The sequence below is a fragment of the Streptomyces sp. JLBG701 genome (assembly GCF_058544905.1).
This window is the reverse complement of the sequence record NZ_CM178588.1, coordinates 2,205,864-2,430,882: the sequence shown is the minus strand read 5'-3', so window position 1 is coordinate 2,430,882 and position 225,019 is coordinate 2,205,864. Positions and strand designations below refer to the sequence as shown.

General features: G+C 70.3%; 201 protein-coding genes, 7 tRNA genes and 2 pseudogenes (2 of these 210 only partly in view). 123 read left to right on the top strand and 87 right to left on the bottom strand.

Annotated elements, in window-relative coordinates; genetic code table 11:
• Positions 1 to 145, bottom strand: the 5' portion of a protein-coding gene (locus AC5DRG_RS11150) for a DUF5703 family protein (RefSeq protein WP_005485166.1). 44 nt of this gene lie to the left of the window's left edge; the window shows 145 of its 189 coding nt (coding positions 1-145); it begins with the start codon at positions 143 to 145; its stop codon lies beyond the left edge, outside the window.
• A 47-nt stretch (positions 146 to 192) separates the two neighbouring features.
• On the opposite strand from AC5DRG_RS11150, the gene AC5DRG_RS11145 reads away from it, so the two are divergent.
• A complete protein-coding gene (locus AC5DRG_RS11145) occupies positions 193 to 930 on the top strand; it encodes a hypothetical protein (RefSeq protein ID WP_491809850.1) in 738 nt (245 codons plus the stop codon).
• A gap of 94 nt (positions 931 to 1,024) precedes the next feature.
• On the opposite strand, the gene AC5DRG_RS11140 is transcribed toward AC5DRG_RS11145, so the two are convergent.
• Positions 1,025 to 3,214, bottom strand: coding sequence for a helix-hairpin-helix domain-containing protein (locus AC5DRG_RS11140; RefSeq protein WP_491809849.1), 2,190 nt, complete (start codon positions 3,212 to 3,214; stop codon positions 1,025 to 1,027).
• Positions 3,211 to 4,194 carry an aldo/keto reductase gene (locus tag AC5DRG_RS11135; protein ID WP_491809848.1) on the bottom strand — a complete coding sequence of 328 codons (984 nt, stop codon included), beginning with the start codon at positions 4,192 to 4,194 and terminating at the stop codon, positions 3,211 to 3,213. Before AC5DRG_RS11135 ends, AC5DRG_RS11140 begins: the two co-directional genes overlap by 4 nt.
• 184 nt (positions 4,195 to 4,378) lie before the next feature.
• On the opposite strand from AC5DRG_RS11135, the gene AC5DRG_RS11130 reads away from it, so the two are divergent.
• Positions 4,379 to 5,434, top strand: a complete 1,056-nt coding sequence (locus tag AC5DRG_RS11130) for an LLM class F420-dependent oxidoreductase (RefSeq protein ID WP_491809847.1) — start codon at positions 4,379 to 4,381, stop codon at positions 5,432 to 5,434.
• Between the two features lie 224 nt (positions 5,435 to 5,658).
• Positions 5,659 to 6,447 carry a ferritin-like domain-containing protein gene (locus AC5DRG_RS11125; protein WP_491809846.1) on the top strand — a complete coding sequence of 263 codons (789 nt, stop codon included), beginning with the start codon at positions 5,659 to 5,661 and terminating at the stop codon, positions 6,445 to 6,447.
• Positions 6,448 to 6,641: 194 nt separating this feature from the next.
• Here AC5DRG_RS11125 and corA read toward each other — a convergent pair whose 3' ends face one another.
• Entirely contained in the window at positions 6,642 to 7,640 is a 999-nt protein-coding gene (gene corA / locus AC5DRG_RS11120; protein WP_491809845.1) for a magnesium/cobalt transporter CorA, read from the bottom strand.
• Positions 7,641 to 7,702: 62 nt separating this feature from the next.
• Here corA and AC5DRG_RS11115 point away from each other — a divergent pair, with 62 nt between their 5' ends.
• The 4 genes from AC5DRG_RS11115 (at position 7,703) to mshC (ending at position 11,186) form a co-directional block, all read left to right on the top strand.
• Entirely contained in the window at positions 7,703 to 8,389 is a 687-nt protein-coding gene (locus AC5DRG_RS11115; RefSeq protein ID WP_491809844.1) for a histidine phosphatase family protein, read from the top strand.
• Positions 8,390 to 8,473: 84 nt separating this feature from the next.
• Positions 8,474 to 9,064 (top strand): DUF3090 domain-containing protein, encoded by a 591-nt coding sequence (locus AC5DRG_RS11110; RefSeq protein ID WP_491809843.1) that lies wholly within the window; start codon positions 8,474 to 8,476, stop codon positions 9,062 to 9,064.
• Positions 9,028 to 9,861, top strand: a complete 834-nt coding sequence (locus AC5DRG_RS11105; RefSeq protein ID WP_491809842.1) for an SCO1664 family protein — start codon at positions 9,028 to 9,030, stop codon at positions 9,859 to 9,861. The genes AC5DRG_RS11110 and AC5DRG_RS11105 overlap by 37 nt, the downstream gene beginning before the upstream one ends.
• A 95-nt stretch (positions 9,862 to 9,956) precedes the next feature.
• Positions 9,957 to 11,186, top strand: a complete 1,230-nt coding sequence (mshC, locus tag AC5DRG_RS11100; protein ID WP_491813012.1) for a cysteine--1-D-myo-inosityl 2-amino-2-deoxy-alpha-D-glucopyranoside ligase — start codon at positions 9,957 to 9,959, stop codon at positions 11,184 to 11,186.
• Positions 11,187 to 11,243: 57 nt separating this feature from the next.
• Here mshC and AC5DRG_RS11095 read toward each other — a convergent pair whose 3' ends face one another.
• From AC5DRG_RS11095 to AC5DRG_RS11050, 10 genes are all read right to left on the bottom strand, one after another.
• On the bottom strand, positions 11,244 to 11,858 hold the full coding sequence (locus AC5DRG_RS11095) for a hypothetical protein (protein ID WP_491809841.1): 615 nt from the start codon (positions 11,856 to 11,858) through the stop codon (positions 11,244 to 11,246).
• A gap of 61 nt (positions 11,859 to 11,919) precedes the next feature.
• Positions 11,920 to 13,659: a S8 family peptidase gene (locus AC5DRG_RS11090; RefSeq protein ID WP_491809840.1), complete on the bottom strand. Its 1,740-nt coding sequence runs from the start codon at positions 13,657 to 13,659 to the stop codon at positions 11,920 to 11,922.
• Positions 13,660 to 13,940: 281 nt separating this feature from the next.
• Positions 13,941 to 14,924: a PAC2 family protein gene (locus tag AC5DRG_RS11085; protein WP_491809839.1), complete on the bottom strand. Its 984-nt coding sequence runs from the start codon at positions 14,922 to 14,924 to the stop codon at positions 13,941 to 13,943.
• Between the two features lie 136 nt (positions 14,925 to 15,060).
• Entirely contained in the window at positions 15,061 to 15,732 is a 672-nt protein-coding gene (locus AC5DRG_RS11080) for a FadR/GntR family transcriptional regulator (protein WP_491809838.1), read from the bottom strand.
• Positions 15,733 to 15,814: 82 nt separating this feature from the next.
• Positions 15,815 to 17,110, bottom strand: a complete 1,296-nt coding sequence (locus tag AC5DRG_RS11075; protein WP_491809837.1) for an amidohydrolase — start codon at positions 17,108 to 17,110, stop codon at positions 15,815 to 15,817.
• Positions 17,107 to 17,859: a nucleoside phosphorylase gene (locus tag AC5DRG_RS11070; RefSeq protein WP_491809836.1), complete on the bottom strand. Its 753-nt coding sequence runs from the start codon at positions 17,857 to 17,859 to the stop codon at positions 17,107 to 17,109. The genes AC5DRG_RS11075 and AC5DRG_RS11070 overlap by 4 nt, the downstream gene beginning before the upstream one ends.
• On the bottom strand, positions 17,856 to 18,722 hold the full coding sequence (locus tag AC5DRG_RS11065) for an ABC transporter permease (RefSeq protein WP_491809835.1): 867 nt from the start codon (positions 18,720 to 18,722) through the stop codon (positions 17,856 to 17,858). The genes AC5DRG_RS11070 and AC5DRG_RS11065 overlap by 4 nt, the downstream gene beginning before the upstream one ends.
• Entirely contained in the window at positions 18,722 to 19,768 is a 1,047-nt protein-coding gene (locus AC5DRG_RS11060) for an ABC transporter permease (RefSeq protein ID WP_491809834.1), read from the bottom strand. Before AC5DRG_RS11060 ends, AC5DRG_RS11065 begins: the two co-directional genes overlap by 1 nt.
• A 1-nt stretch (position 19,769) precedes the next feature.
• Positions 19,770 to 21,290, bottom strand: coding sequence for an ABC transporter ATP-binding protein (locus AC5DRG_RS11055; protein WP_491809833.1), 1,521 nt, complete (start codon positions 21,288 to 21,290; stop codon positions 19,770 to 19,772).
• Complete coding sequence (locus AC5DRG_RS11050; protein ID WP_491809832.1) at positions 21,271 to 22,323, bottom strand: BMP family ABC transporter substrate-binding protein; 1,053 nt, start codon at positions 22,321 to 22,323, stop codon at positions 21,271 to 21,273. Before AC5DRG_RS11050 ends, AC5DRG_RS11055 begins: the two co-directional genes overlap by 20 nt.
• 291 nt (positions 22,324 to 22,614) lie before the next feature.
• Here AC5DRG_RS11050 and mtnA point away from each other — a divergent pair, with 291 nt between their 5' ends.
• The 3 genes from mtnA (at position 22,615) to AC5DRG_RS11035 (ending at position 24,961) form a co-directional block, all read left to right on the top strand.
• Complete coding sequence (mtnA, locus tag AC5DRG_RS11045) at positions 22,615 to 23,646, top strand: S-methyl-5-thioribose-1-phosphate isomerase (protein ID WP_491809831.1); 1,032 nt, start codon at positions 22,615 to 22,617, stop codon at positions 23,644 to 23,646.
• Positions 23,647 to 23,686: 40 nt separating this feature from the next.
• Positions 23,687 to 24,019 carry an ArsR/SmtB family transcription factor gene (locus AC5DRG_RS11040; protein WP_491809830.1) on the top strand — a complete coding sequence of 111 codons (333 nt, stop codon included), beginning with the start codon at positions 23,687 to 23,689 and terminating at the stop codon, positions 24,017 to 24,019.
• A 69-nt stretch (positions 24,020 to 24,088) separates the two neighbouring features.
• Entirely contained in the window at positions 24,089 to 24,961 is an 873-nt protein-coding gene (locus AC5DRG_RS11035) for a TIGR03620 family F420-dependent LLM class oxidoreductase (protein ID WP_491809829.1), read from the top strand.
• 3 nt (positions 24,962 to 24,964) lie between these two features.
• Here the strand turns inward: AC5DRG_RS11035 and mtnB are convergent, their stop codons facing one another.
• The 3 genes from mtnB to AC5DRG_RS11020 are packed head-to-tail and all read right to left on the bottom strand — an operon-like array spanning position 24,965 to position 26,927.
• Positions 24,965 to 25,573 (bottom strand): methylthioribulose 1-phosphate dehydratase, encoded by a 609-nt coding sequence (gene mtnB / locus AC5DRG_RS11030; RefSeq protein WP_491809828.1) that lies wholly within the window; start codon positions 25,571 to 25,573, stop codon positions 24,965 to 24,967.
• Positions 25,570 to 26,331, bottom strand: coding sequence for an acireductone synthase (mtnC, locus tag AC5DRG_RS11025; protein WP_491809827.1), 762 nt, complete (start codon positions 26,329 to 26,331; stop codon positions 25,570 to 25,572). The genes mtnB and mtnC overlap by 4 nt, the downstream gene beginning before the upstream one ends.
• Positions 26,328 to 26,927, bottom strand: coding sequence for a 1,2-dihydroxy-3-keto-5-methylthiopentene dioxygenase (locus tag AC5DRG_RS11020; protein ID WP_491809826.1), 600 nt, complete (start codon positions 26,925 to 26,927; stop codon positions 26,328 to 26,330). The genes mtnC and AC5DRG_RS11020 overlap by 4 nt, the downstream gene beginning before the upstream one ends.
• A gap of 553 nt (positions 26,928 to 27,480) precedes the next feature.
• On the opposite strand from AC5DRG_RS11020, the gene AC5DRG_RS11015 reads away from it, so the two are divergent.
• From AC5DRG_RS11015 to mtnK, 4 genes are all read left to right on the top strand, one after another.
• On the top strand, positions 27,481 to 28,578 hold the full coding sequence (locus AC5DRG_RS11015; RefSeq protein ID WP_491809825.1) for a substrate-binding domain-containing protein: 1,098 nt from the start codon (positions 27,481 to 27,483) through the stop codon (positions 28,576 to 28,578).
• Positions 28,565 to 30,097 (top strand): sugar ABC transporter ATP-binding protein, encoded by a 1,533-nt coding sequence (locus AC5DRG_RS11010; RefSeq protein ID WP_491809824.1) that lies wholly within the window; start codon positions 28,565 to 28,567, stop codon positions 30,095 to 30,097. Before AC5DRG_RS11015 ends, AC5DRG_RS11010 begins: the two co-directional genes overlap by 14 nt.
• A gap of 166 nt (positions 30,098 to 30,263) precedes the next feature.
• On the top strand, positions 30,264 to 31,304 hold the full coding sequence (locus AC5DRG_RS11005) for an ABC transporter permease (RefSeq protein ID WP_491809823.1): 1,041 nt from the start codon (positions 30,264 to 30,266) through the stop codon (positions 31,302 to 31,304).
• 19 nt (positions 31,305 to 31,323) lie between these two features.
• Complete coding sequence (mtnK, locus tag AC5DRG_RS11000; protein ID WP_491809822.1) at positions 31,324 to 32,493, top strand: S-methyl-5-thioribose kinase; 1,170 nt, start codon at positions 31,324 to 31,326, stop codon at positions 32,491 to 32,493.
• 116 nt (positions 32,494 to 32,609) lie between these two features.
• Here the strand turns inward: mtnK and AC5DRG_RS10995 are convergent, their stop codons facing one another.
• From AC5DRG_RS10995 to AC5DRG_RS10980, 4 genes are all read right to left on the bottom strand, one after another.
• Positions 32,610 to 34,226 carry a glycerol-3-phosphate dehydrogenase/oxidase gene (locus tag AC5DRG_RS10995; RefSeq protein WP_491809821.1) on the bottom strand — a complete coding sequence of 539 codons (1,617 nt, stop codon included), beginning with the start codon at positions 34,224 to 34,226 and terminating at the stop codon, positions 32,610 to 32,612.
• Positions 34,227 to 34,267: 41 nt separating this feature from the next.
• Positions 34,268 to 35,806, bottom strand: coding sequence for a glycerol kinase GlpK (gene glpK, locus AC5DRG_RS10990; protein WP_491809820.1), 1,539 nt, complete (start codon positions 35,804 to 35,806; stop codon positions 34,268 to 34,270).
• 81 nt (positions 35,807 to 35,887) lie between these two features.
• A complete protein-coding gene (locus tag AC5DRG_RS10985) occupies positions 35,888 to 36,682 on the bottom strand; it encodes an MIP/aquaporin family protein (RefSeq protein ID WP_491809819.1) in 795 nt (264 codons plus the stop codon).
• Between the two features lie 295 nt (positions 36,683 to 36,977).
• On the bottom strand, positions 36,978 to 37,751 hold the full coding sequence (locus AC5DRG_RS10980; RefSeq protein WP_491809818.1) for an IclR family transcriptional regulator: 774 nt from the start codon (positions 37,749 to 37,751) through the stop codon (positions 36,978 to 36,980).
• 297 nt (positions 37,752 to 38,048) lie between these two features.
• Between AC5DRG_RS10980 and metH the strand changes: the two genes are divergently transcribed.
• The 4 genes from metH (at position 38,049) to AC5DRG_RS10960 (ending at position 46,086) form a co-directional block, all read left to right on the top strand.
• Positions 38,049 to 41,564, top strand: a complete 3,516-nt coding sequence (gene metH, locus AC5DRG_RS10975) for a methionine synthase (protein ID WP_491809817.1) — start codon at positions 38,049 to 38,051, stop codon at positions 41,562 to 41,564.
• A 119-nt stretch (positions 41,565 to 41,683) separates the two neighbouring features.
• Positions 41,684 to 42,379: an HAD family hydrolase gene (locus AC5DRG_RS10970; protein WP_491809816.1), complete on the top strand. Its 696-nt coding sequence runs from the start codon at positions 41,684 to 41,686 to the stop codon at positions 42,377 to 42,379.
• Positions 42,380 to 42,828: 449 nt separating this feature from the next.
• Positions 42,829 to 44,427 carry an ABC transporter substrate-binding protein gene (locus AC5DRG_RS10965; protein ID WP_491809815.1) on the top strand — a complete coding sequence of 533 codons (1,599 nt, stop codon included), beginning with the start codon at positions 42,829 to 42,831 and terminating at the stop codon, positions 44,425 to 44,427.
• 75 nt (positions 44,428 to 44,502) lie between these two features.
• A complete protein-coding gene (locus AC5DRG_RS10960) occupies positions 44,503 to 46,086 on the top strand; it encodes an ABC transporter substrate-binding protein (protein WP_491809814.1) in 1,584 nt (527 codons plus the stop codon).
• A 74-nt stretch (positions 46,087 to 46,160) separates the two neighbouring features.
• On the opposite strand, the gene AC5DRG_RS10955 is transcribed toward AC5DRG_RS10960, so the two are convergent.
• Both AC5DRG_RS10955 and AC5DRG_RS10950 read right to left on the bottom strand, forming a co-directional pair.
• A complete protein-coding gene (locus tag AC5DRG_RS10955) occupies positions 46,161 to 46,832 on the bottom strand; it encodes a response regulator (protein ID WP_491809813.1) in 672 nt (223 codons plus the stop codon).
• 14 nt (positions 46,833 to 46,846) lie between these two features.
• The gene (locus AC5DRG_RS10950; RefSeq protein ID WP_491809812.1) at positions 46,847 to 47,773 is read right to left on the bottom strand and encodes a RecB family exonuclease; all 927 of its coding nucleotides are present in this window, start codon (positions 47,771 to 47,773) and stop codon (positions 46,847 to 46,849) included.
• 175 nt (positions 47,774 to 47,948) lie between these two features.
• Between AC5DRG_RS10950 and AC5DRG_RS10945 the strand changes: the two genes are divergently transcribed.
• From AC5DRG_RS10945 to AC5DRG_RS10935, 3 genes are all read left to right on the top strand, one after another.
• Positions 47,949 to 49,481, top strand: a complete 1,533-nt coding sequence (locus AC5DRG_RS10945; RefSeq protein ID WP_491809811.1) for a site-2 protease family protein — start codon at positions 47,949 to 47,951, stop codon at positions 49,479 to 49,481.
• A gap of 46 nt (positions 49,482 to 49,527) precedes the next feature.
• Positions 49,528 to 50,433, top strand: coding sequence for a tRNA (adenine-N1)-methyltransferase (locus AC5DRG_RS10940; RefSeq protein ID WP_491809810.1), 906 nt, complete (start codon positions 49,528 to 49,530; stop codon positions 50,431 to 50,433).
• A gap of 211 nt (positions 50,434 to 50,644) precedes the next feature.
• A complete protein-coding gene (locus tag AC5DRG_RS10935) occupies positions 50,645 to 51,238 on the top strand; it encodes a hypothetical protein (protein WP_491809809.1) in 594 nt (197 codons plus the stop codon).
• 36 nt (positions 51,239 to 51,274) lie between these two features.
• Here AC5DRG_RS10935 and AC5DRG_RS10930 read toward each other — a convergent pair whose 3' ends face one another.
• On the bottom strand, positions 51,275 to 51,580 hold the full coding sequence (locus tag AC5DRG_RS10930; protein ID WP_491809808.1) for a ferredoxin: 306 nt from the start codon (positions 51,578 to 51,580) through the stop codon (positions 51,275 to 51,277).
• Between the two features lie 254 nt (positions 51,581 to 51,834).
• Between AC5DRG_RS10930 and arc the strand changes: the two genes are divergently transcribed.
• The 6 genes from arc to prcA all read left to right on the top strand — a co-directional run bounded on the left by arc (position 51,835) and on the right by prcA (position 57,917).
• Positions 51,835 to 53,601, top strand: coding sequence for a proteasome ATPase (arc, locus tag AC5DRG_RS10925; protein ID WP_491809807.1), 1,767 nt, complete (start codon positions 51,835 to 51,837; stop codon positions 53,599 to 53,601).
• Between the two features lie 234 nt (positions 53,602 to 53,835).
• Positions 53,836 to 55,347 (top strand): depupylase/deamidase Dop, encoded by a 1,512-nt coding sequence (dop, locus tag AC5DRG_RS10920; RefSeq protein WP_491809806.1) that lies wholly within the window; start codon positions 53,836 to 53,838, stop codon positions 55,345 to 55,347.
• Positions 55,348 to 55,501: 154 nt separating this feature from the next.
• A complete protein-coding gene (locus AC5DRG_RS10915; protein ID WP_161064777.1) occupies positions 55,502 to 55,717 on the top strand; it encodes a ubiquitin-like protein Pup in 216 nt (71 codons plus the stop codon).
• Between the two features lie 5 nt (positions 55,718 to 55,722).
• Positions 55,723 to 56,325 (top strand): endonuclease VII domain-containing protein, encoded by a 603-nt coding sequence (locus AC5DRG_RS10910; protein WP_491809805.1) that lies wholly within the window; start codon positions 55,723 to 55,725, stop codon positions 56,323 to 56,325.
• The gene (gene prcB, locus AC5DRG_RS10905) at positions 56,277 to 57,122 is read left to right on the top strand and encodes a proteasome subunit beta (RefSeq protein ID WP_491809804.1); all 846 of its coding nucleotides are present in this window, start codon (positions 56,277 to 56,279) and stop codon (positions 57,120 to 57,122) included. The genes AC5DRG_RS10910 and prcB overlap by 49 nt, the downstream gene beginning before the upstream one ends.
• 57 nt (positions 57,123 to 57,179) lie before the next feature.
• Complete coding sequence (prcA, locus tag AC5DRG_RS10900; protein WP_491809803.1) at positions 57,180 to 57,917, top strand: proteasome subunit alpha; 738 nt, start codon at positions 57,180 to 57,182, stop codon at positions 57,915 to 57,917.
• Between the two features lie 75 nt (positions 57,918 to 57,992).
• On the opposite strand, the gene AC5DRG_RS10895 is transcribed toward prcA, so the two are convergent.
• Positions 57,993 to 59,051 (bottom strand): LacI family DNA-binding transcriptional regulator, encoded by a 1,059-nt coding sequence (locus AC5DRG_RS10895; RefSeq protein ID WP_491809802.1) that lies wholly within the window; start codon positions 59,049 to 59,051, stop codon positions 57,993 to 57,995.
• A gap of 53 nt (positions 59,052 to 59,104) precedes the next feature.
• Between AC5DRG_RS10895 and AC5DRG_RS10890 the strand changes: the two genes are divergently transcribed.
• The 12 genes from AC5DRG_RS10890 (at position 59,105) to AC5DRG_RS10835 (ending at position 71,642) form a co-directional block, all read left to right on the top strand.
• Entirely contained in the window at positions 59,105 to 60,364 is a 1,260-nt protein-coding gene (locus AC5DRG_RS10890; RefSeq protein ID WP_491809801.1) for an MFS transporter, read from the top strand.
• A 9-nt stretch (positions 60,365 to 60,373) separates the two neighbouring features.
• Positions 60,374 to 61,735: a Pup--protein ligase gene (pafA, locus tag AC5DRG_RS10885; protein WP_491809800.1), complete on the top strand. Its 1,362-nt coding sequence runs from the start codon at positions 60,374 to 60,376 to the stop codon at positions 61,733 to 61,735.
• Positions 61,736 to 61,862: 127 nt separating this feature from the next.
• Positions 61,863 to 62,870 (top strand): FKBP-type peptidyl-prolyl cis-trans isomerase, encoded by a 1,008-nt coding sequence (locus AC5DRG_RS10880; RefSeq protein ID WP_491809799.1) that lies wholly within the window; start codon positions 61,863 to 61,865, stop codon positions 62,868 to 62,870.
• A gap of 94 nt (positions 62,871 to 62,964) precedes the next feature.
• Positions 62,965 to 63,336: an FKBP-type peptidyl-prolyl cis-trans isomerase gene (locus AC5DRG_RS10875; RefSeq protein WP_491809798.1), complete on the top strand. Its 372-nt coding sequence runs from the start codon at positions 62,965 to 62,967 to the stop codon at positions 63,334 to 63,336.
• Positions 63,337 to 63,465: 129 nt separating this feature from the next.
• The gene (locus tag AC5DRG_RS10870) at positions 63,466 to 64,443 is read left to right on the top strand and encodes a helix-turn-helix transcriptional regulator (protein ID WP_491809797.1); all 978 of its coding nucleotides are present in this window, start codon (positions 63,466 to 63,468) and stop codon (positions 64,441 to 64,443) included.
• 18 nt (positions 64,444 to 64,461) lie between these two features.
• The gene (locus AC5DRG_RS10865; RefSeq protein ID WP_491809796.1) at positions 64,462 to 65,490 is read left to right on the top strand and encodes a helix-turn-helix transcriptional regulator; all 1,029 of its coding nucleotides are present in this window, start codon (positions 64,462 to 64,464) and stop codon (positions 65,488 to 65,490) included.
• A gap of 72 nt (positions 65,491 to 65,562) precedes the next feature.
• Positions 65,563 to 65,856: a hypothetical protein gene (locus tag AC5DRG_RS10860; protein ID WP_491809795.1), complete on the top strand. Its 294-nt coding sequence runs from the start codon at positions 65,563 to 65,565 to the stop codon at positions 65,854 to 65,856.
• 30 nt (positions 65,857 to 65,886) lie between these two features.
• Positions 65,887 to 66,081, top strand: coding sequence for a hypothetical protein (locus AC5DRG_RS10855; RefSeq protein ID WP_491809794.1), 195 nt, complete (start codon positions 65,887 to 65,889; stop codon positions 66,079 to 66,081).
• Positions 66,082 to 66,342: 261 nt separating this feature from the next.
• Positions 66,343 to 66,630, top strand: a complete 288-nt coding sequence (gene tatA / locus AC5DRG_RS10850) for a Sec-independent protein translocase subunit TatA (protein WP_491809793.1) — start codon at positions 66,343 to 66,345, stop codon at positions 66,628 to 66,630.
• Between the two features lie 47 nt (positions 66,631 to 66,677).
• Positions 66,678 to 67,622 (top strand): twin-arginine translocase subunit TatC, encoded by a 945-nt coding sequence (gene tatC, locus AC5DRG_RS10845; RefSeq protein ID WP_491809792.1) that lies wholly within the window; start codon positions 66,678 to 66,680, stop codon positions 67,620 to 67,622.
• A gap of 106 nt (positions 67,623 to 67,728) precedes the next feature.
• Positions 67,729 to 70,590: a DEAD/DEAH box helicase gene (locus AC5DRG_RS10840; RefSeq protein WP_491809791.1), complete on the top strand. Its 2,862-nt coding sequence runs from the start codon at positions 67,729 to 67,731 to the stop codon at positions 70,588 to 70,590.
• Positions 70,591 to 70,787: 197 nt separating this feature from the next.
• Positions 70,788 to 71,642 (top strand): AfsR/SARP family transcriptional regulator, encoded by an 855-nt coding sequence (locus AC5DRG_RS10835; RefSeq protein ID WP_491809790.1) that lies wholly within the window; start codon positions 70,788 to 70,790, stop codon positions 71,640 to 71,642.
• On the opposite strand, the gene AC5DRG_RS10830 is transcribed toward AC5DRG_RS10835, so the two are convergent.
• The 11 genes from AC5DRG_RS10830 to AC5DRG_RS10780 form a co-directional block, all read right to left on the bottom strand.
• Positions 71,533 to 72,591 (bottom strand): alpha/beta hydrolase, encoded by a 1,059-nt coding sequence (locus tag AC5DRG_RS10830; protein WP_491809789.1) that lies wholly within the window; start codon positions 72,589 to 72,591, stop codon positions 71,533 to 71,535. The genes AC5DRG_RS10835 and AC5DRG_RS10830 overlap by 110 nt on opposite strands.
• Entirely contained in the window at positions 72,588 to 73,295 is a 708-nt protein-coding gene (locus AC5DRG_RS10825) for a 4'-phosphopantetheinyl transferase family protein (protein ID WP_491809788.1), read from the bottom strand. The genes AC5DRG_RS10830 and AC5DRG_RS10825 overlap by 4 nt, the downstream gene beginning before the upstream one ends.
• Entirely contained in the window at positions 73,270 to 74,130 is an 861-nt protein-coding gene (locus AC5DRG_RS10820) for a 2-oxo acid dehydrogenase subunit E2 (protein WP_491809787.1), read from the bottom strand. The genes AC5DRG_RS10825 and AC5DRG_RS10820 overlap by 26 nt, the downstream gene beginning before the upstream one ends.
• Before the next feature lie 14 nt (positions 74,131 to 74,144).
• The gene (locus AC5DRG_RS10815) at positions 74,145 to 74,414 is read right to left on the bottom strand and encodes an acyl carrier protein (RefSeq protein WP_491809786.1); all 270 of its coding nucleotides are present in this window, start codon (positions 74,412 to 74,414) and stop codon (positions 74,145 to 74,147) included.
• A gap of 2 nt (positions 74,415 to 74,416) precedes the next feature.
• The gene (locus AC5DRG_RS10810; RefSeq protein WP_491809785.1) at positions 74,417 to 75,442 is read right to left on the bottom strand and encodes a 3-oxoacyl-ACP synthase III family protein; all 1,026 of its coding nucleotides are present in this window, start codon (positions 75,440 to 75,442) and stop codon (positions 74,417 to 74,419) included.
• A complete protein-coding gene (locus AC5DRG_RS10805; RefSeq protein WP_491809784.1) occupies positions 75,439 to 78,423 on the bottom strand; it encodes a type I polyketide synthase in 2,985 nt (994 codons plus the stop codon). Before AC5DRG_RS10805 ends, AC5DRG_RS10810 begins: the two co-directional genes overlap by 4 nt.
• Positions 78,420 to 78,686: an acyl carrier protein gene (locus AC5DRG_RS10800; protein ID WP_491809783.1), complete on the bottom strand. Its 267-nt coding sequence runs from the start codon at positions 78,684 to 78,686 to the stop codon at positions 78,420 to 78,422. Before AC5DRG_RS10800 ends, AC5DRG_RS10805 begins: the two co-directional genes overlap by 4 nt.
• Positions 78,687 to 78,757: 71 nt before the next feature.
• The gene (locus tag AC5DRG_RS10795; protein ID WP_491809782.1) at positions 78,758 to 80,458 is read right to left on the bottom strand and encodes an acyl-CoA dehydrogenase family protein; all 1,701 of its coding nucleotides are present in this window, start codon (positions 80,456 to 80,458) and stop codon (positions 78,758 to 78,760) included.
• A complete protein-coding gene (locus AC5DRG_RS10790) occupies positions 80,455 to 82,233 on the bottom strand; it encodes an acyl-CoA dehydrogenase family protein (protein WP_491809781.1) in 1,779 nt (592 codons plus the stop codon). Before AC5DRG_RS10790 ends, AC5DRG_RS10795 begins: the two co-directional genes overlap by 4 nt.
• On the bottom strand, positions 82,230 to 83,993 hold the full coding sequence (locus tag AC5DRG_RS10785; RefSeq protein ID WP_491809780.1) for a fatty acyl-AMP ligase: 1,764 nt from the start codon (positions 83,991 to 83,993) through the stop codon (positions 82,230 to 82,232). Before AC5DRG_RS10785 ends, AC5DRG_RS10790 begins: the two co-directional genes overlap by 4 nt.
• On the bottom strand, positions 83,990 to 85,906 hold the full coding sequence (locus AC5DRG_RS10780) for an HAD-IIIC family phosphatase (RefSeq protein WP_491809779.1): 1,917 nt from the start codon (positions 85,904 to 85,906) through the stop codon (positions 83,990 to 83,992). The genes AC5DRG_RS10785 and AC5DRG_RS10780 overlap by 4 nt, the downstream gene beginning before the upstream one ends.
• A gap of 123 nt (positions 85,907 to 86,029) precedes the next feature.
• On the opposite strand from AC5DRG_RS10780, the gene AC5DRG_RS10775 reads away from it, so the two are divergent.
• Both AC5DRG_RS10775 and AC5DRG_RS10770 read left to right on the top strand, forming a co-directional pair.
• Positions 86,030 to 87,295 carry an FAD-dependent oxidoreductase gene (locus AC5DRG_RS10775; RefSeq protein ID WP_491809778.1) on the top strand — a complete coding sequence of 422 codons (1,266 nt, stop codon included), beginning with the start codon at positions 86,030 to 86,032 and terminating at the stop codon, positions 87,293 to 87,295.
• Positions 87,282 to 87,923 (top strand): MFS transporter, encoded by a 642-nt coding sequence (locus AC5DRG_RS10770; RefSeq protein WP_491809777.1) that lies wholly within the window; start codon positions 87,282 to 87,284, stop codon positions 87,921 to 87,923. The genes AC5DRG_RS10775 and AC5DRG_RS10770 overlap by 14 nt, the downstream gene beginning before the upstream one ends.
• On the opposite strand, the gene AC5DRG_RS10765 is transcribed toward AC5DRG_RS10770, so the two are convergent.
• Together AC5DRG_RS10765 and AC5DRG_RS10760 are read right to left on the bottom strand one after the other, a co-directional pair.
• Positions 87,826 to 88,740, bottom strand: coding sequence for a thioesterase II family protein (locus tag AC5DRG_RS10765; protein ID WP_491809776.1), 915 nt, complete (start codon positions 88,738 to 88,740; stop codon positions 87,826 to 87,828). The two genes, AC5DRG_RS10770 and AC5DRG_RS10765, sit on opposite strands and share 98 nt — an antisense overlap.
• Positions 88,737 to 89,549 carry an AfsR/SARP family transcriptional regulator gene (locus AC5DRG_RS10760; protein ID WP_491809775.1) on the bottom strand — a complete coding sequence of 271 codons (813 nt, stop codon included), beginning with the start codon at positions 89,547 to 89,549 and terminating at the stop codon, positions 88,737 to 88,739. Before AC5DRG_RS10760 ends, AC5DRG_RS10765 begins: the two co-directional genes overlap by 4 nt.
• A 229-nt stretch (positions 89,550 to 89,778) precedes the next feature.
• Here AC5DRG_RS10760 and AC5DRG_RS10755 point away from each other — a divergent pair, with 229 nt between their 5' ends.
• Positions 89,779 to 90,945, top strand: coding sequence for a sensor histidine kinase (locus tag AC5DRG_RS10755; RefSeq protein WP_491809774.1), 1,167 nt, complete (start codon positions 89,779 to 89,781; stop codon positions 90,943 to 90,945).
• Positions 90,946 to 91,084: 139 nt separating this feature from the next.
• Here the strand turns inward: AC5DRG_RS10755 and AC5DRG_RS10750 are convergent, their stop codons facing one another.
• The 6 genes from AC5DRG_RS10750 to AC5DRG_RS10725 all read right to left on the bottom strand — a co-directional run bounded on the left by AC5DRG_RS10750 (position 91,085) and on the right by AC5DRG_RS10725 (position 100,809).
• The gene (locus AC5DRG_RS10750) at positions 91,085 to 91,693 is read right to left on the bottom strand and encodes a response regulator transcription factor (RefSeq protein WP_491809773.1); all 609 of its coding nucleotides are present in this window, start codon (positions 91,691 to 91,693) and stop codon (positions 91,085 to 91,087) included.
• Between the two features lie 141 nt (positions 91,694 to 91,834).
• Entirely contained in the window at positions 91,835 to 94,081 is a 2,247-nt protein-coding gene (locus AC5DRG_RS10745; RefSeq protein ID WP_491809772.1) for an MMPL family transporter, read from the bottom strand.
• Between the two features lie 70 nt (positions 94,082 to 94,151).
• Complete coding sequence (gene atzF / locus AC5DRG_RS10740) at positions 94,152 to 95,852, bottom strand: allophanate hydrolase (protein ID WP_491809771.1); 1,701 nt, start codon at positions 95,850 to 95,852, stop codon at positions 94,152 to 94,154.
• Positions 95,853 to 95,873: 21 nt separating this feature from the next.
• Positions 95,874 to 99,386: a 5-oxoprolinase/urea amidolyase family protein gene (locus tag AC5DRG_RS10735; protein ID WP_491809770.1), complete on the bottom strand. Its 3,513-nt coding sequence runs from the start codon at positions 99,384 to 99,386 to the stop codon at positions 95,874 to 95,876.
• On the bottom strand, positions 99,383 to 99,988 hold the full coding sequence (locus tag AC5DRG_RS10730; RefSeq protein WP_491809769.1) for an urea amidolyase associated protein UAAP2: 606 nt from the start codon (positions 99,986 to 99,988) through the stop codon (positions 99,383 to 99,385). The genes AC5DRG_RS10735 and AC5DRG_RS10730 overlap by 4 nt, the downstream gene beginning before the upstream one ends.
• Positions 99,985 to 100,809 (bottom strand): urea amidolyase associated protein UAAP1, encoded by an 825-nt coding sequence (locus tag AC5DRG_RS10725; RefSeq protein ID WP_491809768.1) that lies wholly within the window; start codon positions 100,807 to 100,809, stop codon positions 99,985 to 99,987. Before AC5DRG_RS10725 ends, AC5DRG_RS10730 begins: the two co-directional genes overlap by 4 nt.
• Before the next feature lie 155 nt (positions 100,810 to 100,964).
• Here AC5DRG_RS10725 and AC5DRG_RS10720 point away from each other — a divergent pair, with 155 nt between their 5' ends.
• The 6 genes from AC5DRG_RS10720 to AC5DRG_RS10695 all read left to right on the top strand — a co-directional run bounded on the left by AC5DRG_RS10720 (position 100,965) and on the right by AC5DRG_RS10695 (position 106,399).
• Positions 100,965 to 101,591 (top strand): TetR/AcrR family transcriptional regulator, encoded by a 627-nt coding sequence (locus AC5DRG_RS10720; protein WP_491809767.1) that lies wholly within the window; start codon positions 100,965 to 100,967, stop codon positions 101,589 to 101,591.
• Between the two features lie 270 nt (positions 101,592 to 101,861).
• Positions 101,862 to 103,457 carry a sensor histidine kinase gene (locus AC5DRG_RS10715; protein WP_491809766.1) on the top strand — a complete coding sequence of 532 codons (1,596 nt, stop codon included), beginning with the start codon at positions 101,862 to 101,864 and terminating at the stop codon, positions 103,455 to 103,457.
• Positions 103,454 to 103,861 carry a roadblock/LC7 domain-containing protein gene (locus AC5DRG_RS10710; protein ID WP_491809765.1) on the top strand — a complete coding sequence of 136 codons (408 nt, stop codon included), beginning with the start codon at positions 103,454 to 103,456 and terminating at the stop codon, positions 103,859 to 103,861. Before AC5DRG_RS10715 ends, AC5DRG_RS10710 begins: the two co-directional genes overlap by 4 nt.
• Entirely contained in the window at positions 103,858 to 104,259 is a 402-nt protein-coding gene (locus AC5DRG_RS10705) for a DUF742 domain-containing protein (protein WP_491809764.1), read from the top strand. The genes AC5DRG_RS10710 and AC5DRG_RS10705 overlap by 4 nt, the downstream gene beginning before the upstream one ends.
• Positions 104,240 to 104,860: a GTP-binding protein gene (locus AC5DRG_RS10700; RefSeq protein WP_491809763.1), complete on the top strand. Its 621-nt coding sequence runs from the start codon at positions 104,240 to 104,242 to the stop codon at positions 104,858 to 104,860. The genes AC5DRG_RS10705 and AC5DRG_RS10700 overlap by 20 nt, the downstream gene beginning before the upstream one ends.
• 66 nt (positions 104,861 to 104,926) lie before the next feature.
• On the top strand, positions 104,927 to 106,399 hold the full coding sequence (locus tag AC5DRG_RS10695) for a cytochrome P450 (RefSeq protein WP_491809762.1): 1,473 nt from the start codon (positions 104,927 to 104,929) through the stop codon (positions 106,397 to 106,399).
• A gap of 19 nt (positions 106,400 to 106,418) precedes the next feature.
• Here the strand turns inward: AC5DRG_RS10695 and AC5DRG_RS10690 are convergent, their stop codons facing one another.
• The 3 genes from AC5DRG_RS10690 to AC5DRG_RS10680 form a co-directional block, all read right to left on the bottom strand.
• Entirely contained in the window at positions 106,419 to 107,363 is a 945-nt protein-coding gene (locus AC5DRG_RS10690) for an RluA family pseudouridine synthase (RefSeq protein WP_491809761.1), read from the bottom strand.
• A 37-nt stretch (positions 107,364 to 107,400) separates the two neighbouring features.
• On the bottom strand, positions 107,401 to 108,477 hold the full coding sequence (locus tag AC5DRG_RS10685; RefSeq protein ID WP_491809760.1) for a terpene synthase family protein: 1,077 nt from the start codon (positions 108,475 to 108,477) through the stop codon (positions 107,401 to 107,403).
• An 89-nt stretch (positions 108,478 to 108,566) separates the two neighbouring features.
• The gene (locus tag AC5DRG_RS10680; RefSeq protein WP_491809759.1) at positions 108,567 to 110,147 is read right to left on the bottom strand and encodes a hypothetical protein; all 1,581 of its coding nucleotides are present in this window, start codon (positions 110,145 to 110,147) and stop codon (positions 108,567 to 108,569) included.
• Positions 110,148 to 110,706: 559 nt separating this feature from the next.
• Here AC5DRG_RS10680 and AC5DRG_RS10675 point away from each other — a divergent pair.
• On the top strand, positions 110,707 to 112,152 hold the full coding sequence (locus AC5DRG_RS10675; RefSeq protein WP_491809758.1) for a cytochrome P450: 1,446 nt from the start codon (positions 110,707 to 110,709) through the stop codon (positions 112,150 to 112,152).
• Here the strand turns inward: AC5DRG_RS10675 and AC5DRG_RS10670 are convergent.
• Complete coding sequence (locus AC5DRG_RS10670) at positions 112,146 to 113,708, bottom strand: amino acid permease (protein WP_491809757.1); 1,563 nt, start codon at positions 113,706 to 113,708, stop codon at positions 112,146 to 112,148. The genes AC5DRG_RS10675 and AC5DRG_RS10670 overlap by 7 nt on opposite strands.
• Positions 113,709 to 113,926: 218 nt before the next feature.
• On the opposite strand from AC5DRG_RS10670, the gene AC5DRG_RS10665 reads away from it, so the two are divergent.
• The 3 genes from AC5DRG_RS10665 (at position 113,927) to AC5DRG_RS10655 (ending at position 116,542) form a co-directional block, all read left to right on the top strand.
• Entirely contained in the window at positions 113,927 to 114,574 is a 648-nt protein-coding gene (locus tag AC5DRG_RS10665; RefSeq protein ID WP_491809756.1) for a PadR family transcriptional regulator, read from the top strand.
• A 178-nt stretch (positions 114,575 to 114,752) separates the two neighbouring features.
• Positions 114,753 to 115,769 carry an ATP-binding cassette domain-containing protein gene (locus tag AC5DRG_RS10660; RefSeq protein WP_491809755.1) on the top strand — a complete coding sequence of 339 codons (1,017 nt, stop codon included), beginning with the start codon at positions 114,753 to 114,755 and terminating at the stop codon, positions 115,767 to 115,769.
• On the top strand, positions 115,766 to 116,542 hold the full coding sequence (locus AC5DRG_RS10655) for an ABC transporter permease (RefSeq protein WP_491809754.1): 777 nt from the start codon (positions 115,766 to 115,768) through the stop codon (positions 116,540 to 116,542). Before AC5DRG_RS10660 ends, AC5DRG_RS10655 begins: the two co-directional genes overlap by 4 nt.
• 40 nt (positions 116,543 to 116,582) lie before the next feature.
• Here AC5DRG_RS10655 and AC5DRG_RS10650 read toward each other — a convergent pair whose 3' ends face one another.
• On the bottom strand, positions 116,583 to 117,431 hold the full coding sequence (locus AC5DRG_RS10650; RefSeq protein WP_491809753.1) for a siderophore-interacting protein: 849 nt from the start codon (positions 117,429 to 117,431) through the stop codon (positions 116,583 to 116,585).
• Between the two features lie 129 nt (positions 117,432 to 117,560).
• Positions 117,561 to 118,490 (bottom strand): 5'-3' exonuclease, encoded by a 930-nt coding sequence (locus tag AC5DRG_RS10645; RefSeq protein WP_491813011.1) that lies wholly within the window; start codon positions 118,488 to 118,490, stop codon positions 117,561 to 117,563.
• 201 nt (positions 118,491 to 118,691) lie between these two features.
• Between AC5DRG_RS10645 and AC5DRG_RS10640 the strand changes: the two genes are divergently transcribed.
• The 4 genes from AC5DRG_RS10640 to AC5DRG_RS10625 all read left to right on the top strand — a co-directional run bounded on the left by AC5DRG_RS10640 (position 118,692) and on the right by AC5DRG_RS10625 (position 124,214).
• Positions 118,692 to 119,780, top strand: a complete 1,089-nt coding sequence (locus tag AC5DRG_RS10640; RefSeq protein WP_491809752.1) for a quaternary amine ABC transporter ATP-binding protein — start codon at positions 118,692 to 118,694, stop codon at positions 119,778 to 119,780.
• The gene (locus tag AC5DRG_RS10635) at positions 119,773 to 122,382 is read left to right on the top strand and encodes an ABC transporter permease/substrate binding protein (RefSeq protein WP_491809751.1); all 2,610 of its coding nucleotides are present in this window, start codon (positions 119,773 to 119,775) and stop codon (positions 122,380 to 122,382) included. Before AC5DRG_RS10640 ends, AC5DRG_RS10635 begins: the two co-directional genes overlap by 8 nt.
• A gap of 145 nt (positions 122,383 to 122,527) precedes the next feature.
• The gene (locus tag AC5DRG_RS10630) at positions 122,528 to 123,496 is read left to right on the top strand and encodes a hypothetical protein (RefSeq protein ID WP_491809750.1); all 969 of its coding nucleotides are present in this window, start codon (positions 122,528 to 122,530) and stop codon (positions 123,494 to 123,496) included.
• 151 nt (positions 123,497 to 123,647) lie between these two features.
• Positions 123,648 to 124,214: a helix-turn-helix domain-containing protein gene (locus tag AC5DRG_RS10625; RefSeq protein WP_491809749.1), complete on the top strand. Its 567-nt coding sequence runs from the start codon at positions 123,648 to 123,650 to the stop codon at positions 124,212 to 124,214.
• Between the two features lie 4 nt (positions 124,215 to 124,218).
• Here AC5DRG_RS10625 and AC5DRG_RS10620 read toward each other — a convergent pair whose 3' ends face one another.
• Complete coding sequence (locus tag AC5DRG_RS10620) at positions 124,219 to 125,346, bottom strand: TDT family transporter (RefSeq protein WP_491809748.1); 1,128 nt, start codon at positions 125,344 to 125,346, stop codon at positions 124,219 to 124,221.
• Between the two features lie 70 nt (positions 125,347 to 125,416).
• Between AC5DRG_RS10620 and AC5DRG_RS10615 the strand changes: the two genes are divergently transcribed.
• Positions 125,417 to 126,343 (top strand): LysR family transcriptional regulator, encoded by a 927-nt coding sequence (locus tag AC5DRG_RS10615; RefSeq protein WP_491809747.1) that lies wholly within the window; start codon positions 125,417 to 125,419, stop codon positions 126,341 to 126,343.
• A 27-nt stretch (positions 126,344 to 126,370) separates the two neighbouring features.
• Here the strand turns inward: AC5DRG_RS10615 and AC5DRG_RS10610 are convergent, their stop codons facing one another.
• Both AC5DRG_RS10610 and AC5DRG_RS10605 read right to left on the bottom strand, forming a co-directional pair.
• On the bottom strand, positions 126,371 to 127,054 hold the full coding sequence (locus AC5DRG_RS10610; RefSeq protein WP_491809746.1) for a gamma-glutamyl-gamma-aminobutyrate hydrolase family protein: 684 nt from the start codon (positions 127,052 to 127,054) through the stop codon (positions 126,371 to 126,373).
• Positions 127,055 to 127,154: 100 nt separating this feature from the next.
• Positions 127,155 to 127,913 (bottom strand): FadR/GntR family transcriptional regulator, encoded by a 759-nt coding sequence (locus AC5DRG_RS10605; RefSeq protein WP_491809745.1) that lies wholly within the window; start codon positions 127,911 to 127,913, stop codon positions 127,155 to 127,157.
• A gap of 85 nt (positions 127,914 to 127,998) precedes the next feature.
• Here AC5DRG_RS10605 and AC5DRG_RS10600 point away from each other — a divergent pair, with 85 nt between their 5' ends.
• Genes AC5DRG_RS10600 through AC5DRG_RS10590 form a run of 3 tightly spaced genes read left to right on the top strand, consistent with a single transcriptional unit; the run spans position 127,999 to position 131,524 of the window.
• A complete protein-coding gene (locus tag AC5DRG_RS10600) occupies positions 127,999 to 129,363 on the top strand; it encodes a glutamine synthetase family protein (protein ID WP_491809744.1) in 1,365 nt (454 codons plus the stop codon).
• A gap of 8 nt (positions 129,364 to 129,371) precedes the next feature.
• Positions 129,372 to 130,745 (top strand): aldehyde dehydrogenase family protein, encoded by a 1,374-nt coding sequence (locus tag AC5DRG_RS10595; protein WP_491809743.1) that lies wholly within the window; start codon positions 129,372 to 129,374, stop codon positions 130,743 to 130,745.
• Positions 130,742 to 131,524: a 3-oxoacyl-ACP reductase gene (locus tag AC5DRG_RS10590; RefSeq protein ID WP_491809742.1), complete on the top strand. Its 783-nt coding sequence runs from the start codon at positions 130,742 to 130,744 to the stop codon at positions 131,522 to 131,524. The genes AC5DRG_RS10595 and AC5DRG_RS10590 overlap by 4 nt, the downstream gene beginning before the upstream one ends.
• Positions 131,525 to 131,549: 25 nt before the next feature.
• Here AC5DRG_RS10590 and AC5DRG_RS10585 read toward each other — a convergent pair whose 3' ends face one another.
• Positions 131,550 to 132,752, bottom strand: coding sequence for an amino acid deaminase/aldolase (locus tag AC5DRG_RS10585; protein ID WP_491809741.1), 1,203 nt, complete (start codon positions 132,750 to 132,752; stop codon positions 131,550 to 131,552).
• Positions 132,753 to 133,832: 1,080 nt separating this feature from the next.
• Here AC5DRG_RS10585 and AC5DRG_RS10580 point away from each other — a divergent pair.
• Both AC5DRG_RS10580 and mycP read left to right on the top strand, forming a co-directional pair.
• Positions 133,833 to 134,756 carry a hypothetical protein gene (locus AC5DRG_RS10580; RefSeq protein WP_491809740.1) on the top strand — a complete coding sequence of 308 codons (924 nt, stop codon included), beginning with the start codon at positions 133,833 to 133,835 and terminating at the stop codon, positions 134,754 to 134,756.
• Entirely contained in the window at positions 134,753 to 135,949 is a 1,197-nt protein-coding gene (gene mycP, locus AC5DRG_RS10575; protein WP_491809739.1) for a type VII secretion-associated serine protease mycosin, read from the top strand. Before AC5DRG_RS10580 ends, mycP begins: the two co-directional genes overlap by 4 nt.
• Positions 135,950 to 135,959: 10 nt before the next feature.
• On the opposite strand, the gene AC5DRG_RS10570 is transcribed toward mycP, so the two are convergent.
• Positions 135,960 to 136,979 carry a serine hydrolase gene (locus tag AC5DRG_RS10570; protein ID WP_491809738.1) on the bottom strand — a complete coding sequence of 340 codons (1,020 nt, stop codon included), beginning with the start codon at positions 136,977 to 136,979 and terminating at the stop codon, positions 135,960 to 135,962.
• A gap of 150 nt (positions 136,980 to 137,129) precedes the next feature.
• On the opposite strand from AC5DRG_RS10570, the gene AC5DRG_RS10565 reads away from it, so the two are divergent.
• Entirely contained in the window at positions 137,130 to 137,909 is a 780-nt protein-coding gene (locus AC5DRG_RS10565) for an SseB family protein (RefSeq protein ID WP_491809737.1), read from the top strand.
• Between the two features lies 1 nt (position 137,910).
• On the opposite strand, the gene AC5DRG_RS10560 is transcribed toward AC5DRG_RS10565, so the two are convergent.
• Positions 137,911 to 138,264: a DUF1844 domain-containing protein gene (locus tag AC5DRG_RS10560; RefSeq protein ID WP_491809736.1), complete on the bottom strand. Its 354-nt coding sequence runs from the start codon at positions 138,262 to 138,264 to the stop codon at positions 137,911 to 137,913.
• A gap of 380 nt (positions 138,265 to 138,644) precedes the next feature.
• Here AC5DRG_RS10560 and infC point away from each other — a divergent pair, with 380 nt between their 5' ends.
• The 10 genes and pseudogenes from infC (at position 138,645) to AC5DRG_RS10510 (ending at position 148,833) form a co-directional block, all read left to right on the top strand.
• On the top strand, positions 138,645 to 139,322 hold the full coding sequence (gene infC / locus AC5DRG_RS10555) for a translation initiation factor IF-3 (protein WP_491813010.1): 678 nt from the start codon (positions 138,645 to 138,647) through the stop codon (positions 139,320 to 139,322).
• A gap of 110 nt (positions 139,323 to 139,432) precedes the next feature.
• Positions 139,433 to 139,627 carry a 50S ribosomal protein L35 gene (rpmI, locus tag AC5DRG_RS10550; protein WP_015661694.1) on the top strand — a complete coding sequence of 65 codons (195 nt, stop codon included), beginning with the start codon at positions 139,433 to 139,435 and terminating at the stop codon, positions 139,625 to 139,627.
• Positions 139,628 to 139,728: 101 nt separating this feature from the next.
• Positions 139,729 to 140,112, top strand: a complete 384-nt coding sequence (gene rplT / locus AC5DRG_RS10545) for a 50S ribosomal protein L20 (RefSeq protein WP_105974242.1) — start codon at positions 139,729 to 139,731, stop codon at positions 140,110 to 140,112.
• Positions 140,113 to 140,288: 176 nt separating this feature from the next.
• Positions 140,289 to 141,137, top strand: a complete 849-nt coding sequence (locus AC5DRG_RS10540) for a TrmH family RNA methyltransferase (RefSeq protein WP_491809735.1) — start codon at positions 140,289 to 140,291, stop codon at positions 141,135 to 141,137.
• Between the two features lie 54 nt (positions 141,138 to 141,191).
• Complete coding sequence (locus AC5DRG_RS10535) at positions 141,192 to 142,337, top strand: sensor histidine kinase (protein ID WP_491809734.1); 1,146 nt, start codon at positions 141,192 to 141,194, stop codon at positions 142,335 to 142,337.
• A 137-nt stretch (positions 142,338 to 142,474) separates the two neighbouring features.
• On the top strand, positions 142,475 to 143,602 hold the full coding sequence (gene pheS, locus AC5DRG_RS10530; RefSeq protein ID WP_491809733.1) for a phenylalanine--tRNA ligase subunit alpha: 1,128 nt from the start codon (positions 142,475 to 142,477) through the stop codon (positions 143,600 to 143,602).
• Complete coding sequence (gene pheT / locus AC5DRG_RS10525) at positions 143,602 to 146,106, top strand: phenylalanine--tRNA ligase subunit beta (RefSeq protein WP_491809732.1); 2,505 nt, start codon at positions 143,602 to 143,604, stop codon at positions 146,104 to 146,106. The genes pheS and pheT overlap by 1 nt, the downstream gene beginning before the upstream one ends.
• 144 nt (positions 146,107 to 146,250) lie before the next feature.
• A pseudogene (locus tag AC5DRG_RS10520) lies at positions 146,251 to 146,514 on the top strand (serine/threonine-protein phosphatase); the annotation flags it as partial.
• Between the two features lie 300 nt (positions 146,515 to 146,814).
• Positions 146,815 to 148,155: an NsdA family TPR-like regulatory protein gene (locus AC5DRG_RS10515; RefSeq protein ID WP_491809731.1), complete on the top strand. Its 1,341-nt coding sequence runs from the start codon at positions 146,815 to 146,817 to the stop codon at positions 148,153 to 148,155.
• Between the two features lie 132 nt (positions 148,156 to 148,287).
• Positions 148,288 to 148,833, top strand: coding sequence for an NUDIX hydrolase (locus tag AC5DRG_RS10510; protein WP_491809730.1), 546 nt, complete (start codon positions 148,288 to 148,290; stop codon positions 148,831 to 148,833).
• A gap of 33 nt (positions 148,834 to 148,866) precedes the next feature.
• Here the strand turns inward: AC5DRG_RS10510 and AC5DRG_RS10505 are convergent, their stop codons facing one another.
• Together AC5DRG_RS10505 and AC5DRG_RS10500 are read right to left on the bottom strand one after the other, a co-directional pair.
• The gene (locus AC5DRG_RS10505; protein WP_194082411.1) at positions 148,867 to 149,124 is read right to left on the bottom strand and encodes a hypothetical protein; all 258 of its coding nucleotides are present in this window, start codon (positions 149,122 to 149,124) and stop codon (positions 148,867 to 148,869) included.
• Between the two features lie 204 nt (positions 149,125 to 149,328).
• Positions 149,329 to 150,189, bottom strand: a complete 861-nt coding sequence (locus tag AC5DRG_RS10500; RefSeq protein WP_491809729.1) for a 3-hydroxybutyryl-CoA dehydrogenase — start codon at positions 150,187 to 150,189, stop codon at positions 149,329 to 149,331.
• A 167-nt stretch (positions 150,190 to 150,356) separates the two neighbouring features.
• Here AC5DRG_RS10500 and AC5DRG_RS10495 point away from each other — a divergent pair, with 167 nt between their 5' ends.
• Positions 150,357 to 151,595: a glycoside hydrolase family 10-like protein gene (locus tag AC5DRG_RS10495; RefSeq protein ID WP_491809728.1), complete on the top strand. Its 1,239-nt coding sequence runs from the start codon at positions 150,357 to 150,359 to the stop codon at positions 151,593 to 151,595.
• 37 nt (positions 151,596 to 151,632) lie between these two features.
• Here the strand turns inward: AC5DRG_RS10495 and AC5DRG_RS10490 are convergent, their stop codons facing one another.
• Positions 151,633 to 151,827 (bottom strand): DUF1918 domain-containing protein, encoded by a 195-nt coding sequence (locus tag AC5DRG_RS10490; protein WP_491809727.1) that lies wholly within the window; start codon positions 151,825 to 151,827, stop codon positions 151,633 to 151,635.
• Between the two features lie 92 nt (positions 151,828 to 151,919).
• The gene (locus tag AC5DRG_RS10485; protein WP_491813009.1) at positions 151,920 to 152,813 is read right to left on the bottom strand and encodes a DMT family transporter; all 894 of its coding nucleotides are present in this window, start codon (positions 152,811 to 152,813) and stop codon (positions 151,920 to 151,922) included.
• Between AC5DRG_RS10485 and AC5DRG_RS10480 the strand changes: the two genes are divergently transcribed.
• Genes AC5DRG_RS10480 through AC5DRG_RS10470 form a run of 3 tightly spaced genes read left to right on the top strand, consistent with a single transcriptional unit; the run spans position 152,710 to position 155,427 of the window.
• On the top strand, positions 152,710 to 154,281 hold the full coding sequence (locus AC5DRG_RS10480) for an aminotransferase-like domain-containing protein (RefSeq protein WP_491809726.1): 1,572 nt from the start codon (positions 152,710 to 152,712) through the stop codon (positions 154,279 to 154,281). The two genes, AC5DRG_RS10485 and AC5DRG_RS10480, sit on opposite strands and share 104 nt — an antisense overlap.
• 58 nt (positions 154,282 to 154,339) lie before the next feature.
• The gene (locus AC5DRG_RS10475) at positions 154,340 to 154,780 is read left to right on the top strand and encodes a GNAT family N-acetyltransferase (protein WP_491809725.1); all 441 of its coding nucleotides are present in this window, start codon (positions 154,340 to 154,342) and stop codon (positions 154,778 to 154,780) included.
• A gap of 53 nt (positions 154,781 to 154,833) precedes the next feature.
• Positions 154,834 to 155,427 carry a histidine phosphatase family protein gene (locus AC5DRG_RS10470; RefSeq protein ID WP_491809724.1) on the top strand — a complete coding sequence of 198 codons (594 nt, stop codon included), beginning with the start codon at positions 154,834 to 154,836 and terminating at the stop codon, positions 155,425 to 155,427.
• On the opposite strand, the gene AC5DRG_RS10465 is transcribed toward AC5DRG_RS10470, so the two are convergent.
• Positions 155,409 to 155,864, bottom strand: a complete 456-nt coding sequence (locus tag AC5DRG_RS10465; RefSeq protein ID WP_491809723.1) for a DUF6314 family protein — start codon at positions 155,862 to 155,864, stop codon at positions 155,409 to 155,411. The two genes, AC5DRG_RS10470 and AC5DRG_RS10465, sit on opposite strands and share 19 nt — an antisense overlap.
• A 130-nt stretch (positions 155,865 to 155,994) precedes the next feature.
• On the opposite strand from AC5DRG_RS10465, the gene AC5DRG_RS10460 reads away from it, so the two are divergent.
• Positions 155,995 to 158,472: an alpha-L-arabinofuranosidase family protein gene (locus AC5DRG_RS10460; protein WP_491809722.1), complete on the top strand. Its 2,478-nt coding sequence runs from the start codon at positions 155,995 to 155,997 to the stop codon at positions 158,470 to 158,472.
• On the opposite strand, the gene AC5DRG_RS10455 is transcribed toward AC5DRG_RS10460, so the two are convergent.
• Positions 158,459 to 158,899 (bottom strand): carboxymuconolactone decarboxylase family protein, encoded by a 441-nt coding sequence (locus AC5DRG_RS10455; RefSeq protein ID WP_491809721.1) that lies wholly within the window; start codon positions 158,897 to 158,899, stop codon positions 158,459 to 158,461. The genes AC5DRG_RS10460 and AC5DRG_RS10455 overlap by 14 nt on opposite strands.
• Before the next feature lie 56 nt (positions 158,900 to 158,955).
• Here AC5DRG_RS10455 and AC5DRG_RS10450 point away from each other — a divergent pair, with 56 nt between their 5' ends.
• From AC5DRG_RS10450 to AC5DRG_RS10425, 6 genes are all read left to right on the top strand, one after another.
• Positions 158,956 to 159,777 carry an SDR family oxidoreductase gene (locus tag AC5DRG_RS10450; RefSeq protein WP_491809720.1) on the top strand — a complete coding sequence of 274 codons (822 nt, stop codon included), beginning with the start codon at positions 158,956 to 158,958 and terminating at the stop codon, positions 159,775 to 159,777.
• Positions 159,778 to 159,841: 64 nt separating this feature from the next.
• On the top strand, positions 159,842 to 160,870 hold the full coding sequence (argC, locus tag AC5DRG_RS10445; protein ID WP_491809719.1) for an N-acetyl-gamma-glutamyl-phosphate reductase: 1,029 nt from the start codon (positions 159,842 to 159,844) through the stop codon (positions 160,868 to 160,870).
• Positions 160,867 to 162,018: a bifunctional glutamate N-acetyltransferase/amino-acid acetyltransferase ArgJ gene (gene argJ, locus AC5DRG_RS10440; RefSeq protein ID WP_491809718.1), complete on the top strand. Its 1,152-nt coding sequence runs from the start codon at positions 160,867 to 160,869 to the stop codon at positions 162,016 to 162,018. Before argC ends, argJ begins: the two co-directional genes overlap by 4 nt.
• Positions 162,015 to 162,929 (top strand): acetylglutamate kinase, encoded by a 915-nt coding sequence (gene argB, locus AC5DRG_RS10435; RefSeq protein ID WP_491809717.1) that lies wholly within the window; start codon positions 162,015 to 162,017, stop codon positions 162,927 to 162,929. Before argJ ends, argB begins: the two co-directional genes overlap by 4 nt.
• Positions 162,926 to 164,131 (top strand): acetylornithine transaminase, encoded by a 1,206-nt coding sequence (locus AC5DRG_RS10430; protein WP_491809716.1) that lies wholly within the window; start codon positions 162,926 to 162,928, stop codon positions 164,129 to 164,131. Before argB ends, AC5DRG_RS10430 begins: the two co-directional genes overlap by 4 nt.
• Before the next feature lie 7 nt (positions 164,132 to 164,138).
• Positions 164,139 to 164,678, top strand: a complete 540-nt coding sequence (locus tag AC5DRG_RS10425; RefSeq protein WP_491809715.1) for an arginine repressor — start codon at positions 164,139 to 164,141, stop codon at positions 164,676 to 164,678.
• A 95-nt stretch (positions 164,679 to 164,773) separates the two neighbouring features.
• On the opposite strand, the gene AC5DRG_RS10420 is transcribed toward AC5DRG_RS10425, so the two are convergent.
• The 7 genes from AC5DRG_RS10420 to AC5DRG_RS10390 form a co-directional block, all read right to left on the bottom strand.
• Complete coding sequence (locus tag AC5DRG_RS10420) at positions 164,774 to 165,514, bottom strand: FAD:protein FMN transferase (RefSeq protein WP_491813008.1); 741 nt, start codon at positions 165,512 to 165,514, stop codon at positions 164,774 to 164,776.
• 55 nt (positions 165,515 to 165,569) lie between these two features.
• Positions 165,570 to 166,667, bottom strand: coding sequence for an FMN-binding protein (locus AC5DRG_RS10415; RefSeq protein WP_491809714.1), 1,098 nt, complete (start codon positions 166,665 to 166,667; stop codon positions 165,570 to 165,572).
• Positions 166,668 to 166,725: 58 nt separating this feature from the next.
• Positions 166,726 to 168,108: a ferredoxin reductase family protein gene (locus AC5DRG_RS10410; RefSeq protein WP_491809713.1), complete on the bottom strand. Its 1,383-nt coding sequence runs from the start codon at positions 168,106 to 168,108 to the stop codon at positions 166,726 to 166,728.
• 137 nt (positions 168,109 to 168,245) lie between these two features.
• Positions 168,246 to 168,950 carry a L,D-transpeptidase family protein gene (locus tag AC5DRG_RS10405; protein ID WP_491813007.1) on the bottom strand — a complete coding sequence of 235 codons (705 nt, stop codon included), beginning with the start codon at positions 168,948 to 168,950 and terminating at the stop codon, positions 168,246 to 168,248.
• A 101-nt stretch (positions 168,951 to 169,051) separates the two neighbouring features.
• Positions 169,052 to 170,749, bottom strand: coding sequence for a peroxidase family protein (locus AC5DRG_RS10400; RefSeq protein ID WP_491809712.1), 1,698 nt, complete (start codon positions 170,747 to 170,749; stop codon positions 169,052 to 169,054).
• Positions 170,750 to 170,902: 153 nt separating this feature from the next.
• The gene (locus AC5DRG_RS10395; protein WP_491809711.1) at positions 170,903 to 171,514 is read right to left on the bottom strand and encodes a pyridoxamine 5'-phosphate oxidase family protein; all 612 of its coding nucleotides are present in this window, start codon (positions 171,512 to 171,514) and stop codon (positions 170,903 to 170,905) included.
• 123 nt (positions 171,515 to 171,637) lie between these two features.
• Positions 171,638 to 172,474, bottom strand: coding sequence for a hypothetical protein (locus AC5DRG_RS10390; RefSeq protein WP_491809710.1), 837 nt, complete (start codon positions 172,472 to 172,474; stop codon positions 171,638 to 171,640).
• Positions 172,475 to 172,648: 174 nt separating this feature from the next.
• Here AC5DRG_RS10390 and AC5DRG_RS10385 point away from each other — a divergent pair, with 174 nt between their 5' ends.
• The 5 genes from AC5DRG_RS10385 to AC5DRG_RS10365 all read left to right on the top strand — a co-directional run bounded on the left by AC5DRG_RS10385 (position 172,649) and on the right by AC5DRG_RS10365 (position 178,683).
• Entirely contained in the window at positions 172,649 to 173,842 is a 1,194-nt protein-coding gene (locus tag AC5DRG_RS10385; protein ID WP_491809709.1) for an argininosuccinate synthase, read from the top strand.
• Between the two features lie 120 nt (positions 173,843 to 173,962).
• Positions 173,963 to 175,396 carry an argininosuccinate lyase gene (argH, locus tag AC5DRG_RS10380; protein ID WP_491809708.1) on the top strand — a complete coding sequence of 478 codons (1,434 nt, stop codon included), beginning with the start codon at positions 173,963 to 173,965 and terminating at the stop codon, positions 175,394 to 175,396.
• Between the two features lie 160 nt (positions 175,397 to 175,556).
• A complete protein-coding gene (locus AC5DRG_RS10375; RefSeq protein WP_491809707.1) occupies positions 175,557 to 176,528 on the top strand; it encodes an aldo/keto reductase in 972 nt (323 codons plus the stop codon).
• Positions 176,529 to 176,608: 80 nt separating this feature from the next.
• Entirely contained in the window at positions 176,609 to 177,160 is a 552-nt protein-coding gene (locus AC5DRG_RS10370; RefSeq protein WP_491809706.1) for a TetR/AcrR family transcriptional regulator, read from the top strand.
• Positions 177,157 to 178,683, top strand: a complete 1,527-nt coding sequence (locus tag AC5DRG_RS10365; RefSeq protein ID WP_491809705.1) for an MFS transporter — start codon at positions 177,157 to 177,159, stop codon at positions 178,681 to 178,683. The genes AC5DRG_RS10370 and AC5DRG_RS10365 overlap by 4 nt, the downstream gene beginning before the upstream one ends.
• 83 nt (positions 178,684 to 178,766) lie before the next feature.
• Here the strand turns inward: AC5DRG_RS10365 and AC5DRG_RS10360 are convergent, their stop codons facing one another.
• A complete protein-coding gene (locus AC5DRG_RS10360) occupies positions 178,767 to 179,456 on the bottom strand; it encodes a lysophospholipid acyltransferase family protein (protein WP_491809704.1) in 690 nt (229 codons plus the stop codon).
• A 327-nt stretch (positions 179,457 to 179,783) separates the two neighbouring features.
• On the opposite strand from AC5DRG_RS10360, the gene AC5DRG_RS10355 reads away from it, so the two are divergent.
• The 3 genes from AC5DRG_RS10355 (at position 179,784) to AC5DRG_RS10345 (ending at position 182,076) form a co-directional block, all read left to right on the top strand.
• Positions 179,784 to 180,953 carry a glycerophosphodiester phosphodiesterase gene (locus AC5DRG_RS10355; protein WP_491809703.1) on the top strand — a complete coding sequence of 390 codons (1,170 nt, stop codon included), beginning with the start codon at positions 179,784 to 179,786 and terminating at the stop codon, positions 180,951 to 180,953.
• A gap of 73 nt (positions 180,954 to 181,026) precedes the next feature.
• Positions 181,027 to 181,533, top strand: a complete 507-nt coding sequence (locus AC5DRG_RS10350) for a sigma-70 family RNA polymerase sigma factor (protein ID WP_491809702.1) — start codon at positions 181,027 to 181,029, stop codon at positions 181,531 to 181,533.
• Positions 181,534 to 181,578: 45 nt separating this feature from the next.
• On the top strand, positions 181,579 to 182,076 hold the full coding sequence (locus AC5DRG_RS10345; protein ID WP_491809701.1) for a GNAT family N-acetyltransferase: 498 nt from the start codon (positions 181,579 to 181,581) through the stop codon (positions 182,074 to 182,076).
• A gap of 67 nt (positions 182,077 to 182,143) precedes the next feature.
• Here the strand turns inward: AC5DRG_RS10345 and AC5DRG_RS10340 are convergent, their stop codons facing one another.
• Positions 182,144 to 182,569 (bottom strand): hypothetical protein, encoded by a 426-nt coding sequence (locus AC5DRG_RS10340; protein WP_491809700.1) that lies wholly within the window; start codon positions 182,567 to 182,569, stop codon positions 182,144 to 182,146.
• A gap of 1 nt (position 182,570) precedes the next feature.
• Positions 182,571 to 182,930, bottom strand: a complete 360-nt coding sequence (locus AC5DRG_RS10335) for a hypothetical protein (RefSeq protein ID WP_491809699.1) — start codon at positions 182,928 to 182,930, stop codon at positions 182,571 to 182,573.
• Between the two features lie 69 nt (positions 182,931 to 182,999).
• Here AC5DRG_RS10335 and AC5DRG_RS10330 point away from each other — a divergent pair, with 69 nt between their 5' ends.
• The 9 genes from AC5DRG_RS10330 to AC5DRG_RS10290 all read left to right on the top strand — a co-directional run bounded on the left by AC5DRG_RS10330 (position 183,000) and on the right by AC5DRG_RS10290 (position 195,543).
• A complete protein-coding gene (locus AC5DRG_RS10330; protein ID WP_491809698.1) occupies positions 183,000 to 183,650 on the top strand; it encodes an HAD family hydrolase in 651 nt (216 codons plus the stop codon).
• Between the two features lie 317 nt (positions 183,651 to 183,967).
• Positions 183,968 to 185,002 (top strand): methionine ABC transporter ATP-binding protein, encoded by a 1,035-nt coding sequence (locus AC5DRG_RS10325; protein ID WP_491809697.1) that lies wholly within the window; start codon positions 183,968 to 183,970, stop codon positions 185,000 to 185,002.
• On the top strand, positions 184,999 to 185,736 hold the full coding sequence (locus tag AC5DRG_RS10320; protein ID WP_491809696.1) for a methionine ABC transporter permease: 738 nt from the start codon (positions 184,999 to 185,001) through the stop codon (positions 185,734 to 185,736). The genes AC5DRG_RS10325 and AC5DRG_RS10320 overlap by 4 nt, the downstream gene beginning before the upstream one ends.
• A 108-nt stretch (positions 185,737 to 185,844) precedes the next feature.
• A complete protein-coding gene (locus AC5DRG_RS10315) occupies positions 185,845 to 186,681 on the top strand; it encodes a MetQ/NlpA family ABC transporter substrate-binding protein (protein WP_491809695.1) in 837 nt (278 codons plus the stop codon).
• Between the two features lie 144 nt (positions 186,682 to 186,825).
• Positions 186,826 to 187,452, top strand: coding sequence for a GNAT family N-acetyltransferase (locus AC5DRG_RS10310; RefSeq protein WP_491809694.1), 627 nt, complete (start codon positions 186,826 to 186,828; stop codon positions 187,450 to 187,452).
• A gap of 112 nt (positions 187,453 to 187,564) precedes the next feature.
• The gene (gene cbiE, locus AC5DRG_RS10305; RefSeq protein WP_491809693.1) at positions 187,565 to 188,776 is read left to right on the top strand and encodes a precorrin-6y C5,15-methyltransferase (decarboxylating) subunit CbiE; all 1,212 of its coding nucleotides are present in this window, start codon (positions 187,565 to 187,567) and stop codon (positions 188,774 to 188,776) included.
• A 347-nt stretch (positions 188,777 to 189,123) separates the two neighbouring features.
• The gene (gene cobT, locus AC5DRG_RS10300) at positions 189,124 to 193,209 is read left to right on the top strand and encodes a nicotinate-nucleotide--dimethylbenzimidazole phosphoribosyltransferase (protein ID WP_491809692.1); all 4,086 of its coding nucleotides are present in this window, start codon (positions 189,124 to 189,126) and stop codon (positions 193,207 to 193,209) included.
• 218 nt (positions 193,210 to 193,427) lie between these two features.
• The gene (gene cobA / locus AC5DRG_RS10295) at positions 193,428 to 194,660 is read left to right on the top strand and encodes a uroporphyrinogen-III C-methyltransferase (protein WP_491809691.1); all 1,233 of its coding nucleotides are present in this window, start codon (positions 193,428 to 193,430) and stop codon (positions 194,658 to 194,660) included.
• Positions 194,661 to 194,724: 64 nt separating this feature from the next.
• Positions 194,725 to 195,543 (top strand): TrmH family RNA methyltransferase, encoded by an 819-nt coding sequence (locus AC5DRG_RS10290; protein ID WP_491809690.1) that lies wholly within the window; start codon positions 194,725 to 194,727, stop codon positions 195,541 to 195,543.
• On the opposite strand, the gene AC5DRG_RS10285 is transcribed toward AC5DRG_RS10290, so the two are convergent.
• Positions 195,510 to 196,901 carry a serine/threonine-protein kinase gene (locus tag AC5DRG_RS10285; RefSeq protein ID WP_491813006.1) on the bottom strand — a complete coding sequence of 464 codons (1,392 nt, stop codon included), beginning with the start codon at positions 196,899 to 196,901 and terminating at the stop codon, positions 195,510 to 195,512. The genes AC5DRG_RS10290 and AC5DRG_RS10285 overlap by 34 nt on opposite strands.
• A gap of 196 nt (positions 196,902 to 197,097) precedes the next feature.
• Between AC5DRG_RS10285 and AC5DRG_RS10280 the strand changes: the two genes are divergently transcribed.
• Positions 197,098 to 197,373, top strand: a complete 276-nt coding sequence (locus AC5DRG_RS10280) for a DUF8836 family protein (RefSeq protein ID WP_491809689.1) — start codon at positions 197,098 to 197,100, stop codon at positions 197,371 to 197,373.
• Positions 197,374 to 197,572: 199 nt separating this feature from the next.
• Positions 197,573 to 197,782: a hypothetical protein gene (locus AC5DRG_RS10275; RefSeq protein WP_491809688.1), complete on the top strand. Its 210-nt coding sequence runs from the start codon at positions 197,573 to 197,575 to the stop codon at positions 197,780 to 197,782.
• A gap of 145 nt (positions 197,783 to 197,927) precedes the next feature.
• Here AC5DRG_RS10275 and AC5DRG_RS10270 read toward each other — a convergent pair.
• Positions 197,928 to 198,081 (bottom strand): annotated as a pseudogene (locus AC5DRG_RS10270) (cobyrinate a,c-diamide synthase); the annotation flags it as partial.
• A 48-nt stretch (positions 198,082 to 198,129) separates the two neighbouring features.
• On the opposite strand from AC5DRG_RS10270, the gene AC5DRG_RS10265 reads away from it, so the two are divergent.
• Together AC5DRG_RS10265 and AC5DRG_RS10260 are read left to right on the top strand one after the other, a co-directional pair.
• Complete coding sequence (locus AC5DRG_RS10265; RefSeq protein WP_491809687.1) at positions 198,130 to 199,086, top strand: phosphotransferase family protein; 957 nt, start codon at positions 198,130 to 198,132, stop codon at positions 199,084 to 199,086.
• An 81-nt stretch (positions 199,087 to 199,167) separates the two neighbouring features.
• On the top strand, positions 199,168 to 199,446 hold the full coding sequence (locus AC5DRG_RS10260; protein WP_491809686.1) for a TFIIB-type zinc ribbon-containing protein: 279 nt from the start codon (positions 199,168 to 199,170) through the stop codon (positions 199,444 to 199,446).
• 53 nt (positions 199,447 to 199,499) lie between these two features.
• On the opposite strand, the gene AC5DRG_RS10255 is transcribed toward AC5DRG_RS10260, so the two are convergent.
• The 5 genes from AC5DRG_RS10255 to AC5DRG_RS10235 all read right to left on the bottom strand — a co-directional run bounded on the left by AC5DRG_RS10255 (position 199,500) and on the right by AC5DRG_RS10235 (position 199,948).
• Positions 199,500 to 199,571 (bottom strand) — tRNA-Val (locus tag AC5DRG_RS10255).
• Between the two features lie 11 nt (positions 199,572 to 199,582).
• Positions 199,583 to 199,654: transfer RNA gene (locus tag AC5DRG_RS10250), tRNA-Val, on the bottom strand.
• Between the two features lie 35 nt (positions 199,655 to 199,689).
• A tRNA-Val gene (locus AC5DRG_RS10245) sits at positions 199,690 to 199,761 on the bottom strand.
• A 1-nt stretch (position 199,762) separates the two neighbouring features.
• Positions 199,763 to 199,836 (bottom strand) — tRNA-Cys (locus tag AC5DRG_RS10240).
• A gap of 39 nt (positions 199,837 to 199,875) precedes the next feature.
• Positions 199,876 to 199,948 (bottom strand) — tRNA-Gly (locus AC5DRG_RS10235).
• A 177-nt stretch (positions 199,949 to 200,125) separates the two neighbouring features.
• Between AC5DRG_RS10235 and AC5DRG_RS10230 the strand changes: the two genes are divergently transcribed.
• From AC5DRG_RS10230 to AC5DRG_RS10220, 3 genes are read left to right on the top strand one after another with little or no spacing between them, the layout of a single operon-like run.
• Positions 200,126 to 201,262: a chorismate-binding protein gene (locus AC5DRG_RS10230; protein ID WP_491809685.1), complete on the top strand. Its 1,137-nt coding sequence runs from the start codon at positions 200,126 to 200,128 to the stop codon at positions 201,260 to 201,262.
• Positions 201,259 to 202,080: an aminotransferase class IV gene (locus tag AC5DRG_RS10225; protein WP_491809684.1), complete on the top strand. Its 822-nt coding sequence runs from the start codon at positions 201,259 to 201,261 to the stop codon at positions 202,078 to 202,080. The genes AC5DRG_RS10230 and AC5DRG_RS10225 overlap by 4 nt, the downstream gene beginning before the upstream one ends.
• A gap of 55 nt (positions 202,081 to 202,135) precedes the next feature.
• Entirely contained in the window at positions 202,136 to 202,960 is an 825-nt protein-coding gene (locus AC5DRG_RS10220; protein WP_491809683.1) for a GNAT family N-acetyltransferase, read from the top strand.
• Between the two features lie 27 nt (positions 202,961 to 202,987).
• On the opposite strand, the gene AC5DRG_RS10215 is transcribed toward AC5DRG_RS10220, so the two are convergent.
• Positions 202,988 to 203,515: a DsbA family protein gene (locus tag AC5DRG_RS10215; RefSeq protein ID WP_491809682.1), complete on the bottom strand. Its 528-nt coding sequence runs from the start codon at positions 203,513 to 203,515 to the stop codon at positions 202,988 to 202,990.
• A 230-nt stretch (positions 203,516 to 203,745) separates the two neighbouring features.
• Between AC5DRG_RS10215 and AC5DRG_RS10210 the strand changes: the two genes are divergently transcribed.
• Complete coding sequence (locus AC5DRG_RS10210) at positions 203,746 to 204,189, top strand: hypothetical protein (RefSeq protein ID WP_491809681.1); 444 nt, start codon at positions 203,746 to 203,748, stop codon at positions 204,187 to 204,189.
• A gap of 171 nt (positions 204,190 to 204,360) precedes the next feature.
• On the top strand, positions 204,361 to 204,513 hold the full coding sequence (locus tag AC5DRG_RS10205; RefSeq protein WP_164932292.1) for a hypothetical protein: 153 nt from the start codon (positions 204,361 to 204,363) through the stop codon (positions 204,511 to 204,513).
• A 79-nt stretch (positions 204,514 to 204,592) separates the two neighbouring features.
• Here AC5DRG_RS10205 and AC5DRG_RS10200 read toward each other — a convergent pair whose 3' ends face one another.
• Both AC5DRG_RS10200 and AC5DRG_RS10195 read right to left on the bottom strand, forming a co-directional pair.
• On the bottom strand, positions 204,593 to 205,153 hold the full coding sequence (locus tag AC5DRG_RS10200) for a CGNR zinc finger domain-containing protein (RefSeq protein ID WP_491809680.1): 561 nt from the start codon (positions 205,151 to 205,153) through the stop codon (positions 204,593 to 204,595).
• Positions 205,154 to 205,370: 217 nt separating this feature from the next.
• Positions 205,371 to 205,784, bottom strand: a complete 414-nt coding sequence (locus AC5DRG_RS10195; RefSeq protein ID WP_004002642.1) for an SsgA family sporulation/cell division regulator — start codon at positions 205,782 to 205,784, stop codon at positions 205,371 to 205,373.
• 191 nt (positions 205,785 to 205,975) lie between these two features.
• Here AC5DRG_RS10195 and AC5DRG_RS10190 point away from each other — a divergent pair, with 191 nt between their 5' ends.
• The 7 genes from AC5DRG_RS10190 (at position 205,976) to AC5DRG_RS10160 (ending at position 213,532) form a co-directional block, all read left to right on the top strand.
• Positions 205,976 to 206,428 (top strand): TIGR02611 family protein, encoded by a 453-nt coding sequence (locus tag AC5DRG_RS10190; protein WP_491809679.1) that lies wholly within the window; start codon positions 205,976 to 205,978, stop codon positions 206,426 to 206,428.
• Positions 206,429 to 206,516: 88 nt separating this feature from the next.
• Positions 206,517 to 206,588: transfer RNA gene (locus AC5DRG_RS10185), tRNA-Val, on the top strand.
• 371 nt (positions 206,589 to 206,959) lie between these two features.
• Positions 206,960 to 208,246 carry an ABC transporter substrate-binding protein gene (locus tag AC5DRG_RS10180; RefSeq protein ID WP_491809678.1) on the top strand — a complete coding sequence of 429 codons (1,287 nt, stop codon included), beginning with the start codon at positions 206,960 to 206,962 and terminating at the stop codon, positions 208,244 to 208,246.
• A 14-nt stretch (positions 208,247 to 208,260) separates the two neighbouring features.
• Positions 208,261 to 209,217, top strand: a complete 957-nt coding sequence (locus AC5DRG_RS10175) for a carbohydrate ABC transporter permease (protein ID WP_491809677.1) — start codon at positions 208,261 to 208,263, stop codon at positions 209,215 to 209,217.
• The gene (locus AC5DRG_RS10170) at positions 209,214 to 210,086 is read left to right on the top strand and encodes a carbohydrate ABC transporter permease (RefSeq protein ID WP_491809676.1); all 873 of its coding nucleotides are present in this window, start codon (positions 209,214 to 209,216) and stop codon (positions 210,084 to 210,086) included. The genes AC5DRG_RS10175 and AC5DRG_RS10170 overlap by 4 nt, the downstream gene beginning before the upstream one ends.
• Positions 210,087 to 210,105: 19 nt before the next feature.
• Entirely contained in the window at positions 210,106 to 210,696 is a 591-nt protein-coding gene (locus AC5DRG_RS10165) for a hypothetical protein (RefSeq protein WP_491809675.1), read from the top strand.
• A 100-nt stretch (positions 210,697 to 210,796) separates the two neighbouring features.
• The gene (locus tag AC5DRG_RS10160) at positions 210,797 to 213,532 is read left to right on the top strand and encodes an exo-rhamnogalacturonan lyase family protein (protein ID WP_491809674.1); all 2,736 of its coding nucleotides are present in this window, start codon (positions 210,797 to 210,799) and stop codon (positions 213,530 to 213,532) included.
• Between the two features lie 64 nt (positions 213,533 to 213,596).
• On the opposite strand, the gene AC5DRG_RS10155 is transcribed toward AC5DRG_RS10160, so the two are convergent.
• Positions 213,597 to 216,032, bottom strand: a complete 2,436-nt coding sequence (locus tag AC5DRG_RS10155; RefSeq protein WP_491809673.1) for an SCO7613 C-terminal domain-containing membrane protein — start codon at positions 216,030 to 216,032, stop codon at positions 213,597 to 213,599.
• A 66-nt stretch (positions 216,033 to 216,098) separates the two neighbouring features.
• Here AC5DRG_RS10155 and AC5DRG_RS10150 point away from each other — a divergent pair, with 66 nt between their 5' ends.
• A complete protein-coding gene (locus AC5DRG_RS10150; protein WP_491809672.1) occupies positions 216,099 to 216,545 on the top strand; it encodes an SRPBCC family protein in 447 nt (148 codons plus the stop codon).
• Between the two features lie 39 nt (positions 216,546 to 216,584).
• A tRNA-Val gene (locus tag AC5DRG_RS10145) sits at positions 216,585 to 216,656 on the top strand.
• Between the two features lie 57 nt (positions 216,657 to 216,713).
• Here the strand turns inward: AC5DRG_RS10145 and AC5DRG_RS10140 are convergent.
• Entirely contained in the window at positions 216,714 to 217,439 is a 726-nt protein-coding gene (locus AC5DRG_RS10140; protein ID WP_491809671.1) for a 3'-5' exonuclease, read from the bottom strand.
• A 168-nt stretch (positions 217,440 to 217,607) separates the two neighbouring features.
• Here AC5DRG_RS10140 and AC5DRG_RS10135 point away from each other — a divergent pair, with 168 nt between their 5' ends.
• The 3 genes from AC5DRG_RS10135 to thrS all read left to right on the top strand — a co-directional run bounded on the left by AC5DRG_RS10135 (position 217,608) and on the right by thrS (position 221,508).
• Complete coding sequence (locus AC5DRG_RS10135; protein WP_491809670.1) at positions 217,608 to 218,174, top strand: DUF4365 domain-containing protein; 567 nt, start codon at positions 217,608 to 217,610, stop codon at positions 218,172 to 218,174.
• Complete coding sequence (locus AC5DRG_RS10130) at positions 218,171 to 219,409, top strand: hypothetical protein (RefSeq protein WP_491809669.1); 1,239 nt, start codon at positions 218,171 to 218,173, stop codon at positions 219,407 to 219,409. Before AC5DRG_RS10135 ends, AC5DRG_RS10130 begins: the two co-directional genes overlap by 4 nt.
• 122 nt (positions 219,410 to 219,531) lie before the next feature.
• The gene (gene thrS / locus AC5DRG_RS10125) at positions 219,532 to 221,508 is read left to right on the top strand and encodes a threonine--tRNA ligase (protein WP_491809668.1); all 1,977 of its coding nucleotides are present in this window, start codon (positions 219,532 to 219,534) and stop codon (positions 221,506 to 221,508) included.
• A gap of 28 nt (positions 221,509 to 221,536) precedes the next feature.
• On the opposite strand, the gene AC5DRG_RS10120 is transcribed toward thrS, so the two are convergent.
• Positions 221,537 to 222,193 carry a potassium channel family protein gene (locus AC5DRG_RS10120; RefSeq protein WP_491809667.1) on the bottom strand — a complete coding sequence of 219 codons (657 nt, stop codon included), beginning with the start codon at positions 222,191 to 222,193 and terminating at the stop codon, positions 221,537 to 221,539.
• 67 nt (positions 222,194 to 222,260) lie between these two features.
• On the opposite strand from AC5DRG_RS10120, the gene AC5DRG_RS10115 reads away from it, so the two are divergent.
• Positions 222,261 to 222,851, top strand: coding sequence for an HIT family protein (locus AC5DRG_RS10115; RefSeq protein WP_491809666.1), 591 nt, complete (start codon positions 222,261 to 222,263; stop codon positions 222,849 to 222,851).
• Positions 222,852 to 222,918: 67 nt separating this feature from the next.
• Here the strand turns inward: AC5DRG_RS10115 and AC5DRG_RS10110 are convergent, their stop codons facing one another.
• Both AC5DRG_RS10110 and AC5DRG_RS10105 read right to left on the bottom strand, forming a co-directional pair.
• Entirely contained in the window at positions 222,919 to 224,580 is a 1,662-nt protein-coding gene (locus AC5DRG_RS10110; RefSeq protein ID WP_491809665.1) for an AbeC-like domain-containing protein, read from the bottom strand.
• A 201-nt stretch (positions 224,581 to 224,781) separates the two neighbouring features.
• Positions 224,782 to 225,019, bottom strand: the 3' portion of a protein-coding gene (locus AC5DRG_RS10105) for an elongation factor G-like protein EF-G2 (RefSeq protein ID WP_491809664.1). Its footprint extends 1,958 nt past the window's final position; only the last 238 of its 2,196 coding nucleotides appear in the window; the start codon falls outside the window, past its right edge; it ends in the stop codon at positions 224,782 to 224,784.

The following is a 225,019-nucleotide window of genomic DNA, read 5'->3' as shown; positions in this document are numbered from 1 at the left end:
GCACCCTGCGGCTGCCGTCGCGCAGCAGGCTCAGGCGGTCCAACTCCCAGTGTCCGTACTCGGCATGGTCCGTCAGCAGTCGTGTGGCGTCCTTGCGGGAGACCCCGCGCGGTACGTACACGTCGACAAATTCGTATTCCGGCATCGCATCTATTGTGCGGGCAGAGGCCCTGTACGGATAGCGTCTGCACTATGTCTGATGCTGCGCAGCCCACCGCTGCCGAGGTACGCGCCGCCGCCGAGGCGGTCAAGACCGCGCTCGACCGCCACCTTGCGGCGGTCGAACGCCGGTCGGGGGAGGACGACCCGGCCGTCTACGAGGCGTTCAACCAGCTGGCCGCGGCCGCGGAGGCGTACGACGAGCTGCTCTACGACCGCTATGACGAGGTCACACCTTTCGAGATCCCCGGCACGGAGGACGCCCTTCCGTACACCGGCCCCGAGGAGCCGAACGCCCTGAGCGTGCTGATCCGCCGCGACTACGCGGTGGTGGAGCCGCAGCGGCTGCTGGCGCAGGCGCAGCGGGTCGAGGCGGCGGACGACGAGGGCCTGGGCGCGGAGTCCTCCGGCACGATCCACGGGGCGCTCGGCATCCTCTTCGGCGAGTTCGAACCGGACGAGATCGCTTCCCGGCACAAGGAGTTCGGCCTGGAGGAGGGCGACTCCACGCTCTGGGTGACGGCCTCGGACGAACCGGCCGATCCGGGCGAGTGGCTGGAGATGCCGTTCGAGCAGATCGACCCGCAGCAGGTGGTCTGCCGCTTCGACGTCAGCGCGGTCTTCGACGACGACATCGAGGAGGACCTTGAGGACGACGTCGACGAGGACCTCGAAGAGGCGCCCGGGGACCTGGAGGACGAACTCGATCCGGACCTGGACGCGGATCTGGACGAGGACGAGGACCTGGAGCCGCTGGACCGCAACCGCTGATCAGACGCGACGCCTGTAACGACGACATCGGCGGCGGTGCCGGAGGATCACCCTCCGGCACCGCCGCCGTCGTTGTGGCTCCACGCGTGTCCCGTCAGCCGGCCGCGGGGACCTGGGGCCGGAGCAGGACCGGCAGCCGGGTCGTGCGCGGCCTGGCCGGGATCTCCGTCACGGCTCGCGGCAGTGCCTGGTCCACGCCGTGCACGACAGAGAGGTGGCGGTCCGCCCGGCCGAACGCCGTGTAGACCCACGGCCGGCTGAGGGCCTGCGCGGCGTCACCGGGCAGCACCACGACCGCCGCACGCCATCTGCCGCCGACGGCCTGGTGCGCGGTCAGCGCCCACCCGTGCCGCACCGACTGCTCAACCTGCTCCTTCGCTACGACGACGGGGGCGCCCGAGCACGACAAGTGCAGCCCGTCGGCGTCGGCCTTCACCACCTGGCCCGGCAGCGTACGGCCGGCGCCGGGGGAGTAGGCGATCCGGTCGCCGGGGTCGAAACCGCCGAAGCGGCCCGGACCGGGGTTGAGCCGCTCCTTGAGCGCCACGTTCAGCGCGCGGGTGCCGGCCGCCCCGCCGTGGCCCGGCGTGATCACGACCGTCTCCTCGGCCGGGACACCGATGGCCCGCGGCACGGAGTCCGCGACGAGCTGCACGGTCCGGTGCACGGCCTCGCCCGCGTCCCGCACCGGCACGATCACGACCTCCTTGCCGGGGGCCTCCACCTGGTTCAGCTCGCCGATGCCGATCCCGGAGACCAGCTCGCCGAGGGGGCCCAGATCGGGCGTACGGGAGGAGATCTGCGGGCAGATCCGGGCCGCCAGCAGATCCGCGAAGACCCGCCCGGGCCCCGCGGACCACAGCACCGCCGGATCGCCGGCCAGCACCAGCCGGGTGCCGTCGGCCAGCGACTCGGCCAGCAGAGCCGCCGTCTCGACATCCAGCTGGGGCGCGTCGAGCACGACGAGCAGATCGAGGTCCAGCGCCCCGTCCGCGTCCCGCCCCGGCCCGTCGACCCCGGACAACAGCTCCGCCACTGTGGCGACAGCGGAACCGGTCCCCTCGGGTGGGCCATCGGGCAGGTCGTACCTGGCCAGCTCCGCGGCGAACAGGCCCCGGCCGACCGGGCTGTGGGCGGCGGCCCAGGCGCGCAGCCCGAGTTCGCGCGCGGCGTGCAGCAGGGCCGCCGGTTCGGTGAGGGAGGCGTAGCCGCCGGTGTGGAGGACCAGGCCGTGGCCCGCGACGGCCCTGATCAGTTCGGCGGTGGAGCCGCGGGCGGCACCGGCCGCCGACTCCCACTCCGCCGCCGAACCGTCCACCTTCGGCACCGAGTTGATCAGCCGGGCCAGTCCGTCGGCGAGGCTCTCCTCGGCGAGTGCGTACCGCTCCAGACCGACGAGCACACGGACCGGACGCTCCTCCTCCGCCTCCCCGTCGGTCTCGTCGTCCGCCCGCTGGACCGGCACGCCCGGCTCCTCCAACGGGTCCTGGAAGACCAGGGCCTCGCCCTCCGCGAGCGCGTCCTGCATCGCCGCGTCCGGGTCGGGCACGCCCCGCTGGGCCAGCGCGGCGGTGAGCGCCGACGCCTCCAGGGCGGTGTGCCCGGCCAGCGCCGCCTGCTCCAGGAGCCAGACGGTGAGCGCACGGCCCCGCCGCTCGTCGTCCGGGCCGCACTCCGCGCCGAGCAGGGCACGCGCGAATCCGTCGGCCTGCTCGGGTCGCGTACCGGTCACACGCAGCAACTGCCAGGGGTCCTCACGCAGTTGTGCCTCCGCGCCGTCACCGAGGGCGGCGGCCACCTGCGGCGCGAGCGTGTCGGGCGCACCGCCTTCGACGAGCACGGCCCGCACCGCCTCCACGGTGCCCTGGGCGGGGCCGGCGACCTCGGCGGCCACCGGCTGCGGCCGGCGCACGGCTTCCGGCGCCGCGCGGCGCGGTGCCGGTTCGGGCTCGCTGAAGACGGCGGTCACGGGCTTGTCGCCGCTCTCCACGGCCCGTACGGCGGCCAGCAGATCCGCGGCCTTTCCACTGAGCTTGGTCCCGGCGGCGATCGGCGCCGTCTTCTCGGCCTTCCGCCGCTCGATGCGCTCCCGCTCCAGCCGCTGCGCGGCGAGTTCGGCCTCCGCCTCGGACAACTGCTTGGCCGCGGCGGCCTCGTCGCCGTCGGCGGCAGCGGTGCCCTCGGCCTCCGCAGCGGGGGCCTCGCCCTCCGGCGTACCCGGCTCGGCGTCCTCGGCGTCCTCGGCAGCCTCGGCGTCCTCGGCGGGTTCCGGCTCCGTGCTCACAGCGTGCTCCAGTCGTGATCGGGATAGCGGTGCAGGGGTGCCGACACATCGTCGAGAGCCCTGCAGATCTCGTCAGGAAGACTAAGGGCCTCCACTGACAGTGCCGCCGCGAGCTGCTGCGAGTTGCGCGCGCCGACGATGGGCGCCGCCACGCCGGGCCGGTCGCGCACCCAGGCGAGGGCCACCTGGAGCGGGGTCACCGCGAGCCCGTCCGCCGCGGTGGTCACCGCGTCCACGATGCGCGTCGCCGTGTCGTCGAGATAGGGCGCGACGAAGGGCGCCATGTGCTCCGAGGCGCCCCGCGAGTCGGCCGGCGTGGCGTTGCGGTACTTACCCGTCAGGACCCCGCGGCCCAGCGGGGAGGAGGGCAGCAGGCCTATGCCGAGGTCGAGCGCGGCGGGCAGCACCTCGCGCTCGACGCCGCGCTGGAGCAGCGAGTACTCCAGCTGCGTGCTGGCCAGCCGGGTCCGCGTGCCAGGCGCCGCGAGCTGCCAGGTCGCGGCCTTGGCGAGCTGCCAGCCGCAGAAGTTGGAGACGCCGGCGTAGCGTGCCCGGCCGCTGCTGACGGCCAGGTCGAGGGCCTGGAGGGTCTCCTCCAGCGGGGTTTCCGGGTCGAAGGCGTGGATGTGCCACAGGTCGACGTAGTCCGTGCCGAGCCGGGCCAGCGAGGCGTCGAGAGCGGAGAGCAGATGGCCGCGCGAGCCGTCGAAGCGGCGGTCGGGGTCGGGCACGCTGCCCGCCTTGGTCGAGATCACGAGGTCGCGGCGCGGCACGAGGCCTTCGATGAGCTGTCCGAGCAGATACTCGGCCTCCCCGTCGCCGTACACGTCAGCCGTGTCGACGAGGCTCCCGCCCGCCTCCCAGAAGACCTTCAACTGGTCCGCGGCGTCGTGCTCGTCCGTGTCCCGGCCCCACGTCAGGGTGCCGAGTCCGATACGGGACACGCGCAGGCCGGTACGGCCGAGATGCCTCTGCTCCATGAACGCCGAGATTACTGGCCAGAACTGGTGCCGTGGGTTGCCTGTGGATAACCGATTTCCCCAATGTGCAGGGCCGATGGCACCGCACGGCAGTCCCGCTGAGCGCACCTCTGCTGTCGATCGTGGACGCCCCCGCGCTACTGTCGTCGGAACAGCGACGTTACTGATCGGTAAGGGGAGCGGCATGCAGCTCGGGATCAACCTCGGCTACTGGGGTGCCGGAATGGACGCGGACAATCTGGCCGTGGCGCAGGAGGCCGACCGCCTCGGCTACGCCGTGTGCTGGGCCGCCGAGGCCTACGGCTCCGACGCGGCCACCGTGCTCACCTGGGTCGCCGCCCAGACCGAGCGCATCGACGTAGGCTCGGCCATCTTCCAGATCCCGGCTCGCCAGCCCGCGATGACGGCGATGACCGCCGCGACCCTCGACTCGCTGTCCGGCGGCCGCTTCCGCCTGGGCCTCGGCGTCTCGGGCCCGCAGGTCTCCGAGGGCTGGTACGGCGTCAAGTTCGACAAGCCGCTGGCCCGCACCCGCGAGTACGTCGAGATCGTACGCAAGGCGATGAGCCGTGAGCGGCTGTCCTACGAGGGGCAGCACTGGACGCTGCCGCTGCCCGGCGGCCCGGGCAAGCCGATCAAGCTGACGGTGCACCCGGAGCGCGAGCACATCCCGCTGTACATCGCGGCGATCGGCCCCAAGAACCTGGAGCAGACCGGCGAGATCGCCGACGGCGCCCTGCTGATCTTCCCCTCCGCCGAGCACCTTGAGGACACCGCGATCCAGTACCTGCGGGCGGGCCGCGAGAAGGCCGGCAAGACCCTCGACGGCTTCGACATCTGCCCGACCCTCCCGCTCGCCGTCGGCGACGACAAGGACGTGCCGACGCTGGCCGACACCTTCCGCCCGTACACCGCGCTGTACGTCGGCGGCATGGGCAGCCGCAAGCAGAACTTCTACAACCAGCTGGCCCAGCGCATGGGTTACGAGAAGGAAGCCGCCGAGATCCAGGACAAGTACCTGTCCGGCGACAAGGAGGGCGCCGCAGCCGCGATCCCGCACGCGCTGATCGACCAGACGACGCTGCTCGGCTCCGTCGACCGCATCGCGGACCGGATGAAGGCCTACGCGGCCGCCGGTGTCACCACCCTGACCCTCGCCCCCGCGGGCTTCACGCTGGACGAGCGGCTCGCCTCCCTGCGCGCCGGCACCGAGGCCCTGGAGCGGGCGGGCCTCGCGTAACACGAGGCAGGCTCAAGGAGAAGTTCTGCGGCCGTGGTGGGGGCTCGGGGGTCTTCCCCGCCACGGCCGTCACGTAGAACAACGCGCCGGAGCCCAAGCGGTTACGCCCCCGACCTGACCCCGGCAGTCCTCCTTTTGGCGGAGTTGTCCGACACAGCTGTTGCAGCACCCCTCGCGCCGCATTTGACTCGTTCTTTGCGGATTCCTCCAGAGAGGTGCCTCAGATGCTTTCGGCCAAGAGTCTGTTCCAGGAGATCATCGACAACGACGAGTCCTTCCGGCTCTTCTGCTCCATCGCTGCCAGCGGGGAGTCGCAGGGCGGCTGGGAGAACGCGCGTATCGCCGCGCTCGTCCCGCAGAGCGAGCGCGCACTCGCCCCCAAGATCACCCGTCATGGCGCGGACGAGGACAAGCACGGGCGGATCTTCAACGCCCTGATGAAGAAGCGCGGCCTCGACCCCGTCGAGGTGCCCCACGACACCGACTACACGATGCTCCTGGAGAAGCACGGCATCGGCCTCGCCCACGAGAAGCTCAAGAGCGACGAGCCGTTGACCGTGCAGGACATCGTCGCCTATCTCGCGCACAGCCGAGTGACCGAGCAGCGCGCCTCCGAACAGATGGAACTGCTGCGCAAGCACTTCGCCGACGACCCCGACATCGGCCGCGCGGTGAAGATGATCTCCAGCGACGAGGACAACCACCTCGCCTACTGCCACGAGGAGCTGCTGCGTTTCGCCGCAGCCGGTCACGGCCGCGCCATCCAACAGACGCTCCGCGAGGCCGCGCTCGCGGAGATCCGCATCTACCGGGATGTCAGCCTCACGGTGATGGCCCACATGGGGCGCATCCTCGGCTGGTCGGCGGCCAAGTCGGCGGTGCTCGCGGCGGGCATCCACGCGGTGTACGTCTATGAGCGTGCCGCGGGGTGGCGGCGGATGGTCTCCCTGCGGATGCCCGAGCGCCGCGACGCCCTGGGCGGTCCCGCGGCCGCGGCCCCCGAGTTCGCCTAGGGCCTGTCCGGCGGATCAGGTCGCGGGAAAGTGACGGCATCTCATGAACGCGGGTGAGCGGGGTCTGGTGCGTGCAGCTGCAAGGCGGAGGAGGGAGTCGACGCGGAGCGTCGGCGAGTGACGACAACGCGGCAGATGGGCGTGCCAGACCCCGCGTTCCGCGACAGGATCCGCCGGACAGGCCCTGAGGGCCGCTACAACCAGCCGCGCCGCTTGAACAGCCGGTACAGGAGGATCTCCAGGACGGCCATCGCCCCGATCAGCACCGGATACGACCACAGCCAGTGCAGCTCCGGCATGTGGTCGAAGTTCATGCCGTAGATCCCCGCGATCATCGTGGGGACTGCGGCCATGGCGGCCCACGCGGAGATCTTTCGCATGTCGTCGTTCTGCCGCACGCTCATCTGCGCGAGATGGGCCGACAGGACGTCCGAGACCAGCCGGTCCAGGCCCTCGACGGATTCGTTCACGCGCGTGAGGTGGTCGTTCACGTCGCGGAAGAAGGGCTGGGCCTTCTCGTGGACGAACGGCACCCGCACGCCGAACAGGCCGCCGCCCGCCAGCCGGGCCAGCGGCTGCGCCAACGGGCCCGTGGCCCTGCGGAACTCCAGCACCTGGCGCTTGAAGTTGTAGATGCGCGACGCCGTGTTCCGCGAGCCTCCGCCGTGCGGCGAGAACACCTCGGCCTCCAGCTCCTCCAGGTCGGTGCCCAGCTCGCCCGCGACCACCAGATAGTGGTCGACGATGGCGTCCGCGATCGAGTACAGCACCGCTGTGGGCCCGTGCCGCAGCATCTCCGGCTCCGACTCCAGCCGCTGCCGTACGGCCGCGAGAGGCGCCTCCTCGCCGTGCCGCACGGTCACCACGAAGGAGTTGCCGATGAAGACCATGATCTCGCCGGAGGAGACGATGTCGGCCTTCGGCTCGTACCCGACGGGCTTGAGCACCATGAACAGTGAGTCGTCGTACACCTCCAGCTTGGGCCGCTGATGCGCGGTGACGGCGTCCTCGACGGCCAGCGGATGCAGCCCGAACTCCTCGGTGACCTGGTCGAACTCCTTCTCCGTGGGCTCGTACAGCCCGATCCAGACGAAGGCGTTCCCCGCCATCCGGCACGCGTCGAGCGCGTCGGAGAAGTCCGCGGGCCCCTCCGTCCGGCGTCCGTCGCGGTAGATGGCGCAGTCGACGATCACGGAGGGTATTGTCCCGCTGTCCGCCGCCAAGCGCACCCGGACGTGCGCCTACGCTGGACGGCATGCCCACGCTGATCCTCGTCCGGCACGGACGGTCCACCGCCAACACCTCGGGGCTGCTCGCCGGCCGCACGCCCGGCGTCGCGCTCGACGAGCGAGGTGCCGCGCAGGCCGCCGCGCTGCCCGGCCGGCTCGCCGAGCTGCCCATCTCGGAGGTCGTCACCAGCCCCCTGCAGCGCTGCCGGGAGACGATCCGGCCCCTCCTCGACGCCCGGCCGGAGCTGCGCGCGCACACCGAGGAGCGGATCACGGAGTGTGACTACGGCGACTGGTCGGGGCGCAAGCTCGCCGAGCTCATGGACGAGCCGCTGATGGAGGTCGTACAGGCGCATCCGTCGGCCGCCGCCTTCCCCGGCGGGGAGTCGATGCGGGCGATGCAGACGCGCGCGGCCGAGGCGGTGCGGGAGTGGAACGCGCGCGTGGAGCGCGAGCACGGCGGTGACGCCGTCTATCTCATGTGCTCGCACGGCGACATCATCAAGTCCCTTGTCGCGGACGCACTCGGACTTCATCTCGACCTCTTCCAGAGGATTTCCGTTGAACCGTGTTCCATCACCGCGATCCGCTACACACGCCTCAGGCCCTTTCTCGTACGCCTCGGGGACACCGGTGACTTCGCCTCCCTGGCGCCGCGTGAGGAACCTCCGGGCGAGGACGCCCAAGTCGGAGGCGGCGCGGGCGCACCGTGATCGTCGGCCGCAGTAGGGTGAAGCGGTCGCAGTAGTGCCGTGGTTGGTTCCGATGTCGATCTCAGATTCCCATGGAGACAGGACGTGTCCCGTCAGGTGTTCCTCTACGACCCCCCGGACCGCTTCGTGGCCGGTACGGTCGGACTGCCCGGGCGCCGTACGTTCTTCCTCCAGGCCACCGCCGGTCCCCGTTCGACCAGCGTCGCCCTGGAGAAGACCCAGGTCGCCGCGCTCGCCGAACGCATGGACGAGCTTCTCGACGAGGTCGTGCGCCGCAGCGGCGGCAGCGCCCCCGTCCCTGCCGTGACCCCCACGGAGGTCACCGACACGGCCCCGCTGGAGACCCCCATCGAGGAGGAGTTCCGCGTCGGCACCATGGCCCTTGCCTGGGACGGCGAGGAGCAGCGCATGATCGTCGAGGCGCAGGCCCTCGTGGAGCTCGACGCCGACACCGAGGAGGACCTCGCCGAAGCCGAGGAGCGACTCCTCCAGGACGAGGAGAACGGGCCCCCGATGCTGCGGGTCCGGCTCACCGGCGCACAGGCCCGGGCCTTCGCCAAGCGCGCCCTCGACGTCGTCAACGCCGGCCGGCCGCCCTGCCCGCTGTGCAGCCTCCCGCTCGACCCGGAAGGACACGTATGTCCGCGCCAGAACGGATACCGCCGCGGAGTGTGACGGCCGACCTCACCTCCGTCGCGCTGCTCACCGAGGGCGAGCTGACCGTACGCGGACGCATCCGCGAGGCGTCCAACGCGGCGCTGTACTGCACGATCGCCCACGACGGCCGGGAAGCGGCCTGCATCTACAAGCCCGTCGCCGGTGAGCGCCCCCTGTGGGACTTCCCCGACGGGACCCTGGCCCAGCGCGAGGTCGCGGCGTACGAGGTCTCCGAGGCGACCGGCTGGGGCCTCGTACCGCCCACCGTGCTGCGCGACGGGCCCTACGGCGAGGGCATGTGCCAGCTGTGGATCGAGGCCGTACCCCAGGACAGCGAACTCCTCGCCCTCGTCGACGGCGAGGAACCCGGCCCCGGCTGGAAGGCCATCGCCTTCGCCGAGGTCGGCGAGGGGAAGACGGCTCTCCTGGTGCACGCCGACGACCAGCGGCTGCGCCGGCTCGCCGTCCTCGACGTCGTGATCAACAACGGGGACCGCAAGGGCGGCCATCTGCTGCCCGCCGAAGAGGGCCGCCTGTACGGCATCGACCACGGTGTCACCTTCAACGCCGAGAACAAGCTCCGTACGCTCCTGTGGGGCTGGGCGGGCGAGCCGCTCACCCCGGAGGCCGTCGAGATCCTCAAGGGGCTCCAGGAGGGCCTTGAGGCGGGCGGGGCGCTCGCCGGGCGGCTGGCCGCGCTCATCACGGCGACGGAACTCGACGCCACACGCGCGCGTGTCGGCACGCTGCTCACGCAGGGCAGGCACCCCGAGCCCAGCGGGGAGTGGCCGGCCATTCCGTGGCCGCCGGTCTAGGAGCACACTGGCCTGGACGGTGCAAGAGCGCCCATCCAGCCGTCTGGCCTGGTCCGGTTCGTATACGGATACTCCGTCCGGTTACGCTCATGAGCATGTATGCCTGGCCCGCTTCTGAGGTCCCCGCCCTGCCCGGCAAGGGCCGCGACCTCCGGATCCACGACACCGCGACCGGCGGACTGGTCTCCCTCGACCCCGGTCCCGTCGCCCGTATCTACGTCTGCGGGATCACTCCGTACGACGCGACCCACATGGGTCACGCGGCGACCTACAACGCGTTCGACCTCGTGCAGCGCGTGTGGCTCGACACCAAGCGCCAGGTCCACTACGTCCAGAACGTGACGGACGTGGATGATCCGCTGCTGGAGCGGGCCGAGCGGGACGACATCGACTGGGTCGCCCTCGCCGAGAAGGAGACGGCCCTGTTCCGCGAGGACATGACCGCCCTGCGGATGCTGCCCCCGCAGCACTACATCGGCGCGGTCGAGGCGATACCCGGCATCGTGCCGCTCGTCGAGCGGCTGCGGGACGCCGGCGCCGCCTACGAACTCGAGGGCGACGTCTACTTCTCCGTCGAGTCCGACCCCAACTTCGGCAAGGTGTCCAACCTGGACGCCGCCGCCATGCGCCTGCTGTCCGCCGAGCGCGGCGGCGACCCGGACCGCGCGGGCAAGAAGAACCCGCTCGACCCGATGCTGTGGATGGCCGCCCGCGAGGGCGAGCCGAGCTGGGACGGCGGCTCGCTGGGCCGCGGCCGGCCCGGCTGGCACATCGAGTGCGTGGCGATCGCCCTCGACCACCTCGGCATGGGCTTCGACGTCCAGGGCGGCGGCTCCGACCTCGCCTTCCCGCACCACGAGATGGGCGCCTCGCACGCCCAGGTGCTGACCGGCGAGTTCCCCATGGCCAAGGCGTATGTCCACGCCGGCATGGTCGCCCTGCACGGCGAGAAGATGTCGAAGTCCAAGGGCAACCTCGTCTTCGTCTCCACGCTGCGGCGCGAGGGCGTCGACCCGGCCGCCATCCGGCTGGCCCTGCTCGCCCACCACTACCGGGCCGACTGGGAGTGGACCGACCAGGTGCTCGAGGACGCCGTCGCGCGGCTCGACCGCTGGCGTGCCGCCGTCTCCCGGCCCGACGGCCCGTCCGCCGAGGCGCTCGTCGCGGAGATCCGCGAGGCCCTCGCGAACGACCTGGACGCCCCCGCCGCGCTCGCCGCGGTCGACCGCTGGGCGGCACTCCAGCGGGACCGGGGCGGCAGCGACGAGGGCGCCCCCGGCGTCGTATCGCGCGCTGTGGACGCCCTGTTGGGCGTGGCTCTGTAAGGAGAGGGCGCCTCCTCCTTGCCGGAGGGGGCGCCCCTGTTCTTGCTCATACAAAGGTCAGATCCGCTGGATCCGTACGCTGCGCAGCACGTTCGGCGACTGGGTGTCCCAGATGCCGACGACCTGGTGGCCGAACGCGAAGGCCTGCTGGATCTGCTGGTGGATCTGCGGGTTCGGGTTGTTGAGGACCCGGAACTGGTTGTTGATGCGCAGGAAGATCTGGTGCGGCTGCCCCTGGAGCGGGTGGACGATGTCGATGAAGCCGTTCGCCACACCGGAGGCGAGGGCCTGTGCCTGCACCTGTTGGACGACCTGCTGCACCGCCGACAGCGAGACCTGCTGGAGCTGCTGCTGCACCTGCTGCTCGGCCTGCTGAGCCTGCTGGTCCTGCTGCTGCGCGAACGGCTGCTGCTGCAGTTGCTGGAGCAGCTGCTGGAACGGCTGCTGCTGGCCGAGCTGCTGGAGCTGCTCCAGCGAGCCGCTCATCCCGTACGGCTGCTGCGGCTGCTGCTGCCCGTACGGCTGCTGCTGGCCGTAGCCCTGCTGCTGGCCGAACGGCTGCTGCTGGCCCTGCTGTTGCTGGTACGGCTGTTGCTGGAAGGGCTGTTGCTGGAAGGGCGACGTGCTCGGGAATTGCTGTCCCAGTTGGCTCATCTGCGGAGTGGTGCTCATGCGGGTGCCACCTTCCGTCATTCGTTGAGCGATGGTTGGGTCGTGTGTGACGAGGGGGATCTCAGCCCGTGACGACCAGGCCGACGATCTCGTCGTCCGAGAACCAGACGCGTACGTCCGGCCGTCCGCCCGCGAAGGCGGCGTGCACCGCCTGCCGGACCTCGGGGGACGGGTTGTTGAGGTTGCGCCAGTTGCCGGCCACGAACAGCCGGAGCCTGGGCGGGAGTTCGCGCGGGTAGGGCAGCAGCTCGTCCCAGTACCGCTCGGCCTGGCCCGAGCCCACCGCCTCCGGCAGCAGATGGGTCACCGCCGCCTTGATGTCCGGCCGGTTGCCGATCCGCTGCGAGGCGGGCCTGCCCGGCGCGTCCTGCTGCGGGGAGCCCGTGGCCCGCAGCATCGCGCGGGCACGTTCGGGGGACATCGGGAGCTGGCCGGCCGCCTTGAGCATGCCCTGCAGCGCGGCCAGCGCGCCGACCACCACCGGGGAGGCGGAGGAGGTCCCGGAGAACGTGTCCGTGTACCAGGCGATCTCCTCGGGCCCGCCCTGCAGATCGCCGGGCCGGTCCCAGAAGCCGCCGGTGGTCGTGACCTCGCGTCCCCAGCCCTGCGCGTCCACGCGGGAGCCGTAGTTGGAGAACGCGAGCCGTGACCGGTCCGGGCCGTGGTCGCGGCCGTGCGTGCCGGGCGGCGGAGCGCCCGCGCCGACCAGGACGGCGCCGGAGGACTGGTTGGAGGGGTTGAAGGGGTTGCGCCACCACTCCGGGAACCCGTCCGGGCGGCGCTCGTAGATCGCGTCGTCGAGCGACTCGCCGCCGTTGCCGGCGGCCGCCACCACGAGGACGCCCTTGGCGGTCGCGTAGCGGATGGCCGCGAAGTCGTCCGGCCACCACTCGATCGCGACATAGCCGTGCTGGTCGTCGCGCTGTTCGTGCTCGGACCGCGGCCCCGGCCGGTGGAGTTCGATCAGCACGATGTCGCCGGGGCCGAGCCGGTCGGCCGCCGCGTGGATCGCGGCCGCCGTGCCGATGCCCTGGAAGGACGCGGCCGCGGTCACCGTGTCCGGCACGATGCCGGTCACGCCGTACTCGGTGCGGTCGCCGCCGATCACGCCGATCACGGCGGTGCCGTGGTTGCGCCAGGCGACATCGGTCAGCGGGGTGCCGACGACGACGCCGGCGAGCTTGCCGGACAGGTCCTCGTGACCGAGCTGCCAGGCGCCCTCGACGTCGATCACGGTCACGCCCTGACCCATACCGCCGGGCCGCTGCCAGGCCCACTGGGCGTCGATGCCCTCGGGCGCGGGCCGCAGATAGCCCTGCCGACTGCTGTAGTCGGGGGTGACCGGCGCCCCCTCCTTGAGCCGCTGGGTCTCGCTCGGGCTCTGCCCGATCGACCCCAACGAGGCGGGTACGGCGCCCGGTTTGACGTACGACGTGTCGATGCCCGGCAGCGCGGCGATCCGTGCGCGCAGTTCCTGGGCGCGGCTCTCGCCGCCGCGTACCCGGTAGAAGAGTCCGAGGTCGGGCATGCTCTCGGCGCCGGGCACCGCGGACTGCTGGAGGCGCTCCTCGCTGCCGAACAGCGGCTCCAGGGAGACCTGTTCGTCACTGAGGAACATGTTGAGGGCCGAGACATCGGCGCCCGCCGCCGAACGGACGCCCTCGGCCTGGGCACGCAGCCGGGCCTCGGGACGGGCGACGACGATCAGTTCCTGCTCGGCTCCTCGATAGGTGAATCCCGCTCCGTCGGGCCCCGGCCCGGAGGCTCCCGGGCCCTGCGTCGGCTGTACCTGGTCGGTCATCGGGTACCGCTCCCTTCGGTCCGTGCGGGTGCCAAGTCCACGCAGCCCAACCAAGCACTCCCACGGCGACCCGTCCACCCCGCTTTCGTCAACTCGGTTTTAAAACAAGTTGAATTGGGTACCGTGTGCAATCTGGCCTGAATTGCCTTAAAGGCGTGTCACGTTGTAATCAGGCCAAATGCTGACGAGGTGCCTGGCGTGCGCTGGGGCGCGAGTGGCCGTTGAACGACTGTGGGCGGTACGCCCGATGCGTACCGCCCACAGTTCGTCTCGCCGACCCGTCAGTCCTCGGAGGTGTCCTCGTCGTCCGTGCCACCCGGCTTCGGCGGCTTCGGGGGACGGGTGCGGCCACTGGGGTTGTCGCGCAGATACGTCGAGCTGTCGCTGCCGTCCGCCGTGGCGTGCCCGCCGGGCGGGGTGCCGCCGCTGTCCCGGCGCCGCAGATACCGCTCGAACTCCCGGGCGATCGCGTCGCCCGAGGCCTCCGGCAGCTCCGCGGTGTCCCGGGCCTCCTCCAGCGTCTGCACGTACTCGGCGACCTCGCTGTCCTCGGCGGCCAGCTGGTCCACGCCCACCTGCCAGGCGCGCGCGTCCTCGGGCAGCTCGCCCAGCGGGATGCGCACGTCGATCAGATCCTCAAGGCGGTTGAGCAGGGCCAGCGTCGCCTTCGGGTTGGGCGGCTGCGACACGTAGTGCGGTACGGCCGCCCAGAGGCTGACCGCCGGCACGCCCGCGTGGGTGCACGCCTCCTGGAGGACGCCGACGATGCCCGTGGGGCCCTCGTACTTGGTCTCCTCCAGGTCCATGCGCTGGGCCAGGTCCGGGTCGGACGTGGTGCCGCTGATCGGAACCGGGCGCGTGTGCGGGGTGTCGCCCAGCAGCGCGCCCAGAATCACGACCAGCTCCACGCCCAGTTCGTGCGCGAAGCCCAGCAGCTCGTTGCAGAACGAGCGCCAGCGCATCGACGGTTCGATACCTCGGACGAGTACGAGATCGCGAGGCTTCTCACCGCCGATCCGCACCACGGACAACCTTGTCGTCGGCCAGGTGATCTTTCGCACACCGCCGTCCAGCCACACCGTGGGGCGGTTCACCTGGAAGTCGTAGTAGTCCTCGGCGTCCAGCGCCGCGAACACCTCGCCCTTCCACTCTCTGTCCAGATGCGCGACCGCGGTGGAGGCGGCGTCGCCGGCGTCGTTCCAGCCCTCGAACGCGGCCACCATGACCGGGTCGATCAGCTCGGGTACCCCCTCGAGCTCGATCACCCAGCGCCTCCTTCCGACGTGCTCTCGCGTACGCCCCAACCTTACGGCGTGCCGCGGGGGCATCCGCAGCCCCCTTGCACGGGGGAGTGAACGGATCACTGCCCCGGCAACCACCCCGGGACACCCATCCGTGAACTCACAGAGTCGAGCGAAGCCACTGCTCCACGCTGGCGATATGCACGGTCGCCCAAGATCGCGCCGCCTCCGCGTCCCGGTCGCGCAGGGCCGCCAGAATGGCCCGGTGCTCGCGCAGGGTGCCGGCGACCGCGTCCTTCTGGGTCAGCCCGCGCCAGATCCGGGCCCGGGTGGTGGGCCCGGACAGGCCGTCCAGCAGGGAGCACAGCACCGAGTTCCCGGAGCTCTGCACGATCCCGCGGTGGAAGTCCAGGTCACAGGCGACCAGCTCCTCCACCGACGGGGCCTCGCCGAGCTTGTCCAACTGGGCGGTGAGCGCGTCCAGTTGCTGCTCGCTGATCCGCAGGGCGGCCATCGCGGTGGCGGCCGGCTCCAGGATGCGGCGGACGGCAAGGAACTCCAGGACCGTGTCGTCGCGGTGGAAGTCGACGACGAAGCTCAGCGCCTCAAGAAGCAACTGCGGGTCGAGGCTGGTGACGTACGTTCCGTCGCCCTGCCGCACGTCCAGGATCCTGATCAGGGAGAGGGCGCGCACGGCCTCCCGCAGGGAGTTGCGGGACAGCCCGAGCTCGGCGGCGAGTTCGCTCTCCTTGGGCAGCCGGTCCCCGGGGCGCAGCGCGCCGGAGACGATCATGCCCTTGATCTTCTCGATCGCCTCGTCGGTGACTGCCATGGTGCCTCCCTGTCCTCAGACATCGGACCTCGGATGTCTGAGGACATTATGCGGTCATACAGGGCTCAAGAGACGGGCCCGCTCACAAGCCCGCCTCAAGGTCGGCGATGGCCGCGGCCTCGTCCAGCGTCGTCAGCGCCCGGTCCCGCATCAGCACCCGCCCGTCGACGACGGTGTCCCGTACGTCCGCCGAGTGCGCCGCGTACGCGAGCGTGGACCACGGGTCGTGCAGGGGGCGCAGATGCGGCGCGGCCAGGTCGAGCACGATCAGGTCGGCCCGCTTGCCCGCCTCCAGCGAGCCCAGCTGCTCCCCGAGCCCGAGCGCCCGCGCGCCTTCGATCGTCGCCATGCGTACGGCTTCCTCGGCGCCGACCGCAGTGGGGTCGCCGCCCGCCTTGTGGACCAGCGCCGCCTGCCGCACCGCCCCCAGCACGTCCAGCGTGTTGGAGCTGACGGCCCCGTCCGTGCCGAGCCCCACGGTCACGCCCGCGCTCAGCAGCCGCGGCACGGGCGCGATTCCGCAGCCGAGCTTCAGGTTGGACACCGGACAGTGCGCGACCGACGTGCCGGTGCGGGCCAGCGCCGCGATCTCGGGCCCGGTCAGGTCGACGGCGTGCGCGAGCAGCACGTCGGGACCAAGGAGCCCGAGCGAGTCGAGCAACTCCACGGGACGCTTGCCGTAGCGCACCTCGACGGTGGCGACCTCGGTCGCGTTCTCCGCCGCGTGGATGTGGACGAGGGCTCCGAACTCCCGGGCCAGGGCGAAGACTTCGACGAGCTGGTCGGCGGAGAGGGTGTACGCCGAATGCGCGAAGACGACCGGACGGTGCCCGGCACGTGCCGCGCCCCGCGCCTCCAGGTCCCGGCGCGCCCACTCCATGCGGTCCTCATAGGCGATGCCGTCGGGCGGCTCCGGTACGTCCATGAAGGTGGGCCCGGTGTGCAGCCGCCAGCCGGTCTCCCGGGCCGCCTGCTCGGCCGCCTCGTGGAACCAGTACATGTCGAGCGCCGAGGTCACCCCGGCCCGCACGCTCTCGGCGACCGCCAGCCGCACGGCCGCCGCCACGTTCTTCGGCGCCAGCAGCTCGGCCTCCCACTTCAACACCCGCTCCAGGAAGCCCTGGAGAGTGACGTCGTCGGCGCGGCCGCGCAGCAGGGTCATCGCGAGGTGGGTGTGCGTGTTGACGAGCCCGGGCAGGACCAGACACCCCTCGGCGTCGATCTCCTCGTCGGCCGTGTACCGCGCCCGCAGCTCCTCGGCGGGCCCCACGGCGAGGATCTCGCCCTCGTGGACGGCAACTGCCCCGCCTCGTACGACGGTTCCGGCCTCGTCCACCGTCAGGACGTCACCGCCGTGCACCAACAGGTCGATGCTCACGCCTCGTTCCCCTCCGCCAGCAGCCGCAGCGCCTCCAGGGAAACCTCCGCGCCCCGCTCGACGCCCGCCGCGACGACCTCGCGGTGCGGGTTGTAACCGCCGGTGGCCTGCTCGTCGACGAGTTCGTCGGCGTTCGCACCGTCGATGACACACACGCCGCCCGCGACGAGCCCACGCAGCGAGGCCGTCACCAGCAGCGCGGAGAGCTCCATCTCGATGGCGGCGAGCCCGGCACCGTCGTAATTGAAGAGGGGGATGAGGCCAGGCTGGAACGCGGCCCGCGTCCACACGATCCCCCGGTGGTGCGGGGCGCCGGCCGCACGCGCGGCACGCTGGAGCGCGAACACCGCCTCCGGCGAGGAGACGGCCGGATACTCCGGCGGCAGCAACTGCTGGGTGACCCCGTCGTCCCGCACGGCCGCCTCGGCGATGACGAGATCGCCGTCCCCGATCCCGGGCTTCATCGCACCGGCCGTACCGAACCGCAGAATCGTGCGGACCCCCGCGTCCGCCAGCTCCTGGAACAGCAGGATCGCGCCCGGCGCCCCCACCCCGTGCGAGGCGACGGTGACCGGCACGTCCTTCCAACTCCCGCTGAACACACGGTATTCGCGGTGGTACGACACCTCCTTGACCGCGTCGAGCCGGGCGGCGATCAGCGCGGCGCGCAGCGGGTCGCCGACGACCAGCGCGTTCGGCGGGAGTCCGGTGCGCGGTATTCGGGTGATGGGCAGCAGGTCCTGTGTCATGAGGCGGCTCCGGAAGGAGTGGTACGGCGACGGCGGCGGGCCGTCGTGAGGAAGAGGGCGCCGAGTGTGACGACGTACGGCGCCGCGTCGGTCGCCTGCTGCGGCAGGCCGAGGCCCTGGAGGCGGAAGCCGGCGGCCTCGGCGAGACCGAACAGCAGCGCGGCGAGCAGCACGCCCAGAGGCACGGCCCGGCCCAGCATGACCGCGACCACCGCGATCCAACCACGACCGGCCGTCATGTTCTCGGAGAACAACGTGACGTTGCCGAGGGCGAGTTGGGCCCCCGCGAGCCCGCACAGCACACCGGAGGCCAGCACGGCCGCGTACTTGTACTTCGCCGGGCTCACCCCGAGCGTGGCCGCCGCGTCCGGCGCCTCGCCGACCCCGCGCAGCCGCAGCCCCCACACATGCCGCGTGAGCATCACGGAGGCCACGGCGACGGCGATCCACGAGAGATACGCGAGCGGAGTGAAGCCACCGATCAGTGGCAGTCCGGCGAGCGACGGGTCGTCGAAGGTGCCCTGCACACCGAAAACCGTACGCAGAAGGAAGCTGGTCAGGCCAACGGCCAGCAGATTCATGGCGACGCCCAGAACTACCGCGTCCCCGCGCAGAGTTACCGCACCAACGGCGAGGATCAGTGAGTAGGCTGCCGCGGCGAACATCGCCGCCAGCACACCCAGCCAGGGGCTGCCGGTGAACCAGCTGGTGGCGACCGCCGTGAAGCAGCCCATCAGCATCATGCCTTCGAGGCCGATGTTGAAGACACCGGCCCGCTCGCACAGGGCACCGCCCAGCGCGGCCAGCAGGATCGGGGTCAGCGCGCGCAGCGCCGACATGAGCAGATCGGAGTCGAAGAACATCACACGGCCTCCTTCTGCCTGAGCTTCTTGGGACGGCGCGTGGGGAAGTGCAGCCGGGCCGCCAGGAACACGATGACGATCGCCTGGAGCACCTGCGTCAGCTCGCGCGGCACCTCCGTCGTGCGCTCCATCGCGAGGCCGCCGACCTGGAGGATCGCGAAGAAGAACGACGCGATCACCGTGCCGAGCGGCGCGGCGGCGGCCAGCAGCGCGGCCGTAAGTCCCGTCCAGGTGTAGCCGGGTGCGGTGAGCGAGCCGTCCACGAAGCGGTACGGGAAGCTCAACACCCCGATCGCGCCCACGAGTCCGGCCAGCGCGCCCGACACCGACATCAGGCGCAGGGTCAGACCCTTGCGTTCGACGCCCGCGTAGGCGGAGAAGCGGGAGTTGAGGCCGGTCATGCGGATCTCGTAGCCGACGGCCGTGCGTTTGTCCGTGAACCAGTAGGCGGCCGCCGCGAGGGCGACGAGGACCAGGCCGACGGTGACCGTCGAGTCGCCGAAGGAGGGCAGCGCCACCCCGTCCGGCAGCGCGCGCGTCTGCGGGAGGCTGGAGCCCGGCTCCTTGAGCGGATACCGCGCCAGGTACGAGGCCAGCGACACAGCCGGATAGCTGAGCAGCAGGCTGCTCACCAGCAGCGGAACGCCGAGCCGGTTCTCGCACAGGGCGGCCAGTGCCGCGTACCCGGCGCCGACGGCCATGCCGGCGAGCAGCGCCAGGACGACGGTGAGCGGGGCCGGCAGCGGCGAGTACAGGCCGGTCAGGGCCGCGGTGATGCCGCCGAGGACCATCTGCCCGTCGCCGCCGAGGTTGATGAGCCCGGCCCGCAGCGGGATGGCCAGCGCGAGCGCCAGGCCGAGCACGCTGGTGCCGGTGGACAGGGTCGATCCGATGCCGTCGGCGCCGAGCGAGCCCGTGAGGACGGCGCCGTACGCCGTGAACGGGTCCGCGCCGGTGCCGAGAAGGAAGAGCGCGCCGATGACGAGACCCGCGAGCACGGAGAAGGTGATGGGGGAGCGCAGGGCTCCCGATATCCGGTTGTTCATGTCAGTCGACGGCCTCCACAGCCACGGCTCCGCCCGCCATCGCGAGCCCCAGCGTCCGCTCGTCCGCCTCGTCCTTGTCGTACGACGCCGTGACCCGGCCCTCGTACATGACCAGCACCCGGTCCGCGAGCCCGCGGATCTCGCTCAGCTCGGCCGAGACGAGCAGGACGGCGTGACCGGCGTCGCGGTAGGCGACGATCTCGTCGTGGATGTTCTGGATGGCGCCGATGTCGACACCGCGGGTGGGCTGCTCGACGAGCAACAGCGGTGCGTCATGGGCGAGTTCACGGCCGATCAGCAGCTTCTGCAGATTGCCGCCGGACAGCGCGGACGCCGGTATGTCGGGCGTGGACGCCTTGATGCCGAAGCGCTCGATCAGCCGCTGGGCGTGGGCGCGTACAGCTGCGGGCGGCAGCAGTCCGCGTGCGGAGAGCGTCGTACGGTGGTGGCCCATCGCGAGGTTGTCGGCGACCGACGCCGCAGGGGCCGTACCGACCGCGTGGCGGTCCTCGGGGACGTACGCCAGGCCCTGGGCGCGACGTTCGGTGGCCGAGGCGTGGGTGATGTCGCGCCCGGCGAGCGTGACCTGCCCGTTCGTGACCGGGCGCAGTCCGGCCAGCGCCTCGATCAGCTCACTCTGGCCGTTGCCCGCGACGCCCGCGATGCCGACGATCTCGCCCGCGCGGACGGTCAGGCCGACGTCGTGCACGGCGTCCGTGGTGAGGTTCTTGACGTCGAGGATCACATCGGCGGCGGTGCCCGCCGCGTGGATCCGGTCCAGGTCCACCGCCCGGCCGGTCATCGCGGCCGCGATCTCGTCGGCGGAGGTCTCGGCGGTGACGAGACGGGCGACGACCCGGCCGTCGCGCAGGACGGTCACGTTGTCGCTGCCTTCGAGGACCTCGCGCAGCTTGTGCGTGACGAGGATCACCGTACGGCCCTGTGCGGTCAGCGACTTGAGCACCGCGAACAGGGCGTCCGCCTCGGCCGGCGTGAGGACGGCGGTCGGCTCGTCGAGGATGAGCGTACGGGCGCCGCGGTGCAGGAGTTTCAGGATCTCCACGCGCTGACGCAGCCCGACCGGCAGGTCGCCGACCCGGGCGTCCAGATCGACGAACAGGCCGTGTTCCTCGGCCAGTTCGCGTACCCGGCGGCGGGCCGCGGCCCGGTCCACCAGGCCGAAGCGGCGCGGCTCGGCGGCGTAGACGACGTTCTCGGCGACCGTCAGCGAGTCGAACAGCTTGAAGCTCTGGTGGACCATGCCGAGCCCGGCGGCCATCGCGGCGCTGGGGCTGCCGAAGTCCGTCTCCCGCCCGTCGATACGGATCGAACCGGCGTCGGGGCGCTCCATGCCGTACAGGATCGACATGAGCGTGGACTTGCCCGCGCCGTTCTCGCCCATCAGGGCGTGGATCTCGCCGTGGCGGACGGTCAGGTCGACGTCGTCGTTGGCGAGCGTGCCGGGGAACCGCTTGGTGATTCCCCGGAGCTCGACGGCTGGTTCAGCTTGCGGCCGGGTCATCGACCTTCAGCTCTCCGGACACGATCTGGTCGCGCAGCGCCTCGACCTTCTTCAGGACGTCCTTGTGGTCGGCGATCACGCACTGGGAGTCGTCGACGCCGTCCTCAAGACCGGTGAGGCTGATGCCGCCCTCCTTCAGACCGTACGAGACGGTCGTGCCCGTCGTGCCGCCAAGCACCGTCTCGATGCCCTTCTCCACCGCGATGTCCGTGCGCTTGATCACGTTGTCGACGACCGTGCCGGGGGAGGAGGGGCACTGGTTGACGTCCACGCCGTACGCGTAGGCGCCCTTGGCCTTGGCGGCCTCGAAGACACCGTAGTTGCCGGCCGCGGCCGCCGCCATGATCTGGTCGTAGCCCTTGGAGAGCAGGGAGTTCGCCTGCTCCTTGGCGCGCGCCGAGTCGTCGAACGGGGACTGGCCGCCGACGAAGCGCGTCGACGTCTCCGTCTTGGCGGCGACCTTCTTGGCACCCGCCGCGAACGGGTCGCTGAAGCGGCGGAACTGGGGCGTGTCGAGCACGTCCACCGCACCGACCTTGCCGCTCTCGCTCAGCAGGCCCGCCTCGGCGCCCGCCAGGTAGACACCCTCGTGCTCACGGAAGACTCCGCAACTGACGTTCTTGTACGTCTTCGTGGTGCACGCGTCGATCATCAGGAACTGCTGCTCGGGGTTCTTCTCCGCCTGCTGGGCGACGATGTCCGCGAACTCGAAGCCGACCAGGACGATGACGTCCGGCTTGGCGTCCACGGCGGCCTGCACGTTCTGCTGCTGGGACGCGGTGTCCGTCGACTCGTAGACCTTCTGCGCCCCGTCGTGCTGCTTCGCCGCGGCCTTGACCCCGGTGACGGCGAGCTTCAGGAACTCGTTCTGCCCTACGGCGTCGGGGGTGACGAGGGTGAAGGACTTGCCGCTGCTGCCGGCGCTGTCGGAGGACTCGTCGCTCTTCGCGGCGGCGTTGCAGGCGGTCGCGGCGGTGACGAGGAGGGTGGTGGCCGCGGCGAGCTGGAGGGTGCGGCGGGATCTGCGGAGCATCGGGGGACCTTCCGAATACGGCAAAACACGCTCTGGCGGGAGCGCGTGAGGGTTGGGTGTGGGACGCCGAGAGGGACGGGTCAGCGTCGACAGCCGTCGCTGGCGCAGCGGCCGTGGTCGATGAAGCGACGCGTCGTGAGCAGCAACACGTCCTCCTTCGTCTCGGCCAGTGGGCTGCGGGTGCTGGACTCTAACATCCGTTTTTGGACACCTGCTCGACTGTCTCGAACTGTGGTTCTTCGAGGTCATGTACGGTGTCCGACACCATCGGAACAGCAGGAGTGTCCCGTTATGTCCCAGGAATTGCGCGCCGTCGAGTGGACCGGAGACGGCCTCGCGCTCATCGACCAGACCCTTCTTCCGCACCGCGCGGAGACGGTGGCTGTCCACGATGTGGACACCCTGGTCGACGCGATCCAGCGGCTCGTGGTGCGCGGCGCGCCGGCGATCGGGGCGGCGGGCGCGTACGGGGTCGCGATCGTGCTGCTCCAGGGCGAGCGCGAGGGCTGGACCGACATCGAGATGCTCCAGGCCGTCGCCCGCATCCGTGAGGCACGGCCCACGGCCGTCAACCTCATGGTCTGCGTGGACCGGGTCATGACCCGCTTCCCCGAGGGCCTCGACGCGGTCCTCGACGAGGCCGCCGCCGTCCAGCGCGAGGACATCGAGGCGAACCGCGCGATGGGCGCCCACGGCGCCGACTGGCTCCTCAAGAAGGCAGGCGTGGAACGGCCGTTGAGGATCCTGACCCACTGCAACACGGGCGCGCTCGCCACGGCCGGCTGGGGCACGGCACTCGGCGTCATACGCGAACTCCACGCCCGGGGCCAGCTGGAGGTCGTCTACGCCGACGAGACGCGTCCCCTGTTGCAGGGATCCCGCCTGACCGCCTGGGAGTTGGTCCAGGAAGGCATCCCGCACTACGTCCAGGCCGACGGGGCCGCCGCGGGCACGATCCTGCGTGGCGAGGTGGACGCGGCGATCGTCGGAGCGGACCGCATAGCCGCGAATGGCGATACCGCGAACAAGGTCGGCACAGTGGGCGTCGCCCTTGCCTGCGCGGACGCCGGCATCCCGTTCCTGGTGGCCGCACCTACGACGACCGTCGACCTCTCGACGCCGACCGGCGACGACATCCATATCGAACTCCGTGGTGAGGCCGAGGTGTTGGAGTGGGCGGGTGTACGCACGGCTCCGGCCGAGTCGCGTGGACATAATCCGGCGTTCGACGTCACGCCTGGGCGGTTGGTGACCGGCCTGGTGACCGAGCGCGGGGTGCTGGAGGTGGCGGCGGGGGAGCTGCCGGGGGAGCGCTTGCTCTAGGTGGGGGCGGGATTCGGGTGTCGACCTATACTCCGGATCCATGACGGAGACAGCGGCCTCACCCGATCCCGACCTGGTCGGTGCGTTGCGGGCGTTGTCCAATCCGGTGCGGTTGCAGCTGCTTTCCTGGCTGCGTGAGCCCGAGCGGCACTTTCCGATGGAGCAGGCGATAGCCGACCCGGCGGAGGTCGGGGTGTGCGTGAGCCACATTCAGGCGAAGGCCGGGCTCGCCCAGTCGACGGTCTCGGCGTACCTGGCCGAGCTGCAGCGGGCGGGGCTGGTGCGGGCGACCCGCGTCGGCAAGTGGACCCACTACAAGCGCGACGAGCAGCGCATCGCCGAACTCGTCGCTCAACTGGGGCGGACTCTCTAGGAGTTGGGAGTAAGGGAACTCCGGGATTCGTGTTGCGCATCATATCGAGATTCTGCGATATTTCGATCCATGATGAACCTGGGAGCGTTCGGCCTCTACACCTTCGACTTCGAGCACCAGCCCGCCGCGCAACTACGCGATTCGGTACAGGAGTTGGAGGAGCTGGGCTGGCGCACGCTCTGGTTCCCCGAACTCCTCGGCCGCGACGCGTTCACCCACGCCGGCTACCTGCTCGCGAACACCGAGAGCCTCTACGTCGTGAACGGCATCGCCCGTATCTCGTCCCGTGAGGCCCGCTGGACCCATGGCGCCGCCCGACTCCTCGCCGACGCCTACCCCGACCGGCATGTACTGGGCCTGGGCTTCGGCGACCGGCGCCCGGGGGTCAAACCCCTGGCGGCGATGGCCGCCTACCTCGACGAACTGGACGCACTCGACACGGAGTCGCCCAACCCCGCCCCCAAGTCCCCGGTCCGCCGCATCCTGGCCGCGTATGGACCCAAGATGCTCGAACTCGCCCGCGACCGCGCCTCCGGCGCCCAGACCTACCACGTCACCGTGGCCCACACCGCACAGGCAAGGGAGATCCTCGGCCCGGACGCCTTCCTGGCCGTGGAACACGCCGTGCTGTTCGAGACCGACCCGGAGAAGGCCCGCGCGACGGCACGCGAGCACCTGCACCCGTACCTCAACACCCCTTACAACCTCGCCAAGTTCCGCCGCCTGGGCTACCCGGAGGAGGAGCTCACCGGCGGCGGCAGCGACCGGTTCGTCGACGACCTCGTGTTCTGGGGCACCCCGGACACCGTCGTCGAGAAGCTCCACGCACACGCGAAGGCCGGCGCCGACCACGTGGCCGTACAGGTGATCGGCGTCCGGCCGGGGGAGTCGGCGATGCGGCATTGGCGGGTGCTGGGGGATGGACTCCTCGGGCAGAGCTGAGAGTTACCGCTGGGTGAGTTCCAACTCCAGCAGCCACTCCACTACTTCGGTGTGGTGGCGGGCCTGGCGCGGGTCGTCGCCCCACACATACAGCCCGTGCCCGGCGACGACCACCGCAGGCATCCGAGGATCCCGCGCCGCCTCCAGGCGATCTCCAAGCACCTTCATGTCCTGGCTGTTGGCGATGACCGGCAGTGTCACCTCGACGTCGTGCGCGGGCTGGCCGACGCCCTTCAGCATCTCCACGTCCCGGAAGGTGATCCCGCCCGGCTCGCGGCGCCCCATCGCGACGGACGCCACCGTGTGCACATGGACGACCGCACCGGCGCCGGTCAGCGCGGCCACGCGCGCGTGCAGCTCGGCCTCGGCGGACGGCTTGCCGCCGTGCACCGCCGCACCCTGAGCGTCCACCAACACCACGTCGGAGGGCGTCAGTTCACCCTTGTCGTGGCCGCTGGCGGTCACCGCGAGCAGCAGCGGGTCGCGGGACAGCACGACGGACAGGTTGCCGGACGTGCCGCGCATCCAGCCGAAGGAGGCGAAACGGGCGGACTCGGCGGCGAGTACCGCCCCTGCCCCCTGAAGGTCGAGTGCGCTGATGTCGGCGGTCACGTGGTGCTCCTTGTGCTGCTTGTACTGCTTGCCCTGCTTGAATCGGTGATGCTGATCTCGTCGAACGTCGCCGCCTCCGCGTGGTCGCCGACGCCCTGCGCGAAGTACGGCTCCCCGGGCCGCCGGATCCCGACGGTCTGCCAGCCGGCCTCGCGGGCCGCGTCCAACTCGCCCGGGCGGTCGGAGAGGAACAGGAGACGGGCGGGTGCGAGGCCGGTCGCCTCGGCGATACGGCGGTAGGACGCCGGCTCCTGCTTGGGCCCCGCGTTCTCGGTGTCGTACAGACCGGAGACGAGGGGGAGGAGGTCGCCCTCCGGGCTGGAGGTGAACCACGCGCGCTGCGCTGCCACCGACCCGGACGAGTAGACGTACGGCCGCAGCCCCGCCGAGTGCCAGGCGCGCAGGGCCGGTACGACATCGTCGTAGAAGTGCGAGACGAGGTCGCCGCGGGCGAAGCCCTCGGACCAGATGATGCCCTGGAGGGTCTTGAGGGGGGTGGCCTTGCGGTCCTCGTCGAGCCAGGAGTTCAGCGTCTTCTCGATCTGGGACGGGTCGGCGTCCGGGGTGTCGGTCAGTTCCCGCACCTGTGCGACGGCCCGCGCCACCTCCGGATCATCGCTCCGCTCCGAGAGCAGTGCTCCGAAACGAGAGCGCGAGTACGGGTACAGCACGTCCACGACGAAACCCGTGGCGCTCGTGGTGCCCTCGATGTCGAGCACCACGGCGTCCACGTCGTACGTCAGACCGCGCAGAATCACGCGGCTGCCTTGTCGGCCTCGTAGCCCGCCGCGATGGTGTCGTAGTCCGGGAAGCGGGTGGCGATGCTGGAGCCGGTGAAGTTGCCGATCCAGCCGTCCTCCTCGTGGAAGAAGCGGATCGCGGTGAAGGCCGGCCTGGTGCCCATGTCGAACCAGTGGGTGGTGCCGCGCGGCACGCCCAGCAGGTCGCCCTTCTCACAGAACACGGCGTTCACCTCGCCGTTCACGTGCAGGTAGAAGATGCCGGAGCCGGAGACGAAGAAGCGGACCTCGTCATCGTCGTCGTGCGTGTGCTCCTGCAGGAACTTCTCCCGCGCTGCCTTCGCCTTGACCGGGTACCCCGGGTCCTCGCTCGGGTGCAGACCGAGGACGTCGACGGTGGTGAAGCCCTCCTCGGCGTTCAGCTTCTCGATCTCCGGGCCGTACGCGGCGAAGACGGTGTCGCTGTCGGCGTCCGCGGGGACGTCCTCACGGATCGGCCACTGCTCGTAGCGCACGCCGAGCGGCGCGAGCGCGGCGGCGATCTCGGCGGGGTCGGCGGTACGGCGCACCAGGGTCTCGGGGCCGGACTCGGACCAGGTGGTCAGCAGCGTCATGGGAGCAACTCCAGGTGGCTGGAATGGAAGTCCGGATACTGAGACAAGCATCGGACGGGCACGGAGGGGAGGAGGCGGGGTTCGGGGCTGGAACCGTCAGCCGCAACACGCGCGACAGGCAGCGCCAAGACAGCGTCGAATCGCTGTCGCGCCTGGTGTCGTCATCGGAAAGCCTCACTGTCCCGGGTCGGGTGCCGGTCCCGTGATGGTAACTCCAGGCGGGCCGTCGGCCGAGTGTGACGAAGTTGTCGTTCCAGATAATGAGATGCGAGGTCAAAGACTTTGACGCGTGGCTGAAATCGTTCTCATGATCTCCTCATGAAGACGCTGCTGCTCGTGCGGCGGCTGTACGTGGACTTGCTCCGGTCGACCACAGCCCGCTGTCGCTGACCCCGTCCGGAGCGCCAAGTCGCCCGAGCCCCGAGGGGCTCCCGCCATGCCCCTTCACGGGCTGCCGGTAGCGGCATTCCCTTCTTGCCCTGCTCCGGGTCAAGCACTCCCTCCCGTCATCCCCTTCATTCGTTTCGCGCCACCCCGCACCTGGAGCCCCGTCATGTCCCGTGTCCGCCTGCCCTTCGCCGCGCTCTCGCTGGCCTCCGTCTCCGCCCTCCTCCTCGCCGGCTGCGCGCAGTCCACGGACGCCTCGAAGAACACCGGCGACACCGCCGCCTCCGCCTCGGCCGCCACCGGCACGAAGCCCGCCCCCTTCAGCGAGGGCACCGTCAAGGTCGCCCTGGTGCGACAGAGCGGCGCCGGCGACTACTTCGAGCAGTGGGGCAACGGCGCCAAGGCGCAGGCCAAGGCCCTCGGCATCGACCTCACCGTGTACGACGCCCAGGCCGACAACGCCAAGCAGGCCACCGACCTGTCCTCGGCCATCAACTCCGGCGCGCAGGCGATCATCATCGACCACGGCTTCCCGGCGACCATCCAGCCGGAGATCGACAAGGCCGTGAAGAAGGGCATCAAGGTCGTCGTCTACGACGTGGAGACCGACACCAAGGGCGTCGTCTCCACCAAGCAGGACGACGCGAGCATGGCCCAGGCGGTCCTCGACGTGATGGCGAAGGAACTCGGCAAGAACGCCAAGGTCGGATACGTCAACGTGGCCGGCTACGCGGCCCTCGACAAGCGTGACTCGGTCTGGAAGACGGCCGTCGAAGGCAACGGCTGGAAGCAGGAGTTCAAGGTCGGCAAGGTGACCGACTCCACGGCCACTGACAACGTTCCCCTCGTCTCCGCCGCCCTCACCCAGCACTCGGACGTGGCCGGGATCTTCGCCCCCTACGACGAACTCGCCAAGGGCACCGTCCTCGCCGTCCAGAACAAGAAGCTCCAGGACAGGGTGAAGGTCTTCGGCGCGGACGTGTCCAACGCCGACATCCAGAACATGACCGCCACCGACAGCCCGTGGGTGGCCACCGCGGGCACCGACCCTTCGGCGGTCGGCGCGGCCGTGGTCCGTACGGCGGCCCTGGAGCTGGCCGGCCAACTGAACAAGAGCTCGGTCGAGTTCCCGGCCGTCGCCATCACCCAGGACTTCCTGAAGACGAACAAGATCGAGAACATGGACCAGCTGCGGGAGGCGCTTCCCGCGCTGAACCTGAGCAAGGTCAGCACCGCGGACTGGATCTCCAATGTCGCCCACTGAGCCTGCCGCACAGACCCCCGCGGTCTCTCTGCGGGACGTCGGCATGGCCTTCGGCGGCAAGACGGTCCTGGAGTCCGTCTCGCTGGACATCGCGCCGGGCAGCGTCGTCGCGCTGCTCGGCGCGAACGGGGCCGGCAAGTCCACGCTGATCAAGATCCTGTCGGGCGTGCACACCGACCACGGGGGAGAGGTGCGGGTCGCAGGGGAGCCCGCAGCTCTCCAATCGCCCCTTGCTGCCCGCCAGTTGGGCATCCAGACGGTGCACCAGCGCATCGGCGAGGGCATCGTGCCCGGTCTCACGGTCGCCGAGAACCTGGTCTTCGAGGAGCTGGCGCAAAGGCGCGGCAATCCGTTCCTCAACGGCCGCCGCGTCCTGGCCCGCGCCCGCGAGATCCAGGCCGCCCTCGGACTCGACTGGGGCGACCCGGTGTTGAAGCGCGACGTCACGGAACTCGGCATCTCCGACCGCCAGTTGCTGATCCTGGCCCGCGCCCTGGCCACCCGCCCCCGCCTCCTCATCCTCGACGAGCCGACCTCCGCACTCTCCGCCGCCGAGGCTCGGCGCCTGTTCGCGCTCGTCGAGAAGATGCGCGACGATGGCATCGCGGTCCTCTACGTCTCCCACCGCCTCGGCGAGATCGACGCCCTGGCCGACCGGCTGGTCGTCCTGCGGGACGGCCGTCTCACCGAGGACCAGGTCAGGCCCTTCGACTGGGACAGCGCCCTGCGCGCGATGCTGGCCCAGGCGCAGGAGGCGACGACCGCTCGGCCGACCAGGGAAGGGACTGTCGGCGATGTCGTCCTCTCCTTGCGCGGTGTCCGTCTCTTCGAGGGCCGGTCTCCCCTCGACCTCGACCTCCGCACGGGCGAAGTCACCGGCGTGGTCGGCCTGTTGGGGGCCGGAAAGACCGAGCTGGCCCGAGGCCTGTTCGGCGCCGACCCCTTCACGGCGGGCACCGTCGAACTGGACGGCAAGGTGTTCGCGCCCCGCCGCCCCGCCGACGGGATCCGGGCCGGCATCCACCTGGTCCCCGAGGACCGGCACGCCGACGCCCTCGTCCCCGGCTGGTCGGTGGCGCAGAACATCTCGCTGCCGTTCCTGAAGTCCCTGTCCAGGGCCGGGCTGGTGAACAGGTCGGCGGAGGAAGCCCTCGGCCGGGCCACCGTCGACGCCCTCGGTGTCGTCACCCGCGACGAGCACAGCGCCGTGGAGGAGCTGTCCGGCGGCAACCAGCAGAAGGTCGTCGTCGGCCGCTGGCTCGCCGAGACTCCCCGCGTCCTCATCCTGGACGAGCCGTTCCGAGGCGTGGACATCGGCGCCCGCCGTGACATCGGCGGCCGGGCCCGCGCCCTGGCCGCCGAGGGCGCCGCCGTCCTCGTCCTGTCCGCCGACGTCGACGAGGTCCTGGAGGTCGCCGACCGGGTCGTCGTCCTCGCCGCCGGTGAGATCCAACTCGACGCGTACGGCGAGGACGCGGAGCGCGACCGCGTGATCCAGACCATCTCGGCATCCGTCTGATGAGGGGCGCTCCGCGGCGGAGCCGCAGTTCGACACCGCCCCGCGCCCCTGAAGGGGAGCGATTTCGCATCCGCCGGACGGCGTCGGCCACTCCGGGCGACGTCACTCCGCCACCCGCTGCCCATCTCACGTCGGCCACACCGCACGCCACCCCAGGAAGCACCCCATGACCACCACCCAGAGCGCCCCCGCGAAGGCGGCGACCCCGCCCCCGACCCCCACCGCCGTGCGCGTCCAGAACGCCGTCATCAAGTACGGCTTCATCTTCGTCACGGTCGCGCTCTTCGCCTACTTCGCGCTGAGCGAGGGCTCCTTCCGCGAGTCGGCCACCCTCCTCGACACCCTGCGCTATGTGTCGGTCGCCGCGATCCTCGGCCTCGGGGTCACGCTCACCATGGCGGTCGGCGGGATGGACATGTCCGTGGGCGCGGTGGCCGGCCTGGGCGTGTCGGTCGCCGCCCAGACGATGGTGACGTACAACCAGGTCGGCACGGTCGCGATCATCGCCGTCATCGCGGCGGGCGCCCTCGCGGGTCTGCTGAACGCCCTGCTGATCGTCGTCCTGAAGATCCCCGACATGCTGGCCACCCTCGGCACCATGTTCGTGATCCAGGGCACCAAACTCATCCTGGTCGACGGCCAGTCCATCACCCCCGGCATGACCCTGTCCGACGGCACCACCGCGCCCGGCAAGTTCACGGACGGCTTCCTGCGCATCGACCGCGGCACCTTCCTCGGCATCCCGGTCTCCGTACTGATCTTCGGCGCGCTCACGGTCGCCGCCTGGGTGTTCCTGGCCCGCACCCGCTGGGGCCGCGTCCTGTACGCGATCGGCGCCAACCCCGAGGCATCCCGCCTGGCCGGCATCCGGGTCGGCGCCTACCGCTCACTCGCCTACGTCCTCTCCGGCGTCCTCGCCTCCATCGGCGGCCTGATCCTGGCGTCCCGCATCGGGCAGGGCGACGTGAGCGCCGGGACGAGCCAACTCCTCGAAGCGGTCGCGGTCGCCCTGGTCGGCACCTCGGTGCTCGGCCGTGGCCGCCCGAACGTCTGGGGCACGGCTCTCGGCGCCGTCCTCATCGGCATCATCACCACGGGCCTGACGATCAAGGGCCTGCCGTACTACACGCAGGACGTGGTCGAGGGCGTGGTCCTCATCCTCGCCCTGGTCTTCAGCTTCACGTTGTCCAAGCGCCGCACCGCATAAGGGAGTTCGAGGAATTTCGATGGGCTACCGCATCCTGGAGACCGAGGACATCCCGGCGTACCTGCACGAGCGGGGCCACTGGCCGGACGTGACCGACATCCACGTCCGTGAGGTGTCGGACGGCAACATGAACCGCGTCTTCCTGGCCTCATCCACCGACGGCACCCGCAGCCTGGCCGTCAAGCAGGCCCTGCCCTGGGTCCGCGTAGCAGGCCCGTCCTGGCCGATGAGCCCGGAGCGGGCAGACGCCGAGGCCCGCGCTTACGAACAGGTGGAGAAGGTAGCCCCCGACAAGATCCCGGCGATCCACGGCTACGACCCCGAGAACTACGCCCTGGTCATGGAGGACATGTCCGACCTGGAGGTCCTACGCACCCTCCTCAACGAGGGCGCCCCCTACGGTCTCGACACCTCGGCGAGGATCGGCGAGTTCGTCGCCCAACTCGCCTTCGCGACAAGCGACTTCGGCATGGCCTCAGCAGACCGCAAGGCGCTGATCGCAAGGTCGGTCAGCCCCGAACTCTGCAAGATCACGGAGGACGTGGTCCTGTCGGAGCCGTACATCGAACACGAACACAACCACTGGCACGAGGGCTTGGCCGACCTGGCGTCGGCCTTCCGCGCGGACGCGACACTCCACACCGAGGTCGCCGACCTCCGCCACACCTTCATGACCAGCGCCCAGGCACTGCTCCACGGCGACCTGCACACCGGCAGCATCATGGTCGGCACCCGCGAAGGCGCCCCCGTGGTCCGGGTATTCGACCCGGAGTTCTCCTTCGTGGGCCCGATCGGCTACGACCTGGGCCTCTACTGGGCGAACGTCCTGGTATCGGAGGAACGGGCACGGGCCCTGGGCTCCCTGACCGACCACGCCGACCAACTCCGCCTGTCCTGGGAGGCATTCGAGACGGAGTTCCGCCGCCTGTGGCCGACGAGAGTCGACACCTTCTTCAACGACGCGTACCTGGACCGCTTCCTGCGCCGGGTGTGGACGGAGTCGATCGGCTACGCAGGCACGGAAATCATCCGCAGAATCATCGGCTTCGCCCACCTGACCGACCTGACAACGCTGGAGGACCCGGTCCCGGCGTCACGGAGGGCACTGCTGCTAGGCCGCGAACTAATAGTCCGCCGCGAAGAGTTGAAGAACCCGAACGATGTAAGAACGCTAGGGCAGCTCACCTAAGGGGCGCGGGGAACTGCGCGACCAGCCCCCACGCCCCCGCAGACGACATACAACGCACACGCCAAGCTAAAGGGGCGGCTCCCAATAGAGAAGCCGCCCCTTCACCGTCGTACCGCCTACTTCTTGTCGAGCAGATCCTGCACCTTCGCCCGCACGTCGTCCGTAGCCAGCCCCCGAATCGTCAGCGTCGTACGCCGCCGCAGCACGTCATCCTGAGTCTCAGCCCACTCGTTGTCCCGCGCGTACACCACCTGCGCCCAGATCTCAGGCGCATCCGGATGCACTCGCTCACCCAACTCCGGGTTCTCGTTGGCCAGACGGGCGATGTCGAACGCGAGCGAACCGTAGTGCGTGGCAAGGTGCTTCGCCGTGTCGGCGGCCATGCGCGGGCCGGGCGCCGGGTTGTCGACCAGCAGTCGGTGCGCGACCGCGCGCGGGTTGGCGACACCCGGGAGCGGGAGCTTCTTCGGAAGGGAGGAGATCGGCTCGTAGTCCTCGCCCAGCGGAGCGCCCGGCAGAGCCTCCAGCTTCTTCATGACCGTACGGCCGATGTGCCGGAAGGTGGTCCACTTGCCGCCCGCGACGGACAGCATGCCGCCGCGGCCTTCCGTGACCACGGTCTCGCGCTTGGCCTTGGCGGTGTCGCCGGGCCCGCCGGGCAGCACGCGCAGGCCCGCGAAAGAGTACGTGATCAGGTCACGGGACAACTGCTGGTCCCGGATGGAGAACGCGGCCTCGTCGAGGATCTGGGCTATGTCCTTCTCGGTGACCGACACGTCCGCGGGGTCGCCGTCGAACTCCTCGTCGGTCGTGCCGAGCAGCAGCATGTCCTCCCAGGGGAGGGCGAAGGTGATCCGGTACTTGTCGATCGGCGTCGCCAGGGCCGCCTTCCACGGCGCGGTCCGCTTCAGGACCAGGTGAGCGCCCTTCGACAGACGGATCGACGGGGCCGAGTCGGGGTCCTCCAGCTTGCGCAGGTGGTCGACCCACGGGCCCGTCGCGTTGAGCACCAGCCGGGCGTTGACGCCGAACTCGTCACCGGACGTACGGTCCTTGAGCTCCGCGCCCGTCACCCGGCCCTTGGTGAAGCGCAGGCCGGTGACCTCGGCGTGGTTGAGCACGACCGCGCCCGCCTCGACGGCCGCGCGGACCGTCATCAGCGCCATGCGCGCGTCGTTCATCTGGTCGTCGCCGTACACCGCGACGGCCTTGAGATTGTCGGTGCGCAGCTCGGGCACGTCCTGCGCGGCCTTCGCCGGCGAGAGCAGATGCCCCACGCCGTCACCGAAGGCAGACAGGGCGGAGTACGCGAAGACACCCGCGCCCAGCTTCGCCGCGCCGTGCGGCCCGCCCTTGTACACGGGGAGGTAGAACGTGAGCGGGTTCGCCAGGTGGGGAGCCACCTGCCGTGAGACCGCACGGCGCTCGAAGTGGTTCTCCGCCACCAGCTTCACCGCGCCGGTCTGCAGATAGCGCAGACCGCCGTGGAGAAGCTTGGAGGAGGCGGAAGAGGTGGCGCCGGCGAAGTCGCCGGCGTCGACCAGTGCCACCCTGAGTCCGGACTGCGCGGCGTGCCAGGCGGTGGAGATGCCCAGGATGCCGCCGCCGATCACGAGAAGGTCGTACGACGCCTTGGAGAGCTGTTCCCGGGTCTCGGCGCGGCTCGGGCTTGTGCCGAAGGCCGGGCGCATACCGAGGGCAGGCACGGACTGCAGGGTGGGCTGACTGGTCATGTGGGGTTCTAACTCCTCGTCAGAGCTGTCTTCAGCTCTCGTCAGTTCTCGTCTTCGAGCCAGCCCATGGTCCGCTCGACGGCCTTGAGCCAGCTCTTGTACTCACGGTCGCGGGTCTCCGCGTCCATACGGGGGGTCCACTCGGCGGCCCGGCGCCAGTTGGCGCGCAGATCGTCGGTGCTGGTCCAGAAACCGACGGCGAGACCGGCGGCGTAGGCGGCGCCGAGGCAGGTCGTCTCGGCGACCATCGGACGCACCACGGGGGCGTCCACGAAGTCCGAGAGGGTCTGCATCAGCAGGTTGTTGGAGGTCATACCGCCGTCGACCTTGAGGGCCGCGAGCTCGACACCCGAGTCCTTGGTCATGGCGTCGGTGATCTCACGGGTCTGCCAGGCGGTGGCCTCCAGGACGGCACGCGCCAGGTGCGCCTTGGTGACGTACCGGGTCAGACCGGCGATGACACCGCGGGCGTCGGAGCGCCAGTAGGGGGCGAACAGACCGGAGAAGGCCGGCACGAAGTAGGCGCCGCCGTTGTCCTCGACCGAGAGCGCGAGCGTCTCGATCTCGGCGGCCGTGGAGATCAGGCCCATCTGGTCACGCATCCACTGCACCAGCGAACCGGTGACAGCGATCGAGCCCTCCAGGGCGTAGACCGGCGCGTCATTGCCGATGCGGTAGCCGACCGTGGTCAGCAGGCCCGAGTAGGAGTTGATGATCTTCTCGCCGGTGTTCATCAGCATGAACGTGCCGGTGCCGTACGTCGACTTGGCCTCGCCTTCGGCGAAACAGGTCTGGCCGAACAGGGCCGCCTGCTGGTCGCCGAGCGCCGAGGCGACCGGGATGCCGCCGAGCAGCTCGCCCAGCTTGCCGCCGGTGACCTCGCCGTAGACCTCGGCGGAGGACCGGATCTCGGGGAGCATCGACAGCGGCACGCCGATGGACTCGGCGATCTTCTCGTCCCACTCCAGCGTGTGCAGGTTCATCAGCATCGTGCGGGAGGCGTTGGTGACGTCGGTGACGTGGTGACCGCCGTTCACACCGCCCGTCAGGTTCCAGATGACCCAGGTGTCCATGGTGCCGAAGAGGATGTCGCCGGCCTCGGCACGCTCGCGCAGGCCCTCGACGTTGTCGAGCAGCCAACGGGCCTTGGGACCGGCGAAGTACGACGCGAGCGGCAGGCCCGTCTCGCGGCGGAAGCGGTCCTGGCCGACGTTGCGGCCGAGCTCCTTGCAGAGCGCGTCGGTGCGGGTGTCCTGCCAGACGATGGCGTTGTGGACGGGCTCACCGGTGTTCTTGTCCCAGAGGAGAGTGGTCTCACGCTGGTTGGTGATGCCGATGGCCTTGATGTCGTCGCGGGTGATGCCGGCCTTCTCGATGGCGGAGGCGACGACCTCCTCGACGTTGGTCCAGATCTCGGTGGCGTTGTGCTCGACCCAGCCCGGCTTCGGGAAGATCTGCTCGTGCTCCTTCTGGTCGACGGAGACGATACGGCCGTCCCGGTCGAAGACGATGCAGCGCGAGGAAGTCGTGCCCTGGTCGATGGCGGCGATGAACGGGCCGGCGGTGTGGGCGTCGGTCACTGTGTGCTCCTGGGGGTTCCGTGATTGAGGGGACTGTCTACGACTGCTTCTACGACCGCTACTACGACTGCTTCTGCTGATCTAAGCGAAGGCGACGTTGTAGATGCCTGCAGCGATCGCGCCGCCGATCAGCGGACCGACCACCGGGATCCAGGCGTAGCCCCAGTCGGAGCCGCCCTTGTTCGGCAGGGGCAGGAGAGCGTGCACGATGCGCGGACCCAGGTCACGGGCCGGGTTGATCGCGTAGCCGGTCGGGCCGCCCAGGGACAGACCGATCGACACGACCACGAACGCGGTGATGAGCGCGCCCAGCGTGCCGAGACCGTCGCCGCTCGCGTTCAGTCCCTGCGTGAGGATCGCGAGGATCAGCACCACGGTGCCGATGATCTCCGTGGCGAGGTTCTGCCACACGACCCGGACCTCGGGACCGGTGGAGAAGATGCCCAGGACCGGGCCCGCGCCCTTCTCCTGGGCCTCGACCGCCTTGCTGGTCGTGGCCTGCGCGCCAGGACCGCCGACGATCGCCTTGTCGGTCAGGTGTGCGTGGAACTGGCCGTAGTAGGCGACCCAGACCAGCGTCGCGCCGATCACGGCGCCGAGCATCTGGCCGGCCCAGTAGACGGGAACGTTGTCCCAGTCACTGTCCTTGATCGCGAGAGCGAGCGTCACGGCCGGGTTCAGATGGGCGCCGGAGAGCGGCGCCGAGATGTAGACAGCCGTCATGACGGCGAAACCCCACCCGAAGGTGATGGCGAGCCAGCCGGCGTTGCGGGCCTTGGAGGCCTTCAGCGTGACGGCGGCGCAGACGCCACCGCCCAGCAGGATGAGTACGGCGGTACCGATGGTCTCGCCGATGAAGATGTCGGAGCTGGACACCCGCGACTCCTTTGTCCTTCGTCCAGGGGAAGAGCTGCCGGCCCTTGGCGTCGTCACACTGTACGCCTATTGCCGGTCGGTGTTCGACAATGTCGACCGATGGACGGGAGTCTTGCCGTGGTGTTACGCGTGCGTCAAGAGTCCTGTTGTCGAAAACATGAACGTGATGGATTCCTGTGGGCTGGCGATCTTGAGCGGCACCAAGGCAGGACAACCGATCCCAAGGCATGACAACAACCGGAACGCCCGATAGCGTCCCGGTTTTTTCTTGTACGTTCCTCAGAACCCGCGAACCTCAGAACCGCCCGGCACCCAGATCCCGCGACACCGCGCGGGCGCAGTCCCGTACCGCCGCCACCAGCTCCTGGCGCAGAGCGCCCGCCTCGTCGGACCGGCACAGCCGCTCCACGGCCCCCGTGATCCCGACCGCGCCGACCGGCATGCGCCGGCGGTCGTGGATGGGGGCGGCGACGGAGGCCACGCCCTCCCAGGTCTCCTCGATGTCGGCCGCGTACCCACGCGCGCGTGTGATGTCGAGGACGCCCTCGAACGCGTCCAGCTCGTACACCGTCCGGTCGGTGAAGGGCTTGCGGTCGGATTCGACGACCTCGCTGTGCGCCACCGGGTCGTACGCCGACAACACCTTGCCCAGGGCCGTGGAGTGCAGGGGCTGCATGGCCCCGATCTCCAGCACCTGGCGGCTGTCGTCGGGCCGGAAGACGTGGTGCACGATCAGCACGCCCTGCTGGTGCAGCACGCCCAGATAGACGCTCTCCCCGCTGGAGCGGGCCAGGTCGTCCGTCCACACCAGGGCACGCGCGCGCAGCTCGTGCACGTCGAGATAGGTGGTGCCCAGGCGCAGCAGCTCGGCGCCCAGCTGGTAGCGCCCGGAGGCGTCGTCCTGCTCGACGAAGCCCTCCTGTTGGAGGGTGCGCAGGATGCCGTGGGCGGTGCCCTTGGCGAGGCCCAGTGACGAGGCGATGTCCGAGAGGCCGAGTCGTCGCTCGCCGCCCGCGAGGAGCCGCAGCATCGCGGCCGCCCGTTCGAGCGACTGGATGTTCCGTGCCATCGCCGTGCTGCCTCCGTCCCCTTCGACCGTCGACGCGCGACGTCCGCTGCCGCCGTTCGGCATTGTCGAACACTACCGGTCGATGCCGACTTCATGCCAAGGGGCGGTCGTCATCTGTTGCGTCACTCGTATACCGGGAGTGACCCGGCCGCCATCCTCGTCCGTGTCGTGGACTCCCCGACCACCGGCTCCCGGTCCCGGCTACGCTGGCGGCGTGCGGCCCTTGTGGGAAGTTCCGTGAGAGGTTCTCAGGGAAGCCGCAAAGCCGACAGCCGTCGCACTCCAGGGAGCTCCTTCATGGCCTCGTCGCCAACGTCCCCTTCCGCCGACAGCCGGACCCGTGTGTCCGAGCTCCGAGAGGCGCTCGCCACCCGTGTGGTGGTCGCCGACGGAGCGATGGGCACCATGCTCCAGGCACAGGACCCCACGCTGGAGGACTTCCAGCAGTTGGAGGGCTGCAACGAGGTCCTCAACGTGACCCGCCCGGACATCGTCCGCTCGGTGCACTCCGCGTACTTCGACGCGGGCGTCGACTGCGTGGAGACCAACACCTTCGGGGCGAACCTCACCGCCCTGGGCGAGTACGACATCCCCGAGCGCGTCGCCGAGCTGTCCGAGGCCGGCGCCCGCATCGCCCGCGAGACCGCCGACGCCTACGCCGCCCAGGACGGACGGCAGCGCTGGGTGCTGGGCTCCATGGGCCCCGGCACCAAGCTCCCCACGCTCGGCCACACCACGTTCGACACCATCCGCGACGCCTACCAGCAGAACGCCGAGGGCCTCCTCGCCGGCGGCGCCGACGCGCTCCTGGTGGAGACCACCCAGGACCTCCTGCAGACCAAGGCCTCGGTCATCGCCGCCCGCAGGGCGATGCGGACCGCCGGCTACGAGGTCCCGCTGATCGTCTCGGTGACCGTCGAGACCACCGGCACCATGCTGCTCGGTTCCGAGATCGGCGCCGCGCTGACCGCTCTGGAGCCGCTCGGCATCGACATGATCGGCCTGAACTGCGCGACCGGCCCGGCCGAGATGAGCGAGCACCTGCGCTACCTGGCCCGCCACTCGCGCATCCAGCTGTCCTGCATGCCCAACGCGGGCCTCCCGGTCCTCGGCAAGGACGGCGCCCACTACCCGCTGACGGCTCCGGAGCTCGCAGACGCCCAGGAGACCTTCGTACGCGAATACGGCCTCTCCCTGATCGGCGGCTGCTGCGGCACCACCCCCGAGCACCTGCGCCAGGTCGTCGAGCGCGTCCGCGGAGTCACACCGCCCCCGCGCCACCCCCAGCCCGAACCCGGCGCCGCCTCCCTCTACCAGACGGTCCCGTTCCGCCAGGACATCTCCTACATGGCGATCGGCGAGCGCACCAACGCCAACGGCTCGAAGAAGTTCCGCGAGGCCATGCTGGAGGCCCGCTGGGACGACTGCGTGGAGATGGCCCGCGACCAGATCCGCGAGGGCGCGCACATGCTCGACCTGTGCGTGGACTACGTCGGCCGTGACGGTGTCGCCGACATGCAGGAACTGGCCGGCCGCTTCGCCACCGCCTCCACCCTGCCGATCGTGCTCGACTCCACGGAGGTCCCGGTCATCCGGGCCGGCCTGGAGAAGCTCGGCGGCCGCGCGGTCATCAACTCCGTCAACTACGAGGACGGCGACGGGCCGGAGTCCCGCTTCGCGAAGGTCACGCAGCTGGCCCAGGAGCACGGCGCCGCGCTGATCGCGCTGACCATCGACGAGGAGGGCCAGGCCCGTACCGTCGAGCACAAGGTCGCCATCGCCGAGCGGCTGATCGAGGACCTGACGACGAACTGGGGCATCCACGAGTCGGACATCCTCATCGACACCCTGACCTTCACGATCTGTACGGGCCAGGAGGAGTCCCGGGGGGACGGTGTCGCCACGATCGGGGCGATCCGCGAGCTCAAGCGCCGCCACCCGGACGTGCAGACCACGCTGGGCCTCTCCAACATCTCCTTCGGCCTCAACCCGGCCGCCCGCGTCCTCCTCAACTCCGTCTTCCTCGACGAGTGCGTCAAGGCGGGCCTGGACTCGGCGATCGTGCACGCGAGCAAGATCCTCCCGATCGCCCGCTTCACCGAGGATGAGGTCCAGACCGCCCTGGACCTCATCCACGACCGCCGCGCCGAGGGCTACGACCCTCTCCAGAAGCTCATGGCCCTGTTCGAGGGCGCCACCACCAAGTCCCTCAAGGCGGGCAGGGCCGAGGAACTGGCCGCGCTGCCCCTGGAGGAGCGCCTCAAGCGCCGCATCATCGACGGCGAGAAGAACGGCCTGGAGGCCGACCTCGACGAGGCGCTGACGACGCGCCCCGCCCTCGACATCGTCAACGACACCCTCCTGGACGGCATGAAGGTCGTCGGCGAGCTGTTCGGCTCCGGCCAGATGCAACTGCCGTTCGTCCTGCAGTCCGCCGAGGTCATGAAGACCGCGGTCGCCTATCTCGAACCGCACATGGAGAAGTCGGACGCCGAGGGCAAGGGCACGATCGTGCTGGCCACCGTGCGCGGCGACGTGCACGACATCGGCAAGAACCTCGTCGACATCATCCTGTCGAACAACGGCTACAACGTCGTCAACCTCGGCATCAAGCAGCCCGTCTCCGCGATCCTGGAGGCCGCCGAGGAACACCGCGCCGACGTCATCGGCATGTCAGGGCTGCTGGTCAAGTCCACGGTGATCATGAAGGAGAACCTGGAGGAGCTCAACCAGCGCGGCCTGGCCGCAGACTTCCCGGTCATCCTCGGCGGCGCGGCCCTGACCAGGGCGTACGTCGAGCAGGACCTGCACGAGATCTACGAGGGCGAGGTCCGCTACGCCCGCGACGCCTTCGAGGGCCTGCGCCTCATGGACGCGCTGATCGGCGTCAAGCGCGGTGTCCCCGGCGCCAAGCTGCCCGATCTGAAGCAGCGCAGGGTGCGGCCCGCGGCCACGGTCGAGGTCGAGGAGAGCCCGGAGGAGGGCCACGTCCGCTCCGACGTCGCCGTCGACAACCCGGTCCCCACGCCGCCCTTCTGGGGCACCCGCGTGATCAAGGGCATCCAGCTCAAGGAGTACGCGAGCTGGCTCGACGAGGGCGCCCTCTTCAAGGGCCAGTGGGGCCTGAAGCAGGCCCGCACGGGCGACGGCCCGACCTACGAGGAGCTGGTCGAGACCGAGGGCCGGCCCCGGCTGCGCGGCCTGCTCGACCAGCTCCAGACCGAGAACCTCCTGGAAGCCGCCGTGGTCTACGGCTACTTCCCGTGCGTGTCCAAGGACGACGACCTGATCCTCCTGGACGAGCAGGGCAACGAGCGCACCCGCTTCACCTTCCCGCGCCAGCGCCGCGGCCGTCGCCTCTGCCTGGCGGACTTCTTCCGCCCGGAGGAGTCGGGCGAGACGGACGTGGTCGGCCTCCAGGTCGTCACCGTCGGCTCCCGCATCGGCGAGCAGACCGCCAAGCTCTTCGAGTCGAACTCCTACCGGGACTACCTCGAACTGCACGGTCTGTCCGTGCAGTTGGCCGAGGCGCTCGCCGAGTACTGGCACGCGCGCGTGCGCTCGGAACTGGGCTTCGCCGGCGAGGACCCGTCCGACGTCGAGGACATGTTCGCCTTGAAGTACCGGGGCGCCCGCTTCTCCCTCGGCTACGGCGCCTGCCCGAACCTGGAGGACCGCGCCAAGATCGCCAGGCTCCTGGAGCCCGAGCGCATCGGCGTCCAGCTCTCCGAGGAGTTCCAGCTGCACCCCGAGCAGTCCACGGACGCCATCGTGATCCACCACCCGGAGGCGAAGTACTTCAACGCCCGGTAGCGGTGCCTTTCCGCGCCGGGAGGCACTTGCTCCACGAGGGACGTACACTGGTCGGTCCACCGCAGGCCGGTTCCCGTCATGGGAACCGGCCTGATCGTCCCTCAAGGAGGTGCGCCAGGATGACCAGCACGGTCCCCGCGCTCGGAACCCGTACGGCCGAAGGCTCAGCGCTGCAGGCCGTACTCCTCGACATGGACGGAACCCTGGTGGACACCGAGGGCTTCTGGTGGGACGTCGAGGTCGAGATCTTCGCCTCCCTCGGCCACACCCTGGACGACTCCTGGCGCCATGTCGTGGTCGGCGGCCCCATGACCCGCAGCGCGGGCTTCCTCATCGAGGCCACCGGCGCCGACGTCACCCTCGCCGAGCTCACCGTGCTGCTCAACGCGGGGTTCGAGGACCGCATCGGGCACGCCCTGCCCCTGATGCCGGGAGCCGCCCGGCTGCTCGCCGAGCTGTCCGCGCACGAGATCCCCACGGCCCTGGTCTCCGCCTCGCACCGGCGCATCATCGACCGTGTGCTGGCCTCGCTGGGCCCCCAGCACTTCGCGCTGACGGTGGCCGGCGACGAGGTGGGGCGTACCAAGCCGTACCCCGACCCGTATCTGTTCGCCGCGTCCGGGCTCGGCGTGGATCCGGCCAGATGCGCGGTCGTGGAGGACACCGCGACCGGCGTCGCGGCAGCGGAGGCCGCGGGCTGCCAGGTGGTGGCGGTGCCGTCGGTGGCGCCCATCGCCCCGGCCGCCCGGCGCACCGTCGTGACCTCCCTCGAAGAGGTCGACCTGCCATTCCTGCGCGGGCTGATGACGCTCTGAAGCCGGTTCGATGACGGAAATGGACCAGGCGTTCACCCAGCGTGCAAAGCGCATTGGGCGGAAATCCCGCCGAGGATTTACGAAAGAATTACCGCAGCACTGGAGGGCCGAATTCCGGTACTCGCCCGCCCAGTTGAGAGTGTGATGTTCCGCACGTCGCTCGGGGTCGACAGGAAGGTGATTCTGTGCTTAATGCCCCTACTTTGCAGACGTCGGCGTGCCCTTGTGTCCCGATTGATGAAACGCTGCACTAATCCTTCCGCTCTCGGGTTTTCGGTCTGTCCACACCTGGTTTCACTGTGTGATGGGAACTCAACTCCGGTGACTGCGAACCCCGCTGCGGGTGCGGACTAATCTCGTCGCGAGAACATCGCACTTACCCCCGTGATCGGCATCGACACCCCTGCATGCCGGGTACACGGACTCGACAGCTGTGGAGAAACTCGAGCATGAACCGCAAGACTTTGGTGCTGCCGGCCGTCATCGGTCTGCTCGCCCCGGTCCTCGCCGCCTGCGGCGGGTCCGGCAGCGGCGGCGACAGCGGAGACGCGATCGTTGTCGGCACCACTGACCGGTTCACCGCCTCGACGGAGGCCCCGGCACCGCTCGACCCCGCCTACGCCTACGACGTCGGCACCTGGAACGTCCTGCGCCAGACCGTGCAGACCCTGATGATCCAGCCGCGCGGCGAGGGCGACCCGGTCCCCGAGGCCGCCGAAAGCTGCACCTTCACCGACACCGGCAACGAGCGCTACGCCTGCAAGCTCCGCAAGGACCTCAAGTTCTCCAACGGCGACCCCATCACCGCGGCCGACGTGAAGTTCTCCATCGACCGCGCCCGCTCGATCAAGGCCGACAGCGGTGTGTTCGCCCTGCTGTCCACCATCGACACTGTCGAGACGCAGGGCGACGACGAGGTCATCTTCCACCTCAAGACGTCCGACGCCACCTTCCCGTTCAAGCTGTCGACCCCGGTCGCGGGCATCGTCAACCCGGACGACTACGAGAAGAACAAGCTGCGCGACGGCTTCGCGGTGGACGGCTCTGGCCCGTACACCCTGCGGACCGAGGTCAAGAACGACGAGCTGGTCAAGGCCGTGTTCACCAAGAACCCCAATTACAAGGGGAGTCTGAAGGTGAACAACGAACAGGTCGAGTTGCGCTCCTTCGAGGACGCCGACGCCATGGGCACCGCCCTCAGCGACGGCGACATCGACATGATGACCCGCACCATGTCGCCCGAGCAGATCGAGAAGCTCGACGAGGCCACGGGCAGCGACATCGACCTCATCGAGCAGCCCGGCCTGGAAATCCGCTACCTGGCCTTCAACACCGACGCCTCGACGGTGAAGACCAAGGCCGTGCGCCAGGCGATGGCCCAGCTCATCGACCGCAACTCGCTGGTCTCCAAGGTCTACGGCTCCCAGGCGGAGCCCCTCTACTCGCTGGTCCCGGCCTCGATCACCGGCCACTCCAACGCGTTCTTCAACAAGTACGGCGACCCGAGCGAGGCCAAGGCCAAGTCCCTGCTCACCCGGGCCAACATCACCACCCCGGTGAAGCTGACGCTGCACTACACGACCGACCACTACGGCTCGGCCACCAAGACCGAGTTCGAGCAGCTCCAGAAGCAGCTCAACGACAGCGGTCTGTTCGACGTCAGCATCGAGGGCGAGCCCTGGGCCGTGTTCCGCCCGGCCGAGCAGAAGGGCAAGTACGACGTCTACGGGATGGGCTGGTTCCCCGACTTCCCGGACGCCGACAACTACCTCGCGCCGTTCCTCGACAAGGACAACTTCCTCGGCTCGCCGTACGTGAACAGCGAGATCCGCGAGACCCTCATCCCGGAGTCCCGCCGTGAGGCCGACCGACTGTCCGCCACGACGAGCCTCACGGACATCCAGGACATCGTCGCCGCCGACGTCCCCGTGCTCCCGCTGTGGCAGGGCAAGCAGTACATCGCCGCCCGGGACGACGTCACGGGCACCGCGTACGCGCTCAACTCCTCCTCCACCCTTCAGCTTTGGGAGCTCGGCCGCGGTCTGTGACCGGTAGGCAGGCTTCTTTTCGCCCGGGGCGCGGGACGGCCCCCGGGTCCTAGTGACGACGACAAGGCACCTTCAGTGAACATGCGCAACCATTGGCCCGTCCTGCCCCTCGTGGCGGGGCTGGCCTCCGGCCTGCTGACCGGATGCGGAACGCAGACGGGCGGTTCTGCGAGCGGCGACTCCACCGTGGTCATGGGGATGTCCGACGACGTCCTCGCCACCGACCCCGCCTCCGGCTACGACCCGGGCTCGTGGCTGTTGTTCAACAACGTCTTCCAGTCGCTGCTCGCCTTCCCCAAGGGCGGCACCGAGCCGGAGCCGGAAGCCGCGGAGGAGTGCTCCTTCACCGACACCGAGGCCCAGGTCTACTCGTGCACGCTGAAGGACGGCCTGAAGTTCAGCAACGGTGACCCGCTCACCTCCGAGGACGTCAAGTTCTCCTTCGACCGCCTGCTGAAGATCAACGACGACGCCGGCCCCGCGATCATGTTCCCCATGCTCGACAAGGTCGAGACTCCGGACGACAAGACGGTCGTCTTCCGGCTGAACACCCCGGACGCCACCTTCCCCAGCAAGATCGCATCGGGCGCCGGCTCCATCGTCGACCACACGCAGTACGACGCGGACGGGCTGCGCGAGGACGGCGGAGCGGTCGGCTCCGGCCCCTACAAGCTGGACTCGTTCAGCGACGACGAGGCCGTCTTCTCGGTCAACGAGAACTACAAGGGCACCGCCGAGGTGCAGAACTCCGGCGTCACCCTCAAGTTCTTCCACGGCGACCAGGCCGCCCTGAAGAAGTCCCTGCTCGACAACAAGATCGACATCGCCTACCGCGGCCTCACCGCGAGCGACATCGCCGACATCGAGACCCAGGCCGACGACGCCTCGGGCGTCGAGATCGTCGAGGGCACCAGCGCCGAGGTCCAGCACCTGGTCTTCAACATGGACGACCCGGTCGCCGGCCAACTCGGCGTCCGCAAGGCCATCGCCTACCTGCTCGACCGCGACGCCCTCATCCAAGAGGTCTACGAAGGCACCGCGACACCCCTCTACTCGATCATCCCGGCGGGCATCACAGGCCACAACACGGCCTTCTTCGACACCTACGGCGCCAGCCCCTCCAAGTCCAAGGCCAAGGCCGCACTCACCGCCGACGGCATCACCGGCAAGGTGAAGCTGACGCTCTGGTCGACGCCCTCCCGCTACGGACCGGCCACCGACCAGGAGCTCAAGGCCATCGCCGGACAGCTCAACGACAGCGGGCTCTTCCAGGCCGACGTGCAGTCCGTCGCCTACGACCAGTACGAGCAGGACATCGCCGACGGCAAGTACGGCGTGTACGTGAAGGGCTGGGTGCCCGACTACCCGGACGCCGACAACTTCACGGCCCCCTTCTTCGGCAAGGGCAACGTACTGAGCAACAACTACACCAACAGCACCATCACCGGCTCGCTCATCCCGGCCACGGCCGCCCAGAGCGACCGCGCCTCGACGGACCAGACCTTCGGCGAACTCCAGAACATCGTCGCCAAGGAACTCCCCGTCCTCCCGGTCTGGCAGGCCAAGCAGTACGCGGTCACCCGCGACAACGTCTACGGCCTGGAGTACTGCCTCGACTCCTCGACCGTGTTCCGCTTCTGGGAACTCAGCAAGGACTGACCCCCGGCCACACACCAAGAGGGCGCCCCTTCTCCGGAAGGGGCGCCCTCTTGGTCGTACGACTGCTACCGCTACTACTGCGCTCCGGGACGCACCAGCCCGCTCTCGTACGCGTACACCGCGGCCTGCACCCGGTCGCGCAGCCCCAGCTTCGTCAGGACGTGCCCGACATGCGTCTTGACGGTGGTCTCGCTGACGAACAGGTCGGCGGCGATCTCGGCGTTGGACAGCCCGCGCGCCACCAGCTTGAGCACCTCGACCTCACGATCGGTCAGTGTGTGCAGCGTGTCCGGCACCGGCTCGTCACCGGACGGCAGATGGCTCGCGTACTTGTCCAGCAGTCGGCGCGTGATGCTCGGCGCGAGCATCGCCTCGCCCGAGGCGACCACCCGGATCGCCTGCACCAGCTCATTGGCAGGCGCGTCCTTCAGCAGGAAACCGCTCGCGCCCGCCCGCAGCGCCTCCACCACGTACTCGTCGAGATCGAAGGTGGTCAGCACCAGCACCTTCGCCGGGCCGTCCCGCCCCGGCCCGGTGATCTGCCGGGTCGCCTCCACCCCGTCCATCCGCGGCATACGGATGTCCATCAGCACCACATCGGGCTGTAGGGCCCGCACCTGATCGATCGCCTGCAGACCGTCTCCGGCCTCGCCGACGACCGCGAGATCCTGCTCCGCCTCCAGGATCATCCGGAAGCCGGTGCGCAGCAGCGGCTGGTCATCGACCAGTAGGACGCGGATGGCCACGTAATTCTCCTTCGCTAGCCCGGCCCCATTCTGCCCTGTGGGACGTCCCCCGACTCGGGCGACCTCACCGGCAGCGGATAGGGCGGGGGAGTCCCGCCGAATTCCGGGCATACCTCCTGGTGATCGCACCAGCCGCACAGCTTCGTGGGCCTCGGCCGCCACTCACCCGTCTCCGTGGCCAGCCGGATCGCCTCCCACAGCGCCAGCAGCTTGCGCTCGACCCGCTCCAGATCGGCGAGGACGGGGTCGTACGTCAGCACGTCACCACTGCCCAGATAGACGAGCTGCAGCCGCCGCGGCACGACGTTCTTCAGCCGCCAGACCACCAGCGCGTAGAACTTCATCTGGAACAGCGCGCCCTCCGCGTACTCCGGCCGCGGCGCCTTGCCCGTCTTGTAGTCGACGATCCGCACATCCCCCGTCGGCGCCACATCGACCCGGTCGATGATCCCGCGCAGCTTCAGCCCCGAGTCCAGCTCGGCCTCGACGAACAGCTCACGCTCCGCCGGCTCAAGGCGCGTCGGATCCTCCAGACTGAACCAGCGCTCCACCAGCCGCTCCGCCTCACCCAGCCAGCGCGCCAGCCGCTCACCCTCCGGATCGTCCGCGAACAGCTCCACGACCTCCGGCCGGCTCTCCCGCAGCCGGTCCCACTGCCCCGGGATCAACGACTTCGCCCGCGGCGCCGTCCGCTCCGCCGCGGGCGCGTCGAACAACCGCTCAAGCACCGAGTGCACCAAGGTCCCCCGCGTCGCCGCCTCGCTCGGCTTCTCGGGCAGCCGGTCGATCACCCGGAACCGGTACAGCAGCGGACACTGCATGAAGTCACTGGCCCGAGAGGGGGACAGCGAAGCAGGCGCTATGGCCACCACAGCAGGCTCCGCCGCCGCTGCCGTACCACTGCTGTGGGCCTCCGCCGCGCCCTCGGTGCTCGTTTCCATGACGACAGACCTTACGGCCCGCCACTGACAGTGACCCAGTCACCGCCGAGGCGGCCGCGACAGCGGGGGAAACGCAGGGGGTGCCGGGGCGGAACGCACCGCGACCGCCGCATACCATCGACCCGAGACCCTTCCGCCCGGCAGGCGCGGAAGACGCTTCGAACGAGGGGACACCGTGGACGAGAGCGGCGGGAGCGGGCAGCCGCGGTCCGGCAACGACGAGGCGGCGAAGAGCCACGCAGGCCCTTCGACCCGGGCCACCGACCCCGCACGCCCCGAGCCGGACCCGCACACCGACCCCGCACCGGACACCCCCACCGACGAACAGCCCACGACGGTACGGGACTCCGACCCGACCGGGGACGACAGGGACACGGAAACGGACACCGACGCGCAGGCCGACGACCGTCAGGACCCGCAGTCGGACGCGACTCCACCCTCCTCCGACAGCGAGCAGCCCACCTGGCTCGACAAGGCGCCCGCAGACCCCTCCCACGACCGCGCCCACGCCGACGCCGGCACCCCCAAGGGCAAGGGCCGCCCGCGACAGCGCTCCGAACCCGGCGGCGGCGTCCTGATGGGGCGGCCCTTCGGCGTACCTGTCTACGTCGCCCCCAGCTGGTTCCTCGTCGCCGCCCTCATCACCTGGGTCTTCGGCGGCCAGCTCGGCCGCGTCCTGCCCGAACTCGGCGCCGCCCGCTACCTCGTCTCCCTCTTCTTCGCGATCGCCTTCTACGCCTCCGTCCTCGTCCACGAACTCGCCCACACCGTCGCCGCCCTCCGCTTCAAACTCCCGGTCCGCCGCATCCAGCTCCAGTTCTTCGGCGGCGTCTCCGAGATCGAGAAGGAAGCCGAGACCCCCGGCCGCGAATTCGTCCTCGCCTTCGTCGGCCCCCTCTTCTCCCTGATCCTCGCCGGCGTCTTCTACCTCGCCCTGCAGCCCGTCGAGCCCGGCACCGTCCCCGGCGTCCTGCTGGCCGGCCTGATGATCTCCAACCTCATCGTCGCCGCGTTCAACCTCCTGCCCGGCCTGCCCCTCGACGGCGGCCGCATGCTCCGCGCCGTCGTCTGGAAGATCACCGGCAGACCCATGAGCGGCACCATCGCCGCCGCCTGGGTCGGCCGAGCCCTCGCCGTCTCCGTCCTCATCGGACTCCCGCTGCTCACCCAGTCCGGGGCCCTCGGCTCCAACGCCGAGGACAGCGTCGGCATGGACACCGTCACCGACGCACTGCTCGCCGCGATCCTTGCCGCGATCATCTGGACCGGCGCCGGAAACAGCCTGCGCATGGCCCGCCTGCGCGAACACCTCCCGGAACTGCGCGCCCGCAACCTCACCCGCCGCGCGGTCCCCGTCGAGACCAACACCCCCCTCTCCGAGGCGCTGCGCCGCGCCAACGAGGCCGGAGCCCGCGCCCTCGTCGTCGTCGACCCCGACGGCGAACCCCTCTCCCTGGTCCGCGAGGCCGCCATCGTCGGCGTCCCCGAACACCGCCGCCCCTGGGTCGCCGTCAGCGGCCTCGCCCAAGACCTCACGGACGGCATGCGCGTCTCGGCCGAACTGGCCGGCGAGGACCTCCTCGACGCCCTCCGCGCCACCCCCGCCACCGAATACCTGGTCGTCGAGGACACCGGCGAGATCTACGGCGTCCTGTCCGCGGCGGACGTCGAGCGCGCCTTCGTCAAGGCGATGGCCAGGCCCAACTGAGACACGCATGGTCGGCGGCCCCGGCCCGGACCGGTAGGCTGTTCACATGTCCGAACCGACCGGTGCCGCCCGCAGGCGCGGGCCCTTCAAGGTCGGGGACCAGGTTCAGCTGACCGACCCCAAGGGCCGCCACTACACGTTCACGCTCGAAGCCGGAAAGAACTTTCACACCCACAAAGGTTCCTTCCCGCACGACGAGCTGATCGGCGCACCCGAGGGCAGCGTTGTCCGCACCACCGGAAACGTCGCCTACCTCGCGCTGCGCCCCCTGCTCCCCGACTACGTCCTTTCCATGCCCCGCGGCGCCGCCGTGGTCTACCCCAAGGACGCGGGACAGATCCTGTCCTTCGCCGACATCTTCCCCGGCGCACGCGTCGTGGAAGCGGGCGTGGGCTCCGGCTCGCTCAGCAGCTTCCTGCTGCGCGCCATCGGCGACCAGGGCATGCTGCACTCCTACGAGCGCCGCGAGGACTTCGCCGACATCGCCCGGCAGAACGTGGAGCGCTACTTCGGCGGCCCCCACCCCGCCTGGCAGCTCACCGTCGGCGACCTCCAGGACAACCTGAGCGACCTCGACGTCGACCGCGTCATCCTCGACATGCTCGCCCCCTGGGAGTGCCTGGAGGCCGTCTCCAAGGCGCTCGTCCCCGGCGGCATCCTGTGCTGCTACGTCGCGACCACCACCCAGCTCGCGCGGACCGTCGAGTCCATCCGCGAGATCGGCTGCTTCAACGAGCCGACCTCCTGGGAGACGATGATCCGCAACTGGCACGTCGAAGGCCTCGCCGTCCGCCCGGACCACCGGATGATCGGCCACACCGGCTTCCTCCTCACCGCCCGCCGCCTCGCCGACGGCGTCGAGCCCCCCATGCGCCGCCGCCGCCCCGCCAAGGGCGCCTACGGCGAGGACTACGACGGCCCCAACGCCGACCGAGGCGCCGCCGGCCGCTGAGCGGCCCTGTGCCGCGATCAACGTACAAACGCCGTGGCCGAGTTCCCGCAAGCACAGGGGAACTCGGCCACGGCGCTGTTCCGTTGACGCGGTACCAGAATTCGACCGGTGTCACGGGGGAACCTCCCACCCCGCCGTTCCCCCCGACTGTGACGTGTGGCACCATGCGGGCACCCCCACCGGCACAGCCCTCACAGGAGACGCACCTCTCGTGCAGCAATCCGCCGTTCCGGAACTGGCACTCGCACACACCAACACCCGCCCGATCCACTGGGTCGCCACAGCCACCGCCCTCGCCGGCGTCGTCGCGCTGTCCTCAGTGCTGCAACCCGACTCCGCGACGGCGGCCCAGGCCGGACACCCCGGCGGCACCGCCGCGAAGCCCGCCCCCGCCTCGACGGCGGCACCAGACCCCGACAAGGTCGACTTCCCCGTCGACTGCGGCCCCGTCAAGCTCCTGGTGCTGAAGAAGGCCTCCGGAGACCTCGACGGCGACGGCAGGCCCGAGACGGTCGTCGTCGTCCACTGCGACGCCCCCATGGGCACCCCGCCCGACGGCGTCTACGTCCTCACCCAGGCCCCCGACGCCGCCAAACCCCGTGTCGTGGCAACCCTGGTCGACCCGAAGGACCGCAGCACCGTCACCGACTTCGCGGTGAGTGACGCCACGGTCACCGCCACCCTCCTCGGCTACTCCTCGTCCGACGTACCGAGTTGCTGCCCCGACGTGAAGGACAGCGCCAAGTGGCAGTGGAAGGACGGAACGTTCATCCGCTCGACACCCTCCCAGGCCAAGACCGTGTGAGAAATCAGACAAGCATCACGCGGAGTGCGGCTTGAGTCACTCCGCGTCAGGGCCGTAGACCTCGACCCTGTCCGAAACTCGACGTACGTGAATGCAGTCGCCCGGACACTCCTTCGCCGAGTCGACCACATCGATCAACAGGGGCAACGGCACAGGCGTCGTGGCACCCGGGGACTGCAGCAACTCGTCGCCCCCGCCCTTCACATACGCCAGACCGTCGATGTCCAGCTCGAAGACCTCCGGCGCGTACTGGACACAGATTCCGTCCCCGGTGCACAGGTCCTGATCGATCCAGACCTCAAGCGCCTCGCCGCCGGTCCCGGACTCCTGCTGCACGGTCATCTCTCCTGCCGTTTCCTGCTCCGAGCGATCCGAGATGAAGGCAAGTCGGCCCAGCTCTGACGGGTGTTGAACACTTCGACCCTACCTCCGGCGGCTTCCCAATCATGTTCGGTGGGTATTCCCCTGGCGTGAGGGAGAGCGCAAGGGTGAAGATCGGACACTCCTTGACAGTCTTTGTGATCTAGGGGTTTCAATCGACACCCACCCAGGTAGGGTCTGGAAGCGTCCAGCTCCCCTTGGAGGAGGTGAGGACCGTGGCAGCCCACGACGACGACATGAACCGCGGCATCCGCCCGGGACGAGGGTCCGACGACCCGGCCGGGCAGATTGCCTACCTTGAGCAGGAGATCGCCGTCCTGCGACGCAAGCTCGCCGACTCTCCGCGGCACACGAGGATTCTCGAAGAGCGGATCGTCGAGTTGCAGACGAACCTGGCCGGCGTGTCCGCGCAGAACGAGCGGCTCGCCAACACGCTCCGTGAGGCCCGCGACCAGATCGTGGCCCTCAAGGAGGAAGTCGACCGGCTCGCACAGCCGCCGGCCGGCTTCGGAGTCTTCCTCACGGCGAATGAGGACGGCACCGCCGACATCTTCACCGGCGGCCGCAAACTCCGCGTGAACGTCAGCCCAAGCGTCGAGCTCGAAGAGCTCCGACGCGGCCAGGAACTGATGCTCAACGAAGCACTCAACGTGGTCGAAGCCATGGAGTACGAGCGCGTCGGGGACATCGTCACCCTCAAGGAAATCCTTGAGGACGGCGAGCGCGCCCTGGTGCTCGGGCACACCGACGAGGAACGGGTGGTACGGCTCGCCGAGCCGCTGCTGGACGTCACCATCCGCCCCGGCGACGCCCTCCTGCTCGAACCCCGATCCGGCTATGTCTACGAAGTCGTTCCCAAGAGCGAGGTCGAGGAACTCGTCCTCGAAGAGGTCCCGGACATCGGCTACGAGCAGATCGGCGGTCTGGGCAACCAGATCGAGATGATCCGCGACGCGGTCGAGCTCCCCTACCTCTACCCGGACCTGTTCAAGGAGCACGAACTCCGCCCGCCCAAGGGCGTCCTGCTCTACGGCCCCCCCGGATGCGGCAAGACACTCATCGCCAAGGCCGTCGCCAACTCGCTGGCCAAAAAGGTCGCCGAGGTGACGGGCCAGGCCACCGGCAAGAGCTTCTTCCTCAACATCAAGGGCCCCGAGCTCCTCAACAAGTACGTCGGCGAGACCGAGCGGCAGATCCGCCTCGTCTTCCAGCGTGCGAGGGAGAAGGCCAGCGAGGGCACCCCCGTCATCGTCTTCTTCGACGAGATGGAATCCCTCTTCCGCACCCGCGGCTCCGGCGTCAGCTCGGACGTGGAGAACACCATCGTCCCGCAGCTCCTCGCCGAGATCGACGGCGTCGAAGGCCTGCAGAACGTGGTCGTCATCGGCGCCTCCAACCGCGAGGACATGATCGACCCCGCCATCCTGCGCCCCGGCCGCCTCGACGTGAAGATCAAGATCGAGCGTCCGGACGCCGAAGCGGCCAAGGACATCTTCCAGAAGTACCTCACCGAGCGCCTCCCGCTGCACCCCGACGACCTCGGCGAGCACGGCGGCAGCAAGTCCACCACCGTTCAGAGCATGATCCAGACGGCCGTGGAACACATGTACACGGAATCCGAGGAGAACCGCTTCCTGGAGGTCACCTACGCCAACGGTGACAAGGAAGTCCTCTACTTCAAGGACTTCAACTCCGGCGCCATGATCGAAAACATCGTGGGCCGCGCCAAGAAGATGGCGATCAAGGACTTCCTCGACCACAACCAGAAGGGCATCCGCGTCTCCCACCTCCTCCAGGCCTGCGTGGACGAGTTCAAGGAGAACGAGGACCTCCCCAACACCACCAACCCCGACGACTGGGCCCGAATCTCCGGAAAGAAGGGCGAACGGATCGTCTACATCCGTACCCTCATCACCGGGAAGCAGGGCGCGGACACCGGACGCTCCATCGACACGGTGGCCAACACCGGTCAGTACCTGTAAAAGACAGGGCGGCTGCGGGTGCCCACACCGGGCATCCGCAGCCGACTGTTTTTCGGCGCACGACCGGAGCAAGGCAATGACGCAAATGATCTCCCCACCAGCGCAAAGGCGTTCTAGGCTCTTTCGTACCGCCGAGTCGCGCAGTGCGGGGACGGGCACCGCACACGCACCGGAGCACCAGCGGTACTTGAGCAGCGCCCCCGACCGAGGGCGCCGCCGGGCAAGGAGGGCCGCATGACCGTACGGCGAGTAATGGGCATCGAGACGGAGTACGGGATTTCCGTCCCCGGCCACCCCAACGCCAATGCCATGCTCACCTCGTCCCAGATCGTCAACGCCTACGCGGCGGCGATGCACCGGGCCCGACGTGCCCGCTGGGACTTCGAGGAGGAGAACCCCCTGCGGGACGCACGGGGCTTTGACCTCGCCCGCGAGGCCGCCGACTCCAGCCAGCTCACCGACGAGGACATCGGCCTCGCCAACGTCATCCTCACCAACGGCGCCCGCCTGTACGTCGACCACGCACACCCCGAATACAGCAGCCCCGAGGTCACCAACCCCCGCGACGCCGTCCTCTGGGACAAGGCCGGCGAGCGGATCATGGCCGAGGCCGCCGAACGCGCCGCCCAGCTCCCCGGCGCACAGCCGATCCACCTCTACAAGAACAACACCGACAACAAGGGCGCCTCCTACGGCACACACGAGAACTACCTGATGAAGCGGGAAACCCCCTTCTCGGACATCGTGCGCCACCTCACGCCCTTCTTCGTCTCCCGTCAGGTCGTCACCGGAGCGGGCCGCGTCGGCATCGGCCAGGACGGACACGAACACGGCTTCCAGCTCAGCCAGCGCGCCGACTACTTCGAGGTCGAGGTCGGCCTGGAAACCACCCTCAAACGCCCGATCATCAACACCCGCGACGAGCCCCACGCGGACGCAGAGAAATACCGCCGGCTCCACGTGATCATCGGCGACGCGAACCTCTCCGAGATCTCCACCTACCTCAAGCTGGGCACGACAGCCCTGGTCCTCTCCATGATCGAGGACGGCTTCATCGCGGTGGACCTGGCCGTGGACCAACCGGTCCGAACCCTCCACCAGGTCTCCCACGACCCGACCCTCAAGCGCCTCGTCACCCTCCGTAGCGGGCGGACACTCACCGCGGTCCAGCTGCAGATGGAGTACTTCGAGCTGTCACGCAAGTACGTGGAGGAGCGGTACGGCTCCGACGCCGACGAGCAGACCAAGGACGTCCTCCTTCGCTGGGAGGACACCCTGAACCGCCTGGAGAACGACCCCATGAGCCTGGCAGGCGAGCTCGACTGGGTCGCCAAGCGGGAACTCATGGAGGGCTACCGGCGCCGCGACGACCTCGACTGGGACGCGGCCCGACTCCACCTCGTCGACCTCCAGTACGCCGACGTACGGGCCGAGAAGGGCCTCTACAACCGCCTCGTCGCCCGCGGGCGCATCAAGCGCCTCCTGGACGAGAACGAGGTCGAGCGGGCCCGCACCAAGCCTCCGGAGGACACGCGCGCGTACTTCCGCGGACGGTGTCTGGAGCAGTACGCCGACGATGTCGCCGCTGCCTCCTGGGACTCCGTGATCTTCGACCTCCCGGGCCGGGACTCGCTCCAGAGGGTCCCAACCCTGGAACCGCTTCGCGGAACGCGTAATCACGTCAAGGAACTCCTGGACCGCTGCCGCACGGCAGAAGACCTGGTCAGGGTCCTGTCGGGCGGCTGACCGGGTCGCGGGACAGGCAAGCCGGACAGGGTGGAAAACCCACCGTCCGGGAATCATCGAGGTGGCCCCCGTACGTTGTAGGAACTGCGGGGCCGATGTCGGACCCTGCTTGTAGGGTCTGATCAAGAACGTCGAACCGAGCGGGGTGAGGGTTATGGCGACCAAGGACACCGGCGGCGGACAGCAGAAGGCCACGCGTTCCACCGAAGAGGTCGAGGAGGCGCCCGAGGCGCAGGTATCCGAAGACCTCAAGGAACGCCAGGAGAAGCTGAGCGACGACGTGGACTCCGTCCTGGACGAGATCGACGACGTACTCGAGGAGAACGCAGAGGACTTCGTGCGGTCATTTGTGCAAAAAGGCGGACAATAACGGACATGTCGGACCCTGTCGAGAAGCGGTGCACGGGATGTGAGCGGCTGCTGTCGATCTCATCGTTCGCTGCCGACAAGAACCGGCGTGATGGCCGTCAAGTGCGGTGTCGGGAGTGCGTGGCCGAGTACGGAGCCGCGTACTCCCGACGCCGACAGGCAGCCCAAGGCAAGTCCGTGCGCGAGAAGGTGGACGTTCCATCGGGGCACAAGGAATGCCGGTCGTGCGGAGAAGTCAAGCCGCACAGCGAGTGGGACCGGAACGCCACGGCTTCGGACGGGCTCTCCACGCGATGCAAGCCGTGTCGGGCTGCCGAGAATCGCGCGGCGTACTTCATGCGCCAGTACGGCATGACCGAAGCCCAACGTGACGAGATGATCGCCTCTCAAATGGGTCTCTGCGTGATCTGTTTGAAAGCACCGGCCGTTCATGTGGATCACTGCCACGAGACGGGTAGGGTCCGTGGCGTACTGTGCTTCAACTGCAATTCGGCCATCGGCAAGTTGGGAGATGATCCCGACGCAGTTCGTCGGGCTGCCGCTTACTTGGAAGGATCCTCGTGGAAGCCAACACTCGTAGCACCGGGCGTCTACCGGCTGCCTTCCTGACGCCTGGGTCGTCGTCCTTCATGGACTTCTTGTCCGAGCATCAGCCGGAGATGCTCCCGGGGAAGCGGCAGTTGCCGCCGGTCCAGGGGGTCATCGAGGCTCCGCACGGGACGACCATCGTCGCTGTGTCGTTCCCCGGTGGTGTCGTGCTCGCCGGTGACCGGCGAGCCACGATGGGGAACATGATCGCGCAGCGGGACATCGAGAAGGTGTTCCCGGCCGATGAGTACTCGGCCGTCGGTATCGCCGGTACGGCCGGGCTCGCGGTCGAGATGGTGAAGTTGTTCCAGCTGGAGTTGGAGCACTTCGAGAAGGTGGAAGGCGCTCAGCTCTCCCTGGAGGGCAAGGCGAACCGGCTGTCGACCATGATTCGTTCCAACCTCGGTATGGCCATGCAGGGCCTGGCCGTGGTTCCGCTCTTCGCCGGGTACGACGTGGACCGCGGCAAGGGGCGCATCTTCTCCTACGACGTCACCGGCGGCCGTTCCGAAGAGCACGGCTTCGCCGCCACCGGCTCCGGCTCGATCTTCGCGCGCGGTGCCATGAAGAAGCTGTACAGCAACGACCTGACCGAAGAGCAGGCCACGATGCTCGTCGTACAGGCGCTGTACGACGCGGCCGACGACGACTCGGCGACCGGTGGCCCCGATGTCGCCCGCCGGATCTACCCGATTGTCACCGTGATCACCGAGGACGGCTTCCGCAAGCTCGGCGACGAGGAGTCCTCCGAGATCGCCCGCCAGATCCTGGCGCGGCGCCTGGAGCAGCCCGACGGCCCGCGTGCCGCGCTGCTCTGACCTGAGCCGTCTTATCAAGGTGATCCTGTGACTTCGACAGAAAGGGATGGATAACCGGTGTCGACGCCGTTCTATGTCTCACCCCAGCAGGCCATGGCCGACCGGGCGGAGTACGCCCGCAAGGGCATCGCCCGTGGCCGCAGCCTGGTCGTGCTGCAGTACGCCGACGGCATCGTGTTCGTCGGCGAGAACCCGTCCCGCGCGCTGCACAAGTTCAGCGAGATCTACGACCGGATCGGCTTCGCGGCCGCCGGCAAGTACAACGAGTACGAGAACCTGCGGATCGGCGGTGTGCGGTACGCCGATCTTCGTGGTTACACCTATGACCGTGACGACGTGACCGCCCGTGGTCTGGCCAACGTCTACGCCCAGACGCTGGGCACGATCTTCTCCAGCGCGGCCGAGAAGCCGTACGAGGTGGAGCTCGTGGTGGCCGAGGTCGGCGAGACGTCCGACGGCGACCAGATCTACCGGCTGCCGCACGACGGGTCGATCGTGGACGAGCACGGGTCGGTCGCCGTGGGCGGCAATGCCGAGCAGATCAGTAGCTATCTGGATCAGCAGCACCAGGACGGTATGAGCCTGGGCGAGGCGCTGAAGCTGGCCGTGCAGGCCCTGTCCCGTGACACCAACGGCACTCAGCGGGAGATTCCCGCCGAGCGTCTGGAGGTCGCGGTGCTGGACCGTACGCGTCCGCAGCAGCGCAAGTTCAAGCGCATCGTGGGCCGCCAGCTCTCCCGGCTGCTGGAGAGCGAAGGCGCGGTCACCGAGGCGGAGACCTCCGACGAGGAGTAGTTCCGGCTCACGCTCGCAGCCCGTATCTATTCCTTTTGTGCCCCGGCCGATCCTGACGGCCGGGGCATAGGGCGTTCAGAGGGTGTGGGGCGGCGCCGTGGAGCCTCGGACGACCAGTTCCACGGGGATGTCTCCCGCCTCGGGTGTACGGCCTTCCAGGACCGCCAGGAGGGCCTGCATGCCGCGTTCGCCGAAGAGCTCGGCGTCGAGGCGGACAGTGGTGAGTTCCGGGTCGATGGCGGTGGCGAGGGCGAGGTCGTCGAGGCCGGTGACGGAGATGTCTTCGGGGATGCGCAGGCCCAGGCGGCGGGCCGCCTTGTAGGCGCCGGCGGCGAGTTTGTCGTCGTCGCAGACGAGTGCGGTGGGCCGGGGGCTCGGGGCGGACAGCGCGGTCTCGGCGGCCGCGCGGGCGCCCTCGATGGTGATGGGGGCGCGGGTCGTCCGTACGGATGTGCCCGCGACGTCGCTGAGGCGGGCGGCCAGTTCACGCGCGCGTACGTCGAAGGTCCAGGACGGTACGTCGGCCGCGAGATGCAGGAAGTGGCGGTGGCCGAGGGCCAGGAGGTGCTGTGCGACTTGTCGTACGCCGTCGGTGATGTCGAGGTTGACGGTGGCCGCGCCCAGGCTGCCCTCCGGGTCGCTGTCGAGCATGACCAGGGGGAGTTGGTCGCCGCGGATGGCGGTGAGGGCGTCCGCGGCCATGGAGGAGGCGATGACGCCGTCCAGGGCGGCCTGGGCGGATGCGAAGGGGCTTCTGGCGGGGCCCACGCCCTCGGGGGAGGGGTAGAGGACGACGCCGAATCCGTGTTCGGCGGCGACTCGGGCGGCGCCGGTGTAGACGCCGGCGAAGAACTCGGTGGTGAGGGCGGGGACGACCAGGAGGACGGTGCGGGTGTGGCCCAGGCGGAGGTTGCGGGCGGCCAGGTTGGGGCGGTAGCCGAGCTCGCGTGTGGCCTCCCGTACGCGTTCTGCCGTGGCCTCTGAGACCCGGCCGCGCCATTTGTCGCCGAGGACGAGCGAGACCGCTGCCTGGGAGACCCCGGCGGCCTGGGCGACGTCACGGCTAGTGGGGCGGGGGTTGCCTCGTGCCACCGTCGGCCTGCTCTTTCGTCTGGACTCGTGAACAGCGCACATGGTACGTATGACGGAGGAAGTTATACGTAAAACTTGACGCGGAAGGGCGGGACATGGCCGCGGGATACCTGGAGATCCTCAGGGCGAGGCACGCCACCCGTCTGCTGGCGGGCACGCTCGTGGGGCGGCTGCCGAATGCCACCGCCGCGATCGCGATCGTGCTGTTCGTCCGGGCGGAGGGCGGGACGTACAGCCTCGCGGGGGCGCTGGCAGCCGTGTACGGGGTCGCCAACGCGGTCGGGCAGCCCGTTCTGGGGCGGCTCGTGGACCTGTGGGGGCAGCCGCGTGTCCAGCTGCCCGCGGCGGTCGCGTCCGCGCTGGCGATGGGCGTCGTCGCCCTCGCCGGCACCGACCCGCTGCCGCTCGCCTATGTCTCCGTCGCGGTCGCCGGGCTGTTCGTGCCGCCGCTGGAGGGCGGGTTGCGTGCGCTGTGGCCCGCGGTCCTGCGCAGGGAGGACCAGGTGCATACGGCGTACGCCATGGACGCGGTGGCGCAGGAAGTCATGTTCACCGTCGGGCCGCTGCTGGTGACGCTGTGCGTGTCGCTGTGGTCGGCGCAGGCGGCGCTGGTCGTGGTGAACGTCATCGGGGTGCTGGGGGCGCTGTCCGTGGTCGTGTCGCCGCCTTCGCGCGCGTGGCGTTCGGCGCCGCGTGAGGCGCACTGGCTGGGCGCGTTGCGCTCGCCCGGACTCGTCGTGCTGCTGGGCGCGTTCTTCTTCGTCGGTATCGCGCTCGGCTCGATCACCGTGGCCGCCGTGTCGTATGCGGACGGGCATGGTGGTGACGCGGTCTACGGCTGGCTGATGGCGGGTGTGGGGCTGGGGGCGCTTGTCGGCGGTGTGCTGTACGGGGCGCGGCAGTGGGCGGGGGCTCCGGAGCGCCGACTGCGGGTGCTGGTCGGGTTGCTGGCGGTGTGTTACGTGCCGCTGATGTCGACACCTGGCCCGGTCGCGATGACGGCGCTCACGACGCTCGCCGGAGTGTTCCTGGCGCCGTGTCTCGCGTGTGCGTTCGTCCTGGTCGACCGGCATGCCCCGAGGGGTACGGTCACCGAGGCTTTCTCCTGGATTGTGACGACGTTCACGGTGGGGGCGTCGGTCGGAACGGGCGTCGCGGGACCGGTCGTCGAGTGGGGCGGAGCCCCGTGGGGGTTTGCCGTGCCGGGTGCCGCGGGGGCCGTGTCGTTGCTGGTTCTGCTGGCCATGGGGCGGGTCCTCGCAGCTCCCGCCGGGGGTGCGGTGGTTGCGTCTTCATCGGAAAATGATCCAAACCGTGCCGTCGAACCCCGTTTCAGCTCGGGGGATCGGGCGTAATGTTCAGTCATGGACCGCCGCATTTTCGGGCTGGAGAACGAGTACGGCGTCACGTGTACGTTCAGGGGACAGCGGCGCCTGTCTCCCGACGAGGTGGCGCGGTACCTCTTCCGCCGTGTCGTGTCATGGGGCCGCAGCAGCAATGTCTTTCTGCGAAACGGCGCCCGCCTCTATCTCGACGTGGGATCGCATCCGGAATACGCGACACCCGAATGTGACAACGTGACGGAACTCGTCACCCACGACAAGGCCGGCGAGCGCATTCTCGAAGGACTCCTGGTGGACGCCGAACGACGCCTGCACGAGGAAGGAATCGCGGGCGACGTCTACCTCTTCAAGAACAACACCGACTCGGCGGGCAACTCGTACGGCTGCCACGAGAACTATCTGGTGGCGCGGCACGGGGAGTTCTCCCGACTCGCGGACATCCTCATTCCGTTCCTTGTCACCCGCCAGCTTCTGTGCGGTGCGGGCAAGGTCCTGCAGACTCCGCGTGGTGCCGTGTACTGCGTGAGTCAGCGGGCCGAGCACATCTGGGAGGGCGTCTCCTCGGCGACGACCCGTTCCCGGCCGATCATCAACACGCGCGACGAGCCGCACGCCGACGCCGAGCGCTACCGGCGGCTGCATGTCATCGTCGGCGACTCGAACATGTCCGAGACGACCATGCTCCTCAAGGTCGGCGCGACCGATCTGGTGCTGCGCATGATCGAGGCCGGCACGGTGATGCGCGATCTGACCCTGGAGAACCCGATCCGGGCGATCCGCGAGGTCAGTCACGACATCACGGGCCGCCGCAAGGTGCGGCTGGCCAGCGGCCGTGAGGCCTCGGCGCTGGATGTGCAGCGCGAGTACTACGAGAAGGCCGTGGACTTCGTCGAGCGGCGCGGTATCCGCACGGGCACCGTCGAGCAGGTGCTGGAGCTGTGGGGCCGCGTGCTGGACTCGATCGAGGCGGAGGACCTCGACCGGATCGGTACCGAGATCGACTGGGTGATGAAGTATCAGCTCATCGAGCGGTACCGGGCGAAGCACAACATGACCATGTCCCACCCGAGGGTCGCGCAGATAGACCTCGCCTATCACGACATTCACCGTAGGCGGGGTCTTTATTACCTCCTGGAGAGGAAGGGGCAAGCCGCCCGGATCTGCAACGACTTGAAGATCTTCGAAGGCAAGTCGGTGCCTCCGCAGACCACTCGGGCGCGACTGCGTGGCGACTTCATCCGGCGGGCGCAGGAGCAGCGCCGGGACTTCACCGTCGACTGGGTTCATCTCAAGCTGAACGACCAGGCGCAGCGCACGGTGTTGTGCAAGGACCCGTTCCGTTCGGTCGACGACCGGGTGGAGAAGCTGATCGCCGGTATGTGAGCCAAGCGCTCCGGAGATTCCTTCGGAACGCAACACGGGCGCCGTACGTTTCACGTACGGCGCCCTTCTCACGCCGTAGAGTTGCGCGCACGCCATCATCAAGATCGACCGATACGAGGCTTCCATCGTGCGCCGACGCTCACTTCTTCTTGCCGTACCCGCTGGACTGGTCACGCTCGCCGGATGCGGCGACGACGACGGCGGTTCGAGCGAGGCCAGCGACAGCGCGTCGCCGTCCCCGTCGGCGTCGGACACCTCGGCGGCTCCGCCGCCGAAGATCGTCGACGGGCCGCTGCCGGGTATCACGGCGGGCACGAAGTTCGGCGAGAAGCCGACGGTCGCTAAGGGTTCGGGGGATCCGTCGGAGGATCTGGCGGTGAAGACGGTCATCGCGGGCACCGGTCAGATCGTCGCGGAGAACGACTGGGTGCAGGCGAACTACCTGGGCCAGGTCTGGGACACGGCGAAGGTCTTCGACAACTCCTACGACCGTAAGACGCCGCTGCTCATCCAGCTCGCGCAGGGAAGCATCATCGACGGCTGGCGGTATGGCCTGACGGGGAAGAAGGCCGGCAGCCGGGTCGAGATGGCCATTCCGCCGACCTGGGGTTACGGCACCTCGGGCAACTCGCAGGCGGGTATCAAGGGCACCGACACGCTGGTCTTCGTGGTCGATGTGCAGGCGACGTTCAACTCGAAGAACTCCGCCAAGGGCACGGACGTGGCGCAGGACAACGTGGACCTGCCCAAGGTCGGCACCAACACCGACGGCAAGGCGCCCTCCATCGACATCCCCGAGTCGGACGCGCCGACGAAGCTGGTGGCGAACTACGTCATCGAGGGTGACGGCGACGTGGTCGCGGCGGAGAGCACCGTGCTCGTGCAGTACAAGGGCGTGCTGTGGGACACGGGCAAGGAGTTCGACTCGACGTACAGCAGGGACGCGCTGACCTCGTTCTCGCTCCAGCAGGTCGTCAAGGGCTGGGCGCAGGGGCTGACGGGCAAGAAGGTCGGCAGCCGTGTCCTCATCGTCATTCCGCCGGCTCTGGGTTACGGCGACAGCCCGCCGTCGGGCAGTGACATCAAGAAGGACTCCACGCTGGTCTTCTCCGTGGACATCCTGGCGAAGGTGTAACTGGTTGAGGAGTCCGGCCTGGGGCAGGCGTGCCCCGGTGCGGGATGCAAGACTGTCCGAGTTGTCTTGTCGTACAGATGCAGGAGCCAAAGACGTGAGCATCGAGAAGCCCGAGATCGACTTTCCCGGCGGCGAGCCCCCGAAGGACCTTGAGATCAAGGACATCTGGGAGGGCGACGGCGAGGTGGCGAAGGCGGGTCACAACGTCAGCGTCCACTATGTGGGAGTCGCCTTCAGCACCGGCGAGGAGTTCGACGCCAGCTGGAACCGTGGCACCCCCTTCCGCTTCCCGCTGGGCGGCGGCCGGGTCATCAAGGGCTGGGACCAGGGTGTGCAGGGCATGAAGGTCGGCGGCCGGCGCCAGCTGACCATCCCGGCCCACCTCGCCTACGGCAACCAGAGCCCGACCCCGGCGATCAAGCCCGGTGAGACGCTGATCTTCGTGGTCGACCTCCTCGGAGTCTGATCGCTCCGCGACCACACCCGATCACCTGGGGTCCATGCCTGTCCGGGCATGGGCCCTCGGCTTTTGCCGCGCCACCGCTGGGCGGTACGGTCATCGTTCGTAAGCACCATAGGGAGGCGAAGGGCGTCGATGGCCATTGCCAAGGCCGAGCGGCTGATGAACCTGGCGCTGTGTCTGCTCGGGACGCGGCGGCCGCTCAGCAAGCGCGAGCTGCGCGAGTCCATCGAGGCCTATGTCGAGGCTTTCGGGCCCGGAAACGGTGCGGCGAGCAGCGACGACTCCTTCAACCGCATGTTCGAGCGGGACAAGGACGACCTGCGTGAACTCGGGCTCGTCATCGACACCGTGGAGAACCTGGACGGCGAGGTCGGTTACCTGGCCCGCCGCGACAGCAACCGGCTCCCGCCCATCACCCTGGACGCCGAGGAGGCCGCCGCACTGGGCCTTGCCGCCAAGGTGTGGCAGCAGGCCAGGCTCGCCGGCGCGGCCAGCGGCGCTCTGCAGAAGCTGCGGGCGGCCGGGCTGCCCGAGGACGTCGATCCGTACGAGGCCCATGGCGCCCTGGAACCCCGGATTCCGGTGCACGAGGCGTCCTTCGAGCCCTTGATGCTCGCCTGCCGTGACCGCCGGCCGGTCGTCTTCGACTACCGCAAGGCGACGGCCGCCCGGCCCGAGCCCCGGCATGTCGAGCCGTGGGCGCTGGAGTGCTGGCGCGGCCACTGGTATCTGGCGGGCTGGGACCGCGACCGGGGCGCCGAGCGCGTCTTCCGACTGTCCCGGATCACCGGCAAGGTGCGCTCGCGCAGCGGCCGGTTCACCGCGGAGGTGCCGGACGTCGTGACCGTGCGCGAGACCGTGGCGAGCTGGGCGGGGGAGACCGCCGACCGCAGCGCGCTGATCCGGCTGCGCTCGGGCGCCGGGTACCCCTTGCGGGCGAAGGCGAGCGCGGTGCGGGAACTCGGTGACGGCTGGGACGAGTTGGAGATTCCGTACGGGCACGGGCTGGACGCCTGGCTGGTGGAGTTCGGGCCGGACGTCGTGGTCCTGGAGCCGGCCGAGCTGCGGGGCGACGTGGTGGACCGGCTGCGTGCCGTGGCCAAGGGCTGAGGGGGAGCGGACAACACTGTGGCAGGCAAACCGGCCAAGCCCGTCAACGCCATCGACCAGACCCGGCGGATGCTGTCCCTGGTGACGTATCTGCGGGAGCGTCCCGGCGCCCGGATCGAGGACGTCGCCCGCGCCTTCGGGATCACCGAGGACGAGCTGGTCTCCGACCTCGACGTGCTGCCCATGTGCGGCACCAGCTTCCGCGGCGGCGACCTCCTCGACATCGACACCGACGGCGAGCGGATCTGGTGGCACAACCCCTCGGCCCTCGGGGCGGAGGGGGCCGAGCCGCTGCGGCTGGCCGCCGACGAGGCGACCGCGCTCCTGGTCGCCGCCCGAGCCGTGTCGACCCTGCCCGGACTGCGGGAGGGCGACCGGCAGGCGCTGCTGCGGGCCACCGCCAAGGTGGAGACGGCGGCCGGCGAGGCGGCGGGCGCCAGCTCGCGACTGTCGGTGACCTTCGAGTCGGAGGGCGGGGTCTTCGCCGACGTCGACCGGGCCATCTCCGAGCGGCGCCGCCTGTGGATCCGCTACTACTCACCCGCCCGCGACGAGCTCACCGAGCGCGAGATCGACCCGATCCGCCTCGTCAGCGTCGGCCACACCTACGTCGAGGCCTGGTGCCGGCGCTCCGAGGCGCGCCGTACCTTCCGGCTCGACCGGGTCGCCGAGATCAAGATCCTGGACGAGCCGTCCGCGCCGCCCGAGATCGAGTTGCGGGACCTCTCGGAGGGCCTGGTGCAGCCCGCCGCGGAGGACCCGGAGGTCGTCGTCGAGGTCGGCCCGGGCGGGCGCTGGGTCGCCGAGTACTACCCGCACGACAGCGCCGATGAGCTTCCCGACGGTGGGCTGCGTATTACCTTGCGCACCCCCGACCCGGCGTCGCTGCGCCGGCTGGCGCTGCGGCTGGGGCGCGACGGACGCATCGTCTCGCCGCCCGAGTTGGCCGACAGCGCCCGCCGGGCGGCCCGCGAGGCGCTGGAGGCGTACGACGCACCTCAGGGTGCCCATCAAGTTCATGACCGGCTGCACGACAGGCCTGAGTGAGCCTCCGGGGCTGGGGCCCCGGAGGCGAACGAACCGGAAAACCGGAGAACCGGAAAAAGGGGAGCAGGAGCTTTGAGCGAGTCGGCGATGTCCGGGGTTCGGGAAGTGTCGGTGGCGTCCGCGTTCGCCGGGATGAGAAGCGTGACCCCCGTGGTGTTCCGGGCGGGCTGCCCGGACTGCCGGGGCAGCTTCGAGCTCACCGCGAGCGCCCTGCGCCTGGCCATCGGCGCCACCACCCGCACCACGTTCTACTCCTTCACCTGCCCCGACTGCGACGCCGTCGTCCGCAAGCCCGCGGGCGAACGGATCATCGAGCTGCTCACCGGCGGCGGGGTCAGCACGCTGCGACTGACCTCCGCGCTCTAGGCAGCTGAGGGCAGGGCCTAGGCTCGACCTATGTTCTGGGCGATGTTCGCGGTTGCAGTGGGTTTTCTCGGTCTCGCCGTTCTCGGTGTGCTCGCCGTGCGGGTCTTCGTCGAGGCCCGGCGGCTCGGCCTGCAGGTTTCGGACTCCGCGCAGCGCATCAACAGGGCCGCCGAGGAGCTTGAGCGGGCGGCCGTGAGCACGGCCCGGGCTGTGGACTCACTGTGAGTCCTGCTGTAGATGCTCTGTGAGAACTGCGGTGGATGCGTTTTGGGGCACTTCGCCCTGTCACCCTGGTGGCCCAGACAGGTACGCTGCTGATCGCGGCCCGGAGAACGAGGCCCGGACCGCGGACCGGGAGTACGCACGGGGATTGCCTCACGTTTACCCCTGAGCGTTACGATCGCTGTCAGCACGATCTTTCGGACAGATGTCCGGCCGATCGGACAGCACCCCACCCCAGCCGCCTCGGTGAGAAGGTAAAGAATTATGTTCGGAAGGCTCGGAGCTCCCGAGATCATTCTCATCCTCGTCGTCATCATCCTGCTGTTCGGCGCGAAGAAGCTTCCGGACATGGCTCGGTCGCTCGGCAAGTCCGCTCGCATCCTCAAGAGCGAGGCCAAGGCGATGAAGGAAGAGGGCGGCAGCACCCCCGCCCCGGCCGGTCCGCCGACCACCGAAGAGCAGACCCCGGCACAGCGCACCATCCAGGCCGCGCCCGGCGACGTGACGAGCTCGCGCCCGGTCACGGAGCCGACGGACACGACCAAGCGCTGACGCAGGGCCGGACGACTTCGGCCTGCCGCATGAGATGAGGACGTGGGTTGCTCAAGTCTGCCCGCACTACGGAGACGGACCCCGAGGGGCGGATGCCCCTCGTGGACCACTTGCGCGAGCTCCGCAACCGGCTCGCGAAGGCGATGCTGGCCATCGTCGCAGTCACCGTCGTCGCTGCCTTCTTCTACAACGACATCATCAACCTGATCACCAGGCCGATCCTCGATTCGGTCGGCTGTGACCAGAGCTTCGAGCAGTTGGCGAAGGACACCACCGAGCCGTGTGCGCAGATCACCATCAACGGTCTGCTCACCCCGTTCACGCTGGCGTTGAAGGTGTCGTTGATGGCCGGTGTGGTTCTGGCCTCGCCGGTCTGGCTCTACCAGCTGTGGGCCTTCGTCGCGCCCGGTCTGCACCGGCACGAGAAGAAGTACGCCTACGCGTTCGTCGGTACCGGCGCCCCGCTCTTCCTCGGCGGCGCCTACTTCGCCTACACGGTGCTGCCCACCACGGCGAAGGTGCTGCTCGAGTTCACCCCGGACGGCACCGACAACCTGCTGCCGCTCGACGACCTGCTCGACCTCGTCACGCGCATGGTGCTCGTCTTCGGCCTCTCCTTCGAGCTGCCTCTGCTGCTGGTCTTCCTCAATCTCACCGGGGCGATCACCGGCAAGCGGATGCTCGGCTGGTGGCGCGCCATGATCATGGGCATCACGGTGTTCGCGGCGGTGGCGACACCGAGCACGGACCCGCTGACCATGCTGGCGCTGGCCGGACCGATCTGGATCCTGTACTTCGGCGCGGTGGCCTTCTCGCTGCTGAACGACCGGCGCAGGCGCCGCCGTGACGCCGAGGGCCCCGCCGACGACGAGGCCTCCGACCTGGACCTCACCCCCGAGGCCATCGGTGAGATCGAGACCGTCTCCGCCAGCCGGGCCCTGCCCGAGCAGACGAGCACGGACCGGGTCAACGGCTATGACGACGTGACCTGAGCCACAGGGCGCAGCCGGCCGCTTCCCCCCTGTTGCGGGGGAGGTGTCCGGGGCGTGAGGTCCTGAGCTGCGCGGATCCTGGGTTCGGCAAGGGCGGATCCGGATAATGATCGTCCTGTTGTCAGTGGCGCCCGGTACGCTCGAAAGCACGATGACAGAGGACCTCTCCCCGGCCGAGCGGTACGCGGCAGCCCGCCTGCGGGCAGCCGAGCAGGCCACCGCGCTCGCGGGCTTCCGCGAGATGTACGACTTCGGTCTCGACCCCTTCCAGATCGAGGCCTGCCAGGCACTTGAGGCGGGCAAGGGTGTGCTGGTCGCGGCGCCCACCGGTTCGGGCAAGACGATCGTCGGCGAGTTCGCCGTCCACCTCGCCCTCCAGCAGGGCAAGAAGTGCTTCTACACGACACCCATCAAGGCGCTGTCGAACCAGAAGTACGCCGACCTGTGCCGCCGTTACGGCGCGGACAAGGTCGGTCTGCTCACGGGCGACAACAGCGTCAACTCCGAAGCCCCGGTGGTCGTGATGACCACCGAGGTCCTGCGGAACATGCTGTACGCGGGCTCGCAGACCCTCCTCGGCCTCGGCCATGTCGTCATGGACGAGGTGCACTACCTCTCCGACCGCTTCCGCGGTGCCGTCTGGGAAGAGGTGATCATCCACCTCCCCGAGTCGGTGACCCTGGTGTCCCTGTCGGCGACCGTGTCGAACGCCGAGGAGTTCGGCGACTGGCTCGACACCGTCCGCGGCGACACCGAGGTGATCGTCTCCGAGCACCGGCCCGTGCCGCTGTTCCAGCACGTGCTGGCCGGACGGCGGATGTACGACCTGTTCGAGGAGGGCGAGGGCCAGAAGAAGGCCGTCAACCCGGACCTCACGCGCCTGGCGCGCATGGAGGCCAGCAGACCCTCCTACCAGGACCGCAAACGCGGTCGCGCCATGCGCGACGCCGACCGTGAGCGCGAGCGCAGATCACGGTCGCGCGTGTGGACACCGAGCAGACCCGAAGTCATCGAACGGCTCGACTCCGAGGGCCTGCTGCCCGCCATCACCTTCATCTTCAGCCGCGCCGCCTGCGAGGCCGCCGTACAGCAGTGCCTGTTCGCCGGGCTGCGGCTCAACGACGACGAGGCGCGGGAAAGAGTCCGGGCGCTCGTCGAGGAGCGCACGGCGTCCATCCCCACCGAGGACCTGCACGTCCTGGGCTACTACGAGTGGCTGGAGGGCCTGGAGCGCGGGATCGCCGCCCATCACGCGGGCATGCTGCCGACGTTCAAGGAAGTCGTCGAGGAACTGTTCCTCCGGGGGCTCGTCAAGGCAGTCTTCGCCACCGAGACGCTCGCGCTGGGCATCAACATGCCCGCCCGGTCGGTGGTGTTGGAGAAGCTCGTCAAGTGGAACGGCGAGCAGCACGCCGACATCACGCCCGGCGAGTACACACAGCTCACCGGCCGTGCGGGCCGCCGCGGCATCGATGTCGAGGGCCACGCCGTGGTGTTGTGGCAGCGCGGGATCAGCCCCGAGCACCTCGCGGGACTGGCCGGCACGCGCACGTATCCGCTGCGCTCCAGCTTCAAGCCGTCGTACAACATGGCGGTCAACCTCGTGGAGCAGTTCGGGCGGCATCGCTCGCGCGAGCTGCTTGAGACGTCGTTCGCGCAGTTCCAGGCCGACAAGTCGGTCGTCGGGATCTCGCGGCAGGTGCAGCGCAACGAGGAGGGACTGGACGGCTACAAGGAGTCCATGACCTGCCACCTCGGGAACTTCGAGGAGTACGCGCAGCTGCGGCGCGAACTCAAGGACCGCGAGACCGAGCTGGCGCGGGAGGGCGTCTCGCAGCGGCGCGCGGAGGCCGCCGTCGCGCTGGAGAAGCTCAAGCCGGGCGATGTCATCCATGTCCCGACCGGCAAGTACGCGGGACTGGCGCTGGTGCTGGACCCGGGGCTGCCGGCCGGGCGGTCCAACGGGCATCGCGGCTTCGAGCACCACGACGGACCGCGCCCGCTGGTGCTGACCGCCGAGCGGCAGGTCAAGCGGCTCGCGTCGATCGACTTCCCGGTGCCCGTAGAGGCGTTGGAACGGATGCGGATCCCGAAGTCCTTCAACCCGCGTTCCCCGCAGTCCCGTCGGGACCTCGCCTCCGCGCTGCGTACCAAGGCCGGGCACATCCCGCCGGAGCGGGCCCGTAAGCAGCGCTCGCAGGCGGCCGACGACCGGGAGATCGCCCGGCTGCGTACGGCGATACGCGCCCACCCCTGCCACGGCTGCAACGACCGTGAGGACCACGCCCGTTGGGCCGAGCGCTACCACCGGCTGCTGCGGGACACCTCGCAGCTGGAGCGGCGTATCGAGGGGCGTACGAACACGATCGCCCGCACCTTCGACCGTATCGTCGCCCTGCTGACCGAACTGGACTATCTGCGCGGCGACGAGGTCACCGAGCACGGCAAGCGGCTCGCCCGGCTCTACGGCGAACTCGACCTGCTGGCCAGCGAATGCCTGCGCGCCGGCGTCTGGGAGGGGCTCGCCCCCGCCGAACTCGCCGCCTGTGTCTCGGCGTTGGTGTACGAGGCGCGGGCCGCCGACGACGCGATGGCGCCGAAGCTGCCCTCGGGCAAGGCCAAGGCCGCGCTCGGCGAGATGGTCCGGATCTGGGGGCGCCTTGACGCCCTGGAGGAGGACTTCCGGATCACCCAGAGCGAGGGCGTCGGCCAGCGCGAGCCGGATCTGGGCTTCGCCTGGGCCGCCTACATGTGGGCGTCCGGCAAGGGCCTCGACGAGGTGTTGCGTGAGGCGGAGATGCCGGCCGGGGACTTCGTGCGCTGGTGCAAACAGGTCATCGACGTACTCGGCCAGATCTCGGCGGCCGCACCGGTCTCCGGCGGCGAGAACTCGACGGTCGCGAAGAACGCGCGCAAGGCGGTCGACGGGCTGCTGCGCGGGGTCGTGGCCTACTCGTCCGTGGGCTGAGCGGGCGGCAGCAGTCGTGTGACCAGGTCCCGGGCCGTCTCCGTGAGGCGGTCCGGAATCTGCCGTACCGGACCTGTCCGGAAAGGTGCTTCAGGGCGGCTCCAGTGGATCTCCCAAAGCCCTCCCTTGTTGTTCCCGGCTCGCTCCCGCCGGTCGCGCGACCCTGGTGGCCGTAGCGGAGAGGAGCTGCTGTCGTCATGCGCTTCCGTGTACTCGGTCCCGTTCGACTCGAACCCCGTACGCCCTCGGCGGCCAAACAGCGGGCCGTGCTGGCCACGTTGCTGCTGCGGTCGGGGAGTGTGGTGTCCGCCTCGGCCCTGTTCGACGAGTTGTGGCCCGAGGGGCCGCCCCGCACCGCGGCGACCACACTTCAGGTGTACGTGTCCCATCTGCGCAAGGCGATAGCGGAGGGCGGGCCGGGGCCGGACGGGGGTACGCCGCTGGTGACGCGGCCTCCCGGGTATCTGCTGCGGGTGGCGCCCGGCGAGTTCGATCTCCGGCGGTTCGAGGAACTGCACATGCGGGGGCGCCAGGCGTACCGGGCGGGTGACTTCGCGGCCGTGTCGCGGGAGCTCGGTGAGGCCCTGGCGCTGTGGGACGGGCCCGCCGTCTCCGGGGTGGAGCACGGGCCCGCGCTGGCCGCCGCCGCCACCCGGCTGGAGGAACTGCGCCTTGAGGCGCTTGAGTTGCGGATCGAGGCCGATCTCCGGCTCGGGCGGCATCATGAGCTGACCGGTGAGCTGATGGAGCTCGCGCATGCCCATCCGCTGCGTGAGCAGCTGCACTGCCATCTCATGGAGGCGCTGCGCCGGGCCGGCCGGACGGCGGACGCGCTGCGGGCCTATCGGACCGTACGGCGTTCCCTGCACGACGAGCTCGGGGTACCCCCGGGCCCTGCGCTCGCCCGCGCGCATTCGAGGGTGGTCGGCGCTCAGCCTCCGGTCAGCCGGCCGGTGCGGCCGCGGCCGGCTTTCCCCGGAGATTCCAGGCGAGCCAACGGCGTACCGTTCCCGGATGACCGGGCGAGCCGTGTACGTCGTCGATCTCCTTGACGCGGATGTCGGTGACGGTGGCGCGCAGCAGTTCGGGGTCCGCGGGCGGGATGATCTCGTCGCGGGCACTGGCGACGTAACGCACCGACGCGCCTACCGCCTCAAGGAGATTCGGAGTGAGCACGAACTCCTTCAGTACAGCCCGGAGTTCGGCCTCGTCGGCAGTGTCCGTCAGGCGGCGCAGGGTGTCCCTGGTGACCAGGGGCAGGCGCTGCCACCAGTCCGCGTCGGTGAAGAAGTCCGCGACCGGCGCGCCCACCGTCAGGATGCGGCGGATACGGGTGTCCTCGGCGGCGGCGCGCAGGGCCAGGTGGCCGCTGAAGCTGAGGAAGAGCAGGGAGGTGGCGTCGGTGCGGGCACGGGGGGAGAGTGCGTCGAGGAGGTAGGGGATCAGGCGCCAGGAATCCGCCGTGTAGCGCTGGGAGTTCTCGCCGACTCCGGGCAGCTCGGCGACGACCGCCGCATAGCCCATGCGGACGAGGCGGGGCAGCAGCGGCGCCCACTGCTCCTTGGTACTGATGATGCCGCCCATCACCACCAACAGCGGCCGGTCACGGTCGAGTCCGGCGGCCCAGCAGTACAACGGGCCGTCCGGGTGGGCGAGTTCAATGCGCTCCATGCCGCTCTGGGTGCGGTGCCAGCGGTCGAGGGTGTCGACGGCGCTCCGGTGTGCTTGCAGGCGCGGTTCGTCGTACGGGTAGGGGAAGCGGGCCAGCGTGTAGTGGCGGCAGGCGTCCAGGAGGCTTCCCCCGGCGGCGAGTTCGTCGCCGCGGGTGCGCCAGACGTGGGTCCAGGAGTGCGGGTCGCCGGGGGTGTCGTTGGTGATGCGGTCCAGGACGCGGGCGGTGTCGCGGGCGGACAGTCCTTGGTTGCGGGCGTGCAGGCGCGCGTATTCCTTGAGTTCGGCCAGGGGGCCGGGGAGGGTGATCGGGTTCGGTCGCGTGGTCATGGACGGTCCTCCGGAGCGTCGGGGGAGTCGGTGGGATCGGGGGAGTCGGTGGGTTCGGGGCCGATCGCCACGGCCGCGGTGTAGGCGGCGTCCGGGGCGCCGAGGGTGAAGGTGCGGGTGGTCCAGCGGTGATCGGTCAGGGCGGCCTCCCATTCCGTGAAGGGCAGCCGCAGACCGAGGCCAAGTGCCTTGCCGTACGCCTCCTTTGTCGTCCACCAGCGCACCAGCAGGGCGTTGCGGTCGGCGGGCGGGGTGCGGGCGAGTTGGGCCAGTTCGCGGGCGGTGCACATGCGGTGGGGGAAGCGGGGTCCGTCCAGCTCCCTGTCGGCGCGTTCCACGTCGACGCCGATCGTCAGGCCGACGGGCGTTCGCTCGCAGAGGCCTACGAGGGCCAGCTGTGCGGAGTGGCTGAAGCTGACCGCGTAGCGGCCGGCCGTTCCGTGCAGACAGGGGCGTCCGCCGGGCAGGCGGCCGAGTTCGACCGGGCCGAGGGCGGCGTACAGCAGGGCCCGGACGGCTAGTGAGCGGGCCCGGACGTCCGGGTGAGCCGGTGCCGAGAACCGGGCGGCGTCGGGGCCCTTCGGCGTCGGGGCTCGGCTCGCCCACTCGCTCACCTCGCCGTACACCAACACAGAGCCGTGGGAGGCGAGTTCGACCCGGACCCGCTCTCGTGCCGCCTCACCCGGCCGGCCGGTGAGGTGCACCGGGAGGCCACAACTCGGCGACCGGGGCGAGGTGTTGCCCGTCGACGCGGTCCTCATCGGCCGTGCCCTCCCAACTGCCGTGCTCCAGCGCGTACGTGAGCTCCCCGAGCACGTCAGCCGCGGCGGCGCCGTCCAGGACGCGGTGGTCGAAGGTCAGGCCCAGCCGCATCACGGGGGCCGCCTCGATGGTGCCGTCCTGGCGGACGACGGGGCGCGGGGTGGTACGGCCGCAGGTCAGCGTGATGGCCGTACCGCCCGTGGAGTGGAAGCCGTCGACCGGGCGGTGGCCGAGCGAGCTGACGGAGACCGTGCCGAGCATCGAGGGGCGCCGCCGGGCGTTGCGCAGGGCGCTCGTGAAGGCGGAGCGGCCGAGCCAGGCGGGGAGCCGGACCAGGGCGCGTACGCCACGGAACTCCGGCAGCGACGCGACGTCCGGCGAGCGGTAGCGGTCCACCTGGTCCTGGATGGCGTCCAGCGTCGCGGTTTCGAGGTCGGGGATCAAGGCCGACAGGACGATGCGCTCACCGCCGGGAGACTTCGTGTCGAGGGCCAGTTTCCCGGTGACCGAAGGGAAGCGGACGATCCGGGGCGCACGCCAACGCCCGGGCACCAGAACGGCGTTGGCCTCCGGGTGTCGGTGCAGGACGCGTCCCGCGGCGTACAGGACGTAGGCGACCGTCGAGTAGTGGCGGTCGGCGCGGCTCCGGTGGGCGTGGATCGCGCCCATGTCGACGTCCGTGTCCAGGTGGACGGGGCGCTGGCGGGCGGCGTACTCCAGGAAGTACAGGGTGTGGCGGCGATCCCGTACGGGATGGACGGTGCTTGTGGGTGTCACGGGTGTCATGGGTGTCATGGGGTCATCACCAACTCGTGGATACGGCGCAGCGTGCGGGCTTCGAGGAGCCGGCCGACCGGCACGGGGCGGCCGAGGGCCTGCTCCAGGGCGGTCACCAGCTTCAGCAGGTACATGGAGTCCCACTCGGGCAGTTCGTCGAAGTCCGCGTCGAGCAGGGCGGTTTCCTCCGCGGGCGTCGTGCCCAGGGGCAGACCGGTCTCGTCGCGTACAAGACGCGCGAACTCGGTGAGGGGGAAAGCGTGCGTCTGTGTGGTCTCGGACATCTCTACAGCCCTTCCAGTGCGAAACCGGCCTTGATCCACTTGCTCGACTCGACCGCCACGGCCAGCGCCTTCTGCCCGCCGCCGATCTCCTTCATCACCTGCTCGATCTGGAGGAAGGGCAGCGCGTTGCCGTTGTTGCCGGTGTCGGCGACGCAGGAGATCTCGCGTGCGGCCGGCAGCCCGAGCTGTTCGGTGATCAGCCGGGTCATCCGGCCCGACAGCTGCGGCGGGAGAATGAAGTCGAGGTCCTCGGCCGGCCAGCGCAGGTCGTCGAGGAGTTCCCAGAGGATCTCGACGGCCATGGCGGGCACCGACTCCTCGATCGCCTTGTAGTCCTCGGTGAGCGCCTGGCGCCCGTCGTGCCGGTCGGCGAGCCCGAACCAGTCGATGATCTGCCCGGGGCTACGGCCCAGCCCCGTACAGCGGTTGAGGGTGCGGCGCAGGGCCACGGGCCGTTCGCCGGGGTGCGCGCTGACGACGGCGGCTCCGGCACCGTCCCCGAACAGCACGCAGTTGACCAGGTCGCCCGGTGCCGCCGAGGAGAGGTCGCGGCGCAGGTCGAGGTGCTTGGTGCACACGTCGCCGCCGATGGCCAGGCCGGTGCTGTACATACCGCCGGCGATGAAGGTGCGGGCCAGTGCGAGGGCCTGGACGGCGCCCGCGCAGCCCGACTGGAGCTGGTAGGTGGGGAGTTGGTCGAGGCCGAGGCGGTCGGCGACCTCGTTGACGGTGGCCGGCATGAGATGGTCCGGCGTCGCCGTGCCCAGGACGATGAACTCGACCTCGCCCGGGTCGACGCCGCCGCGCTCCAGAGCGAGTCCGGCGGCCTCCGCGCACAGGTCGGCGAGCGACCAGCGGACCTCTCCGCTCGTCAGATCGCGGGCGAAGTGACGGGTGCGGGTGCCGATGAAGTGGTCGATCCACTCCTCGTTGACGCCGAGCGACGCGGCGAGGGCGGCGTTGTCGACGGGAGCGCCGGGCAGCGCCGACGCGGCGGCGACTACATGGGCGACAGCGGACTCGGTCATATGGGGGGCTCCGTCGTTGAGTTGACCATCGGGCGGGCGGCGCGCGAGGTGACGTACGCGATGAGGTCGCCGAGCGTGGACAGATGGCCGAGCAGCTCCTCCACCGGCAGCGGCCCGAGCTGCGGCAGCCGCGCCTCGACGCGTGCCTTCAGCTCGATCAGCGTGACCGAGTCCAGACCGAGGTCCTCCTGGGGGCGCGACTGGGCGGAGAGAGCGGCGAGTTCGTAGCCGCCGAGCTCGGCGACCGCTTCGAGGACATGGGATGCGATCGATGCCTCGGGGGAGGGGGACGGAGGCAGGTGCACGTCGGGCGAGTCGTCCTGATCAGTTCCTACGACGGTCCGCGCACCCGGCGTTGCCGGTGGCGCCCCGCGCCAGAACCGGGCCTCCGTCGCGAAGGCGTACGGCTCCAGCCGCCTGGCCGGGAGGCCTTCGTCCTGAGCGGACCAGTCCACGTCCAGGCCCGCCCGGTAGAGCGCGGCGACCGTCGCCGCCAGCTCCTCTCCGCTCGCGGACTCGCCCGGCAGCGGGTGCAGCGGGGTCGGGGCGTGGTCGGAGGTGATGCGGCGGGCCAAGGCGGTGAGGATGGGGCGGGGGCCGAGTTCGAGGACGTGGGCCGGGCGTTCGTCGAGGAGTTGGGCGGCGGCGTCCGCGAAAAGGACGGGGGCGCTGAGGTGTTCCGTCCAGTAGGCGGCGTCCAGCGGCTCGGACTCCAGGAGTTTGCCGCGCACGGTCGAGTAGAACGGGGTGCGGGGTACGCCGCCCGTGATCTCCTCGGCGATGCGGTGGAAGGGTTCGAGGACCGGACGCATGAGCGGCGAGTGGAAGGCGTGCGAGACCTCCAACCGCCGTACGCGCACGCCGTCGAGGGCGGACGCGATGCGGTCCAGGGCGGCCAGGTCACCCGAAAGCACCGTGGAACGCGGGCCGTTGAAGGCGGCGAAACCGACCAGGGGCTCGCCCTCGACCAGGTCGTGGAGGAGGTCCGCCGGACCGTGGACGGCCAGCATGCCGCCACCGTCGGGGAGTTGCTCCATCAGCGCGCCGCGCGCGGAGATGAGCCGCGCCGCGTCCGACAGCGACAGCGCCTCCGCGTGCACGGCCGCCGCGAACTCGCCGACGCTGTGCCCGAGCAGCAGGTCGGGGTGTACGCCGACGTCCGCGAGGGCGGCACCGAGCGCGTAGCCGACGGCGAACAGGGCGGGTTGGGCCCAGCGGGTGCGGTGCACGGCGGGGTCGGCGCGCAGGAGCAGGTCGCGTATGGACTCCCCGGTGAAGGGCAGCAGGGCCGCGTCGGCGGCGTCGAGGTGGCGGCGGAAGAGAGAGGACGCGCGGTAGAGGGGCGCTCCCATCGCCGGGAACTGGGCGCCCTGGCCGGTGAACAGGGCGGCGATGTGCGGAGGTTGGCGAGCGGCGGCGGGTGGCTCGTGCCGGGCCGCCGCGCGCAGGGCCGCCGCCAGCTGCGCACTGCCGTCCTCCGAGCGGACCACGACCGCCGCCCGCAGCGCATGGCCGGTCTTGACCCGGTGCGAGGCCCGGCACAGCGCGTTTGCCGGTGCGCGGCGACGGTCGATGGTGGCGGCCTGGACGGTCAGGTTGCGGTGCAGGGCGGGCGCGTCCGGGGCCGTGAGGGTGAAGACGTGGGCGCCCAAGGCGGGCGGCGCCGAAGCCGTCGTATCGACAGCGGACGGCCCTCGGACAATGGACCCCGCCGACCCCGCCGACCCCGCCACCCGCACACCCGGCGCCGACTCCAGCACCGCATGCGCGTTGGTGCCCCCCATCCCGAAGCTGCTCAGGCCCGCCACCGCCGGGCCGGACAGGCGCAACGGCGCCTTCAAGAGCCTCAACCCCTTCTCCGCCAGCAGGAGTCCGGGGTTTTCGTGGGCGGCGAGGCGGCTGACCGGGACTGTGCGGTGGTGCAGGGCGAGGGCGACCTTGATCAACCCCGCGATGCCGGCCGCGCCCTCCGTGTGGCCGAGGTTGCCCTTGACCGAGCCGAGGGCCATCGGGCGGTCGCGGCCGGCGTGCCAGGCGGCGAGGGCCTTGGCCTCGATCATGTCGCCGAGGGCGGTACCCGTGCCGTGGCCCTCGGTGAAGACGACGTCTCCCGGTTCCACGCCCGCCCTGCGGTACGCGGCCGCCACGACCTCCTGCTGCGACCAACGACTTGGTGCCGTAAGGCCGTTGCTGCGGCCGTCCTGGTTCACGGCCGTCCCGCGGAGCACCGCGTACACCGGGTCGCCGTCGGCGAGCGCGTCCTCCAGGCGGCGCAGGACGACCGCGCCGACGCCCTCGCCACGCCCGATCCCGTTCGCCTCCGCGCTGAACGGCTTGCAGCGGCCGTCGGGCGCGGCGAGCCCGGCGCGCTCGTAGAACAGGCCGAGCGCGGGCGTCAGCGCGATGTTGACGCCGCCCGCGAGCGCCCGGTCGCACTCGCCCGCGAGCAGCGCGTTCGCCGCCAGATGCACCGCGACCAGCGACGACGAGCACGCGGTGTCGACGGCCAGGCACGGGCCCTTGAGGTCGAGGTGGTACGAGATCCGGTTGGCGATCATGCAGTAGCCGTTGCCGGAGCCGATCTGCGGGGTGATGCCGGGCAGGTCGGTCAGCGTCAGCTGGGCCCACTCGCTGCCCATCACCCCGACGAACACTCCGGTCGCCGTCCCCGCGAGCCGGTGCGGTGCCGTGCCCGCGTCCTCGAAGGCCCGCCACGCGCACTGGAGCATCAGCCGCTGCTGCGGGTCCATGGAGGCGGCCTCGCGCGGGTTGATCGTGAAGAAGGCGTGGTCGAAGGCGTCCGCCCCGGCGATGAACCCGCCCTCGGCCGGCCCGCCCGTCGTCCCCGGATCCCAGCGCTCGCGCGGCACACGGCCGATGCCGTCGCCGCCGCGCATCAGCAACTCCCAGTAGCGGTATGGGTCTTCGGCGCCCGGAAATCGGCAGTCGAGCCCGGTGACGGCCACCCTGCCCGTGCTCATCCGGCGTCCTCCAGCGTCGACCAGAGGTGCCCCGCAAGCGCGTTGACCGTGGGAAAGTCCCAGGCGGCCGTGGGGTCCACGGGGATGCCGAAGTGGTCCTCGACATCGCCGCACAGGCTCAGCGCGGCCACCGAGTCGAGGCCGTACTCCGCGAGCGGCACCGAGGGGTCGATCTCGGCGGGGTCGCGCCGCAGATAGGCACCGACGCGGCCGGTGAGCCATTCGATCAGGGTCTGCTCGGTGGGGATGGTGGGCAAGGACATGGCGTCTCCAGACTGAGAGCGGCGTTGAGAGCCTTGTGAGAGCAGCTGGGGCGGTCCGCGTGGCGCCGTTGCTACGCGTGGTCGTACAGGTCGAAGGGCCGCAACTCCTCGTATCTGCGGCGTAGTTCGGCTGCGAGCGGTCGCGCGCACTGGTCCGGGATCCCGCCCTCGCCCAGTCCCAGGCGGCGTGCCGAGCGGTGCAGGGCCGCGCCGAGCCACACCGGGTCGGCGAGGAAACCGCCGGGCGCGGAACGCCACACGCCGACGGCGGCGGCAGCGGCGAGCAGTTCGGCGTAGCGCGCGGCGAGGGCGAACGCGCCGGGGGAGGCGAGCGGGGTGCGGTCGGGGGGTGGGAGGGAGCGGGCGGCGCGGCGTACGTCGGCCAACTCGGCGGCGAGGTCGCGCAGTAGGTCGCCCACAAAGTCGTTCGGGGCCTTCGTGGTCAGCGTTTCGGTGAGCGGGTCGCCCGTCGCCGCGAGCGTGAGGCGGTCGAAGGGAATGCCTGGGGGCACTCCGTCGTCGTCCACCGTGAACAGATCTTTGGGCGCCGAGAGTTGGGAGGAGGAAGCCAGCCTCCGCAGTTGCGGCACCAGCGTCGCCAGGCAGGCCGTCGGGCCCGCGTGCCCCAGCGAGAGGACCGGCAGGTCGCGTACGTGCCGGCCGAAGACGGCGTGTTCGCCCTCGCGGACGTAGAAGCGGGCGCCGAGTACCACCGACAGTTCGCGCACGCTGTCCGTGAGCAGCTTCGGCACCAGGTACTTCACGGCGGCCGAGGTGACGCTCGCCTGCTCGGGGAGCAGATGGACGGTGCGTGCGGCGGCCAGCGCGAGGCTGTCGCACAGCAGTAGATCGGCGAACGCGTTCGTCAACACGGCTGACGCGTGCGGGAGTTGGATGACGCTCCGGCGGTAGAGGCGGCGGCCGAGCGCGAAGCGCATGACCGTCCGCAGACAGCTGTCGGCCGTACCGATCGCCATTCCGGGCAGCGCGCTGCGTGTCACCTGGAAGGAGCGGAGTGCCACTTCGCCGCCCCGTCCCTCCTCGCCGACCAGCGCGGAGGAGGGCAACGGGCAGTCGCGGAAGGCGAGTCCGGAGATCCGGCAGCCGCGCACCCCGGCCGTGGAAAAGCGGGGGAGTGGCTGCCAGCGGTCCGTCGGCAGGTCGTCGGGGCCGGCGAGCAGAACCGAGTGGCTGCGGCTGCCGGGTGCCGGGTCGGTGCGGGCGAACAGGACCCAAGCGCGGGCCCGGTCCGCGTTGTTGATGACCTCCTTCGTCCCGTACAGGCGATAGCCGCCGCGTGCGGGGCGTGCGGTGAAGTCGACGCGCAGGAAGTCGTTGCCGTGGGCGAGTTCGTGGTAGGCGACGGACACCTTGGCGCCGTCCAGGAGGAGTTCCGCGAGCCGGGCGCGCTGCTCGGAGGAGCCGGCCGTCCAGACGTTGACCGCCGCCATGAACGACGTGATGCCGTGCCCAAGGCCGAGCCCCACGTCCCGGCGGAACACCTCGCGCAACACCCGCACCAGACCGTCCAGTCGAGCCAGCCGCCCGCCGAGCTCGACGGGCACGTACTCGGCGCCCAGACCGTAACCGTCGAGCAGCGCCTCACCGTCGGGGCTGAGCTCGCCTCGCTCGTCGGCGGCCGTCAACCGGGCGTCCCCGAGCGGGTTTTCGGGGTCGTGAGGGTCGCCGAAGGCCAGCGCGAGTCCCCGCGCCCGCTGAGCCGCGTCGTCCGTCAACGTGTACGCCGTCCCGCCGCTCCCGGTGTACGTCATGCCGCCGCTCCTCGCGCCAGGTCGAGCCGCAGCAGCGAGAACAGCCGCCCCCGCGCGCGTGCGGCGAGGGCCTCCTCCAGCAGCTCCTCGTACGCGTCACCGGCACCCGGGGCATACGGATCACGCCTGGGCGGCGCCTCCCCGAGACGCACCAGCAGCTTGCCGAGTACGGCCCGCAGCCACACCCCGTCCCGCCACAGCCCCTCGTCGTCGGCCCCGCGCGTGTTGCGCACCCACAGCCCGAGACATGCGGCGGCCGCCACGCACAGGCAGTAGCGGCGCGCCACCTCGAAGGCGTCCTCCGGCACATCGGCGACCACGTCCGCGAAGTCGGCCATCCGCTCGTGGAGCTGATCGACAACCGTCAGGAGATGCTGGGCCGAGTCGGCGGCACCCTTGAGCGCGGGCTGCTCGGCGGCCTGTTCCCGCAGCGCTCCCACGAAGCCGGGCAGCGCGGCGAGCAGCGAACCGCCGGTCCGCGCCTTCAACGCGAGCCGGGTGCGGTCGAACTCCGGGAGCGGCACAGTCAGTTCGCAGGCTGCCAGCGCCGGTGCGGGATCCGTCGTACGGCCCCTCCAATGCCGTACGAGCGAACGGAACTGCTGGACCAGCGAGGTGAGATTGACCAGGGTGTTTCCGTCGAAGAGGCCGACGATCCGGTGGTCGCGCTCCACCTTCTGGAACATGCCGTAGGGCCCGACACCCTGCCCCGACACCAGGAATGCCCGCGCTCCGAGCACTCCGGCGAGTGCGCTCAGTACGTCCTCCGTGCCGGTCGGCAGCAGGTATTTCGTCACGGCCGCTGTCAGCGACAGTTCGTCCGTCGCCGTGTGGACCATCCGGGACGCGACGAGCGCGAGGGCCTCGTGGGCGATCACGTCCGCCGCCGCCGACGCCAACACATGGCGTGCCTGCGGGAGTTCGGCGAGCGTACGGCCGTACAGGCGCCGCTCGCGGGCGAAGTCGAGGGCGATGCCCAGGCCGTGGTCGGCGGCGCCGAGGGAGAGGGAGGCGCACATCGTGCGGGTGAGCTGGAGTGCCTTGAGGACCGTCTCGATGCCGGTGCCCTCGGCGCCCACCAGGGCGTCCGGGCCCACCCGGGCACCGTCGAGGACGATGCCGGAGATGTCGGCGCCGCGGATGCCGTGCGTGGGCACCTTCGGGAGCGGGCGGTGGCTGCCCGGGGCCAGTCCGCGCTTGTCGGCGAGCAGGACGCTGAAGCCGCGGGGGCCGCCGGCCGGGTCGGTGCGGGCCAGCACGGACAGGAGGGTGCCGCGGGTGGCGTTGTTGATGAGCCACTTCTCGCCGTGCAGCCGCCAGCCCCGGCCCGCCCTTTCAGCGGTCACTTCTCCCGCCAACAGGTCGCTGCCGTGGGCCCGTTCGGTGAGCGCGAGCGACACCGGAACCCCGGCCCGGATGTCCGCGCCGAGCCGCGCGGCCTGCTCGTCGCCGCCCGCGACCCACACGCACACGGCCCCCAGATACGTCTTGCCGTGCGCCACCGCCACGGTCAGATCGCGCCGGGCGACGGTCCGGACGAGCTGCAGCGCGTGCTCGTAGTCGCGCAGCCGCCCGCCGTGGCGGACGGGCACGTAGTAGTCGGGCAGGCCCCAGGCGTCGAGGTCGCGGCAGATCGCGGCCGGGAACTCCTCGCGGGCGTCTAGGGCCAGGCAGTTGGCGTCGGAGAAGGTGGTGCGGGCGTCGGTGGGGTCGCCGAGGGCGTGTTCCAGTTCCTCGGCGAGACGGTAGGGGGAGTGTTCGCGCGGCTCGGTCATGAAGCGCCCTCCGGATCCCGTACGGTCCGGACGGCCGGGTCCAACACCTCGTAGAGCGCCGTCACTTCGCCGCGCAGGAACAGCTCGCGCATCGCCCGGCGGCGGACCTTGCCGCTGGTCGTGCGGCGGACGGCGCCGGGGCGGACGAGCAGGACGCTGCCGACGGGGAGCGCGAACTCCCGGCCCAGGGTGTGCTGTACGGCCGTGGCCACCGCGTGCAGGTCGCCGTCGGGGACGGCCGCGACGCGGACCTCCAGGATCAGGACGAGGTGTTCGCGGTCGCCCGCGGTGACGCCGAACGCGGCGCCCGCACCCCGGGCGAGGGAGGGGTCGGCTGTGCGGGCGGCGCGCTCCACGTCGTGCGGGTAGAGGTTGCGGCCGGCGAGGACCACGACCTCCTTGATGCGCCCGGTGACGTACAACTCGCCCTCGTCCAGGACACCGAGGTCCCCGGTGCGCACCCAGCCGTCCGGGCGGAAGCACTCCGCGGTGGCCGCCTTGTTGCCGTAGTAGCCGGTCGTCACGCTCGGGCCGCGTACCCACACCTCGCCGACCCGCCCGTCCGGGAGTTCGCCGCAGGTCTCGGGGTCGCAGATGCGTACGTCGCAGTCCCAGACGCTGCCGCTGGAGACGAGCGTGCGGTCCTCGCCCTCCGCCAACACCCCCTGTTCCAGGGCGGTGGCGTCGACCGGGCGCACGATCGGCGGCGAGGCCGAGTCGGCGCCCGTGACCAGGAGGGTCGTCTCGGCGAGGCCGTAGCACGGGGTGAAAGCCTCCAGGCGGAAGCCGGCCGGAGCGAACCGCCGCGCGAACGCCCGCAGCGTCTCCGCCCGCACCGGCTCCGCGCCGTTCGGGGCAACTCGCCAGCTGGACAGGTCGAGTTGCTCCAGCTGCTCGTCGGTGATGCGGCGCGTGCACAGCTCGTACGCGAAGTCGGGGGCTCCGGAGCCCTCGACCTGATACGTGCCGATCATCTCCAGCCAGCGCCTGGGCCGTTTCAGGAACGACATGGGTGACATCTGGACGGCGACCCCGCCCGCGTACAGCGGCTGGAGGAGGTGTCCGATGAGGCCGAGGTCGTGGTAGTGCGGCAGCCAGCCGCCGACGACCATATGCTCATCGGTGCCGCCCCAGCGGGCGATCGCGGCCTCGTTGGCGAGGAGGTTGGCGTGGGTGACCATGACGCCCTTGGGATCGCTGGTCGAGCCCGATGTGTACTGGAGGAACGCCAGATCGTCCGGGCGGGTGGCCGGCGGGCGCCACTGCCGCGGGTCGGCGGCGAGTTCGAGTGCGGCCCCGTCGGTGGCGAGGGTGTGGACGTGCGGCAGGGCCAGGGAGTCCAGCCAGGCCTGGAGGAGCGGCGCGTACGCGGACGTGGTGAGGACCGCGACCGCCTCCGAGTCCCGCAAGATGCCCGCCACGCGGGTGAGTTGCTCGCCCTGGTCGGTCGGCAGCGGTGCCGGGACCGCCGCCGCGCCGGCGTAGAGGCAGCCGGCGAAGGCCGAGAGGAACGCCGGGCCCGGCGGGTGCAGCAGCAGCACCGGGCGGCCGGTCGCGCCCCGTTCCTGAAGCCAGGCCGCGACCCGCCGCGCGCCCAAGTCCACGTCCCCGTACGTCAGATGCTCGGGATCCGTGCCGTCCGACCGGTCCGGCAGGTAGATGAACGCGTCGCGCTCCGGATGCGCGGCGGCGCGCTCCAGGACGACTCGGGTGAAGGTGTCCGCGGTCGCCGGAGCGAAGCGGAGCGGTGTGCTGGTCACGGCCGTCCCCCTGACATGGTGAGAGCGATGTGGCCGGGCGCCGCGGGCAGGTCCCGCAGCGGGTGGCGGTACTCGACGGTCCCGTCGGGCTGTGGCGGTCCCGACGGTTCGAAGCCGAGCGACGGATAGAAACCGGCGTAGCGGTGGTTCTTCGCGGTGGGCCGGAACAGGCCGTGCACCGCGGACGCGCCCGCGTCCCGGGCCAGCGCCAACACCCCGCCCAGCGCGGCCTGTTCGATGCCACGCCCGAAGACCCGGCAGCTGAGCAGCGCGTTGTCGATGTGCCAGCCCCGGTGGTCGCGGGCCACGAACACGGCCCCGACCAGACCGCTGTCGCCGAACCGGTCCCGCGCCCCGACGGTGAGGACCAGGCCGGCGTCGGCGGCGGCCCGTACCTCCTCGGCCGTCATGCGGCGGGTGGTGAGGTTGAACTGATTGGTGCGCTGGGTGAGTTGGGCGACCCGCGCCACCTCGTGCGGGCGCAGCGGAGCCACCTCGACCCGGACCTCCAGACGCGCGAGGAAATCGTCGTACGACTCGGCGCTCTCCAACAGGTCCTGCCGCTCGCCCTCGCTGCGGTACTGGGTGCCCCGCTGCCGGTCCGTGTCGGTCAGCTCGGGCACGTCGAACCAGCCGTCGGCCAGCAGGCGTTCGGCGTGCAGTGCCGGTTCGTCGTCGAGCGGCACCACCGCCACCTCGGGCAGCGCGCCCGCCACCTGCGCCCGCTCGAACGCCGAGTCGTCCGCGAAGACGAGGCTGTCCACCCCGAGCCCCAGCCGCGCCGCGATCGCCTTCAGCCCCTGGTCCTTGGGGCCCCAGTCCCCGCGTACGACGGTGAAGTCGTCCTCGGACAGGGCCATGTCGGGGTGGGTGCACAGGACTTGGGCCAGTGGCTCCTGGTCGTTCTTCGAACAGACCGCCAGCAGCACGCCCTGGGCGCCGAGTTGGCGTACGACTCGCTGGAAGCGGCCGAAGGCCTCCCCGCGCAGGGTCGAGGCGGCGGCGATGCCCTCGGGACCGGCGTCGCCGAGGACGCCGTCCCACAGGGTGTTGTCCGCGTCCAGTACCAGGACCTTCTTCGTCCGGCCGCGCAGGGCACGGGCGAGGTGGGCGACCTCGCGGGCGTACGCGGCGAGCAGTTCGGCGCCGAGGCGGGCGCGCGCGTATCCGGCGAGGCGAGTGTCGCGGACCGGGCCGGCGGCGTGGGCGAGGGGGTCCAGGTCGATGGTGTGGGTACGGGGGTGGCGGGCGGACAGGCGCAGGATCCCGGCGTTCAACTCCCGCCAGAGCGCGCCCAGTTCGGCCCGTGAGCGGTGGTCCACCAGCTGGTGCGTGTGCTCGCGCAGCAGCGGCAGGGTGTTGAGGACGAGGGTGCCGTGGCCGTGCCGGGCGTGGTGGGCGGTGAGGTGGTCGAGGCGGGCCAGGAAGTCCCGGGCGGCCGTGGCGGCGTCCTCGGCCGTCCAGGGCGTCGGGAGGAGGTCGAAGACCACCGAGGCGTCGAGTACACACAGGGCGAGACCGGTGCCGGGCGCGTACACGGGGCTTCGCGGGTCCAGCAGGTCACGTTCCCAGGCGCCGTGGTCGCCGGTGAGCGGGCGCAGCAGCAGGCGGTGCCGGGCCAGTTCCGCGGTCAGTGAGGGCACCAGGCCGTCGAGCGTGCCGCTGCCGCTCACGGCGGCGGTGATCGTCTCGACGGCCGGGTCGGCCAACTCCTCACGCGGGTCGGCTATTTCGTCACGGACGGATCCGATGAGCCGTCCCGCCGTCCGCAGCGCGGTTGACGGATCGTCGCCGGTGGCCACTCGGTGCAGCAGCGCGGGCAGGTCCTGCCAGTGCGCCGCGAGCCTGCCGTCGGAGTGCATCAGGCGCAGCCGGTCGAGTGGTCCGGCCGCCGCCGTCGTCTCGGTGGTCATGGCAGGGAGCCTGCGGGCGGCTCCTTAACCCTCCCTTGTGCGGCCCCTGTTGGCGCAAGGCGGGCGCAAGCGCCGCTGTCGACGGTGGGCCGTGACCGTACGACCCAGTGGAAGGCGGGACCGATGGACGACGACCTGCACGGGGCGGCACGCGAACTGCGGACCCAGATATGCGTCGTGGGCGGCGGACCCGCCGGCCTCACCCTCGCCGTGGAACTCGCCCGGCGCTCGGTCGACGTCGTCGTACTGGAGGCGTCGAAGCACTTCAACCGGACTTTCCGAGGCGAGTCCGTGTCACCCGACTCGGTATGGCTGCTCGACCAGTTGGGCATCCTCGACCGGCTCGACGGCGCCTACGTCCAGATGCACCATTTCGAGATCGAGGACGCCGGACACACCGTCCTCTCGGCCGACTTCGACCGCTTCCAGTACCCGCACCCCTTCCCGGTCGAACTCCCGCAGCACACCCTTCTCACCACGCTCGCCGAAGCAGGCACAGAGGAGCCCGCGTTCACCCTGATCCAGGGTGCGACGGCCACCGAGCTGCTGCGGGACGACGAGGGCCGGGTCACCGGCGTACGGGCCCGCACCCCCGAAGGTGACACGACCATCCACGCCACCCTCACCGTCGGCGCCGACGGCCGCTTCAGCAAGGTCCGCGAGATGGCCGGCCTGGACGCCGACGTCATCCCGCTCGACCGGGACGTCGTCTGGCTGAAACTGCCCTTTCCGTACGACAGTTGGGACGACCGCACCTATCGCGTCCGCATCCGGGGCGACCACCACGGCCTCTTCATCCCCACCAGGCCCGACAGCGTCCGCGTCGGCTTCAACATCCCCAAGGGCGGCCTGAAGGAGATCCGCCAACACGGGTTGCCGCTGTTGCACGAGCGCCTCGACCTGCTCGCCCCAGAGCTCTCGGAGACCGTCCGCCGTCACATCCGTGGCTGGTCCGACACATCCATGCTCGACATCTTCACCACTGTCGTGCCCCGTTGGTCGTCCCCGGGCCTTGTCCTGATCGGCGACGCGGCCCACACCCTCACCCCGATCCTCGGCCAGGGCGTCAACCACGCCATCATCGACGCCGTCACCCTGGCCCCCCTCCTGGAGGAGGCCCTCCCCGCAGGTCCTGCCGCCCTCGACGGGGCGAACGACCGTTTCCAGCGCGCCCGCGAGGCCTCCGTGGCCCGCTCCCGCGCCCTCCAACTCCGCCAGGAACGCCTGTTCTCCCTCGGCGGCCGCCTCGGCGGAGCCTGGCGCCGCACCCTCTACCGCGCGGTCGACCACAGCGAACGCCTCACCCACAAGGTGCTCGCGGGCGCCTACTTCCAGCTCCAGCAGCCGGGGGAGCGGATCGCCAAGGTGCAGCAGGATGTACGAGGTTGAGGCGCGCGGAGGCGAGGACGGGGCGCCCCCGCTGCTCCTCGGCGCCCTGGCCCTGCACCAGTTCGCCATCGCCGCCTCCGGCGCGGTCGTCGCCGGCCTCGGCAAGGAGCTGCGGGCCGCGAACGGGCTGCCGTCGACCTGGATCCTGTGGCCCGTCATCGTCTACGCCGTCGCGCTCGGCGCCCTCGTCCTGCCCGCCCGGCGCCTCGGCCGGCGCACCGGCCCGCTGGTGATCCTGCTCATCGGACTGTGGCTGTTCGTACAGGCATCCGTGGCCTGCACGCTGGTGTCCGGTGCCGAGCCGTTCCTCGCGCTGCGGGCCGCTCAGGGCGCCGGGGCCGCCGCCCTGACGGCCGCCGCGCTGCTCCTCGTACCGGCGCACACGGACCGGCTGCTCGTGGGGTGGAGCGTCGTCGTCCTGACCGGGCTGATAGCCGGCCTCGTCGCGGCGGCCAACGTGCCCGCGTCGCACTGGCGTTGGACGCTCTGGGCGGACGTGCCGCTCGTCGGCGTCGGCGGTGTGACGACGATCAGGATTCTCCGCGCACGGAAGAAGCGGCCGAGTCCGGCCCCCACCCCTGTCGTGCGGGACGCGGCGGATCGGCCGGTCCGGGACGAGGCGGCGTGACGGGTCCGGGCGGAGGAGACGTGGCCGGTGCGGGTGGACGAGACGTGGCAGGTCCTGGCCGAGGAGGCGTGACGTACCGCCGCACCACCGACGCCACCGCGTCCAGCAGCGCCGGCTCGTGCGTCCGGAGGAAGAAGTGCCCGCCGGGAACGGCCCGCAGCTCCCAGCCGCGGGCGGCGCACTCCCGCCACCGCGCGACCTGCTCCCGGGGCACCAACTCGTCCGTCTCCCCGGCGAACAGGTGCAGCGGCACGTCCACCGACTCGGCCACCCCCTCCGCCTTCGCGCACAGCGCCAGGTCGTCCCGCACCACCGGCAGCAGCGCCAGCAGCCACTCCGGATGGCCCAGCAACACCGGTGGCAGGCCCCCGAGTTCCGCCAGCTCCCGGGTCAGCTCGTCGTCGGACGTGTCCGGGTCGCCGATACGCGGCGCGGGCAGGTGCGGTGCCCGGTACGCGGCCAGCAGCGCCGCGACCGGGAGACGCCTGCCGCGCGACTGGCGGCGCCGTATCCACTCGTACGCGAGGAGCGCGCCCATGCTGTGTCCGTACAGCAGCACCGGCGGGCCCTCGTCCAGCAGCGGGCCGAGCTCGCTGTCCAACTCGGCGACCAGCGGGGCCGGTTCGGTGAACCGGGGTTCCCCGATGCGCCCCTCCCGGCCGGGCAGCCGTACCGGCAGGACGTCCACCTCAGCGCCCCGCCGGGCCAGCCCCCCTTCCCAGCGGGCGTACGCGGAGGCGCCCCCGCCCGCGTACGGGAAGCAGAGCAGCCGGGCGGCGGCACCCTCCCGCGGCGGACGGGCGAGGTACTCCGTCACCGCACGGCCAGCGGTCGCCGGAGCCAGGCCCCCTGGCCGTCCAGCGCCGGGTCGCCCCGCAACACCGCCTCGTGCAACTCCCGTACGCGTGCCGACGGTTCGAGCCCCAGTTCGTCGGTGAGTGTGCGGCGCAGCCGGCGGAACGTCTCCAGGGCCTGCCAGGAGCGGCCGCTGCGGTGCAGGGCGAGCATCAGCTGACCATGCAGGGTCTCGTGCAGCGGGAACCGTGCGGTGAGCGAGGCGAGTTCACCCAGCAGAGCCCGATGCCGGCCGAGCCGCAGCTCCGCGTCGAAGCGCTCCTCCAGGGCCGCCATCCGAAGCTCCTCCAGCCGCAGCACCTCCGAGCGCAGGACGAACCCCGGTTCGACGTCGGCGAGTACAGGTCCGCGCCAAAGTCGCAGCGCCTTGGCGAGCAGCGCGGAGCCCACCGAGTCGGCGCCCTCCTCCAGCGCGACCCGGGCCGCGGAGGACTGCTGTTCGAAGCGTGCCGCGTCCGTGGAGTCGGGCGGCGCGTCGAGCAGATAGCCCCCGGGGACGCGGCGCAGTACATCCCGCGGACCCCCGGGGGCATCAGGGCCGAGTGCGGCCCCGATCAGCCGCCGGAGCTGTTTCACATACGTGTGGAGCGTGGCTTCGGCCGACGGTGGCGGCCGATCCCCCCACAGCTCGTCCACCAGTAGGGAAACGCTCACCGGGCAGCCGCAGTTGAGCCCGAGCAGCGCCAGCACCTTGCGCGGTTTTGCGGCGCTCGGTACGACCGACGTCTGTCCGAGACGTACGCCGAGCGGTCCGAGTACGGCGATTTCCATCCGTTGCCCCCTCGCTGATGCGGTGTGCCGCATGCAGATCCCTCTCCGAAGGTGACAGGGGCCGCGTCGGGGCCGCCAGTGACCTCGGCACGAAGTCAACGTGAATCCGTCATGGGGCTCATGTCGTGAGTCGGCCAGGTTACGGATGCGCACTGTCGACAGCGGTTCTAACTCGCCTACCATCCGCCCGTCCGGACAAGAGAGCTGGGGAGCCTCTGGGGGGAGTCCGATGCCCGGAACGATTTCATGGGCGCGGGGCGTGCGCGTACGACCCGTCGATCCGCGCGGCGCGCCCGAACGGGCCGCACGCACCGTCCTGTTGACCACCGCCGTCTTCCTGCCGCTGGGTCTGCTGGCCATCGCCGCCGAACGGCCCGGCACCACCGCCGCGACCGTGGCGGTGGGCGCCCTGCTGGGAACATACGTCCTGCACCTGCTGCACAGCCTGCCCGTCCGACGCCGGATCGGTGGCGGCCTCCTGTGCCTGACACTCGTCGCCCAGGGAGTCCTGGGCTTCCTGCCCGCCGTGGCGGAGGCACCCGTCTGGCCCGGAATGGCCGGCTACTTCGCCGCGTCCCTGCTGCTGACCGTCGCCCCGCGCGCCGGACGCGCCCTCGCCGCACTGGCCGTCGCCGGCGTGTGCGCGGCGGCCTTCGGCCAGGGCGCCGATCCCGCACGCTGGCTCTACGCGGGCTGGTCCACCGGAGTCGTCGCCCTCGCCGTCTACGGCACCTCACGCCTCGCCCACCTGGTGCGCGCCGCCCGCGAGGAACGCGAGACGCTGGCCTGGCGGGCGGTCGAACAGGAGCGCCGCCGCTACGCCCGCGACCTGCACGACCTGCTCGGCTACAGCCTCTCCGCGATCACCCTCAAGGGCGATCTGGCGCAGCGCCTGGTACGCCGGCACCCCGAACGGTCCCGCGAGGAACTGGACGGGCTGCTCACGGTGGCCCGCCAGGCGCTGTCCGACGTACGGACCGTGGCCCGCGGCTATCGAGACCTGTCGCTGTCCGTGGAGGCGGAGTCGGCCCGCTCCCTGCTCACCGCGGCCGACATACGCGCCAGCGTGGACCTGCGGTGCGAGAGCCAGGGGCCTGTCGGAACCGTCCTCGCGACGGTGTTGCGGGAGGGCGTGACCAACCTCGTCCGGCACAGCAAGGCCACGGAGTGCCGTATCGAGACTCGGCGCACCGATGACGGGTTCGTACGCCTGACCCTCGCCAACGACGGTGTGGGTGCTGGGCGTTCGAGTCCCTTCCCGTGTGGGGCGGGGGCGGCGGGCGGGCTTGCCAACCTCGCGGAACGGCTCGCAGCGATCGGGGGGCGGCTCACCGTGGATATCGATGAGAGAGGTTGGTATCGGGTGGTGGCGGAGGCGCCGTTCCACCTCCGGTGACGGGGTGCTTCGCTGGATGGGTGGTTCCTTGGCTGCGGGTCGGTGGGGGCTGGTCGCGCGCACGCGGCGGTAGCCGCAGATTCAACACAGCCCCGCGCCCCTAAAGGCGCTGCACCGGACCGGAGTTGACCAGTCCTGCTTAGAGCAGCCAGCCCGACTCCTGCGCGATCCTTACCGCGTCTAGCCGGTTGCGGGCGTTCAGCTTGGTGACTGCGGAGGTTAGGTAGTTCCGCACCGTGCCCGCCGACAGGTGCAGCGCCTCCGCGATCTCCGACGCGTCGGCGCCCCGCGCCGCCCAGTGCAGGACCTCCGTCTCGCGCTCGGTGAGCGGGGACTCCCCGTCGGAGAACGCGGCGAGCGCCAGCTCCGGGTCGACAACCCGCTCGCCCTCGGCGGCCTTGCGGACCACCTCCGCGAGATAGGAGGCGGGCGAGTCCTTGAGGACGAATCCGGTGACCCGCTCGGCGAGCGCCCGGCGCAGGGATCCCGGCTTGCCCAGGCTGGTGAGGATGACGGTGCGGCAGCCGGGCAGCCGCTCGTGCAGCTGCGCGGCCGCCGTGATCCCGTCGGTGTGCGGCAGGTCGAGGTCGATCACGGCGACGTCGGGCCGGGCGGCGAGTGCCGCTTCCAGCACCGCGTCCCCGGATTCGACTTCGGCGACCACTTCGAGGTCGGGTTCCAGGTTCAGCAGGGCCACTAAGGCCCCGCGAACCATGGACACGTCCTCGGCCAGCAGAATCCGGATCAACTCCCGCCCCCCAGGCTTACGCGGACAGTGGTTCCGTCGCACGTGGGCGGGAGTGTATCCCCGTCCTATGGCCGTTTTGTGAGGGAACTGTGGCGGAGCGTGGGTGGGCGGTCACGCTCGGCCACGGCTCTGGCCGAGGATTCAGGGGGCCACCAACTCCCTCGTGTCGATGGGTGTTTCGGTCATTCCGGCCCGCTTGTGCAGCCGTCGCAGGGGCCCCGGGGCCCACCAGGTGGCCCGTCCCGTCAGTCGCAGCACGGCCGGCACCAGCAGGCTCCGCACGACCATGGCGTCCATCAGCACCGCCAGCCCCACGCCCAGACCCAGCATCTTTATGTTCGTGACCCGCGAGGTCCCGATCGCCACCATCACGACGGCGAGGATCAGCGCGGCCGCCGTGATGAGCCCGCCGGTGCGCCGGATGCCGTCCGCGATCGCCGCCCGGTGGTCGCCGCCGATCTCGTACTCCTCCTTGATACGGGAGATCAGGAACACCCCGTAGTCCATGGAGAGTCCGAAGGCGACGCAGAACATCAGCACCGGGAGTGCCGTTTCGATGTCACCCGTGGGTGTGAAGCCGAGCGGGCCCGAGAGGTGACCCTGCTGGAACACCCACACCATCGCGCCGAACATGGCCGTCAGGCTCAGGGCGTTGAGGAGGATCGCGAGGACCGGCAGCAGCACGCTCCCGGTGAACAGGAACACCAGGACCAGCGTGGCGGCGGCGATGATGCCCAGCGCCCACGGAAGGCGGTCGGCAGTGCCGTGCTGGGTGTCGGCGAGGACGGCGGCGGGACCGGTCACCGAGGCCCGGAAGTCGGCCGGGACCGAGCGGATCTCGTCCACCAGGTCCAGGCTGGAGCGCGAGGTGGCCTCACCGGAGTGCAGCACCGTGAGATAGCCGGGCTGCCGCGCCGAGGGATCACCGGTCCGCGCGCCCTTCGCGAACTGCCCCGCCGGGCCCGTCACTTGGACGACGTGCGGCAGCGCCGACACCTCGCGGCTGTAGTCGGCGACCGCCTGCCGGTCCGTCGCCCCCGGGCCCTCCACCAGCACAGTGAGCGCGCTGCCGGGACTCGCCGGGAACTCCTCCCGCAGGTGCTGCTGTACGACCCTGGGACCGGACGACTGGGGCAGCTGCCGGTCGTCCGCCGTCCCGAAGTGCACGTCCTTGAACGGCAGTCCGAGGACGACCAGAACGGCCACCGTGCCCACCGCGAACAGCGGGGCATGCCGCATCACGAGCCGCGCGAGCCGCCCCCAGCCGGCGCCGGGCTCCCCGCCGCCGGCCTTCTTCCAACTCAGCGGCAGACGCAGGGCGTTGACCCGCTGCCCGAGCAGCACGAGCACGGCGGGAAGGGCGATGAGCGAGGCCGCCGCCGCGATGAGCACCACGGCGATCCCGGCATACGCGAACGACCGCAGGAAGTACTGCTGGAACACGAACATCGACGCGAGACACGCGGCAACGGTCAGCGCCGAGAACAGCACGGTCCGCCCCGCCGTCCGCAAGGTGGCGATGACCGCAGCCCGGGGCTCCCGCCCGGCCGCCAGCTCCTCACGATGACGGCGCACGATGAGCAGCGCGTAGTCGATGGCCAGACCGAGCCCGAGCGCGGTCGTCAGGTTCTGCGCGTACACCGACACATCCGTGAACTCGGTGACCATCCGCAGCACCGCGTTCGTGCCGAGGATCGCCACGATCCCCACGAGCAGTGGCAGCAGCGCCGCGACGGCACTCCCGAACACGATGACGAGCAGTACGAGCGTGACCGGCAGGGCGATCATCTCCGCCCGGACGAGATCCTCGGCGATCACCTCCTGCGAGGCGTGCCGCACGGCCGCAGGGCCGCCGAACTCCACGTCCACAGCGCCGTGTTTGCCGAGATAGCGAGGTTCCAGGGTTTTCAGCGTGTCATCGACGGCGTCCTCGTCACCGCTCAGGTGCGCGGTGATCAGCGCCTCGCCGCGGTCCTTGGCGCGTAGCGCCGCGTCGCCCTTGGCCGCGCCGTCCCAGTACGAGACGACGCCGCCGACGCCGGGTTCCCGCGCCAAGTCACGGGCGAGGGAGCGTGCTTCGGCCGCGACCGCCGGATCGTCGACACCGTCCTGCGCGTTCTCCGCGTTCTCCGCGCTGACGAGCAGCAGCAGATTCGGCTGGGACGCGGGGAAGCGCCTCTCCAACTGGGCGGTGGCGTACGTCGATTCGGAGCCCGGGATCCGCGAGCCCCCGCTGCCGAGCCGGTCCGCGACTCCCTTACCGAGCACCACGGCGGCCGCCGTGAGCAGCAGCACGAGCAGGAGGGTGAGACGTGGTCGGGCGGTCAGCGCCCTGGTCGTACGACTGCTGTCCGAGTGGGGTGACGGGGACGGAGGTGGGGTGGTCATCGGAGGCGTCCTTCCCTGGTTCCCTGGTGAGCGGGCAGGGTGCTGCGGCCTCCGATGGTCGCGGCGAGGACTAAAGCGACGGCTGCACCGACGGCCGCGCCGACGGATCCGCTTGGAGATACGCCCGCCAGCCGCCGTACGACGTGATGTCCGCCGCCCCTTCGAGCGCTCCGGGCTCGCACAGGAACCCGGGCACACGGCTGCCGTCGGCCAGTTCGACGCTGCCCAGCGCCATCGGGCGGGGGAGCGCCGCCAGCAGACGCCCGAGCCCCTCCGCCGGGAGGCGCCACACCTCGGCCTCGACGGCGGACCCGCCCTCGCCGACGTGGACCAGGCCCGGCTTGCGCGGGGTGGTCGCGAGGGCATGCAGACGGTAGACGGGGGCGGTCGTGGTCGTACGGTCGAACCGGGCGCCCAGGGACAGTAGTTGAGGGTTGAGCGGCTGGCCGGTCAGATGCGCCCCGACCACCGCGATGCGGGTCTGCGGCTCCAGTGAGCGGGCGATCGTCGCCAGCCGCTCGTCCGTGAACGCCGGGCCGATCAGCATCACGCCGAAGGGGAGGCCGTTCACGGAACCGGCGGGGACGGCGACCGCCGCCAGGTCGAAGAGGTTCGTCGAGTTGGTGAAGCGGCCGAGGCGGGCGTTGGCGCCCAGCGGGTCGGCGGCGACCTCGGCGAGGGTCGGGTGCCCCGGCGTGGTGGGGAGCAGGAGGGTGTCCGCGTCGGCGAGTTCGGCGAGGGCGCGGGCGCGCAGGGCGGCCAGCCGGTCCTGGTCGGCGTAGAGCTGGTGGGCGGGGATGTCGCGGGCGCGGGTGATGATGCCGGCGACGGTGGGGTCGAGGTCGGCGGGGAGGCCCTCGCCGCCCTCGGCGATCAACTTGTCGATAAAACTCCCCGCGGCGGTGTAGCGCTCGGCGACGAAGGCACCCTGGTAGAGCATCGCGGCGGCTTCGCTGAAGGGGCTGAGGTCGAGCGTGCGTACCTCGGCGCCCGCCGCGCGGATCTGCTCGACGGCCGCCTCGTAGGCCTCGCCCCAGCCCGCGTCCAGCTCGCCGAGCTGTTCCAGGGAGGCGACCGCGACGCGCCAAGGGCCCGGCGCCCGCTGAGGGAGCGCGGGAAGCGCCCGTTCCGGCGGGGACGCCATGAACGCCAGCGCCTGCTCGGCCTCCGGGAGCGTACGGGCGAACACGGTCACGCAGTCGATGGAGGCACAGGCCGGGACGACACCCGCCGTCGGGACAAGACCCCGGGTCGGCTTCAGACCGACAATGCCGTTGAAGGCGGCCGGGACCCGGCCCGACCCCGCGGTGTCCGTGCCGAGCGCGAGGTCGACGATGCCGAGGGCCACCGCGACGGCCGACCCCGAGCTGGAACCGCCGCTGACCCGTTCCGGATCGTGGGCGCCCCGCACGGCGCCGTGCGGGGAGCGGGTGCCGACCAGGCCCGTGGCGAACTGGTCCAGGTTCGTGGTCCCGAGGACGATCGCCCCGGCCGCACGCAGCCGGGCCACGACCGGCGCGTCGGCCTCCGGCTCGTAGGCGTACGCCGGACAGCCGGCGGTGGTGGGCAGACCACGGACGTCGATGTTGCCCTTGGCGGCGAACAGACGTCCGGCGAGGGGGAGTTGCTCACCGGAGGCCACACGCTCGTCGATCGCGCGGGCTTCGGCCTCGACCTCGGCCCGCGGACGCAGGTCGATCCAGATCTCGGGACGGTCGACGGCGTCGACGCGGTCGTAGGCCGCCCGGACGCGGGACAGAGTGGTCGACATTTCCTGTGTGCTCCTTGCTCTTCAGCTGGCGGCGGGCACGAGGACGAGCAGCGCCGTGCCCGCCTCCACCTGATCACCCGGCCTGGCCAGGATCTCCGTCACCACGCCGTCCATCGGCGCGTGCACCCTGGACTCCATCTTCATCGCCTCCAGGGCCAGCAACGGCTGCCCGGCGGTCACCTCGTCACCCGGCTCCACGTTCAACTGCCACACGGACGCCGCGAATTCGGCCTCGATCAGCCGGCCGCCCGCCGGGACGACCACCTCGGCCGACGGGGCGGCCGGTGCGGTCACGGCCTCGGCCCGGGTGAACTCGCCGGCTGCCTCCCACGCGTCCCGCTCCGCCCCGAACGCGGCCTGCTGACGGGCCCTGAACCCCGCTATGGACTCGGCGTTCTCGGCGAGGAAGGCCTCGTACTCGGCCAGCGAGAAGGTGCCCTCCTCGATACGGGGCACGAAGCGCCCGGAGGTGATGTCGGCCCGCAGATCGAGGAGTTCGTCCGCGTCCACCGGATACCACCTGATCCGGTCGAAGAACCGCAGCAGCCAGGGCGCCCCCGCCTCGAACGCGCCCCGCTGCTGCCACCCCGACCACACCTGGGTCGTACGGCCCACGAACTGATAGCCGCCCGGGCCCTCCATGCCGTAGATGCACAGATACGCCCCGCCGATGCCGACCGAGTTCTCGGCCGTCCAGGTGCGTGCCGGGTTGTACTTCGTCGTCACCAGGCGGTGGCGCGGATCGAGCGGGGTGGCCACCGGGGCGCCCAAGTAGACGTCTCCCAGGCCCAGTACGAGGTATTCGGCGTCGAAGACCGTGTCGTACACGTCCGCCACCGAGTCGAGCCCGTTGACGCGGCGGATGAACTCGATGTTCCAGGGGCACCAGGGCGCGTCGTCGCGGACGCCCGCCATGTAGCGGGCGATCGCCTCGCGGGTCGCCGGGTCGTCCCAGGACAGGGGGAGGTGGACCGTGCGGGAGGGGACGACCAGCTGGTCCGTGGGGGGCAGCGATGCGGCCATCTCCCGTACCAGGGCGAGGAGTTCGCGCTGCGGCAGGCGGCCGGGGTCCGTCTGGATCTGGAGGGAGCGGATGCCCGGCGTGAGGTCGGTGACCCCTTCGAAGCCGGCCTCGGCGACCGCCTCCATCAGCGCGTGGACGCGCATGCGAAGGGCCAGGTCCAGCTGCATGGGCCCGAATTCGACGAGCAGGTTGTCGTCGCCGCTGCGGCGGAACGTCACGTCGCCGTCCCGCGCGAGGATCCCGCCGTCCACGATCGCGTCCCGCGCCGACCCGTCGACGTCCACCGGCACGAACCGCACCGAGTCGCCCGGCCGCAGTTGGCCCAGCTTCCAGCGCTCCCCGCTCAGGACCGTCGCCGGGCACACGAACCCGCCCAGTGAGGGCCCGTCCGGGCCCAGCAGCACCGGCATGTCGCCCGTGTAGTCGACGGCACCGACCGAGTACGGGGTGTCGTGGATGTTGGACGGGTGCAGGCCCGCCTCACCGCCGTCGGTTCGCGCCCAGCGGGGCTTCGGCCCGACCAGACGTACGCCCGTACGCGCCGAGTTGAAGTGGACCTTCCAGTCGGCGGCGTAGAAGTCGCGGATGTCGTCCTCGGTGAAGAACTCCGGTGCCGCGTGCGGGCCTTCGACCGCGCCGACGTGCCACTCGGCGCCGAAGGACGGACGGTCGGCGTGCGCCACCGGCTCGCCGTCGACGACGGTCCCGCCGTGCAGGACGTCGCCGGTGCGCAGCGCCCGTCCGCCGTGCCCGCCGAACCGGCCAAGAGTGAAGGTGCTCGCGCTGCCGAGGAAGGCGGGGACCTCCAGGCCGCCCGCGAAGAGCACATACGTCCGCAGACCGTGTTCCGCCGGGGCGCCCACCTCCAGCAGGGCACCGGCGGGCACCGTCACCGGCTCCCACTGCGCGACCGGCGTACCGTCCACGCTCACCGGTGCCGGGGCGCCCGTCACACACACGGTCGTCGCGTGGGTGAACCTCAACGACGGTCCCTGGAGGGTGCATTCGAGCCCCGGGGCGCCTTCGTGGTTGCCGAGCGAACGGTTGCCGAGCCGGAAGGACAGGTCGTCCATCGGGCCGCACGGGGGCACGCCCACCTGCCAGTAGCCGGTGCGGCCCGGCCAGTCCTGCACGGTGGTGAGCGTCCCGCCGGCCACGACCTCGACACGCGGCGTCGGATCGCTCACCCCGGCGAGGGTCGCCGTCGAGTGCGCGGCTTCCCGGAAGTCGGGGTCCGCGAGCGCCGCCCGCACCAGGCCCAGGTTCGTCTCGATGCCGTCCACGCGCGTGCGGGCCAGCGCCTCGTCCAGCCGCCGCAGCGCGTGCGCCCGGTCGGAGCCGTACGCGATGACCTTCGCGAGCATCGGGTCGTACGACGTCGTCACCTCGGTGCCGGTCTCCACCCAGCCGTCGACGCGCACACCGCTCGGGAACTCGACCCGCGTCAACAGGCCCGCGCTGGGCCGGTGTTCGCGGCTCGGGTCCTCCGCGTAGATCCGCGCCTCGACGGCGTGGCCGCGCGGGGCGACCGGGGCGCGGACGACGTCCCTCTCGCCGCGGGCCAGCCGCAGCATCCAGGCGACCAGATCGACGCCGTAGATCTCCTCGGTCACCGGATGCTCGACCTGGAGGCGCGTGTTGACCTCCAGGAAGCAGGCCTCCTCGCGGGCGGCGTCGTAGACGAACTCGACGGTTCCGGCCGAGCGGTAGTCGACCCGTGCGCACAAGTCGCGGGCGCTGGCGGCCAGTTGGGTGCGCACGCGGTCCGGAAGGCCGGGGGCTGGGGCCTCCTCAAGGACCTTCTGGTTGCGGCGCTGGAGGGAGCAGTCCCGGTCGCCGAAGGTGACGACCCTGCCCTCGCCGTCGCCGAAGACCTGCACCTCGACATGGCGGGCGTGCTCGACCAGCCGCTCCAGGAAGACGCCGGCGGAGGAGAAGGAGGCGGCGGCGACGCGCTGCACCCGCTCCCAGGCCTCGGCCAGTTCATCGGCTGACCGACATGCCGACATACCGATACCGCCGCCACCGCCCGTCGCCTTGAGCATCACGGGATAGCCGATGACAGCCGCCCGTTCGAGCGCCTCGTCAAGGCCGGCGAGCAGCCCCGTCCCCGGCGCCAGCGGCACCCCGGCCGCCTCCGCCGCCGCCCGTGCCGTGTGCTTCGCGCCGAACAGCTCAAGCTGCTCCGGCGTCGGCCCCACGAACACGATCCCGGCGTCCTCGCAGCGCCGTGCGAAGGCCGCGTCCTCGGACAGGAAGCCGTAGCCCGGGTGGATCGCGCCCGCGCCCGTGTCCTTGGCGGCCTTCAGCACCAGGTCGGCGTCGAGGTACGACTCCTTCGCGGGCGCCGGGCCAAGGCGCACCGCCTCGTCGGCGAGCCGCACGTGGGGTGCGGAGCGGTCGGGGTCGGAGTACACGGCGACGGTGCACAGGCCGAGTTCGCGAGCCGTGCGGATGATACGGACCGCGATCTCGCCCCGGTTGGCGACCAGCAACGTGTCGAAGCTCATCCGGCGCTCGCCTCGGTGATGGTCATCTCCACCGCCGTCGGCTCGAAGCCGTTGCAAGGGTTGTTGATCTGGGGGCAGTTGGAGACCAGGACGAGCACATCGCGCTCGGCGCGGAGGACGAGTTCGAGTCCCGGTGCCGACAGGCCGTCGACGATGCCGAGGGTGCCGTCCTTCTCGACGGGCACGTTCATGTACCAGTTGATGTTGGACACCAGATCGCGCTTGCCGAGGCCGTACTTGGCGCCCTCCGCGAGGAAGTTGTCCACGCACGCGTGCTGCGACCAGGTGTGGTGCCCGTACCGCAGGGTGTTGGACTCCTTGGAGCAGGCGCCGCCGACCGTGTCGTGGCGGCCCACCTCGTCGGCGACGACGGTCATCAGCGGGGTGTGCTCGTTGGACATCAGCACACTGCCTGTGGTGAGGAAGATGCCACCCTGCGCGTGGATCGTGTCGGGCGCGCTGTAGCGGACCGACGTGTCATGGGCGTCGTAGACGAGGAAGTCGACGGCCTGGTTGCCGTGCAGGTCGGTGATGGTCAGTGTCTCGCCGGCGCGGACGACGGAGGACCAGGCGGCGCGTGCGGGAACGACGGACGTGCTCATGCGAGCCCCCTCGCGGCAAGGAATTCGGCGGTGTTGAGGAAGGCGCGGTGGCCCTCGGGCGTCGCGTCCCACAGGGGGTTGCCCGGCTTGGTCGGCTCGGCGCGCCAGGCCAGCACCTCCAGCGGGGTGCTGACGTAGTCCTCGCGCGGGTCGGCGGGGTGCGGGACGTTGGCGATCAGCACCGTGACGTCCTGCTCGGCGCGCAGGGTCACGCTGCCGGCGGGGCCGGCCGAGCCGGTGAAGTCGAGGGTGCCGTCGTCGCGCACCTCGACGCCCTGGAAGAAGGAGAGCGACGGCGGCAGATCGCGTGCTTCGAGGCCGTTCTTGGCGGCGGCCAGCTTGAACAGCTCGCGGCCGGCGGGCGAGTCGGACTGCGGGGTTCCGTCGCCGTACCGCTCGGTGTTCCGTACGAGGGTGGAGGTGCCGCACAGCGCGTCGTGCCGTCCGGAGGTGTCGGCGATCACGGAGGCGAGGACGCGGCCCTGGTCGGACAGGAGGAGCTGGCCCTCACCCAGATAGGCGTTCCACTGGACCTTGACCGTGTCGGCGACGTTCAGCCGTTCCCAGGGCCGGTCGGCCACGTACAGGAGGAGGTGCGCGCAGGCGTCGCCGCGCAGGTCGGTCAGGCGCAGCTCCGTGCCACGGGCCAGGACCCGGTGTGTGTAGTTGCCGCCCGCCACCGTCTCGGCCCACACCAGGTGGCCCGCCTCGCAGGGGGGCGCCGGCCAGTCGCCGGCCGGGACGACGGGCATGGCCTCGGTGCGCGTGCCCTCCTGGGCGCGGGCATGGGCGCGGGCTCCGTACGTGGTCGCTGTCGCCATCGGGACCTCCGGCTCCGGGGTTATTTCTGTCGCTTGACAGAAATTAGGAGCCGGGCGGGTCGTGGGCGTTGCCCGCGCGTTGCCGCTCGGTTACCGACCTCTCACGAAGATCACCTGAAGGTCGTTCTCGCAGGTGGTGTGCGAGGATCGGGAACATGGGGAACACGGGCGGGCGCCGGGTCGGCCGGCCGCGGGCCGCGCAGCGGCCGGACAGCGGGCTGCGGCCGCGCGAGGAACTTCTCGCGGCCGCCGCCGAGTTGTTCACCACCCGTGGCTACGCGGCCACCACCACCCGTGCCGTCGCCGAGAGCGCGGGCATGCGGCAGGCGTCCATGTACCACTACGTCTCCGGCAAGGAGGAGCTCCTCGCCGAGCTCCTGGAGTCCACGGTCACGCCGTCACTGACGTACGCCCGCGAACTGCTCGCCGATGACCGGGCCCCGGCCGAGGACCGGCTGTGGAAGCTGTGCCGCACGGACGTGGAGCTGCTCTGCGGCGGGCCGCACAACCTCGGCGGCCTCTATCTGCTGCCCGAGGTGCGGGCCGAGCGCTTCGCCGGCTTCCATGCCGTGCGCGCCGAACTCAAGGACGCCTACCGGCAGTTGCTCGCCGCGACGGACGCGGGGGGCGCGCTGGCCAAGAGCGAGCTCGATCTGCGTACGGATCTGCTGTTCGGCCTGATCGAGGGCGTCATCCTCGTGCATCGCTCGGATCCCGACCGGCCGGTGTCGGTGTTCGCCGAGGCCACGGCGGACGCGGCGCTGCGGATCGCCGGAATCTGATCTTCACCCGTCACGATGAGTGAGTTTCGCACGCCTGAGCGCCGTGACTGATTGTGTGCGAATGGCTGCTCCGTGTGTAAATGGGGCTGAGCGTACTCCTCTCGTGCGCCCGATTTCAGGTGCTTGCTGAATATGACACGGCGATGATCCGGTCGGACTAAGCTCGCCCGCAGCGCACCGAGTTGGGCTGTATTCGTGCGTTTGTTCCTAAAAATACCGAAGCTCCCCCCACCTCCCCCTACCCCAGCCGATCTCTTTCAGAGGGCATACATGGTGAGTGTTCAATCGCTTCCCGGACGCCGTGAACTTCCCTACGCCCGTGTGTTGTTGCTGCCCGCCATAGTGATGGCCGCGGCGACCGGGGCCGCCGTCGCCGTGGTGACGGAGCCGGCCCGGGCCGCTGTCGGCTGGTGCGGTGGCATCGCCACGCTGCTGGTGATCGCGACGGCGGCCGAAGCGGTCCGTCGCGGTCGCACGCTGCGCGACCAGCGCGCGGACCACGCTCGTCACCGTGCGTATCTGGAAGGGCGGATCGCCGCCCACGACCAGGACATCGTGCGGCTCTCGCGGGAGATCGTGCCCGCCGCGCTCTACGGAATGCGCGCCGGGGAATCGCCCCGCGAGGTGATTCGCCAAGTCGTCGACACCCACCCCCAGTGGCGCGAACTCCCCCAACCCCAGCGCGATCTGCTGCACACGCTGCTCGACATCGTGGACCGCGAGACGGCCATGCGCGACTCCGCACAGCGCTCCTTCGTCAGCATCGCCCGGCGCGTCCAGGCGATCGTCCACCAACAGGCCAACGAACTCCGGGAGATGGAGGAGGACCACGGCCGCAACCCCGAGGTCTTCGACGACCTGCTGCGCATCGACCACGGCACCGCGCTGATCGGCCGCCTCGCCGACTCCATCTCGGTACTGGGCGGCGGTCGCCCCGGCCGTCAGTGGCCCCAGCCCGTCACCCTGTACAGCACCCTGCGCGGCGCCATGTCCCGGATCCTGGAGTACCGGCGCATCTCGCTGGACTCCATCGCCAAGGTCAACGTCAGCGGCACCTCCGTCGAACCGCTCATCCACGCGGCCGCCGAACTCCTCGACAACGCCACCCGCTACTCGCCGCCCCAGACCAAGGTGCACGTCACCGCCGTCGAGGTGCAGACCGGCGTGGCCATCGAGATCGAGGACGCCGGCGTCAGCCTCAGCGAGGAGGCCCGCGCCCGGGTCGAGGGCATGCTGGAGCGGGCCAAGGCCGGCCACGACCTCCAGGACCTCGGCGAGAGCCCCCGCCTCGGCCTGACCGTCGTGGGCCGGCTCTGCCAGACGTACGACATGCAGGTCTCGCTCAGGGCTTCGGCGTACGGCGGTGTCCGCGCCGTACTGGTCGTGCCGCGCGCCATGCTCACCAGCGAACCCGCACCCGGCCTCGCCCACGGCATCGGCGCGACCGCCGCGCCCAAGATCGAGCTCGGCGCGCTCGAAGGCCCCAAGCGCGCACCCAAGAAGCGCCGCCCCACCAGCCCCCGTATCCCCGCCACGGTCTCCATGGAGGACGAGGTCCCCGAGGTCACGGAGTGGACGGCGGGCGGCCTGCCGCAGCGCCGCAGCCGCGTCAAGATGCCGCTCAGCCAGCGGCTCGCCGAGCAGGCGGCGGCGGAACGGGCCGAACAGTCCGAGCGCGACGCCCGGCCCGCCTGGGCCGAGCCCGCGCTTGAGCCCGAGAACCCCGAGAAGAAGGACGAGCCGGAACCGGGCCTGTGGGTCGAGGCGTTCATGAACGGACTCAAGGGCGACCCGGATCCGACCGCATTCACCCAGACGACCCAGCCGGTCCGCATCGAGGCCGACGACGAGGGGGACCTCAAGTGATCCAGCAGCGAGCCAACTTCGACTGGATGCTCAAGGAGCTCGCAGACGGCGTACCGGGCATCGAGATGATCGTGGTGCTCTCCGCGGACGGACTGCGGATCGCCCGCTACGGCGGTGAGCCGGACGCCGCCGACCGGGTCGCCGCGGCCTGCGCGGGGCTGCAGAGCCTCGCGGGCGCCGTCGCCCACGAGATCCCGGACAGCGACGGCACGATGCGCATGGTCATCATCGAGATCAACGGCGGCTACTTCTATCTGATGGCGGCGGGCCCCAACGCCTATCTGGCGGTGCTCTCCGACGTGGTCGCCGAACCCGGCCTGATGAGCAACCGCATGCGCGACCTCGTCGTCCGGATCGGCGCCCATCTCACCAGCCCGCCCCGGCGCAACGGGCAGACCGTATGACTCCTCCGCAACGCCGGCGGCGCCAACCCAAGGAACAGCCTCCGCCCGAGCCCCCCAAACAGGGCCCGCGGAAGGAACCCGAGCGGCTGTATGTGCTCACCGGATCGGAAGAGGGCGGCGAGCGGGCCGCCCTCGACCTGGTCACGTTAATCGTGGCGCGCGCCGACCCGCCGCCCTCTTCCACGCCGGAGCACGCGGCGCTGATCCGGCTCTGCAGCGCCCCCCTGTCCGTGGCCGAGCTGTCGGCCTATCTGAATCTGCCGTTCAGCGTGGTGACCGTCCTGCTCACCGAGCTGCTGACGGCCGAACTGGTCCAGGCGCGCGCCCCGATCGTGCGGCAGGCGATCGCCGACCGTTCCCTCCTCGAAGCGGTGATGCATGGACTTCAAAAGCTCTGACACCCTCCCCGGACCACGGACCGAGGACCATCTGCCGCAGACGGCACAGGCCGCGGTGAAGATCGTCGTCGTGGGCGGGTTCGGGGTCGGCAAGACCACCATGGTCGGCTCCGTCAGCGAGATCAGGCCGCTGACCACCGAGGAGACCATGACGCAGGCCGGCCTCGGGGTCGACGACAACTACGGCTCCGACACCAAGACCGCCACCACCGTGGCGATGGACTTCGGCCGCATCAGCATCACCGATCAGCTGGTGCTGTACCTCTTCGGCACCCCCGGCCAGGAACGCTTCTGGTTCCTGTGGAACGGACTGTTCGAGGGGGCGCTCGGCGCGGTGGTGCTGATCGACACCCGGCGCCTGGAGGTCAGCTTCGACGTCATAGGGCGGCTGGAGGAGCGCGGTGTGCCGTTCGTGGTCGCCGTCAACTCCTTCCCGGACGGACCCCGTTACCCCATCGAGGACCTGCGCGAGGCGCTCGACCTGGCCCCCGAGATCCCCATCGTGGAGTGCGACGCGCGCCGCCGGGCCTCCAGCCGGGACACGCTCATGACGCTGATGCGCTACCTGCACTCCCTGGAGATGCGCAGGGCGTCCGTCTGAACCGCGCCCCGCACCCGCGATCAACTCTTCTGACACCGGACCCACTTCAGTTTCGGAGCGATCACGATGACGCCTGAACCTCCCTTCCCGACCGGCACGGACGACACAGCCCTCGCCCCGCCCCCCGGCTGCCCCGCCCACGGCCTCGGTCCCGGGGGACTGCGCCGGCTCTACGGCCCCGAGGCCGAGAACCTGGGAGTCGTGTACGAGGAACTGCGGGCCGCGCACGGCGCGGTGGCCCCCGCGCTGCTCCACGACGACATTCCGTTCTGGGTCGTCCTCGGTCACGGCGAGAACCTGCACATGGTGCGCACCCCCTCGCAGTTCAGCCGGGACACGCGTCTGTGGAGCGCCCAGCAGGAGGGCACGATCAAGCCCGACCACCCGCTCATGCCGCACATCGCCTGGCAGCCCATCTGCTGCCACGCCGAGGGCGACGAGCATCTGCGGCTGCGCGGCGCGGTCGTCGGCGCCATGTCGACCATCGACCACCGGGGCATCCGCCGCCACATCAAGCGCGCGACCCAGCACCTCGTCAACAAGTTCTGCGAGCGGGGCAGGGCCGACCTCGTCGGCCAGTTCTCCGAGTATCTGCCGATGGCGATGCTGTGCGAGATCCTCGGCATGCCCGAGGAGTACAACGACCGGCTGGTGCAGGCCACCCGCGACGCTCTCAAGGGTTCCGAGACGGCGATCACCAGCAACGCCTACGTCATGGAAGTCCTCAGCCGGCTCACCACCCGCCGCCGTGCCCAGCCCCAGGAGGACTTCGCGAGCCACCTCATCGCGCACCCGGCCGGACTCACCGACGACGAGGTCCGGGAACACCTTCGCGTGGTGCTCTACGCCGCCTACGAGGCCACCGCCAACCTCCTGGCCAACGTGCTGCGTATCGTGCTCACCAACCCGGGCTTCCGCGCCCGGTTGAGCGGCGGCCAGATGACCGTGCCCGAGGCGGTCGAGCAGTCCCTGTGGGACGAGCCGCCGTTCAGCTCCATCTTCGCCTACTTCGCCAAGCAGGACACCGAGTTGGGCGGCCAGCGCATCCGCAAGGGCGACGGTCTCCTCTTCGCCATCGCACCGGGCAACGTCGACCCGCGCGTCCGCCCCGACCTCAAGGCCAACATGCGGGGCAACCGCTCCCACCTCGCCTTCGGCGGCGGCCCCCACGAGTGCCCGGGCCAGGACATCGGCCGTGCCATCGCCGACGTCGGCGTGGACGCGCTGCTGACGCGTCTTCCGGACGTCCAACTCGCCTGCGAGGAGGACGAGCTGCGCTGGCGGGAGTCCATCTCCAACCGGCACCTGGTGGAACTGCCGGTGAAGTTCGGGCCGAAGCCTCGGCAGGACGACACCGTGGTGCCCGCCGCCATTCCGGTGCCGCGGCAGAACCCGAAGGCCTCGGGGGCCGGCACTCTCCAGCCACCAGTCACGGCTCCGGAACCCGCCACCCCGGTCGACGCGCCCAACCCGGCGCACGAACCCGTCCGCCGGCCGACCCTGTTCCGGCGCGTCCTGCGCTGGTGGCGCGGCGAGTGAGCCGAAGCGCGCACCGGGGCTATCCGGCCCACTCCTCGTAGGCCGACCAGGCCCGCAGCAGACGCGGGCTGACGAACCGGTGCTCGCGGCCCGTGAGCGGATCGGTGAACTCCAGGACCCGCGCCAGCAGTTGGAGCGGACGCCGGAAGTCACCGGCCGCCACGGGCCCGGTCACCACCGGATAGAGGGGATCGCCGAGAATCGGCACCCCCAACGCGCTCATGTGTACCCGCAGTTGGTGCGTCTGCCCGGTTCGCGGCAGCAGCCGATACCGGGCTCGCCCGTCACGGTGCTCCAGCAACTCGATCCGGCTGACGGCGTTCGTCTCGCCCTCGATCTCCCGCGCGGCCATCACCCCGCGCTCCTTGAGGATCCGGCTGCGCACGGTCCGGGGCAGGTCGAGTTGTGGATCGTACGGAGCGATGGCCTCGTACTCCTTGCGCACCAGCCGGTCCCGGAACAGCCCCTGATACGCGCCGCGTTCCTCGGGAAGCACCGTGAACAGCACCAGCCCGGCCGTGAGCCGGTCGAGCCGGTGTGCGGAGCCGAGCGTGGGGATGCCCAGTTCGTGGCGCAGCCGGGCCAGGGCGGACTGGGTGACATGGCTGCCGCGCGGGGTGGTGGCCAGGAAATGCGGTTTGTCGACGACGACGATGTGCTCGTCGCGGTACACCACGTCCAGCGGAAACGGCACCGGCACCTCGTAGGGCAGCTCCCGGTGGAACCACACGAACATCCCCGGCGCATAGGGCGCGTCGGGCGCCACCGCCCGCCCGTCCGCGCCCACGACGAGCCCGCCGTCGAGCATCCCGTCGACGACCCCGGACCCCGCCCCCGAGAGCCGCTCCACCAGGTGCTCGCGCACGGTGGCCCACGGCCCCTCGACGGGCAGCCGCACCCGTACCGGATCCACCCCGTCACGCTGCGGCAGGGGAGAGGGCGGGGGCGGAGTACGGCGTCTCATCACCCCAAGCGTACGAGGTGTCCGAGCGGCGGACGTCCTACCCGGCGACCGCGACCGGCAGCCTGCTCCACCAGGCGATCGAGGGGATCCTCAGCGGATCCGGGGCGGGGGTGGGGCAGGCGTCGCGGGCCTGCGGGATCCGCACGACGACACCGCCTTGGGGAACGGTGTGGCGGGGGCAGGTCGCGGCCCAGTCGAGGTGCCCGCGGATCATGGACGCGAGATTCGCGAGGTAGCCCGACAGCGCGGGGTCCGAGGTCTGGCCGACCTGGTCGGACAGCCGCAGCCAGTGCGCCAGCACCTGATCGCGCATCGACACGGCCTGAGCGAGGGCTCGGGCGGGTCCGGCGCCGGTCGTGCGGGCGAGGACGTCAGGGAGGTTGTTGACGTCCTCGCTTCCGTCGTGACGGTCCTTGGCGTAGCCGCAGATGTCGTTGTCCCAGCCCAGGATGAGACTGGTCATCTCCGTCAGGGCCCGTACCTCGGGTCGGTCCAGGTCCGCGAGTGCGGGTTCGACGCCGTCCACGGCGGCGGCGAGGCCGGCGAGCGGCAGCACCCAGGTGGTGGCGAGCCGGTTCCGCACGTAGGTGTCCAGGTCGGGCGGCAGACGGCGGGCGTTGTTCTTGCTCTCGCGCACCTCGGCGGCGAGGGTGGTACGGAAGTCCCGGACGAGCCGTGCGGCGAGTGCCGGGGACGCGGCGCGCCTGAGGCGGTGGCCGATGTCGTGCAGCGCCCGAACCGGTGGGTCGGCCGGTTCGGCGAGCCGGATCGGGTCGAGCGCGCGGGACAGCGCCGACGCGTAGCGCGCGAATTCGTCGGGCCGGCCGCGCAGCCTTCCGTCGTCGTTGAGGTCGTCGATGACGAACGTGAGGGTGAGCAGGGCGGCCATGGTCCGGGCGCCGGTGAGGGTGGCACGCGGAACGAAGCGGGCCACGAGGCCGCCGATGTCCGCACTGGCGAGGCGCGCGATCTCGTGGCTGCCCACGGCGAGCCGGTGACGGACGCTCCATTCCAGCTGGAACTCGGTGATCGAGGCGCGTTGCGGGTGGATCCCGCCGGGGATCGGGCACCACAGCGAGGGTATGGACTGCGGTCCGGGCGCTTGCTCGTTCATGGGTACTCCCTTCCTGGCCGCCGTCCGGGTTTCGGACGGCCGGCGGCGGGTGAGCGAGGTGCTTGCGCGGTGAGCTTGGTTTGTGCGGGTCACGGGCCTGACTGTGGGAGGGGGATCGCGGGCGGGTTTCGCAGCAGGTCGATGAGTCCACGACAGGTCAGGGCGTGTGTCTGGGACGCCACGTCGGTCAGGAACGGCCGTGGGCCACTCATGGTGGGGTCCGGCTCGATCCACGTCCCGTCGTCCAGTTGGCTCTCGAAGAGGAAGCGTGCCGCCCGTTCGAGCGCCTGCGGTGTGCCGGTGCGGGAGCGGATGAGAACGGTCAGGGCGAGGGCGGTCGCCGCCGGGCTCGAGCTGTTCGCGCCGAGGAACGCGGGCCAGCCGCCGTCCTTGTTCTGGGTGGCCGCCAGCGTCCTGGCTTCGGAGCGAGCCGCGTCGGTGTGCCAGCCCAGCACAGGGCTGATCTCCGCTGCGGGGTAGCCGGGGAAGACGTACCAGTCGGCGGTCCAATGACCGGCACTGCGGTGCTGCCGCAGAAGCCAGCGGGTGGCCCGCCGCACTTCGACCTCCTCGGGGTGGTGGGCGCGTATTCCGGCGACCATGTGCGCGACGGTGTCCTGGGCCATGGTGTCGACGGCGCTGGTCCATGTGGTCCACAGCCCCCGGTCGTCCTGGTGGGCCCGTGCGTATCGGGCGGCGGCAGGCCAGGCCCGGCGGCCCTGGTCGGTGCCGGCCAGGGCGAGCAGGGTGTTCCCCGTGGTGTCGACGTCGTTGGCCAGGCCGTTGCCGGCGATCGCTCCCGACACGCTCCCCCAACCCCCCTCGGGTGACTGGACGTGGGCCAGGAAGTCCAGTGCGCTGGGCCGCGCACGGGTGTCGAAGTCGGAGTGTCCGCGCAGACAGCGAACCATCAGTCCGGTGTCCCAGACGTCGAACGTGGTGAACCGCCAGGTCCCGTCCGGGTGTTGGTCCGCCAGGAGCCTGGCCGTGCAGCGGTGCGTGGCGGCTCGCCCCGGTGCGGCCCGGGTCAGCGCCAGGCAGGCCATGGCGGTGACCAGCGGCATGGCGTGGAACGAGCCGTCCGGGGACTGTTCGGCGGTGAGCGCGGCGACGAGGTTGTCGCCCACCGGCAAGCCGGCCGCGTGCCTGGCGATGATCTCGGCGGACAGGAGCTGGGCTCGGTGCCAACCCGTCAGCGAAGCGCCGTTCTGGTGACCGAGGGCCGCGGTGGTGTGGGCGAGGAGTGCGTGCGGGGAGCAGTCCGGCACGCCCGCGGCCACACCGAGGGTCTGCAGAAGGATCAGGCGACGCCGGTGTGCGGCTCCGACGCGCGGTAAGGCGGGCATGGCGGGAGGCGCCGTGACATCGAGGGCGAGAGCGCGAAGCCATGCGTCGGCGGCCGCTGTGAAGTCGTCGTGCCGTTGGGGTTCGGCCTGGCGCAGCCACGCGTGTACACGGCTCCGGTGCGCGGAATCTTGTCCCGCCTTGGCCAGAGCGAAGGCCACGAGGGCGTTTTCCAGGATGCGGGGTCGCGCGGGTGTCGCCCAGGAGCCGTTGGGTTGTTGTGCTTCCAGACAGGCGACAACGGCCCGGTCGAGACAGCGCCGTGTCTCGCGGGCCAGTACCGGTGTCTCTCCCGGAGAGTGACATGTGTGACGGAAGCTGCTCATAACCGCTCATCTCCGCACTGAAGTCGAAATCTATGGGGTGGGGTCCGATCGCGGTATGTCAAGGAACAGGGTCGGGGATACCCTTCCCTCCCGCCATGCGGCGCAAAGCGCCCGGTCATACGCCCCTGCGTGCGCGGTAGTTCCCGCAGCGCTTCAACGTGTCTCACAATGAGGTTTGTGCAACCGGTAGTTGCAGGTCCCGGGCCGGAACCGGGGGCGCATGTTGTCGCGCGGAGAGCGGGAACGGCGGGCTCACACTTCCGTGCGATGGGCTCGTACCTCCGTGCGCCCTCGCGCTGTTGGCTTGTGCCTCGATCCGTCGGGGCAGTCTGTGCGGGAACGGAGTGTTGCCTGCTGTGCAAGAACTTGGCCGCCGGGGGAACACTTCACCGGCCCCGAGTGGTGCACGATGTGCGGGCGGCGACCGCTTCCGCGAGTTCCCGCACCGCGAGCCCCGGTCCGCTGTCAGGGACGAACGTCCCGTTGAAGTCCCTGAGGTACGGCGCGATTTGATCCGTGCTGGTGGAGACGTTTCCGCCACAACCGTGGAGGACTGATCATGCAGGCCGACCGCTCGTTCGTCACCGCGCCGGGGGCAGTGCCGCTGCTCGGCCACACATTGCGGTTTCTGCGCGACCCGCTGAGCTTCCTGCGTTCACTGCCCGCCTTCGGTGACATGGTCGCGATACGGCTCGGTCCCGTCGACGCCCTCGTGGTCTGTGCCCCCGAACTCGTCCGCCAGGTTCTCGTGGACGACCGCACCTTCGACAAAGGCGGCTTCCTCTTCGATCGCAGCCGCGAGTTCCTGGGCAACGGTCTGGGAACCTGCCCGCACAAGGACCACCGCCGCCAGCGACGAATGATCCAGCCGGCCTTCCACCAGGCGCGCCTGCCTGCCTACGCGCAGGAGATGAGCCCACAGGCCCGCGCGGTGGCCGACTCGTGGTGGCCCGGCCGGACCATCGACGTCCTGGCCGAAATGACGACGATCAGCCTGGGGACCACCACGGCCACGATCTTCTCCGCCGCGCCCTCCGAGCTTCGTGAGTCACTGGCCGCCGACCTGCTGACCCTCGAAGGAGGAGTGTTCCGGCGCATGCTCCTGCCGCCCCACGCCGACGCCATCCCCACCCCCGGCAAGCGCCGCTACGACCGCGCGCAGACCCGGTCCCGGCAGACCATCGACCGCATCATCGCCGACTACCGGGCCGACGAAGCCGACCACGGCGACCTGATGTCCATGCTGCTGGCAGCCCAGGACGAGCTCGCCGCCCCAGGGGCAGCGGGGGCGTCCCTCTCCGACGAAGAGGTCAGGGACCAGGTCATGTCGTTCCTCTTCGCCAGCACGGACACCATCGGCAAAGCCCTCTCCTGGGCCTGGTACCTGCTGGGCAGCCACCCGGGTATCGCGGAGCGACTGCACGCCGAGGTCGACGCCGTGCTGACCGACGGCACGGCCACCTTCGAGGACCTGCCCCGGCTGGAAGTGACCCGGAACATCATCAGCGAGACCATGCGCCTGTATCCGCCGGGCTGGTTGCTGACCCGCGTCACCACGGTCGACACCGAACTCGGCGGCCGGCACGTCCCCGCCGGTACCGACGTCGTCATCAGCCCCTACCAGGTGCATCACCGCGCCGACCTGTATCCCGACCCGGAGCGTTTCGACCCCGACCGATGGACGCCCGAGCGAGCCAAGACCGTCCCCCGCGGCGCGAATCTGACCTTCGGGGGAGGCGCGCGCAAGTGCATCGGTGACGCCTTCGGGATGACCGAGGCGACTCTCGCGCTGGCAACCGTTGCCGCCCGTTGGCGACTTGAGCCCCTACCGGGCCGGAAGGTCAAAGCGGCGCCGTACGCGCTCGCCCTTGGCCCCAAGGGGTTGTACATGCGTACCGTCCTGCGGGACGTCCAGGGGCGCGATACCTCAGGGCGTGGCACTCGCACGGGCGGCCGCAGTGAAGGTCCGGCAACGGCCGCCCAGGTTCCGCAACGAGGTCATTGAGCAGGTTCCGATGGAGCCTGGGCGGCTTCCACCGCGGCAGAGCGCACCCGCTGTGCGCGCGTCAGCCGGTACAGGACTCCGAGCCCCACCGTGACCAGCAGGAACAGCACGGTGAACCACTGGAAGTACCAGTGCCCGCCCGCAGGGTCGTACACCGCCGCCCGCGGCCAGGCCAGGTTGACCGTCATGAAGAGGCCGTAGAGGAGGGCCAGCGCGTTGACCGGGACGCCCCAGCGGCCCAGGGAGAACAGGCGCCCGCCCTCCTCGTCGGTGCCCTCGGCGGTGAACTCGCCGCGCAGGCGCCGGACCAGGAGCGGGCCGGTGACCATCGCGTACGCCAGGTACAGCATCACGATGCAGGTGGTGCCGATCGCCAGGAACGCCTCCGGGGAGGCGAAGTTGAGGAGCAGCAGGGCCGCCGCGAGGACGCCGACGACCAGGGCGGGGGCGGCGGGCATGCCGGTGCGCGGGTTGACCTTGGCGAGGCGGGCGGCGAAGGGGAGCTGGCCGTCGCGGGCCATGGAGAACAGCATGCGGCAGGCCGCCGTCTGGATCGCCAGGGTCGCCACCGCGATGGCCACCACCACGTCGACCAGGAGCGCCCGGCCGACCCCGTCGCCCAGGCTGCTGGTGAGGACGTAACTCAGTCCCTCGACCCCGAGCCTGCCGTCCGTGAGGCTGGGTGCGGCGAGCAGGCCGCCCAGGATGATCAGGCCGCCGAGCAGGCCGGCCGCGCCGAGCGCGGTGAGGATCGTACGGGGCGCGGTGCGCCGGGGGTGGTGCGTCTCCTCGCTCATCTCGCCCGCGCTGTCGAAGCCGATCATCACGTACGCCGCCGTGAACGAGCCCACCAGCAGCGCCCCGAACAGGCCCGACTCCAGGGCCGTGCCGGTGTGGAAGGTGATGCCGGGGGTGCGCTCGGAGTGGGTGAGCAGCAGCACGATGATGAGGACGGCGCCGATGATCTCGGCCGTCACGCCGATGCGGTTGACCAGCGACATCACGCGGTTGTCGATGAGGTTCACGAAGGTCGTCAGGGCCAGCAGGACCACCCCGAGGACGGCCGCGTTGGCCGCGCCGCTCGCCGAGGTGATGGCCGGGTCGTCACCGATCAGCTGGAAGCCGGACCAGATCGACGGCATGACCACCTGGAGCGCGAGCGCTGCCGCCGCGACCACCACGATCTGCCCGATCACCATGATCCAGCCGGCGAACCAGCCGAAGGTGAGGTTCGAAAGGCGCGAGGACCACTGGTAGATCGCGCCGGAGATCGGGTAGCGGGCGGCGAGTTCCGCGAAGCAGGCGGCCACCAGCAGCTGCCCGGCCAGGACGATGGGCCAGGCCCAGAAGAAGACGGGGCCGCCGAACGCGTACCCGAAGGCGAAGAACTGGAAGACGGTCGTCAGGACGGAGATGAAGGAGAACCCGGCCGCGAACGAGGCGTACCGGCCCAGGCTGCGGTGCAGCTCCTGGCGGTAGCCGAACGCGGTGAGGGACTGGTCGTCGGGGGAGTGCGGCGGATCGGGGCGTACGTCGGAGGGGGTGGTTGTCGTCACGGCGGCACCTGCCTTCGGCGCGGAATTCCTGTCGGGTGACAGAAATTAGGGAGGGGCTGTTTCGGCCGCGTCACGCCGCCATGTCCACGACGGGCCCAAGTCCTCACGCCCTTGCGGGTGGACCGAAAACGCGATACATCGTGTGTATTGACGCTCACCTTCGGCTCGCGATATGTTCGGTCACGGATATTCGGATACGAGGAAGAGGGGTGATGGTCATGCCGGGCAAGGGCCGCAAGCTGAGCAACCCGCTCGCGCTGACCGTGATGACCACCCTCTGGCAGAAGCCGATGCATCCCTACGAGATCGCCCAGACCCTGCGCCGCCAGGGCAAGGACGCCAGTACCAAGACCAACTACGGCTCGCTCTACACGGTCGTGCAGAACCTGGAGAAGCACGGCTTCGTCGAGGTGGTCGACGTGGAGCGGCGGGGCAACCGCCCCGAGCGCACGGTGTACGCGCTCACCGATTCCGGGCGCGACGAGATGACCCGGTGGCTGTCGGACCTGGTCGCCGTACCGGCGAAGGAGTTCCCGATCTTCGAGACCGCCCTGTCACTGGTGGGCGCGCTGCCCCCGGACGACGTGGCGCGGCTGCTCCAGGAGCGGCTGACGGTCCTTGAGGTGGAGGTGGCGAGCGGACGGGCGGTACTGGAAAAGCTTTACGAGACGCTGCCGCGCCTGTTCGTCATCGAGGTCGAGTACCACCTGCACATGGTGGAGGCGCAGGCGCAGTGGGTCCGCGGCTTCGCCCGGGAGATCCGGGACGGCTCGCTGCCCGGCGTCGACGGGTGGCGGTACTTCCACGAGACGGGGGAGATCCCGCCGGAGCTCAGAGAAGTGGAGGAGCGCCACTTCCAGAAGTGACCCCCAGACGAGAACAGACCCCGGCAGGGCTGTTGCAGCAGCCCCGCCAGGGTCTCGAACCCCGAACCGACTCCGCCGTGAGGCGCAGCCGGGGCTATCGAGGTGCGGCACACCCAGGATAGCCCGGCGCTCTTCACGCGGATCAGTTGTCATCCGCTCACTCAGGAGAGCAGTCGCCATGAGCAGTACTCGTGCGCCCGCTGTGCAGGCGCGTCAACTCGTCAAGACCTACCCCGGTGATGTCACGGCCCTCAACGGCATGGACGTCACCGTGGAGACCGGCACCGTCTTCGGCCTCCTCGGCCCGAACGGCGCCGGCAAGTCCACCACCGTCAAGATCCTCACCACCCTCGCCCGCCCCGACTCCGGCACCGCCACCGTCGCCGGACACGACGTGCTGCGCCACCCGGACCGGGTGCGCCGCGCGATCGGCGTGGTCGCCCAGAACTCCGGCGCGGACCCGGTCGCCACCGGCCGCGAGAACCTCCGACTCCAGGGCAGGCTCTACGGCTTGAAGGGCGCCGCCCTCGGCAGGCGCGTCGACGAGCTGCTCGACCGCTTCCACCTCGCAGACGCGGCCGGACGCCAGGTCAAGGGCTACTCCGGCGGTATGCGCCGCCGCCTCGACGTCGCGCTCGGCCTGGTGCACCGCCCCGAGGTGCTCTTCCTGGACGAGCCGACCACCGGACTCGACCCCGAGGCCCGCGCCGCGATGTGGGACGAGATCGGCCGCCTCGCGGGCGAGGAGGGCCTGACCATCCTGCTCACCACGCACTACCTCGAAGAGGCCGACCGGCTCGCCGAGCGCATCGCCATCGTCGACCGCGGCCGGGTCGTCGTGGCGGGCACCCCGGACTCCCTCAAGGGCGAACTCCGCGGCGACGCCGTCCACATGGAGCTGCGCGAAGCGGTCGGCGAAGCCGGTCGTACGCTGCTGACGGGCGCCCTCGGCAGGCTGCCGGGCGTGCACGAGGTGCTGGTCGACGGGCGCCGGATCAGCGTCCGCGCCGATGACGGAGCCGCAGCGATGCCCGCACTCCTCGGGGCACTGGAGCGCACCGGGGTCGGCGTCGCCGCCGCGACCGTCGCCCGCCCCTCGCTGGACGACGTCTACCTCCGCTACGCCGGCCGCCGTTACTCGGACGTCGAGGCCGACAGCGCCGACCGGCTCGTCCTCGCGGGAGGTGCGCGATGAGCACCGCCGTCTCCCAGACCTGGTACATGACCCAGCGTCAACTCATGGTGTTCGTCAGGCAGCCCGCGTTCGCGGTCATCACCCTCATCCAGCCGGTGATCTGGCTGTTCCTGTTCGGAAGCCTCTTCCGGAAGGTCGTCGAACTCGGCGGCTTCGGCACCACCTCGTATCTCGACTACCTGGTGCCGGGCGTGGTCGTGATGAGCGCGCTGAGCTCCAACATGTGGGCGGGTATGGGCACGCTGGAGGAGATCCAGCGCGGCACGCTCGACCGCTTCCTGACCACCCCGGTCAGCAGGGCCGCGCTGATGAACGGCAACGTCGTCAACAACGGCCTGGTCACCGCCCTGCAGTCGGTGATCATCGTGCTGCTCGGCCTGCTGGGCGGCGCCGACTACCCGGGCGGCATCGGCGGCACAGCCGTCCTGGTGCTGGCCTCCGTGCTGCTCGGCACGGTCTTCGGGGCGCTGTCCAACGCCCTGGGGATGCTGGTGCGGGAGCGGGAGTCGATCATCGGCATCAACACGCTCCTGCTGCTGCCGCTGACCTTCCTGTCCAGCGCCTTCATGGCGCCGTCCCAGATGCCCTCGTGGATACGGCACGTAGCCGACTTCAACCCGCTCAACTGGGCGATGGTGGCGGGGCGTTCGGCGATGTCCGACCACCCCGACTGGGGAGATGTGCTCAGCCGGGGCGGTGCGCTGCTGGCGCTGGCCGTGGCGGCGGTGTGGCTGTCCATCCGCACGTTCCGGTCCTACCAGCGGTCGGTGTAGCTCCCGTGGGTTCCGTAATTCCGTAAACAGGTTCGGTACGTCAGGAGGCCGCCGGGGCGGTGGCCTCCTGCTCCGCTTCGATGCGGGCGTTCCACTCGCGCTTGGACGCCTGCCAGCCGTCCTCGTTGTGGCCGAGCCGCCAGTAGCCGGAGATCGACAGGTCCTCGCGCGGGATCTCGCACTCGACCCGCAGCAGCTTGCGCAGCTCCTTCACGAAAGCCGCCTCGCCGTGCACGAACGCGTGCGGCCGGCCCTCGGGGAACTCCAGCGCCCGCACGGCCTCGACAAGGGCCTGGCCGACGGGCCGGTCGCCGCGGTGCAGCCAGACGACCTCCACATCGGAGTCGATCTTCTGCTCCTCCTCGGGTCCTGCGACCTCGATGAAGGCGTGCGCCTTGGCGCCGTCGGGCAGCGACTCCAGGGAGCGGGCGATCGCGGGCAGCGCGCTCTCGTCACCGGCGAGCAGATGCCAGTCGGCGGCCGGATCGGGAGCATAGGCACCGCCGGGCCCCATGAACCGCACGGTGTCGCCCGGCTGTGCGCGCATCGCCCACGGTCCGGCGAGACCCTCGTCGCCGTGGAGCACGAAGTCCAGCGTCAGCTCGCGGTGTTCGGCATTCCAGGCGCGCACGGTGTACGTCCGGGTCACCGGCCACTGGTCGCGGGGGAACTCCTCGCGGATCCGCTCCATGTCGAAGGGCTCCGGGTAGGTCGCGCCATCAGCCGGGAACAGGAGCTTCACGTAATGGTCGGTGCAGGTGTCCGCCGCGAACGCGGACAGCCCCTCGCCGCCGAGTACGACACGCTGCATATGAGGAGTCAGGCGCTCGGTGCGCACGACCTGTGCGGCATGGGGTTTGCGCGGCTGACGGGCCGGACGTTCTGCCATGACGGCCTCCCTGGTTCCTTAGCTTAGGCTTACCTAAGGTAGCATCTCTCTCCCAGTTAACACCCCCTTTGTGAGCACTTGATGAGAAGCTCACCGCGACATCGTCACAACACCAGTGTGACCCCGCGCTCAGTTTCCCAGCGTTGTCAACAGCCTCTGCAGTGACCCGCCCAGCCCCCAGCGTGCCGCCAGCTCCTCCACGGCGGCCGGATCGCGGGGCGCGTGCGGCAATGCCGTGTCGACCTCCGGCAGCGGGACGTCGTCCGCGACCCGGACGACCTTGCCCGCGACCGCGACATACGGCCGCGACTCGTCGAGCCGCTTGCGCTGCGAGGGAGTCAGCTTGGCCTTCGGGTCGTCGACCGCCGCCATGATCCCCGGCACGTCGCCGAACTCGGCGAGCAGCTTCGCGGCCGTCTTCTCGCCGATCCCGGGCACGCCCGGCAGCCCGTCGCTCGGGTCACCGCGCAGCAGCGCCAGATCCGCGTACCCCCGGCCGTCGACGCCGTACTTCTCCCGCAGCCACGCCTCGTCGGTCAGCTGGAGCGTGCCCACACCCTTGAGCGGGTACAGCACGCGCACCCCGCGCCCGTCGTCGACCAGCTGGTACAGGTCGCGGTCACCGGTGACGATGTCGACCGGGCCCTCGGCGCGGGCGGTGAACGTGCCGATCACGTCGTCCGCCTCGTACCCCGCCACCCCCACCCGCGCGATGCCGAGCGCGTCCAGGACGTCCTCGATGACCGGCACCTGCGGCGAGAGCGTGTCGGGGACCTCTTCCTCGTCCGGCCCGACCTCACGCTCCTCGGCGACACGGTGCGCCTTGTAGGAGGGGATCAGATCGACGCGCCACTGCGGACGCCAGTCCGCGTCCATGCACGCCACCAGCCGGTCGGGACGGTGGTCCTTGACGAGCCGGTCGATGAACTCCAGCAGCCCGCGCACCGCGTTCACCGGCGTGCCGTCCGGGGCCTTCACCGACTCCGGGACGCCGAAATAGGCGCGGAAATACAGCGAGGCGGTGTCGAGGAGCATCAGTCGTCCGGTCACGCCACGCATCATGCCGTACCGCGCCGACAGCCGCTCCGTGGCACGGATGCGATGGCATACGTCACACAAGTAAAGGCCCTGTGAACTGGGCCACTCGTGCGTTTGCTGCCTCCGGGCGAGGGCAGGCGCCGCCTCGGAGCGATGGCGATTGCAACTTCAACAGATTGCGGCCTTCGGCTCCCTTCCCTGCCGTCGAGACAAGAGGTACGCGTGTCAGCCAGACTTGAGGCCAACGAGCTCTACAAGGTGTTCGGCAGAAGGCCGGACCAGGCGGTCGAACGGCTCCGAAAGGGAACCGACCGGGAAGAGCTGCGCGCCGACGGGACCACGGCCGCCGTGATCGACGCGTCCTTCACCGTGGAACCGGGCGAGATCTTCGTCGTCATGGGCCTGTCCGGATCCGGCAAGTCCACGCTGCTGCGCATGCTCAACGGCCTCCTGGAACCGACCGCGGGGCACGTCCGCTTCGAGGACCAGGACCTCACCGCGCTCAGCGACCGCGAACTGCGCGAGGTCCGCGCGAAGAAGATCAGCATGGTCTTCCAGCACTTCGCCCTCTTCCCGCACCGCAACGTCCTGGAGAACGCCGCCTACGGCCTGTCCGTCCAGGGCGTGCCCCGCCGCGAGCGCGAGCAGCGCGCCGCAGAGGCGCTCGCCCTGTGCGGCCTGGAGGGCTGGGAGAAGTCCTGGCCCGACGAGCTGTCCGGCGGCATGCAGCAGCGCGTGGGCCTGGCCCGCGCCCTCGCCACCGACGCCGACCTGCTCCTCATGGACGAGTCCTTCAGCGCGCTCGACCCGCTGATCCGCCGCGACATGCAGGACCAGCTCCTCCAGCTCCAGAAGACCCTCAAGAAGACGATCGTCTTCATCACCCACGACCTGAACGAGGCCATGCGCCTGGGCGACCGCATCGCCGTCATGCGCGACGGCCGCATCGTCCAGATCGGCACCGCGGAGGACATCCTCATCCGGCCCGCCGACGACTACGTGGCCTCCTTCACCCAGGACGTCGACCGCTCCCGCGTGCTGACCGCCTCCTCCGTCATGGACACGGACGTCGCCGGCGACGAGGTCAGCTGCGGCTGCGAGACCGCGACGACCGCCACGCCGTTCGGCGAACTCTGCGCGATCAGCGCCCGGTTGTCGCACCCGGTGGCGGTCCTCGACGCGAAGGGCAAACTCGTGGGCCGAGTCCCGAGGCAACGCCTCATCGGCTTCCTCGGCGACGAACAGGGCGCCCCGGAGGCCTGCGACTCCCCGCGGGACAAGGGCGGCGACATGGCGGTGACCCGTGCCTAGGATCCCGCTCGGCGACTGGGTCAACGACACCGTCGACTGGTTGCTCAACCATGTCTCTTGGCTCTTCGACTTCCTCAAGACCGTCTTCACCGGCACCTACGACGGCATCGACGCCGTCCTCCAGGCGCCCGAACCCCTGATCCTCGCGGGCATCTTCGCCGTGCTCGCGTTCTGGCTGCGCGGCACGACGGCCGGCCTCCTCACCTTCGTCGGATTCGCCTTCATCGACTCCCTCGAACTGTGGGAGGACGCGATGGTGACCCTGTCGCTCGTCCTCGTCGCCACGATCATCGCCCTCGTCGTCTCGGTGCCGGTGGGCATCTGGGCGGCGCGCTCCAACCGGGTCAGCGGGATCGTCCGCCCGGTCCTGGACTTCATGCAGACGCTGCCCGCGATGATCTACCTCATCCCGGCGATCCTGTTCTTCGGCACCGGCGCCTCCGCGGGCATCGTCGCGACCCTGATCTTCGCGCTCGCCCCCGGCGTCCGCATGACCGAGCTGGGCATCCGCCAGGTCGACAAGGAACTGGTCGAGGCAGCCGACGCGTTCGGCACCACCCCGCGCGACACACTCCTGCGTGTCCAGCTCCCGCTCGCGCTGCCCACCGTCATGGCCGGCGTGAACCAGGTCATCATGCTCGGCCTGTCCATGGCCGCGATCGCCGGCATGGTCGGCACCGGCGGCCTCGGCGGCGACGTCAACGAGGCCATCGGCCAGCTCAACGTCGGCCTCGGCTCCGAGGCCGGTGTCGCCATCGTGATCCTCGCGATCTACCTGGACCGCATGACCAGCGCCCTGGGCACCCAGGTCTCCCCGCTCGGCCGCCGCGCCGCCGCCAAGGCCCGCGCCTCCCAGGGCCTGAGGATCTGGTCCTACCGCCCCCGTCCGCAGGTCGCCGTGATCGGAGTCGTGATCCTCGCCCTCGTGGGCGGCGGCATGGGCATCTTCGGCGGCACCAACTCGACGTCCACCGCCGCCGACGGCGAGAACGTCGGCCAGGGCAAGAAGATCAGCATCGGCTACATCCCGTGGGACGAGGGCGTCGCCTCCACCTTCCTCTGGAAGGAGATCCTGGAGCAGCGCGGCTACGACGTCACCACGAAGCAGCTCGACGCGGGCCCCCTCTACACCTCCCTCGCCCAGGGCGACATCGACTTCGAGACGGACTCCTGGCTGCCGACCACGCACGAGCAGTACTGGAAGAAGTACGGCAAGCGACTCGACGACCTGGGCTCCTGGTACGGCCCGACCTCACTGGAGCTCAGCGTCCCCTCGTACATGAAGGGCATCGACTCCCTGGAGGACCTCAAGGGCAAGGCGAGCGAGTTCGGCGGCGAGATCACCGGCATCGAGTCCAGCGCCGGAATGATGAGCCTGCTCAAGACCAAGGTCCTCAAGGAGTACGGCCTCGACAAGGAGTACAAGGTCGTCGACAGCTCCACGCCCGCGATGCTGGCCGAGCTGAAGCGCGCGTACGCCAAGAAGGAGCCGGTCGTCGTCACGCTCTGGTCGCCGCACTGGGCGTACAGCGACTACGACCTGAAGAAGCTCAAGGATCCCAAGGGCGCCTGGGGTTCGGGCGACGGAGTGCACACGCTCTCCCGGAAGGGCTTCGCCCAGGACAACCCGGTCGTCGGCGAGTGGCTGAAGAACTTCAAGATGACCGAGCAGCAGCTCACCAGTCTCGAGTCGGAGATCAACAAGGCCGGCCAGGGCAAGCAGCAGGACGCCGTGCGCGCCTGGCTGAAGAAGAACCCCGGCGTCGTCGACAAGCTGGCCCCGGTGAAGAACGCCTCGGCCGCTGCCGAGACCAAGCGCCCGCTGGACGTCGCCTGGTTCCCCTGGGACGAGGACGTCGCCGTCACCTACCTGTGGAAGAACGTCCTGGCCCGGCGCGGCTACACGCTGAACCTCAAGCAGATGGACGTCGGCCCCGTCTACACGGGCCTCGCCTCCGGTGACCTCGACCTCAACTTCGACGCCTGGCTGCCGTACGCCCAGTCCAACTACTGGGACCAGCACAAGAACGACCTGAGAGACCTGGGCACCTGGTACCAGCCCACCTCCCTGGAGATCGCCGTGCCCTCCTATGTGAAGGACGTCAAGTCCCTCGCGGACCTCAAGGGCAAGGGCGACACCTTCGACGGGAAGATCATCGGCATCGAGCCGGGCACCGGCGAGATGAACCTGCTCAAGACGAAGGTCCTGCCCGGCTACGGCCTGGACAAGGAGTACGAGGTCGTCGACGGCTCCACGCCCGCGATGCTGGCCGAGCTGAAGCGCGCGTACGCCAAGAAGGAGCCGGTCGCCGTCGTCCTGTGGTCCCCGCACTGGGCGTACAGCGAGTACCAGCTGACCAAGCTCGCGGACGACAAGAAGCTGTTCGGCGAGGGCAACACGATCCGCACCATCTCCAGCAAGGACTTCCCGGAGCAGTACCCGCAGCTCACGAAGTGGATCAAGAACTTCACCATGAGCGAGGCCGAGCTCGGCAGCCTGGAGAGCGAGATCAAGGACCGCGGCCAGGGGCACGAGGAGGAAGCGGTCGCCGCCTGGCTGAAGGAGCACCCGGACATGGTCGACCGGATGACACCGCAGTAGCGGCTGCGCCGACAACCCCCGAGGGGTGGGCTTCGCCACGCGTCCTGACAGCGTGTGGTGAAGCCCACCCCTCGGGTCATGTCCGAGGACGGCCGCGACTTCGTACTCTCGACTTTCCTCCCCTCGCCGTCCCTGTGAGCGCCTCGTGATCCGTCCGTTCATGCCCGCCGCCCTGTTGCTGGCGGCCGCGCTGACGGTGCCCCCGCTGACGGTGGCGAGCGCGGAACCGGCGTCCACGGCGACCGCCCGTCTCGCCGGGCTGGCGGGCGACGTGGCCGGCGCGGACGGCTCGGTGTTCGACGCGCGGGACGACACGGGCCGCACCATGGACGCCGCGCAGATCGTCCAGGCGGCCGACGGCGGCTATCTCGCCGTGTACCACTCGACCCTCGCCGACGGCCGCTTCCACGCGGCGGTGGCCACCTCCGCGGATCTACGGCACTGGAGCCGCCGCCACGACTTCGGAGCGGGCAGCAGCCAGCCCTCACTGGCCGCCGACGGTACCGGCGGCTACGTCCTCGCCTACGAGAAGGATCCGGCCAACCACATAGTGCTGCGGGCATACCCCAGCCGCACCGCCCTCCTGACCGGTGCGGCCGACCGCGTGTTCGACGCACCGCGCGTCTTCTCCCACTGTGCCGAGGGCACCCCGGACATCACCTCGGTGCACGGCGACACGATCGAACTGACGGGGCACTACCGGGCGGACTGCGACACCGACCGCCAACTCCGCGCCCGGCTGACGGACTTCGCCTTCTGGCACGCATCCCCTGATCAGGGGCTCGACCGGGCGCTGCAGGCCTGGGGAACGCGCGGGAACATAGGGGACCGCTCACGCATTGAACTGAACGGGACCGATCTCGTGCTGATCGAGGGTCAGGGCCGGCGCGGCGACTTCGGGAGCTGGCGGACGTACGCCTACGACCCCGAGGCCGGCCGAGCCGACCGGCTCACGATCCGCACGCCGGGCGGCAGCCGCGCCTTCGCCAACCCGTCGGCGGCGCTGATCACCGACCCGGACGGCCGTCCGGCCCTGCTGGTCAGCCTGTTCGTCCCGACGGAGGAGTCGGCGCCCGACGAGGCCGGGGAGCTGATCTACTGGCGCGAATTGTGAGGTCGTACTACACGCAATGTGACGTCGATGTGACGGGCGCATGAAACGGTTTGCCGAACATGCGTAGGGTGCAGACAACTCATCAGAAGGAGTGCGCCGAAGCGGTGGCATGAGGGCGTGTGACCGACGAGCGAAGGAGGGAGCCGGAGCGATGGGCGACCACAAAGAACAGCCTCTCCGGGTGGGTGCGGCCGTGCGGCGGCGGCGCCGGGCGCTGCAGCTGACCCTCGCCGTCGTGGCCGAGCGCAGCGGCCTTTCGGTGCCCTTTCTGAGCCAGATCGAGAACGAGCGGGCGCGCCCCAGCAGAAGCTCCCTGGAGAAGGTCGCCGACGCCCTGCGCACCACCGCCGTCGAACTCCTCGCCGCCGCCGACCCGGCGTGCAGCGTCGAGGTCGTTCGCGCGGAGGAGCGCGAAGGCGGGCTCGAACCCCGGGCGCGATCCCTGGTGCGGGGTCACCACCAGATGCACGCCTCGGAGTTCACCGGCGACCAGGACGCGGGCCGTGAATTCCAGCACCGCAACGACCAGTTGATGTACGTCGCCGACGGCGCGGTGGAGATCGAGGCCGAGGGCCGGGCGTACCGGCTGGGCCGCGGCGACACCCTGTACCTCACGGGCGGAGTCCGCCACCGCTGGCGGGCGACCGTGCCGGACACCCGGGTGGTCGTGGTCGCGGTGGCGGAACACATCGAGACGGTCCAGGACCGCTCGCGTTAGACGGTCAGCGGGCGGCACCTGACGTGGCACGGACCGCCGCCGACGGAATCACCACACGCACTGGGCGCGGCCCCGCGAGCAGCTCGCCGCTGACCAGGCCGCGGACTGTGTGCGAGGCGGCGGTGCCCCAGGCGGCGACGAGGACGACGTACAGCCCGACCGCGAGCCAGTCGAAGGCGAGCAGTCCGGTGTGCCGGGCGAGCCCCTCGGCGCCGGTGACGCAGGTGCCGACGGGGAAGGTGAACGCCCACCAGGTCATCGCGAAGCCCATGCCCCGCCGTCGGGCGCGGACGACGTGCGCGGTGGCGAGGACGAGCCACAGCAGCGCGAAGCCCATCACGGGGACGCCGTACAGGACGGCTAGGACACCGAAGCCCTCGCTGTAGGGGGCGGCGACGACGCCGGGCGCCACGTCCGCGAAGTTGCCGGCGGCGGTCGTGGACTGCCCGAGCGGGCCCAGGACCAGGAACAGGGTCGGCGTGAGGGCGAGCGGCAGCGGCCCGCCGGTGATCAGCCGCCCGAAGATCAGCGGCAGCATGAGGAGAGTGGCGAGGAGACTCAGCCCGAACATCGCGAAGCAGGCGAGCAGGAGGGTCTCCTGGGCCTGACCGGCCGGCAGGTGCGGCACAAGGGCGGGCCCGAGCGCGGCGGACACCATCGGGGCGACGACGGGCAGCAGCCACACGGGCGTCGCCTGCCCCGGTTCGACACGATGGCGTACGGCCATGAGGTACGGGACGACGACGGCCGCCGCGAGTCCGACGACCGTACCGGCGCTGAACAGCACGGCGTCGAGAGCGACGGCCGCGGTGACGCCGATCCAGTCCCGTCCGACGGCGAGGGCGCCGCCGCCGACGGCCAGCAGGGCCATGGAGAGACAGCCGTAGAACGGGGCCATCGCCGGGTCGAGGAGGTGGGCGCGGGCCTGGTCGCGGTGGTGGGTCCAGTGCAGGGCCCGGGCGCAGAGGAGGGCGATCAGCAGGGTGAGGGCGAGGGCCCAGACGGCCGTGCAGAGGGTGCGCAGGCCGGGGACGTGCACGGGCAGCGAGGCGCCCGCCGTGGCGAGGATGGCGGTGCCCATGACGGTGGCGTACCAGTTGGGTCCGAGGTGACGGACTGCGGCGGTGACCATGCCACCACGGTGCCGGGGTTGCGGGGCGGTCACCAGGGACCCTGTCTCTATGAGGGCATAAGCTGGATTTATGAGCAGCAGTGTGGATGGGCGGGGCGGAGAGGTGTCCGGGTTGGCGCACCGGGTGCCGGACCTGGGTGCGCTGGAGCTGCTCCTTGCGGTGGCGCGGCTGGGGAGTCTCGGTGCGGCGGCGCGGGAGGTCGGCGTCACCCAGCCCGCGGCCAGCAGCCGGATCCGTTCCATGGAACGGCAGTTGGGGGTGGCCCTGGTCGACCGTTCGCCGCGCGGTTCCCGGCTGACGGATGCCGGTGCGTTGGTCACGGACTGGGCGCGGCGGGTCGTCGAGGCGGCGGAGGCGTTCGACGCGGGAGCGCAAGCTTTGCGGGACCGGCGGGACTCGCGGCTGCGGGTCGCGGCCAGCATGACGATCGCGGAGTATCTGCTGCCGGGCTGGCTGCTGGCGCTGCGCGCCGCGCGGCCGGACACGGCGGTGTCGCTGCTCGCGGGGAACTCGGCGGCGGTGGCGGAGAGGCTCCTGTCGGGCGAGGCGGACCTGGGCTTCGTGGAGGGGCTGACGGTCCCGCCCGGCCTCGACTCCACGGTCATCGCCCACGACCGCCTGATCGTGGTGACGGCACCCGGCCATCCCTGGGCCCGACGGCGTCGGCCGCTGGCGGGGGAGGAGTTGGCGGTGACGCCGCTGATCCTTCGGGAGGAGGGGTCGGGTACTCGGCAGGTGTTGGATGCGGCGCTGGGCGGCCTTGCGCGCCCACTGATCGAACTGTCGTCGACTACGGCGGTGAAGGCGTCGGCGGTGAGTGGTGCGGGCCCGGCGGTCCTGAGTGAACTGGCGGTGGGGGAGGAGCTGTCGACGCGACGGTTGGTGAGCATTCCGTTGGAGGGGGTGCGGCTGGCCCGAGACCTGCGCGCGGTGTGGCCCACGGGGCATCGGCCTACCGGCCCGGCGCGGGAGTTGCTGGCGTTGACGCGGGGTTAGGGGCGGCGGGGGCGAGAAACCCTTGGTTCAGGACGCCGCTCGGACCAGTGCCCGAACCACCCGCAGATCCTCGCCCATCTCCGGATGCCACTGCACCCCCAACACCCAGTCCGCCGAGGGCAGTTCGACCGCCTCCACCGTCCCGTCCACCGCGTACGCCGACGCGACGAGCCCCGTGCCGAGCCGGTCCACCGCCTGGTGGTGGAAGGTCGGTACCGACGTCTCCTCCGGGACGGCGTCGGCGTACAGCGTGCCCGGCACCGGCTTCACCGGGTGGCGGCCGAAGACGCCCGGCACCTCGGCGTGGCCGTCGATGTGCTGGACGAGGGTGCCGCCGAGGGCGACGTTCAGGAGCTGCATGCCCCGGCAGATGCCCAGGACGGGGACGCTCGCGGTCAACGCGGCCTCGATCAGGGCGAGTTCCCAGGCGTCCCGGGCGAGGGCGGGCGGGCCGGTGCGGGGGCCGCGCTCGGCGCCGTAGCGGACCGGCTCCACGTCCGGGCCACCCGCGATCACCAGACCGTCGAGCCGCGCCACGGCCGCGGCGGCGTGCTCGGGCTCGTCCGGCGGGAGCATCGCGGCAAGGCCGCCCGCGCGCTGCACGAGCCGCGGATACCCGGCCGGCAGCAGCGCCGCCTCCAGCGCCCACTTGCCCCAGCGCGCACCGGCCTCCAGATACGTACTGATGCCGATCAGCGGTCTGCCCACCATGCGTCCTCCAGCTTCCCGCCTACGGCAATGGATTGGCTCCACACCTTTGCCGAGCATGCCTCAGAACCACAAGACCCCTCAAGCCCCCCTCAACCGCCCCTCACGCCAAGAACCCCCGCAACAGCGCCGCCGTCCCCGAGCAGTGCTCCCGCATCATCTCCCGGGCCCCGTCCGCGTCCCCGTCGAGCACCGCGTCGACGATCGCGATGTGCTGGCGCTGCGAATGCTCCAGGTTGCGTACGAGGAGCGGGATGCAGTCCAGGAGGTCGTTCACCGTGGCCCGTACCGCCGCGTACTGCGCTGTCAGCGTCGGTGAGCCGCACAGCTCGGCCAGGGTGAGGTGGAGCAGGGTGTCCAGGCGGCGGTAGTCGGCCAGCGGGGCGTCGTGGGTGCGAGCCAGCGCCTCGCGCAGCCGCGCCCCCTGGTCCGCCGTGAGTCCGTGCGCGGCGCACAGGCCCGCCGCCCCCACCTCCAGCACCTCGCGAAACCGCAGTACGTCCTCGATGTCGACCTCGGCGATCCGCCGCCGCAGCTCGTCCTCGCCACCGGCGTCCGCCCGGGGCAGCACGAACGTTCCCCCGTAGCGGCCGCGCCGGGACTCGACCAGACCCTGGTCCTGGAGCACCTTCAGGACCTCGCGCAGCGTCACCCGGCTGATCCCGAGCCGCTCCGCCAGCTCCCGTTCCGCGGGCAGCCGCTCGCCGCCGGGCACCAGGCCCAGCCGTACGACCTGGAGGATCTGCTCCAGGGCCTCCTCGAAGCCGTTGCCCGCCCGCACCGGCCGCAGCACCGGCGTCAGCCGGTCCGCGGTCGTGTCGTCCGTGGCGTCGCCCGCGGCGCCGTCGGCATCCACCGCCATCTGGTCGCGCCCCCTTCCCAAGCAATGGTTCTCGGAAATACCTTAGGGCTCCCGGCTGACCGTAGAAGCCGAAGGAGGCTTTCCCGTGGCAGACCGCACACCCCCGCTGAGCGTCGAGGAACTGCACGCCCTCGTCGCCGGCGGTGAGATCGACACTGTCGTCCTGGCCTTCCCCGACATGCAAGGGCGGCTCCAGGGCAAGCGGTTCGCCGCCCGATTCTTCCTCGACGACGTCCTGGAACACGGCACCGAAGGCTGCAACTACCTCCTCGCCGTCGACACCGAGATGAACACCGTCGACGGGTACACCATGTCCTCCTGGGAACGGGGGTACGGCGACTTCGCCATGCACCCCGACCTCAGCACCCTCCGCCGCGTCCCCTGGAACGCCGGTACCGCCATGCTCGTCGCCGACCTCGCCTGGAACGACGGCTCCCCGGTCGTCGCCGCCCCCCGCCAGATCCTGCGCCGCCAGCTGGAGCGCCTCGCCGAGCTCGGGTACACGGCCAAGGTCGGCACCGAGCTGGAGTTCATCGTCTTCAAGGACACCTACGAGGCCGCCTGGGACGCCAACTACCGGGGGCTGACCCCGGCCAACCAGTACAACATCGACTACTCGGTGCTCGGCACCGGCCGCATCGAGCCGCTGCTGCGCCGCATCCGCAACGAGATGACCGCCGCCGGGCTGACCGTCGAGTCCGCCAAGGGCGAGTGCAACCCCGGGCAGCACGAGATCGCGTTCAAGTACGACGACGCCCTCGTCACCTGCGACCAGCACTCCGTCTACAAGACCGGCGCCAAGGAGATCGCCTCCCAGGAGGGCGTCTCGCTCACCTTCATGGCCAAGTACAACGAGCGCGAGGGCAACTCCTGCCACATCCATCTCTCGCTCGCCGACGCCGACGGCAGCAACGTCATGGCGGGCGGCGGCGAAGGCGGCATGTCCGACGTCATGCGGCACTTCCTCGCCGGGCAACTGGCCGCGCTGCGCGAGTTCTCGCTGTTGTACGCGCCCAACATCAACTCGTACAAGAGGTTCCAGCCGGGCTCCTTCGCCCCGACCGCCGTCGCCTGGGGGTACGACAACCGGACCTGCGCGCTGCGGATCGTCGGGCACGGGCGCTCCATGCGGTTCGAGAACCGGCTGCCCGGCGGCGACGTCAACCCGTATCTGGCGGTGGCCGGGCTCGTCGCCGCCGGGCTGTACGGCATCGAGCAGAAGCTGGAGCTGCCCGAGGCATGCGCGGGCAACGCGTACACCGCCGAGTACGAGCATGTGCCGACCACCCTGCGCGAGGCCGCCGAGCTCTGGGAGAACAGCCCGATCGCCAAGGCCGCCTTCGGCGACGAGGTGGTCGCCCACTACCGCAACATGGCGCGCGTCGAACTGGACGCCTTCGACGCCGCGGTGACCGACTGGGAGCTGCGTCGCTCCTTCGAACGCATGTGAGGTATCTCTTGTCGCAACCGTACGAACTGGACGTCCTCAACCCCGCGACGGAGGAGGTGATCGCCACTGTTCCGGGCGCCGTCGAGCAGGACGTGAACGCCGCCGTCCATCGAGCCGCCCTGGCGCAGCGCGTGTGGGCGACCGTCGCGCCCGCCGACCGGGCCCGGCTGCTGCGCCGCTTCGCCGTCGTGGTCGACGAACACCTTGAGGAACTCGCTCAGTTGGAGGTGCGCGAGGCCGGCCACACCATCGGCAACGCCCGCTGGGAGGCCGGCAATGTCCGTGACCTCCTCGACTACGCCGCCGGTGGAGTGGAGCGGCTCGCGGGCCGGCAGATCCCCGTGCCCGGCGGCCTCGACGTCACCCTCCTCGAACCGCTGGGCGTCGTCGGAGTCATCGCGCCCTGGAACTTCCCCATGCCGATCGCGGCCTGGGGCACGGCCCCCGCGCTCGCGGCCGGCAATGCGGTCATCCTCAAACCGGCCGAGACGACCCCGCTGACGGCGCTGCGGCTCGCCGAACTCGCCCTGGAGGCCGGGCTCCCGGAACACCTCTTCCAGGTGCTGCCGGGGCGCGGCGACATCGCCGGGGACTCCCTCGTACGGCAGCCCGGCATCGCCAAGATCGTCTTCACCGGCTCCACGCGGATCGGGAAGCGCGTCATGGCGCTCTGCGCCGACCAGGTCAAGCCGGTCACCCTCGAACTCGGCGGCAAGAGCCCGAACATCGTCTTCGCGGACGCCGATCTCAAGGCCGCCGTGGATCCCTTCTCCTTCCTCGACAACTCCGGCCAGGACTGCTGCGCCCGCACCCGCATCCTGGTCCAGGAGTCCGTGTACGACGAGGTCCGCGAACTGCTCGCCGACGCGCTGGCCGCCGTCGTCGTGGGCGACCCGGCCGACGAGAAGACGCAGATGGGCCCGCTGATCTCCCGTCAGCAGCTGGATCGCGTACGGTCGTTCGTGCCGGACGACGCCCCCGCCCTGCGCGGCAGCGCCCCCGACGGGCCCGGCTTCTGGTTCGCGCCGACCGTTCTCACGGGGGAGCGGCACGACTCCGAGGCGGCCCGGGAGGAGATCTTCGGCCCGGTCGCCGTGCTCCTGCCCTTCACCGACGAACAGGACGCGATCCGCCTCGCCAACGACACCCCGTACGGCCTCTCCGGCTCCATCTGGACCCGGGACGTAGGCCGCGCCCTGCGCGTCTCCCAGGCCGTCCGCGCCGGGAACCTGTCCGTCAACTCCCACTCCAGTGTCCGCTACTGGACCCCCTTCGGCGGCTACAAGCAGTCCGGCGTCGGCCGCGAGCTCGGCCCGGACGCCCTCGCCGCCTTCACCGAAACCAAGAACGTCTTCATCAGCACGGAAGGCCCCGCACAGTGACCGAACAGATTGTGTGCCGCCGCCTGGTCGGCCGCACGGCCGTCATCACCGGAGCCGGCAGCGGCATCGGCCTCGCCACCGCGCGCCGGCTCGCCTCCGAGGGCGCCCACGTCGTCTGCGGCGACGTCGACGAGCAGCGCGGCAAGGCCGCCGCCGAGGAGGTCGGCGGGATTTTCGTCAAGGTCGACGTCACCGACCCCGAGCAGGTCGAGGCGCTGTTCAAGACGGCCTACGACACCTACGGCAGCGTCGACGTCGCCTTCAACAACGCCGGTATCTCCCCACCCGACGACGACTCCATCCTGGAGACCGGCCTGGAGGCATGGAAGCGCGTCCAGGAGGTCAACCTCACCTCCGTCTACCTGTGCTGCAAGGCCGCCATCCCCTACATGCGGCGCCAGGGCAAGGGCTCCATCATCAACACGGCGTCCTTCGTGGCGAGGATGGGTGCCGCCACGTCCCAGATCTCGTACACGGCCTCCAAGGGCGGCGTCCTCGCCATGTCCCGTGAACTGGGCGTGCAGTTCGCGCGGGAGGGCATCCGCGTCAACGCGCTCTGCCCCGGCCCGGTCAACACCCCGCTCCTCCAGGAGCTGTTCGCCAAGGACCCCGAGCGGGCCGCCCGCCGGCTCGTGCACATCCCGGTGGGCCGGTTCGCGGAGGCCGAGGAGATCGCCGCCGCCGTGGCCTTCCTGGCGAGCGACGACTCCTCGTTCGTGAACGCGAGCGACTTCCTGGTCGACGGCGGGATCTCGGGCGCGTACGTCACGCCGCTGTAGCCATCGACCAGTCGTCAACCGTCGGCTAGAGGAACGTGTGGCCTTCCCCGCGATACGTGGGGACGGTCGCCGTCACCGCGTCCCCCTCGATCAGATGCAGTACGTCGAACCGCTCGCACAGCTCACCGGCCTTGGCGTGCCGGAACCACACCCGGTCCCCGATGAGCAGGTCGTCGGCCGGTGAGCCGAGCAGCGGGGTCTGCACCTCGCCGGGTCCCTCCTGGGGGTCGTAGCGCAGCCCCTCCGGCAGATACGGCACCGGGAGCCGGTCGGGTCCGGGTGCGCCGGACGCCGGGTAGCCGCCGCCGAGCACCGTGACGACGCCGACACCGGGCCGGCGTACGACGGGCTGGGCGAAGAGAGCGGCCGGACGCCCGGTGAAGGACGTGTAGTTGTCGAACAGGCGCGGCACGTACAGCCCGGAGCCGGCCGCGATCTCGGTGACCGCGTCCTCGGCCGCCGTGTGCTGCACGCTGCCCGTGCCACCGCCGTTGACGAACTCCAGGTCGGGCGCGACAGCCCGGACCGCCCGCACCACCTCGGCGCGCCGCTCGGCGAGTTCACGGCGGGCGGTGGCCTGCATCAGCCGGATGGCGCGCGAGCGCACCGGCCGTCCGGCGACCGCGTCACCGACACCGGCGATGTGCCCCTCGTACGCCATGATCCCCACGAGCTTGAAACCCGGCCGCCCGGCCACCGTACGGGCCATGTCGGCGAGTTGGGCGGGCGAGCGCAGCGGCGAGCGAAGGGCACCGATCCGCACTCGCCCGCCGAACATCTGCAGCGAGGTGTCGAGCTCAAGGCAGACCCGGACGACCTCGCGCCCGCCACCCCGCGCGTCGTCGATGAGTTTGAGCTGCGCCGGGTCGTCGATCATCACGGTCACGGCGGCGGCGAGCTTGGGGTCGCCGGCCAGTTCGGCGAAGGCGGTGCGGTCGGCCGAGGGGTAGGCGAGGAGGACGTCGTCGAATCCGGAGCGCGCCAGCCACAGGGACTCGGCGAGGGTGAAGGACATGATGCCCGCGAAGCCGTCCTTCGCGAGGACGCGTTCGAGGAGGGTTCGGCAGCGGACGGACTTGCTGGCGACGCGGACCGGCTTGCCCCCGGCCCGGCGGACGAGATCGTCCGCGTTGGCGTCGAAGGCGTCCAGGTCCACTATCGCGAGAGGGGCGTCGAGATGAGCGGTGGCCCGGTCGTAACGGGCCCGGTCGGCGGCGCGCGCAGTCATGAACGAAGCCTGCCAGACAGGATTACCGCAGGGTAGGGGGACGTTCCGGGCAGATGCCCCGGCGTCGCGGACTGGTTCCCGTTCGAGTGGGGGCAAGCCGTAGAGTGACGCGCACGCACGGCGTGACGACCACGCCCGGACTTTCGTGCCGGGGATGGCCGTCCACCTGTGCGGGTATGCGTGCCCGGACGGCGACTTCGCACCGGGCGTCGGCACAGAACGGCGGCCCGCGCCCGAGCGAGCGGCCGGGCACGAGTGAACGGGGGGTGCATGAGCACGGAAGCGCGGCGCTCCTCCGTCCCACCGCGCCCCACGACACCCCCACGCCCGACGGAGCCCCCGACACCCACCAACGGGTCCGGCCCGGACCGGGACGATGCCTCTGCAGCAGGACCGGCGGACGGATCCTCGACGCGTCATCCGGTGGGCCCGGGACCGCTGCCTCCGGAGGTACCCCCGAGGCCGAACGGGCAGCCGGGCGCACACACTCCGGCCAGGCCCATGGGCACCCCGGCAGCGCCGCCCGCGCCCGTGACGGCCAACGGCACTCCCTCGCGCCCCGAAGCGGCGTCGTTCGTCGTGGGCCCTGACGGGACCTCGACCGTGCGGGAGAGCGGCGCGGACGACCCTCGGCCCGCCCCTGGTTCGGCCCCCGCCCATCCCCGTATCCCGCGCCTCCGTGCGTACCCCGCTCGCGACGCCGAGCGCCTGGTCCCGCCTCCGCCCCCGCCCTCGGCCCGTTTCCCCGACGCGCCGCCGTCGGCCGGTCGTGATGAGGACCGGCGTGAGAACGAGGGACCGGCCGGGTCCGGCGGCCTTCCGCCTCGGCCGAGCCGTCGGCCCACGGCACCGACCGGCCGCACCGCGCCCGCCGAGAACGCGTCGGAGTCGACGACCCAGCTGCGACCGACCCCCGCACACCAGCCGACCGGTCGAACCGCGCCCCCGGAGAACTCCTCGGAGTCCACGACCCGGCTCCGGCCGATTCCCGCGCACCAGCCGACCGGCCGACCGCGCCCCACGACCACGCCCCCCAGTCCGACCGCCCGGCCGACGTCGCCCCCCGCGTACGGCGCACACGTGCCGCAGTCCCCCGCCGCCCCTCCCACTACCGCGGTCTCTCCCGACCCGGCCCTCGCCTGGAGCGCCTCGACGGCGCCGGGCGGGACCCCGGGTGGCGGTCGACCCATCGTGTCCTTCGGGCAGCCCGAGGGGTTCGACGGCGAGGTGCGGCGGCGTGTGCTGGGCATGCGGGTGCGGTCCAGGACCGCCGCGGCGGCCGCGTGTGTCGTGCTCGGGCTGGGACTCATCGGCGGTGCCGTGACCGGGAGTTGGCTTACGGGGGACTCGGGCGAAGGCGGGTCGGGGGGCACCTTCTCCGCGGCCGCGAGCCTGTGGCACGGCGTTCCCGTCGATCAGCTCTTCCCGCCCACCCTGGACGGCCAGGGCGCCGGGCCCGGTGGCTCGGACCGGACCTGGACCCGGATCGCCGTCGCCCCGGACAGCGGCTGCAAGGGCGCCTTCGACCCACTGCTGAGCAAGGCCCTCGCGCCGGTCGGCTGCGGGCGTCTCCTGCGCGCCACCTACACCGACGCGACCGAGAGCTTCGTCACCACCGTCGGCCTGCTCTTCACCAAGGCCGACGCCGCCGCCATGCGCTCCCTGGCCACCCGCTTCAAGAACGAGGGCCTCGACCGCCGCACCGACCTGATGCCCCGCCCGTTCGCCGCGAACGACACCGTCGCCGCCGACTTCGGCGACAAGCAGCGGGCCACCTGGACCCTCTCCGTACTCACCGACGCCCCCGTCGTCGTCTACGCCGTCTCCGGCTGGACCGACGGCCGCACCGTCGACACCCCGGAGCCCGCCGCGCAGGCCATGACCTCCGGCGCCACCACAGCCCCCGCCCAGGCGGGCCTCGGCAACGAGGCCCAGGGCGTCGCCGACCGCGTCGAACGCGGCCTGCGCAAGACCGTCAAGTCGGCCACGGAGAAGCCGTCATGAGCCGCGGAACGAACATGATGACCCGCAGGGCCGGCCTCCTCGGCGTCCTCCTCGCCGCCTCCCTCGCCCTCGTCCCGCCCACCGCCGCGCACGCCGACGAGATACGCGCCCAGCAGTGGGCCCTGGACGCCATGCACACCCAGGAGGCCTGGCAGACCACCAAGGGCAAGGGCATCACCGTCGCCGTCCTCGACACGGGCGTCGAGGCCGACCACCCCGACCTCGAAGGCAACGTCCTCACCGGCAAGGACATGATCGGCTTCGGCGCCAGCCAGGGCGACGAGACCTGGGCCCGGCACGGCACCGCCATGGCCGGCATCATCGCGGCCCACGGACACGGCGCGGGCAACGCCGACGGCGTCATGGGCATCGCCCCCGAGGCCAAGATCCTCCCCGTCCGCGTGATCCTCGAAGACGGCGACTCCGCCCGCGGCAAGGCCCGCACCAGCCGCGGCAACGCCCTCGCCGAAGGCATCCGCTGGGCCGCCGACCACGGCGCCGACGTCATCAACCTCTCCCTCGGCGACGACTCCAAGTCCGCGCACCCCGAACCCGCCGAGGACGAAGCCGTCCAGTACGCGCTGAAGAAGGGCGCCGTCGTCGTCGCCTCGGCCGGCAACGGCGGTGAGAAGGGCGACCACATCTCCTACCCGGCCGCCTACCCGGGCGTGATCGCCGCGACCGCCGTCGACAAGTACGGCACCCGAGCCGCCTTCTCCACCCGCCGCTGGTACGCCACGGTCAGCGCCCCCGGCGTCAACGTCGTCATCGCCGAACCGGACCACCGGTACTACGAGGGCTGGGGCACGAGCGCGGCCTCCGCCTTCGTCTCCGGCGCCGTCGCCCTGATCAAGGCCGCACACCCGGGCCTGACCCCGGCCCAGATCAAGAAGCTCCTGGAGGACACGGCCCGCGACGCCCCCGCCGGCGGCCGGGACGACTCCCGAGGCTTTGGTTTCGTCGACCCGGCGGCCGCCATCAAGGCCGCCGCCCGCATCAAGCCGGAGAGCCTCAAGGCGGCGGCGTACGACGAGAAGTACTTCGGCTCCGGCCCCGACGCCGCCGAGAGCGAGGACGACACGATCGGCTGGGCGGGCCCTCTCGCGGGCGGCCTGGGCGCACTGCTGCTGATCATGGCGGTCGTCCTGTGGCGCGGCCGCCACGAACGGTATGACGAAGTCCAGGACCTCTAGTCCAGGACCTCTAGGAAACAGAAGCGGTCGTCGAATCCGAGGCGGCGGGGGAGGCCGACGCGTCCTCCCCGGTGAACACCGAGACCGCCGCTTCCGCCGCCGCCTCGACCAGCGAGATCCCCTTCGCCTGCGTCGTACTGCCGTTGGACAGCGTGGCCACCAGATAGTCGTGACCGTCGACGGTCACCCGCCCGATGCTGTTGATGTCCCACAGCCCGGTCGCGCTCCGCGGCAGCCAGCCGTTCTTCAGCGCCCACTCGGAGCCGTCGGCGGTGGCCGACACCCCCCAGTGCTGACCGGCGGCTATCTGCCCCATCAGCTGCCGCAGATACGTCTGCGAGGACTTGCTCAGCTCGGAGTCGTCCCCGAACACCTGCTGGAGCAGGGTGAGTTGGTCGGCGGCTGTCGTCTGGGTGAGACCCCACAGCATGTTGTCGCCGCCCTCGGTGTCCGTGAGCCCGAAACGCTCGTTCGCGGCGGCGAGCCCCTTCGCCTTGCCGATGGTGCGCCACAGCGCCGACGCGGCGGTGTTGTCGCTGTTCTCGATCATCGAGGTGGCGTACGTCTTCTCCGTCGACGTGAGCTGACGTCCCGCGTCCTGCGCCTGGAGCAGCAGCGTCGCCAGGATGTCGACCTTGACGATGCTCGCCGTGTCGAAGCTGCCCTCGCCGTACGAGGCGCTCTCGCCGGACTCCAGGTCGAGCACGGCCACCGAGACCTCCGCGCCCTTCTGCACGGTCACCGACTCCATGGCCTGGGCCAGCAACTCGTCGTAGTCCACCGCCGGCACCACAACGGGCTCCACCGATGCCTCCTTGCTCGCCGAGACCGAGGAAGAGGCCGAGGAAGAGGCCGACGGCGTCGTGGCCGAGGATACGGCGCTCGTCCCGTCGTGCGCCTGCGCCTTGACGTACACGGTCCCCGCGGCCGTACCGCCCACGACGGCGACGGTGGCGAGGGCCGTGTAGATCAGGGGGCGGCGCCGAACCGGGTGAGCGCGGAGGCTACGGCGGACTCTGGAAGACTCCATGCTCGCGATGGTCCGCGCGCCGACTGTGCGGGCCGTTAGACGCAAGTTAGATGTGTGTCAGGGAAATCTGAGAATCCGGTGAATCGCGTGTCCGCCAGGTTTCAGGGGCCGCACAGGCACAGCAGCTTCCCCCCGATAGGGTCGGTGACCGTGGCGAACAAGAACATTCCCGACTCAGGCTTCTCCGACGACGACGGCTCGGCCGACCCCCGGCTGAGCGCGGCGCTCACCGCCTGGGCCGAGGACCGCACCGCCGTGGGCCCCGTCCTGGCGGCCCTGAAGGGCGCCCGGCTGCTCGTCCCCGTCGTGGCCGTGCTCGGCGAGGTCGAGGAGGACAGCGAGGAGGGGGGCGAAGCTCCTTGGAAGGGTGGTGGTGGGAGACGGGAGGGCGGGCTGCGCCGCGAGAAGACCAGCGACATGGCCGTACCGACCCTGAAGGCCGGCGCCCGCACCGCGCTCCCGGCCTTCACGTCCACCGACTCGCTGGCCCGCTGGGACCCGGCGGCCCGCCCCGTGGCCGTACCTCTGCACCAGGCCCTGCAGGCCGCCGTGCACGAGAAGGCGGACACGATCGTGCTCGACATGGCAGGGCCGGTGCCCTACGAGCTGACGGGGTCCGCGCTGCGCGCGCTCGCCGAGGGGCGTACGACGGCCGATCCGCTCGCCGATCCGGCGGTGGTCGAGGCGGTACGGGCCGCAGTGGCCGCCGAGCCCGCCGTGCTGCGGGCCCACCTCGGGCCCGGGCAGGCCGACGGCACCCTCGCCCTCGTACTGGACGCGTCCGCAGCCCCCGCCGAGGCCGCGCGCGCGGTCGCCGAGCGGCTCGCCGCCGACGAGACGCTGAGGGCCCGCCTGGTGCGCGGCCTCGACCTGGCGCTGCTGCCGGCCGGGGCGACACCGCCGGGCGAGCCCTTGTACGTACGTCCGTGAATCAGCCGTAGATCGGGCCCGTGTACTTCTCGCCCGGGCCCTGGCCCGGGTCGTCCGGGGCGAGCGACGCCTCGCGGAACGCCAGCTGGAGCGACTTCAGGCCGTCGCGCAGCGGCGCCGCGTGGAAGGAGCTGATCTCGGTCGCGCTGCCGTCCAGCAGACCGGCGAGGGCGTGGATCAGCTTGCGCGCCTCGTCCAGGTCCTTGTACTTGTCACCTTCGTCCGTCAGACCGAGCTTCACGGCGGCGGCGCTCATCAGGTTCACGGCGACCGTCACGATCACCTCGACCGCGGGGACCTCCGCGATGTCGCGGGTCATGGCGTCGAAGTCGGCGTTCTGGGGGGTCTCACTCATGCGGGACACGATAGGTCCCGGGCGGAGCACGACCCCATTTGGCCTCGGTTAGCCGTTACACGCCCAAGCTGCTAGCCTTGTGTAACGACCGGCTGGACACCACCATGTCCGGCCCACAAGTGGAGGCTCCGATCTCCCACCTGACCGTCCCCCGGGACGGCGGGTCACCCCGGTCAGGCGGCCACCATCGTTCCGTACGGACGATGGAGTCGCCCGAAAGTGCGCCCCGCGGTCACCGCGGCGGTGCTCCGGTAGTGCTTTGGAGCTCCGTCTGTGACCGGTCGGGGCATTTTTTGTGCGCCGGACCGGTTAGGTCTAACGAAAAGAGACGTTACGCGGCTGTCCGCCAGACCGTCGCGTGGTGCTACCGAGGAGGATCCATCAGCACCGAGCCCCGCATCAACGACCGGATTCGCGTTCCCGAAGTGCGACTTGTCGGTCCCAGCGGCGAGCAGGTCGGGATTGTCCCGCTTGCCAAGGCCCTTGAGCTTGCTCAGGAGTACGACCTCGACCTGGTCGAGGTGGCGGCGAGCGCTCGCCCGCCCGTGTGCAAGCTCATGGACTACGGGAAGTTCAAGTACGAGTCGGCCATGAAGGCCCGTGAGGCGCGCAAGAACCAGGCGCACACGGTCATCAAGGAGATGAAGCTCCGGCCGAAGATCGACCCGCACGACTATGACACCAAGAAGGGTCACGTCGTCCGGTTCCTCAAGCAGGGTGACAAGGTCAAGATCACGATCATGTTCCGTGGTCGCGAGCAGTCCCGGCCCGAGCTGGGCTACCGACTGCTGCAGCGTCTCGCGGAGGATGTCCAGGACCTCGGGTTCATCGAGTCGAACCCGAAGCAGGACGGCCGCAACATGATCATGGTCCTCGGTCCGCACAAGAAGAAGACCGAGGCGATGGCCGAGGCCCGCCAGGCCCAGGAAGCCCGCAAGGCAGAAGCGAAGGCCAACCCCGGCAAGTCGCAGAACGCCGCGGAGTCCGGGGCTGACGACATCGAGGTCAACGACGTCGAGGTCGCCGAGGCTCCGGCCGAGGCTTCCGCCGAGGCGTGATCCCGGGGGACGCGAGTCCCCAGGATGTAACCGATACAAGAGCGACGCTCCACCGTGCCCGGTTTCACGACCGGGCACCGGAGCGCCACCGACGAGGAGAGTACGGCGCTATGCCGAAGAACAAGTCGCACAGCGGTGCCAGCAAGCGCTTCAAGGTCACGGGCTCCGGCAAGGTGCTCCGCGAGCGCGCCGGCAAGCGCCACCTGCTCGAGCACAAGTCGTCCCGCGTGACGCGTCGCCTCACCGGCAACGCCGAGATGGCCCCGGGCGACGCCAAGAAGATCAAGAAGCTTCTCGGCAAGTGACGTACGCGGCGCTCGCGTCGAGCGCCGTACGTCTGGACCGGGACCCCATCGATTCCGGGCCGTGTGAGTCCAACCACGGCCCCGCTACAAGGAGTTAAAAAGTGGCACGCGTCAAGCGGGCAGTCAACGCCCACAAGAAGCGCCGGGCGATCCTCGAAGCAGCTTCCGGCTACCGCGGTCAGCGTTCGCGTCTGTACCGCAAGGCCAAGGAGCAGGTCACCCACTCGCTGGTCTACAACTACAACGACCGCAAGAAGCGCAAGGGCGACTTCCGTCGGCTGTGGATCCAGCGCATCAACGCTGCCGCCCGCGCCAACGGCATCACCTACAACCGCTTCATCCAGGGTCTGAACGCCGCGAACATCGAGGTGGACCGCAAGATCCTGGCCGAGCTGGCCGTCAACGACGCCGGTGCGTTCGCCGCGCTCGTCGAGGTCGCCCAGAAGGCGCTGCCGGCGGACGTGAACGCGCCCAAGGCGGCGTGACGCTGCGCTGGCTTGAGCCGTGACTTGAAGGACCCGCAGGTTTTGAGCCTGCGGGTCCTTTGTTGCTGACCCGGCCTCGGCGGTTGTTCGGGTGCGGGTCGTTCGTGGCTGGTCGCGCAGTTCCCCGCGCCCCTAGGGGGTTGCGGTTGTCCTGAGATTTGAAGGTGAAGCAGAGAATGTCCCCTCACGGTCCCGAACTCATCTCTCCCCGTTCCTCCCGCGTTGCTGCTGCTCGGCGGCTTGCTCGGCGGAATTTTCGGGGTAAGGAGCGGCTGTTTCTGGCCGAGGGGCCGCAGGCCGTGCGGGAGGCCGCGGGGCACAAGGACACGCTCGTCGAGCTGTTCGCCACCGTCGAGGCCGCGGAGCGGTACGCCGACATCGTCGGTGAGGCCCGTGACGCCGGTGCCCGGGTGCATCTCGCGGACGAGCAGGTCATCGCCGACATCTCCACGACCGTCACCCCGCAGGGGCTGGTCGGGGTGTGCCGGTTCCTCGACACCCCGTTCGAGGAGATCCTCCGGGCCCGGCCCAAGCTCGTCGCCGTTCTCGCGAACGTGCGCGACCCCGGCAACGCCGGCACCGTCCTGCGGTGCGCCGATGCCGCCGGTGCCGAGGCCGTCGTACTGACCGACGCGTCCGTCGATCTCTACAACCCCAAGGCCGTACGGGCCTCCGTCGGCTCCCTCTTTCATCTGCCCGTCGCCGTCGGCGTTCCCGTCGAGGACGCCGTCGCGGGGCTCAAGGAGGCCGGTGTGCGGATTCTCGCCGCCGACGGTGCCGGGGAGGACGACCTCGACGACGAGCTGGACCAGGGCACCATGGGCGGGCCCACCGCCTGGGTGTTCGGCAACGAGGCCTGGGGGCTCCCGGAGGAGACGCGCGCGCTGGCCGACGCCGTCGTACGGGTTCCCATCCACGGAAAGGCCGAGAGCCTGAACCTCGCCACCGCCGCCGCCGTATGTCTCTACGCCTCGGCCCGTGCACAGCGCGCCTCCGGAGGGTGCCGTTCCGTAACCGAGAGCTAGTAGGGTGACCAGCTCGGGGGCCACCTGCGCCGTCTTGAGAGGTGGGGTACGGGGATGAGTGTCGGCACGAGCAGCGCACCGGGAGCACGGGAGACGCGGCAGACCTCCGCGCCCCGGCACGGTGATCTCGCCGAGCTCGGCATCGATCCCGACGACCTGCCCGACGGGCTCGTGATCGCCGACGAGCACGGGCACGTGATCTGCTTCAACGCCGCCGCCGCCCGGATCACCGCCCTGTCCGCAGCCGACGCCCTCGGCCGGCGGCTGGAGAAGGCCCTGCCTTTAGAGGACCTGGAGGGGCGACGCTGGTGGCAGCTCACCGATCCGTACGGCGGTCTCGCCATCCGGGTCGGCCAGCCCGAGCGCAATCTGCTCCTCCCCGGCGGACGTGAGGTCCTCGTCTCCGCGCGCTACGTCCGCACGCAGCCCACCGGCCCCGTCCACCGCGTCGTCGTCTCCCTCCGCGACACCGAGGCACGCCGCCGCACCGAGCGCAGCCACGCCGAGCTGATCGCCACCGTCGCCCACGAACTGCGCTCCCCGCTCACCTCCGTCAAGGGCTTCACCGCGACCCTCCTCGCCAAATGGGAGCGGTTCACCGACGACCAGAAGCGGCTGATGCTGGAGACGGTCGACGCGGACGCCGACCGAGTGACCCGGCTCATCGCCGAACTCCTCGACATCTCCCGCATCGACTCCGGACGGCTCGAACTGCGCCGCCAGCCCGTCGACATAGGCGCGGCCGTCGGACGGCACATCCAGGCGTACGTGGCCGCCGGACTGCCCGCCGACCGATTCCTGCTGCGCATCCAGCACCCGCTGCCCGCCCTGTGGGCCGACCCCGACAAGGTCGACCAGGTCCTCAGCAACCTGCTGGAAAACGCCGTGCGCCACGGTGAGGGAACCGTCACCATAGACGTCACGCCCTCCGAGTCCCCGCGTGAGCGGGAGAACGCGGAGAACGCAGCCACGTCGGTCACGGTGAGCGACGAGGGCACCGGCATCCCGGAGGAGTCCATGAACCGCGTCTTCACCCGCTTCTGGCGGGGCAGCAAGCGCGGTGGCACCGGCCTCGGGCTGTACATCGTCAAGGGCATCGTCGAGGCCCACGGCGGCACCATCACGGTCGGCCGCGCCCCCGGCGGCGGCGCGGAGTTCCGATTTACGTTGCCCGTGGGCACCCCGGCCTATCTGGCCTGAGGCCCCACGGGCGCATTCGCATACGTCAGCCCCGTTAGACTCGGCCTTTGGCACCTTTGTGTCCCGAAGTCGGCCACGATCTGTCAACAGATCCGGGACGGGGACCTCCAGCCAGCCAACCGGAAGCACGGGAAGAGATGTCGGCACCGAATAAGTCGTACGACCCTGTAGAGGTCGAGGCCTTGAAACCGGAAGAGATCGAGCGCAAGCGGGACGAGGCGCTCGCCGCCTTCGCCGCCGCGGACTCCCTCGACGCACTCCAGGAGGCCAAGGTCGCGCACACCGGCGGCAGCTCCCCGCTGGCCCTCGCCAACCGCGAGATCGGCGCACTGCCCCCGCAGGCCAAGGCCGCCGCCGGCAAGCTGGTCGGACAGGCCCGCGGCGCCGTCAACAAGGCCCTCGCCACACGCCAGACCGAGCTGGAGGCCGAGCGCGACACCCGGGTGCTGGTCGAGGAGGCCGTGGACGTCACGCTGCCCTACGACCGTGTCCCGGCCGGCGCCCGGCACCCGCTGACCACGATGATGGAGCGGGTCGCGGACGTCTTCGTGTCCATGGGGTACGAGATCGCCGAGGGCCCCGAGGTCGAGGCGGAGTGGTTCAACTTCGACGCCCTGAACTTCACCCCGGACCACCCGGCCCGGCAGATGCAGGACACCTTCTTCGTCGAGGGCCCCGAGGGCGTCACCGGCGACGAGTCCGGTGTCGTCCTGCGCACCCACACCTCGCCCGTGCAGGCCCGCTCGCTGCTCGACCGGGAGCCGCCCGTCTACATCGTCTGCCCCGGCCGCGTGTACCGCACGGACGAGCTGGACGCCACGCACACCCCGGTCTTCCACCAGATCGAGCTGCTGGCCGTCGACGAGGGCCTGACCATGGCCGACCTGAAGGGCACGATGGATCACATGGTCCAGTCGCTCTTCGGCGCCGACATGAAGACCCGGCTGCGCCCCAACTACTTCCCCTTCACCGAGCCGTCCGCCGAGATGGACATGCTCTGCTACGTCTGCAAGGGCGAGTCCGTCGGCAATCCCGACCGCCCCTGCCGTACCTGCTCCTCCGAGGGCTGGATCGAGCTGGGCGGCTGCGGCATCGTCAACCCGCGCGTGCTGACCGCGTGCGGCGTCGACCCCGAGAAGTACAGCGGATTCGCCTTCGGGTTCGGCATCGAGCGGATGCTGATGTTCCGCCACAACGTAGAAGACATGCGAGACATGGTCGAGGGTGACGTCCGGTTCACCCGGCCGTTCGGGATGGAGATCTGATGCGGGTCCCGCTTTCTTGGCTGCGGGAGTACGTCGACCTGCCGGCGACGGAGACCGGGCGCGACGTCCAGGCCAAGCTCATTTCGGCAGGCCTCGAGGTCGAGAGCGTCGAGCAGCTCGGCGGCGACCTCAAGGGCCCCCTTGTCGTCGGCCAGGTGCTGACCATCGAGGAGCTGGAGGGCTTCAAGAAGCCCATCCGTTTCTGCACGGTCGACGTCGGCACCGCCAACGGCACCGGTGAGCCCCAGGAGATCGTCTGCGGCGCCCGCAACTTCGCCGTCGGCGACAAGGTCGTCGTGGTCCTCCCGGGCGCCGTGCTGCCCGGCAACTTCGCGATCGCCGCGCGCAAGACGTACGGCCACACCTCGCACGGCATGATCTGCTCCGGCGACGAGCTGGGCATGGGCGACGACGGCAGCGGCGGCATCATCGTCCTGCCGCCGGAGCACGAGGTCGGCACCGACGCGATCGAGCTGCTCCAGCTCGTCGACGAGGTCCTCGACATCGCCGTCACACCCGACCGCGGCTACTGCCTGTCGCTGCGCGGCATCGCCCGCGAGACCGCCACCGCCTACGGCCTGCCGCTGCGCGACCCGGCCCTGCTCGACGTGCCCGGTCCGAACGCGTACGGCTACCCGGTCCAGGTCTCCGACCCGCTCGGCTGCGACCGCTTCACCGCCCGCACGGTCACCGGGCTCGACCCGGACGCGCACTCCCCGATCTGGCTCAAGCGCCGCCTCCAGAAGGCCGGCATGCGCCCGATCTCGCTCGCCGTCGACATCACCAACTACGTGATGCTGGAGCTCGGCCAGCCCCTGCACGCCTACGACCGCTCCCGCGTCCAGGGTGCGATCGGCGTGCGCCGGGCCGAGCAGGGCGAGAAGCTCACCACCCTCGACGGCGTCACGCGCACGCTGGACGCCGAGGACCTGGTGATCACCGACGACCGCGGGCCGATCGGCCTCGCGGGTGTCATGGGTGGCGCCAACACCGAGATCGACGACACCGAGGGCACCACCACCGAGGTCGTCGTCGAGGCCGCCCATTTCGACCAGATCACGATCGCGCGCACGGCCCGCCGCCACAAGCTGGCGTCGGAGGCCTCCAAGCGCTTCGAGCGCGGCGTCGACCCGCTGGCCGCCTCCGCCGCCGCCCAGCGCACGGTCGACCTTCTGATCCTCCTCGCGGGCGGCACCGCCGACGCCGGCGTCACCGAGGTCATCGCGCCCTCCGCGCCGCACACCATCGCCATTCCGGCGGACCACCCCGACAAGGTGGCCGGTGTCGACTACGGCCGCGAGACCGTCGTACGCCGTCTCCAGGAGGTCGGCTGCGACGTCTACGGGCAGGACGAGCTGATCGTCACCGTCCCGTCCTGGCGGCCCGACCTCACCGACCCGAACGACCTGGCCGAAGAGGTCATCCGCCTGGAGGGCTACGAGAACCTGCCCTCCACGCTGCCCAAGCCCCCGGCGGGCCTCGGCCTCACCGAGCGGCAGCGGCTGCACCGCCGGGCCGGGCGCGCGCTGGCCGGTGCCGGGTATGTCGAGGCGCTGAACTACCCGTTCATCGGGGAGCAGATCTTCGACCAGTTCGGTCTGGCCGCCGACGACCCGAAGCGCAAGGTCGTCAAGCTGGCCAACCCGCTCTCCGACGAGGAGCCCGCGCTCCGCACGACGCTGCTGCCGGGCCTGCTCGGTGCCCTGCGGCGCAATGACGGTCGCGGCTCCCATGACCTGGCGCTCTTCGAGACCGGGCTGGTCTTCCACCCGCGCGAGGAGCTGAAGGTCGCCGGGCGCCTGCCCGTCGACCGGCGTCCCACCGACGAGGAGATCGCGTCCCTCACGGCCGCCCTCCCCGAGCAGCCTCGCCACGCCGCGGTCGTCCTCGCGGGCGCCCGCGAGGAAGCCGGCTGGTGGGGCAAGGGCCGCCCGGCCGACTGGGCCGACGCCATCGAGGCCGCGCGCGTCCTCGCCCGCGAGGCCGGCACCGAGCTCGTCGTCCGGGGCGGCCAGTACGGGCCGTGGCACCCGGGGCGCTGCGCCGAGCTGGTTGTGGTGATCGACGGTGGCGAGCGGGTCATCGGGTACGCCGGTGAGCTGCACCCCGGTGTACTGAAGCATCTGGGGCTGGCCGCGCGTACCTGTGCGATGGAATTGAACCTGGACGCGCTGGAGTCGGCGAGCGCCGGTGTGCCCAAGGGACCGCACATCTCCACGTTCCCTGTCGCCACGCAGGATGTCGCGCTGGTCGTCGACAAGTTCATTCCGCATGCGGATGTCGAGGCGGCGTTGCGTGACGGGGCCGGTGAACTGCTGGAGTCCATCCGGTTGTTCGACGTGTACGAGAACGCCGAGCAGCTTGGTGAGGGGCGGAAGTCGCTGGCTTATGCGTTGCGGTTCCGGGCGGGGGATCGGACGCTGACCGTTGATGAGGCGTCTGCGGCTCGGGATGCGGCGGTTGCGCTTGCGGGGTCGCGTACGGGGGCTGTTTTGCGCGGGTAGTCGTCGTGGGGGACTGCGTTGTTCGCCGGCTGCGGGTTCGTTGTGGCTGGTCGCGCAGTTCCCCGCGCCCCTTGTGGGGGGCCAGCCCCCCACACCCCCCATCGGACACCTCACTCATTTGGGTGACAACCCTGGGTGATCTGGTCCGGGGTCGCTCAGAGCGTGCTGTTGCGGCCGCTGCCTCCCCGGATCGACGGGCTGAATGTCGCCAACGCGCAGCTGTCCGCGGACACGGGCTCGCCGCGATCGGGACCGTCGCCGCCCTGCTCGGCAGCTTCCGCGCGGCCGTGCACGACGAGGCCCGGCTCGACGGTGTGCTGCTCCGGCTGGAGCGCGCGCGAGGAGCATCCCTCGGCCGGGGTGGACGTGGAGAGCCCGGTCGCCGAGGAGTTGGTCACCGTACTGCTGCCCCGCAGCCGACAAAGCACCTTTAGCGCAACGGCGATCAGTCGCTCGGCCCAGCCGGCGAAGCCGTCCGCCCCGCCACGGAGTGTCGGGCAGGCAGCTGGGCGGACGGCGCTAATCGGGCCACCGCACTGTACGAGGGGGAGCCGGCGGCCCGGCCGGCCTCTTGCGAGGCATTTCAGTCAACCGGCTGGAAACTCTCAGCGACAGTGCGCACACAGCCCGGAAACGAGTATTCCGTTCACACCCCGTGTGAACCCGTTCGCACTACTCTGACCGCACCGAGCCACCCGGGGGGCATATATGCAGCCCAATACTCTGCTGGACGCGATCCTGGACGAGGCCGGGATCTCGCACGCGGGACTTGCCGCACATGTGAACCAGGCAGGGCGGGCCCGGGGGCTCGCGCTGAGATACGAACACACCGCCGTCGCACGGTGGTTGAAGGGACAGCGGCCGCGCGGCCAGGTGCCCGACCTGATCTGCGAGGTGCTCGCCGGCCGGCTGCATCGTCCTGTCACCCTCGACGACATCGGCCTCGGCGTCCCCGGTGAGCCGTCCACCCCGCACGGCACCACGCTGTCCGGCTTCGTCGAGCGGGCCACCGCACTGTGGCGCTCCGACGAGCAGCAACGCCCGCACATACTCGGCGCCCCCGCCGTCACCGGAACGCCCGCCGTGATGCCCGTATGGGAGTGGGAGAACCCGCCCGAGGACGTCGATGTCTCCCGCGGCGGACGGCACCGCGTCAGCATGGCCGACATCGAGATGCTGCGCGCCGCCCGTGCCCACTACGAGCAGCTGTACCGCAAGGCCGGCGGAGTGGCGACCCGCGCCCGTATCGTCGGCTTCCTCAACGCCGAGACCGCGCCGCTCCTGCGGGGCAGCTACACCGACGCCACCGGCCGCCAACTCCACCGGGCCACCGGCGGGTTGGTGGCGATCGCCGGCATCTGCGCGTACGACTCCGACGCCCACGGGCTCGCCCAGCGCTACTTCCACCAGGCCCTCAGGCTCGCGAAGGCCAGCGGGGACAGGGGGCTTGGGGCCTACGTCATCGCCCTGCTGGTCAACCAGTCGCTGTTCATGCGGGAGTACCGCCAGGCCGTGGCCTTCGCCGAGGCCGCGCTGCGTGCCGCCGGCAAGCACATCACCCCGGCGCTCGCCTCCGACCTCTACGCGATGCAGGCCAAGGCGTACGCGCACCTGGGCGATGGTACGAGCGCCCTGTCGTGCATCCGGCGTGCCGAGGCCGCCGCCGAACGCATCCGGCGGGGGTACGAACCCGACGAGACCGGCTATGTCCAGCCGGGACTGGTCAACGTCCAGGTGGCGGAGGCGCTGCTCAGCCTCGGTGACCTGGTGGCGGCGGGCGAGCATGCCACGGCCGCCGTGGACAATCCGGCCCACGACCGCGGGCGGGTGCACCGACTCGGCATGCTCAGCCAGATCGAGCTGCGGAAGGGGGACGCCGACAAGGCGGTGGCCACCGCGGTGCTGATGGCCGAGCAGGCAAGGGGGATGGAGTCCCAGCGGCTCCGTGACAGACTCCGCGCGGTGCGCGAGCACCTGGTCCGCAGCGGCGGCGCGGGCACGGCCGAGGCCGCCGAACTGATCGACGGGGCGCTGCGCGTACCGCTGTAGAAATATCTGGATTTCCCGTCCACTGTGCGGAATGCGGCTCTTCCGCTGCGCCGCAGGCTGCCCGCTGTGCGCCTGCTGTCAGACCGCTCCTGCTGCGATATTGCCACTTACTCGGCGGAAGGTGGCAGAACCGTGCAGTGGACGAAACAGAACGAACAAACTGTGTATGAAAACCGCTGGTTCAGCGTCAATCTCGCAGATGTGGAGCTGCCGGACGGTCGGCACCTCGATCACTTTTTAATACGGCTGCGGCCCGTCGCCGTGGCCACGGTGGTGAACGAGGCCAACGAAGTCCTCCTCCTGTGGCGTCATCGCTTCATCACCGACAGCTGGGGATGGGAGCTCGCGGCCGGCGTCGTCGAGGACGGCGAGGACATCGCGGGCGCGGCCGCCAGGGAGCTGGAGGAAGAGACGGGATGGCGGCCGGGACCCCTGCGCCACCTCCTGAGCGTGGAGCCGTCCAACGGGCTCACCGACGCCCGGCACCACATCTACTGGGCCGACGAGGGAGAGTACGTGGGGCACCCCGTGGACGACTTCGAGTCGGACCGTCGGGAATGGGTCCCGCTCAAACTCGTCCCCGACATGGTCGCCCGCGGCGAGGTCCCGGCCGCCAACATGGCAGCCGCGCTACTCCTGTTGCACCACTTGAGGCTCGGGCAGGACGCTTTGCCCTGATCCCCCCCAGCCCCCCCCACCGCGTCCAAGTCCCTAGTGGCCCAGTGCCTGCCAGACGGCCACGATGAGCGCGCCCACCGCCGTGACGGCCGCCACGGCGGGAAGGGGCCAGCGGGCGTGTTCCAGCGCGACGATCCGTGAACTGAGGTCGTCGACTTCCTTGTCCGTCTCCTCGGTGCGATGGCTCAGCAGGGCGAGCCCTCCCTCGACGCGCGCGTAGGCGACATCGAGGCGACGGCGTAACTCTGCGAGTTCTCCATGGACCACGGGATGCTCGGGGTCGGCGGTCACTTGTCCGCTCCTTTCCGTAGTCGGAACATCCCTTGCATGCGCATGAAGAGTCAACTCGCCTGGTGGGCGGGTGGGGAGAGTGTGCGACAGGCATATGCGAGTCCGGGGCGCACACGGTGTGTGAATGCCGCGGGCCCGGCACTGCGGTGAGTGCCGGGCCCGTACACGCCAAAGTCTTACGTTACGTAATCAACCCTGGGTCGATCAGGCGTAGGTGTAGAAGCCCGAGCCGGACTTCCGGCCCAGCCGGCCCGCGTCGACCATGCGCTGGAGCAGTGGGGGAGCGGCGTAGAGCGGCTCCTTGTATTCGTCGTACATGCTCTGCGCCACCGAGGCCACCGTGTCCAGGCCGATCAGGTCGGACAGCTTCAGCGGGCCCATCGGGTGGGCGCAGCCGAGTTCCATGCCGTTGTCGATGTCCTCGCGGCTGGCCATGCCCGACTCGAACATCCGGATGGCGGAGAGGAGATACGGGATCAGCAGGGCGTTGACCACGAAGCCCGAGCGGTCCTGGGCGCGGATCGCGGTCTTGCCGAGGACCTTCTCGGCGAAGAGCTGCGCCCGGCCGAGCGTGCCCTCGGACGTGGTGAGCGCCGGGATCAGCTCGACGAGCTTCTGCACCGGGGCCGGATTGAAGAAGTGGATGCCGACGACCTGGTCCGGCCGCGAGGTGGCGACCGCCAGCTTGACCAGCGGGATCGAGGAGGTGTTGGAGGCCAGGATGGCGTCGGGCCGGGTCACGACCTGGTCCAGGACCTGGAAGATCTCGGTCTTCACCTGCTCGTTCTCGACGACGGCCTCGATCACCAGATCGCGGTCCGCGAACTCGCCGAGGTCGGTGGTGAAGCTGAGCCGCGCCTGCGTGTCCGCCAGCTCTTCCGCGGAGATCTTGCCCCGCTCGGCCGCCTTGGACAGGGAGTTGGACAGCCGGGTCCGGCCGAACTCCAGGGCCTCGCCGGTGGTCTCGGCGACCTTCACGTCCAGGCCGGCGCGGGCGCACACCTCGGCGATGCCCGCTCCCATCTGGCCGCAGCCCACCACTCCGACCCGTTCGATGTCGGTCACATCGTCCCTTTCGCTGGTCTACGGACACCGCAGGGTGTCTTGGTGAAGATGCCCTGCTCCGTTCGTGCACGTTACTGGAAAGTATCGATGATCGATCGGCGGGGTCGGGCATCCTGGGCGCGAACGATCCGCGGCCGGGCGGATCCGCCGTGTTTCGGGGTGTGCAGATGGGACGAGTGTCACGTCGGGCGTTCGCGATTGCGGCGCTGTCGACCCTTGCCGTGGCGGGAGACAGCGGGGGTGCCGTGGCCGCTCCGCGTCGCTCGCGCCACCCGTGTCCGGCGGTCGAGATGCGTGGCATGTGGCTGGCGACCGTGGGGAACCTCGACTGGCCCTCGACGGCGGGCCTGTCCGTGGCCCGGCAGCGCGCCGAGCTGATCGCCCACCTCGACAAGGCGGTCGCCCTCAACCTGAACACCGTGATCTTCCAGGTACGGCCCACCGCCGACGCGCTGTGGCCCTCTCCGTACGAGCCCTGGTCGCAGTACCTCACCGGCACCCAGGGCAAGGCCCCGGGCTGGGACCCGCTCGGCACGGCCGTCGAGGAGGCCCACGCCCGCGGCCTGCAACTGCACGCCTGGTTCAACCCGTACCGCATCGCCAACCACGCCGACCCGACCAAGCTCGTCGCCTCGCACCCGGCCCGCCTACACCCGGACTGGGTGGTGCCGTATGCCGGAAAGCTGCTCTACAACCCGGGGTTGCCCGAGGTCCGCGCCTTCGTGCAGGACGCGATGCTGGACGCGGTGAAGAAGTACCCCGTGGACGCCGTGCACTTCGACGACTACTTCTACCCGTATCCCGTGGCCGGCCAGACCTTCGACGACACCGCGGCCTACGACAAGTACGGCGGGGCTTTCGCGACGAGGGCCGCCTGGCGGCGTGACAACGTCAACCGGCTAGTGCGCGAGATGGCCGTACGCATCAAGCAGATCCGGCCCACCACCCAGTTCGGGATCAGCCCCTTCGGGGTGTGGCGCAATGCGTCGACCGACTCGCGCGGTTCGGACACGCGGGCGACGCAGACGTACGACGACGTGTACGCGGACACCCGGAAGTGGGTGCGGGAGAGCTCGGTGGACTACATCTGTCCGCAGATCTACTGGAATATCGGCTTCACCGTCGCCGACTACGCCAAGGTGCTGCCCTGGTGGGCCGAGGTGGCACGGGGTACGAAGACGCGGCTGTACGTCGGTGAGGCGCTGTACAAGGCGGGTGACCCGGCGCAGCCCGCGGCCTGGCAGGACCCGGCCGAGTTGTCCCGGCACCTCACGCTCGCCAAGGACCACCCCGAGGCGCGGGGGCATGTCTTCTTCGCCGCCCGGGAGTTGGCGAAGGACGCGAACGGGGCGATGGCGCGGGTGGTCGCCGACCACTACCGGCGGCCGGCGATGCCACCGCGCTGAATCAGCGGGCTCATTGCGCTCAACGAGCTGGGTGAGCTCAGTGTGCGATGTCCCTGTGGCGGATTTCGGAATCGGGGCCGGGGGAGCAGATGGCCTCGTGCCCGTCCTCGAACCGGACGCGGTACGGGGGCGTGCCCTGCTGGCCCATCACTTCGACGATCTCGGCGACCTTGTCGTGTTGGCCGACCACCCTGCCGTGCTGGACAAGCTGGTCGCCCACGGTTGCGTGCATCTTTGGGGCCTCCTCACCAGGTGCGGGAGTAGCGTCCGTAGCCCTGAGTTTACGGCCCGGAGGGCTGGTTGCGAGTGGGCGGGACGGCCCGCTCAGCCCCGCGCCCGCTGGGTGACGGCGATGCAGACGAGCACGGCCGCGGCCGTCAGCGGAGCGGCAGCCGTCAGGTGCTCGCCCAGCAGCAGCACCGACCACACCAGTGTGAGCAGGGGCTGCGCCAACTGCAACTGGCTGGCCTTCGGGATGCCGATCGCCGCCATGCCCCGGTACCAGACGACCAGCCCGAGGAACTGCGAGCCGGCGGCGACCCACAGCAGTCCGGTCACGCTGTGGGCGGTGAGCTGGACCGGCTCCTGCGACAGGGCGAGCGCGGCGGCGGGCAGGGAGAGCGGGAGGCACAGCACCAGGGCCCAGCCGATGACCTGCCAGCCGGGCATGACCCGGGCCAGTCGGCCGCCCTCGGTGTAGCCGGCCGCGCACACCAGCAGGGCGGCGAAGAGATACACGTCGGCGGTGGTGAGGGCACCGCCGCTCTGCTGCACGGTGAAGGCCAGTACGGCGGCAGCGCCGGCGAGGGCCGCCGCCCAGAAGGTGCGCGAGGGCCGGGTGCCCATGCGCAGGGCCGAGCAGAGCGCGGTGGTCAGCGGGAGCAGGCCGACGACGACCGCGGCGTGCGAGGTGGTCGACGTCTGCAGGGCGAGCGTGGTCAGCAGCGGGAAGCCGACGACGACACCGGCGGCGACCACCGCGAGGCCGGCCCAGTGGCGACGGCTGGGGAGCGGCACGCGCAACGCCAGCAGACAGCCGCCCGCGATCAGCGCCGCGAGGACGCTGCGCACGGCGACCAGCGACCAGGGGCCGAAGCCCTCCAGGCCCCAGGCGGTGGCGGGGAACGTGAGGGAGAAGGCGGTCACGCCGAGCGCGGCCTGGAGGGTGCCGAAGGACGGGCTCTCGTGCGGAGGGGCGGTCGGGGTGGTGACCGCTATCCGGTTCGGCGTAGTAGCGCTACTCTGTGCTCTCATGCAAGAGAGTAGCAGTGTGGGTGATCTGGCGAGTCGGCTGCGGCGGGAGCTCGACCGCTACTCGCCGGGTGGAAAGCTCCCGTCGAGTCGGGCGCTCGTCGAACGGTTCCGGGTGAGCCCGGTGACCGTCTCGCGTGCCCTCGCTCAGTTGGCCGCCGAGGGGCTGGTGGTGACCCGGCCCGGCGCCGGGGCGTTCCGCGCCCAGCCGCGTACGGCCGCCGCACCCGCCGGGGACACCTCGTGGCAGGAGGTCGCCCTCAGCGCGGACGCCGCCGAACTGGTGCCGCGCACGGTCGACGCCTCCGGTGTCACCATCTCGCTGGCCGCCCCGCCGCCCGGCGTGATCGAGTTCAGCGGCGGCTATCTGCATTCCTCGCTGCAGCCCGAGCGGGCCATGGCGGCGGCGCTCGCGAGGGCAGGACGCCGCCCCGGAGCCTGGGGACGCCCGCCGATCGAGGGCCTCCCGGATCTACGGGAGTGGTTCGCCCGGAGCATCGGCGGGGCCGTGACCACCGCCGAGGTGCTGATCACGGCGGGCGGCCAGTCCGCCCTGACCACCGCCCTGCGCGCGCTGGCCCCGCCCGGCGCACCCGTCCTCGTCGAGTCGCCGACCTACCCCGGCATGCTCGCGATCGCCTGCGCGGCGGGCCTGCGCCCCGTGCCGGTACCGGTGGACGCGGACGGCGTACGCCCCGCGCTGCTCGCGGACGCGTTCCGGGCGAGCGGCGCCCGGGTGTTCGTATGCCAGCCGCTGTTCCAGAATCCGACCGGCGCGGTGCTCTCGGCGGAGCGCCGCCCGGAGGTGCTGGAGATCGCGCGGGCGGCCGGCGCCTTCGTGATCGAGGACGACTTCGTACGACGCCTGGTGCACGAGGACGCCGGTCCGTTGCCGCGTCCGCTGGCCGCCGACGACCCCGACGGAGTCGTCGTCCACGTCAGCTCACTGACCAAGGCGACCTCGCCCAGCTTCCGGGTGGGCGCGCTCGCCGCCCGCGGCCCGGTCCTGGAACGTCTGCGTGCCATCCAGGTCGTCGACACGTTCTTCGTCCCCCGGCCGCTCCAGGAGGCGGCCCTCGAACTCGTCGGCTCACCCGCCTGGCCACGTCATCTGCGGGTGGTGTCAACGGAGTTGAAGAACCGTCGGGACGCGATGACGACGGCACTGGCGAGCGGCCTGCCCGAACTCGCCCTCCCGCACATCCCGTTCGGCGGCTACCACCTGTGGCTCCGCCTCCCCGACGGCATCGACGAGTCGGCCTTGGTCTCGGGCGCCCTGCGCGCGGGCGTTGCCCTCATCCCCGGCCGCCCGTACTTCAGCGCCGAACCCCCCGCCGCCCACGTGCGGTTGAGCTTCGCGGCGGTCGCGGGGGCGGGGGAGATCGCGGAGGGGGTACGGAGGCTGCGTACGGCCTGTGACGAGGTGCTCCGGTAGCCGGCCGGCCCGCAAAAACGGTTCGACAAGGCGAGCGTCGAGCTGTGAACCTCCCGCCATGAGTGACGAACAGCGCCTGCCCGACGGCTACGAGCTCTCCACCGACCCCGGCCGTGTCGACGTCGACCGCGTCCACCGCTGGCTGTCGACCGACGCGTACTGGGCGATCGACCGGCCGCGCGAGAAGTTCGAGCGGGTGCTGGCGAAGTCGCTCAGCTTCGGCGTGTACGACACGACCTCGGGGGAGCAGGTGGCGTACGCGCGGGTGGTCACCGACGAGGGGCTGTTCGCGTGGCTGTGTGACGTCTACGTCGACCGGTCGGTGCGCGGCAAGGGAGTCGGCACGGCGTTGGTGCGCGGGGTGCACGACCACCTCGCCCCCTTGGGGGTGCGGCGCGTCCTGCTCGCCACGGCGGACGCGCACGGCGTCTACGAGAAGATCGGCTTCAAGCCGCTGGAGCGGCCCGACCGGTGGATGCTGCTCCAGCTCCCTGGATAACTCATAGACAACACCCCTTGACCTGCGCACTTTGCACACCTCACGATCACCGCATGCAATTTCGGGTCACATTCGTCGCCGCCGCGCGCAGCTCCCCGCTGCTCGCGGAGCGCTTCGGGGACGACCGGCCGCTGGATCAGGCGGGCTGGGACGAGGTACAGCGCGTCGCCCACGAGCTGGTGCCGCTCGCGGCGGCAGAGCTGCGCTACTGCTCGCCCACGCCGCGCAGCCGCGCCACCGGGGACGCGCTCGGCTATGCCCCGCTCGTGCAGCTCGCCCTGCGGGACTGCGACATGGGCCGCTGGCAGGGGCTGACCCTCGGCGAGGCGATGGCCCGGGAACCGGAGGCGGTGGACGCCTGGCTCGCCGACCCGAGGGCCACGCCGTACGGCGGTGAGTCGCTGCTCGGCTTCATCTCCCGGGTCGGGGGCTGGCTCGACACCCGACCCTTCGAGGACGGCGGCAGGATCGTCGCCGTGGCCGAGCCCTCGGTGATCCGGGCCGCCCTGGTGTACACGCTGAAGGCGCCGCCCTCGACGTACTGGAACATCGACGTCAGGCCACTGTCGACGACCACCGTCACGGGCCGGGCGGGACGCTGGAACCTCCGCTTCGAGGGGGCGTCCGCTCAGTCCACGCGCGCGTAGTCCCGCGTGTAGTCCGTCGTCAGGACGAGGTCCTTGGCGGGGCCGCCCACCCGCCACACGGTCCGCCAGTGGTCCGCGTCGCGGACGGTGAACTCGCCGCGGTAGAGGTCGGCCGAGCAGGGGTGGTCGGCGACATGGTGCCCTGAGCTCAGGTCCAGGTCGTGGAAGGGGCGGCCGTCCGCGAACCGTACGTCGGCCGTGCCGCGCTCGGCGCCCGGCAGGAAGCGCAGCGTCCGCTCGGCGGGCCGGGGGACGCCCTGCCAGACGAAGGTGCCGGACTCGTGGTGCAACAGTCCGCCCTCCGGCAGGCGGCTGAAAACGGTGGTCCCGGTGAACCGCCCCGCGTCCCCGCTCGCCAGATCCCGCACGGACCGCTCCACGCGCCAACTCCCGGCCAGATACGTCAGTGCGTCCGACACTGGCCAGAACTCGCCCATACCGCCCAGCTCTCCGTCCCATCCGTTCCTGCGCGACCCATTGACGCTCCTGGGCCCCCTCCCTATCTTGCCGTTCGAAGTGCTGACCCATGTCTGATATTTCGAACAACTCAAGAGCCGCGGAGTATCCATGTCACGCACCACCCGCACCCGTCTGAGACTCGCCTTGGGGGCAAGCGCTTTCTTGCTGGCGACAGCCGTAATCCCCGCGCACGCCGAGGACGTCACCGACTACGCGATCACCGTCGACCCGGCCGCCAAGGGCGCCAGGATCGACGACACGATGTACGGCGTCTTCTTCGAGGACATCAACCGCGCCGCCGACGGCGGCCTGTACGCCGAGCTCGTGCAGAACCGTTCCTTCGAGTACGCCACCGCCGACAACAGGTCGTACACCCCGCTGACCTCGTGGACGGTCGGCGGCACGGCCCAGGTCGTGAACGACGACGGCCGCCTCAACGCCGGCAACCGCAACTACCTCTCCCTGGACGCCGGTTCGTCCGTCACGAACGCCGGCTACAACACCGGCATCGCCGTGGCGGAGGGCGAGAAGTACGACTTCTCGGTGTGGACCCGCGCCGACGCCGGCACCACCCTCACGGTCACCCTCCAGGACGCCGACGGCACGCTGGCGAGCGCCCGCCAGGTGGCCGTGCGGGGCGGCTGGGCCCAGTACAAGGCGACGTTCACGGCGACCCGCGCCAGTGCCGCAGGCCGTCTCACCGTCGGCGCCTCCGACGCGGCGGCGCTCGACATGGTGTCGCTGTTCCCGCGCGACACCTACAAGGACGAGCCGAACGGCCTGCGCAAGGACCTCGCCGAGAAGATCGCCGCCCTGAACCCGGGCTTCGTCCGCTTCCCCGGCGGCTGCCTCGTCAACACCGGGTCGATGCAGGACTACAGCGAGGCCTCGGGCTGGGAGCGGAAGCGCTCCTACCAGTGGAAGGACACGATCGGCCCGGTCGAGGAACGCGCCACCAACGCCAACTTCTGGGGCTACAACCAGAGTTACGGCCTCGGCTACTACGAGTACTTCCGCTTCGCCGAGGACATCGGCGCGATGGCGCTGCCCGTCGTACCGGCGCTGGTGACCGGCTGCGGCCAGAACAAGGCCGTGGACGACGACGCGCTGCTCAAGCGGCACATCCAGGACACCCTCGATCTGATCGAGTTCGCCAACGGCCCGGTCACGAGCGAGTGGGGCAAGAAGCGCGCTCAGATGGGCCACTCCAAGCCCTTCCACCTCACCCACATCGAGGTCGGCAACGAGGAGAACCTGCCCACCGAGTTCTTCGCCCGCTTCACGCAGTTCCGCGCCGCCATCGAGGCCGCGTACCCGTACATGACGGTGATCTCCAACTCCGGTCCTGACGACGCCGGTTCGACCTTCGACACGGCCTGGCAGCTCAACAGGGACGCGGACGTCGACATGGTCGACGAGCACTACTACAACAGCCCGCAGTGGTTCCTCCAGAACAACGACCGCTACGACTCCTACGACCGCAGCGGCCCGAAGGTCTTCCTCGGCGAGTACGCCTCCTGGGGCAACGCCTTCAAGAACGGCCTGGCGGAAGCGGCCTTCATGACCGGCCTGGAGCGCAACGCGGACGTCGTCGAACTGGCCTCCTACGCCCCGCTGTTCGCCAACGAGGACTATGTCCAGTGGAGCCCGGACCTGGTGTGGTTCAACAACCACGCCTCCTGGAACTCGGCCAACTACGAGGTCCAGAAGCTGTTCATGACCAACGTCGGCGACCGCGTCGTCCCCTCCACCGCGACGACCACGCCCTCGGTGACCGGCCCGATCTCCGGTGCCGTGGGCCTGTCGACCTGGGCGACGACGGCGGCGTACGACGATGTGAAGGTGACGAGCGCCGACGGGGCGACGCTGCTCAGCGACGACTTCAGCGGTGACGACTCCCAGTGGACCCATACGGGTGGCGGCAGTTGGAGCCTTCAGGACGGGCAGTACGTGCAGACCGACGTGGCCGCCGAGAACACCATGGTCTCGGCCGGCGACACCTCCTGGCACGACTACGACCTGTCGGTGAAGGCGACCAAGAAGTCCGGGAAGGAAGGCTTCCTCGTCGCCTTCGGCGTCAAGGACACCGGCAACTACTACTGGTGGAACCTGGGCGGCTGGAACAACACCACCAGCGCGGTCGAACAGGCCGTGGACGGCGGAAAGTCGACGCTGATCTCCAAGGCCGGGACGATCGAGACGGGCCGCACCTACGACATCGACGTCAAGGTGAGGGGCCGTCAGGTCACTCTCTACCTCGACGGCGAGGAGTGGGGCAGCTTCACCGACGACAAGCCGGCCGAGCCGTTCCGTCAGGTCGTCACCAAGGACAAGAAGACCGGTGACCTGATCGTCAAGGTGGTCAACGCCCAGTCGGCGGCGGCCCGTACGGCGATCGACCTCGGCGGCGCGAAGGTCGCGTCCAAGGCCCGGGTGACCACGCTGACGGCCGACCCGAACGCGACGAACACGGAGACCGAGACGCCGGTCGCTCCGGTGAAGTCCACGTTCGAGGGGGTCGCCGACGAGTTCACCTACACCTTCCCGGCGAACTCCATCACGTTCCTGAGGATCAAGCAGAGGTAGCCGGTTCCGATGTGGCCTGCTGTCCCAGCGGCAGCAGGCCACGCTCGGCGAAGACCTTCTTCGCGGCGAGGGTCGCGTTGAGTGCCTTCGGCATGCCGCAGTACACCGCCGAGTGCGTCAGGGCCTCGACGATCTCCTCGGGGGTGAGCCCTACGTTCAGGGCCGCGTTGACATGCACGTCGAGCTGCGCCTCGCAGCCGCCGAGCGCGGTGAGCATGCCCAGCGTCACCAACTGGCGGTCACGCGGGGCGAGTCCGGGCCGGTCGTAGATCTCCCCGAAGGCCCAGGCGACGACCTGGTGGCCGAGCTCGGGGTTGATGTCGGCGAGGGAATCGACGACGCGCTGCCCGGCCTCGCCGTCGACCCGCCTGAGGACGTCGAGACCGTGGGCGAAGCGTTCCTGGCGGGAGGTCCTGTTGTCAGTCATGTCGGTGACGCTACGAGTTGGAGTGCGCTCCAGGTCAAGGAGGCTTGGGGATCATCATGAACATCCTGATCGTGGGTGGCAGCGGATACCTGGGCCGCGAGCTGGCTCGGCAGGCATGGGCGGCCGGGCACGCCGTGACGGCGACCTTCGCGAGCCGTGCCGCCGACATCCCCGGGGCCCGCTGGCTGCCCATGGACCTGTGTCGCGGCGAGGAGATCGCGCCGGTGCTCAGGGAGGTTCGGCCGGACGTTGTGATCAATGCGGCGTATCGCAAGGCGGACTGGGCCGTCACGGCCGACGGGGCGATCTGGCTGGCGATGGCCGTCGCTCGGTATGGGTCCCGGCTGGTGCATGTGTCCAGCGACGCCGTCTTCTCCGGCGCCGACGTCCGTTACGACGAATCCGCCGCGCCGGATCCGATCACCCCGTACGGCGCTGCGAAGGCCGCGGCCGAAACGGCGATCCGTCTGTTCGCCCCGGCCGCCGTCATCGCTCGCACCTCGCTGATCATCGGCGACGGTGGCTCCGTGCACGAGGCATTCGTCCACGATCTGGCCGCGGGGCGACGGAGCGGTGTGCTGTTCACCGATGTCGTCCGGTGCCCCGTTCATGTCGCCGACCTCGCCCGGGCCGTTCTTGAGCTGGCCGCCTCCGATCACGCAGGCGTGTGCCACCTCGCGGGAGCGGATGCGGTCAGCCGTCATGAGCTCGGTGTGCTGATCGCCGACCGCGATGGAGTGGACGCCTCGACGCTGACCGCCGGCCGCCGTGGCGACATCGGCACCCCGGGGGCGCTGGACGTTCGCCTGGACAGCACACGGACGCAACGCGCGCTGCGTACGAATCTGCGGGGTGCCCGCGACTTCCTGCGTCGCTGACACTGATGCGCGTTGCATAAAAGTGCAGGGAAACGTATAGTCATGCCATCAGGAGGAGGGTTCCATGGTGGTACGTGCGGCAGTGGCCGGAGCGAGTGGGTATGCGGGTGGGGAGCTGCTGCGTCTGCTTCTGGTGCACCCCGAGGTCGAGATCGGCGCCCTGACCGGCAACTCCAACGCCGGGCAGCGGCTCGGCGCGCTGCAGCCGCATCTGCTGCCGTTGGCGGACCGCGTGCTTGAGGAGACCACCGCCGAGGTGCTCTCCGGTCATGATGTCGTCTTCCTCGCCCTCCCGCACGGGCAGTCCGCCGCCGTCGCCGAGCAGCTCGGCCCGGACGTCCTCGTCGTCGACATGGGCGCCGACTTCCGGCTGAAGGACGCCGGTGACTGGGAGAAGTTCTACGGCTCCCCGCACGCCGGGACCTGGCCCTACGGCCTCCCCGAACTGCCGGGTGCCCGCGCCGCGCTGGAGGGGTCCAAGCGCATCGCGGTGCCCGGTTGCTACCCCACGGCCGTCTCGCTGGCGCTCTTCCCGGCGTACGCGGCGGGCCTCGCCGAGAACGAGGCCGTGATCGTCGCCGCGTCCGGCACCTCCGGCGCGGGCAAGGCGGCCAAGCCGCATCTGCTGGGCAGCGAGGTCATGGGGTCGATGTCCCCGTACGGCGTCGGCGGCGGCCACCGGCACACGCCCGAGATCATCCAGAACCTCGGCGGGGTGGCAGGCGAGCCCGTCTCCGTCTCCTTCACACCGACCCTCGCCCCCATGCCCCGCGGCATCCTCGCCACCTGCACCGCGAAGGCGCGCGACGGCGTCACCGGCGAGTCCGTCCGCGCCGCCTACGAGAAGGCCTTCGCCGACGAGCCCTTCGTCCACCTGCTCCCCGAGGGGCAGTGGCCCGCCACCGCGTCCGTCTACGGTTCCAACGCCGTTCAGGTGCAGGTCGCGTACGACGAGGCAGCGGGCCGCATCATCGCGATCAGCGCCATCGACAACCTGACCAAGGGCACCGCCGGCGGTGCCGTCCAGAGCATGAACATCGCCCTCGGGCTCGACGAGGCCACCGGGCTTTCCACGATCGGAGTCGCACCGTGAGTGTCACGGCAGCAAAGGGATTCACGGCGGCCGGTATCGCCGCCGGGATCAAGGCGAACGGCAACCCGGACCTGGCCCTCGTGGTCAACAACGGGCCCCGCCTCGCCGCCGCGGGCGTCTTCACCTCCAACCGCGTCAAGGCCGCGCCGGTGCTCTGGTCCGAGCAGGTGCTGAAGGGCGGCCAGGTCTCCGCCGTCGTCCTCAACTCCGGTGGCGCCAACGCCTGTACGGGTCCGAAGGGCTTCCAGGACACGCACGCCACCGCCGAGAAGGTCGCCGACACGCTCGGGCTGAACGCCGCCGAGGTCGCCGTCGCCTCCACCGGCCTCATCGGCGTCCTGCTCCCGATGGACCCGCTGCTCAAGGGAGTTGAGACCGCGGCCGGTCAACTCTCCGAGCACGGCGGCGAGAAGGCCGCCATCGCCATCAAGACCACCGACACCGTCCACAAGACGTCCGTAGTCACCAAGGACGGCTGGACCGTAGGCGGCATGGCCAAGGGCGCCGGCATGCTCGCCCCCGGCCTCGCCACCATGCTTGTCGTCCTCACCACCGACGTGGACCTCCCGAGTGACGTACTGGACAAGGCACTTCGGGCCGCCACCCGTACGACCTTCGACCGCGTCGACTCCGACGGCTGCATGTCCACCAACGACACCGTGCTGCTCCTCGCCTCCGGTGCCTCTCAAGTCGCCCCGGACTACGCGGAGTTCGCCGAGGCCGTACGCGCCGTCTGCGACGACCTCGGGCAGCAGCTCATCCGGGACGCCGAGGGTGCCAGCAAGGACATCAAGATCGAGGTGATCAACGCCGCGACCGAGGACGACGCCGTCGAGGTGGGCCGCTCCATCGCCCGCAACAACCTCCTCAAGTGCGCGATCCACGGTGAAGACCCCAACTGGGGGCGGGTGTTGTCCGCGATCGGTACAACGCAGGCGGCCTTCGAGCCCGACCGGCTCAACGTCGCCATCAACGGCGTCTGGGTGTGCAAGAACGGCGGCGTCGGCGAGGACCGCGAGAAGGTCGACATGCGCTACCGCGAGGTGCACATCGTCGCCGATCTCGCCGCCGGCTCCGAGACCGCCACCATCTGGACCAACGACCTCACCGCCGACTACGTCCACGAGAACAGCGCGTACTCCTCATGAGCAACACACCCGCGCGGAAGCACACCGCCCTGCCCAAGGCTCAGATCCTCATCGAGGCGCTGCCCTGGCTGACCCGGCACCAGGGCAAGACCGTCGTCATCAAGTTCGGCGGCAACGCCATGATCGACGAGGACCTGAAGGCCGCGTTCGCGCAGGACGTCGTGTTCCTGCACCATGCCGGCCTCAAGCCCGTCGTCGTGCACGGCGGCGGCCCGCAGATCAGCGCCGCCCTCGACCAGGCCGGCATCGTCAGCGAGTTCAAGGCGGGCCTCAGGGTCACCACCGAGGACGCGATGGACGTCGTACGCATGGTGCTGGCCGGACAGGTCCAGCGTGAACTGGTCGGACTGCTCAACCAACACGGCCCGCTCGCCGTGGGGTTGACGGGCGAGGACGCGCACACCATCACCGCAACCAAGCATCTGCCCGAGATCGACGGCGAGTTGGTCGACATCGGGCGGGTGGGCGAGATCACCGCGATCGACACGGGCGCGATCGAGGCACTGCTCGCCGACGGCCGCATCCCGGTCGTCTCGTCGATCGCCCGTAGCCAGGACGACCACCATGTCTACAACGTCAATGCTGATACGGCGGCTGCGGCACTCGCTGCGGCACTGGGCGCCGAAACCCTCATGGTCCTCACGGACGTCGAGGGCCTCTACGAGGACTGGCCGAACAGCGACGAGGTGATCAGCCGCCTCACCGCCGCCCAACTGGAGAAGCTGCTGCCGGAGTTGTCGTCCGGCATGGTGCCGAAGATGCAGGGCTGTCTGCACGCCGTACGCAACGGCGTCACCAACGCCCGCGTCATCGACGGCCGGGTCCAGCACTCGATCCTGCTGGAGATTTTCACGGACGAGGGCATCGGCACGATGGTCGTGCCCGACGAGGAAGAGGGGGACGGGGAATGACCGGCACCGCGACCAACGCAGAGCTCACCCAGCGGTGGCAGGGCGCGCTCATGAACAACTACGGCACCCCGCGGCTGCCCCTCGTCCGCGGCGCGGGCGCCAAGCTGTGGGACGCCGACGGCAAGGAATACGTCGATTTCGTCGGCGGTATCGCCGTGAACGCGCTCGGGCACGCACACCCCGCGATCGTCGAGGCCGTCAGCAGGCAGATCGCCTCCCTCGGTCATGTCTCCAACCTCTTCGTCGCCGAGCCGCCCGTCGCGCTCGCCGAACGGCTCCTCGAACTCTTCGGCCGCGACGGCAAGGTGTACTTCTGCAACTCCGGCGCCGAGGCCAACGAGGGCGCCTTCAAGATCGGCCGGCTGACCGGTCGGGGTCACATGGTCGCCACCCAGGGCGGCTTCCACGGCCGCACCATGGGCGCCCTCGCGCTGACCGGCCAGCCCGGAAAGCAGGAGCCGTTCCTGCCGCTCCCCGGTGACGTCACACATGTCCCGTACGGTGACGCCCAGGCGCTGGCCGCCGCGGTCACCGAGGACACGGCCCTCGTCATCATCGAGCCCATCCAGGGCGAGAACGGGGTCGTGGTCCCGCCCGCCGGCTATCTGAAGGCGGCCCGCGCGATCACCGCTGCGACCGGCAGTCTGCTCGTCCTCGACGAGGTGCAGACCGGAATCGGCCGTACCGGGCACTGGTTCGAGTACATGGCCCACGAGGGCGTCCTACCGGACGTCGTCACACTCGCGAAGGGCCTCGGCGGCGGGCTGCCGCTCGGCGCCACCGTTGCCTTCGGACGGGCCGCCGAACTGCTCCAGCCCGGGCACCACGGCACGACCTTCGGCGGCAACCCGATCGCCTGCGCTGCCGGACTCGCCGTTCTGGAGACCATCCAGGCCGAGGGACTCCTGGAGAACGTGAAGCGGCAGAGCGAGAAGCTGCGTGACGGAATCGAGTCACTGGGCCACCCGATGATCGGCCATGTCCGGGGCGCGGGCCTCCTGCTGGGTATCGTGCTCACCGAGCCTCTCGCGCCCCAGGCGCAGCAGGCGGCTCAGGACGCCGGTTTCCTGGTGAACGCGCCCGCCCCCGATGTCGTACGGCTGATGCCTCCGCTGAACCTCGGCGACGACGAGGTGGAGGCGTTGCTCCGGGCGCTGCCCGGCATCCTGGACGTGGCCAACGGGGACGGATCCGGAGAATGAGACGACGATGACCCAGGCGCAGGACCATGAGCAGTCGGCGGGGCCTGCCGTGCCGCAGACCCGCACCGCACGCCACCGGCGGATCGTGGACATTCTCAACCGGCAACCGGTGCGGTCGCAGAGCCAGTTGGCGAAGCTTCTCGCCGACGACGGGTTGACTGTCACGCAGGCGACGCTGTCCCGGGACCTCGATGAGTTGAACGCGGTGAAGATCCGGAACACCGACGGTGAGCTCATCTATGCGGTGCCCAGTGAGGGGGGCTTCCGTACGCCTCGGGCTCCGCTGGGGGAGTCGGCCAAGGAAGAGCGGATGCGGCGGCTGTCTGCCGAGTTGCTGATCTCCGCGGAGGCTTCGGCGAATCTTGTGGTCCTGCGGACCCCTCCGGGGGCTGCGCAGTTTTTGGCCTCGGCCATTGATCAGGCTGAGCTGCATGACATTTTGGGGACGATTGCGGGAGACGACACGTTGCTGTTGATCAGCCGGGCGCCTGATGGGGGTCAGGCTTTGGCGGATCACTTGTTGAGGTTGGCTCAGAACAACCATTGAGGGTTGAGTTTTGGGCGCGGGTGGTCTGTGGCTGGTCGCGCCCACGCGGCGGAGCCGCAAATCGATACAGCCCCGCGCCCCTAAAAGCACACCAGCTACCCGAGTCGCTGGGCCAAGCCCCCCGTACACCTCACCTCGTCGCCCGCCGTGATCAGCAGCGCCTCCACGTCCGGTAGCGACTCCAGCCAGCGCAAACCCTGCCTCGAACCCATTGCGAACGCTGCCGTTGCCCAGCAGTCCGCCCAGGTCAGGCTGGGGGCCACCACCGTTACAGCGACCAGGTCCGTGACCGCCGAGCGGCCGGTTCGGGGGTCGACTATGTGGGCGCCTCGTTCGGCTGTGCCGGAGGTGGCCACGGCCAGCTTGTCCGTGCCGGCCGCTGAGACCACGGCCGCCAGGCCGCCGGGGCGGAGTGGGTCCGCCACGCCCACGCGCCAGGGGCGGTGTGGGCCGGGGGTGCCGAAGAGTTGGACGTCTCCGCCGCCGTTGACGCTGACTCCGGTCACGCCGGGGGCCGCTGCCATGCGGCGGGCCGCTCGCTCCACCGACCAGCCTTTGACGATGCCGGTCGGGTCGAGGCGGCCCTCGTACGACGTGCTGAACCAGCCCTCGCTGGTCCGTGCCGCCTCCGCGCCCAGGTCGAGGACCTCGGCGACCTCGGCATCGCACTCCTCGACGCTCAACTCCCCACGGGCCAGCCGGGATATCTGGCTGTCGTCGCGGAACGTACTGAACACCTCGTCCACCCGGTGCAGTCCGGCGACGGCCTCGTCCAACGCCGCCCGGACCGCCTCGGGTTCCCCGCCGCGGACGTCGAAGGAGAAGACGGTCCCCATGACCTCCTCAACATGACGCACCGCGGCGGGAGCCTCCGCGGATTCGGTCACGGCCTCAGCCACCGGCCTGGTCCAGTGCCGACTGGAGCGACTCTTTGTAGCCCTCGCTGGTGTAGGTCGCGCCGGACACCGAGTCGATGTCCGCGCTTCCGGCCGCCACCGCTTCCTGGTTGAGCTTGGGGACGGCCAGCTCGGTCTTCTGGGTGCTCTGGCCGCCGCTGGGCGCCTGGACCGCCTCGGCCTTGGTGATCTTGCCGCCGCTGACGGTGATCCGGACCTGGACGGGGCCGTACTCGGTCTGCACGGTGCTGCCGGTGAGTGTGGCGGCCTCGGCGGCGGCGCCGGACTCCGACCCGGTCCCGGAGTCGCCGGCGTTCCCGGCGGAATCGGCACCCGCCTTGGCCTTGTCCAGTGCCGACTGGAGCGACTTCTTGTAGCCCGCACTCGTGTAGGTCGCGCCGGAGACCGTGTCGACGTCCGCGCTCTGCTTGGCGACCGCCGAGGCGTTGAGCTTCGGCACCGAGAGCTCGGTCTTCTGGTCGCTGGTCGCGCCCTCGGGCGCCTGGACCGCTTCCGACTTGGTGATCTTGCCGTCGGCGACGGTGATGCGGACCTGGACGTTCCCGTACTGCGTCTTGGCCGCGTCACCGGTGAAGGTGCCGGAGGCCAGCGCGCTGCCGGCGTCCTGGTTGCCGCCCGTGCCCGCGCTCGCGTTCGCCTTGTCGATCGCGGACTGCAGGGACTTTATGTAGCCCTCGCTGGTGTACGTCGCTCCGGAGACCGTGTCGATGTCCGGGCTCTGCTTGGCCACCACATCCGCGTTGAGCTTCGGGATGGCCAGCTCGGTCTTCTGGGTGCTGGTCCCGCCCTCGGGGGCCTGGACGGCCTCCGCCTTGGTGATCTTGTTGTTGACGACGGTGATGCGGACCTGGACGTTGCCGTACTGCGTCTTGACCGCGTCGCCGGTCATGGTCCCCGACACGACCGCCCCGGACCCGCCCTGGGCCGCCTCCTGCGCCGCCGCGCCCGAGCCGGACGCCTCCTGGGAGGAAGTGGCGTCCGAGGCCGGTTTCAGCGACAGCAGCAGCACGATCCCTGACACGGTCGCGGCGGTGGCGAGCACGACACGCCGAAGGGGGTGGCTCTTCCTCATCGCTCCTGAGCTCCTGATTCCCGTAGATCCAGATCCGAAGACGGTGGATTCCCGTCGCTCACATCTCGAACGACTCGTGATGGATACGGCGGGCGGGAACTCCCGCGCCGCGCAGTGCTTCGTAGACCGACTGCGCGAAGCCGGGCGGCCCGCACATGAAGACGTCGTGGTGGTCGATGTCCGGGAGCTTGCGGCGCAGGGAGTCCGCGGAGATGTCCGGGCGTTCGCCGTCCGGGCTGTTGACCGCGTACATGAGCCGGGCGCCGCGCTCGTCGGCGATGGTGGCCAGCTCGTCCCACAGGGCCAGGTCCTGGGTGCTGTTGGCCCGATAGAGGAGGGTGATGTCGCCGGACGCGCCGGGCAGCGTCTCGAACAGCGCCCGCATCGGGGTGATGCCGACGCCGCCGGCGACCAGCAGCACCTTGCCGCGGCTGCGCCGGGAGGCCGTCAGCGCGCCGTACGGTCCCTCGGCCCACACGCGCGTGCCCGGCGTCAGCTCACGCAGCCGGGTGCTGTGGTCGCCGATCGCCTTCACGGTGATCCGCAGCATGTCGGGGCGGGGCGCCGCCGACAGCGAGTACGGGTGCGAGCTGAACCGCATGCCCGGCGCCAGGAACCGCCAGCGGAAGAACTGCCCGGCCTCCGCGCCCATCCGGTGCAGCTTGCGCCCGCCGATCAGCACGGACACGATGCCGGGCGTCTCCTCGATCACGGCCTCGACCCGCATCCGGTGGCGCAGGTTGAGCCGGACCGGCGTGATGACGCGGTACCAGATCACCAGCGCGGTGACCGTCCCGTACAGCCCGTACCAGGCGGTCTTGGCGGTCGGCTCGACGACGAAGTCGTTGCCGGTGGTGAGCTGGTGCCAGAACGTCAGGAACACCGCCGCGTACGTCATCAGATGCACGTGGTACCAGGTGTCGTACGGCATCCGGCGACGGATCCCGCCGATGGAGACCAGCCCGATGAGGAACAGCAGGCCGGTGCCGATGGCGGCCTTGCCCATGTCCGGCAGCTGGTTGATGGAGTCGATCGTCTGCTGGACGATGTCGCCGAGCCCCTTGCCGGCCTGCGCGGCATAGCCCCACATGGTGAGGAAGACGTGGGCGATGACCAGACAGAGCGTGTAGCGGCCGCTCATCGCGTGCCAGCGGGCGACCCGGTCGGATCCCACCCGGCGTTCCAGGGCGGGCACCCGGGCCATCTGGAGCACGACGAGCGCCATCAGATAGCCCGCGAGCAGACCGGTGATCCGGCCCGCGTTGAGGATCTTGCCGTTGTTGTCGGCGATGGACGGTGTGTTGTGCCACCACAGCCACAGCACACCCGCCGCACCCGCCCACACGGCGAGCAGCAGCAGGGTCGCCGGGGAGCGGCGCGGACGGATGCGGCGCATCGTCTGGCGGCGGGCGGCGCGGCCGCCTGCGAGCGTGGTGGTCACGGTTCCTCCGTGGACGGGGCAAGGGGGGCTTGGTCCCTTGGCCCTGATGTACGTGCCACGGCGGCTGTGCGTTCAGAGTCCTGCCGAGTCGGGTGCGGACCCGAGTGACTGGCGGTAACCGGCGGGTCGGGTCCGGCTCAGTAGCGGGTGATCGCCGTACGTCCGTCCGCCGTGCCGATCGCCATGTGCGGCGCGCTGCGGGGATCGGCCCAGGTGAGGATCTGTCGCATCGTGTCCGCCGGCACGGACACACAACCCGCCGTGGCACCACGTCCGTTGACATGGAGGAAGATGCCGGCGCCGCGCCCGCGCACCGGCCGTTGGTAGTTGAAGCCGATGACGAGCGCATGGGCGTACTGCGTCTGATACGAGACCAGGTGCTCCGACTCCGCGGCCCGGCAGTCCGCGGGGCGCGGATCGACCCAACGGTTGTAGGACTTCGAGTCGTTGTCCTGGCACCACCACGAACTCTGCTTCACGGGGCGGTACTTGTACGTGGTCCCGTCCGGCGCCGTCTTGATCCCGAAGGCGTACGGCAGGTCGTACAGCCCGGTGGGCGTGGTGTTCGTGCCCTGCTTGCGGGAGGCGCCCTCCACCAGCCCGCCCGCGCCGAACCGGGCCTTCGCCGAACCGTCCTTCACCCACCGGCCGTTGTGCAGGTGCCACCAGGTGACCGTGCCGTACGTCGATTTCGTCCGCGCGGCGACGGCGGTGATGAGCTGGGTGCCGCCCCCGGTGTCGGCCATGCGCGCGGGCAGTGGCGCACCGGCGTCGCTCGGCGCGGCGCCGAGCAGAAGGACGGATGTGGCGGCGAGGACGACGGTGAGACCCGGGCGGCGCATGCTGCGACCGTAGACGGAGGCGGCGGCGACGGCAGGGCGGTTGGGCCAATCGGCCGCCCGCACCTTTGCCACGCCGTCGCCGCCGTCGGTACCGGCTGGGCTCACGGACCCAGCGGATTGAGCTTGTCGGCCTTTCCCTCGAAGGCGTACAGCAGCAGGTCGGTCATCCCGAACACGTCCTTGGCGTTGCGCTCCTCGACCGGGCTGAGGAACGGGCGCCAGAAGGGGTCGCGGACGATGGAGTACCGGCTGCCCTCGATGGCCCGGTGGAACACCTCGGCGACGATGCGGCCGCCGACGCCGGTCAGCTTGCCGCCGCCGTTCACCTCCGCCTCGCGCAGGATGTAGAACCACAGCGGGCAGGCCTTGACCAGCTTCTTCTTGAGCGCGTCGGAGAGCTGGGCGCTGTCGCGGTTGTCGAAGTCCGAGGCGAGCAGCGGCTTGATCTTCATCTTCTCGGCCATCTGCTGACCCGTGGCCAGGCTCATCATGTTCGCCCGGGTGAGGTTGCGGAACGCGAGGTTCAACTCCGCGGGCTTGACCTCGCCGCCGCCGCGGCCGCCGAAGGAGCCGAGCGGCAGTGTGGCCAGCGGGTTGACCAGCACGGTGTCGATGCGCTTGGCGAGGTTGAACTCCGCCGTGGTCACGGCGAGGTCGGGCCGACCGCCCTTGGCGAAGTCGAACAGGCGACGGAGGTCGGCGATCCAGTTGGTGGGCAGGCGCAGGAAGGCGCCCGCCTCCGGGTCATTGGCGTCGGCCGGCGGCGGAGAAAGGATTCCGCTGGTACCGGTGAAGCGGAACAGCAGAGGGAGCGTGCCGGGCCCAAGCGGACTCCCGGTCCGGAAGATCCTGTTCCACTCGTAGGCGCCGCGCACCATGCTGTGACCGAGACGGTAGGCCGCCACGGAGAACTCGATCGGCATCGTCGGCCGCTCGTCGTCCTTCGGCGAGGTCTCGAAGTGCTTGCGCCCCTTGGTGAAGACCTCCGTGACGACGGACGGGTCGACGATCTGCGGCAGGAAGTCGTGCACCAGCATCCACTGGTAGTGCTTGACCACCGTCTCGCGCGCCGACTCGAAGAGCACCGCGCTGGACACGCCTTTGTTGGCGAGGTCGGTCGCGACCCGGTTGTGGAAGCGGATGAACGCGCAGTGGAGCTGGGCGACGGCCAGGTTCTCGTCGTTGCGCGGATCCGGGATCAGCGGCCGACGCCGCTCGGACTGCAGCGAGCCGGTGCCCACCCTGGGCAGGTCGTAGCCGTCGATGACGTCCTTGGTGATGTCGGTGGCGTTGGGGATGCCCTGGGTCTGGCCGATCTTCAGCAGGATCCCGTCGTCCTGGTAGAAGCGGCGGTCGAAGCGGTTGTTCGGGCCCAGGCCGTAGAGGCTGTCGAGGTCCAGCGCCGGGGACCTGCCCTGCAGCAGCTCCTTGACGGTGATCTCGTCCTCCAGGCGTACCGCCGTTGCGTCCAGGGTCAGGTCGTGATCCACGAACTGGCCGAGGTAGGTGAAGCCCGCCGGGATTCCGGGGTTGGAGTCGGGCTGGCCGCCGCCGGGCGGGTTGGTGGTCATGTTCGTGGCGAGTTCCTCGCGGGCGGCCCGGTCGAGCAGCTGCTCGGGCTTCGCCTTCGGGCCCAGCCTGGAGAACTGGAACTTGCGCACCTGCGCGACGGCCGACGGCGTCTGCGGCTCCGCGGGGCTCCCGTCCTCGCCGGAGTCGGCGAGGATCCCCTCACCGGCGACTAAGAACGACGAGCGGACATGGCGTTTGCTCTGTGGTTCGCGGGTTGGTCGAAGCATGGATCCCCCTGTGTGTTCTTGCCCGTTGGGCACACGCTAGGGGACAGGCGCGACGGAAGGGAGAATTCCAACAAAGGCTCTCAATGATCGCGCCTTGGTGTACATCGATCAAACGCTGGTAAATCGGTCATCAGTGCGCACCGTCATGCACGGTCAGGAAGCCGGGGCCGGCGAGTGGGGCGCCGGTGTGGGAGGAAGCGGCAGCGGCAGCCCCGGGAGGCCGTCCATGCTGGTGGCGATGTGATCCTTCTTGGTGAAGTACGCGCTCAGCGAGGCGTCGTCCTCACGAGCGAACCGCTTGCCGTGCAGATCGCGGTCCTCGTCGTACGTCATGAAGGGCACCGCGTACCCACAGGTGTCACGGACGAGTTCGGCCGTCACGACGATGATCGCGCGCAGCCCGTGCGGGGTCGGGTCGATGTCGGGGAAGTGGGCGAGAAGTTCCGGGAAGCGCCGGTCGTCACGGAAGACCGGCTCGCCGTGACCGTGCACCCGGACGATGTTCGGCGGGCCCTGGAAGGCGCACCACATCAGGGTGATCCGGCCGTTCTCGCGCAGATGGGCGACGGTCTCCGCGTTGGACCCGGCGAAGTCGAGGTAGGCCACGGTGTGTTCGTCGAGGACCGCGAACGACCCGCTGACCCCCTTGGGGGAGAGGTTGATCGTGCCGTCGCCGGACAGGGGTGCGGACGCGGTGAAGAAGATGGGCTGGCTCTCGATGAACGTACGGAGTCTGCCGTCTATGCGCTCATAAGTCTTTCCCATGTCTAACGATCATAGGCGAGAGTCTTTCGTCTGTCTAAGTAATTACGGGTCCCGCTGTCGGCCATCGCCACCGCGGCCGCCCCGGCCGGCGCTGAATCGGGGCGGCCACGGCTGCCTGTCACGTCACTTGGTGAGCGTGCAGGCGGCCAGAGAGTCCAGCCCGGTGGGTTTGGCCGCGGTACGGCCGATGGAGATGGCGATGCGGTCGATGGTCGAGGTCCGCTTGTCCTTGAGGGGGCCGAGGATGGCGTTCTGCACGAAGTTGGCGCCGCCCTGGCCCTGGGTGTCGACCAGTCGCTTGTTGGCCTCGGCGATCTGGGTGTTGAGCAGGGCGAGGTTGCGGTCCACCTCGGCCTTCGCGGTGGCGGGGATCGCGGGCAGCTTGGAGGCGACGTCGGGGCAGGTGATGGTGCCGGCGGCGTTGACCGCGCCCGTGTTGCCGGTGTTCCCGGTGTTGCCCCCGGCCTGCTGCGTGGCCGTAGCCGTGGCGCTCGCGGCCGGCGTGCTCGCCGCACCGCCCGCGTTCAGCGTGCACGGCGCCAGCGCCTCAAGACCGGCCGGTCGGGCCGCCGTGCGTCCGATCGCCGTCGCGATGCGGTTCACCGTGGCCACCCGCTTGTCCTTGAGCGGGCCGAGGATGGCGTTCTGCACGAAGTTGGCGCCGCCCTGGCCCTGGGTGTCGACCAGTCGCTTGTTGGCCTCGGCGATCTGGGTGTTGAGCAGGGCGAGGTTGCGGTCGACCTCGGCCTTCGCGGTGGCGGGGATCGCGGGCAGCCGCGACGCGACGTCCGGGCAGGTGATCGTGCCGGGGCTGGCCAGGGTCCGGGCGCTGGTGCCGCTCTTGGACGTCTCCCCGGCGAGGGCGGAGCCGGTGATCACGGCGCCGGTCAACGCCACCGCGGCGGCGCCGCCGATGATCGCCACGCGTCTCTGGTTGTACTTCGGAAGGGCCCTGGACATACGGATGCCTCACTCGGGTCGGGGGGTGACTTCGTTGTTTACAGACGCGGCGCCTGCGTCCGGCGAGAGGTACGGGAAAGCGGTTGTTGCCGTTCAAGCACTCCCGAGATTGACGAATCATGCAGGGCAATGCATACTCATGCATGTCAGCAAGTGCAGTGTGAGGAGAAACCCGTGACCGAGCGCGTCGTACTCGCCTACTCAGGCGGTCTGGACACCTCCGTCGCCATCGGCTGGATCGCCGAGGAGACGGGCGCCGAGGTCATCGCCGTTGCGGTCGACGTCGGCCAGGGCGGCGAGGACCTGGACGTCATCCGCAAGCGCGCGCTCGCGTGCGGTGCCGTCGAGGCCGAGGTCGCGGACGCCAAGGACGAGTTCGCCGAGGAGTACTGCCTCCCGGCGATCAAGGCCAACGCCCTCTACATGGACCGCTACCCGCTGGTCTCCGCGCTCTCCCGGCCGACGATCGTCAAGCACCTCGTCGCCGCCGCCCAGAAGCACGGCGCCACCACGGTCGCCCACGGCTGCACCGGCAAGGGCAACGACCAGGTCCGCTTCGAGGCCGGCATCGTCGCCCTCGCCCCGGACCTCAAGTGCATCGCCCCGGTCCGTGACTACGCGATGACCCGTGACAAGGCCATCGCGTTCTGCGAGGAGAAGAACCTCCCGATCGCGACCACCAAGAAGTCCCCGTACTCCATCGACCAGAACGTCTTCGGACGCGCCGTCGAGACGGGCTTCCTGGAGGACATCTGGAACGCGCCGATCGAGGACATCTACGAGTACACGCAGAACCCGGCGACGCAGCGCGAGGCCGACGAGGTGATCGTCTCCTTCAAGGAGGGCGTCCCGGTCGCCATCGACGGCAGGCCAGTCACCGTCCTCCAGGCCATCCAGGAGCTCAACGCGCGCGCCGGCGCCCAGGGCATCGGCCGGATCGACATGGTCGAGGACCGGCTCGTGGGCATCAAGTCCCGTGAGGTGTACGAGGCCCCGGGCGCGATCGCGCTGATCACCGCCCACCAGGAGCTGGAGAACGTCACGGTCGAGCGCGAACTCGCCCGCTACAAGCGGCAGGTCGAGCAGCGCTGGGGCGAACTGGTCTACGACGGCCAGTGGTTCTCCCCGCTCAAGCGCGCCCTGGAGGGCTTCATCGACGAGGCCAACCAGCACGTCAACGGCGACATCCGGATGACCCTGCACGGCGGCCGCGCGGTCGTCACCGGCCGGCGCTCCGACACCTCGCTCTACGACTTCAACCTCGCGACCTACGACACGGGCGACACGTTCGACCAGGCCGCGGCCAAGGGCTTCATCGACATCTACAGCCTGTCGTCGAAGATCGCGGCCAAGCGGGACCTCGCGTAAGCACGGGACCTCGCGTAGGCAGTAGCGCCCGCGCGCAAGCAGTAGCGTGAATGCCGCCTCCTCCCTCGCGTCCGAGTGGGGAGGCGGCGGCACATCCGTATCTCTCTAGGAGTAACGCAAGTGAGCAGCAACAGCGGTGACGTACGGCTCTGGGGCGCCCGTTTCGCCGACGGTCCCGCCGAGGCCCTGGCCAAGCTGTCCGCGTCCGTCCACTTCGACTGGCGGCTCGCGCCCTACGACATCGCCGGTTCGCGTGCCCACGCGCGCGTGCTGCACAAGGCGAACCTCCTCTCGGACGACGAGCTGACCCGCATGCTGGCCGGCCTCGACCAGCTCGAAGCGGACGTGGCATCGGGAGACTTCGTCGGCACGGTTGCCGACGAGGACGTCCACACCGCCCTGGAGCGCGGCCTCCTGGAGCGCCTCGGCGCCGATCTCGGAGGCAAGCTGCGCGCGGGCCGCTCCCGCAACGACCAGGTCGCCACCCTCTTCCGCATGTACCTGCGCGACCACGCCCGTACGATCGGCGGTCTGATCGCCGACCTCCAGGACGCGCTGGTCGGCCTTGCGGAGGCCCACCCGGACGTGGCGATGCCCGGCCGCACCCACCTCCAGCACGCCCAGCCGGTGCTCTTTGCCCACCATGTCCTCGCGCACGTCCAGTCCCTGTCCCGGGACGCCGAGCGCCTGCGCCAGTGGGACGAGCGGACGGCCGTGTCGCCGTACGGCTCGGGAGCCCTGGCGGGTTCCTCCCTCGGCCTGGACCCGGAGTCGGTGGCGAAGGACCTCGGCTTCGAGCACGGCAGCGTCGCCAACTCCATCGACGGCACGGCCTCCCGTGACTTCGTCGCGGAGTTCGCCTTCATCACCGCGATGATCGGCGTGAACCTCTCCCGGATCGCGGAGGAGGTCATCATCTGGAACACGAAGGAGTTCTCCTTCGTCACCCTCCACGACGCCTTCTCGACGGGCTCGTCGATCATGCCGCAGAAGAAGAACCCGGACATCGCGGAGCTGGCCCGCGGCAAGAGCGGCCGCCTGATCGGCAACCTGACGGGCCTGATGGCGACGCTGAAGGCCCTCCCGCTGGCGTACAACCGCGACCTCCAGGAGGACAAGGAGCCGGTCTTCGACTCCTGCGACCAGCTGGAAGTCCTCCTCCCCGCCTTCACCGGCATGATGGCCACTCTCACCGTCCACCGCGAGCGCATGGAGGAACTGGCCCCGGCCGGCTTCTCCCTCGCCACCGACATCGCCGAGTGGCTGGTCAAGCAGGGCGTCCCGTTCCGCGTCGCCCACGAGGTCGCCGGCGAGTGCGTGAAGGCCGCGGAGGCCGAGGGCAAGGAACTGGGCGACCTGACGGACGACCAGTTCGCGAAGATCAGCGCCCACCTGACGCCGGAGGTGCGGTCCGTCCTGAACGTCCCGGGCGCCCTGGCTTCGCGTAACGGCCGGGGCGGCACGGCACCGAGCGCGGTAGCAATTCAGCTGGCAGAGGTGAAGACGGACGTGGCGGCTCAGCACGAATGGGCGACGGCAAAAGAGAAGCGGTAGGGGAGCGCCCCTTCAGGGGCGCGGGGAACTGCGCGACAAGCCACGACGAAGCCGCACTCGCCAACGCACCGCACGAACCGAGCTCTGAGGCGGAAGCTGAAGGTCATCGCGGGTTAGTTTGGTCGGAAGCCGTAACGGAGCCGACCCTACGGAGCCCGCGATGCCCTTCGCCCGACTGGCCACAGCAACAACCCCCACCTGCCACATCGGACTGGGCCTCGCCGCAGTCGCCCGCCCCGGCTACATCAACCTCGGCCGAGACCAGGACCTCGGAGAGAACCGCAGCGTCGAGGCCCTCCGGGCCCGAACCCACGAGCTCCTCGACGCCGCCTACTTCCAGGGTGTCCGCTACTTCGACGCGGCCCGCTCCTACGGCCGCTCCGAGGAGTTCCTCGCCGACTGGTTGAACGCCCGCCCCGACATCGACGACATCGTCGTAGGCAGTAAGTGGGGCTACACCTACACGGCTGGCTGGACGGCGGACGCCGAAACGCACGAGGTCAAGGACCACAGCGTCCAGACATACGACCGTCAGCGCGCCGAAACGGCCGACCTGCTCGGCGACCGGCTCGACCTCTACCAGATCCACTCGGTGACCCCGGACAGCCCGGCCCTCACCGACAAGGAACTCCACGCCAAGCTGGCCGAGGCCGCAGCGGAGGGCCTCACCGTCGGCTTCTCCACCAGCGGCCCCGCACAGGCCGACGCGATCCGCGCCGCCCTCGCCGTGACGGTCGACGGCGAGCCCCTCTTCCGTACGGTCCAGTCCACGTACAACGCGCTGGAGACCTCGGCAGGGCCCGCGCTGGCGGAGGCCCACGACGCCGGACTCACGGTGATCGTCAAGGAGGGCATGGCCAACGGGCGGCTGGCCGAACCGCACGCGCCGGACGCGCTGAAGGCCGTAGCCGCTCAGACGTCTCTCGGCTGTGACGCCGTAGCCCTCGCCCTGGTCCTGCGTCAGCCGTGGGCCGGTGTCGTCCTCTCCGGTGCCGCGACCGTCAACCAGCTCGCCTCCAACCTGCACGCCGCGGTCGTCGACCTCGACGAGGACCAGCTGTCCCGGCTGGCGGCGCTGGTGGAGGAGCCGGACGCGTACTGGGAGCGACGCGGGCAGCTGCCCTGGCACTGAGGCCCGTAGAGGGTCTGCCTCCGTGAGACGCGCGTGCCCACAGTGAGACAAATATGTCTCACGTGGGCTATGCTTGTCTCATGGCCGTCGACCGTGACCACGTACTCCGCAGCGCAGCCGCCCTGCTCACCCGCAAATCCACGTCCACCATGGACGAGGTCGCCAAGGCGGCCGGGATCAGCCGGGCCACGCTGCACCGCCAGTTCGCCGGGCGGGACGCGCTCGTCCGGGCGCTGGAGGCGCTCGGGATCGCGGAGTGCGAGCGTGCGCTGGACGAGGCCCGCCTGGGCGAGGGGCCGGCGCGGGAGGCCGTACACCGGCTCGTGCGGGCGATGGAGCCCGCGGCCGGACTGCTCGCGTTCCTCTACAGCGAGAACCAGCTGTTCGAGGGCGAGGAGCAGAACGAGGGCTGGACCCGCATCGACGCCCGCATCGCCGCACTGTTCCGGCGCGGCCAGCAGTCCGGCGAGTTCCGCATCGACCTCACCCCGGCCTGGCTCACCGAGGCGCTCTACGGCCTGATGGCCTCCGGTGCCTGGGCCGTGCAGGAGGGCCGGGTCGCGGCGAACGACTTCACCCACATGATCGTCGAGCTGTTGCTCGGCGGCGCACTACGGAGAGAGGAATCATGACCAGCACCTTGCAGCCGGCGTTCGTGACGCGGGAGGCGGAGAAGCGCCCGGGCCGTTGGCTCGCGCTCTCCGTCCTCGTGCTCGCCGTGCTGCTGGTGGCCGTCGACGCGACCGTCCTCGGTCTCGCGACCCCCTACATCAGTGAGGACCTGAAGCCCTCGGGCACGCAGCTCCTGTGGATCGGTGACGTCTACTCGTTCGTGATCGCGGGCCTGCTGGTGTCGATGGGCAGCCTCGGTGACCGCATCGGCCGCAAGCGGATCCTGCTCGGCGGGGCGGCGGCGTTCGGCGCGATATCCGTGCTCAACGCCTATGCGACGACACCGGAGATGATGATCGCGGCCCGGGCGCTGCTCGGAGTCGCGGGCGCGACCCTCATGCCCGCCACGCTCGCCCTGATCCGCAACCTCTTCCACGACCCGCGCGAGCGCAGCCTCGCCGTCGGCATCTGGGGCGCGACCGCCTCCGCCGGCATGGCGGTAGGCCCGGTCGTCGGCGGGTTCCTCCTCGAACACTTCTGGTGGGGCTCGGTCTTCCTGATCAACCTGCCCGTGATGGCCGTCCTGGTCGTCGTCGGCATCAAGCTGCTCCCCGAGTCCCGCACCCCGAACGCCGGCCCCTGGGACCTGATCAGCGTCCTGCTCTCACTCGTCGGCATGATCGGCATCGTGTACGCGGTCAAGGAGGCCGCCACGCACGGCTTCACGTGGGAGACGCTGGCCACGGCCCTGCTGGGCGCGGCCGCCCTGTACTGGTTCGTCCGACGCCAACTCACTCTCCCCGCCCCGCTCTTGGACATGCGCCTGTTCCGCCACCGCGGCTTCAGCGGCGCGGTCCTCGCCGACCTGCTGACCGTCCTAGGCCTGTCGGGCCTGGTGTTCTTCCTCTCCCAGTACCTGCAACTCGTCCAGGGCAGGCGCCCGTTGGAGGCGGGCCTGGCCGAACTCCCCGCCGCCATCGGCGCGGTGGTGGCCGGCCTGATCGCGGGGACGGTGGCTCGCCGCTACTCGGTGAGGGCAGTGGTCTCCGGCGGACTGGCCGCCGTAGGCCTGGCGTTGGCTTCGCTCACGCTCCTGAGCCAGTCGACCGGCTACCCGCTGCTCGGGTCCGCACTGCTGGTGGTGGGCGTGGGCGCCGGCTTCTCGTTCACGGTGACGGCCGACGTGATTCTCTCCAGCGTGCCCAAGGAGCAGGCGGGCGCGGCATCGGCGGTCTCGGAAACGGCGTACGAACTGGGCGCGGCCCTCGGCATCGCGGTTCTGGGGTCGATCGTGACCGGCGTCTACCGGGACTTCACCGGCCCGGCGGGTACGCCGGCTGGAGCGCACGAGTCACTGGGAGGAGCGGCGGAGGCGGCGTCAGGCATGCCGTCACAGGCAGCCCAGGAAATGCTGACGTCGGCCAGGGAAGCTTTCGTCAGCGGCCTCAGCCTGGCAGCGGGCGTGGGCGCGGTGGTCCTGCTGGCGACGGCAGTAGCAGCATGGTTCCTGCTTCGCGGCCAACGGCTGGACAACGGGCTTTAGGGGCGCGGGGAACTGCGCGACCAGCCAAAGCGGACCCGCAGTCAACACACAACCGGAGTTCTCCGGCTCACCCCAGCGGAGCGCTACGCGGCCTTGGCCTTCGTGGCGTACATATCCACGTACTCCTGCCCCGACAACCGCATGACCTCGGTCATCACGGAATCAGTCACGGCCCGCAGCACATACCGGTCCCGGTCCATCCCCTCGTACCGAGAGAACTCCATCGCCTCACCGAACCGAACAGTGACCCGCCCGGGCCGGGGCAACCCCGCACCCCCCGGCTGCAACTTGTCCGTGCCGATCATCGCGAACGGAACGACCGGCGCGCCGGTCATCATCGTGAGCCGGGCGATCCCGGTGCGGCCACGGTACAGGCGGCCGTCGGGCGACCGCGTGCCCTCGGGGTAGATGCCGAAGACCTTGCCCTCTTCGAGAACGCGGCGGCCGGTCATCAGGGCCGCGACTCCGCCGTTGGCGCCGTCCCGGTCCACCGGGATCATGCCGACGCCGGTGAAGAACCAGGCCATGAGGCGGCCCTTGAACCCCTTGCCGGTGACGTACTCGTCCTTGCCGATGAAGAAGACCTGCCGGTCGCAGACCAGCGGCAGGATCATCGAGTCGATGAACGTGAGGTGGTTGCCGGCGAGGATGACCGGACCGTCCCCCGGAATGTGCTCCACGCCTTCCACCCGTGGGCGGAACATCAGGCGCATGATCGGTCCGAGCACTGCCTTGATGAGCGCGAAGCGGGACAACGGGCCCTCCGGTGTCAAGGGATTCGGTATGAGTCTGTGCAGGTGAGGACGATACTCGCGGCCCGGGTGGTATTGCACATCGGGTACGAGGGGTTCACCGAGGTCTTACGCACTGTTGACGCACGTTTACCTGCGGTGGCGCCCCGCGAACCCGCCGTAACCCGGATGCCACGTTGTGACGGACATCGCGTTCCACGCTGATGGCCCGTCAATCCTCCTCTTGCACGCGACATCGAGTACGACATCGAGCGTCACCCGCGTGTTCCGTCGGAGGTCTCCCGGTCGTCATGGACACGCACCTACGATCGGCCCGCAATGACGGTGGGGACGGCAGAAGGGGCGCTCATGGACACGCAGGGGCCGAACGGGCGAAGCGGCGGGACCGGACGACGGGCACTCCTCGGAGCGGCCGTGCTCGGCGCGAGCGGAGCGGTCATCGGACTGGCCGGCACGGCGAGAGCCGACGAACGGTACGGGAGCGGGAGCGGTGGGCTGAAGAGTCTGCCGGTGCCGACGATCATCGGCCACCGCGGAGCCAGCGGATACCGGCCCGAGCACACCTTCGGTTCTTACCAGCTGGCCCTCGACCTGGGCGCCGACATCGTCGAGGCCGGCGACCTCGTCCCCACCAAGGACGGTCACATCGTCTGCCGCCACGAGCCCGAGATCGGCGGCACCACGGACGTCGCCGACCACCCCGAGTTCGCGAGCCGCAAGACCACCAAGCTCCTCGACGGGGTCTCCGTCACGGGCTGGTTCACCGAGGACTTCACGCTTGCCGAGCTGAAGACGCTGCGCGCCATCGAGCGGATCCCGGCCAACCGCCCCCACAACACCCTCTACAACGGCCGCTGGGAGATCCCCACCTTCGAAGAGGTGCTCCGTTGGCAGGACGAGCAGACCCGCAAGCGCGGCAAGCAGGTCTGGATCTACCCCGAGACCAAGCACCCCACCTACTTCCGCAAGCTCGGCCTGGGCCTGGAGGAGCGGGTCGCGAAGCTGCTGCGCAAGTACGGCAAGGACAAGAAGAACTCGCCGGTCATCCTCCAGTCCTTCGAGCCGAGCAGCATCCAGCGCCTGAACAAGCTCGTCGGCAACCCGCTGGTCGTCCTGCTCTCCGGCGCGAGCAGCCGCCCCTGGGACTTCGTCGAGACGGGCGACCCGCGCACGGTCGCGGACCTCGTCAAGCCGGCCGGCCTGGCGGAGATCGCCTCCTACGCGCAGGGCATCGGCCCGACCCTCGACCTCGTCATCCCGAAGGACGCGGCCGGCAACCTCACCACGCCGACCACCCTGGTCGCGGACGCCCACGCGGCGGGCCTGATCCTGCACCCCTACACCATGCGCAACGAGAACCCCTTCCTGCCGACGAGCTTCCGCAAGGGCACGGACGTCGACGCCTACGGAGACGTCTTCGGCGTGTACAAGACCTACTTCGCGACCGGCATCGACGGAGTCTTCACGGACAACGCGGACACCGGCCTGCTGGCCCGCGAGGCCTTCGTCAACGGCTGAGCCCCCGGCCCCGGTTGGAGTGACAGTCGGCCGTCCCGGCAACCTTTGCCGGGACGGCCGCGTCGTGCCGCATATGACGCACGACATGGTTACGGCCCTGCGCCCACTGCTCGCCGCGGAGGCCTCGGCCGAGGCATATGCTTCGGGAACCGAACCGGGCGACCTGGAACAGGCCGTCTGGCTCCGCCTCCTGGAGCGCCTCGACTCCGACGACCCGCCGCTCGACCCCCAGGGCTGGCTGCGCAGGGCGGTCCGCGCCGAGTCGCGCCGCACCCGCCGCGCGACCCGCATCGAACGGCCGTACGACATCGAGCCCGCGGCCGACAGCGACAGCGGCCCGGAGGAACTCGCCCTCACCGCCGCCCGCCACCGCGCCCTGCGCGCCGCGGTGACCCGCCTCCCGGGTCGCTGTCCCCGGCTGATGGAGGCCCTGCTCTCCCCAAAGGACCTCACATACCGCGAAATCGCGGGGGAGTTGGGTATCTCACAGGGCAGTCTCGGTCCGGAACGTTCCAGATGCCTGGGATGTCTGCGTCGTTTGCTGGCGCCGGAGGTTGCGGCCCCCGGAGCGCGGGGATAGGAGAGAGGGACTACAGGCGAGCAGGTGAGCGGGAGGCGTGCACACATGGGCATGAGCGTGACCATCTCCGTGGCGTCGGAGCAGGACGCCGACCAGATCTTCAGGCTGCAGTACCTGTGCTTCCAGAGCGAGGCCGCGCTGTACGGCAACTACCGCATCGACCCGCTCGTCCAGAGCCTCGACTCTGTCCGCGAGGAGGTCGCCAAGGACTGCGTCTTCGTCGCGCGCCTCGGCGAAGAGGTGGTCGGCTCGGTCCGCGGCTCGCTGGACGACGACGGCGCCGCGGCCATCGGCAAGCTCTGCGTCCACCCCCGCCTCCAGGGCCACGGCATCGGCGCGAGGCTCCTGCGCGCAGCCGAAGCCGCGCTGGCCGAGGAACGCGGAGCCAAGAAGTTCCGCCTCCACACAGGCCACCGCAGCGAGGGCAACCTGCGCCTGTACCGCCGGGTCGGCTACGAAACGGTAGGCACGTCAAAGGGCGCGGACGGAGTCCCGATGGTGGTGCTGGAGAAGCAGGCCGGGACCTATCTAGCAACGGCATGACAGCTTGCCTTTAGGGGCGCGGGGAACTGCGCGACCAGCCACAGACGGCCTGCGGTCGCGCACAACCTCAGCCCGCATCCCCCCGAGGCGCCTTCCGCAACCAGTACATCGCGGACACAGGCAGCAGCACAGGGATGAACAGATACCCCATCCCATAGTCGGACCACACGGTCGAGTCGGGGAACGCAGACGGCTCGACCAGCGTCCACGTGCCGACAACCAGCACACCCGCCAACTCGGCAGCGCAACAAACGAACGCCGCTCTACGCGCCCGCTCACCCCCACGCACCAGCGAGTACGTGATGAACCCGTACACCAGCCCGGCAACAGCGGACAGCGAATACGCAAGCGGCGCCCGCTCGAACTCGGTAGAGATCTGCACCGCCGACCGCGAAACGGCCCCGACGACCATCACCCCGTAAAGCCAGACGAGCAGCATCCCGGGCCCACTGATGAGCCGCGTCCGCACCGGCTTCTCCTCCACGTCGACCATCTCACCCTCCCCAGATGTCATAGAGCCGCACCTCAAGAACGGCGAGCACGACACCGCCGGCGGCAACCGTCACCGACCCCCACCGCGTCCGCTCCGCCAGCGACATGAACCCCACCGCCGGCACACACGCGAACGCACCCAGCAGATACGCCACGAAGATCGTCGTCCCCTGGTCCGGCTTCTCGCCCCGCGCCAACTGCACGATCCCGATCACCAGTTGGACCAGGGCCAGCACCGACACCACGGCCATCCCGATGAAGTGCCAGTCCTTCGTCGGCTGATCACGGTACGCGGCCCACCCGCACCAGGCGGCGAGCAACAGCGCGGCGACACCGGTCACCAGCGTCAGGGCATCAAACATGCGGCGACCCTATTACGGGCCAAAAGACCCGATGCGGCCGCCCCCGGCCCGCACCGTAAGGTCGATGGCATGCACATCTACGCCGAAGCCCTCCTGTTCGACAACGACGGCACCCTCGTCTCCTCCCTCGAATCCGTACAGCGCTGCTGGACGCGATGGGCGGAGGAGTTCGGGATCACGGCGGAGGACTTCGCGCGCATCGAACTGCACGGGCGCCCGGCCGCCGAGATAGCCGCCGACCTGCTGCCCGCGCACCTCGTGCCGGAGGCCGTCGCGCGGATCGAGCTGCTTGAGGTGGAGGACGTACCCAACGGGGGCGCACGCCTGCTGCCCGGGACGAAGGCCTTCCTCGACTCCCTCCCCGCCGACCGCTGGGCCGTCGTCACCTCCGCCACCCGCCGCCTGGCCGAGGCCCGCCTCGGCGCCGCGGGCATCCTCCCCAAGACCCTGATCGCCGCCGACGACATCACGCGCGGCAAGCCCGACCCCGAGCCCTACCTCCTCGCCGCCCGCCAACTGGGCGTCGACCCGGCCCGCTGCGTCGTCTTCGAGGACGCCCCCGCGGGCCTCCAGGCCGGCCGGGCCGCCGGGATGACCACCGTGGCATTGGCCACAACCCACCAGGCGCACGAGCTCGACGCCGACCTCGTCGTGAAGGACCTGTCGGCCTTGTCCGCCCTGGTCACCGACGGGGGAGTGGAGATCTCCCCGCGCGGCTGACGAGCGTCCGCCGCTGTCCGGGATGCGGACAGCGGCACTTTGTCAGGACCGTACGTCTGCTTTACTGATTCCATGACCACTACGAGCTGCCGCACCTTTGCGACCGAGGCGATCCTGACGCCCGGTGCTCGTTGTATGTGTCGAATGTGCGCCTTCTAGAGGGCCCCCGCACCACCCCTGAGTCTCGCGCCCCGAAGCGAGCCGCCGTGGCACGTCCATGCGCCCCCAGCCGTATGTGACCGAGTTGCCCCGCGCACATTTCCCTCCCGTACCCAGGGCACACCCACGCCCGCGTACTCGACAGTCATGGAACCCCAGTGATCACCACATCGGGCCTGACCAAGGTCTACCGCTCGCGCGGTCGCGAGGTCACCGCCTTGGACGGCGTCGATCTCCACGTCCGCGAAGGCGAGGTGTACGGCGTCATCGGCCAGTCCGGCGCCGGCAAGTCCTCGCTCATCCGCTGCGTCAACCTCCTGGAGCGCCCCACCGCCGGCACGGTCACCGTCGCCGGCCAGGACCTCACGGCGCTCGCCGGCCGCGGACCCCGCGCCGGCCGGGAACTCCGCCAGGCGCGCAGCCGTATCGGCATGGTCTTCCAGCACTTCAACCTGCTGTCCACCCGAACCGTCCAGGACAACGTCGAGCTGCCGCTCGAAATCCTCGGCAGGTCCGGCAAGGAGCGCTCCCGCAAGGCGCTCGAACTCCTCGACCTCGTCGGACTCGCCGACAAGGCCAAGGTCTACCCCGCCCAGCTCTCCGGCGGCCAGAAGCAGCGCGTCGGCATCGCCCGCGCCCTGGCCGGCGACCCCAAGGTCCTCCTGTCCGACGAGGCCACCAGCGCCCTCGACCCGGAGACCACCCGCTCGATCCTCCAACTGCTGCGCGACCTGAACCGGCAGCTGGGCCTGACCGTCCTGCTCATCACGCACGAGATGGACGTCGTGAAGTCGATCTGCGACTCGGCCGCCCTCATGGAGAACGGCCGCATCGTCGAGTCCGGCACCGTCAGCGAACTCCTCGCGACCCCCGGCTCCGAGCTCGCCTCCGCGCTCTTCCCGGTCGGCGGCGACGCGACGGGCGAGGACCGCACCGTCATCGACGTCACCTTCCAGGGCGAGGCCGCGACCCAGCCCGTCATCTCGCAGCTGTCCCGCACCTACAACATCGACATCGCGATCCTCGGCGCCGCCATCGACACCGTCGGCGGCCTCCAGGTCGGCCGGATGCGCATCGAACTGCCCGGCCGCTACGAGGAGAACGTCGTACCGATCGGCTTCCTGCGCGAGCAGGGCCTGCAGATCGACATCCTCGGCCAGGAGCCCGTACTGCTGAAGGAAGGTGCCAAGTGACCTGGTCCGAGATGCAACCGCTGCTGACCCAGGCGTGTTGGGACACCCTCCACATGGTCGGCTGGGCCACGGTCATCGCCGTCCTGGGCGGACTTCCGCTGGGCATCCTGCTGGTCCTGACGGACAGGGGCGGCCTGCTCCAGAACGTCGTCGCCAACAAGGTCATCGGGCAGGTCGTGAACGTCGCCCGCTCGATGCCGTTCATCATCCTGATGGTCGCGCTGATGGGCTTCACGCGCACGATCACGGGGACGACGATCGGCCGCGAGGCCGCCATCGTGCCGCTCGCCATCGGCGCGATCCCCTTCTTCGCGCGCCTGGTTGAGACAGCTGTCCGCGAAGTGGACGGCGGGCTGGTCGAGGCCGTGCAGTCGATGGGCGGCAACACCTGGACCGTCGTCCGCAAGGTCCTCGTACCGGAGTCCCTGCCGTCGCTGATCTCCAGCACCACGACGACGATCGTCGCGCTGATCGGCTACTCGGCGATGGCCGGCACGGTCGGCGCCGGCGGTCTCGGCGACATCGCCATCCGCTACGGCTACCAGCGCTTCGAGACCGGCCTGATGTGGATCACCGTGGCGATCCTCGCGGTCGTCATCTCCCTCATCCAGCTCGCCGGCGACTACGCGGCCGGCTCCCTGCACCGACGCGGCGGCCGCGGCGGTCCCGCGCCGAAACTCCGCCTGCTGAAGGCCAGGGAACCCGCGGCGGCGGACGTCGACAAGGTCGCGTAAGCGCACCTCGACAGCCGTCCGCAACCTCCGACAGCCTCCCGCACCCCCCACAGACTCCCCGCACCACCCACCGCGGGGTCGCTCCACCCATAAGGAAAGGCACTTTTCGTGCGTAACACCGCAAAGCTCACCACCGCCGTCCTCGCCGCCGGAGCCCTCACCCTCGGGCTCACCGCATGCGGCTCGGACAAGGAGTCCGCCTCCGCGTCGTCCGACTACAGCGGCCCGCTGGTCGTCGCCGCGAGCCCGACCCCGCACGCCGAGATCCTCGACTACGTCAAGGACAACCTGGCGAAGAAGGCGGGCCTCGACCTGGAGGTCAAGGAGTTCACCGACTACGTCACGCCGAACACGGCGACGGAGGACGGCTCGGCCGACGCCAACTACTTCCAGAACCAGCCCTACCTCGACGACTTCAACAAGAAGAACGACACCCACATCGTGCCCGTCGTCACGGTGCACCTGGAGCCGCTCGGCCTCTACTCCCACTCGGTCAAGAGCGCCGACGCCCTGAAGAGCGGCGCGACCGTCGCGGTCCCCAACGACACGGTCAACGAGGCGCGCGCCCTCAAGCTGCTGGCCGCGAACGGGCTGATCACCCTCAAGGACGGCGTCGGCAACGAGGCGACCCCCTCGGACATCGTCAAGAACCCCAAGAACCTCAAGTTCAAGGAGCTGGAGGCGGCCCAGACCCCGCGCTCCCTGGACGACGTGGACGCCGCCGTCATCAACGGCAACTACGCCATCGAGTCCGACCTCTCGCCCGCGAAGGACGCCCTCGTCCTGGAGTCCGCCACGGACAACCCGTACGGCAACTTCCTCGCGGTCAAGGACGGCAACGAGGACGACCCGCGCGTGCAGAAGCTCGCCAAGCTCCTCACCTCCGACGAGGTCAAGAAGTTCATCGAGGACGAGTACGACGGTTCGGTCATCGCGTCCTTCTGAGTCGCCTTGTAGACAACTCGTCGCAACTCACGGGGTCCACGCCTTCACCTTGGGTGGACCCCGCGGTGTGGTTCGGTGCTTTCATGCTGCATGCTGGGCAGTTGAGCAGGCCCTGAATATTTTCCAATGGCTACGGAGTGGCGCATGACTAGCACCTTCCCCAACATCTCCATCAGCACGGAGCGGTTGGTGCTGCGCCCCCTTGACGAGGACGACGTGCCCGCGTTGACCGAGATGATGAACGACGAACAGGTGGGCGCCTGGACCAATGTCCCGCAGCCCTATACCGAGGACCGAGCCCGCAGGTGGATCACGGAGTACGCGCCCACCGAACGCACCGCGGGCCGCGGTCTCGACCTTGCCGTCACCGAGTTCCTCACCCAGCGCCTGGTCGGCATCGTCCAGCTCGCCGAGACGAACTGGCATGTGCGGTCCACCGAGCTGTCGTACATCGTCGCTCACTGGGCGAGGGGCGAGGGCTATGCCTCCGAGGCCGCGCTGGCCACCGCCCAATGGCTCTTCGAGGACCAGAAGTTCGAGCGCATCGAACTGCGCACCGCGGCCGACAACACGGCCTCCCAGCAGGTTGCCCAGAAGATCGGCAGCATCAGCGAGGGCGTGCTGCGCAACGCCTGCATAGCGCACACCCGAACCGAGGACGGCACCTGGGTCGACGTCCGCACCGACTTCATCGTGTGGAGCCTGCTGCCGGAGGACCTGGAGGGCGCGGGCGACCAGTTCGACGGCAACGGCGGTTTCACGTCCTACTAGGAGGCAACGGCACCGCCGCCCCACCCTTCACCTCCACCAGGTACCCTCACGGAGCCCGCCCGAGGGGCCACCCCCCTGACGACCTGCGTAAACCCCCAGGAGACTGACGACGATGGCCGACCGGGTCACGGTGATCGGCTGGGACGGCTCGCCGCTGACCGCGACGGCCCGCGCCGCCCTGGGCGCCGCCACGCTGGTCGCCGGTACCGCCCACCACCTGGCGCTGCCCGAGGTGCCCCGCACCGCCGAGCGCATCAGGCTCGGCAGCGTCGCCCTCGCCGCCCGCCGCATCGCCGCCCACCGCGGGACCGCGGTCGTGCTCGCCGACGGGGACCCCGGCTTCTTCGGAGTCGTACGGACCCTGCGCGACCCCGAGTTCGGCCTGGAGGTCGAAGTCGTCCCCGCCGTCTCCTCCGTGGCCGCCGCCTTCGCCCGCGCCAGCATGCCCTGGGACGACGCACACGTGGTCGTCGCACACCGGCGCACCCTGCGACGCGCGGTGAATGTATGCCGCGCCCACACCAAGGTCGCGGTCCTCACCTCACCCGGCGCCGGCCCCGCCGAACTCGGCCTCCTCATGGACGGCCTCCACCGCACCTTCGTCATCTGCGAGGAACTCGGTACCGACCGTGAGCAGGTCACGATCCTCAGCTCCGACAAGGCCGCCGACCACACCTGGCGCGACCCCAACGTCGTCATCGTCCTCGGCGGTCCGGTCGGCGTCGGCGAGGGCGGCGGCTGGATCGCCGGACGCGACCCGGGTGCGGGACCGCGCGGCTGGGCGCTGCCCGGCGAGGCCTACGGCGGTCGGCTCGGCGAAGGAGAAACGGATCTGCTCCGCGCCGCCCAACTCGCCCGGCTGGGACCGCGCCTCGGTGACCTCGTGTGGGACATCGGCTGCGGCAGCGGCGCCTTCGCCATCGACGCCGCCCGCGCCGGCGCCGCCGTCCTGGCCGTCGACCGCGACCTGGAGGCCTGCGCCCGCACGGACGCGGCGGCCCGTCGCTTCGGCGTCCAGCTCCAGATCGTCCGCGGCACCGCCCCGCTCATCCTGGAGAACCTCCCCGAGCCGGACGTCGTCCGCGTCGGCGGCGGGGGAGCGGCCGTCGTCGCGGCCGTCGCCGACCGGCGCCCACAGCGCATCGTCACGCACGCGGCCACCCGCGACGCCGCCGAACTCGTCGGACGGGACCTGACGGAGCACGGCTACGAGGTCGAGTGCGCCCTCATCCAGTCCGTCGAACTCGACACCCGGGCCTGGACGGAGACGGAGCGGAGCGTCGCGTTCCTGCTCAGCGGGCAGCTGCCGGATCGCGCCCCGTGATCCTGTTGTCGTACTGCGCGCGGTAGGCTGGCGGACCGTTGTACCGCTCCCGGGGGCCCGGCATTTCGTTCGTCAATGTCCGGAAAACGCGCCCGTTTTGGGATGGGTGTGGTACGGCGGAACCGGAGGACGCGCAACGTGGCGCAGTCCACAGTGGGCCGTCGCGGATCAAGCCTTCGTGACGGGGGAACGGCCGGGACAATGCCAGTTAATGGCTTTGTCGTCTTTTGGCGGTGAGTCGTTCGTGCCGCTGGGCTGGCACGCTCGTTCTTCACTGCGGGGCGGTCGGTGCGCCGTTCCCGGTGAGCTGGTCGTAGAAGGCACTAACCGATGGGCGAGGGGTACGCATGACCGACACCGGCCAGGTCCCGGGCGAGGGACTGCCGGAGAGCGCAGGCATGGTGGAGCAGCCGGGCGCCCCCGCGCACGGTGCGTACACCTACCTCTCCGAAACCACCGCCGAGGACGAAGACCTGTTGCTGCTGCCGGGCGCCCAGGGCGCCTGGGGCAACGAAGTGCCCCCTCCCGCCCCGGAACCCGTCGTAGAGACCGTCCACGAACCCGGCCCGCACGAGACGGCGGGCCGCGACAGCGGCTCGGTCGACCTCGGCGGCGTCCGTCTCCCCAACCCGACACCCCCCGCGATGCCCGTGCCCCCCACGACTCCCCGCCGCCCCCTGCACCTCGGCCCACCGATCCCCGACGCCTCCGCCAGCCCGGTCCGCTCCCTCGCCGACCGCGGCCCCGCGGGCATGCCGGCCCGCCAGCCCGGCCCGGCGACCACCGGCCCCGAGTACCTCGACGTCCCGCAGCTCCGTGAGACGTCCCCTCAGGGCGCGACGCCCTGGGGTGCGGCGGCCACGGCCCAGGCACCGGCGAGCACCGAGGCCCAGGCTGCCGAAACGGTTGTTCCGGCCCGGCGGGCGCTCGCAGAACCACAGGCCGAGACACACGGCGCGGCTCAGGCGGCGGTGGCGAGACTCACGACCGAGGCGGCCGTGGCGGTCGCTCCGGCTCCGGATGCGGGGCAGATGGCCCAGGGGCAGGACTGGGCGTACGCCGTCGAGACGGGGCAGGCGCTGGAAGGTGCCGCTGCGGAAGCGGTCGCCGGGGGGCCGGATGCCGCGTACGCCTCGGAGCCGGGTCGGACGCCCGACGCCGCGCATTTTCCGGACGCCGGGCAGGGTCCTGACACCGGTTTTGCCGCCGACGCGGGGCAGGGGACCGAGGCTGTTTTCGCCTCGGGCGCTGGGCAGGGTGACGCTGCTTTCGCCCCGGGTACGGGTTTCACGCCGGACGCCGGGGAGAGTGACGCCGCCTTCACGCCGGACGCCGGGCAGAGCCCGGAGGCCGCCTATTTCCCGGACGCCGTCCAGGGCGCCGACGGTGCCTACGCCCCGGAGCCAGGCCAGGATCCCGAGGCCGCTTTCACCCCGGGCGCTGGACAGGGCGACGCAGTCGTCACCGCGAATGCCGGGCAGGGCGGCGCCGCTATTGCCGCGGGCGCCGGCCAGGGCGGCGCCGCTTTCACGTCGGACGCCGGGCAGAGCCCAGAAGCCGCCTACTTCCCAGACGCCGCCCAGGGCCCCGACGGCGCCTTCGCCCCAGGCGACGGCAACGGTCCCGAGGCGGTCTACGCCCCCGAGGCCACCCACGTCCCCGAGGCCCCCGAGACCGGGCAGCAGCCCGAGCCCGCGTTCGCCCCGGACGCCGGCCAGGTTCTCGACGCGGGACAGGCACAGCCCCCCGCGCCCGTCGAGGTACCCGCTCAGCCCCAGGCCTCGACGCCGTTCGACGTCGCCGCCCAGGCCCACGAGCCGACCCCCGTCGACATGACCGCCCAGGCTCAGGAAGCCGCCCCCGCAGAGGTGGCCGCCCAGCCCGAGCCCGCGCAGACGCTGCTCGAAGCCACGTCCCTCCCCGCCGCGCCGCACGCGGACGAAGCCCAACTCGCCCAGGACGAAGCCCAACTCGCCCCCGACGACTCGGCCACCCCCGCCGCAGGCACCCCCGTTCCCGCCCACGCGGCCCCGCCCCTGGAACCCACGCAGGCAGCCGAGCCCGTACCGGATCCGCAGCTCGCACACCAGGCACAGCCGCAGTTCACGCAGGACGACCAGTCGGCCGCCCCCGCACAGCCGCAGCCCCTGGACGCCGACGCGTACCCCGTGGCCGCCGAGCCCACCCCCACTCCCGTGGCCCCCATTCCTTCCGGCCCCCAACTCGCGGACCCCGCAGCCCAGTTCGCCGAGCAGGCCCCGCAGCCGCACGCGCCCGTACCGGCGGCACCGGCCGCCGACACCGCCTCCGCGGACGCGATGCTCGCCCAGGAGCCGCTCGCGCAGGCGGCCGACCCCGCCGAACTGCCCGAAGCGACGGAACAGTTCGACGAGACCACCGGTATCGCGCCGGCCCCCGAACTCGACCAGCCCCTCGGTCAGTTCGTCCCGGTCGAGGGCTCGGTACCGACCACCCCGCACCTCGCGCCGACCCCGCCGCACCCCATCACGCTCCCGATGGAGGAGCCGGAGACGGCCGTTGACGAGCCCGTCGCCATGGTCCCCGCCCCGCGTGAGGCGGACCTCACTCCCGTCGCGGAGACCAACCCCGAAGTCGTACAGCAAGCGGAGGACCTGGACACCCGGGCCGCCGAGCAGGAAGAGAGCACGGCCGTAGTGGCAGATGTAAGAGAGTCCACCGGCCCGGCGGCGCCCGGCTACGACGAGGCCGAGCGCGAGGCCGTGCTCAAGGTGATGCGTGAGCGCCGCGACATCCGCAACGGCTTCCGCAGCGACCCGATCCCGCACGACGTGCTGCTCCGCGTCCTGGAGGCGGCCCACACGGCACCCTCCGTCGGTCACTCCCAGCCCTGGGACTTCGTCGTCATCCGCTCCGCCGACACGCGCCGCGCGATGCACGAACTGGCGGCACGCCAGCGCGAGGCGTACGCCAAGTCGCTGCCCAAGGGCCGGGCGAAGCAGTTCAAGGAACTGAAGATCGAGGCCATCCTCGACACCCCGGTGAACATCGTCGTCACCGCCGACCCGACCCGCGGCGGCCGCCACACCCTGGGCCGTCACACCCAGCCGCAGATGGCCCCGTACTCCTCCGCACTCGCGGTCGAGAACCTCTGGCTCGCCGCCCGCGCCGAGGGCCTCGGTGTCGGCTGGGTCAGCTTCTTCGACGAGCGCGAGATGGTCCGCGCCCTCGGCCTGCCCGAGCACCTCGAAGTGGTCGCCTACCTCTGCGTCGGCTACGTCGACGAGTTCCCGGACGAGCCCGAGCTGATGCAGGCCGGCTGGTCAAAGCGCCGCCCGCTGTCCTGGGTCGTGCACGAGGAGACGTACGGCCGTCGCGCGCTGCCCGGCGAGGAGCCGCACGACCTGCTCGCCGAGACGGTCGCCGGTATCCGCCCGCTGGACGCGAAGGCGCTCGGCGAGGCCTGGGAGCGGCAGAAGCGTATGACGAAGCCGCCGGGCTCGCTCGGCATGCTGGAGATCATCTCCGCGCAGCTCTCGGGCCTGTCCCGCCAGTGCCCGCCGCCCATCCCGGAGCCCGCGGCCGTCGCGATCTTCGCCGGCGACCACGGCGTGCACGCCCAGGGCGTCACCCCCTGGCCCCAGGAGGTGACGGCCCAGATGGTCGCCAACTTCCTTGGCGGCGGAGCCGTCTGCAACGCCTTCGCGAGCCAGGTCGGCGCCGAGGTCTGCGTCGTGGACGTCGGTGTCGCCTCCGAGCTGCCGGCGACCCCCGGCCTGCTGCCCCGCAAGATCCGCGCCGGCACGTCCGACATGACCACCGGCCTCGCGATGACCCGCGAGGAGGCCAAGCAGGCCATCGAGGTCGGCATCGAGACGGCCCGCGACCTGGTGGCGGCCGGCAACAAGGCCCTGCTCACCGGCGAGATGGGCATCGCGAACACCACCGCGTCCGCCGCGCTGATCTCCGTCTTCACGGACACCGACCCCGCCGAGGTCACCGGCCGGGGCACCGGCATCAACGACGAGACGCTGGCCCGCAAGACGGAGGTCGTGCGCCGCGCGATCGACCTCCACCAGCCGGACCCGGCCGATCCGATCGGCGTCCTCGCGGCGGTCGGCGGCTTCGAACACGCGGCGATGGTGGGCCTGCTCCTCGGCGGCGCCTCCCTGCGTACGCCGGTGATCCTGGACGGCGTCAGCGCCGGCGCCGCCGCCCTGGTCGCCCGCGCGATCGCCCCCGAGGTCCTCGCCGCCTGCATCGCGGGCCACCGCAGCGCCGAACCGGGCCACGTGGCCGCGCTGAACAAGCTCGGCCTGCGCCCCCTGGTCGACCTCGACCTTCGCCTCGGCGAAGGCACAGGCGCCCTCCTGGCCCTCCCGCTCGTCCAGAGCACGGCTCGGGCGATGCACGAGGTGGCGACGTTCGACTCGGCGGGGGTAACTGAGAAGTAGGCACCAGGCGCAGGGGGCTCGGGAACTGCGTTCCCGGGTCCCATGTTCGCGCGCCTCGGTCGCTGTCGGTTCCTGCCGGGCCGACAGTGGCCACGGACCACGGACCGGTAGTCGGCGACGATGATCAGCCACCGGACCGCAGCGCCGCCCAACCGACCCGCACCGTAAAATCCCCACGTCAGGGCCACCGCACCGCCACCAAGAGGAGCCGCACCCTCATGGCCGAAAACCCCGCCTACCCCGTAGGCCTCCGCCTCACCGGCCGTCGAGTGGTCGTCCTCGGCGGCGGCCAGGTAGCCCAGCGCCGCCTCCCGGCACTCATCGCAGCGGGCGCGGACATCCTCCTCGTATCCCCCGACGCGACCCCCTCCGTCGAGGCGATGGCGGACGCGGGCGAGATCACCTGGGAGCGGCGCCCCTACGCGGACGGCGACCTGGCCGACGCCTGGTACGCCCTCATCGCCACCGGCGACACGGAGGCCAGCACCGCCGCCTCCACCGAAGCGGAAGCGCGTCGCGTGTGGTGCGTCCGCTCCGACGACGCCGACGCGGCCACGGCCTGGACCCCGGCGACGGGCCACAGCGAGGGCGTCACGGTCGCCGTACTCACCACGAACGTGCGCGGCCGCGACCCCCGCCACACCGCCGCCATCCGCGACGCGGTCGTCGAGGGCCTGCGCGACGGCACCCTCGTCGCCCCCCACCACCGCACCCGCACCCCAGGCGTAGCCCTTGTCGGCGGCGGCCCCGGCGACCCGGACCTGATCACGGTCCGCGGCCGCCGCCTGCTGGCGGAGGCCGACGTGGTCATCGCGGACCGCCTGGGCCCCCGCGACCTCCTCGCCGAACTCCCCCCGCATGTCGAGGTGATCGACGCGGCGAAGATCCCGTACGGCCGTTTCATGGCCCAGGAGGCCATCAACAACGCGCTGATCGAGCACGCCAAGCAGGGCAAGAGGGTCGTACGGCTGAAGGGCGGCGACCCCTACGTCTACGGCCGCGGCATGGAGGAGGTCCAGGCGCTGGCCGAGGCGGGCATCTCCTGCACGGTCGTCCCCGGCATCTCCAGCTCGATCTCGGTTCCCGGCGCGGCCGGCATCCCGGTCACCCACCGCGGCATCGCACACGAGTTCACGGTGGTCAGCGGCCATGTCGCCCCTGACGACGAGCGCTCGCTCGTCGACTGGCCGTCCCTCGCCAAGCTCACCGGCACGCTCGTGATCCTCATGGGCGTCGACAAGATCGGCAAGATCGCCGAGACCCTGGTCGCGCACGGCAAGGCCCCCGACACCCCCGTCGCCCTGGTCCAGGAGGGCACGACCGCAGCCCAGCGCCGCGTGGACGCGACCCTCGCTACGGTCGCCGAGGTCGTGCTCGCCGAGGAGGTCAAGCCCCCGGCGGTCATCGTCATCGGCGAGGTCGTCAACGTGGGCCCTCAGCCCCCTGCGTAACCACGGGTAACCCAACCCGTACCGAGCCGTTGGCACCACACCCAGGACAAGGCAGTATCACCCTGTGGCCGATCTCATCACCGTTGAGAACCCCGACGACCCACGCCTGCGCGACTACACGGGCCTGACCGACGTGGAGTTGCGCCGCAAGCGCGAACCCGCCGAGGGCCTGTTCATCGCCGAGGGCGAGAAGGTCATCCGCCGAGCGAAGGACGCCGGCTACGAGATGCGCTCCATGCTGCTGTCGGCCAAGTGGGTCGACGTCATGCGGGACGTCATCGACGAGCTCCCGGCCCCGGTGTACGCGGTCAGCCCGGAACTGGCCGAGCAGGTCACCGGCTACCACGTGCACCGCGGCGCGCTCGCCTCCATGCAGCGCAAGCCGCTGCCCACGGCGGCCGAACTCCTCCAGACCGCACGTCGGGTGGTGGTCATGGAGTCCGTGAACGACCACACCAACATCGGCGCGATCTTCCGCTCGGCCGCCGCCCTCGGCATGGACGCGGTCCTGCTCTCCCCGGACTGCGCGGACCCGCTGTACCGCCGCAGCGTCAAGGTCTCGATGGGCGCGGTCTTCTCAGTGCCGTACGCCCGTCTCGACACCTGGCCCAAGGGCCTGGACTCGGTCCGAGAGGCCGGCTTCACGCTCCTGGCCCTCACCCCGGACGAGAAGGCGAAGACGCTCGACGAGGCGGCCCCGCACAGGATGGACCGGGTGGCGCTGATGCTGGGCGCCGAGGGCGACGGCCTGTCCACACAGGCCCTGGTCGCCGCCGACGAATGGGTCCGCATCCCGATGGCCCACGGCGTCGACTCCCTGAACGTGGGCGCGGCGGCCGCGGTCGCCTTCTACGCGGTGGCGACGGGCCGCCCGGAACTCTGAGCGTCAGCCTGCGCTTGCACCTGCTTCGGTACGACCTGACGGCCGCCGTCCAGCCCATGGGCCGGCCCCTGACACCCTTGCGCCGCCGCGATCCCGAGCGCCACCAGCAGCGTCACGACGACGAAGACGAACAGCCGCTGCCGCAGCAGCCGCGGATTGGCGGGCCGCCGCCCGGTCCCGGTGGTCCGGGGCCCGGGACGCCCGGCACCACTGCGCTGCGCGGGCCGGTTCCCACTGCCGGAGCGTGTGGTGTTCCGGGAGGAGGGCGTGGGCCGAGCCGCCCCGGACCGGGACGAGGCGTTCCCGCCACGCGACGGAGCGCCACCCCGTGACGAGGGAGCGGAACCGCGCGGCGCGCCGGCACCCCGAGGAGCCGGAGTCCCCTGCCCGCCCTGCATGCCCTGCTGTCCCGGCGGACGCCGCTGGGCCTGGGTGCGCTGCTGCTCCGGGTAGCTCTCGGTGAGCCGCCCGGTCGGCCGGTCCGCGTCGGGAGTGCGAGGCGCGGGCGGCCGTACGTCGGCGAGGTGGTCCTGGTGCTCCCGCGCCGCGATCTCCTTGAGCCGCAGCGACAGTTGGAGCGTGCTGGGCCGTTCCTCGGGGTCCTTCGCGAGACACGCGCGGACGAGCGGAGCGAGCGCGTCCGGAACGCCGCGCAGCTGCGCCTCCTCGTGCACCACGCGGTACAGCATCACCTCGGAACTGCCGTGCCCGAAGGGCGAGTCGGCCATCGAGGCGTAGGCGAGCGTGGCCCCGAGCGAGAAGACATCAGTGGCCGGTGTGACGGCGGCGCCGCGCACCTGCTCGGGCGCGAGGAAGCCGGGCGACCCGACGGCCGTACCGACGTGCGTGAGCGTCGAGGCCCCCGTAGCCCAGGCGATGCCGAAGTCGATGATCCGCGGCCCCTTGGGGGACAGCAGGATGTTGGACGGCTTCAGATCCCGGTGCACGACCCCGGCCTCGTGGACGGCGACGAGCCCCTCCGACAGCGCTGCCCCGACGGAGGCGACCTCGGCCGCGCTGAGCGGCCCCTCGTCGGCGACCTTGTCGTGCAGGGACGGCCCGGGCACGTACTGTGTGGCGAACCACGGCCGGTCGGCGTCGAGATCGGCGGCGACGAGCCGCGCGGTACACCCGCCGCGAATCCGCCGCGCGGCGGACACCTCTCGGGCGAAGCGGGACCGGAACTCCTGATCCTCAGCCAGATCGGGCCGGATCACCTTGAGGGCGACCCGCTGCCCCTTCCGGTCGGAGCCCAGATAGACAACGCCCATCCCGCCCGCGCCGAGCCGTCTGTGAAGCCTGAACGAGCCGACGACGCGCGGGTCCTCGCGCCTCAGGCGCATCATCGCCATGTTCATCCCCGCTGCCCGGTCCGTGTGACGTGGCACAGCTTACGTTTACCCGGCCGCCCGCGCGCAGAGGCCGCGCCCTCTCGGCCCGACGGATTGTCAGTGCCGGGTGCGAAACTTGAAGGGTGGTCAGGGAGCCAGTGAACAGGAGGGCTTTGACCTGCCTGTGATCCCAACCACCCGTCACAGAAGGGGGATTGAGCCCGTGAAGGGTGACCGCGTGGAGATAGTCGTGGACGCCGGCGACACGACTCGTACGTACGAGGTGGTGGCCAGCAGAGCGGGCCGTCGGGTGGAGACGGCGGTACGACGAGGTGTCGTGGAAGTGAGCGAAGTCACCCGAAGCGGCTCCGTGGTGCGCACGGCCCGCTTCATGGCGACCCGGGTCCTGGCCCTGGTCGAGCAGCCGGTGCCCCGGGAGGACAGCTCGGAAAGGACGGGACAGACCGGGCGTCCCCTCCGGGAAACCCCCGAGACCTAGGCCCTCGTCTCCACCCAGAGGAGTACACCGCAGGTCACGGCTCATCCTCCGGGAGGCCCGCCAATCGGTACGACGGCATGACGACCCCAACCCGCCGCAAGCCTAGATTTGAGGTCAAGCGGCGGGTGCAGCACTCGTCCCCCGAGGTCAGACACCCGCCGCTGCCAACGACACGTCAAGAACGGTCAGGAGAGGGACCATGGCCTTCACGGCACCGCGGACGACGATCCGCACACAGGGACGCAAGGCGCACGCCGCTGCGTTCCGCCCCCGCCGTCAGGGCCGCCGCCACCCCTTGGTGGCGACACTCATGGCCCTCCCCCTGGCGGTCCTGCTCCTCGTCGTCTTCGACGGCTGGGAGACAGTGGCCACACAAGCGTCGTCCGTGGGAGTGATGCTGGGGCGCTGAGCGGCGACCCCAGGCCCGGAAGAGCGGTCCGGGCGGGGACATCCACCCATGAAACCCCGTGGGGACGGGGGTGCGGCGGACGGCAAAAATGCCGGCGCAGCTGGGGAGCTGCGCCGGCATCAAACTTCCCGACGCCGGTCGGTGTTTTCAGCCCGTCCGGCGTTTGAGGACGAGGCCCGTTCAGGGCCGAAGCGGGGGTCTGGGGGCGCAGCCCCCAGGGATGGGACGGGTAGGGGCGGCGGGGCGAAAACACCCCGGGGCCGACCGCAGCGCAGGGCACCTGATGACTCACCAAGCCCACCGCCCTACCCTCGGACGAGACCCGCACCGCCCGCCCAGGGAGCCCCGTGACCGCCGCCACCCCCTTGCTCGCCGACCTCACCGCCCGAGCCAAGGCCACGGCCCACTCACGCACCTCGACCTGCCCCTGCGGCAGCCCGATCACCCTCGCCGACCGCCCCGACGCCACAGTCGTCCGCCACGCCGACACCGTCGCGAAGGCCCACGCCCCGAACACACCGCTCCCCGACCTGACCCCCCGCCTCACACTCGCAGCAACCCTCCCCGACGTCTTCCTACCCCCGCTAAGCCCGGCGCCAGTCGACCTGCACGGCAGACTCGTGACCTTCTGGCCGTACGGCACCCCCGTGGACCCGGACGACCCGGACGCAGCTCCCTGGGAAGCCGCCGCCACCCTCCTCGCCCGTCTCCACCGAACCCCGCCTCCACCCGCCCTGCCTCCCATGCGCGGTCCCGCCAAGGCCGCCCGAGCGATCGCCCGCCTCCAAGCAGCCGGCCCCCACTCCGCGACCGCCCCGATCCTGCGCGCCTGGAACGCCCTCCCCGCCTGGGCCCGAGCCGAGACGCCCACGCCGCCCGACGCCAACGCCACCACCCTCTGCCACGGCGACCTCCACCTCGGCCAGCTGGTCCGCCACCCGGCCCCCGACGGCCCATGGCTGCTGATCGACGTAGACGACCTCGGCGTAGGCGTCCCGGCCTGGGACCTGGCCCGCCCGGCGGCCTGGTACGCCTGCGGCCTCCTCCCACCCGAGGAGTGGACCCGCTTCCTGACCGCATACCGCGCGGCGGGCGGCCCCGCCGTCCCCACGGCCCCGGACTCCGACCCCTGGCCCGCCCTGGACGTCCCGGCCCGCGCCCTCACCGCGCAGACCGCCGCCACGGCCGTAGCCAAGGCGATCGCGGCGGACCGCCCCCTGGACGAGGTGGAGCAGTCGGTGGTGGACGCCTGTGACCGAATGGGTTCCGCCCCACCGCAGTTGACCCACGGCCTCGCGAAGTAGGGTGCAACCGACCAGGGCTGGACGGAGTCTGTCCTGGCGGAACCACTGAGCAGGACCGACGGGCGAGGAGTTGAGCCGACCATGCAGTGTCCGAAGTGCCATGCGCCGATGCACACGTACAACCGCAACGGCGTCCAGATCGAGCAGTGCAGCGGGTGCCGCGGGATATTTCTCGACTACGGCGAGCTGGAGGCCCTGACCCGCGTGGAGTCGCAGTGGTCCCAGCCCGGACCGCCGCCCCCGCCGGCCGGGCAGGCCTACGGCGCCCCCGCGCCCGCCTGGGGCGCCCCGCAGCACGGCGGCGGCCACTACGGCCACAAGCGCCACAAGAGCTTCGGCCACATGCTGTTCTCCAGCTGAGCCGCGCACGAAGAAGCCCCCGGCCGATCAACTCGGCCGGGGGCTTTGGTGTGTGGACGATACTGGGATTGAACCAGTGACCTCTTCCGTGTCAGGGAAGCGCTCTCCCGCTGAGCTAATCGTCCTCGGGACTGCGTGCGCGATACTGGGATTGAACCAGTGACCTCTTCCGTGTCAGGGAAGCGCTCTCCCGCTGAGCTAATCGCGCGGGGATCCTCGCGGATCAAGGCCCTTGCGGACCAGTGGACGATACTGGGATTGAACCAGTGACCTCTTCCGTGTCAGGGAAGCGCTCTCCCGCTGAGCTAATCGTCCTTGGAGGTGGAGACGGGATTTGAACCCGTGTAGACGGCTTTGCAGGCCGTTGCCTCGCCTCTCGGCCACTCCACCAGGAGCGCGGGGGTTCGGGAAGATCCCCCACTTCCTGCGAGCGGACGACCAGGTTCGAACTGGCGACCTCAACCTTGGCAAGGTTGCGCTCTACCAACTGAGCTACGTCCGCATGTCGTTTCGGTACGCTCCCGCGTCCCGGCGACGTGTTGAACTCTAGCGGATTCCGGGGCCAGCACAAAAACGCGTTTGTGCAGCGTGCTGCGCCGCACCGCCAGGAACTCAAGGTCAGGGCACCCGCGGAGACACGCTGGGGCCACCCGCGGGACACCGCCATAGACTCGACTGCGTGCTCGACCTCCCTCCTCTCGCCCGCTTCGGTGACCGCGTGGCCACCGGTCTCCTCGATGTCACCAGCGACCCCGCCGCCCTCGACTCCACCGGCTTCTGGGCGGTCGCCGCGGACTTCGAGGGCCGTCTGACCTGCGCACGCTTCAGGGCCGTACGTCAGGAGCCGGTGCCCGCGCCGGTGCCGGGGGAGTGGCACGGGCCGGCGGTCGGTGACTGGACGTCGTCTCTCGACCGCGCCGCGTACACGGCGGGGGTGCGGCGGATACGCGAGCACATCGCGGCCGGCGAGGTCTACCAGGCGAACCTCTGCCGTGTGCTCTCGGCGCCGGTCCCGCCCGACGCCGACGTGGACGCGCTGACCGCGCTGCTGGCCCGCGGCAACCCGGCGCCGTACGCCGGAACGATCCGGCTGCCCGAGCACGGCGTGGAGGTGGCCACCGCCTCCCCCGAACTCTTCCTACGCCGCGACGGCCGGATCGTCGAGTCGGGCCCGATCAAGGGCACGGGCCGCACCGAGGCGGACCTCCTGGAGAAGGACTACGCCGAGAACGTGATGATCGTGGACCTGGTCCGCAACGACATCGGGCGCGTCTGCGCCACCGGCACCGTGACCGTCCCCGAGCTGTGCGTCGTGGAGAAGCACCCGGGTCTGGTCCACCTCGTCTCCACGGTCCACGGCGAGCTGCGCGCCGACGCCGGCTGGCCGAAGCTGCTCGCGGCGGCCTTCCCGCCCGGCTCGGTCACCGGCGCCCCCAAGTCGAGCGCCCTGCGGATCATCGATGCCCTGGAGACCGCACCCCGCGGCCCGTACTGCGGCGGCATCGGCTGGGTCGACGCCGACCGGGGAACCGCCGAGCTGGCCGTCGGTATCCGTACCTTCTGGATCGACCGGGAGGAACCTGAGGAAGGTGTCCTGCGATTCGGCACCGGCGCGGGCATCACCTGGGGCTCCGACCCCGAGGGCGAGTGGCGGGAGACCGAGCTGAAGGCGGCGCGACTGCTCGCGGTAGCGTCGGGAACGTACGAGGGTGAGTGGAGAGGGACTGTGACGTGCTGTGCCGGCCCGGAGGACAACCCCCGGACCCCCGGCCGACGCGACGCCCCCGGTGCAGAATTGCGAGGAAGCGACCAGTGAAGCTTTGGCTCGACGGCGGACTCCAGGAATCGGAGTCGGCCCGCGTCTCCGTCTTCGACCACGGGCTGACTGTGGGCGACGGCATCTTCGAGACGGTGAAGGCGGCGGACGGGAAGCCGTTCGCGCTGACCCGTCACCTCGACCGACTGACCCGCTCGGCCCGCGGCCTCGGTCTGCCCGACCCCGACCTCGACGAGGTCCGCCGCGCCTGCGCCGCCGTCATCGACGCCAACCCGATGCCGCTGGGCCGGCTCCGGATCACGTACACCGGCGGCCACGGCCCCCTCGGCTCCGACCGCGGCGACCGCGGCCCGACCCTGGTCGTAGCCCTCGGCGAGACCACCCGGCGCGCCGACTCCACGGCCGTCGTCACGGTCCCCTGGACCCGCAACGAGCGCGGCGCCCTCACCGGCCTCAAGACGACCTCGTACGCCGAGAACGTCGTCGCACTCGCCCGCGCCCACCAACACGGCGCCTCCGAGGCCCTGTTCGCCAACACGGTCAGACAACTCTGCGAGGGCACCGGGTCGAACGTCTTCGTCGTCCTCGACGGCGAGATCCACACTCCGCCGGTCGCCTCCGGCTGCCTCGCGGGCATCACCCGCGCCCTGACCGTCGAGTGGACGGGCGCCAAGGAGACCGATCTGCCGCTCGACGTCCTGGAGCGGGCCGAGGAGGTCTTTCTCACGTCCACGCTGCGGGACGTTCAGGCCGTGCACCGCGTCGACGACCGCACGCTCGCTGGCGCTCCCGGCCCGGTGACCGCGAAGGCGATGCGGATCTTCGACGAGCGGTCCGGCGACAACCTCGATCCGTAGGAACTCCGAGGATATTCGGCTGATCCAAGGCTCCCCGGCGGGTACAACTCCCTTGATGACCACGACCCTGCGGCCGACCGAGCCGCTCCAGCACGCCGCCGACGGGACACGCTCACGCCACTACCAGGTGTGCGTGAACAGCCGGCCCGTGGGCGCGATACACCTCGGCACGTCCGCGCGGTTCGGCGACTCGGTGGCCGAGATCCGGGAACTGCGCATCGAGGAGCCCGACCGGCGGCGCGGTCGCGGCACGGTCGCCGCGCTCGCCGCGGAGGAGGTGGCGCGCGGCTGGGGCTGCGAGCGGATCCAGACTTCCGTCCCCGGCGACGCCGAGCCGGCGCTACGGCTCACAAGGGCGCTCGGCTACGTCCCCAGCAGCCGCAACATGGTGAAGCAGCTCGGCGACACCCCGCCCGAGCTGCCCGCGGGCAGCGCCGCCCGGCCCATGACGGAGGCCGAGTTCGGGCCGTGGCGGGAGTACGAGATGAAGGAGTACGCCCGTATCTGGATCGAGCGGGGAGTCTCCGAGGCAGCGGCGTACGCGAGATCCCGTGAGGATCAGGAGCGGTACCTTCCGCGGGGCGTGGCCACCGAGAACGTGCGGTTGAGCGTTCTGGAGCACGAAGGGACCCAGGTCGGGATCCTCTGGCTGGGCCTCCTCGACGAGCAGGCCTACGTCTTCGACGTCGAGACCGACGAGGCCCATCGCGGCCGAGGACACGGCCGTACGCTCATGCTGCTGGCGGAGATCCAGGCGATCGCGGCGGGCTCACGCGCCCTCGGCCTCAACGTCTTCGCGGGCAACATCCCGGCCGAGCGGCTCTATGAGTCTCTCGGCTACGAGACGGTCACCCACCACCTGTCCAAGAACCTGCTCTGACACCTGCTCCGACAATGGCTCCCAGGCTCACTCGCCGTCGGCCAGCAGCCGGTCCGCGATCTCCTCGATCCGCTCGCGCAGCCCCTTCTGGCTCTTGCCGCCGTCCAGCCGCTCGCCGCCGATGACGTAGGTCGGGGTGCCGGTCACGCCGATCGCCTTGCCCTCGGCCTGGTCGGCGTCGACGATCAGGATGTGCCGGCCGTCGATCAGTGCGGTGTCGAACTCCTCGGCGTTCAGACCGAGTTCACCGGCGACCTCGACCAGGAAGGGTTCCCCCTTACGGTCCAGCTCCTCGACGCGGCCGAGCACCGCTTCGACGTACGGCCAGCCCTGCCCCTGCTCCAGCGCTTCCTCTGCGGCCTGCGCGGCGGCGAAGGCGTGCTTGTGCTTCTCCAGTGGGAAGTGCCGCAGCCGCAGTTCCAGCCGGTCGCCGTAGCGGGCGCGCAGGGCGCGGAGGTCGTCCAGGGCGCTACGGCAGTCCGGGCACTGGAGCTCGCACCACACTTCGAGGACGGGAACGGGGGCGGAGGTGCGGGCGGGGGAGGAGTCGCTCATGGGGCCCAGTCTCCCAGCCCGGCCGCCGACGGCCCAATCGGGATCATGGACGACCCTGATCGCCATCAGGGCTGTTCTCGGGCTTCGTACGGCTGTGACCGGCACCTGGGGAGGAGTCGACCCCGAGATGTCCCTGATCTCGGGCCGGAGCATGGCAATCCGGGGAGCGGACGGTGCAGGATGGAAGGGACGAACCGCCCTGCCTCGCCGAGCCCTGCATGGAGGACCGGATGATTGTCGAGACCGTCTGTTCCGCCGTCTCCGCCGCAGGCCTGGGCATCGCGGCGGTCACGGCCTATCGCAAGCGCTTCCTGGCGGCGGCCCGTATCGCCGCGTACTCCCTCGTGCCCATCGGTCTGGTGATGATCGGGGTCGTCGAGTGGGCGGCCGACACCGCCTTCAGTCTGACGGCCTGGGCCGGCTTCGGCGTGCTCGGCGTCGCCTGGCTGCTCTTCATGTCCACGCGCGCGGTGGAGCGCCGTCGCGGCGGCACCCGCAAGGAGCGCAAGGCGGCGCGGGCCGCCGCCCGGACCGAAGCCGTGGCACCGGCCGCCTCCGCGCCCTCCCTGGGACAGTCCACCCGGCCCGCGACCCGGCCTGCGACCGCACCCCGCGCGGGCGCCTCTGAGGACTTCAGCGACATCGAGGCCATCCTGAAGAAGCACGGGATATGAAGCCGCCCGTCATATGACGGGCGGATGTGGACTGAAACGACACAGAGGGATCATGGTCCGTCCGCAAGCGATCACGGTCTGAAACGGACATCACGGAATCCGGCGAACTCCCGGATTTTCCGGGCGTGTTGATCGCGCCGAGGGTCCCGACTGCGTCATCATCGCGGCGAGATGCTGGACACGACACAGAGCGACGCCGCGCCGCCCAAGGACGAGCCGCGCGGGTGCCTCTTCGCCCTTTCCCAGCCACCGCTGATGATCTTTCTTGCGGTGATCGGGTGTCTGCTGCTCATGGCTGCGTTGCACGATCTGCTGTTGCTGTGAGCCGTACGCGTGGTCCCGGGCGTCACCCGCCGGGGACCACGTCGACACCGGCATCTCATCGGGCGTCCCGCCCCGGACGTCAGCCCGCGGCTTCCTTCCGCCGTGCCCGGTACGCGGCCACGTGCAGGCGGTTTCCGCAGGTCCGGCTGTCGCAGTAGCGTCGCGAGCGGTTGCGGGAGAGGTCGACGAAGGCACGTCGGCAGTCGGGGGCCTCGCAGCGCCGCAGCCGTTCCTGCTCCCCGGCCACCACGAAGAACGCCAGGGCCATCCCGCAGTCGGCCGCCAGATGGTCGGCGACGGAGGCGCCGGGGGCGAAGTAGTGCACATGCCAGTCGTAGCCGTCGTGGTCCGTCAGCCGGGGCGTGGTGCCTGCGGCGGCGACCAGCTCGTTGATGAGAGCGGCGGCGGCCCGGGCGTCCGGGGCCGCGAAGATCCCGGCGAACCGTCCGCGGATCTTCCGCACCGCCGAGAGGTCGAACTCGGAGAGCACTCCGACATCGCTCATTTCGTGCTTTCGCACGAAATCCTCAAGAGCGGCGAGATCCGACAGCGCGTCCGGCGTCGTGTCGTCCTCCGGTGCGGTGTTCACCAGATCCACCACGGCGTCGAGGGAACACCGGGTGTCGTGGGTGATCAGCACGTTTCGCTCCCTGGCCTGGGGGTCGGGCGGACGCCCGCCGATGCTGGCCGATGTTAGTCCGACGGCCGGGGGAGCGGGGACCGCACACACGCCGGCGCCGTCGCCACGGAGGTCCGCGGCGACGGCGCCGGTGTGTGCCCTATGCGGTTGTCGTTCGTCTTGGCCCGAGCCGTCTCCCCGAGTGGACGGCGCCGGGCGGCTCTGTGGGATCTCGCCGTCAGCTCTCCGCCAGGATGTGTGAGAGCTCCTGGTCGAGATCGAAGTGACGGTGCTCAGTGCCCGGGGGCACGGCGGCGTCCGTCCGCTTCAGGAAGGACTCCAGGGCCCGTGCCGGGGCCTCCAGCAGCGCCTCCCCCTCCGGGGAGCTCAGCGCGATGCAGACGACGCCCTGGCCATGACTACGGGATGGCCAGACACGGACGTCGCCGGTTCCGGTGGGCCGGTGGAGGCCCTCCGCGAGGAGATCGCGGGCGAACACCCACTCGACGGTTTCCTCGGCACCGGTGTGGAAGGTGGCGTGCACGGCGTAGGGGTCGGCCGTGTCGTACCGCAGACCTGCGGGGACAGGCAGGGAGGACTCGCTCGACACAACGAGGCGCAGGTGCAGCTCGCAGCTGACCGTGGTGTTCATAAGCGCCAGGGCCTTTCGCTCAGTGTGCGCTCGGGGATTCGCACGTCGGCGAAATCGACATGCCACCTACGGTGCCGTTGTAAACCCCTCTGAGTGTTTTGCGTGCCTTTACGTAACTCTTCCGGCCGAGAACCCGTTCGCGAGCTACGCCCATTCCGGTGACCGGTTTCCCTCCGGTAGGGTTTGGCTTTATGAGCACGGGGAGTGACGAGTCGGGCGAGGTGGCTGTGGCGCCGGACGAGACGCAGGCCGGCGGAGCGGAGAGCGGGCAGGGGCTCGGCTCGAAGGCGCCGGAATTCATCAGGGCACGCCGTGCGCTGCACGTGAGCTGGCAGGTCGGGGTCTTCATCATCGGGCTCGCGGTGGTGGGCGTCGGCATCGTCATGCTCCCGTTGCCCGGACCGGGCTGGGTGGTGATCTTCGGAGGCATGGCGATCTGGGCGACCGAGTTCGTCTGGGCCCAGCTGGTGCTCCGCTGGACGAAGCGCAAGGTCACCGAGGCGGCTCAGGCGGCCCTCGATCCCGAGGTGCGGCGCCGCAACATCATCCTGACGACGATCGGGCTCGTGATCGTGGCCGCTCTTGTCGGCGTCTATGTCTGGAAGTTCGGCTTCGAGATGCCCTGGAATATCAAGGACCAGTGATCCCGCGCGAGGGCCCGGACCGGCTCCGGCGCTGGTCAGGACTGGTCGGAGGCACTCCCTGACATGGGGTAGTGTTCTCCCTGCGTCCGGGCGATTAGCTCAGCGGGAGAGCGCTTCGTTCACACCGAAGAGGTCACTGGTTCGAACCCAGTATCGCCCACCCGGATACGACGGCCCGTCTGCGATCACGCGGACGGGCCGTCGTCGTATCTGCGGGTCGTCCGATCCGTGAAGCTGGTCCCGCGCGCCGGCGTCAAGCCCCTGTCGGACAGGCGGCTTTCGGCCGAGCGGCGTTCGCGTCCGGCAGGGTGCTCACCGTTCGGCGCGTCGACCGCACGCGCCCCACCTGCGGCATCTCCTCACCGGCCCCTGGTTTCCGCTCGGTTGTGCCGTCGAGTCGCAGAGCCGGCTCACAAGAAATTCCTGTCCGAATCATTGACGCACCCTCAGGCCCTCCGTACCTTGTGCCAGCAAGCGCTTACTTGAAACGATTCATGCAGGCGGCAGCGACGCTGCGGGGAGGGCCCGACTGTGGGAACCGGCAGGAATGTTGAGAGGCGTACGATCCTGAAGGTGGCTGGAGTTTCGGCGGCCACGCTGGGACTGGCGGCGACCACCGGGTGCGGGGGTGACAGTGGTTCCGGGGGCGGGAATGTGACGCTCCGTTATGCGTGGTGGGGTGGCGAGCCGCGCACCATCGCCATCAAGAAGACGATCGCGCTCTTCGAGAAGAAGTACCCTAAGATCAAAATCAAGCCTGAATTCACCGACTACGAAGCGTTCTGGGAGAAGTTCCAGACCCAGGCCTCCGGCGGTAATCCGCCGGACGTTTTCCAGAATGCGGTCGGCTTTCTGCGCAAGTACGACAAGCGCGGCGTTCTGATGGATCTCAAGACGCAGGCGGACTCCGGGAATCTGAGCCTGGAGAACTTCCGCAACGGCGTTCTGGCGAATGGTCAGGTCGACGGCAAGCAGATCGGCATACCCGTCGGCGCCAACACCATGTCGCTGGTCATCGACCTCAAGGCCTTCGAGAAGGCGGGCGTGGAGCCGAAGTTCGGCTGGACCTGGGACGAGTACTTCGACGCGCTGCAGACGATCCAGGACAAGCTGAAGATCGCCGGTGACACCGGCTACTTCAGCATCATGTACCTCTACGACCTGTATCTGCGTCAGGACGGCAAGGCCTTCTTCACCGACTCCGATCTCGGTTTCACCGAGGACGATGTGACGCAGTGGTGGGAGGACGGCTACAAGCGCGTGAAGTCCGGGCTCGTCGCCGACCCGAAGAAGATCGAGCAGGTCAAGCCCAAGTCCGGTCTGTCGGCGGGACTCGCCGCGTCCGAGTTCACCTGGGACAACTTCTCCATCCGCTACGAGGGCGAGGGCGAGTCGGACTACGGGCTCGCGCCGATCCCCACCCTGGACGGCAAGGACACCGGCCAATACCTCGGTTCGCTGATGCTCAGCGCCTTCTCCGGGACCGAACACCCCAAGGAAGTCGCCCAGTTCATCAGCTTCATGGTCCACGACCCCGAGGTCGGCAAGATCATGGGCTACGACCGCGGCATCCTCGCCACGACCGAGCAGTACGACGCCTTCAAGCCGACCGACGCCAACAACAAGGGCGTCGCGGCCTACGAGGACGAGGTCGCCAAGGCCGGCGTGCTCGGGAAGATCACCCCGCACCCGTCCGGCGCGGACGTCATCGAGGCGGCGTTCCTGCGGATCGGCGGTGAGATCGCCCAGGGCAAGACCAAGCCCGCCGACGGAGCGAAAGCGCTGTTCAGCGAGGCCAAGGCCGCGTTCGCGGGCTGAGGGGACGTACCACCATGACGCTCGTCAAGGAAGCGCCCGCGCGCCCGGCGAAGAAGCGGTCCGCCGCTCCTGCCGCCGGGCGGCGCGGGCGGCGCCGCGAGAACCTCGCCGGCTATCTCTTCATGTCGCCGTGGATCGCGGGGTTCCTGCTGCTCACCGCGGGGCCGATGATCGCGTCGCTGTATTACGCGTTCACCAGCTACAACCTGTTCACGCCGCCCAAATGGGTGGGGCTCGACAACTTCACGACGATGTTCCAGGACCCGCGCTGGCAGAAGTCGGTGGAGGTCACGCTGAAATACGTCGTCGTGGCCACGCCGCTGAAACTGCTGCTCGCGCTCGGCGTCGCGCTGTTGCTCGCGCAGAGCCGACGCGGACAGGGCCTGTACCGGGCGGCGTTCTACATGCCCTCGCTCATCGGCGCCAGCGTCTCCGTCGGGTTCGTGTGGCGGGCGCTGTTCTCCGACGACGCGATCGTGGACCGTACGCAGAAGATCTTCGGGCTCGACGTGGGCGGCTGGATCGGCAACCCGGACTACGTCATCTACGCCCTGGTGGCCCTGAGCATCTGGCAGTTCGGCGCACCGATGGTCATCTTCCTGGCCGGCCTCAAGCAGGTTCCGCGGGAGCTGTACGAGGCCGCCGAGGTGGACGGGGCCGGTCCCTTCCGCAGGTTCTGGAACATCACGCTGCCGATGATCTCGCCGGTGCTGTTCTTCAACGTGCTGCTGGAGTCCATCCACGCGTTCCAGGTGTTCGGCTCCGCGTACGTCGTCTCCGACACCCGGTGCGGGCCCGCAGACGCCACGCTCGTCTACACCTGTTACCTCTACCAGAAGGGCTTCAAGGAGGCCCAGATGGGCTTCGCCTCCGCGATGGCCTGGACGCTGGTGATCGCGGTGGCGCTCGTCACGGCGGTCCTGTTCTGGTCGCAGAAGAAGTGGGTGCACTACGAGGAGGCCGCCAAGTGACCAGTGCCACCAGCCCTGCCGTGCGCACCGCGGGCGAGCGGCGGCGTGTCGGATCCCTCGCCTGGCACGTGGGCGCGCTCGTCATCCTCGCGGTCGTCCTGTACCCCGTGATCTGGGTGGTCGGCGCCTCGTTCAAGCCGAGCAAGGACATCATCGCCAGCATCGACCTGCTGCCCGCCAAGCCGGTCTGGGCGAACTTCTCCGGGCTCGCCGACGGTATCTCCGGCATCTCCATCGGCAGCTTCTTCACCAACTCGCTGATGTACGCGGGCCTTGCCGTGGTCGGTGTCGTGGTGTCCAGCTCGCTGACCGCCTACGCCTTCGCCAAGATCCGGTTCGCCGGGCGGAACCTGCTGTTCACGCTGATGATCGGCACCCTGCTGCTGCCGTACCACGTTCTGCTCATCCCGCAGTACGTGCTGTTCCGCAAGCTGGACTTCATCGACACGCTGGTGCCGCTCGTCGCGGGCAAGTTCCTGGCCACGGAGGCGTTCTTCGTCTTTCTGATGGTGCAGTTCATGCGGGGGCTGCCGCGCGAGCTGGACGAGGCCGCCAAGCTGGACGGCTGCGGACACCTGAGGACCTACTGGTCCATCGTGCTGCCGCTGTGCCGGCCTGCCATCATCACCAGCGCCATCTTCACCTTCATCAACGCCTGGAACGATTTCATGGGGCCGTTGATCTACCTCAACACCCCCTCCAAATACACCGTTTCGCTCGGCCTGATGATGTTCCGCGACCAGGAGGGCATCTCCAACTACGGCAGCATGATCGCGATGTCGCTGGTGGCCCTGGTGCCGGTCATCGCCTTCTTCATGGCCTTCCAGCGGTACCTCATCGACGGTATGGCGACGTCCGGACTCAAGTGAAAGGGCTGAGGCGGTCACCATGGCGCAAGCGCGTGTGAAAGCCCGCAAGGAGTCCGTGTTCGGCGAGCGCTTCGCGGTCTTCGCCGAGTGTCTGCTGACCGGGGTGTGGATCGCCGTGGCCTGTCTCGGGGTCGTCACCTACCCCGCCGCCTTCGCCGCCGGCGCACAACATCTGCGGCGTCGTACGGCCCATGTGGGCGGTGGCTTGCGGGAGTTCGTCGCGGACTTCCGGGCGGCCCTGCGCGGCGGATGGGCCGTCGGGCTCCTCGGCTGGCCGGCGGCCGGCGCGGTCTGGGTGGACGTCCAGGCGGCGCGGGCCGGGATACCCGGCGGGCCCTTCGTCGGGGCGGTCGGCATCTTCGCGCTGATCGGACTCGCCGTGGCTCTGCTGCGGGCGGCTGCCGTCTGGACGCCGGGTGCCACCTGGCGGGCGCTGCTCGCCGACGCCGGGCGGCGGACCGTGCGCGATCCGGCCGGGTCCTTCCTGATCGTCTGCGGGCTCGCCGTCGTAGCCCTGTCCGCGGGGTTCCTTCCGCCGCTGGCGGTTCCCGTCCTCGGGGCCGTCGCGGCGGCGGCCGTCGCCGTGGAGGAGCGCCACCGGCGCCGCTGACGGGCGGTGCCCGCACACCAGGTCGGCGCTCTGGGCGTCGTATCTCTCTGTCATGCCCCTGACCACCCGCACTCGTACGGAACGGAAAGGCTGAATCCCTATGTCTCCCATTCCCCGCAGGTCCCTCCTCAAGGCGGCCGCCGTCGCCGGAGCCGCCGCTCAGTTCAGCTGGGCGCTCGGAGCGAAGGACGCGCAGGCTTCCGTGAGAGCCGAGGCCGCCGACGCGGACCCGGTGACGCTGGACTGGCTGGAGGACGGCGGTCTCGGCGCCGCACCCGGCTCCACGGTCGGCGTGCCCTGGCCGAAGGGCGCGTACCAGGAGGACCAGACCTTCGCGCTGGCGGACGCCGACGGCAAGGCCGTGCCCGTCCAGTCGTGGCCGATCGCCTACTGGCCGGACGGCTCCCTCAAGTGGACGGCCCACGCGGTCAGTTCGGGCTCCGGGAAGCTCACGCTCTCCGCCGGGGAGAGCGCCGCACCGGAGAACAAGGTCACCGTCGACAAGAGCGGCGGCACCATCGACATATCGACCGGGGTCATCACCGCGAAGATCGGCAAGTCCGGCTCCACACTGGTCAAGTCCGTCACCCGTGGCTCCACCGAGATCGCCAAGAACGGCCGCCTCGTCCTGATCCGCCAGCCCGAGATCGAGGACGAGGACCAGGGCGCGACCAAGTTCGAACGCTTCGAGAGCGCCATCGGCGAGGTCGTCGTCGAGCAGGAGGGCCCGGTCCGTGCCGTCGTCCGCATCGACGGCAAGCACCGCAAGGGAAGCCGCAGTTGGCTGCCGTTCTCCATCCGCCTCTACTTCTACGCGGGCGCCGACTCCTTCCGCATGGTGCACACGGTCACCTTCGACGGCACCCAGGAGCCCGGCAAGGCCAGCGGCGACTTCATCCGCGGCCTGGGCATCCGCTTCACCGTGCCGATGCGGGACGCCGCCTACGACCGGCACATCCGCATCGGCGGCGAGGGCACCGGTCTGCTGCGCGAGGCCGTCAAGGGCATCACCGGGCTGCGCCGCGACCCGGGCGCGGCCGTGCAGACGGCCCAGTACGCAGGCGAGAAGCTGCCCGACCCGGCCACCTGGGACCAGCGCGTCACGACCCGGCTCCAGTACATCCCCGAGTGGGGCGACTACACCCTCTCCCAGCTCTCCGCCGACGGCTTCACCCTCCGCAAGCGCACCAAGAAGGGGCACGGCTGGATCGGCGCCGGTGGCGGCAAGCGCGCCTCAGGATTCGGGTACGTCGGTGGCGTGAGCGGCGGATTCTCCTTCGGCCTGCGGGACTTCTGGGAGAAGTTCCCGGCCCAGCTCGACATCCGCGACGCCCAGACCGACGAGGCCGAGGTCACCCTCTGGCTCTGGTCACCCGAGGCCCAGCCCATGGACCTGCGCTTCTACCACGACGGCATGGGCCAGGACACCTACGCCGAACAGCTCGAAGGCCTCAACATCACCTACGAGGACTACGAGCCCGAGTTCGGCACCCCGTACGGCATCGCCCGCACCTCCGAACTCCTTTTCTGGGCCAACGAGTCGACGCCTTCGCCGGCCGCTCTGGCTGAACAGGTCGAGGCCGTACGGGTGTTGCCGCAGCTGGCCGCGCCGCCCAAGCAGCTCATCAAGGCCGGGGTCTTCGGGCCGGGTCTCTACGCCGAGCCCGACCGTTCCACCGACGCCAAGGCGAAGATCGAGGACCATCTCGACTTCCTCTTCACCTATTACAAGGACCAGGTGGAGATGCGCCGTTGGTACGGCTTCTGGGACTACGGCGACATCATGCACACCTACGACACGGTCCGGCACCAGTGGCGATACGACATCGGCGGCTACGCCTGGGACAACTCCGAGCTTTCGCCGGACCTCTGGCTCTGGTTCGCGTATCTGCGCAGCGGCCGCGCCGACATCTTCCGCTTCGCCGAGGCGATGACCCGGCACACCGGCGAGGTCGACGTCTATCACCTGGGCCAGTGGGCCGGCCTAGGCACCCGGCACGGTGTGCAGCACTACGCCGACAGCGCCAAGCAGCAGCGCATCGCCAACACGACGTATCGGCGCTACTACTACTTCCTCACCGGTGACGAACGCGTCGGCGACCTCATGCACGCCAACGTCGACTCCGACGAGACCTTCCTCGTCCTCGACCCGATCCGCAAGATCCGCACCGAGCCGTACACACCCGACCGGCACGCCCTGTCGATCGGGTTCGGCACGGACTGGAGCGGGCTCGTGTCGGCGTGGCTGACGGAATGGGAGCGCAAGGGGCCGAAGTGGGAGAAGGCCAAGGCGCGCGTGTTGTCGACGATGGAGACGATCGCCGCTCAGCCCAACGGCTTTGTGCAGGGGAGTGGGCTGTACGACCTCGACACCGGGAAGTTCGCGATCGCCGCATCGCCTGTTGTCGGCGTCTCGCATCTCTCGGCGGTCTTCGGGCTCAACGAGTTGTGCGCCGAGCTCATCGACCTCGTCGACATGCCGGCGTTCAACGAGGCCTACTTCGACTACTGCCGATACTTCAACGCCACCAAGGCCGAACAGGCGGCACGCTACGGCTCCAACTTCGGCACGCTGCTGCTGTTTCAGGGGCACTCGCGTCTCGATGCGTATGCGGCCGTGCAGACCGGGGACGCGGCGCTTGCCACGCGCGCGTGGGCGAAGTTCTACAACTCCGATGGCTACAAGGAGGCTTCGCCGTGGAAGGTGGAGGAGCTGAGCGGGCCGGTCACGCTGGTGCCGGGTAGTGAGGCCGGCTGGGTGTCCACCAACGACACCGCGCTCTATGGCCTCGCCGCCATTGAGAACCTGGCGTTGCTTGGGGACAAGATGCCGTAGCGGTCCGTCGTGGGGAGCTGCGGGTCCGTTGTGGCTGGTCGCGCAGTTCCCCGCGCCCCTTGGGTTAGTTCATCCTGCCCAGGATTCCTCGCACCCTTCTTACATCCCTGATGCGCTGCTCGTACGTTGCCCCTAGTGCCAGCAGCAGGAGTCCGGCCAGCGCGGGCGGTACCCAGCGGGGGAGCGCGTCTGTCACCTGGGCGATGTACGGGGCTAGTTCGTGCAGGGCGTCCAGTGTGAGCACCGAACCGCCGAGCAGGAGTGGTGCCTGGAGGCTGTAGCCGGCGCCCAGCAGGGTGATGGACAGGGCGGCCAGGCCCAGGAGCATGGGGCGCGTCCACTGTGGGTCGCCCCAGGCCGCTATGAGGCTCGGCACCAGCGTGGCGGTGAGGCCGGGGGCGTACGCCGTCCAGGACGACGTCTGTGGGGCGCGGCGGCGGCGCAGGGCGCCGATCAGCAGTGCCGGGACGGTCACCGGCAGGGTGTAGGCCTCCGGGGATCCCACGTCCCAGGACGCCAGGCGCACCCAGGTGGCCAGGATGAACAGGGTCGCCGCCGCGTATCCGACGGGGCGGCGGTCGAGGCGTACGGCCGTGCCCGCGGCGATCACTCCGCAGAGGGCCAGTACCAGCGCCAGCAGGGGCGGGTCGGCCAGTGCGAGGCCGACGGCGACCATGCCCGCGACGGCTCCCGTGACCTCGAAGGCCACCCGCGTCGTGCCGCTGATGCGCGGTGCGAGCAGGGCCGTGGCCAACGGGATCACCAGCACCAGCAGCGCGATGTGCTGCGGCTGCCAGTCGAGGCTCGCGCCCACGGCGCAGGCGAGGGCGGTGGCGTACGCGACGCAGACGGAGGCCGACACCGGCGCGAGACGGCCGCGCCACGCGGCTCCCGCGAACAGGGCGGTCAATGAGGCGAGCACCGTGAGGGTCGTCGCCTCGGTGGCCAGGGCGACGAAGGCGAGGCTGAGGGAGGTCAGGAGGGCGAGGGCGGTGGGTGTTCGGGAAGTGAAGCTCAGGAGTGCCGCCGTCGCCAGCCCCTGCACGAACAGGCCTGCGGTGTACGGGATTTCGAGCGCCGGCGGGACGACGAGCGTCGCGGCCCACGTCAGGGTCAGGGCGGCCGTCAGGGCCCGCGGGCGCCACTCCTCGACGCGGACCGCCAAGGCGGCCAGGACCCCGGCGACTGCGATGAGGACGAGGGGAGCCGTGGCCGCGTGCGGTGGCCAGAAGGCCTCCGTCGTCGCCGCGTCGCGGGCGCTGGCCGGCGCACCGGACCAGGCGCGTGAGATCCACTCGACCGGTCCGAGCAGCGTGACGGCGACGACCGGCAGCGCCCACAGCACGGCGCACGCCTGCACGGCCCCCGAGGCTCCGGCGAGGCCGCGGCGTACGGCTTCCGGAAATGGACCTCGTACGACGACCGCCAACAGCGCGATTCCGCACGCCAGATAGCCGGGGACCGTCCAGTCGCCGGGCAGTGACGCGCGCAGGATGCCGCCGAGCGCGGCGACCGCGAGCAGGCCGGCCGCAGCCGCCGTGCCGGTCGCGATCGCCGGGCCCGGGGCGAGGGCCTGTGTCTGAAGTGGCGTCGTTCGCCCGGGGCGCGCCACTTCCGACACAGGCCCTAGCCACGCGGCGGTCAGCGCGATGGCCGCCGCGAGGGTGAAGAGCGCCGCCGCACGGGCGGCGGCGCTCGGACCGGCCGCATCGAGGGACATGGAGCCGGTCGCCAGCACGCCCCAGCCGCCCATCCCGAACGCGCCGCCCGCCGCGAGAAGACGTACGGAACGGATGGACACCCGGAGCGCGACAACCATGTCGAACGCGGCCGTCAGCAGGACCGCGGTCGTGATGACGTGCAGGCCGCTGCCCGCCGCGAACGCCCAGAGGGGCAGCGGCAGTTGGGCGGCCAGCAGGGCGGCGGGGAGAGGGCCGCGCAGTGCCCTGAGCCCCAGGCCGTACGCCACCCACGTCCCCGCCAGCACCGCCGACGCGGCCGCCGTGTACGCCGCGCCGTCCGCCCCCGTGAACGCGACCTCGTGCAGCGCGTACACATCGAGCACCGTCAGCGCCAGCCCCAGGCCCGCCACCGACTCGGCGGTCGAGCGCAGCCCCCGTCGCAGCAGCGGCACGGGGACGGCGAGCGCTGCCAGCGTGATACCGCCGAGGACCAGAGCCCGCCCGGCGATCCCGAGGTGACCCCAGCTGACCAGGGTGAACACCATCGCCGCGATGGTGAGGAGTACGCCGCCGAGCACGAGGAGCACGTTCTGTACGCCGGGTGCGCTGGTCTCGGGACGAGGTGATTTTGGGGCGGCTGCCGTGGGCGCCGACGGCACCGGACGGAGGGCGGCGACCAGCCAGGCGCGGCGGGCCAGCAACTGGGTCCGACGGGCGTCCAGTTGCCACAGCTCCGCGTCCAGGAGCCGCAACTCCTCGGCCGGTGGCGGGATGTGGGTCATGCATCGGAGTGTGGTCCACGTCACGTCGTACGGCATGAGTGCGCGTACTCAGAACGTACTCAGATGCCGCAAAGCAACGCCCCGCGCGGGCAGACTCTGCCCATGGACTGGACCCGTTACCGCTTCCGCAGCCTGTGGGCCCTGCCCGCACCGCCCGCCACCGTCTACGACGTCCTCGAACGGGCCGAGGACTACCCGCGCTGGTGGCGGCAGGTGCGCGAGGTCGACCGGGTCGACGACACGAGCGGCGTCGTCCGGATCCGCTCACTCCTCCCGTACGACATCTCCTTCACCGCGCGGGAGACGCGCCGCGATCCTTCGGCCGGCGTCCTGGAGATCTCCATGTCCGGTGACCTCGACGGCTGGGCGCGCTGGACGGTCACCCCGGGCGGGCCGGGCAGCCTCGTCCGCTACGACCAGCTGGTCGACGTCAACAAACCACTCCTGCGCCGCCTCGCCGTCCCGGGACGGCCCGCGTTCCGCGCCAACCACTGGCTGATGATGCGCTCGGGCCGGCGAGGACTGACGGCCTACCTGCAAGCGGTTTGAAGGAAGCCCGCGGGGACCTGTATTGTTCAGTGCGTTCCCGGGCGATTAGCTCAGTGGAAGAGCGCTTCGTTCACACCGAAGAGGTCACTGGTTCGAACCCAGTATCGCCCACCGGGAGAAAGCCGGTCCGTCACCGACGGACCGGCTTCTTTGTGTGTGCGGGCCCCTTCAGGCGGCCGCCGGCAGATCCGGACGCAGGGGCCACGCCGGGTCCACCGCCTCCGGAGTGCCGCTGCGGGCGAACCACGCCTGTAGGCCGCGGGCCTGTGCCGCGTGCCATACCGCCTGCAGGGTGTGCAGTTCGGCGGGGGAGAGGCGTTCCAGACGGGTCGCGAAGCGGCGGCCCACCGCCCGTACGACGTCCAGGGCCGCCATCGCGTCGGCCGCCGCGTCGTGGGCGCCCTCCAGCGAGACGTCGTAGTGCGCGCACAGGTCGGTCAGGGTGCGGCGGCCCTTGCGGTAACGGTCGAGGTGTTTGTCGAGGACGCGCGGGTCCAGCACCAGCAGCGGTGACGCCTCGAACCAATGGCTCAGGGACGAGGCGCGATGGCGACGCAACTCACGGTCCAGGATGGTCAGATCGAACGGGGCGTTCATCACCACGAGCGGGCGATGCGCCGAAGCCTGTTCGCCCAGTTCGCCTGCTATCTCATGCATCACCGGCGACGGCCAGCGGCCGTTGCGCTGAAGATGCTCGTCGGTCAGTCCGTGTACCGCCGTAGCCCCTGCGGGCACCGGCACACCCGGGTTCACCAGCCACCGGCTCACCCGTGGCCGGGTGCCGGGGGCGTCCTGGACGACGACGGCGGCCGACACGATTCGGTCGGTCTCGACGTCCACGCCCGTGGTCTCGGTGTCGAACGCGGCCAGAGGCCCCTCGTACCAGCACGTCATACGTACACAACTCCTCGTTCACCCACGGCAGGTGACGCACCGTCTTCTGCCAATTTGGTGATACCCGGGCTGTTTGTGTCGTACGCCGGAAGGACACAACAGGAGTACGGGTCTTCGCAGTTCAGGAGGCCATCACGGGGATTCACTGAGCGTGGAAGGCTGTTGGTCATGGCGATAGCGCAGCCCGAGCGGGGCGGGCTGCTGCCCGAACGCACGGGCCCCCATCGCGGTTCACTCGCCACCACCGCCTGCATGGAGACACTGCAGGTGGGCTATCTGCACGCCGTCGCGGCCGCCGCCGGCTGCTCGCTGTCCCAGCCCTTTCCGGACAACGGCATCGACTGGCACGTCAGCCACAGCGCCGCCGGGCACACCGTCGACGACGAGGTCACCATCAAGGTGCAGCTCAAGGCGACGTACCAGATCCCACCGAACCCACCGGGCCGGTCCTTCTCCTTCACGCTCGACAACGACCACCTCAGGAAGCTCGCCCGCACCCCGGTCTCGGTGCACAAGATCCTGGTCGTGATGCTCGTGCCCAGATCGCAGGACGACTGGCTGCGCGCCAGCCACGACCGGCTCGACCTGCGGCACTGCTGCTATTGGGTCAACCTGGCCGGACACGCGATCACCGGCCGCACTCGGACCACCGTGCGGATACCGACCGCACGCATCTTCGACGACCGTGCCCTGTGCGAGATCATGACGCGGGTCGGTACGGGAGGCAGGCCATGACGCACCGCCCCATCGACGAGCCCGTACGGCCAGTGCGGCCACACCCCGACGACCACACCGCCACCGACTGGGACCGCGCCCCCCGACCCGACGACGTCGACCCCGCCGTCCTCAGCGCACTACTGCGCCGGCACGGCTGGCAGCGGCGCGGCGGAGCCGCCGGACGCTACGGCCGCTGGACCCCACCGGGGCCCGGCACTGGCGGCACGAGCCTGCTCGTGCCCGAGAGCCGGGCCTTCCCCGACAGCGACGACCTCCTCGGCGAGGCACTCGTCGCACTGTCCCGCAGCGGCTCGCCCTCCGCACGCGACGTCCTGGTCGGCCTCGCCGTACCCAGCGACGAGATCCGCTGGTGGCGGGACGTCCCGACCGGCCCGGCCGGCGCCGCGCCCTGGACCGTCGAGGAGCAGCTGCGCACGGCCGCCCGCCAGATGCTGCTGGCCGCCGCACTCGCCACACGCGCGCGTGCCGGCTATTACGGAGCCCGGCACCGCCGCCCGGCCGCCGCGTCCCTGGAGAACGTCCTCGTCGGCGGCGCACCCGGCGGCCGCCTGCTGACCGCGTTCGTCCCCGTCGACACCGGCCGCCCGCTCGCCGTACGCCTCCACCAGGCCCTCTACGCCGTCCGCGAGGCCATCGACTACCAGCGGGCCACCGGCGGCATGGACGCCTTCGACGGCGCCGTGGAAGCGGGCGTCAGCCGCGAACTCACCGACGCCCTCGTCACCCTCGTCCGCGGTACGGAGGGCGCCCGCATCGCCGTCGAATGGGCGCCCGGCGCGGGCGTCCCCGAGGGCTGCGCGGCACCCACCGAGGCCGTGGAGTTCTCGCCCGGCGACCTACCCGTGCTGCGCGAGGCGGGCGCCCGCTATCTGCGCGACGAACCGTCCATGCCGGTGCGGATCACCGGAACGGTGACGCGCATGCGCAGGGCCGGGCCGCGCGGCGAGGGTGCCGTACGGCTGCGGGTGATCGCCGGGGCCGAGGTGCCGCACGTACGCATGACCCTCGACGAGGAGGCGTACCGCATAGCGGGCCACGCGCACCTGGTCGGCCTTCCGATCCGCGTCCACGGGCGCCTGGAGAGCCGCGGCGGCTTCCGCCGGCTCACCGGGGCCGCCGGCGTCGTACCTGTTCAAGTGGACGAGGCGGAGCGCGACCGGCTGATGAAGTCGGTGCAGGAGACCGCCGAGATCACGGCCTTCTTCGAGGAGGCGTGCAGCGGCGAGGACTGAGCCGCCCCTGACGAGGGCCTTCGGACATCCGTTTCGCGGTGGGCACCCTCGGGTCGGTACGATCCGGTATTGCGCGCGCTCCAGGTACGGCGCCCGCATTCGCCTTCAGTCAGGAGAGACCGGTGTCAGACGTCCGTGTGATCATCCAACGCGATTCCGAGCGGGAAGAGCGCACGGTGACGACGGGCACCACGGCCGCCGAGCTCTTCACCGGCGAGCGCTCGATCATCGCCGCGCGCGTGGCCGGCGAGCTCAAGGACCTGGCGTACGTCCTCGCCGAGGGCGACGAGGTCGAGGGCGTCGAGATCTCCTCCCAGGACGGCCTCAACATCCTGCGCCACTCCACCGCGCACGTCATGGCACAGGCCGTGCAGGAGCTGTTCCCCGAGGCCAAGCTGGGCATCGGCCCGCCGGTCAAGGACGGCTTCTACTACGACTTCGACGTCGAGCGGCCCTTCACGCCCGAGGACCTCAAGGCCGTCGAGAAGAAGATGCAGGAGATCCAGAAGCGCGGGCAGCGGTTCTCGCGTCGTGTGGTCACCGACGAGGCCGCCCGTGAGGAGCTCGCCTCGGAGCCGTACAAGCTCGAACTGATCGGCATCAAGGGCTCCGCCTCGACCGACGACGGCGCGGACGTCGAGGTCGGCGCCGGCGAGCTGACGATCTACGACAACCTGGACGCCAAGACCGGTGACCTGTGCTGGAAGGACCTGTGCCGCGGTCCCCACCTGCCGTCGACCCGCGCGATCCCGGCGTTCAAGCTGATGCGCAACGCGGCCGCCTACTGGCGCGGCAGCGAGAAGAACCCCATGCTCCAGCGCATCTACGGCACCGCCTGGCCCTCCAAGGAGGAGCTGAAGGCCCACCTCGACTTCCTCGCCGAGGCCGAGAAGCGCGACCACCGCAAGCTCGGCACCGAGCTGGACCTCTTCTCCATCCCGGAGCAGATCGGCTCCGGCCTCGCCGTCTTCCACCCCAAGGGCGGCATCGTCCGCCGCGTGATGGAGGACTACTCGCGCCGCCGTCACGAGGAGGAGGGCTACGAGTTCGTCTACACCCCGCACGCGACGAAGGGGAAGCTCTTCGAGACCTCGGGCCACCTGGACTGGTACGCCGACGGCATGTACCCGCCCATGCAGCTCGACGAGGGCGTGGACTACTACCTCAAGCCCATGAACTGCCCGATGCACAACCTGATCTTCGACGCGCGCGGCCGCTCCTACCGTGAACTGCCGCTGCGCCTCTTCGAGTTCGGGACCGTGTACCGGTACGAGAAGTCGGGCGTCGTGCACGGCCTGACCCGGGCCCGCGGTTTCACCCAGGACGACGCGCACATCTACTGCACGCGCGAGCAGATGGCCGACGAGCTCGACAAGACGCTCACCTTCGTCCTCGGCCTGCTGCGCGACTACGGCCTGACCGACTTCTACCTGGAGCTGTCGACCAAGGACCCGGAGAAGTTCGTCGGCTCCGACGAGGTCTGGGAGGAGGCGACGGAGACTCTCCGCCAGGTCGCCGAGAAGCAGGGCCTCCCGCTGGTTCCGGACCCGGGCGGCGCCGCCTTCTACGGGCCGAAGATCTCCGTCCAGACCAAGGACGCCATCGGCCGCACCTGGCAGATGTCGACGGTCCAGCTCGACTTCAACCTGCCGGAGCGCTTCGACCTGGAGTACACCGGCCCGGACGGCTCCAAGCAGCGCCCGGTCATGATCCACCGCGCGCTGTTCGGCTCCATCGAACGGTTCTTCGCGGTGCTCCTGGAGCACTACGCGGGTGCGTTCCCTGCGTGGCTGGCGCCGGTGCAGGCGGTGGGGATCCCGATCGGGGACGCGCACGTGGAGTACCTGGAGAAGTTCGCCACCGCGGCCAAGAAGCAGGGCCTGCGGGTCGAGGTGGACTCCTCCTCCGACCGCATGCAGAAGAAGATCAGGAACGCCCAAAAGCAGAAGGTGCCCTTCATGGTCATCGCGGGCGACGAGGACATGGCCGCCGGCTCCGTCTCCTTCCGCTACCGCGACGGCTCCCAGGAGAACGGCATCCCGTTCGACGAGGCCATCGCGAAGATCGCGAAGATTGTGGAGGAGCGGACCCAGGTCTGACCGACCGCTGCACAGGCCCCCGGGGAACTCACTTCCCCGGGGGCCTTTCGTCGTCCTCCCGGGAGAAGACCTGGAGCAGCCACGACGAGAACGAGCCGGTCACCGCCCCCAGCAGGGCCAGCCCGCACGCCATCACCCCGGTGGCGATCACCCGGCCCCTCGGGGTCACGGGGGCGACGTCGCCGTATCCGACGGTGGCGAGCGTCGCGCAGGCCCACCACACGGCGTCCCCGAAGGTCCGCATGGTCGCGCCGGGCGCCCCGTGCTCCGCCTGGTAGACGGCGAGGGAACCGGCGAACCCGAGCAGCACGGAGGACAGACCGGCGTAGACCATCACGCGCGCGTACAGCGCGAGCCGAGGCTGACCGTGCCGCCGCTGCACCGTCTCGTACACGCGCACCACCCGCAGCGGCCGCAGCAGCGGCAGGACCAGCACCACGGTGTCCAGCAAGTGCGTTCGTACGAAGCCCAGCCGCCGCCCGCTGAGCCGCCACCGCACCCCGTAGTCGATAACGAAGAGCAGCCAGGCGCCCAGCAGCACGGCGAGGCAGACGTTCTGCCACACCGTCGGCAGACCGTGGGCCAGAACGCGGACCGCGTATGCGGCGAGAAAGATCAGCGACGCGACGGCGAGGGGCATCTCGGTGCGCCGCTCCCAGCGGGTCTGGACACTGTCGTCATCCACCCGCCCAGCTTGGCCCGGGAGGCTTTTCCCGGAACCCCGCCGACACGCCGCGAACGGGCGACGCAATATGCTGCACTGCATGACGAGTGAGCCGGAGCAGCAGATCGGAGTGGGGACGCAGGACGCGTTCCAGCGCCTGTGGACGCCCCACCGGATGGCCTACATCCAGGGTGAGAACAAGCCGACAGGCCCCGGGGCCGACGACGGCTGCCCTTTCTGCTCGATCCCGGCGAAGTCCGACGAGGACGGCCTGATCGTCAGGCGCGGCGAGCAGGTGTACGCGGTCCTCAACCTCTACCCCTACAACGGCGGGCACCTGATGGTCGTGCCCTACCGCCACGTCGCCGACTACACGGACCTCACGGACCCGGAGACCACCGAGCTCGCCGCCCTGACCAAGCAGGCGATGACGGCCCTGCGGACCGCGTCGGGCGCGCACGGCTTCAACATAGGCATGAACCAGGGCACCGTGGCAGGCGCCGGCATCGCCGCCCACCTCCACCAGCACATCGTCCCGCGCTGGGGTGGCGACACGAACTTCATGCCGGTCGTGGGCCACACGAGGGTGCTGCCCCAGCTGCTGGCCGACACCCGGAAGATGCTGGCGGAGGCCTGGCCTTCCAGCCCGTCTGGGGGTCCCCCCTCTGGGGGAGTTTGAGGACGAGGCCCTTCGGGCCGAAGGGGGTCTGGGGGCCGCAGCCTCCAGGGACGGTCACCCAAGAGGCCTACGCGTCATACACATCGGCCTTCCGTGGCGACACGTCCTGCACCGACGTGCTGAGGAACGCCGACCGGTTCCCGAACTTCTCGGTGTCCACGCCGTTCTCCTTCAGTACGCGGATGGCCGCCGCGTGCACCACGCGCAGCACCGGTGCCGCCGCGCGCAACGCGTCGTCGGCCATGAAGCGATGCCGCCAGGGCTGGTCGGCCCAGGCGTGCCGCAGGCCGAACGGTTCGGGCAGGGCTATCGAGCCGCCGAGCCAGTTCAGCAGCGGTGGGTACCAGGTGATGGGCGCGCGCACGGTGAGTCGTACCACCTCGTCGGTGCCGGCCAGCGGGAGCTTCACCTTCCGTGTCTCCCACGGCTTGAGCGACTTCTGGACCTCCTTGGTGGGGGCCTCGGGCTTGCCCGTGAACAGCCCGTTCACCGGGCCCAGCGCATGGCCGGTGACCTCGATGCGCAGCGTCTCGTGCAGCACGGTCACCGTGATCATCATGGTGATGACCAACTGCCCGTCCCACAACGTCCACTGCACCCCGAGATAGTGCCGGTCACCGCTGCCGAACTGCTGCTTGTTGCAGATGTCCTGGATGGCGTGGTTCTTGACCTGGAAGGCCTCGACGTCCGTGCTCTCGACCCGGGACACCGCCTTCGCGCTCTCCGCGATGGGCGTGACGATCCAGTGGCGTATCGAAGGCTTCGGAAAACCACCGGTGTTCAGGGGACCGCGCTCCAGCATGCGCAACTGGTCGTGGATGGAGCGTATGACGTCCCAGCTGCGGAAGGGGTGGATCTCCCGGTCGGGGTTGGCCGATACGAGGTCCTCCGCGAGCTGCCAGCTGCCCCAGCGGGTGCCCATGCCGAGGATGCCCTTGGGGCCGGCGTAGAAGACGGAGTTGGACCGCTGCTCGGCGGTCAGCTTCTGGAGGGACTGGCGCAGTTGTTCGGCCTGGGTCTCGCCGGGGCTGCTGGGTACCGCCTCGGGGACCTTGGCGCCCACGCTGCTTCCGGCGAGGAGGCTGTCCCAACGCCCCCGCAGATCCTTGGCCGTTCGCTCGCAGATCTGCTTGGCCCAGAACCAGCCGAGGACGGGCGCGACAACCGCCGCGCGGGCGTACCAGGCCCAGAAGCCGGTGAACGGCATGCGGATCAGGAAGATCACCGCCACCGCGCCGACGGCGACCAGCAGGGCCGTGGCGAGCGCGGAGGCCTTGTTGTTGGCGGACTTGCCGAGGGAGGTGCGCAGTTGGAAGACCAGCAGCCAGACCAGGAGCCCGGGCAGGAACAGCAGCCCGCACAGCACCATGACCGCGCTCAGCATCTTGTCCCGGTCCCGGCGGATGCGGTGGGCGGCCAGGCAGTGCTCGACGACGACCTGGGGCTCGGTGCCGAAGGACTGGATGAGCGGTTTACGGCCCGGGCCGATCATGCGGTCGATGACGGCCCGGGAGAACGCCTCACCGAGGTTGGGCTTGAAGATCGTGGCCCATTTGCGGCCGTCCTTGACGGTCGACTCGTGCCATTCGTTGTTGGCCTTGAGGATGTCCTTGACGTCGTTGTCCCGGTAGGCCGCTGACGCCAGGGCAAACGTCGCTGTCTGGCTCTCGTCGCCCGTGCGGGGCACTTGTGGCCCGAAGATGTTCTCGTACCCCGTGTCAAAGCTCATTCCCACCCCCGGTTGCCGCTGGTGTCGCTCCTGCGGCTTTCCCGACTTCCGTGCTCCGCACACCTGTTGATCAGGTCATCAGCGTATCCCCAGCCACCGACATTCGTCGGCGGACGACCAAAGCCGCCCGCCGACGCGGAGGGGAGCGTTCCGCAAAAGCCGTTCCCGCGGCGCCTCGCGGCACCTGTGGGGTGTCAACTACTAGACCTCCTGGGCCTGTTCACGGATCCTTTCGGCGACCTGAGGGGGCATCGGCTCATGGCGTGCGTAGGAGCGGTTGAAGCGTGCGGTGCCGTGCGACAGGGACCGCAGGTCGACGCCGTACCGTCCGATCTCGATCTCGGGCACCTCGGCGCGTACGAGGGTCCGCGCGCCGCTCGTCTGCTCGGTGCCCAGCACTCGGCCCCGCCGCCCGGACAGGTCGCTCATCACGGCGCCC

What these genes read in the sequence shown, in the direction of transcription:
- AC5DRG_RS11145 (WP_491809850.1), top strand. Translation starts at nt 193, where the DNA reads ATGTCTGATGCTGCGCAGCCCACCGCTGCCGAGGTACGCGCCGCCGCC.
- AC5DRG_RS11135 (WP_491809848.1), bottom strand. Translation starts at nt 4,194, where the DNA reads ATGGAGCAGAGGCATCTCGGCCGTACCGGCCTGCGCGTGTCCCGTATC.
- AC5DRG_RS11130 (WP_491809847.1), top strand. Translation starts at nt 4,379, where the DNA reads ATGCAGCTCGGGATCAACCTCGGCTACTGGGGTGCCGGAATGGACGCG.
- AC5DRG_RS11125 (WP_491809846.1), top strand. Translation starts at nt 5,659, where the DNA reads ATGCTTTCGGCCAAGAGTCTGTTCCAGGAGATCATCGACAACGACGAG.
- AC5DRG_RS11115 (WP_491809844.1), top strand. Translation starts at nt 7,703, where the DNA reads ATGCCCACGCTGATCCTCGTCCGGCACGGACGGTCCACCGCCAACACC.
- AC5DRG_RS11105 (WP_491809842.1), top strand. Translation starts at nt 9,028, where the DNA reads ATGTCCGCGCCAGAACGGATACCGCCGCGGAGTGTGACGGCCGACCTC.
- mshC (WP_491813012.1), top strand. Translation starts at nt 9,957, where the DNA reads ATGTATGCCTGGCCCGCTTCTGAGGTCCCCGCCCTGCCCGGCAAGGGC.
- AC5DRG_RS11095 (WP_491809841.1), bottom strand. Translation starts at nt 11,858, where the DNA reads ATGAGCACCACTCCGCAGATGAGCCAACTGGGACAGCAATTCCCGAGC.
- AC5DRG_RS11090 (WP_491809840.1), bottom strand. Translation starts at nt 13,659, where the DNA reads ATGACCGACCAGGTACAGCCGACGCAGGGCCCGGGAGCCTCCGGGCCG.
- AC5DRG_RS11080 (WP_491809838.1), bottom strand. Translation starts at nt 15,732, where the DNA reads ATGGCAGTCACCGACGAGGCGATCGAGAAGATCAAGGGCATGATCGTC.
- AC5DRG_RS11070 (WP_491809836.1), bottom strand. Translation starts at nt 17,859, where the DNA reads ATGACACAGGACCTGCTGCCCATCACCCGAATACCGCGCACCGGACTC.
- AC5DRG_RS11065 (WP_491809835.1), bottom strand. Translation starts at nt 18,722, where the DNA reads ATGTTCTTCGACTCCGATCTGCTCATGTCGGCGCTGCGCGCGCTGACC.
- AC5DRG_RS11060 (WP_491809834.1), bottom strand. Translation starts at nt 19,768, where the DNA reads ATGAACAACCGGATATCGGGAGCCCTGCGCTCCCCCATCACCTTCTCC.
- AC5DRG_RS11055 (WP_491809833.1), bottom strand. Translation starts at nt 21,290, where the DNA reads ATGACCCGGCCGCAAGCTGAACCAGCCGTCGAGCTCCGGGGAATCACC.
- AC5DRG_RS11050 (WP_491809832.1), bottom strand. Translation starts at nt 22,323, where the DNA reads ATGCTCCGCAGATCCCGCCGCACCCTCCAGCTCGCCGCGGCCACCACC.
- mtnA (WP_491809831.1), top strand. Translation starts at nt 22,615, where the DNA reads ATGTCCCAGGAATTGCGCGCCGTCGAGTGGACCGGAGACGGCCTCGCG.
- AC5DRG_RS11040 (WP_491809830.1), top strand. Translation starts at nt 23,687, where the DNA reads ATGACGGAGACAGCGGCCTCACCCGATCCCGACCTGGTCGGTGCGTTG.
- AC5DRG_RS11035 (WP_491809829.1), top strand. Translation starts at nt 24,089, where the DNA reads ATGATGAACCTGGGAGCGTTCGGCCTCTACACCTTCGACTTCGAGCAC.
- AC5DRG_RS11020 (WP_491809826.1), bottom strand. Translation starts at nt 26,927, where the DNA reads ATGACGCTGCTGACCACCTGGTCCGAGTCCGGCCCCGAGACCCTGGTG.
- AC5DRG_RS11015 (WP_491809825.1), top strand. Translation starts at nt 27,481, where the DNA reads ATGTCCCGTGTCCGCCTGCCCTTCGCCGCGCTCTCGCTGGCCTCCGTC.
- AC5DRG_RS11010 (WP_491809824.1), top strand. Translation starts at nt 28,565, where the DNA reads ATGTCGCCCACTGAGCCTGCCGCACAGACCCCCGCGGTCTCTCTGCGG.
- AC5DRG_RS11005 (WP_491809823.1), top strand. Translation starts at nt 30,264, where the DNA reads ATGACCACCACCCAGAGCGCCCCCGCGAAGGCGGCGACCCCGCCCCCG.
- mtnK (WP_491809822.1), top strand. Translation starts at nt 31,324, where the DNA reads ATGGGCTACCGCATCCTGGAGACCGAGGACATCCCGGCGTACCTGCAC.
- AC5DRG_RS10995 (WP_491809821.1), bottom strand. Translation starts at nt 34,226, where the DNA reads ATGACCAGTCAGCCCACCCTGCAGTCCGTGCCTGCCCTCGGTATGCGC.
- AC5DRG_RS10980 (WP_491809818.1), bottom strand. Translation starts at nt 37,751, where the DNA reads ATGGCACGGAACATCCAGTCGCTCGAACGGGCGGCCGCGATGCTGCGG.
- metH (WP_491809817.1), top strand. Translation starts at nt 38,049, where the DNA reads ATGGCCTCGTCGCCAACGTCCCCTTCCGCCGACAGCCGGACCCGTGTG.
- AC5DRG_RS10970 (WP_491809816.1), top strand. Translation starts at nt 41,684, where the DNA reads ATGACCAGCACGGTCCCCGCGCTCGGAACCCGTACGGCCGAAGGCTCA.
- AC5DRG_RS10965 (WP_491809815.1), top strand. Translation starts at nt 42,829, where the DNA reads ATGAACCGCAAGACTTTGGTGCTGCCGGCCGTCATCGGTCTGCTCGCC.
- AC5DRG_RS10950 (WP_491809812.1), bottom strand. Translation starts at nt 47,773, where the DNA reads ATGGAAACGAGCACCGAGGGCGCGGCGGAGGCCCACAGCAGTGGTACG.
- AC5DRG_RS10940 (WP_491809810.1), top strand. Translation starts at nt 49,528, where the DNA reads ATGTCCGAACCGACCGGTGCCGCCCGCAGGCGCGGGCCCTTCAAGGTC.
- AC5DRG_RS10930 (WP_491809808.1), bottom strand. Translation starts at nt 51,580, where the DNA reads ATGACCGTGCAGCAGGAGTCCGGGACCGGCGGCGAGGCGCTTGAGGTC.
- dop (WP_491809806.1), top strand. Translation starts at nt 53,836, where the DNA reads ATGACCGTACGGCGAGTAATGGGCATCGAGACGGAGTACGGGATTTCC.
- AC5DRG_RS10915 (WP_161064777.1), top strand. Translation starts at nt 55,502, where the DNA reads ATGGCGACCAAGGACACCGGCGGCGGACAGCAGAAGGCCACGCGTTCC.
- AC5DRG_RS10910 (WP_491809805.1), top strand. Translation starts at nt 55,723, where the DNA reads ATGTCGGACCCTGTCGAGAAGCGGTGCACGGGATGTGAGCGGCTGCTG.
- AC5DRG_RS10895 (WP_491809802.1), bottom strand. Translation starts at nt 59,051, where the DNA reads ATGTGCGCTGTTCACGAGTCCAGACGAAAGAGCAGGCCGACGGTGGCA.
- AC5DRG_RS10890 (WP_491809801.1), top strand. Translation starts at nt 59,105, where the DNA reads ATGGCCGCGGGATACCTGGAGATCCTCAGGGCGAGGCACGCCACCCGT.
- pafA (WP_491809800.1), top strand. Translation starts at nt 60,374, where the DNA reads ATGGACCGCCGCATTTTCGGGCTGGAGAACGAGTACGGCGTCACGTGT.
- AC5DRG_RS10870 (WP_491809797.1), top strand. Translation starts at nt 63,466, where the DNA reads ATGGCCATTGCCAAGGCCGAGCGGCTGATGAACCTGGCGCTGTGTCTG.
- AC5DRG_RS10855 (WP_491809794.1), top strand. Translation starts at nt 65,887, where the DNA reads ATGTTCTGGGCGATGTTCGCGGTTGCAGTGGGTTTTCTCGGTCTCGCC.
- tatA (WP_491809793.1), top strand. Translation starts at nt 66,343, where the DNA reads ATGTTCGGAAGGCTCGGAGCTCCCGAGATCATTCTCATCCTCGTCGTC.
- AC5DRG_RS10840 (WP_491809791.1), top strand. Translation starts at nt 67,729, where the DNA reads ATGATCGTCCTGTTGTCAGTGGCGCCCGGTACGCTCGAAAGCACGATG.
- AC5DRG_RS10835 (WP_491809790.1), top strand. Translation starts at nt 70,788, where the DNA reads ATGCGCTTCCGTGTACTCGGTCCCGTTCGACTCGAACCCCGTACGCCC.
- AC5DRG_RS10830 (WP_491809789.1), bottom strand. Translation starts at nt 72,591, where the DNA reads ATGACCACGCGACCGAACCCGATCACCCTCCCCGGCCCCCTGGCCGAA.
- AC5DRG_RS10815 (WP_491809786.1), bottom strand. Translation starts at nt 74,414, where the DNA reads ATGTCCGAGACCACACAGACGCACGCTTTCCCCCTCACCGAGTTCGCG.
- AC5DRG_RS10810 (WP_491809785.1), bottom strand. Translation starts at nt 75,442, where the DNA reads ATGACCGAGTCCGCTGTCGCCCATGTAGTCGCCGCCGCGTCGGCGCTG.
- AC5DRG_RS10805 (WP_491809784.1), bottom strand. Translation starts at nt 78,423, where the DNA reads ATGAGCACGGGCAGGGTGGCCGTCACCGGGCTCGACTGCCGATTTCCG.
- AC5DRG_RS10800 (WP_491809783.1), bottom strand. Translation starts at nt 78,686, where the DNA reads ATGTCCTTGCCCACCATCCCCACCGAGCAGACCCTGATCGAATGGCTC.
- AC5DRG_RS10795 (WP_491809782.1), bottom strand. Translation starts at nt 80,458, where the DNA reads ATGACGTACACCGGGAGCGGCGGGACGGCGTACACGTTGACGGACGAC.
- AC5DRG_RS10790 (WP_491809781.1), bottom strand. Translation starts at nt 82,233, where the DNA reads ATGACCGAGCCGCGCGAACACTCCCCCTACCGTCTCGCCGAGGAACTG.
- AC5DRG_RS10780 (WP_491809779.1), bottom strand. Translation starts at nt 85,906, where the DNA reads ATGACCACCGAGACGACGGCGGCGGCCGGACCACTCGACCGGCTGCGC.
- AC5DRG_RS10775 (WP_491809778.1), top strand. Translation starts at nt 86,030, where the DNA reads ATGGACGACGACCTGCACGGGGCGGCACGCGAACTGCGGACCCAGATA.
- AC5DRG_RS10770 (WP_491809777.1), top strand. Translation starts at nt 87,282, where the DNA reads ATGTACGAGGTTGAGGCGCGCGGAGGCGAGGACGGGGCGCCCCCGCTG.
- AC5DRG_RS10760 (WP_491809775.1), bottom strand. Translation starts at nt 89,549, where the DNA reads ATGGAAATCGCCGTACTCGGACCGCTCGGCGTACGTCTCGGACAGACG.
- AC5DRG_RS10755 (WP_491809774.1), top strand. Translation starts at nt 89,779, where the DNA reads ATGCCCGGAACGATTTCATGGGCGCGGGGCGTGCGCGTACGACCCGTC.
- AC5DRG_RS10745 (WP_491809772.1), bottom strand. Translation starts at nt 94,081, where the DNA reads ATGACCACCCCACCTCCGTCCCCGTCACCCCACTCGGACAGCAGTCGT.
- atzF (WP_491809771.1), bottom strand. Translation starts at nt 95,852, where the DNA reads ATGTCGACCACTCTGTCCCGCGTCCGGGCGGCCTACGACCGCGTCGAC.
- AC5DRG_RS10735 (WP_491809770.1), bottom strand. Translation starts at nt 99,386, where the DNA reads ATGAGCTTCGACACGTTGCTGGTCGCCAACCGGGGCGAGATCGCGGTC.
- AC5DRG_RS10730 (WP_491809769.1), bottom strand. Translation starts at nt 99,988, where the DNA reads ATGAGCACGTCCGTCGTTCCCGCACGCGCCGCCTGGTCCTCCGTCGTC.
- AC5DRG_RS10725 (WP_491809768.1), bottom strand. Translation starts at nt 100,809, where the DNA reads ATGGCGACAGCGACCACGTACGGAGCCCGCGCCCATGCCCGCGCCCAG.
- AC5DRG_RS10720 (WP_491809767.1), top strand. Translation starts at nt 100,965, where the DNA reads ATGGGGAACACGGGCGGGCGCCGGGTCGGCCGGCCGCGGGCCGCGCAG.
- AC5DRG_RS10715 (WP_491809766.1), top strand. Translation starts at nt 101,862, where the DNA reads ATGGTGAGTGTTCAATCGCTTCCCGGACGCCGTGAACTTCCCTACGCC.
- AC5DRG_RS10705 (WP_491809764.1), top strand. Translation starts at nt 103,858, where the DNA reads ATGACTCCTCCGCAACGCCGGCGGCGCCAACCCAAGGAACAGCCTCCG.
- AC5DRG_RS10700 (WP_491809763.1), top strand. Translation starts at nt 104,240, where the DNA reads ATGGACTTCAAAAGCTCTGACACCCTCCCCGGACCACGGACCGAGGAC.
- AC5DRG_RS10695 (WP_491809762.1), top strand. Translation starts at nt 104,927, where the DNA reads ATGACGCCTGAACCTCCCTTCCCGACCGGCACGGACGACACAGCCCTC.
- AC5DRG_RS10690 (WP_491809761.1), bottom strand. Translation starts at nt 107,363, where the DNA reads ATGAGACGCCGTACTCCGCCCCCGCCCTCTCCCCTGCCGCAGCGTGAC.
- AC5DRG_RS10685 (WP_491809760.1), bottom strand. Translation starts at nt 108,477, where the DNA reads ATGAACGAGCAAGCGCCCGGACCGCAGTCCATACCCTCGCTGTGGTGC.
- AC5DRG_RS10680 (WP_491809759.1), bottom strand. Translation starts at nt 110,147, where the DNA reads ATGAGCAGCTTCCGTCACACATGTCACTCTCCGGGAGAGACACCGGTA.
- AC5DRG_RS10675 (WP_491809758.1), top strand. Translation starts at nt 110,707, where the DNA reads ATGCAGGCCGACCGCTCGTTCGTCACCGCGCCGGGGGCAGTGCCGCTG.
- AC5DRG_RS10665 (WP_491809756.1), top strand. Translation starts at nt 113,927, where the DNA reads ATGCCGGGCAAGGGCCGCAAGCTGAGCAACCCGCTCGCGCTGACCGTG.
- AC5DRG_RS10660 (WP_491809755.1), top strand. Translation starts at nt 114,753, where the DNA reads ATGAGCAGTACTCGTGCGCCCGCTGTGCAGGCGCGTCAACTCGTCAAG.
- AC5DRG_RS10655 (WP_491809754.1), top strand. Translation starts at nt 115,766, where the DNA reads ATGAGCACCGCCGTCTCCCAGACCTGGTACATGACCCAGCGTCAACTC.
- AC5DRG_RS10650 (WP_491809753.1), bottom strand. Translation starts at nt 117,431, where the DNA reads ATGGCAGAACGTCCGGCCCGTCAGCCGCGCAAACCCCATGCCGCACAG.
- AC5DRG_RS10645 (WP_491813011.1), bottom strand. Translation starts at nt 118,490, where the DNA reads ATGCGTGGCGTGACCGGACGACTGATGCTCCTCGACACCGCCTCGCTG.
- AC5DRG_RS10625 (WP_491809749.1), top strand. Translation starts at nt 123,648, where the DNA reads ATGGGCGACCACAAAGAACAGCCTCTCCGGGTGGGTGCGGCCGTGCGG.
- AC5DRG_RS10620 (WP_491809748.1), bottom strand. Translation starts at nt 125,346, where the DNA reads ATGGTCACCGCCGCAGTCCGTCACCTCGGACCCAACTGGTACGCCACC.
- AC5DRG_RS10615 (WP_491809747.1), top strand. Translation starts at nt 125,417, where the DNA reads ATGAGCAGCAGTGTGGATGGGCGGGGCGGAGAGGTGTCCGGGTTGGCG.
- AC5DRG_RS10610 (WP_491809746.1), bottom strand. Translation starts at nt 127,054, where the DNA reads ATGGTGGGCAGACCGCTGATCGGCATCAGTACGTATCTGGAGGCCGGT.
- AC5DRG_RS10605 (WP_491809745.1), bottom strand. Translation starts at nt 127,913, where the DNA reads ATGGCGGTGGATGCCGACGGCGCCGCGGGCGACGCCACGGACGACACG.
- AC5DRG_RS10585 (WP_491809741.1), bottom strand. Translation starts at nt 132,752, where the DNA reads ATGACTGCGCGCGCCGCCGACCGGGCCCGTTACGACCGGGCCACCGCT.
- mycP (WP_491809739.1), top strand. Translation starts at nt 134,753, where the DNA reads ATGAGCCGCGGAACGAACATGATGACCCGCAGGGCCGGCCTCCTCGGC.
- AC5DRG_RS10570 (WP_491809738.1), bottom strand. Translation starts at nt 136,979, where the DNA reads ATGGAGTCTTCCAGAGTCCGCCGTAGCCTCCGCGCTCACCCGGTTCGG.
- AC5DRG_RS10560 (WP_491809736.1), bottom strand. Translation starts at nt 138,264, where the DNA reads ATGAGTGAGACCCCCCAGAACGCCGACTTCGACGCCATGACCCGCGAC.
- rpmI (WP_015661694.1), top strand. Translation starts at nt 139,433, where the DNA reads ATGCCGAAGAACAAGTCGCACAGCGGTGCCAGCAAGCGCTTCAAGGTC.
- AC5DRG_RS10540 (WP_491809735.1), top strand. Translation starts at nt 140,289, where the DNA reads ATGTCCCCTCACGGTCCCGAACTCATCTCTCCCCGTTCCTCCCGCGTT.
- AC5DRG_RS10535 (WP_491809734.1), top strand. Translation starts at nt 141,192, where the DNA reads ATGAGTGTCGGCACGAGCAGCGCACCGGGAGCACGGGAGACGCGGCAG.
- pheS (WP_491809733.1), top strand. Translation starts at nt 142,475, where the DNA reads ATGTCGGCACCGAATAAGTCGTACGACCCTGTAGAGGTCGAGGCCTTG.
- pheT (WP_491809732.1), top strand. Translation starts at nt 143,602, where the DNA reads ATGCGGGTCCCGCTTTCTTGGCTGCGGGAGTACGTCGACCTGCCGGCG.
- AC5DRG_RS10515 (WP_491809731.1), top strand. Translation starts at nt 146,815, where the DNA reads ATGCAGCCCAATACTCTGCTGGACGCGATCCTGGACGAGGCCGGGATC.
- AC5DRG_RS10495 (WP_491809728.1), top strand. Translation starts at nt 150,357, where the DNA reads ATGGGACGAGTGTCACGTCGGGCGTTCGCGATTGCGGCGCTGTCGACC.
- AC5DRG_RS10490 (WP_491809727.1), bottom strand. Translation starts at nt 151,827, where the DNA reads ATGCACGCAACCGTGGGCGACCAGCTTGTCCAGCACGGCAGGGTGGTC.
- AC5DRG_RS10475 (WP_491809725.1), top strand. Translation starts at nt 154,340, where the DNA reads ATGAGTGACGAACAGCGCCTGCCCGACGGCTACGAGCTCTCCACCGAC.
- AC5DRG_RS10470 (WP_491809724.1), top strand. Translation starts at nt 154,834, where the DNA reads ATGCAATTTCGGGTCACATTCGTCGCCGCCGCGCGCAGCTCCCCGCTG.
- AC5DRG_RS10465 (WP_491809723.1), bottom strand. Translation starts at nt 155,864, where the DNA reads ATGGGCGAGTTCTGGCCAGTGTCGGACGCACTGACGTATCTGGCCGGG.
- AC5DRG_RS10460 (WP_491809722.1), top strand. Translation starts at nt 155,995, where the DNA reads ATGTCACGCACCACCCGCACCCGTCTGAGACTCGCCTTGGGGGCAAGC.
- AC5DRG_RS10455 (WP_491809721.1), bottom strand. Translation starts at nt 158,899, where the DNA reads ATGACTGACAACAGGACCTCCCGCCAGGAACGCTTCGCCCACGGTCTC.
- AC5DRG_RS10450 (WP_491809720.1), top strand. Translation starts at nt 158,956, where the DNA reads ATGAACATCCTGATCGTGGGTGGCAGCGGATACCTGGGCCGCGAGCTG.
- argC (WP_491809719.1), top strand. Translation starts at nt 159,842, where the DNA reads ATGGTGGTACGTGCGGCAGTGGCCGGAGCGAGTGGGTATGCGGGTGGG.
- argB (WP_491809717.1), top strand. Translation starts at nt 162,015, where the DNA reads ATGAGCAACACACCCGCGCGGAAGCACACCGCCCTGCCCAAGGCTCAG.
- AC5DRG_RS10430 (WP_491809716.1), top strand. Translation starts at nt 162,926, where the DNA reads ATGACCGGCACCGCGACCAACGCAGAGCTCACCCAGCGGTGGCAGGGC.
- AC5DRG_RS10425 (WP_491809715.1), top strand. Translation starts at nt 164,139, where the DNA reads ATGACCCAGGCGCAGGACCATGAGCAGTCGGCGGGGCCTGCCGTGCCG.
- AC5DRG_RS10420 (WP_491813008.1), bottom strand. Translation starts at nt 165,514, where the DNA reads ATGGGGACCGTCTTCTCCTTCGACGTCCGCGGCGGGGAACCCGAGGCG.
- AC5DRG_RS10415 (WP_491809714.1), bottom strand. Translation starts at nt 166,667, where the DNA reads ATGAGGAAGAGCCACCCCCTTCGGCGTGTCGTGCTCGCCACCGCCGCG.
- AC5DRG_RS10405 (WP_491813007.1), bottom strand. Translation starts at nt 168,950, where the DNA reads ATGCGCCGCCCGGGTCTCACCGTCGTCCTCGCCGCCACATCCGTCCTT.
- AC5DRG_RS10400 (WP_491809712.1), bottom strand. Translation starts at nt 170,749, where the DNA reads ATGCTTCGACCAACCCGCGAACCACAGAGCAAACGCCATGTCCGCTCG.
- AC5DRG_RS10395 (WP_491809711.1), bottom strand. Translation starts at nt 171,514, where the DNA reads ATGGGAAAGACTTATGAGCGCATAGACGGCAGACTCCGTACGTTCATC.
- AC5DRG_RS10390 (WP_491809710.1), bottom strand. Translation starts at nt 172,474, where the DNA reads ATGTCCAGGGCCCTTCCGAAGTACAACCAGAGACGCGTGGCGATCATC.
- AC5DRG_RS10375 (WP_491809707.1), top strand. Translation starts at nt 175,557, where the DNA reads ATGCCCTTCGCCCGACTGGCCACAGCAACAACCCCCACCTGCCACATC.
- AC5DRG_RS10370 (WP_491809706.1), top strand. Translation starts at nt 176,609, where the DNA reads ATGGCCGTCGACCGTGACCACGTACTCCGCAGCGCAGCCGCCCTGCTC.
- AC5DRG_RS10365 (WP_491809705.1), top strand. Translation starts at nt 177,157, where the DNA reads ATGACCAGCACCTTGCAGCCGGCGTTCGTGACGCGGGAGGCGGAGAAG.
- AC5DRG_RS10355 (WP_491809703.1), top strand. Translation starts at nt 179,784, where the DNA reads ATGGACACGCAGGGGCCGAACGGGCGAAGCGGCGGGACCGGACGACGG.
- AC5DRG_RS10350 (WP_491809702.1), top strand. Translation starts at nt 181,027, where the DNA reads ATGACGCACGACATGGTTACGGCCCTGCGCCCACTGCTCGCCGCGGAG.
- AC5DRG_RS10345 (WP_491809701.1), top strand. Translation starts at nt 181,579, where the DNA reads ATGGGCATGAGCGTGACCATCTCCGTGGCGTCGGAGCAGGACGCCGAC.
- AC5DRG_RS10340 (WP_491809700.1), bottom strand. Translation starts at nt 182,569, where the DNA reads ATGGTCGACGTGGAGGAGAAGCCGGTGCGGACGCGGCTCATCAGTGGG.
- AC5DRG_RS10335 (WP_491809699.1), bottom strand. Translation starts at nt 182,930, where the DNA reads ATGTTTGATGCCCTGACGCTGGTGACCGGTGTCGCCGCGCTGTTGCTC.
- AC5DRG_RS10330 (WP_491809698.1), top strand. Translation starts at nt 183,000, where the DNA reads ATGCACATCTACGCCGAAGCCCTCCTGTTCGACAACGACGGCACCCTC.
- AC5DRG_RS10310 (WP_491809694.1), top strand. Translation starts at nt 186,826, where the DNA reads ATGACTAGCACCTTCCCCAACATCTCCATCAGCACGGAGCGGTTGGTG.
- cbiE (WP_491809693.1), top strand. Translation starts at nt 187,565, where the DNA reads ATGGCCGACCGGGTCACGGTGATCGGCTGGGACGGCTCGCCGCTGACC.
- cobT (WP_491809692.1), top strand. Translation starts at nt 189,124, where the DNA reads ATGACCGACACCGGCCAGGTCCCGGGCGAGGGACTGCCGGAGAGCGCA.
- cobA (WP_491809691.1), top strand. Translation starts at nt 193,428, where the DNA reads ATGGCCGAAAACCCCGCCTACCCCGTAGGCCTCCGCCTCACCGGCCGT.
- AC5DRG_RS10285 (WP_491813006.1), bottom strand. Translation starts at nt 196,901, where the DNA reads ATGAACATGGCGATGATGCGCCTGAGGCGCGAGGACCCGCGCGTCGTC.
- AC5DRG_RS10275 (WP_491809688.1), top strand. Translation starts at nt 197,573, where the DNA reads ATGGCCTTCACGGCACCGCGGACGACGATCCGCACACAGGGACGCAAG.
- AC5DRG_RS10260 (WP_491809686.1), top strand. Translation starts at nt 199,168, where the DNA reads ATGCAGTGTCCGAAGTGCCATGCGCCGATGCACACGTACAACCGCAAC.
- AC5DRG_RS10220 (WP_491809683.1), top strand. Translation starts at nt 202,136, where the DNA reads ATGACCACGACCCTGCGGCCGACCGAGCCGCTCCAGCACGCCGCCGAC.
- AC5DRG_RS10215 (WP_491809682.1), bottom strand. Translation starts at nt 203,515, where the DNA reads ATGAGCGACTCCTCCCCCGCCCGCACCTCCGCCCCCGTTCCCGTCCTC.
- AC5DRG_RS10210 (WP_491809681.1), top strand. Translation starts at nt 203,746, where the DNA reads ATGATTGTCGAGACCGTCTGTTCCGCCGTCTCCGCCGCAGGCCTGGGC.
- AC5DRG_RS10205 (WP_164932292.1), top strand. Translation starts at nt 204,361, where the DNA reads ATGCTGGACACGACACAGAGCGACGCCGCGCCGCCCAAGGACGAGCCG.
- AC5DRG_RS10195 (WP_004002642.1), bottom strand. Translation starts at nt 205,784, where the DNA reads ATGAACACCACGGTCAGCTGCGAGCTGCACCTGCGCCTCGTTGTGTCG.
- AC5DRG_RS10190 (WP_491809679.1), top strand. Translation starts at nt 205,976, where the DNA reads ATGAGCACGGGGAGTGACGAGTCGGGCGAGGTGGCTGTGGCGCCGGAC.
- AC5DRG_RS10175 (WP_491809677.1), top strand. Translation starts at nt 208,261, where the DNA reads ATGACGCTCGTCAAGGAAGCGCCCGCGCGCCCGGCGAAGAAGCGGTCC.
- AC5DRG_RS10165 (WP_491809675.1), top strand. Translation starts at nt 210,106, where the DNA reads ATGGCGCAAGCGCGTGTGAAAGCCCGCAAGGAGTCCGTGTTCGGCGAG.
- AC5DRG_RS10160 (WP_491809674.1), top strand. Translation starts at nt 210,797, where the DNA reads ATGTCTCCCATTCCCCGCAGGTCCCTCCTCAAGGCGGCCGCCGTCGCC.
- AC5DRG_RS10155 (WP_491809673.1), bottom strand. Translation starts at nt 216,032, where the DNA reads ATGCCGTACGACGTGACGTGGACCACACTCCGATGCATGACCCACATC.
- AC5DRG_RS10150 (WP_491809672.1), top strand. Translation starts at nt 216,099, where the DNA reads ATGGACTGGACCCGTTACCGCTTCCGCAGCCTGTGGGCCCTGCCCGCA.
- AC5DRG_RS10140 (WP_491809671.1), bottom strand. Translation starts at nt 217,439, where the DNA reads ATGACGTGCTGGTACGAGGGGCCTCTGGCCGCGTTCGACACCGAGACC.
- AC5DRG_RS10135 (WP_491809670.1), top strand. Translation starts at nt 217,608, where the DNA reads ATGGCGATAGCGCAGCCCGAGCGGGGCGGGCTGCTGCCCGAACGCACG.
- AC5DRG_RS10130 (WP_491809669.1), top strand. Translation starts at nt 218,171, where the DNA reads ATGACGCACCGCCCCATCGACGAGCCCGTACGGCCAGTGCGGCCACAC.
- AC5DRG_RS10115 (WP_491809666.1), top strand. Translation starts at nt 222,261, where the DNA reads ATGCTGCACTGCATGACGAGTGAGCCGGAGCAGCAGATCGGAGTGGGG.
- AC5DRG_RS10110 (WP_491809665.1), bottom strand. Translation starts at nt 224,580, where the DNA reads ATGAGCTTTGACACGGGGTACGAGAACATCTTCGGGCCACAAGTGCCC.